Raw genomic sequence first — 230686 nt, forward strand, 5'->3', positions numbered from 1 at the left:
ATTCGCATAATTTCAGGCATAATCACCTGTCTGCTCGCCAGTGCGGTGAAAGCTTCTTCGATCACAGATACCAGTTCTTCGGTCAGTAAAAGCTTTTCTTCCAGTGTGCTGCGGTCAATTACTTCAATAGCAGTCCCCCCTTTACGAGCTTATTGAATCAGTATTGAAGCCGAAACTCTCTTTTCTGATCAGCTCCAGCGGATGAGTCGTGAAGAGTTCATACCCTGTTTCTGTAACACGGAACGTCGTGGAAATTTCTATTCCGTCATTTTCGAACCACAAAGCCGGAATAATGTGAAACGTCATGTTCGGTTCGAGCACCGTATGGTCGTCCTTTCTTATACTTACCGTATGCTCGCCCCAGTCCGGCGGGTAGGATAAACCTGTCGAATACCCGAGCCTTGCTTCTTTTTCAAAACCGTACTGCTTAATAGAGTTGCGCCATGCGGCCTCCAGATCACTGCATCTGGCTCCCGGCCTTATCACCTCCAGGGTGTTCCTTATCCCCTCTTCCACAACGGAGGCGACGTAATTGAGCCTTTCTCCCGGCTCACCGAGAGAGATAGTTCTGGCCATCGGAACGTGGTAACGTTTGTAGCAGCCTGCCGTCTCGATAACTACCGGAGAGTTTTCCTGAAATGGCTGGTCGGACCAGGTAAGGTGGGGCATGGAGGTATGGTCCCCCGTCGGCATCATCGGAACAATCGCCGGGTAGTCGCCCCCATATTCGGGGGTGCCGCTTATCAGGTGATAATATAACTTCGCAACTGCATCATTCTCCCTGACACCGGGCTGGATATAGTCAATAGTTTTACGCATCGCTTCGTCTACGATAATTCCGGCTCTTCTCATATACTCGATTTCCTGTTCGGACTTAATGAGCCTTACATAACCTACAAGGTTCGACGCATCGGAGAAAACAGCATCAGGAAGGGCAGCCTGCAGTCGTTGAAAAGACTTTGCCGTAAAATAGAACTGTTCCAATTCCACTCCGGTCCGTCTGTTTCCCTGTCCGATTTCTCTTAAAATTTCTCCGATGAAATCCATCGGGTGATATACATCTGAATGAACGTAGTAATCAGGATAGGCGATGACATTGTCATTGTATATCCATGTAGTCGCCTTAGCTCCGTTGGCATCCATCGTACGCCCAATCCACAGGGGCTGAGGCTCGTCTATGATTACAATCAGCATCTGGTGAACATAAAATGACCATGCATCATACCCCGTTAAATAATTCATGTTTGACGGGTTCGTTATACACAAGACTTCCAACCCGTTCTCCTCCATACGCTTTTTCGTTTTATCCAGCCTATTCTGATATTCCGTAATGTCGAACGGAAGCACCATGGTTATCCCCTCCTTTACCTTTGATCTTTGCAACTTTCTATATCTTATTTTACGTTATAAAAGGTTCGAATATAATGTTCTAATTGTATGAATATTCATTTATTTCTTTCGTACAAATGTGTCATACTTTTGCGTGTAGCATTCCTTCCCTTTCTTTATATGGAGCACAAAAAAACGGAAGACTTCAGAATGAATTCCAAAGCCTTCCGTATATTCTGCTTATTCTTTGATTAACATCCACATCCTCACACTTAATTCCAGCAAAAAGAAATCGTCTGCTTCGAGCAGGGATAGGCCGGTCAGACGTTCAATATTTCTCAGTCTGTGAAGCAGCGACTGACGGTGAAGATTCATGGCCCGGGCAGTCTGACTTACGTTTGAATTGTACTTGTTGTATACCATGAAGGTGTGCAGGAGGTCCGCCTGTCTCTTTTCATCGTACTCTATAAGGTCTTTTAAAGTATACGTGACGAGGTCGACCACTTCTTCGTTTTTTGAAATGGAAAGCAATAAACGGTTAACCTTCGTATCAGCAAAAAAAGTACGAAATCCCGCTTCTTCACGCCTGTACCCGAATCTGAGTGCCGTAACAGCTTCCTGATAGCTTTCGTAAAAGGCTTTTATCCCGTCCCCATGAAAAGAAATTCCCCACGAAACGGTAATACCTGCAAGTAATTCATGCAGCCGCCTCTCTACGAGATCAAGAAACTGATGGGTCGTCTCCATATAAGATTCTTTATCAGCCTCCAGAAATATAATTACCCGACCATCTTCAAAAGCGGTCATCCGTTCCCTTTTTATCTGGTCGGCCGCATGCTGGATCTCCGACTGGACGTAATAGTTTCTGCTGTGCATGGAGGAAGAAGCCACGTTACTGTCGATGGAGGTTACGTGCGTCTGAATTTCCTTGGAGAACTGTATGTCCCCTGCAATACAAACGTAAGGTTTCTCAAGATTATATCCGAGCAGATGCCCTTTTTCCATTAAACCGTCACTGATTTCTTTATTCTCCCGTGCAAGATCGAGCAGAAAATTATCTCTCAACCTGATTTCCGTCATTTCGATGGCGTTCTCCTTCACAAAGAAAAGAGCACAGGCAGTAACGGCATGCTCAAGTATAGTGAGGTCCGAGGCACTGAACGCCCCTTTCCCTTCTTTGAAAAGGAGATATCCCTGCTTTTTATGGTTGGATAGAATAGTTAACTGATAACATTCTCCACTGTCGAATTCATACTTCTCTATCGGGTAGTGATGTTCAAGATAAGAAGTTTGAGTAAAAGGTACGGAACGGTACGCCCCTGCCTCATTTTGATTCAAAATGTCTATCATTTTCCTGTCAAAATAATGATTGGCACGTACGTTGCGATCTTTATCACTTATAGCGACGGGGATGGAAGTGTGTTCGTATACCAGTGACGAAATTTCCTTCAAACCTTCTCCGTTCAGCACACAATCCACCATTTCCTGACGGATATGTTCCACAAATCGCTGTTCTTCTCTTTTTTCTTCAGAAATTGCCTGCAGAACTTCCTGCATAATATCTCCGAACCTGACCTCCCAGGGAACTTCCAGAAGCACGACCCCATTCCTCTTGCATTCTTCTACAATTGTATCGGGAATAGTGAAAATATACCGTCCCGTAGCAAAACCGATAGCAGACGCTCCTGAATCGATAACGTCTCTCGTATACTGTTCCAGACACTTCGGGTCATTGCTGCATCCCATTCCGGTCGAAAGCACGAACTCCTTCTGTTTGACGAAGTCCTCCACCGGCGTTTCGATAACACTGATCCACTCCACCATCTGTCTGTGAAGTAAAGAAGAGGGAGTGAGAAGTGTCGATTTTTCCATTACAGGCAATTCCATTATATCGCTCATAAGCAGCCCCATTACGTATCACCCGGCCTCTACAGTTGTTTCAGTATTTCCGCCCCGATATTATTCCCAGTTATTAAAATGACTACATTCTCTCCCTTTGGCAGCCGCTCTTCCAGTATCCATCCGACCCCGGAAGCAGCCGCACCTTCTATCAGCATTTTATGTCTGTCCAGCATGAATTTGATCCCATTTCCAATCTGTCTCTCCCCGACAAGTACGCTTTCATCCATCACCTGTTTCGTCATTTCATAAGTTAACGTATTCTCCTTCCCGAGCCCGCCGAGAAGGCTGTCAGCAAGCGTATCCTTTTCGGGAAGTGTAACCGGACCTCCCCTTTCGATACTTTCATGCATGACGGCACCTCCTTCCACGGAGACACCGGTAACCTTGATGGCTCCGTTGATCTTTTTGAGGCACGTGCCCACCCCCGACATCAGTCCTCCTCCGGAAAGAGGAACTAACACGTGATCCACAGAAGGGCACTGCTCTATTATTTCAAGTCCGATCGTCCCCTGCCCTGCAATTACTGCTTCATCATCAAACGGGGGGACTACTGTCACATCCGGAAGGGAATAACAGTATCTCTCAGCTTCGTCCTGACTTGTGCCGGTAACGACGACCCGGGCGCCAAGCTCCTCCAGACGTTTCTTCTTTACATCGGGGACTCTTTCAGAGATACATATAGTCGCAGGTATGCCTTCCTCCCGTGCCACATAGGCGACAGCAATGCCGTGGTTGCCTGTTGAAAACGCGGCCACCCCTTTTGCCTTCTCCAACTCAGTGAGCCCTTTTATTTTATTGGCAGCTCCTCTCAGTTTAAATGCCCCCGTAGGCTGTTCCGTCTCCAGTTTGAGATATACGTTCGCTCCCGTCTTTTTTGACAGAGCGTCCGAATATATACAGCGGGTTTTTTCTATCAGGGAATCGATCCGCTGTTTCGCCCTGTAAAACTGCTGCAGCTGCATAACACTCCTCCTTTCGGATTTTTCTGATAAGTAATTATAGTATACATGAAAAAAGGTGCGCGCTTAAAGCGCACACCCTGTTTTATAACGAAAATCGACTATGAGGTTCTCCCCTGCTTAACCGTACGGGCGACGTTTCTCAAACGCTTCCTGCATGAGGGTTTTCTACTGGGAAAATCTGTTCATCCAACTTCTGCAGCCTGCGGACAGCTTCTTTCCTCTCCATATTTCTGTAATGATGGCGTCCGTGCTCCTCTTCATTCAGCGTGTCCGCTTCCCATACCGCATTCTGCAACGGAGACCGCTGTGACCCGAGAGCGAAAGGAAGATAGCTGTCCGTATGAAGCAGTACACAGAGGGAGACTTCTTTGGCCGTTTCCCGGTCTTCCCCGAGCCGGATCAGAAGTTTGTGAGCCCGTTCCGCACCTTTGATTGCGTGTATATCGTGTTTACGGTATTCATCGTAATTCCATTTTCCATCTGTATACCATTCGTAATGACCGATGTCATGCAAAAGAGCAGCTTTCGCAGCAATTTCTTCGTTAAGGTCACGTTCACGTGCAAGAGAAAAAGCGGTCTCAGCAACCGTTATCGCATGATAGATGCCTGAGCGTTGAAGATATTTTTCTGTTATCCAATGAGAAAAAATGTTCTCTAACGTTACCATTTCCCTCGCCTCCTCTCCGAATTTTTACTGTTTAATATAGCATTATTCCCCTTTATGAGCAAATTTAAAACTATTCTTCCGAACCTTTACCTGTTCCGTTATAAACAGAGACGAACCGCTGCCTGAACAACCGCATACTCCCATTGTTTCCCGGGGTCTCTTGTGAAACAATGGCTGAACAGGCGAGCAGAAGAAAATAGCAGTCGACTCTCTTCTTGAGAGCCGGCTGCTGCATAAATACGCCTGCCGGAAGCTTTTAATCAAACCATCCTTTTTTCCTGAAAAACACTATCATAGCAAACGCCATAATAATCATTAACGCCCAGACGATGAAATAGCTGTACTGGTATTGAAGCTCAGGCATATAGGCAAAGTTCATTCCATACACACCTGCTATAAACGTCAGCGGCAGGAAGATCATCGATACCACCGTCAGAAACTGCATTGTTTTGTTCTGTCTGTGCGATGTCATAGACAAATTACTGTCCCTTATATCCTGAGTCATTTCGCGGTTTGAGGCGATCATATCGGAAACTTTCAGTAAGTGATCATAAATATCCCGGAAATACTCCTTATGTTCGTATACATTTTCGAGATCATGCGTATAAAGCATACGATACACCATGTCTCTCATCGAATGTATCGTCTGACGCATCCGGAGCAGTTCCGAACGCCGGTCGAACAGTTCTTCCAGCATATCCTCCATCGATAAATCGTTGGTGTTATCTTCGAGATCGTTAATCTGATCCTCAATGGAATAAATGATTGGGAAGTAGGCATCCACCACCTGATCAAGAATTTTGTGAAGTATAACTGCTTCATCATAACGCTCGGGTCTTTGCTTTACCTGTTCCTTCACTTTTTCGATAACTGACGAAGGCTTCTTATGATAGGTGACGAGCACTCCCTCTTTTAAGAATACGTCGATCTCCCCTTTTTCAAGTGTATGGGGATCAAGCGTATGCAACACAAAAAAATTGTGATCCCCATACCCGTCCAGTTTGGGGCGCTGCAGATCCTGGAAACAGTCTTCCACCGCAAGAGGGTGAAAGGAAAAATCACTTTCAAGCACTTTTTTCTCATCTTCGGCCGGACTGTCGAAGTCCACCCATTTCCACTCGTAAGATGCAGTTTTCCGGTTTACGTATTCACCGGTCTGCAGTCCGCTTTGAGATTCGTATACTAAGCTATGTAACATAATTTCACCTCTTTCGTCCCTGTTCATATTCCCACATTAGCCCCTGCATAATCTGATATACTTAATGAAAAATGAAAAAGGAAGGTATAATATAACTATGGTCAGAGAAATCAACTTACAAAAAAACGACATCACTCTCAGAAGCATCAGGGACGAGGATCTTCCTCTCCTGTACCAGCTGATTCACGGAGAAAAGGAACCGCTCTGGAAAAAGTACGAAGCCCCTTTTTACTCACTGGAACCTCACACATTGGAAAGTTACACAAACAGAGAAAATGCCCGGAAACAGCGGTTATCCGAAAATGAAGTCGACTCAAGACTTGTGATAGAGACAAACGGTGAAATCGTCGGTACCGTCGTCTATTACTGGGAAGAAAAACTGTCCTATTGGCTTGAAGTCGGGATCGGCATTTACAATCCGGCGTACTGGGGAAAGGGGATAGGAACCAGAGCCCTTAACATGTGGATCGACTATCTGTTTAGAGCCATGCCTCTCGTAAGAATCGGTATAAGAACCTGGTCCAAAAACGACCGGATGCTTCAGCTTGCTTCCAAACTGGGAATGAAAGAAGAGGCCAGAATAAGAAAGGCCCATCTTTACCGTGATTCCTATTACGATTCTGTACGCTTCGGCGTATTGCGGGAAGAGTGGTATCTTCCCGAAGAAAACATGCATAACGGATAAAAAAATACTGCCCGTTCAGACTTTCGGGGCAGCATTTTTATGAAAGCAGTTCAGCCGAATACTTTGTTCAATGGTGGTACGACCTGTTTTTTACGTGAAACTACACCTTCCAGTACAGCCTGGTCATCTTCGAGCTTAACGTCAAAAGCTTTCTCCACTGACTCTTTCTCCGTTCCTACTGTAAGTACTGTGGAGTCACTGTCGAGGATATCGGTAATCAGTAAAACAAAGAGATCATAATTGTTCTCGTCTACTTCTTTTTGCATAGCGTTTTCAAGCTCTGTTTTCCGCGTCAACACATCCGAAGTATCTACCGTATTCACCTGAGCTATCCTTACATTTTTTTCACCCATATCGAATGCTTTTGCATCCAGGGAGATGAGTTCTTCCGCGGACTTATCACTGATATCTGTTCCCGCTTTCAGCATTTCAAGTCCATACTCTTCAAGATTGATGTCTGCTTTCTCTGCAAGTTCCCTGGCAGCTTTCTCATCTTCATCCGTACAGGTCGGTGATTTAAAAAGAAGCGAATCGGATATAATGGAAGAAGCCATAAGTCCGGCCATCGTGTCCGAGACCTCCACATCGTTTTCTTTATACAGTTTGTTCAAGATTGTTGCTGTACAGCCGACAGGCTCTGCACGGTAATAAAGCGGACTTTTCGTTTCGAAGTTAGCTATACGATGGTGATCGATGACTTCTTTGATCTCGACTTGATCGATATCATCCGCACTTTGTTGAAACTCGTTGTGATCCACAAGAATGACTTCATCCGTTTCGTCCGCTACTGTTTTCACAAGACGCGGAGCTTCCTGATTGAAATAATTCAACGCATATTCCGTTTCCCCGTTCACTTCTCCGAGACGAACCGGCTCCACGTCGATCCCGAGTTTCTTTTTCAAATCGGCATATACGATAGCTGAACAGATCGTATCCGTATCAGGACTTTTATGTCCAAAAATTAAAGTTTTTGTCATGTTTATACCCCTTTCCTTTACTATTACGTACCCTAACCGATTATAGAATAAATAACCGGTAACGTCTATCCTTCTGTCGCCCTTGACATTATTCTTATCTGTGTTATTATTTAAAGAATACAATCTTATAAAGGAGGTTTGCCAATGTCGATTCTATTTGCCAATGAGCTGATAAAGTGGATACTTTTCCTTGTGTTTCTGGGAACAAGTTACATGTCTTATCAGTCTTATAAAGATGGAGTGACCGGACGTCAATTTACGCTTGGACTTCTTCATCTGTTTATCAGTCCTTTTTTTGCATATTCAATTGGACCACTCATTCTTGGTCTGGGTCTGATTCAAATTTACATGAGTACTATACAGTGGAAAAACAAAAAAGCCGCAAGACTTTTCAGTCGCATACACTAATCTGACCTCTATGTAATTCTTCCAGCCGGCCGCCTCCTCTTCGGCCACCGACCTTCTATTCGTGCGAATCGTTTTCTCTTTATGCTAAACTTTTAAAGAGAAGATTTGCACAATAGGAGGTTTTTTTAAATGAATTCAACAATAGAAACAATTTTGAATCACCGCTCTATACGTTCGTTCGAAGATACTCCCCTGGAAGATAAAACTATACGGACACTTATCGAATCCGCCCAGCAGGCTTCCACCTCAAGCTATATGATGGCGTACTCCATCATCGGGGTGACCGATGAAAACAAAAAACAGGCTTTAAAGGAGATATCCGGGCACCCGCATGTAACAAATAATGGACATCTGTTCATCATGTGTGCGGATTACAGAAGGATCACTTATGGAATGGATGAAGAAGTCAGGGACGATGTTGAAAAAAATCTGGAAAATACCGAACATCTCATGACTGCCGCTATTGATGCCGCCCTTGCCGCTCAAAACATGGCTATAGCCGCAGAATCAATGGGGCTTGGAATGTGTTACCTCGGAAGTCTGAGAAACAATATTACAAAAACTGATGAAATCCTTAACCTGCCCGGTCGCGTCGCTCCGCTGTTCGGCATCGCTGTCGGTGTTCCGGCCGAACAGCCAGAGAAGAAACCGAGACTACCAATGGAAGCTGTGTATTTTGAAAATGAATACAAAGAGCATAAAGATATTATTGAAGAGTTTAATCAGAATATCAGTGATTACTATGCATCGAGGTCCTCCAATCAACGTCGTGACACATGGACTCTTCAGATGCAGCGCAGATTTAAGAAACCGGTCCGCATGGATGTCACAGACTTTTTAAAAAGTAAGGGATTCAACAAACGATAAAGGGTGAGAGTATGATCCAGCAAATAAAGTCTCTTATCAACAATTCCGATAGTATTGCCGTATTAACAGGCGCGGGGGTATCGACAGCAAGCGGTATCCCTGACTTCCGTTCGAGTGAAGGACTGTGGACGGAAGACAAATCCAGAGAAGAGCTTATGTCTGCAGACTATTTTTACGAAAATCCGGAACGGTTCTGGCAATTTTACAAGTCGATATTCCGACTGAAACTGCTTCAGAATTACGGCCCGAACCAGGTTCATCATTACCTGAAAAGCCTTGAAGAGGAAGGCAGAGAAGTAAATATCATTACTCAAAACGTGGATGGTCTGCATGCAGAAGCGGGAAACGAAAATGTTACGGAATACCACGGTACTCTGAAAACAGCTACCTGTCCGGACTGCCATACGACGTATTCTTTCGAAAAGGTACTGGCTGAAGATGTGCCCGTTTGCACGTGCGGAACCGTGCTGAAACCGGATGTCGTTCTATTCGGAGATATGATCCATTCACACGAAAAAGCTGAAACGATGGTCAAACAGGCGGATATGCTTCTCGTTCTCGGTACGTCCCTTAGCGTCATGCCTTTCAATATGCTTCCTCTGGCAGCAACCGGTCCCAAAGTGCTGATCAATAATCATCCTACGTCGATGGACTATATGTTCGATTACCATATTCATGATGATTTATCCAGAGTTATAGAACAACTGAAAAAATAATGCACTTCAAAACCCCGGACATTTCTATGTCCGGGGGTTTTGATATGACAGGAACGTTTTGCCGCCTGATTTTTATTCAGGCGAAAGTATCAGCTTCTCTCCCTCGTCTTCGTCCAGTAGTGTACCATGATAGTCTCCATCCACCCAGTCACTATATTGATTGTGATACCATTTACTGTTAAAACGCTCCGACTGTCCGGGCCCTACTATGTGATAGCCTTTATCCATTTCGTCCGTATCAAGGATAAAGCGCCAGGAAGCTCCGTGATCCACTTTCCCGTTGCCATTATATCCTGCCGCTCTCACCGTAACCCGGCTGCCACTCACGGGCAACGGTTCTTTCCGGTTATAAAACTTATCAAGGAAAGCTATATTTGAAAGAGGGTGTGTGAATTCCACCTGGTGATAATCTCCCCACGCCCACTCCTCCGGATTCTTCCCGTAATCCTCCTGAAGCTTATTGAATGAGTCCCGGAAGGCCTGCGTAATCACTTCCCCGCTTCCACCTGCTTCCTCCATCCATGCGGATTCTTTTCCTTCTCTTTCCATACGGAAAATTTCGTCCGTCGTCTGTGCTTTCCCGTGAAATAACGAATCGATATCATCAGGAATACTTGCGTAAAGACGATCCTCTATTTCATTTAACCAGTGATGGAAAAGCAAGGGCTGTGGAGCTTCTTTGTTATCCTCATAGTTCCATTCCTTAAGCAATTCCAGAGCTTCCTCTTCTTCCGCCCTCAGATTATTCTCATTCATTTCTTCCACGAAGAATGGAACAAATTCCTCAGCCTGCAGATTTTTAACATCCATCTGCATTTTCTTCACATCCTCCACAGTTACGGCGTCATCTTCCTCCAGCATTTCAGCTATCCGTTCATATCTGTAAGGCTGCGCCCAATTATTCGTAATATGGTAAGGGTACTCTTCTGTCGTGATTTTATTGTTCGCTGTAGCGATCCATCCCCTGTCCGGATTGACAACTGTCGGTAATTCATCGAAAGGAATGAAACCTTTCCACTGATCCTCTTCTTTCCATCCCCTTAAAGGAAGGCCGGCATCGTCCGGGTTATCGTAAACAGGGATCTTTCCATTCGCCTTATATGCTATAGTACCGTTACTTGAAGCGAACACAAAGTTCTGAGCAGGAGTATGAAAGTCTTCGAGTCCTTTTTCAAATTCTTCCCAGTTCGAAGCCTGATTAATGTTGAGTATGGCTTCCAGTTCTTTTGAGGGGTCATGTGCCGTCCAGCGCATGGATAAAGCTTCCCCCTCCCCGGCTCCTTCTGCGAATTCATTAATGATCGGCCCGTTTCTCGTTTCGACCACTTCATATTCTATCGTTTCCCCGCCACTTACTTTTATCGGTTCCTGATGCACCACAGCATCCTCCCACTTTCCTTCGAACAGAAATTGTTCACGGTTTTCCGGATTTCTTTTCTCGACGTACAGCTGTTGCACATCAGGACCGACGTTTGTCACGCCCCAGGCTACGTCATCATTATGACCGAGAATGATTCCCGGTACCCCTGCAAAAATAACACCGCTCACGTTGTGGGAAGGAGCACTCAGTTTCATCTGATACCAGATCGAAGGACTGGCGATTCCGAGGTGAGGATCATCAGCAAGCAGAGGTTTCCCGGACTCCGTTCTCTCTCCGCTTACCACCCAGTTGTTGCTGCCATTAAAAGGGTTAGGCATGACCGCTTCAGTAAAGTCTCCCGCTATATCAAGATTTACATCATCGAGCACAGCCGGTTTATTCTCCGGGTAATGGGCCATCACTTCGGAGGCCTTCTCTTCAGAAAAATTATTCATCGCGTAATACTGAAAAGCCTGGCGTTCCCAGTGCCCTCCAAGGTCATGTGCCATAAATTTTCCTATTGTCAGAGAATCCACCGGTGTCCACTTCTCAGGTTTCGCCTGCAGAAGTGTAAATGCCGGGGGCAGCCGGTTTTCGGCATCCGCTTTATCAATGTATGCATTCACTCCCGAAGCGAATGCCTCCAGAGCCGCCTTTCCTTCTTTGGAATATTCTTTTAAAGATGCTTCGGCCGCTCTCCTTAATCCGAGCGCTCGAAAAAACTTGTCCTGTTCCACCGTAGAGGACCCGATCAGCTCACTCAGTTCGCCGGAAGCCTGACGACGGGAAAGTTCCATTTGCAGCAGGCGGTCCTGAGCCTGTACGTATCCTTGAGCCATATATAAATCTTCGACGGAATCCGCTTCTATGTGAGGCACCCCTTCCTCGTCCCTCAGAACAGTAACTTCGGAAGATAGCGCTTCCAATTTAAGTTCGCCTTCCGTATCAGGAAGCGTTCGCTGGATAAACACTATAATAAACAGAGCTGCCGCCAGAATTAACACACCTGCAATGACGGCTGCTCGAGTCAATACTCTCTTCCAACCCGTTTTTTTCACTTTTTTCTTCCCCCTTTTACTACATTATAGTCAGTGTTCTTACAAAAGAACAGAATATTTTGGACCCTGGCACCTTTGAAGAGTACAATGATAGTCAAAAGGAGGCGCATTTATGGAGTTTGTTCTATGGTCGCTTATTATTGTATTGTTTCTCAGCAGCTTTGCAAGTCTCATTTTCCCCATCATTCCCGGGCCACTCGTATTATGGGCCGGTTTCCTCCTGAGTATCTGGCTGGACGGTCGGCTATCCGTCTGGTTCTGGGCGGGTGCAATAATTCTTACGGTTTTACTCATCGTATCTGATATGGTAGCAAACAGTATTTCCGTCAAGAAATACGGGGGAAGCAAATGGGGCGAAGCCGGAGCAGTCGCAGGTGTAATCGCCGGTTCGTTCATCATACCTCCTTTCGGAATACTGATTGTTCCTTTTGTTCTGGTTTTCGTTATCGAACTGGGCATCGAAAAAAATACCCGTTTCGCCTTCCGCGCAGCTGTCGGAACGCTTATCGGTTTTCTCAGTGGAACTGCAGCCAAGTTTATAATTCAGATGCTTATGATCGGGTGGTTCATCTTTTCATATTTCAACTGACACAAATCATTTAATACATAGCCAAAAAATTCCGGTCCCGAACGTATCAGGACCGGAAATCTTATAATCGCAATAACAATTTATGCCGCCTGGACATTAACAGACTGATTACGACGGCACTCGCTATAAAGGAAGGGAGCATATACCCGCCGTTATAAAGCAGAGAATAAATCCATACCGGCTGACCTTCTGCCAGGTAGCCGAAAAATATCATCCCCGCCCCGAAATGAGTAAGGAAGCGCAAGGCACTCCCGATGAATGTTCCGATAATCACATACACAAGAACGAATTTTACGTTGTTGTTCTTCGCGCTTGCTTTCAGTTGGGAAGACACCACTCCTGCGACCCCGATAATGGCGAAAGCTACAACGTAGTCGAGAAAAGCCTGGACGGGGTGTACGATAAATGCGCCCGTAAAAAACTGAAAGAAACCGAACAGTAATCCTGTGATCATACCACCCGAGACGCCCCAACGGAAGGCCATCAGAATAACCGGTATCATAGCGAATGAGATGGATCCTCCCTGAAACCAAAGCTTAATGGATAAAAAAGGAAGAATATCAAGCAATAGAGCAATTGCTGCAAATATTGCACCTTCCACAAGAAAAAGTACGCGCTGTTGTTGCATTGTATATCCCCTTTCTGAATACACAAAAGAAGCAATGCCTCAAAGGGAAGCTTTCTGATGAAGGCTCCCACCTTTTAAGCATTGCTCATCAAAAAAGCCACCATTCCTGCGCCAGTGCTAACTGACAGGTTCGAAGGGTCTGAACTTGCGTCCACTCTCAGCCGTTAGGCTCCCCTTGAAGGCTCTATTCTCCGTGTTTTGTTACTTTCTATCATAACGTAATGATCAGAAAAGTACAAATTCAATTTTCCTTGGCATTGAAATACTTTTCAAAAAACTCCAGAGTTCTTTCGATGATCAATTCCTGGTCATTATCAAGAGTTGCCACGTGGTAACTGTCTTCCAGAGGAACCAGTTCTTTTCCTTCCGAAAAAACCATGTCGAATATCGTCTGACTGTTCTCCGGAGGAACTACGTGATCTTCTTCGGAAGCGAAAACTAAAAGAGGAGCCGACACTTCGCTTAACTGCTCGTGTACTTTAGCCATGATGTTGGTCAGATGGTTAAGGGAACGGACGGGTGTTTTGTCATAGGCGAGTTCAGTAGCTCCTTCTTTTTTGATATCAGAACCTATTGCATCAATGAAACGGGATTCAGAATCCGCCAAGCTGCTCATGTCAGGTACATCGATAGCCGGATTGATAACCGCGACTCCATCCACCTCTCTCGTAGAAGCCAGATAAAGACTTAATGTTCCCCCAAGAGACAAGCCGGTGACGAATACACAGTCACATCGGTTCTTAACCCATTCAAAAGCCTCTTCTGCCGAGCGAATCCAGTCTTCTGCAGTGGATTCTTCCATATCATAAGGAGTGGTTCCATGCCCCTTAAGTCTCGGACATGCCACCGTATACCCATGTGCTGTATAGGCATCCACAAGAGGCTTCATGCTCTGAACTGTTCCGGTAAAGCCATGTAATACTACGATTCCTATTTCATTCCCTTCGTTAAAAACAGCTTCTGCACCCTCCATTACGTTCTGATTCATCCCTTCCATCCTCCCTGTCTATTATAGAAATACTATTTCTTTACTCCCGAACATTAATGTCCCCGGATATACTGGACATCCGGGGGGTAGATCTCGTGCATGTTTTAAGTTTGTCATTTAATATTAAACTGTGTCACTGCAGCCTGACCTTCCAGGTAGAATGCCTCCACCGAATTCGTATAAACGGCGACGCCACTTTCGAGAAACCACCATCTGTCACGTTCCAGCTGCTTGGTTATAAATTCAGTAGCTTCCCGTTTGGTCATTTCCTCACTGATTTCCAGTTCATGTTTCACTTCACGTCGACTATCCAGCAATAACACCATATGCCAATTCTTTTTAGCTTCTTCGGCCATTGTTACATCCACTCCTTCATATGTAGGTTTCCAATCATTATTACCCCTAATACGTACAAATTAATCATAAAATATTAAATTTCTGTACCGCCGACTTTTCAATTAAAAATAATTTTCTAAATTTTTAACAAAATGTATTGACTTACTTTCCTGTTGTTATATAATACAAATTAAGAAATAAAACTGTTATGAAACAGAAGAGCATTATACATAACAGTAAGGAGGCTTATTCTTTGGGAAACTATCAATCCATCGGTACTTATCAAGTCGACACTGTATTATATCAGTTTATTGAACAGGAAGTGTTACCCGGTCTCCCCCTCTCTTCGAAGGAAGTGTGGGGAGGGCTCACAAAAATTCTTGATGAATTCAGCTCTGAAAACAGCAGACTTTTGCAGACCAGAAACCAATTACAACAGAAAATCGATGAATACCACAAATCAGCTTCCAATGAAGATTATCTTTCTTTTTTAAAGTCCATCGGTTATCTGGAAGAGAAAAAACCCGACTTCAAAATCAGCACAACCAACGTAGATTCTGAAATGAAGGAACAGGCCGGTCCCCAGCTCGTCGTGCCACTGACAAACGAAAGATATTCCCTCAATGCAGCTAACGCACGCTGGGGCAGTATGTATGACGCTTATTACGGTACAGATCTGATCGCTGAAGAACCCGGTATCGAAAAAGGTTCTTCCTACAATCCCGAGAGAGGTAAAGAAGTAATCAGACAGGGACGGATTCGACTGGACGAGTGGTTCCCTCTGGCAGAAGGAAGTCACCAGGACGCAGTGAGATATGCGGTAGTGAACGGGGAATTGTGTGTGGAACTTACTGACCGTTCCCGAAAGAAACTTAAAAACCCTTCTTCCTTCCTTGGCTGTCAGGGGGACTGCCGCAAACCGCAGGCAATACTGCTTAAACATAACGACCTTCACGTTGAACTGCAGTTCGATCGTAATCACCCGGTCGGGCAGATAGACGATGCAGGAATTAAGGATATCCAACTGGAATCCGCCATCACAAGTATTATGGACTGCGAGGACTCCGTCGCATGCGTCGATGCCGAAGATAAAATCAAAGCTTATCGTAACTGGCTCGGGCTGCTTAAAGGAGACCTTACGACCACGTTCGATAAAAAAGGAGAAACCATTAAACGCTCTCTTCATAAAGATCGGAAATATCGCACTGCGGAGGACGAAGAGCTTCACTTGAAAGGCAGAGCACTTATGCTTGTCAGAAACGTAGGTCACTTAATGACAAACCCGGCAGTTATCGACAATAACAACAATCCGGTGTATGAGGGCCTGCTCGACGGTTTCTTCACCAGCCTGATCGGTATGCACGACCTGAACCTGAGACAAAATTCAACGGAAGGTTCTATTTACATCGTCAAACCGAAAATGCACGGATCGGAAGAAACGGCTTTTACCAATAACCTGTTCAATAAAATAGAAGATGTTCTGCAATTACCGAGGTATACCCTGAAAGTCGGGGTAATGGACGAGGAACGAAGAACTTCCCTGAATCTTCACAACTGTATTTTTGAAGTGCGCAACCGGGTGGTGTTCATCAATACCGGCTTCCTGGATCGTACGGGGGATGAAATCCATACGTCCATGGAAAAAGGACCTATGATTCCTAAAGGAGAAATGAAAGGAAGTGAATGGCTCAGCGCTTACGAAGCAGCCAACGTACGTACCGGTATAAGAGCAGGGTTCATCAAAAACGCTCAAATAGGTAAAGGGATGTGGGCTAAACCCGCAGAGATGAAAGCTATGCTTGCAGAAAAAATCAACCACCTGAAAGCAGGAGGAAATACAGCATGGGTGCCGTCCCCGACTGCAGCCACCATTCATGCGATGCATTATCATGAAGCATACGTCCCTGATATTCAGAATGATATCCCGAGGGATGACCCTTCCGAAATGATGCTTACTATCCCGGTGGCTACTCCCCCGGAAGATAAAGAAGTTGTACTGAATGAAGTCAGAAATAATGCTCAGGGGATTCTCGGATATGTCGTGCGCTGGGTGGAACAGGGTATCGGCTGTTCAACTGTACCTGATATCCATGACACCGGCCTTATGGAAGATCGTGCAACATTGCGCATTTCGAGTCAGCACATAGCGAACTGGATCAGACACGGTGTAGTCTCTGAAGAGGAGGTAAAACAGATAATGAAACAAATGGCAGAAGTGGTCGACAGACAAAACGAGGGCGATCCGAATTACAGGAAAATGAGCCCGGATTTTGAACAATCTATCGCTTTTCAAGCCGCTTCCGACCTTGTGTTTCTCGGTACAGATCAGCCAAACGGTTACACTGAACCGATTCTTCACAGACACCGCCTTCAATTTAAAGCCAGCCAATTTACCAAAACTGTATAAGGAGGAGATAAAAAATGGAAAAATACCAGACCTTCACTAATTCGTGCCACAGATGCGGTGTCGATCACAGCAGTCATAAAGAAGCAGTTGAATGCTGCACCAACGCAGACGGAAACTCCTGAATTCAGCCTGAGTAAAGGAGGGCTCCGGGTTCGACGCCCTCCCCCATATTAGTTTTTCTGTTGTATAACAATACTAATTATATATTAAAGGAGAGATTTTAAATGAACAGAGAAGAACAGATCAGACAGTTGGAAAATCAATGGGCAAGCGAACGTTTTCAGGGAGTGGAACGTCCTTACAGTGCAGAAGAAGTATTGAAACTTCGCGGTTCTGTCGTAGTAGAACAGACGCTGGCTCGCATGGGCGCTGACCGCCTTTGGAATTTGCTACATAAACGTGACTACGTAGCCGCACTCGGGGCTTTAACCGGTAACCAGGCTATGCAGCAAGTTAAAGCCGGTCTCGAAGCTATTTATCTGAGTGGCTGGCAGGTAGCTGCCGACGCCAACCTTTCCGGTCAAATGTATCCCGATCAAAGTCTTTATCCTGCTAACAGTGTACCGCAGGTTGTGAGAAGAATTAACCAGACATTTCAACGCGCCGATCAGGTGGAACACGCGGAAGGAAAAGGCGATAAAAACTGGTTCGCTCCGATTGTAGCGGATATGGAAGCCGGGTTCGGTGGCCCGCTGAACGTATTTGAACTGACTAAAGGCATGATTGAAGCCGGAGCTGCCGGTGTGCATCTCGAAGATCAGCTCGCCTCCGAAAAGAAATGTGGTCACCTGGGCGGGAAAGTTCTTCAGCCTACTCAGACCGCTGTAAAACATCTCATTTCTGCTCGACTGGCTGCTGACGTTATGGACGTCCCGACCGTCATCATAGCAAGAACAGACGCCAACGCTGCCAACCTGATTACGAGCGATGCCGATCCGTACGACCATGAATTCATTACAGGAGAGAGAACAGCCGACGGATTTTATCGTACCACTCCGGGAATCGACCAGGCCATTTCCCGCGGGCTCGCTTACGCTCCTTACGCAGACTTGATCTGGTGTGAGACTTCGGAACCTAACCTGGAAGAAGCACAAAAATTCGCAGACGCTATACACGAGAAGTACCCGGGCAAAATGCTGGCTTACAACTGTTCCCCATCGTTTAACTGGGAGAAAAAGCTTGACCAGGAAACGATCGGTAAATTCCAGGTGGAGCTCGGTAAAATGGGATACAAATTCCAGTTCGTCACTCTAGCAGGGTTCCATGCATTGAACCACAGCATGTTCGAACTGGCCCGCAAATATAAAACCGAGGGGATGGGTGCCTACTCCGAACTGCAACAGGCTGAATTCGCTTCGGAAGAAAATGGTTATACAGCTACAAGACACCAGCGGGAGGTCGGAACCGGTTACTTCGATGAAGTGTCGATGGCAATTTCCGGAGGGACGTCTTCCACTACAGCTTTGGCCGGATCAACAGAAAGTGAACAATTCGTGACTAATAAATAGGCACTGCAAAAACCCCCGGATACTGGTATCCGGGGGTTTCCTTTAATATGATTCGCTGACAACTCCTGCGTTATTTCGCCCGTTGTTCAGCCTTCCATTATTTTGATGGCTACTTTCCTGGACCTTGGGCCGTCGAATTCGCAGAAATAGACTCCCTGCCAGGTACCGAGCACAAGTTTTCCGTCGTCTACGAGTAACGTCTGGGAGTGGTCGAGGGTACTTGTTTTTAAATGAGAAGCAGTATTGCCCTCTGCGTGCAGATCTTTACGGTGCGTCCATGGATACACTTCATCCAGGCGCATCAGCATATCTTTTTTGACATCCGGATCTGCATTTTCATTTACGGTAATACCGGCTGTCGTATGCATGGATTGAACAATCACTATACCGTTCCGGAGATTGCTTTTTTGTAATTGCTCTTCTATCTGCTCCGTGATGTCCACCATTTCACTGTGGGAAGAGGTAGTTACAGAAATCGTTTCAAGCATGCTTACAGTCCTCCTTCTGTCTTAGCGAACTCTCTCAGCTCACTATATCGCTCATTTTCTTCCGTGTGTACATGATGCGGAGCTTCTTCAAAAGACTGAGTAGAGATATCCACCCTTACTTCCGCTTCGTATACATAAGTAGCATTACCCTGAAGCTCCACTTTGTATTCCTCATTATCATGCACGATACATTGAACCATTCCGCCTTTGTTCATAACCGTAACAGGGAGGTCAGGATTATTTCCTGCAACTATGACCGAAACGATGCTCGAAGCTGACATGGCCGTACCGCAGGCATTCGTGAGTCCCACCCCGCGTTCGTAAGTCTGTACAAAGATTTTGTTGTCATCAATTTTTCTAACAAAACTGACGTTTACACCATTCGGAAACAGGTGAGGCGAATTATTCGCTTTTTTTCCGATGTTTTCAAGAACTTCTTCATCCAGCTCCGTAACCACAGATACTATATGAGGATTTGGTACACTAAGGGCGGTGAACGTCTGATCTTCTGTCAGGTCACGGAGGACAGTGTCCACGACCTGTTCCGACTCCGTTTCCATTGGGAGGGAAGACGCAGAAAATGAAACAGGTTCAATTGCGACGGAGAAAGTCGCTATCCCTTCATAAATGTCACTCACCCGCTCTACCGGGAGTACAGCTTTCGCCGTTTCTATATGCACTTTCTCTTTTCCGGTTTCCTCTGTAATATAACGGGCTACACAACGGAGACCGTTTCCGCACATCTCCGCTTCACTGCCATCCGAGTTGAACATACGCATACACGCTTCAGCCTTACTGCTTGAAAGTACATAGAGGATACCATCCGAACCGATGCCTTCAAGCCGGTCACTGAGAAGGAGAGCCACTTCCTTTCTGTCCTCATCTGTTAAACTTTCTTCTAATTTCCTTTCATCTATCATAATAAAATCGTTGTCCGAACCATGACATTTAATATACGGTATATCCACAAATATTCCTCCTGTTTTTGTCTTTCATCATATCATATATCAGGCAGATCTTCGCTTCATCAGCCAGAGGAAGTAAGGAGCGCCGAGAACAGCTACGAGAATACCGGATGGTATCTCAGCCGGAGCCAAAAGAGTCCGGCTGAACAGATCAGCCACCACCAGAAGAAGTCCCCCTATCATCATCGCTACCGGAAGCAGCCGCTGATTAACTGTACCTACAAAGAGACGTGCCGCATGGGGGGCGATCAGACCGATAAATCCGATGGCTCCGACAGCTGCAACGCTGCTCGCAGCCAGGAGCGTCGCTATTAGTGCCATTTGAAAACGGACTGAACGCACATCCAGACCAAGCCCTTTCGCAGTGTCATCCCCGAGAGCCAGAACGTCCAGCTTCTTGATGTAGAAGAAAAGGACAGGAATCAAAAGCAATACCGGCCATAACAAGTAACTGAGCAATTCACCGTATCCTGTTGCATACGTCGTGCCGGAGAGCCATGTCAATGCCGAGGCAACACCCATATCGGCACGGACCACCAGAATCTGGATGATCGCCTGACCGAAAGCACTTACTCCGATACCGAGAAGTGCAAGCATCGTCGGCTGGAACTCCATTTTAGCCCCGAGAGCCATGACGATAATAAAGAATACGATCGCTCCTGCCATAGCCCCAAGCGGTATCCAGGCAGCGGAGACGGAAAAGACGTACATGGTTAACAGCGCCCCGACTCCGGCCCCGGAAGTGATACCAATCACCGAAGGATCCGCCAGCGGGTTCCTGAGTACGCCCTGAAAAATCAGTCCGCTGACAGCAAGTATAGCCCCGCTCGTAAATGCCACAATCGCCCGTGGCAGCCTGAGTTCCAAAATGTAATTACGGATAAATGATTCCGCTTCTCCCTGGAAAACTGCTATCGTCTGGGCAGGATCGAACCCGTAATTACCGGTCGACATACTGACGAACAGAACCAGTAAAACAAGTATCGAAAAAATCGGCAATAACACCCGAAGTCTCATCTGAACAAGGGAAGACCCGGCCATCACGGATCCTCCATCCGTGTTGCCACTGCGCTTCATTCGAAGGACCAGCCAAATCAACCACGGGGCACCGATCAGCGCAGTGATCGCTCCAACCGGAAGTTCCGAAAAGGAAGGATCGATATATCTTGCGAGGACGTCTGCCATCAGCAGTACGACCGCCCCCCATAAGAACGAACCGAGCAGAAGAGGGACGTGGGAACGAAAACCGATCAGTTTAATTATATGCGGGGCCACGAGCCCCACGAAACCGATAGGTCCTACGACGCTCACTGTTACCGAGGTAAGCAGTACACTTAATATGATAGTCACAAATTTTACGGCTTTCACATTCTGACCGAGAGCAGTAGCCACCTCATCCCCGAGCTTCAGCGTATCCAGTTTCCGGGCAGCACCGAGTAAGAGGAGAAAAGCCGCCGTGACTACAGGAAGAGCGAACCGGACCCCGTCCCAGCTGTTCTGTACAAGAGTTCCCGCTCCCCATAGAAACAATCCTTGAGTTTCATTTTCATAAAATATCTGCAGGACGCTCGTCAGAGAAGAAAACAGGAACGTCACTATCATACCGGCAAGAACCATCCGCACCGGGGTGGCATCACCTCCGCCGGATAGTATATAAACGATTAAAAACGTAACTACTCCTCCGATAAAAGCGGTAATAATACCGTTCATTATCATAGCAAGCGGGAAGAAAATGGTAGTCACTATCACGGCGAAATATGTTCCCGAATGAATACCGAGTGTACTGGCGGAGGAGAGAGGGTTCTTCGTTACAGTTTGTAAAACTGCTCCCGAAACAGCCAGGGCCCCACCGGCTACAATACCCATGACAGCTCTCGGCAGTCTCAGAACTCTGATGGTATGGTGTTCCAAAGTGTCTTCGGGAGAAAAAACGGCTTCGAACACCGTCCATACGGGTATGGAAATATTCCCCTGATTAATATGTATCCAGGTCAGCAGTATCAGTAAAAATAAGCCTCCGCCGAAAACCAGAAAAGTTTTCAAGGCCATTGCCCGATTTATCATAACCAATCCTTCTTTCCTTATACAGCAGAAAGACGCGCATCATTTACTGCGCGCCTTTTCCGTTTATTTCTTATTTCCTTCGATTGTAGCATCTGCAACCTGTGTTGCAAGTTTCTCAGCCGAAATCGGACCGCCGAACGTCCATGTATCCCCCGGCATCTTATACATACGATCCTGCTTCACGAATTCAAGCTCTTCCCAGACCGGGTTACCCGCCAACTGATCAGAAAAGATATTGTCGTCTTCCTGAACAATGTAGTAGAAGTGGGAGTCCTGATAATTTTGCAACGTTTCTACTGTCGTTTCCGTATAACCGTATATTTCAAGTTCGTCCGAGGAATGGGAGTTTTCGAGCCCCAGTTCGCCCATTACCTGAGCTACCATCGAATTGTCCGTAAATAGTCTCAGCGTAGGAGTATTCTGAGCAGTGAACGCCTGAGTCATTACGTAGTTGATGTCACCGACTCCGGCTTCCTCAAGACGCTTCGCTTGTTTTTCAAAATGACTGTTCATCTCGTCCAGTCTTTTACTGGCTGCTTCTTCTTTCCCCAGAATTTTACCCATCGTTTTAAGATCGGACTTCATGGAAGCCATCTGGTTTTCTGCATTCTCTTTAGAATAAGGAGAAAACATTACAGTCGGAGCGATTTCTTCCAGCTGTTTTTGGATTCCTTCGTGGCGGAACTTGACCCCTACAATAAGATCGGGATCAAGACGGGAGATAGCCTCCAGGTTCGGCTCCTGTCTCGTTCCTACATCTTCGACATTTTCACCGAGTTCTTTACCGGTGTCCACCCATTTACCGAATCCTTCTTTGTCCGCAACTCCTGCCGGCTCTGTGTCAAGTGCCTGCATATGTTCCGCATAACTCCATTCGAGAACGACGACTTTTTCCGGAGTTCCTTCTATTGTTTTCTCTCCCGTCGCATCTTCTATCGTCACACTGCGGGAGTCGTCCTTGCTTTCTTCTTTACCGGATTGCTCTTCGTTTTCTTTATTACTATCCCCTGACTTCTCTTCGTTTCCTCCACAAGCTGCCAGCACAACAGCCAGGAAAGAAAGGACTGTGATCATCCAAATCTTTTTCATGGGTCCCTCTCCTCTACATATGTAATTGAGATATATTCTCATCTACACGTAAGGTTATATAAAAACAATGAAAAAGTCAACGATATTTATTCTCAATTAGGTTCCATATTTACAGAGATGTCCCCGTTTAGAAGATGACATGTCGCACATCATTGAGGAAGGAATACAGAAGGTTTCAGAGCAATTGTCCGTTATAAAAAGAAAAAAACCGAACGTCGGAGTTCGGTTTTACACGTGCTATTTTAGCTCTGCTGATTTTCAAAAGCTGAAATCGCGTCATCATACGTCAACGTAACAGATATTTCATCCCATCCATTAAGCAGCATATTTTTGTGGTATTCGTCAATTTCGAATGTTGCCGACCACCCTGTACCATCAAATACTATCTGGTCGACAAGGTCAATGCTGAGATAACACTCACCGCCCTCGGCACGGTCCATAATCTGCGATACCTCTTCTCCCTTCAGCTGAACTGGCAGAATACCATTCTTAAAACAGTTACTGTAGAAGATATCAGCGAAACTCGGCGCAATGACAACGCGGAAGCCGTAATCCTGAATTGCCCATGGAGCGTGTTCCCGTGAAGAACCGCAGCCGAAATTTTCACCGGCGACAAGAACGGAAGCGTCCTGATACTCCGGATAGTTCAGGGAAAAATCGTCACGAAGATTTCCGTCATCATCGTAGCGCCAGTTGTAGAAAAGAAATTTCCCGAAGCCTTTCCGTTCAATACGTTTCAGAAACTGTTTGGGTATTATCTGATCCGTGTCTATATTAGCCCGGTTCAGCGGATAAACAAGACCCGAATGTCTCACAAAAGCTTCCATCAAATCACCCTTTCAGCAGCCGAAGTATAGTTACGCACATCTACGAAATGACCCTCTACAGCTGCGACAGCTGCCATTTCAGGGCTGACCAGATGCGTTCTGGCTCCATTTCCCTGACGGCCTTCAAAGTTACGGTTCGAGGTGGAAGCACAGTGTTCACCGGGAGGGACGATATCATCGTTCATACCGAGACACATACTGCACCCGGCAGATCTCCACTCAAAACCGGCTTCCGTAAAAATCCGATCGAGACCCTCTGTTTCCGCTTCCTGTTTTACAGCAAACGAACCGGGCACTACCATAGCTCTTATCCCCTCGTGAACTTTTCGACCCTCGATCATCCTGGCCGCTTTTCTTAAGTCGGCGAGACGGGCGTTCGTACAGGAACCGATGAATACATGCTGCAGTTCAATGGATTCAATCGGCTGATTCGGTTCAAGCCCCATATACTCAAGGGCTCTTCTTACACCATCTTCGTCGTCCGTAACTGTCTCCGGATCGGGAACCGAAGCGGAAACCGGAACACACTGGGAAGGGTTCGTCCCCCAGGACACCTGTGGTTCGATTTCATCTGCGTTGATTTCCACTGTAGAATCATAAACGGCTCCTTCGTCCGTAGCCAGAGCCAGCCATTCTTTCTTAGCCTTCTCAAACTCTTCACCTTTCGGAGCATGTCTCCTGCCTTCCACAAATTGGACAGTTTTTTCGTCAGGACTGATCAGACCGGCACGGGCTCCTGCCTCAATGGACATATTACAGACTGTCATGCGTTCTTCCATAGACATTTCCCTGATCGCTTCCCCGGTATATTCCATGATGTACCCGGAACCGAAGCGGACGCCGAATTTTGCTATAATAGCAAGGATGAGATCTTTCGCGGTCACCCCGGTTCCCAGGTTTCCATTCACTTTCACCTGCATTGTTTTGGGAGGAGCCTGCCACAGGGTCTGTGTGGAAAGCACATGCTCCACTTCGCTCGTCCCGATCCCGAAAGCGATGGCCCCGAAAGCTCCGTGTGTCGAGGTGTGGCTGTCTCCGCACACGATCGTTTTGCCGGGCTGGGTCAACCCGAGCTCAGGGCCGATAATGTGAACGATCCCCTGGTCCGGGTGATGAATGTCAGCAAGGGAGACACCGAACTCCTCACAGTTCTCTTCCAAAGTTTCCATCTGTTTTTTCGAAACGGCATCTTTGATGACGTTACGATGAATAGTAGGAACATTATGATCCATCGTAGCAAACGTCAGATCCGGTCTTCTTACTTTACGGCTGTTCATCCGCAGACCTTCAAAGGCCTGAGGTGATGTCACTTCGTGTACCAGGTGGAGGTCGATGTACAGGAGATCCGGCTTCCCCTCCTCCTGGTGTACGACATGTTTATTCCAGATTTTCTCTATGATAGTTTCAGGTTGGCTCATACCGGTTTCTCCTTTCCATCAGGCATAACAGCGCATAATGTTGACCGTTGTATCCTCTGAGGTAATTTGTTCGATAACTTTTCTTGTAAGATCCGTACATCCAAGTTCCGTGCCGTTCACAACGGAAAGATCAGCCGTATGATAACCGGCATCGAGAACTTCCTGGACCGCTTTCTCAATATGTTCCGCTTCTTTCTCCATATGGAAAGAGTGTTTGAGCATCATTGCGGCTGATAAAATCATCGCTAGCGGATTGGCTTTATCTTCTCCTGCGATATCAGGGGCTGAACCGTGGACGGGTTCATAAAGACCGGTGCCGTCCTCCCTGAGACTGGCAGAAGGCAGAAGGCCGAGAGATCCGGTCAGTACACTTGCTTCATCACTTAAAATATCACCGAACATGTTTTCCGTTACGACTACGTCGAAATAAGTCGGGTCTGTCACCAGCTTCATTGCCGCTGCATCGACGAGCATGTGATCGACTTTCACATCGGGGTAGTCCGCCCTTTTCTCCTCTACTATTTCTCGCCACATACGACTGGATTCAAGCACGTTCGCTTTATCCACCGAAGTCAGCTGCTTGCGCCGCTTCCGGGCACTTTCAAATCCCTGTTCCACAATCCGTTCGATTTCTTTTCTTGAGTAGGAAAGGGTATCGACCACCCCTTCTCCGTCTTCACTTCTTTCCTGTGGTTCGCCGAAGTACAGCCCCCCTGTAAGTTCACGTACAATCAGAAGGTCGCTGCCTTCCACCACTTCTTTTTTCAGTGGTGACGCGTGCAGCAGCTGTCTGAATCCTTTCACGGGACGAAGGTTCGCGAATAAACCGAGTTGCTTTCTAATACCGAGAAGTCCCTGTTCCGGACGTCCGGAACCGGGCAGATGGTCCCAGGAAGGGCCGCCGACAGCCCCGAGAAGAACGGCGTCGGCTTCCTCTGCAGCCTCCACTGTTTCCCGGGGTAATGGGTCCCCCATCTCATCAATCGCCGCGCCTCCGATGAGCTTCTCCTCGAACGTAAAGTGATGGCCATTCCTTTCTGCCACAGCTTCCAGAACAAGGCGGGCCGACTCCATCACTTCTTTTCCTATTCCGTCTCCCGGCAACAATACAACATGTTTATTCATTGACCTCTCCTCCTTATATTATGCTTCTTTCACAGGAACACGTTCGTGTTTATACAGGGTACGGTTTACAGCATTCAGAAACGCATTAGCCGAAGCTTCGAGAACATCCTGTGCGGATCCTCTGCCGGATGTTTTCTCTCCGTTCACCGTCATCTGCACATGGACTTCCGCTAACGCATCACGGCCCCGACCTATGGAACTGAGCTGATAGTCTTCGAGATGAATGTCTTCGTCAACGAGCGCATCAATTGTATTATAAAGAGCTTCGACACTCCCTTCTCCGGTATGAGCCTTCTCGGTATCTTCCCCATCCGGACGATTCAGCATGACCGTGGCGGTAGGACGGCTCATATTTCCGTAATGAACCTGGAACGCATGCATTTTGTATTGAGGCATGTGGCCCATTTCCGTCTGTTTATCCGTAAGAATTGCGAAAATATCTTCGTCTGTCACTTCTTTCTTCTTCCCGGTGAGATCTTTGAAAGTCATAAAGGCATCTTTCAATTTCTCTTCCGGGAGATTAAGAAAACCGAGTTCTTCCGCTTTTCCGGCAAAAGCGTGCCGGCCCGAATGTTTTCCAAGCACCAGGCTATTGGAATCGATTCCTACCATGGAAGGGGTGATGATTTCATACGTGGAAGCTTCTTTCAGTACACCATCCTGATGAATGCCCGACTCATGAGCGAAAGCGTTCCGGCCGACGACCGCTTTGTTTCCGGGTACGGCCATCCCCGTAAGTCTGGAGACGAGGTCACTCGTGCGTTTCGTCTCTTTCAAATTGATGTTGATAGATTTTTTGTAAAAATCTTTCCTTATCTCGAGAGCGATGGCGACTTCCTCGATTGCTGCATTACCGGCCCGCTCCCCGATACCATTGATTGTGCCTTCGACCTGGGTGGCTCCATTTTCGATAGCGGCAATAGTATTGCTGACAGCCATACCCATATCATCATGGCAGTGAGCGGAAAGGTCGGCCTTCTGCACATTCGGCACGTTTTCCCTGATGTAACGGAACATAGCACCGTACTCTGCCGGGGTGGTGTACCCGACGGTATCCGGCAGGTTAATGACTGTTGCTCCTGCATCGATTACTTTTTCGATAATACGTACGAGAAAATCAAGATCCGATCTCGAAGCATCTTCCGCCGACCACTGTACGTGAGTGAAGCGTTCTTTCGCATAGGTTACAGCTTCCACAGCCTGGCTGATCACTTCCTCTTCGGTTTTCATCAGCTTATGCTTCATATGAATGGGAGAGGTGGCAAGAAAAACATGGATCCTCGGCTCTGCAGCGTATTGCAATGCATTCCAGCAGGCATCGATATCTTTTTTGTGACAACGGGCCAGCCCGGTAACCGATGCATTTTTTACCGTCTGGGCAATTTCTTTCACCGATTCGAAATCCTCAGTGGAGGAAACCGGGAATCCGGCTTCCATAATATCCACTCCGAAGCGGTCGAGCTGTTTGGCGATCTCAAGTTTTTCGAGACGATTCAAGTTCACTCCCGGAGATTGCTCTCCGTCTCTTAGTGTCGTATCGAAAACGTTTATATCAGCCATGATTTACCACTTCCTTCTCTTTTTCGGATTTGCCTTTGACAAACGGCATCAGTTTACGAAGTTCCCGGCCCACTTCCTCAATCTGACTGTTATTCTCACGTCTGCTGATTGCTTCAAACTCAGGACGGTTCGCTTTATTCTCGAGGATCCAGCCTTTTGCAAATTTACCGGTCTGAATGTCTTCAAGCACTTCTTTCATGCGGGCTTTCGTTTCATCATTGATTACGCGGGGACCGGAGACGAAATCGCCCCATTGAGCCGTATCCGAAACGGAGTAACGCATGTTTTCAATTCCGCCCTCATACATAAGGTCGACAATCAGCTTCAGTTCGTGGAGACATTCGAAGTAAGCGACTTCCGGCTGATATCCTGCTTCTGTCAATGTTTCGAAACCTGCTTTCACGAGGTTGGAAACTCCTCCACAGAGGACTGCCTGTTCTCCGAACAAGTCCGTTTCGGTTTCCTCCTGGAAGCTCGTTTCAAGAACCCCGGCGCGTCCGCCGCCGATTCCTTTGGCATACGCAAGAGCAATATCTTTCGCCTGATTGCTCGGGTCCTGTTCTACCCCGATAAGAGCAGGTACGCCGGCCCCCTCTTCAAATGTACGACGCACGAGGTGACCCGGGCCTTTCGGGGCTACAAGGAACACATCAACATCCGACGGCGGGACTACCTGATTGAAATGAACATTAAATCCGTGTGCGAAAGCAAGTGCATTTCCTGCTTCAAGGTTCGGTTTGATCTGCTCTTCGAAAACTGTCGGCTGATACTCATCCGGCAGAAGGACCATCACAACGTCTGCTGCTTTCGTCGCTTCCGCTACCGATTTCACTTCCACTCCGTCCTGTTCCGCTTTGTCCCAGGACTTTCCTTTACGGAGACCTACTACTACGTCGAAGCCGCTTTCCTTAAGATTCAGGGCATGAGCATGACCCTGGGAGCCATAACCGATCACAGCCACTTTTTTGTTCTGCAGTACCTCTTCATTGATATCATTGTGATAATAAACTGTCGTTGTCATATTTAACATCCTCCTCGATAATTAGTTCAAAATAGAATAAGGTTTCACTTCTGTCTGATGCAGTTGCTGCCCTCTCGTGAAGGCTGTGAGCCCGGTCCGAGCCAGTTCTTTCAGCCCGTATGGCCTTAACAACTCGATCATCGCATCCACCTTGTCCGAATTTCCGGTTATCTGTACCGTCATACTTTCTTTACTTACATCGATGACAGTTGCCCGGAAAGGTTCGATGATGGCCTGAAGCTCACCCCGCTGTTGCGGGGTAGTGAGCACTTTTATCATAGCCAGCTCTCTCGCCACGATCTGTTTATCCGTAATATCCGATACTTTAATTACGTCAATCTGTTTGTTCAGCTGTTTGGAAAACTGTTCAAGTTTCCGCTCATCTTCCACATCTACCACGAACGTCATTTTCGAGACTCCGTCGGTTTCCGTACGCCCGACAGATATACTTTCGATATTGAACTGCCGCTTGGACAGCAGTCCGGTCACACGGTTCAAAACCCCGCTCCGGTTATGAACAACCGCTGTTATTATTCGCTTCAAGGCTTGCTCACTCCAATCATTTCGTGACTTCCCTTTCCGGGAGCTATCATCGGATAGACGTTTTCCTGCTGTACCACCCGGCAATCGATAACCGCCGGCTTATCGCTGTTCAGAATACCACCGAGCTCCCGGTCGATTTCCTGGATGCTTTCCATCTTATAGCCGTGCAGTCCGTAGGCTTCAGCCATTTTCACGAAATCCGGCTGAGTATCTATGATGGAATGGGAATAACGTTTGTCATAAAATTTCTCCTGCCACTGCCTTACCATTCCGAGAGCCTGGTTATTGACGATTATGATCTTCACCGGAAGTCCCCTTTCCTGAAGCAGTGACATTTCCTGCATCGTCATTTGAAAACCTCCGTCTCCGACGATGGCTACCACAGTAGAGTCTTTATCAGCAATCTGTGCTCCAATAGCTGCAGGAAAACCGAAGCCCATCGTTCCGAGACCTCCTGAAGTCACCCACCGGTCCGGGCGATTGAAGGTGTAATATTGGGCCGCCCACATCTGATGCTGACCGACATCTGTCGTTACTACCGCTTCTCCGTCCGTAAGCTGGTGAACCTTTCTGAGTAAATACTGAGGAAGAATGACATCCTCCGACTCGTTATGCCAGAGTGGATAGTTCTGTTTGTTACTTTCCAGTTTTTCCACCCATTCCGCGTGATCGAGGGTGGCGGGTTCCAGTTCGTTCAGTTTATCCAGTGCTTTTTTCGCATCCGAAACTATAGGAATCTCCGTAGGTACGTTCTTACCTATTTCAGCCGGGTCGATGTCGATGTGGGCAATTCTCGCGTTTGGAGCGAAATGCTGAAGATTTCCTGTAAGCCTGTCATCGAAGCGCCCGCCTATGTTAATAAGAAGATCACATTCATAAAGAGACATATTCGCAGCATACGTTCCGTGCATCCCTGCCATTCCCAGAAACCGGTGGTGGTCTCCAGGAAAAGCGCCGAGACCGAGAAGGGTGGATGTGACGGGCAGGTCGTAATTGCTGACGAATGATTTCAAAGCTTCCGTCCCCCCTGCATGGAGTATGCCGGCACCTGTCAGAACTACAGGCTTCCTTGCGCCTATAAGAGCTTCACGAAGTTTGTTGATCTGCAGAGGGTTAGGCCGGACCGTCGGTTGATATCCCGGTAAATGGAATTCGTTTTTTACGTCCCTTTCGAACACCGTCGCCGAAATATCCTTAGGGATGTCGACTACTACAGGTCCCGGCCTTCCGGTTGCAGCGATATGAAAGGCTTCATTAACGATACGGGGCAATTCTTCGAGATCCTGAACCTGATAGTTGTGTTTCGTAATCGGAGTCGTTATACCCATAACGTCCGATTCCTGAAAAGCATCCGTCCCTATGACGTTCTTGGCAACCTGTCCGGTGAAAATTACAAGAGGCAGAGAGTCCATCATAGCGTCCGCAATACCTGTAATCAGATTAGTTGCCCCGGGACCGGATGTGCCGATGACTACTCCCGGCTTACGGGAAACTCTGGCATACCCTTCAGCTGCATGTATCCCTCCCTGCTCATGTCTCGGCAGCACATGGTCAAAACTTCCATCAGCCCGGTATAACGCGTCGTAAATCGGAAGTACGGCTCCTCCCGGATAGCCGAATATCGTTTCGACTTTCTGTTCAATCAACGCTTCCACCAGTAGATCTGCCCCTGTCTTTATCGTCTGCTGTTTGCCTTCTGCCGGTTTCGGTTCTGTGCTGGCCCTCATATTCATCATCCTCCTGTCTTAATGATTTTCGGTATAAATAAAAAACCTTTCCGTCCCTCTACAGTTCATCCCGCAGGCCACATTGAAGCCTCGGGATATCCGGTAAAGGGGCGGAAAGGTCTTGCTTTCCACGGTACCACCCTTGTTTTGCAAAGTTTCAGCTTTGCCTCATGAAACAGAATGCTTCTGTTTCTTTTGGTAACGGGTGAGTGACACCCGGCTCCGCCTACTGGGTCTTACCGTTCAGCATGAGCACTCAGGGACGATGTCGATTTAAGACGTATTGTCAGGCTTTCAGCAACCCTGACTCTCTGTGAATACGATCCCCTAAACCTTTCTTCCCGTCATCGCTTTGCATATCCTTTTTTAACCGGCCTGGACTTTTTCGCCGGAAGGGTAAACTTTATGTCCATCTTTCGTCGTTACTTTCCTGAATTCGGAAAGGAGGTGGTTGGTAATGGTTCCCGGTTTTCCGTCACCGATAATGCGCCTGTCCACTTCCACCGCTGCAATAACTTCGGCCGCAGTTCCCGTCAGGAACACTTCATCCGCTACGTATACGTCATGTCTCGTAAAAGGTTGTTCCATTATCTGGTAGCCTAGCTCATCCGCTATATCGATAATGGCATTCCTCGTAATTCCTTCGAGAGCTCCCAGATATACGGGAGGAGTGTAAATCTTTCCGTTCTTTACAATAAATACGTTGTCAGCAGATCCTTCCGTCACATAGCCCTGGTCATTCAGCATGAGGGCTTCATCCACCCCTGCCTGGTTCGCTTCCATCTTAACGAGAATGTTGTTCAGATAGTTCAGCGATTTAACCTGCGGAGGAAGGACGTCGGGTCTGTTACGTCGACTGGCAACGGAAGCGAGGCGTACCCCTCTTTCGTAAAGTTCTTTCGAGAATAAGGAAAGTGCTTCAGCAATGACTACCAGCCGCGGCTTTGAACAGGAGACAGGATTTAAACCGAGATCCCCGATGCCCCGGGATACGACTACACGGATGTAAGCTGATTCCAGTTCATTCTTACGGATCGTTTCCGCAATAATCTCCTCCAGCTCCTCTTTACTGTAAGGGATCTCCAGCATGACCGATTTAGCCGAATCATACAGCCGGTTGAGATGTTCATCCAGTTTAAAGATATTTCCTTCATATGCCCTGATACCTTCGAACACCCCATCTCCATATAGAAAACCGTGATCGTAAACCGAGATTGATGCTTCCTGTTTCGTTACGAATTCGCCACTTAAAAATATCCACTGGCTGCTCATCTGTAGCACTCCTTTCTGTATGTAAATTCCTTCTATTGATTATGCTTTACGTCTTATTTAAAAGGGGGACCCTGATCACTATCTTTCAATAGATGAATCAGGGTCAGGAAAAGAGGTCTTTTCCAAACAGATCGCCCCGCTCCGACGAGAGCGAAATGTTTATTGATGATTACTCTAATACTCTTCATGACAAAGGTCAATAACAAATGCACAATTTTTCTGAACAATTAAAATTATCAAAATAATAGTAACCGCTTACATCCGCGTCACAATTGATTTAAAGCGGTAAAGCGTTTTTTCTTTTTTTCTTTTTTATCTTAAAAACACCGGCAGTCATGGAAGAACTTGAACCCGGATCCGCAGAATTTCTAATAAAAAAATCCACCCGCACAAAGCATGTTGCTGCGGATGAATCAATGATGTTCAGTGCCGGGTATTCACCTGTTACAGGGTATAACTCGCAAGTGCTCTGTGGACCTCGGCAATATTATTGCCTTTTTTGAACTGTTTCATCACAGGCTCCGGCGTACCGCTCAACCATATACGGAGTTCCGATTCCATATCGAACGTACCGGCTGTTTCCACACTGAAGTGTGTGATGCTTCTGTAAGGTATGGAATGGTACTCCACTTTTTTTCCGGTCATCCCCTGTTTATCCACTAGAATGAGGCGTTTGTTCGTAAACAGGAACAGATCGCGGAAGACATTGTATCCACTATCCACTTCTTCTCCCTCTGTGAGAATATCCTCCATTTCACTCTCCAGTTTATCCAGATCAACTTCCGACGCATTCCCCATCAGATTATCAATAAATCCCATTCCACTCATCCCCTTTTCAGATTCTTCTTACTTGTATCCCCTTCCTGCACACATTTAACACGTGCTTACATAAAATGCAAACCGCTTTTTTCAAGGATCACGCTGTATTTCGTACTAATCGTAAGCAAATAAAATCTTCCCGATAATTTATACATAAGAACGTAAAGCTTTAAAGATTTATTCCTTCTCATCATGAATAAACTGAGTTGATATATTTCTGAAAACTATCTAACATTGTAAGCGTGTTCTTAACAGAGCACAAATAAAAAAGTGAAACATTACTTGAAGGAGGACGATTATTCTGATGAAAACAGCTGCTAAAACGGCTGAGATCGTTTACGACAAACCGGTTGTCGAAGATGGTGCAGCTATGTGGAAGCTAGTCAATGAATCAACCCTCGATCAAAACTCTCCTTACAAATATATAATGATGTGTGAATTTTTCCAGGAAACGTGCGTTACAGCCAAAGAAAACGGCGAACTCGTCGGCTTTGTAACTGCATTTGTCCCTCCGGAAAAACCGGACGTTATTTTTGTATGGCAGATTGGTATCGGTGAAAATCAGCGAGGTAAAGGTATCGCTACCGGACTATTGAGAGAACTTACGAACCGCACCATCTCGGATGACGTGCGCTATCTCGAAGCTACCGTCACCCCTACCAATAAAGCATCGAAAGCCCTGTTCAAAGGGTTTGCCGACAAAAATAACGTAACCTGCACTGTAAACCCCTGTTTCGATAAAGATTTATTCCCCGGCGACGATCATGAAGAAGAACTTACGTATCGTATCGGTCCGTTGGACAAACAATAACCTGAGGAGGAATTATCAATGGAAAAAGATCTGAAAGTATTTGAAGAGCTCGAGTCGGAAGTACGTTCGTATTGCCGCAGTTTCCCGACCATTTTTACAAAAGCGAAAGGTTCCCTTATGTGGGACAAAAACGGTAAAGAATATGTGGACTTTTTCTGTGGTGCCGGAGCCCTTAACTACGGTCACAACGATCCGAACATGAAACAGAAACTGATAGAATATATTTCAAGTGACGGAATCACCCACAGTCTCGATAAAGCGACACCACCGAAACAGGATTTCCTCACCACTTTGAACGAGAGCATTCTGAAACCACGGAACCTCGAGTATAAAGTGATGTTCCCCGGACCGACCGGCACAAACACAGTGGAAAGTGCCCTGAAACTGGCCCGGAAAGTTACCGGACGCACGGAAGTCATCACTTTCACCAACGGCTTCCACGGTATGACTATCGGCTCCCTTTCCGTAACAGGCAATGCTTTCAAACGTAAAGGTGCCGGTATACCTCTTCATAACGCAGTGACTATGCCGTATGACCGATACATGGATGATACTACCGATTCCCTCGATTATCTTGAACACTATCTTGAGGACGGAGGCAGCGGTGTAGAAGTGCCGGCTGCAGTCATTCTTGAAACTGTTCAGGGAGAAGGTGGACTCAACTGGGCATCCAACAAATGGCTGAAACGTCTTGAAGAATTGTGCAGCCGATTTGAAATCCTTCTGATCATCGACGATGTTCAGGCAGGGGTAGGACGTACAGGTACTTTCTTCAGCTTTGAACCGGCCGGTATCAAGCCGGACATCGTTTGCATGTCCAAGTCCATCGGCGGCTATGGTTCTCCATTTGCCATCACTTTAATCAAACCCGAATATGACATCTGGGCTCCTGGAGAGCATAACGGTACATTCCGCGGTAACAACCACGCGTTCGTTACAGCTACGGAAGCATTGAAGTATTGGGAAAACCCTGAATTCGAAAAAGCTATCCATAAAAAAGTCGAGAAAGTTACTGAGTTTCTGAATCGGATTGTAAAAGATTACCGTGAACTCGACGGGTATGTTAAAGGACGCGGACTCATGCAGGGGATTTCCTGTGGAGTGGAAGGCATAGCTGACGAAGTTGCGGGGGAGGCTTTCTCTCGTGGACTGATTATGGAAACAGCAGGGGCGGATGACGAAGTGTTCAAGTTATTCCCTGCCATTAATATAGACGATGCAACCCTTGAGCGCGGCTTCTCCATCATTGAGGAGTCAGTAAAAGCAGCCGCATCGAAACATACACCGGTAACAAACTGATAAAGGAGGACATACAGTTATGAAAGTAATAAAACTTGAAGATATCAAAGATACAGAGCAGGATGTAAAAGCCGATACGTGGGAGTCCCGCCGTCTCGTATTGAAAAAAGACGGGATGGGCTACTCCGTACATGACACTATAATTAAGGCTGGTACGGAAACTCACATCTGGTACCAGAATCACCTTGAAGCCGTCTACTGCATTCAGGGTGAAGGCGAAGTCGAAACAGTGAAAGACGGGAAAATCCACCCTGTAAAAAAAGATGAGATCTACATCCTTGATGAAAATGACGAACATTTACTCCGTGCTTACGATGGAGAAGATATGCGCATGGTGTGCGTATTCAACCCGCCGATCACCGGACAGGAAACACATGACGAAAACGGTGTATATCCTGTACTGGAAGATTGAATATTACCGTTCATTATATGCCCCCGGCTTACAAGACCGGGGGTTTTTATATTTTCCATAAAATCGGGCCGGGTGATTAACAGGAGGGCCAAACGGGTAAACTTTATTATCTTCAAATTGATTAAGATGAACGAACCGAGGAGGTATATTCAACATGGAAAATTTACAGAATAAAACAGCTATAATCACCGGAGCCAGCAGCGGTATCGGAAAAGCCGTCGCTCACCATCTTGCCGGTCATGGAGCAAACGTTGTACTCGCCGCCCGGCGCTCCGATCGCCTGCAGGAACTGGCTGATGAAGTGAAAAACGAACATAACACAGGCGTGAAAGTCGTAGAAACCGACGTAACGAAAAAAGAAGACCTGGAAAATCTCGTAAGTGAAACGAAAAGCGAATTTGATTCCGTGGATATATTCATCAATAATGCCGGAGTCATGCTTCTTTCTTTCCTTAAGAATGATCACGTGGATGAATGGGAACAGATGGTGGACGTGAACATCAAAGGGGTTCTGTTCGGCGTTCACGCTGTACTACCTACAATGGTGGAGCAGGAATCCGGTCATATCATCAACATTTCTTCCGTCGCAGGTCACGAAGTCTTCCCGTCGAGTGCCGTTTACAGTGCTACAAAATACGCGGTGCGGGCTCTTTCCATGGGAATGGAAAAAGAACTGTCGAGAACTGGCGTGCGCGTAACGAATATATCTCCGGGAGCGGTGGATACAGAGCTTACCGACCATATAACCGACGGGGATGTTTTCGATATGTTCAAAGGGGCAAGCTCGAAGACACTGAAAGCTGAAGATATAGCCAAAGCCGTCACCTATGCTGTCACTCAGCCGGACTATGTGGACGTCAACGAAGTGATGGTCCGCCCTATGCAGAAATAAAAGCATAACCCTGGCACGGACCAGCGCATAAAACACTAAAATCCCGCAGCGACTACAATACGTCGTTGCGGGATTCTTTTTCCTTAAAATGGAGTCTTTCTCCGAGAATGAGCAAAGATTTATTGATTTTCCAAATGTAGTGAAGATGATGAATGAGATCCCCATCCGTCTTCGACACGGCCGGGGCATTGCTTTCAATGAGTTCCCGTTCGTTTTTCAGATCATAAAGTTTCCCTGCCTTTTTATTTTCTTTCAAACTTTCCCTCAGAGACCGGATGTTATAGGTCAGATATTCTTCAGTAAGCTCCAGGTTATCCTCCACTACTATACCGTAACGAAAATCTTTCTGGTAACTTGAAGCGACAAGCTGTTTTGCATAATAGTTGACGGCAGTGAAAATCGTAAGCCATCCGGGCAGCCCCGAATACCTTCGCGCACCAGGGCCCTGAAGTAAAGGTTTCGCCTCTTCCTCCAGTAAATGCAGCTTCTCATCGAGAATAAAGGCTTTTTCGGCAAGGTCTTTCACCCCCTGATCACTGAACCCTTTCAAATATTCCGTAAGATATGCTTCCAGTTCCTCCAGATATTCTTCAAACGTGTCCGTAATCTTATTCATCGTCTTAGTCGGAAAAATGACAGCGACTACACTGAGGGCAATCACAGCTCCTGCGATTGTATCGATCACCCTGGCTGCCAGCAGTTCATACGTGATACCGCCAAGGATAAGATCGTACATGAAAGCGATAAGCATAGTAATGAATACACTCATGATGGTATAAGACACTGTAAGCATATAAAAAGCACAGAAAATCACGGTGAAAATAAGTAGCAGCTCCACTATCGCATAATCAGATACCATCGTGGCAAGGCCGAAACCTATTATCGCCCCGATCACCGTCCCGACAGAACGTTCCACTCCTTTGCGATACGCCCGTCCCACCGTATCCGTTCCAATCTGGATGATGAACGTCGTCAGTATGATCCAGTAGGGCTGCACCGGAGAAATAAGGTGACCGGCTATAATTGCAATAGAACCTGCAATGAGTGCCTGAACGGCTTTTTTCGTCGAGGGTTTCATCCCCTCTTCAGGCTCATCCTCCTGCTCTTCTTCTTTTATTTCTTCCACTTTCCGGTTGCGATGCATGGATCTTCTGATGTCCATGGCGCCTTCGGTCACGTGTGTAGCAATAGCTTCGATACGGCGGAGCAGGTAAAGCCAGCCCCCCGCTTTGGCTTCCTGGCTGTCAAACAGGTCGTTAATGACGTCCCGGAGTTCCCGTAATGTTTTCTCGGCGCGCTCCAAATCATTTAAGTCATACGAATATCTGAGCACTTCCGCTTTCCGGAGATGATCCAGCACATCAACCAGCAGCTTCTGCAACACTCGATTCTCGAAGGCTTTATCCATTTTAAGTCGCTGAAGACTGTCGGAGAGAGTGGTCACAAGCATAGCTGCATCAAACAGATAAAGCCTGACCTGAGCGGCACGCAGACCCGGCCAAATCTCCTGGATTTCTTTTTCTTTTATATCTGTCGCAACACTGCTTGCGTATATTCTCAGTTTTCTTGCGTTCGCTTCCAGTATCGCCTTTCTCCCCTCCAGCAGATGTTCATCCTGTATCACTTCCTCCAGAAGGTCAAAAGTCAAATTCGCCTGCCTGTGGAAAGAACTCATACTGTAAGCGATAAGCCGGGGGGAGTCTTTGAAAAGTATGAAATTGTAAGTAAAAGCGCTGGCAGCGCCTAAAAGTATAGCCATATAAAACCAGGGGAACTCCTCATAGGAAAGACCGAGGAACGAAGATATGTAAGTAGTCAGAAACCCTACCATCCCGAGGGAAAAATAGCGCGTCCCGAAGCGGGAAAAATAGAAAGCCCCGGCTGTCACCAGTATCATCAGAGTACTTACGAAGAAAACATCCCCTGCCAGTAACGAGCCTGAAGTGAGGCCGGTGATCCCGGCTACCGGAAGTAATAACGTGGTTCTCTTTTTATCCTTCTCCGTATCGTCCATCACTACCATTATTCCCATCATACCGAGCATTCCTGCCACTATTGAAGGCAATAGCGGATCTTTGCCTGTAAGCGTAAGAATAATCATAACGATAAAAACCGAAGTCATCAGACTTAATATTGCTTTCCCTGCCTGCCTCAACCGCTTCTTACCCGGGTCAACTGCCAGAAGTCGTTCCCACCAGTAAGTCATCGATTTTTTCACTGTTTCTCCCCCTTCCCTTAAGAGCATACCTTTTCTTATAATACGCATTCTGCTCTTCAAGGGCAACCTCCCGCTAATTTCGAAAGACCGCATGCGACGGAAGTCGTTATGTTTCAATCTACTATTACTTTTTATGTCGTAGAGAAACCGGAGTAAATGTGCTATAATGCGTACGGAATGGAGTGATTTTAATGTTATCCTTTGATGAAAAACAGGCAATACTCGATCAATTTGAAGAATTGAAGAAAAATGAAATCTCACTGGGACGACTCAATTACCACTATGAAGAAAGTCTATATGATAAAAAAAATGTCGTATATCACCTTCACCCTAACGGAAACGGGTTCGTCTATGCCGGCTTACTGGACGACAAAGAAACGGACGACCGGGGTATGGTGAATATCCGCGATTTCTCGGAAGAAGCATTGAAAGAAATTGTCCGAGAAGCTATCGACTCCCTGTCCATGACCGAAGCCGAGCGTCATCCCCTTCTGGAAGAATGGGAAAACAGATCCGGTGAGCTGCTCGTTCTTCTCAAGGAAGACGACGGCTACAACGTTTATGGCGGAGAACGTCTTGAAGGGTCTTTCCGTTCCTATGAAGAGGCCAGCGATTTCCTCGAACAGGAAGGTTTCAGAAATATATAGGAGGTCGAATTCATGCTGATCCGCTTTATTGCAGTTTTCCTTATTTCCATAGTACTTTTCGCTCTGATCGCAACTTTTCTGCCCAACATACTTAATTTCGTCTGGCTGGCCATAGGGATCCTATTCATTTTGTGTTTAGGTTATCTCGCCGCAGTCTACATTCAGAAAATCAGACAGTTGATTAAACAGAAATAACGCGCCGGCTCAAGTCCGGGCGCGTTATTTTTATTACCGCTTATATTTTTACACTCCAGCCTTTCGTATCTTCTCTGACACCAAGCTGGATCCCGGTTATTTCGTCGTACAGACGTTTCGCCAGTGGACCGACCTCTTCGCCGTTGATCGTCATCGTATTCCCGAGCCAGTCGAGTCGTCCCACCGGAGAAATAACCGCTGCTGTACCGGCCCCGAAAGCCTCTTCAAGTTTTCCTTCCTCGTAATACTGATACAGTTCAGCAATGGAAATCTTTCTTTCTTCTACCGGAATATCCCAGTCCTTCAACAATTCCAGCACGGACATCCTCGTCACCCCTTCGAGAATGCTGCCACTGAGAGCAGGGGTAATGACTTTCCCGTCTATCTTGAAGAAAATGTTCATACTTCCCACTTCTTCGATATAGCGCTTTTCTACACCATCGAGCCAAAGAACGTCTGCATGCCCTTCTTTTTTGGCGTTGGCCTGAGCCCGATATGCAGCCGAATAGTTTCCTGCTGTTTTTGCAGCACCGGTGCCGCCTTTGACCGCTCTGGTGAACTCGTCTTCCACCTTAATCCGGACCGGCTTCATTCCACCTGCAAAATAAGGGCCTACCGGCGAAAGAATGATCATAAGCTTATACGATTGCGACGGAGCTACTGCAAGATTCGCCTCGGTCGAAATTATAAACGGCCGTATGTAAAGTGAAGTTCCTTCAAACTCCGGTACCCATTCTTTATCTACTTCCACGAGTTGTTTCACGTATTCGAGCACCCGTTCTTCATCAATTTCAGGTATGCTCATGCGCCGGTTTGATTTGTTGAGACGTTCCATATTTTTGTCCGGACGGAACATGAGAGTCTCTCCGTCTTTGGTACGGTACGCTTTCATACCTTCGAAAACCGTCTGGCCGTAATGGAAAATCATCGCTGCAGGATCCAGAGTGATCGGCGCATAAGGAATAACGCGGGGGTCATACCAGCCTTTCCCTTCTTCATAATCCATCACGAACATGTGATCCGTAAACACCTGGCCGAACGGGATTTCCTTCGATTCCGGTTTCTGTTTCATACTCTCGGCTTTTTCGATTTTAATGGACACACCTATCTCCTCCTATCGTTTTTCAAAAAATTGTTCTGCTTTTTGTAAGAACTGCTCATCTTCCGGAGTAAGATCGAATTCTTCCACAATTGCTGCTACCGGGCACTGCATGACACACATGCCGCAGTCGATACACGTATTCGGATTTATGTAAAATTGATCTTCTCCTTCTTCAATGCAGTCCACCGGGCATACATCGACACATTCCCCCGACTTTTCATTCATACACGGGCTCGTGATGACAAACGCCATAGTTGTCCCTCCTAATTTAAAAACTGAATGATACAATCTGCAAAACCAGCCATAGACTTTGTCATTCATTTCTGTTTATTCTAACATATCCTAATTAAAAAAATCAGGACGGAATCTCCGCCCTGGTTATTCTCCGGTTAACTGCCGGTATTTTTTGAAAACCTCCTGGTACGTACGATGATTTTCCTCATTGAAACGTATGATTTCACCGACGGGGGTGTACTCACGTATCTCTTCATAGGAGCCCACTTTTCCGGAGCCGAAGAGGGAAACCCAGGCGGCGCCCCAGGCTGCACTGTGATGAGTGATGGAGAGCTCTATATCCTGACCGAACACATCGGCAAGAATCTTTACGAAGACCCGTGATTTGGCAAGCCCGCCATTCATCCTGATTTTTTCCGGTCTGCCGGATATACGCTCCACCGAGTGACCTATGTGGTATAAATTGAAAGCTATCCCCTCGAGGCATGCCCTTACAAAGTGAGCCTGCCCGTGCCTCATCCCGAGATGATGAAAACTGCCGGTAGCCTCGGGATCCCAGACAGGCGCCCTTTCCCCGTTTACGTGAGGAATGAACAGCACACCTTCTGCTCCCGGAGCTATTTCTTCTGCCAGTTCCGTAAATTCATCAGGAGAACCGTCGAAATTCATAACATTCTTCAGCCACTGTAATACAATCCCTCCATTGTTCGTCGGGCCACCTATAATAAATGAATCTTTTTCAAAAGCATATGTGAAAGTCTCCCGGCTGTCATCTACGTAAGGGCTATGCGCGAACTGTCGGATGGCTCCACTCGTTCCTGCAGAAATTGCAGCCTCTCCGGGTCTGATAGCTCCGTCCCCAAGATTTGCAAGCTGTCCGTCGCAGGCCCCCAAATAGAAGGGAATAGTCTCAGAGATGCCTATTTCCTCCGCCACTCCCGCTTTAAAAGGAGATAATCGGGTCCGGGGAGAAGAAACACGGTTCAGCATACGTTCGGAGATGCCCGCTACTTCAAGGGCCTTTTCATCCCATTTACCTTCTTTCAGGTTATACATACCGGTGGCCGAAGCCATCGAGTAATCAATGAGGTCATCACCGAACCAGTTATGAATAATGTATTCTTTCAGGGAAACGACTCCCTCAGCTCTCCTGAACATATCCGTACGCCTCTTTTTATGATGATGTAATTTCACAAGAGGGGTCATCGGGTGTATCGGCGTGCCGGTACGTGCATATATTTCTTCCTTCATGGGAATAGAACCCATACTTTCAAGACTTCCGGCATCAGACCAGATAGAAGCGTTTGAAATAGCCTCCCCGTCTCCATCTACGAAAATTAACGAGTGCATGGCCGCTGAAAAACCACCTGAAATGATACGTGTCTGTTCTACCCCCTCCATAAGAGCGGCCAAAGCTTTACGGGTTTTCCGGTCCACTTCCGCCGGATCCTGTTCTGCTCTTTTCCCGGAAAGATACATCGTTTCCAGTTCTTCTTCCACTTCTTTTACAACACTTCCATCCGTCCGGAATAGAACTGCTTTGGCGCTTGTCGTTCCTATATCGAGTCCGATGACTAACTGTTCCTTCATGTTTCCCACCACCATCTGCTTATCATTGTCCTGCTCGAAAAACCCCCGGCCCGTCATAGGAGCTTCGTCTCCTCGCGGCAGGCCGGGGTGAATTATATTACTTCAACCATTCGGTATGGAACGTTCCTTCTTTGTCTTTACGCTTATACGTATGAGCTCCGAAATAGTCACGCTGCGCCTGAATGAGGTTCGCAGGTAAATCGGCCGTACGATAACTGTCGTAGTAGGCGATCGCGCTTTGAAGAGTCGGCACTGGAATACCATATTTCACAGCAATGCTGACGACTGTACGAAGGGCATCCTGATAACTTTCAACGATGTTCCTGAAATAATCATCGAGCAACAGATTATCAAGATCCGGATCACGATCATAAGCTTCTTTTATCTTCTGGAGGAAGCCTGCGCGAATAATGCATCCACCTCTCCAGATCATAGCGATATCACCATACTTCAAATCCCAGCCGTTTTCGTCACTTGCTTTTCTCATTTGAGCAAACCCTTGTGCGTAGGAGCAGATTTTACTCATATACAAAGCCTTGCGGATCGCTTCGATAAGCTCCTCTCTGTCTTCCTCAAAGGAAATTTCCGGTCCGGAGAAAACTTTACTCGCAGCCACTCTTTCCTCTTTCAGAGAAGAAATGAAGCGGGCAAAGACGGCTTCTGTAATTAAAGGAAGCGGCACTCCAAGGTCCAGAGCATTTTTGCTCGTCCATTTTCCGGTACCTTTCTGTCCGGCAGAATCCAGAATTACGTCTACCATCGGTTTACCTGTCTCCTCGTCTTTCTTCGTGAAAATATCGGCTGTAATTTCCATAAGGTAGGAATCAAGTTCGCCTTCATTCCATTTCTTAAATGTCTCATGCAGCTCGGTATCGTCCATTCCTGCAACGTCCTTCAACAGATGATACGCTTCGGAGATAAGCTGCATATCCCCGTATTCAATACCATTGTGCACCATTTTAACGAAATGACCGGCACCGTCCGGACCAATATATGTCGTACATGGGTCGCCATTCACTTTCGCGGAGATGTCTTCAAAAATCGGCCGTACAAGTTCATATGCTTCTTTCTGGCCGCCCGGCATAATTGAAGGTCCTTTCAGGGCTCCTTCTTCTCCACCGGAGACTCCGGTACCGATGAAATGAATACCGGATTCGGCAAGTTCTTCATTACGACGCATCGTTTCCTCATAAAGAGTGTTTCCTCCATCGATAAGTACGTCTCCTTTATCAAGGTGAGGAAGTAACGACTGGATGGTTGCGTCCGTCGCCGGTCCCGCTTTTACCATAAGCATAATTTTCCGGGGCTTCTCCAGCGAAGCAACGAACTCTTCCACTGTCTCTGTTCCTGTGAAGTTTCTGCCTTTCACTTCGTTATTTACAAACTCTTCCGTTTTCTCGAAAGTACGATTAAATACCGAAACGGAGTAGCCGCGACTTTCAACATTCATAGCTAAATTCTTACCCATAACGGCAAGACCGATGACACCGAATTGATTTCCAGACATAATCATAACTCCTTTATCCATTCGTTTATTTTCCTGACTATTGATTGTGACACAGTCCGAATTACCGGCATACACTTGTATCAGAGAGAATTTCGTACACTTTTGAAATCCAGCCGGGAAAACTGAATGATTTTACTTTACCATAAATAAAAATTTTTTTCAGACTTGAAATTGCATCAGAAAATTCGACAAAACTTCAAGCAGTAATAAAGCCGGACTATCAAAGATTATTCACTGAAAGTGGCGCCCATCGATAAAATTTGTAAAAAGCCGCTTATACCTGTTATCTTTACATGAAGTTATCGTTACGGAGAGAGAAGCACCTGTCCTTCACGAAAAATAGTTTTCTATACTTTGTATCTGCGAATTTTGATATAATGTATAATCAACCATAACGTACTGAAGAATCTGCTTTTAAATACGTACAGGGAGATGAAGAAGTAAATATTGTCTTCCATCAGTCCAAACGTTCTTTTACTTTAGAAGCAGATGATCTCAGTCTTTTTGACGCATCAAAAGTATTATCAATAATCAGCAAAGAGGAGTTCAATATGGAATATAAACTAGGCGTAATAGGCGGCATGGGCTCTGAGGCGACAAGTTATTTCTTCAAGGAAGTTGTCGCTCATACGGAAGTAAAAAAGGATCAGGATCACATTGACACCGTCATTTTAAATCATGCAAGTCTGCCGGACCGGACAGAAGCTATTCTGACGGGGGACGACGAGGAATTTATCAACAGGATTGTTCAGGATATTCAATTGCTGGAGAAGATAAACGTTCAGAACATTGCCATCCCCTGTAACACGACCCACTATTTTTATAACATCATTCAGGAAGAGACCTCCGTCCCGATTATTCATATGCCGAAAGAAAGCGTCGCTTCCGCAGTAAGTAATTTTGATGACGTTAAAAAAATTGGCATCATGGCAACTACCGGAACGATACGGACAGGAATTTATCGAAAAGAATGCGAGGAGATGGGTGTAGAACTCGTGGCTCCGTCCGAAGCAGGACAGGAAGATGTCATGTCTCTTATTTATGATGAAATAAAAAAAGGTCTGCCGGGTGACAGATCGAAATTTGACCGTGCCTATCAGGAATTGATTGCTGCAGGCAGTGACGTAATCATTCTGGCCTGTACGGAATTATCCGTGTTCGGGGAAAAGAATGAACTGTACGATAATTGTCTGGATGCAATGGAAGTGTTAGTGAAAGAAGTGATTGCCCGTTCGGAAGAATATCAGGAAGTATTATAATACGTACCTGTATATTCCCTGCTGACTTTCATTTCTTCACCTACAGCTCCGGTTAACCCTGGAGACCTTTGCACATAAAGCGATTTTGTACATGTCCCCATTGAAACAGAGTAAGTCCGAGTATCGACTTACGGTTGCTTTTATCACTGAACCCTGCCATACTGAATCAATTATCAAAGAAAAGCAGGTGATGGATTGATAGAAGTACGTACTTCTCAAATTACAGACGTCGAAGATGAATTCAACAAAGGGGTGTTCGCCTCTCAAATGATCAGTAAAGGAACCCGCTTCCACCGGGCACCGGTGCTTCCCTACCCGAACGAACAGCATAAGCATATTGAAAAAACGTATCTGGCCGACTACGCTTTTGAGTATGGAGAAAATCACACCGCCTTTTTGCTCGGTTACGGTATGATGTTCAATCATTCTTATGAGCCGAACGCCATTTATGAAATAAATTTCGACAACCATTCTTTTGATTTCTATGCTTACCGTGATATACAGCCGGATGAAGAAATTTTCATCAACTATAACGGGGAAGCGGATATTGAAGATCCTTTATGGTTTCATGAAGAAGAGGAGCAGGATTAAGTCCGCTCCTCTTCTTTTATATATCCGGCAGTTTGTTGTACGTTTTTTTACAGATGTTCTCCGTGTGCCAGCTTAGCTATGTGCTCCCTGAGATCTTCTTTCCTCACTCTCCAGTGCCTCCCGATTTTGAACCCGGGAATCCGTCCGTCCTGCACCAGTTTATACGTGGTCACTTCACTGATCTGCAGATACTCCGCAACCTGAGCCACCGTCATAATTTCACGTTCGTTATCCATCAGCAACCGCCCTTCATTTCTATTCTGCTATTGTAAGTGTACGCGTTTCACTCCTGTTTCACAATCAAAATACGGTAATACGGTATATATTACAACCCCCGCTCCCTTAAATTTTCATTGCAATTCAGCCGTTTATATTATACTCTATTATAGTCCATTATAAATCATTTTAAATCAATGGTTCCATATTCATTACTATCATTAATGAATTAACATAAACTTATAAAAGAAAGAGGGTACCCATGTTTTCATCAACTTTGAAACAGGAATGGTTCGGAAACGTTCGCGGCGACATTCTGTCAGGTATTGTAGTAGCTTTGGCTCTCATTCCTGAAGCAATCGCCTTTTCAATTATAGCAGGAGTCGACCCCATGGTCGGTCTCTACGCTTCCTTCTGTATTGCGGTAGTCATTGCATTCGTCGGGGGAAGGCCCGGGATGATTTCCGCCGCTACAGGGGCGATGGCTCTGCTAATGGTAACGCTCGTGGCGGAACACGGGCTCGAGTACTTACTGGCCACCACCATTTTAACGGGGGTTCTGCAGATTATTCTCGGGGTATTTAAGCTGGCCCGTTTTATGAAATTCATACCAAAATCAGTTATGGTCGGCTTCGTAAATGCACTGGCTATTCTTATTTTCACCTCACAGCTCCAGCATTTCGAAGGGGAAGGCTGGATTGTTTACGTTCTTGTCGGAGCTACACTTGCCATCATCTACCTCTTCCCTCTGATTAATAAGACAATCCCCTCCACGCTCGTCGCTATTATAGTTATGAGTGTCATCGTCGTAACGATGGGGATTGACGTGAGGAATGTCGGGAGTATGGGAGAACTTACGCAAACTCTTCCTATTTTCGCACTTCCCGATATACCGCTCAATTTCGAAACGTTGGCGATTATATTTCCGTATGCTATGGCACTGACGATTGTCGGATTGCTTGAATCATTACTGACAGCCTCGATCGTCGATGATTTCACCGACACGGAAAGTGATAAAAATAAAGAGAGCCGCGGCCAGGGAATAGCCAACGTCGTGGCCGGATGTTTCGGCGGTATGGCGGGCTGCGCTATGATCGGTCAGTCCGTCATCAACGTCAAGTCCGGGGGACGCGGACGTTTGTCTACTCTGGTAGCCGGGGTTTTTCTTATGTTTCTCATCGTAGTCCTCGGAAACGTCGTCGTACAGATCCCGATGGCTGCCCTTGCCGGAGTCATGATCATGGTATCCATCGGAACTTTCGACTGGGGTTCTGTACGTAACATCCATAAGACCCCGCTTTCCGACGCAGCAGTTATGGTCATTACGGTGGTGACTGTCGTTGTGACTCACAACCTTGCTTACGGTGTGCTGGCCGGGGTTGTACTGAGCATGATTTTCTTTGCGGTTAAAATCTCCAGGGTCCGTGTTTTATCCTTGTATATGAACGAAGCACAAAAACGTATATACTATGTACAGGGGCAACTGTTCTTCGCCTCTGTTACCGAATTCCAGGAATCTATCGAATTTAATGAAATCCCTTCTGTAAAAGAAGTGATCATTGATTTAAGCGAATCTCACCTGTGGGATGATTCAGCGATCGGAGCCCTGGATAGTGTAGAAGCCAAGTTTGACCAAAAAGGTATCGACGTTACGTTTGTCGGAATTAACGCAGAAAGCAGACGTTTACTTGAAAAAGTAGGGGGAGTTTCCAAAAGCTCCTCCTAATAAACCGTAAGGGAGTTCTGTTATGTACACAAAAATACTTTTAGCATCCGACGGATCCGAACATTCACATCGAGCGATCGACGAAGCCTTGAAAATGGTGGATCCCTACAAAGATAAAGTTCATATTGAAGTTGTTTACGCTGTAGATGGTGATCAGTCTAAAAAAGACGTATTGAAATATGGGGATTCCGACACCGCTTCCCTGAAACGGAAAGAAAAATTCCAGTCCACCATCGAATATATCGAGGCAAAGGGGCTTGCAGCAGACATTACGATTTTGCACGGTCAACCCGCCGAGACGCTGATTGAATATGCGAACGAAGGCGACTACGACTGTGTGCTCGTCGGAAGCCGGGGACGGAATAAATTCCAGACGTTGATTCTCGGCAGCGTCAGCCATAAGTTAGTGAAGTATATTCAATGTCCTGTGATTGTTGTTAAATAATTCATGGACTTCTATAAAACAGTGAACCTCCAGGAAGAGCGCTTTTTTCATTTACTGAAGAAAGTCGCTCTTTTTATGCAAAAAAATCGCCTCCTCTGCATGAAGAGACGATTAACAAAACTTATGAGCGTCGGAAGTTACCGAGCACTTCTACGGTTTCCGTCACGCTCACGAAAGCCCGCGGATCAACGTCCTGAATGATGGACTTGACAAGTGCCAGCTCGTAGCGGGAAATCACCGTGTACAGAACCTTCCGTTCCTCGTTGGAATATCCCCCTTGAGCGTTCATCACCGTAATGCCGCGTATAAGATTTCCAATCAGTTCACCACGGAGCTTCTGATCCTGATCTGTTACCACCATAAGACTAAGTTTAATGTGACGAGTGTGGATACGATCCACTACGATTCCGGTAATGTAAATGGAAGCCAGTGTGTAAAGTGCGAGTTCCCAGGTAAAGAAAAACCCGGAAGCGAACACGACGAGACTATTCAGACCGAACACAAGAACGCCAAGAGGCAGATCACGTTTCAAGGTAAGAACCAATCCGATAACGTCAAACCCTCCGGTGGATCCATAAAAACGGATAATGATACCGATACATGCGCCGACGATGACTCCCCCGAATACGGAAGACAAAAGCGCATCCTCTGTTACTTGAAGCACCGGCACATAGAGCATGGCCACCGACGTTACTGCCACGGAAAACACACTGTTGGCGATGAACTCTTTTCCGAGTTTCATCCAGCCGATGATCAGAACCGGTATGTTGAATACGATGAGCCAGATTCCTGAACTTAACGGGGTCAGCAGGCCGAATATCATAGCCAGCCCGGTTACGCCGCCCGATAGAACTTCATGCGGCAGCAGGAAGAAGTTAAACGCAAAAGCCAAAACGACTGATGCCGTGAATAATACAATAAGATTTCTGAAACGATGTTTCACTTACTATCCCTCCGATCTCTCGGGTTTCTTAATAACACTTAATAGATTTTAGGGTCACAAAAAAAAGAAGTCAATAAAAAAATCATCGTTTCTTTGAAGGTTCCCGAGGAGTCTATATATTAAAAGCAGCTGCAGAGGCGGGTCCCCTGCAGCTGCTTTCAATGTTCTCTTCTATAAGCTCTCTTTCCAGTACTCTGACAACTTCCGGATAATGTCAGCTGCAGCACTATCCTCGGAGAGTCTTGGACTCTGCCCCGACCATAGAGACATAAACTCCGTCTTCTGCAGCCGTCCGGCTTCCTTACGGATCGGTTTTGTCAACGTGTTCTGAAGGGGATATTCAAGAATCGTCCGGCCGTCCATTTCGCGGATGAACCGGTTCTCAATCCCGCGGGCCGGCTTCCCGCTGAACACATCGGTCACGACAGTGTCAGCTTCTGTCGCTTCAAGGATAGCACCTTTGTGTACGCGTTTCGCACCACTTTCCTTACTCGTCACGAAGGCCGTGCCAAGTTGAACACCTTCCGCTCCAAGAGCAACTGCCGCGGCTATCCCCCTTTTATCCATAATACCTCCGGCCGCTATAACCGGAATGGATACATGGTCGGTGATCTGCGGAATAAGCGACATCAGGCCGATCATTCCTTTTTCGAATGAAACGTGGAACGTCCCCCGGTGGCCTCCGGCTTCTGCTCCCTGGGCGACGATTGCATCCATCCCCGCTTCTTCGTTGAGCACCGCTTCTTCCACTGTCGTGGCAGTGCCCATCACTTTTATGCCGGACTGCTTCAGGGAACGGATCACCTCTTCCGGCGGAATACCGAAAGTGAAGCTGACTACAGGTACCTTTTCTGCCAGAATCCCTTCTATCTGTTCACCGAAAACATACGGAATATCAGGGTTCACGGCCGCCTCCATCCCAAGTTCTTCTCTGAAAGGATGAAGGGCACGCATAGCTTTCTCTTCTTCTTCGAGGCTTGAAGAAGGATGGCCAGGGACAAACAAATTAACGCCAAAAGGTTTTTCCGTATGTTTTTTCACTTCCCGGATTGAATCCTTCATCGCTTCCGCCTCCATATAGCCGGCTCCTATCGTACCGAACCCGCCGGCTTCAGAGACAGCAGCCACCAGCTCGGGTGTCGTCACTCCTCCGGCCATTCCTGCCTGTATAATCGGGTAATCCGTCTCCAGCAGTTCAACGATTCTTTCACCTTTCATATTTTGAACCTCCCCTGTCATACATTCTTTTTCAGAAAAACATACCCGGTCTTCTCATAGTCCATCTTTTCTTCATAAAACTTGTGGGCATGCGACTGAGACATTCCTGAAGATAGAGCTACGTGATCATATTTATTCTGAGCGGCCCATTGCTCAACGAAGTGAAGCATCATTTCCCCGTACCCGTAATTCCGTTTTTCATTTGTAACTACAAGGTCTTCAATCCATACGAGTCGTCCATAGTAAAGGCTTACAGCCGGTTTGAATCCTGCGACTGCAACGATTTCCTCTTCCTCCATCATACCGAACATATGGTAATTATCCCGTTCCATCGCTTCCGTCACAAGTTCCGAATACTTGTTCAGATCGAGGTTCGTACGTAATTCATTCACTACAGCGAAAGCCTTGGTAATATCCTGTTTCGTCGTCAGTTCTACAAGTTCCATGTATTAACACTCCCGGTCATTCTTATTACTTTCCCATTCAATTCTTCTCCTGCCTCTTTCATCCCTAATTTTTTATAAAAAGCTATCGCTCTCCTGTTCTCAGGAGCGACACGCAGGTGAAATTCAGTGATATCTTTTTCACGAAAAAATTTCATGGCGTAATTATACAAATTTAAGCCAAAGCCGAGGTCCCGCCATTCTTTCTCAAGGTAAAACAGATGAACGTAACCGATGATCCGCCCCTTGAACTCCCGGACCGACAGTTCCAGTTGGCCGATCGGCTCCCCTTTTTTCTTCACAAGTTTCATACCGTCGGGAAATTCTTCCGCCTTCTTCTGTAACCAGTCCAGATAATCTTCTTCGTTCATAGAATCCGAACTGCCAAAACTTTCCTGAAAAACTTCTCTCCTGAACCGGAGTACCGTGTCTCTTTCCTTTTTCACGTTGATAGAAGTAAATTCCATTTTTACTCCTCCCCTTAATTGACAGCGAAAATATATACGCCTACGAGAAGCACCAGCAGTACGGCTATACTCGTCATGAACCCGATGAGCCAACTTGAGGAACGGAAACGGCTCTCATTGATATTCTTCCGGATGGTATAGTAATTGACAGTAGAGCCGACGATAGTCAATATCCCAAGTGCGAGAGCACCGATACTGACGGTCAGCACAAGTGTCTCTTCCGTTTCCCCTTCCCCGGGACCTGCATTTATGTGCAGAGTCGTGGCCAGAAATCCGATACCGACCAGGGCAATCGCCGTACGGATCCAGGCCAGGTATGTACGTTCATTCGCCAGATGCTGCTGGATCAACTTCTGTTCATCCATTCGTCCGGCCTTCCTTGTTCTCCCGTCTTCTTCTCAGAACAATCGCAATACATATCCCGATGTAAGCACCAATTACTGCAGGGACGAAAGGCAAATCAACGACCAGCACGGCTATGCCGACAATAATAAGCGGCAGTATTACATAATCGAATATTTTCAGCATGGTATCCCTCTTTCAATCTTCATTCAATCGTCTTCACCAATCGTATCATATCACGGCACTGTATGCCGTTTTCCCATATATCATCCTCGTACTGTTTTATGAAAAAGTCTTTATCTACGTGATCAATACGAAATCCGTTGCGCTGATAAAACAACAGCTGGCCGATGCTTGAGTTCCCCGTTCCAGTTTCCATATTTTCATACCCTTCAGCAGCCTCAGCAGCAAACTGTAAAAGCCGGGATCCTACTCCTTTGCCCCGGTAAGAACCTGAAACAGCTATATTCACCACTTCCAGTGTACCCGGCCGGGTCGGGAGGAGAACCATAACACCGATGACTTCCCCGGCTTCCTCTGCGACAAACACGTCTCCCCGGTTTATGTAGTCGATGACGTGATCTTTCATCGGATCTGCTTCCAGCAGGAGTTCCATAGGAACCTCGACTCTGTTGCAAGGTTTAATAATCACTGATTTCCACCCCTTTCCCTTCCATGCAGAAACTGTATTTCAATATTCTATCATACCCGGGCTCAAGGGATGAGCTCTCCTTACGTTTCAGTCTGTTCAGGTATGGTATCATTACTTTCGAGGTGAATTAACATGGAACTAATGCCTGCTTCATTTTTTCAGCAGCCGGCCCTTACACTTGCGCAGAACCTGCTCGGCTGTGAGCTGATCAAAGAGACGGAAGAAGGAACAGCTTCCGGTTATATCGTAGAGACCGAAGTATATATCGGAGCTGTGGACAAGGCGGCCCACAGCTACAACTATAAACGTACCAAACGTACGGAAGTGATGTTCGGAGAAGCCGGACATGCCTACACATACGTTATGCACACCCACTGTCTTGTAAACGTGGTGGCGGGAGAACAGGGAGAACCGGAAGCGATTCTCATACGTGCCGTCGAACCTGTCCGGGGGATAGATCTTATGTACAAAAGACGCGGGGATAAAAAGGAAAAGGAACTTACGAGCGGCCCCGGCAAACTTACGAAAGCGCTCGGTATCGTGAAAAACGACTACGGGCATCCTTACGGGGAACCCCCGTTGTACATTGCTAAGGGTTTCACTCCTGAACACATTTCCACCGGTCCCCGCATCGGTATCGATAATTCAGAGGAAGCCAGAGACTTCCCCTGGCGTTTCTGGGTTACCGGCAACAGGTTTGTGTCCAGATGAAGACCTGCCGGGAATTGCAGTTCCGTTCCCCTCCTCCCTGTCGCACTATGAGGAATGGCACATAAAAAGAACGCTTCAGTCACGAAGCGTTCTTTGCCCGGCTTCCCCGGATCCTGCCAGCTTTTTTCGAACGTTGGCGTTCAGCTGGTCCATTTCTTCAATAAACTGTTCACTGGAAGCGATGATTCGCTCCGACGACTGTTCGGTCGTCTCCAGAGCTTCAAACACATTATCGAAAGATTCCTGAAGCGCTTCAATGCTGATGGCAGGATTTTCCATCATGGAAGTCGCTTCTTTCGTGTTATCCCGTAAATTCCTGGAGTTGGATAACAGCATCTCTTCCGTCGCTTTATTCACACCATTCACCGTATCGATTACTTCTTTCTGGTTATTGAGCGCCAGCTGAATCGTAGCGGAGACGGTAATAATATTTTTGGTGAGCGTTACCGCATTCCGAATAGATTCTTTCAGTTTTTCATTGTTTCTTTTAATGATGTCCACAGATGAAATACTTTGAATGAGTACGCTTTTCATCTGCGTCATATTTCTCGTCCGTGTGATAATTTTCTCTTTTCCCTCTTCAATCAGTGCATCGTCGTGTTCTCCGGTTCCTTCTTTTTCCTTCAGAAGCTGGAACAGTTTCTTTCCGAGATAGATCTGCTTTTCCAGCTCGTATATACGCTCCCGTGCACTTTCCTTAATTAAGCCGAGCTCCACACTGTCCTCTTCCAGTCGGTCCTTACCGGCAAGTAAACTGCGGACGATCGTTTCAATACGTCCGTCCACGGTTTCGTATTTCTTCATGTAGCGCTCGATCGGTTTTTTGTTGCTCATTTTGTAAAAAAATTTGGTCACTGCATTCCCTTCCGTCTGTTTCGGATCCAGATCGGAAACTACGTTCTTCAATTCATTCAGCGTCCGCGGGATGTCATTGTTACTTTTATTCATGAGATCGTTCACCGGTCTTTTGAGGGAATCCATCGTTTCTCCGGCCACCCGCTGTTCTTTCTCACCGAGATCACCGAGCTCCTTCAACACCTCCGAAACCGAACCGTCTTCGGCTTTGTCGAACTGACCGGCGTAGGATTCGGCTTCCCGGTTCAAACGTTCCATATCTTCCTGTTTAATCAGCGTCTTCGCTTCCTTCAGATCCTGCTCATCCATTTCTGCTTCTATACTTTTATTTTCAAACTCCTTACTCATGTCGCATCTCTCCTTATAAGGTATCGATAAAACCGTATGCCTTGTTGACTTGTACGGCAAAAGCGGACGTCTATCTGTAATACGCAGCGACGAGGGGAAGGGTTTCGATTTTCAGTACGGATCTTCTTCTCCGGATGAAAACATCTCCTGTCCGGAGTCTTTATATTTCGTGGTGATGATACCTTTGCTTCTTGCAAAATTCTTTGTATAAGTTTCTTCTTCTTTCGCTTCCAGCCTTTCGATGAACTTTCGTAAGTCCTCCATCGTTTCCTTCAGTTCCTCTTTTTTCTTCTGTTTATTTTCAGGCGACAGACTGGAAAAAGAATCCAAGAAAACAGGAACATCTTTAAGAATCATCGTTTCCAGCGCGTGCTGATCCTCTATATCGAGTTTATCGATCCGTTCAAACTGCTTCTGCGTACGTTTTTTTAAGCTTCTCCAGTCTGCCTGCAGCTCCGGATCACTTTCAGCGAAAGGAAACACCCACCCTTCGAATATCTCCGCCGCCTGTTCGCTCACCGGATTATCAGGAGGGCCTTCTTCACGTATCCCGGTCACGTTGTGTTCCAGATAAGAGTCAAGGAACAAAAAAAGTTTCGTCGCAAAATCCCCGAGCGTTTCTCCGAGCCCTTTTTTGCGCGTGAACTCTTCTTTCAATGAAGTAGGAACCAGTGTATCTTCCTCCCGGCCGTTTATTCTCTCCAGCCTGGCAATAAGAAGCCTCGGCGGTTTACCGTACATCTCAACGGTCGCCTGGAACATGGAAGACAGTGGAACCGTTACTGTCATGTAGACTCCTTTCCAGGACAAATCAACGATGTATCTCGTTTTCATTTCAGCTATTTCTTCAATATCAAGGTCAATATATACAGGTCTTTTCCCTTTAGCGACCTGCTTCATATCTCTGAAAGTCTGGAAATCAATATAGTGCTGGTATTCGGAACCATATGGCATGAACGTTCGTTCAAGCGTTCCGAGTGTAGAAGAGTAGAGGTCTTCCATCGTTCATCATCCCCTTCTTATTCACCCTTCCAAACGGGTGTTATAGTAAAAGAATACCACAAATACCGGGTATAGAATAAGCTGGAGACGTTACCTGAAAAAATAAGACCGGCTCCCGGCCGATCTTTACGCGTTAAGGGAATCATTCAGTTTTTTCGCCTGGAAATAAAAGTACAGATAGCAACCCGTCCAGATTAGAATGTATCCGGTCAGAAAAAGCAGAATCCCGAACAGCAGCCCTGCGAAAGTAAGCGGGAACCAGCCGATACCGATACCAAGAATGAAATAGAGAGAAGTGACGATAAAGAAGTGTACGATTGTCCGTTTCCTGAGTGTCCAATGTTCAAATGTAAATATCAGGGCCCCTACACTGAAAAACCAGCCGCAGAAAATAGATGCCGCCGAATTTTTGAAAAATAGCGCGGCGTCAAAGGATTCTGCGCCTGCTGCGTAGAATCCGGTATACATCAATACGGCGATAAGCGCTCCAAAACAGATACCGACAAAGCTTTGGAAAATCAATTTCTTCCCCATTTTCTTCATCCTTTCCCTTCGAGTTTATTCCTGATTTGGGACACGTATTTCCGGGATACGTACTCCTTCTCCCCGTTTTTAAAATAAACGCACAGGGTACCATTGAAAGAAGCTTCAAATTTTTGCAGAGCGTCGAGATTTGCTATCGCTGATTTCGAAAGTCTTACGAAGTGATCCGCAGCCAGTTCTTTTTCAAGCTCGTACAGTCGCTCTTTCATTCGATATCTCCCGTCTTCGGTACGAGCCATCACCGTCTTATTCTCTGTATAGAGGTACAGAATCTCTTCAGGTTTGAATATGTGACGTGTATCGTCATTCATTCCACTGAAATAAGAGCGTCTTTTCTCTTGTAACCGTTCCATAAGCAGAGTCACTTCCTCATTCCATTCTTTCGCCCGGATCAGAACTTCCATTCGTTCCAGCGCCTCATCGATTTCCACGTTGATTTTCATACCCTGGACCTCCCTTCCTCGCTATATGCTTCTATTATAATAGAAGCGGCCGGTAATCCGTACCGAATGTTTCCAACCGGACGATAAATAAAGGCGACGTGCAGAAATAATGATCCAACGTGTAACTTATTCCGTAAGCTATGTAAAGGAGGCAAACTCATGCCTAAATATTTTCTCATTTCAATTCTTATATTATTGAGCGGCTGTATGAATACAAATGACGAAGTAAAGGAAAGGGAAGAAAGTCAGGAAACAAACAAAACGGAAGTGAAAGCACAAGCGGAAAGTACCGGTAACTATGACGAACCGATTATTAAAGATGAAAGAGAAGCCGTGACCCCAGCCAAACTATCCATACCGGCTATTGATGTCGAAGCGGAAGTCGAACAAGCAGGAGTCGACGAGAAAGGGCGTATGGGCGTACCGGACGGGTCTGAGAATGTCGCCTGGTTCGAACCGGGAACGAAGCCCGGTGCTGCCGGTAACTCCGTCATGGCAGGACACGTTGACGATACCGTAAATCCGGCAGTGTTTTATAACCTGCACGAACTTAAAGAAGGCGATGAGGTTTCCGTTCAGAACAAAGATGGGAAAACACTTACTTTCGAAGTGACAGGTAAAGAAGTGTACGGGTTCAAGGATGCTCCAATGGAAGAAATATTCGGTTATACCCACCGGAGTGCTCTTAACCTGGTTACCTGCTACGGAGATTATGTCGGAGATACTACCCGAAGAGAAGACAGACTAGTAGTATATACACAATTGAAAAGTGAAAGCTCTGATTAACCTTTTGACTTCTTCTTTACCGGGAAATAGCGATGCGACAAAATAGAAGACACAACTGCACCGTACGACAGATGGTGGTGTAGTTGTGTCTTTTATTCATAGAACGATACAGGAAGAAAAAGCGTTATCTGCCTTTCAAGATTTATACTTGTGCAGTTATGCTATCCAGCGTATGGAGCAGGGACTGCACTTTTTCATCGTTCTCCGCATCCGGATGAGGATTTCCGAAATTACCCTTATCGTTATCGTAATACTTCCCGGAAGCTTCCCGAAACGAATCGGATAAAGCAGCCTGATATAAAACCCGGGCTCCGATACTGATATCGTGCCCATCTGTTCCGAACGCCTCTTTCACCATTTTGCTCCCAAGTAAAGACATCGGATTAACAGCCACTATCACCGGTTCACTCTTTTTTGCCATACCGAATGTCCACATCGTTAGTGCCAGCTTACTTTGACCATAGGCTGCGTCGTCCCCGATTTCTTTTTGCTTCATCATCTTGTCGAGGTCGACAGGCTGCTGTGCTGCGGAGGACAGGTTGATGATACGACCTGCCCTGTCCATGAGAGGAAGAAGACGCCTTGTGAGTAAATAAGGAGCGACCGTGTTGACCGCAAAGCGGATATCCAGGCCGTCCCCGGTAGTTTTCGCAGGCGTTTTGTATATTCCGGCATTATTAATGAGAACATCGAGACGATCGTGATGATCCGTAACCCTGTCGGCAAATGCTTTCACCTCTTTAAGTACAGAAAGGTCGGCTACGTAAGTTTCAGCGTTCTCTTTTCCCAGTTCCTCTTCCACCATTTTCAGCTTTTCTTCATTACGCCCGTGCAGCAGAAGAGTGTGGCCTTCTTCTGCCAGCATGCGTGCCGTTGCTAATCCGATTCCGTCCGTAGCTCCTGTAATCAGAATTTTCATCGTACTCCTCCTGTCTGTGACTGACTCGTTCACTATTTATAAACCTGTTCCCTCTTCCTTGCTCTTTTAACATGGAAATGCCGGCCTGCCCCCGGGGATTTTTATATTCTTCAATGTTACAATAAAAGAAAAGTATTAGGAAAAGGATGATCTGAAATCAATGTCAACGCCCATACTTTAGTAGATGTCATCGGAGACCTGTTCTCTGGAGAGACTTCTCTCGCTTTATCGGATACGGAGAATTACGTTTATTATCGTCCCAGTAAACGGATTGATTTAAAAATCAGCGCCGGAGATCCGGTCACCAGAGGGACGATTACCTACAAAGCCCTGAGCACGAAGCAGAAAGTCTCGGAATATATAGACCGGGACGTTTTCGGTGTGCCTTATTACGGCATGGCAGTTCCCTATGAAATAGAAGGAGAACTGGCCGGGTGCGTAACTGCCATTTTCCCTACGCTGACCAGTGCCCTGTCCGTGGTCACCGTCAAAGAGAATGACAGGTGGATTCCGTTGAAGTTCGAACAGGTGCTTTACATAGAAGCGAAAGCGAAAAAGACGTTCGTCGTAGGAGAAGGGCACACGGGAGTACATAAATACTCTTTGAATGAATTCGACTTCTTTCTGCCGGGAAGTTCCTTTATCCGCTGTCATCGCTCCTTCATTGTAAACGTCAATCATATTCAGGAAATCTATCCGGACACTCATTCCACGTTCCTGCTTAAAATGAGTGATGATTCCATGATCCCGGTAAGTCAGACCCATTCCGGTTATTTGAGGAAGCTCCTCGGGTTCTGATTTACTCTTTCTCATCATCTGATATTCTTATTCGTAAAGAAAAATGACCATTCCGTCGGAAATCTCCAATTCTTCCCTTTTTATAAGATAAAATATTCACAACAGTCTTATAAAAAGAGGTGGAACTATATGGGTATAGAAAATAGCCGAATTTTAAATGAAGACCTGATAGAACGCATTGTTACAGCCGAAACTGCAGCTTCCTGGATCAGGGACGGTATGACGCTTGGATTAAGCGGATTTACAAGAGCCGGAGATTTGAAAGCGATACCAGAAGCACTGGTTAAGAGAGCAGAGACAGATCCATTCAAAGTAAATGTATTTACAGGAGCGTCACTCGGGTCGGACATAGACAGAATGTTCGCGGAAGCTGATATTATCAATAAGCGCCTTCCCTTCCAGGCCGATCCCAGAATGCGTCAGGGGATAAATGACGGGTCGTTTCACTTCGTGGACCAGCATCTTTCCCATACTTCGGAAATGTTGCGTCAAGGGGTTTTACCTGAAGTGGATTACGCTATTTTGGAAGCGGTTTCTATCAAAGAAGATGGAACTATTATTCCGACAACTTCCGTGGGGAATTCCCTGGCCTTCGCCATGCATGCAGAACACATTATTGTGGAAATCAACGAAGCTCAGCCCGAGGCCCTCGAAGGTGTCCACGATCTCTATGCTCCTGCTCCCCAGGGACAGCGTGAACCTATTCCTCTCGTCAGCCCGGAAGAAAGGATAGGAGCTGAAGGTATCCAGGTGGATCCTGCAAAAATCAAGGGGATCATCTTTACGAACCAGCTGGATTCCCCTTCTACAGTCACACCGCCGGATGCGGAAACGCGTGACATAGCCGGTCACCTGATCGATTTTCTCAAAGAGGAAGTCAGGTTAGGAAGACTGCCCGAAAATCTTGTACCTTTGCAATCGGGTATCGGTTCAGTAGCAAACGCTGTATTCCGCGGCCTGCTGGATTCCGATTTCGAACATTTGCAAGTCTATTCGGAAGTGCTTCAGGATTCAGTGATAGACCTTCTTGATGCCGGAAAAGTGGACTTTGCATCAGGATGCTCATTTACGTTGTCCGAAGATAAAATGAAACAAGTATTCTCAAACTTTGAAGACTATCGTGACCGTGTGGTACTGAGACCACAGGAAATCTCGAACCATCCGGAAATCATCCGCCGGCTTGGTCTTATTTCTATCAATACGGCCGTGGAAATGGACATATACGGAAACGTGAACTCTACTCACGTAGGCGGTACTAAAATGATGAACGGAATAGGAGGATCGGGCGACTTTGCCCGAAATTCGAGACTGGGTATGTTCGTTACTAAATCAATAGCCAAGGACGGAGACATCTCAAGTATCGTTCCATTCGTTCCACACGTCGATCATACCGAACACGATGTAGATGTTATCGTGACGGATCAGGGATATGCAGATTTACGCGGTCTCGCACCCCGGGAACGTGCCAAGCTGATCATTGAGCGCTGTGCACATCCGAGTTACAGGGAACAACTTCACGATTACTTTGAAGCGGCCCTGGAGCGGGGCGGCCAGACTCCTCACATGCTGGAAGAAGCACTCGCCTGGCACAGAGAGTTCGAAACAAATGGTACGATGAAAAAATTGGTGAAATCCTGAAATCATATGTAAGGACTATAAAACCCCGGGGAAGAAAGCTTTAGTTCAAAGCTTCCTTCACCCGGGGTTTTAGTTAATAGCGGATTGTTTTCATTTTACTGCTGGTTCTGTTTTCTGAAGTGCAATGTAAGTGCTGTAATCAGCGCAAACATTCCGGCAACGGCAAGCCACATTGTACTGTTCATGCCGGTGTCCTGTGGAGACAGTCCGGTTTCAGGCATTTCAGAAGGCATTTCCTGGCTGAATTTCTCAGGGAATTGTGCAGAAATAGCTCCGGACAGTGCTTTACCAGGGTTGAACATATGAGCGTAAGCGTCACGGATATCCGAGTAAGCTTTATCATAGTCTTCCATCGTATAGCTGTCAAAAGCTCCAATCAATTGATTCACGTGTGTTTGAAGTCCTTCTGACATAACGTCTGCACTTACTTTTCCTTCCGTAGCGGTTTCAATAAAGGAAGAGAAGTCAGCACGATAATCTTCAAGAGCGGATAGTGCTTTCTCTTTTGCTGCTTCATCTTCTGCACCTGTCGCTTCTACATAAGAGACGAAGTTACCGATGTGATCGGACCACATTTGCTGGAACTGTTCTCCTGCTTCTTCTCCGTATACAGATCCGATAGTATCAGAAAGTTCTTCTGTGTTATTGCTCAATGCTTCTGCAGAGGCTTCGAAGTCTTCACTTCCGTCGATGCCATTCTGCATAGCTGTCACTGCAAGTCCAGCGTGCTCACTTAACAGGTAGCTCAAATCAGAACGAAGATCTGCTGCAGGTGTAACTGCGGATGTATCATTGAATTTCTCAGGGAATTGGTTGGACATAGCGTCAGACAGGCCTTTACTTACCATATACATGTGACTCATAGCTTCCCGTTCATATTCGTAAGCAGCTTCATAGTCACCTGCGACGAAAGCATCAAAAGCTCCGATCAGCTGGTTCACGTGCATTTGAAGTCCTTCCGCGAGAGCTCCTGCTTCCAGTCGCTCACCAGTAGCATCTTCAAGGAACTGGGAGAATTCTTCCTTGTATTCCCCGAGGTTATCGAGCGCTTCCTGTTTAGCCTCTTCGTCCCCTGCATCAGTAGCCTTCACGTAATCCACAAAATAGCCGATGTGCTCGGACCACATGTCGTTAAACTGTTTGCCGGCTTCTTCCCCGTATACAGAACCGATGGCTTTCGACAAATCATCTGTGTTCTGGCTCAAAGCTCCTGCAGCCTGATCAAAATCGGAAGCTCCTTCCGCTCCTTTTCTCATCGTTTCTACTGCGAGGTATACGTGTTCACTTAACAGGTGGTCAAGAGACGAACGCAATTCTACAGCTTCTGTATCCACGGAAGGGGTCGGCATATGATCCTCCGCATAAACGTTCAATCCTAAACTCGGTATAGCGATGGTGGCAGCAAGTGGAATTGTTACAAGTCCTTTTTTCCAGTTCATTAATAATCCTCTCCTTTTTTAATTAATTACACCAAGCATACGGAGCGGATATAGAAGTGGATCATTATTTTCTAAAAAAAGTGAACTTTTTTTGAATTTTTTTGTGAAAAGCTTTTATGAAAGATGTGAACGCTTGCTAAGTTCAGGTCTCTGACCCTTCCAGGAAATCTCTACAGATACCCCGAAAAAGGAAGACATTACATCTGATTCGAGAAGCCTTTTTGTATTCCCGGCATCATATATCCCGCCGTCTTTTAAAAGAAGAGTATGCTCAAAAACGGGAAGTATTTCATCTACATGATGAGTGACATAAAGAATGGTCGGCCCGTCTGTACCCCCGGCTATTCGTTCCACCGACTCCAGCAGCTGTTCCTTTGCAAGAAAATCAAGCCCGTTCGTCGGTTCATCCAGAATAAGGAGCTCCGGCTCTGCCATCAGGGCTCTCGCAATAAGCACCCGCTGTTTTTCTCCGGAAGAAAGAGTGTCGTACAAACGGTTCGCATAATCGTAGCAGTCAAGTTCCCTCAGTAGACCGATCGCTCTTTCTCTTATTTCATCCGTAGGCGTATCATACAGCCCTATGGAAGCAAAAGCTCCACTCAATACGACCTCAAAAGCATTGTCCCCTTTATGCAGACGGTTCTGTACCGAAGCGGAGACAAAACCTATCTGTTTTCGCAGCTTTTCTGCCAGATACGTCTTTCCGAATTCGAGACCGAGAACATTCATCGTACCGGAGGAAGGAAACGTGTAGGCATTGATCAGATTCAAAAGAAAAGTCTTTCCTGAACCGTTCAGTCCAAGGATTGCCCAGTGCTCTCCGTTCTCTACTTGCCAGGTGATGTTATTTAATATAAAGCGACCCTCTCTCTTTAAAGAGATGTCCTGCATGTCGATGATCATTCTAAAACTCTCCTTTTATTTGTAAAAAGCCGCCCCCTGTAAAGAGGACGACTTTCGTAATTTTTATATCTCTGCGGCCAGTACAATTTCCCCCTGAGGTGTTTCACTGTCAGGCCCCGGTTCTTTAGTGATAGCAAGGGTATCCCAGTTACCGTCTTTAAGCTCATCCATAGGATAGGTCACTGCTCCGGAACCTTGTTCGTTCGTTACAAATGTTCCGGCCCTTACCGGATCCCCTTCCTCAAGAAGCCAGACCTGGTAAGCCTCGTTACCCGAGAGAGGAGCGAGCTGTTCTGCCTGGACCACGAGCTGCGACTCTCCGTCATTTGCGACCATGGAAGCCTGACCTTTGGCTTCTCCTCCTTCAGGGTTCTGAAGAGTAAGGTCCTGCCTAAGGTTATCGATCACAACTTCCTCCTCCGGTTGAGTGGTGGAAGTGCCGGGCCACTGATTCAGGAATGCCGCATTTCCGACAAGTGATGCAGCTAGTGCGGCCGCAAGCCCCCAGACCGCCCAGTTTCTTTTCCTTGTTCGGGAGAGCGCGGGTTTTTCCTTTTCCTTCTTCTCTTCAATAGGAATTACATTGTCATAACCCTCTTCTTTTTCCTCTTCTTCAAAAACGGAAGAGAGTACGCGGTTTTTCATACCGCTATCCGGTTCAACCGGTTCGGAAAGATAAGGGAGAGACTCGGTCAGCTCACGCAATTCAGCCAGTTCCTCCCGGCACGACTCACAGCTTGCCAAGTGATTTTCAAATTGAGCTTCTTCTTGCTCGGACAACTGTCCGTTAAAATAATCTATCAGATTATCACATTGTTTATCACTCATGTCGTATCTCCCCCCCTTCCTCTTTCCGTCATTTCAGTCTGTAAATGTTTCAACGCCATTCGTATTCGTCCCTTTACTGTTCCCAGGGGCACGTCCAGCTGTTCTGCTATCTCTCTGTGGGATTTTGCATCAAAATAAAACAGCCGGATTACCTTCTGTTGGTCTTCTTTCAATACTTTCATCGACTGGCGCACGGCCGTCGCTTCTTCTTTCGACTCATACATCTCCTCGATCGAAGGTTCATTAGTCTGAAGCGCATCTCTTTCATCGAGTTCATAAGGGGTGTCCTTCTTCTTCCTCATCAGATCAATCGCTGCATTCCTCACAATCGTGAGCAGCCAGCTCGAAAATTTTCCCTTCGATTCATCATACGTACCTTTTTGAGTCCATAATTTCATGAATACATCCTGGACGACTTCTTCCGACAATCCGTGATTGTTCGTCATCTTGTAACTAAAAGAAAAGACTAGTTTCTCATATTTATCATATAACTGCTCGAGGGCATCTTTATCTTTATGCAGCAGACGCCGGTAGAGTTCTTCATCCGGTTTACTCATCTGATTCTCCTTTAATTGTAGTAAACCTATTATAGAAAATAGAATACTGGATTACAATGTTTCTCACTAAGTATACGTATGAAAATCCGCTTTGGATCTTTGAATTTTAAAAGTTTCGTCTATACTGCCGATAGTGAAAGCCAATCCCCATTGGTGGTCCACACCAGTGGACGCCCTCCCCTTTTACGAACGATTTATGAATTATAGGTTTACGTTATGTCTCATGAAGGAAATGGTTACAGATATATTTTTGGAAAAAAAGGGTAACGATCAGGAGGGACGTAATGAAGATGAGAGGAATAGTTCTGGTAGTGCTTGCAGCTGTATTCTGGGGGATTTCTGGTGGAATAGGGGATATACTTATGGGTAAAGGCTGGAGCCCTCTCGTCATTTCCTTTTATCGCGGAGGAGTAGGATTGATATTATTCGCGGGGTGGTGGCTGGCCGGCAAAAAAGAGAAGCCGGTATTCACTCCCCCTATTATATTATTTTCTGTACTTGCAGGAGCAGGAGTAGCAGGGAACTTCACCTTTTACTTTTTCGCTATTGAAGCTTCCAGTATCGCTGTCGCAGCAACGCTTATGTATACGGCTCCGGTATTTGTTCTGCTCGCTTCCTTCTTACTGAGAATAGAGGACTCGACCTGGTTCAAATGGGGATGTATTATCGGCGTCCTTCTCGGTATCGTTCTGCTTACGGGTGCCTATAACACCGACAACCTTTCGGGTGGTGTCTTCGGTATTACAGCCGGACTGGCGGCAGGTGTATCTTACGCACTGTTTATTTTCGGTTTTAAAAAAGCGACAGCAATCGGCGATCCGAAAACGATTCTGAGTGTCGCTTTTCTCACCTTCTGTTTAATCCTTCTTCCTTTTAATGACATGACCGAAGTAACGTATGCTGTAACTTCGGGAGATGCCGGATGGTTTATTCTGCTCGGTCTTGTCGGTGCGGGTATATCTTTCATCATTTACGTTATCGGGATGCGTTGGACTGCCCCCTCCACCGCTTCCATGGTAGCCATGGCAGAACCCGTAACAGCTTCCCTGTTTGGAGTTCTGTTACTGGGAGACACCCTCACCATTATTCAGCTTGCCGGCATGGCCGTCATTCTGTTCACTATCACCATCCTCAGTGTAAAACAATCGGGCAGTTAGAAGGCTTTCAGGAAAAGTAATAATTCTTTACCATTTTCCCCATCAGCTCGTTTGTGCGGATTGCGCTCTTTCCCGTGCTCGGGCAGCTTCCTTTACCAAGCAGTTCATTAACGATGGACTGGATATGATAATACTGGATGTGGGTCGGGTGCTCAATATAAAAAGACTCTTCCCCGGGTTCGGTCATGAGCTTCACAGACTCATCGCCGAAAGTCGAAAATGTTATCTCTCCTCTCGAGCCTACGATACGGTTGGTATCCCCGTTTCTGTAGGAAGAGAAATTCCATACTCCATTGCCGACTGCCCCGTTTTCGAATTTCCAGCTTGCGCTCACAGTATCTTCCGCCGGATGGGTGCCGGCAAGATTATCGGCAGCTCCCTTTATTTCAATCAGGGGCCCTAACAAAAAGTCGAACAAATCAAGGGTATGGGATCCTACATCGTACAACAGACCTCCCCCGCTCTCCTCCGGAAGGACCCTCCATGGCCATGTGCCGTCTTCCTGTTTCTGTACAGGTTTCTTCGTGTGCTGGATCGTTAAGAAACGTATGTCCCCGATTCTCCCCTTTTCAATCAGCTCTTTCACTTTCAGAAATCGTGGCAGAGACCTTCTGTAATAAGCGACGAACAGCGGCACGTCATTTTTTTCGCAAGCTTCTATCATCGTTCTGCACTCTTCTGCATTTCTTGCCATCGGTTTCTCTACATATACCGGCTTTCCGGCTTCGGCTGCCATCTTCGTATATTTCATATGTGATGAGGGAGGTGTAGCAATATAGACAGCATCGACTTCCTCATCCAGAATAAGATCCTCGGCACGATCATACCACCTGGGCACCCCGTGGCGTTCAGCGTAATCTTTCGCTTTCTCCCCGTCCCTTCTCATTACAGCCGTAAGTGAACTTTGATTCACCTGTTGAAAGGCAGGACCGCTTTTATGCTCCGTCACTGTTCCACAGCCTATGATTCCCCATCGGATTGTTTTCATCCGGCACCTCCTAAATGATTTCCTTCATGTTTCTTCCTGGTAGCTTTATACGTAGTGTAATACATTTTAACAGCTTTCTTCCAATTGAAGCACAACCTTCATAAAAAATCACAGCCTGAAGAGGTATGTTCCCAATCTCTCCAGGCTGTGTATATATTCTGTTCATTTTTTTTCGAGGTACGTCTTCAACACGTGAATTCCCTGGACGATGTCATTCAGCCCTGCCCATTCTTCCGGAGTATGGCTGATACCGTCTTTGTTTCTTATGAAGAGCATAGCTACCGGGTACCGGTGACCGATCACCAGTGCATCGTGCCCGGCACCGCTCGGTATTTCCACCGCTCTTATACCTTCATCATTCACAGCGCTACGTAAAAATTCCTTCGTTTCTGCAGGGACGGGGACGGGAGATACTTCGAAATTCTGTTGATACTCCACGTCCACATCATGTTTTTCGGCCAGCGTTTCAGCTTCTTCTATTATACGATCCGTGAGCACATCTCTGTCTTCTTTACGAATATCACGTATATCCACAATCAGTTCCACTGTCCCGGGGATAACGTTCGCTCCATTCGGACGGACCTCCAGTTTCCCTACTGTGGCTACAGCGGATTCACTGACCTCCCCCGGCATATCCGGGATGGAGCTTACAAAAGCCCCTGCAGCTACGAGGGGATCTCTTCTATCCGTCATAGGGGTATTACCGGCGTGTCCGGCGTGTCCGGTAAATGTAACGCTGAGCCAGCACGGTCCTGCAATCCCAGAAACGATTCCTACGGGAAGGTTTTCTTTTTCGAGTACCTTTCCCTGTTCAATATGTATTTCCACATATTCTTTTATATTTTTGTTATGGTTTGCAGCTTCGGCAAACGTCGAAGCAGATAAACCGACCTCATGGATAACTTCCGAAAAAGCAGCACCCTCACTGTCTTTCAAACCTTTTTGGATGTCCATATCGACTTTCCCCGTCATCGCTCTGCTTCCTGTTAAACCGCTTTGAAATCGGGAGCCTTCTTCATCGGAAAAAACGACCACTTCATAATCGAAATCAGGGAGAAAACCGCTCGCGTTCCATGCTTCGACTATCTCAAGTGAAGAGATTACTCCGACAGGTCCGTCGAAATGCCCTCCATTCGGCACACTGTCGAGATGAGACCCGCTCATCAAAACGGAAGATGGCTCACTTCTGCCTCTCATTCTGCCGAACACATTCCCCGCTTCATCTTCGGACACCGTGAGCCCCGCTTCCCTCATCCAGCTTTTCAAAAGTTTTTTTGCTTCCTGCTCTTCTCCCGAAAAACCGAGACGGAAACTTCCTCCGTCCCCGGTTCTTCCTATTTCAGAAAGTTTATGAAGACGGGTAGCTACCCTTTGACCGCTCACTCCATTTCGATCAAATTCGGAATTATAATCATTCATCAGATTCGAATATAATTCGTTCTCTTGCATATGTCCACTTCCTTTCTACCGGATCAGGTTCTTTTGAATCTTTCCGTCTTTCATGACCATTACGATTCTCTCACTTTCTTCCAGTTCACGGATTTCAGCCAGAGGATCAACATCCGTCATAATAACGTCCGCCAGTTTACCTTCTTCAATCGTACCTACTTCCTTTTCCCACCCGAGGCATTCGGCGGCAGTCTTCGTTGTGGCTGTCAGCACTTCCATAGGTGTCATACCCGCATCGCACAACAAGCCGAGTTCCCTCAGGTTAGTGCCATGCGCGAAAACTCCTGCATCTGTCCCCATCGCAATTTTCACTCCCGCCCGGTGGGCTTTTGCGATGCTTTCTTTATGAACTTCAATCACTTCTTTCGATTTCTCGATAGCATAGGAAGCCATGGAATTTTCACCTTCTGCCGATTCAAGCACAGATACCGGGGCAAGAAGTGTCGGCACAAGAAATGTATCGTTTTCACGCATCAGTTCAATCGCTTCATCATCGATATAAATACCGTGTTCAATCGAATGTATTCCTGCACGAACAGCGTTTTTGATTCCTTCGGCCCCCTGGGCGTGGGCCATTACTCTGATGCCTTTGCGATAAGCCGCTTCCTCCACCATCACTTCCAGCTCTTCCTGAGAAAACTGAGTGTATTCAGGATGATCCGTCGGGCTTGATACCCCGCCGGTGGCATGTACTTTTATCACTTCAGCCCCGGCCCTCAGCATTTTCCTGACAGTCTTTCTTACTTCTTCCACTCCATCGCATATGGCATCCGGCATGCCGGTGTATGTCTGCAGAGTAGTATCAACCCCTGAACGATTCCAATTATCCCCATGGCCCCCGGTAATGGTAAGAGGATTAATACTCAGCTGCATACGGGGGCCGGCTGCAAGACCGTCTTCCACCGCTTTCTTCATTCCCAGATCGGAAAAACCGGCATCTCTCACTGAAGTGATACCAGCGTTCAGTGTTCTTCTCATGTAATGGATACTTTTGTAGAAACGATAGGAGAATGGAGTTAAAATGGTTTCTTCCAGGCCGCCCATTTCCATAGCCATATGAACGTGAGTATCTATAAAACCGGGAAGAATGTACTTCCCTTCTGCATCAATAATATCAGCATCCTCCGGTATTACCAGATCATTTAAAGCGGTCACCTGTTTAATTTTATTGCCTTCTATAACTACCGACATTCCTTTTTGCGGTCCTTTACCCTTTCCGTCGATTAACACACCGTTTTTTATCACCGTAATACTCATATTCCTCTCCTCCTTCTTTTATTTAAAAAAGTTATAAAGTTCCTACTAAAATACTGGCAACGACTATCGAACCTACCGTAACGGAAGTGAATCCCCCAATCAGCATGGGCGCCACCAGTTCATCCATGATCCGCTTCCGTTCTTCTTCGTTTCTTCCGACACTTCTGCTTACCTCTTCGACGATAAGATAATCTCCCGGAAACCCATAAAGTGCTGTCAATACTACCGGAATGGACTTGGTCGGTTTCCAGTTGAATATTTTTCCTCCAATAAGTCCGCCGAGCATCAACCCCGCCGTTCCGATAATTATAGTTACGATTACGGCCAGTAAGGAAGAGACTACCTGGTCCCACGTAATTCCCACGAGCGAACTGATGACGACGACAATTAAAGCTACCATCGCAAGACCGGTACTGTTGGCTTTATCTAAAGCCCGGTCCGGATAGAATCGCAGTGCTGAACCGGTAACCCCGATTGCAAGAGACCATAAACTGTAATTGATCCCGGTTGCATCTCCGAGCCACGTTGCAGCCGCTCCTCCGATAAACAGCAAAAATAGAATAAAAAAGTCACTTTGCATGATCCGGTCAGGAAAAATCAGTTTTTTCGTTTTAGTACTAACCATCGGATCGGAAGACTCTCCACTTTCTTCCGCACCATTTTGAGACGGATCATCGCGAATAGTTACAGCGTATTTACTCAGCAGAATTGAAGTCAGAGGCATGCCGATAAGGTTCTGAAGAGCGAAAACCACTACAGGAATAGCCGCCAGTGTAGTGAATCCGGCCTCCGTCAGTCCTTCAGCGGTAACAATGTATGCTATGATTCCACCTGTGAGCGGGCCCGCTCCCGCTACCGCTGTATTGTAATCGAAGATCAACGTAATAAGCGTTAGCATGGTAACTACCGAAATAACAAGACCAATAAGTGTAATAAGTACGGCTTTGTACTGTTTTTTCAGCACAGAAAGGGGAATAAGTGTCCCTAAATGCACAATCAGCACCGGTACGAGTACACTTCCGGCAGCTACAAAGGTGGACGCCTCAATATATGACTCCGGTAATACTCCTGTCTGAAGAAGTATGAATACTGTACCTATAACTACGAGCAAAGTAGGTATTTTCGCTTTTGAAGTAATGGACAAAATTTCACCGAGGGCAATGATGGCCGTCAGTATCCCCATAATATAGATAGCTTCCATATATTCACCTCTTTTTAGTTATTGTCAAAATTATAAGATAATTTCAAATAATAAAAAATATAGGTAACCGACAAAAACAAAACGAAATTTTTGTCGGTTACCTATAACTTCATTCGTTCAAATAGTCATTTATTCGAAAAGCCAGCTGCAATTCAAAGGTTTTTTTCCCTGAAAGACTTTTGATATCGAGAATTTTATAAACCGTTGCCAGGCGATATTTAATAGTATTCACGTGAAGAAACAATCGTCGTCCACTCTCCGCCATATTCTGATTAGTATCCAGATACATCTTCAGCGTATTCAAAAGCTCCGACCCGTATTTTTCGTCATGTTCGATTACCGGAAGAAGAATTTCGCTTCTGTAGTTACGCAACTCGTCCCGTTCCATTTTCAAAAAAAGCCGATACGGTCCCAGTTGCCGGTAATTCATTATATACCTTTCCTGATAAGTGGATTGCAGAAATTCCACACATCTCTTAGCGTCGTAGTAGGAATAGTGTACTTCGTTCAGTTTTGTGACTGTTCTTCCGAGCCCTATACTCCCGGATATCCCGGCGTATGAAGAAGAATAACTCATTATTTTATTGAAAATACGGCCGAGTTTTTCGTATACAGCCGTCTCCGAGAGATACCCCGGAACTGTAAACATGACGTTGACTTCCAGATTCCGGTCGTAAACGAGAGTCCTGTATGGTAGTCTTGAAAATTCACGGTAAAACATCCTCATTATTTTCTGCTTCTTTTCAGTCATTTTTTCAAAAGACAGCAATGGGTCCCTAAAGTACAACTGAGCTATACAATAATTGTGGTAATCATGCTCCGGGAAATTCATCTCTGTTAAATTCAGCGAGGATAGATCTTCGTAAGGGTGATGGATGATCCTCTCGAGAATAGACCCGGAATAATTAAAGTGCTCCTCCACGAGTCTTTCCTGGCGATCGATTTCCATGGCAAATACAGTCACCGCCTGTTCTACGGCAAATTGATCCAGTGGATCCACATCCGTACCATTCATTATGGGGACAGCGAGCAATCCGAAAAAACGTGTGTCAGCAGCTATTGGGAAAAAATAGACGAGTCGTTCCTCCCCGGCGAGTGAGACCTGTTCAGAGAGCGTTTCCGTTTCAAAAACAGGACGCTCCGCCCCCTGTATGGTCTCCTCCTTCAGCTCGAGGGATATTGAATACAATTCTTTCTCGGACGTTGCTATTATATCCATCATTTCATTATAAACAATCACCGGTTCATCAATAAGTTTCGACAGGGTGGAGGTGATATCTGCCAGTCCTCCTTTCGCCAGTGAAACTTTAGAAAGTTCCTCATGAATTCTTTTGTTCCTTTCGTTCTGTGAAAATAATGTTGCATTCTCAATCGCAATAGACGCCTGATTCGCAAATGTTTCCAGCAGTCGAAGATCTTCCTGCTCGAATTGCACATCATCTTCATACACATCGACGGTCAGAACACCGATACACTTTCCGTCAGAAATGAGAGGTACACAAATAGCACTTACCGGATACTCCATCCGTCCGAGCGAATGAGAGTAAATATTTCTGATATTCTCCGAAATGTCGGCCATGCCCTCCACCGTGTCTTCTAAAGAAGAAAATATGCGACCTTTTTCATCGAGAAATGTTTTTCCACTCATCCCTTCCCCGGGCTTTAGGCGGATCTCTTTCATGTACGTCATATCAAATCCAACCGCTGTTTTCGCGTACAGTATGTCTGCCCTATCATCATACAGAAACAGTACGCTCTTGTTCGCTCCTCCAACAACATTCAATACTTCCTGAATCAATTGCTCCAGCACTTCCGGCAAGTCCCGTGTAGAATTTAATACGTTCACGGAATTGATCAGGCTCATCAGTTTCTTTTCATTATCCATTGAGTTTCTCCTTTCTGGACGACTTTCACTGCACTCCATAAAAAAACAGCTCAACCGAGGGGCCGCCCCCCCTTTTTTGAGCTGTCCGTATATTTTTAAATTCTCCGGTCTACGAAACGCTTGATCCGTCTCATCGCTTCGTCGAGCTGTTTGAGAGAAGTGGCGTAGGAACAGCGTACAAATCCCTCCCCGCTCTCTCCGAATACGTTTCCGGGTACTACGGCTACCTGTTCTTCCTGAAGTAATTCTTCCGCAAAGTCAGCCGAACTTAATCCCGTCTCCCTTATAGAGGGAAACGCATAGAAGGCACCGCCCGGATTCGGACAGGAAAGGCCCATTTCGTTCAGACTGCTCACGATGAAGTTACGTCTCTGTTTGTAGCTTTTGATCATGTAATCGACGCTCGATTTCCCGTTCTTCATAGCTTCAAGCGCTGCATGCTGGGCGATGGTCGGTGCACACATCATTGTAAACTGATGGATTTTCACCATAGTCTGGATAATTTCCTCCGGTCCTGTTGCATAACCGAGCCGCCAGCCGGTCATAGCGAACGCTTTCGAGAAACCGCTGATCAGAACAGTCCTTTCCTTCATGTTTTCAATGGCAGGAAAACTCGTATGTACGTCTTCATACGTAAGCTCTGCATAAATTTCATCTGAAAGTACGAGCAGGTCGTGCTTTTCGACGACTCCCGCCACCTTCTCCAGTTCATTCCTCGTTAACGCAGCACCTGTCGGATTATTCGGGTTGCAGAGTATAATCGCTTTCGTTCTCGGGGTGATTGCAGCTTCCAGAAGTTCCGGCGTAAGTTTGAAATCATCCTCCGGTCTTGTCTGAATCGTAACGGGCGTACCTCCGGCAAGACTCACTGTCGGCACGTAGGCAACAAATCCCGGTTCTACGACGAGCACTTCCTCCCCCGGGTTCACTGTAGCTCTCAATGCCAGATCAATAGCCTGACTGGCTCCGACCGTAACGATGATTTCTTTTTCGGCATCGTAATTCACCCCGAAACTTCCGAGCAGATAGTTACTGATTTCTTCGCGCAGATCGAGCATCCCCGCATTTTCCGTGTAGGAAGTGTACCCCTGTTCAAGAGCATGGAAGCTGTGCTCGATGAAGCTCCACGGAGTGACGAAATCCGGTTCCCCTACGCCGAGAGAAATGACGTCCTCCATCTGTGCTGCCAGGTCGAAGAAACGGCGGATGCCGGAAGGTTGCAGACTGTCGGCCTGCTTCGACAAAAAAGACGTTTTTTTCATGGTGTCACCACCATTCTTTTATCGTTATCATCCTCGTCATCCAGAATAATTCCGTCATGCTTATAACGTTTCAGTACGAAATGTGTCGTCGTCGAAAGAACAGAATCAAGAGCCGAAAGTTTCTCGGAGATAAACCGTCCTATTTCCATCATTGTTTTTCCTTCGACGGAAACAGAAAGATCGTAAGCTCCGGACATCAAATATACGGCTTTCACTTCCGGAAAACGGTAAATCCGTTCTGCGACTTTATCGAAACCGCTGCCTCTCGCCGGCTGCACTTTCACATCCACCATTGCGGTCACTTCTTCTTTCTGGACCACCTTTGCCCAGTCAATCAGAGTCGAATAACCGAGAATCGCTTTTTTCTCCTCGAGACTACGGAGAAGTTCGCGCACTTCTTCTTCCGATACAGCCATCAGCTTCGCAATTTTGGAGGGTTCCAGATTGGCATTTTTTTCAATCAATTGTAACAGTTCTATTTCCTGTTCCTGCATACTCTCACCTGCTTTTCAAGATTCCTGTTGTGTATTAAAGGTTTGATTTATCCATTATAACTCATTTCTTTCGTTTGAGAACGGTTATAATGATAGTTTTTTAAATAATTAAATTTTTTATGGAATTTCAGAACCATAATTGAAGAATGATCTGTCTGACATGTTACCGCAGAAAAAAAGACAGGAGCCCCTGTCTTTTTTCCTGTTACTTATAACTGCTCATAGATGACGTCTTCAAATAGAATAGCCATGTCTTTCATCAGCGACTTCGCCTCCAGCTCCTTTTCCGTCTCTTCTAAACCTGCAAATCGCAGCAGTCGGTCCTCCATTCCATCAATTCTTTTCTCCATTCCATCAGTGGATTTCTCCCTCAGCATTTTGATAAATAATGTGTGGGCTTCATATTTATTTATAAGTCGAAGAAGTTCGAGCGCCAGTATGTTCGCCGTTCCTTCCCACACAGTCAGCACCTGGGCATCGCGCAGGAGCCGTGGTGTAACAAAATCTTCGATGTATCCATTCCCCCCCATGCATTTCTATCGCTTCATGAGCAAACTCAATCGATTTCTCTGCCGTTTCTTTTTTCATGATAGCAATCAAAAGACGATTCAGAGCTTCCTCTTCAAAAGAAGCAGTTCCGTTCGTCACTTTTTCATAGAGCTGTACCATTTCAAAAACTGCTGCCGTTTCTTTTTCGAGTTTCATCCGAAGCTCCTGGAGAGTCTGCTGAATCATCGGAAAACCGGCCAGTCGGCGTCCGAAAGCATTTCTCCCGTCGGCATAGAGAAGGGCTTCCGTATAACTTCGTCTCATGATTCCGAGTGAAGCGATTGCGTTACAGATCCGTGATAGATTGAGAGCCTCCATCATATAGTAGAAACCGCGGTCCGCTTCCCCGACGAGATAAGCTTTCGCTCCGGTGAATTCCACCTCGGCAGAAGGTACCGCGCGAACTCCGAGTTTATCTTTCAGCCGGCGGATCCTTATGTTGTCTCCTTCCCAGGGGACGAGGAACAGGGAGAGCCCCCGCGAGCCTTCCTTTGCGTCTTCCATACGGGCCAGAACCATTGCCACCCCGCACATACCTGCATTCGAGGCGAAATACTTTTCCCCGTACAAGTAGTAGTCTTTCCCGACAGACACGGCTTCGACCACGTTCGCCCCCACATCCGAGCCTCCCTGCCTCTCGGTCAGAAAAGTGGCTCCTTCATACAGCTCCATGTCTCCGGTAGCAAGGACGTGAGGAAGATACGTTTCTTTCAGTTCCTCACCACCATAATGGTCGAGCAGATATGCCGTCGCCATCGTCAGAGTGACAGGGCAATAGAAGCCTGGTTCAGCCTGGGAGAGAAGGTATCCTTGAGCAAAACTGTACGTGTAGGTTCCTTTTTCACCCAGCTCAGGGATGTTCTTGTGTACGTAACCGACGATTCCCGTTTCATACGTTTCTTTTACCGTCTGTTTATACCCTTCGTTCACCCATACCCGGGAAACCTCTTCTCCATACTTGTCGTACCGTTCGAGTCTCGGCTGGCCTTCTCTGTCCGTGTGGACGGCACGTTCATCTATAGGTCCTGCCGCACGTTGTCCGAATTCTCTCAGATTCTTATCTGCATAGCTGAACATATCGGATGTCATATACTTTTTTAATATCTTCTGCAAAAACTTATCTTCTTCATAAAAGTTATGCTGTTCGTATTCTTCTGTCAGTACTTTCATAATTCCCCTCCTTTGAGGGCCTGTTTCAAGATTTTACCCGAAGCGTTTCTTGGCAGTTCTGCCACTTGTTCATATATTCTTGGTACTTTGTAAGAAGCTATCCGTTTCTCAAGGACGTTTCTCACTTTCTCTTCCTCCGCAGTACCTGCATAAACGGCTTTCACCGTCTCTCCCCACTCCGGATGTGGGATACCGATAACGGCTGCTTCATTTACGCCTTCGATTTCAAGCATTACATTTTCTATCTCTTTCGGATAAATATTCACTCCCCCGGAGATGATCATGTCTTTTTTACGATCAATTACCCAGTAATACCCGTCCTCATCCTGCATCGCGAGGTCTCCGGTCCGAAGCCATTCACCTGCAAATACCGCTTCCGTCTCGTGAGTTTTACGGAAGTATTCACGCATGTTTCCTTCCCCGCGAAGAGCAATTTCCCCTACTTCGCCCTTAGGGACGTTTTCTCCAGCTTCATCGATCAGACATATTTCCGTGCCCCAGGGAGCCCGTTTGCCGATACTCCCGGCTTTCTTTTCATGTTCCTCATCGAAAAGCAGTGTGCCACTCGGCCCCGCTTCCGTAAGACCGTAAACACAAGTAAGGCTGCCGGAAGGGAAAGCCTGCTTTATGGCGTGCACTTCTTTCGATGATAAAGGAGCTCCGCCATAGACCCACCATTTCATCGAAGAAAGGTCCCGTTCCCGGGGATCTGCCATCTGCATCGTCGTAAGATAAGCGACAGGGGCACCGAAGAAATGGGTGGTCTTTTCCCTTTCTATCGTATCCAGAAATAGCTCAGGGGTGAATGTAGGAGTCAACACCAGGGTGGAACCCGTCATCAGGCCCGCCATGAAAAACAAGTGCAGAGGAGCCGAGTGACTGAGAGGCATACTGAGTAAAATACGGCTTTCCGGTTTCACTTCCATTTCGATATTGATCATCGTAGCCACATTTAAAATACTGCGATACGGAAACAGTACACCTTTCGGTTTACCGGTTGTACCGGAAGTGTATAAAACAGTCGATAAATCATCTTCCCTCAAGTAACATTCAATCGGAGTATCTTCCTGCTCCTCAAGCAGTGCCCAAAATGAGTCCCATTCCTCTGTCCTTTCTCCGGTCTTCACTTTCAGCACCGGGGCAGAAATATTCTTGACTGGAGCGACGACCATTTCGTGGGCAATCAGCATTTTCGCTCCGCTGTCCTGAAGGATATAAAGCACCTCTTCCTCTGTAAGCTTTACATTCACCGGCACAACAATAGCTCCAATACGCTGGACAGCCAGATAGGCTATGGCAAACTCGGGGGTATTCGGCAGAAACAGGGCGACTTTATCCTCTGTGTGTATTTCTTTTTTTCTTAAAGCACTGCCGAACTTATTAACGAGAGTATCGAGCTCGGCATAGGTGAGCCGGTTACCCTGGAAGACTATTGCATCCTGAGCGGGATATTTACGGGCATTGCGGGCAAGCAGTTCAGATGTATTCATGACTCTTCCTCCTTCAATTTTTGTTCGAAGTGCATAAGCCATCCTTCCATTTCTTCTTTTAACAGTTGGAATTCCGAAATAACAGTTTCTATTTCCCGAATTCGTTTTTCCCCGTATTCGATCGAACGCTCCAATTGTTTTCGTCCTGACCGGTCTTCATCAAAAAGAAGGATCATCTCCCTGATCTCTTCCAGCGAGAATCCGTATTTTTTCCCCCGCAGAATCAGTTTCAACCGGGCCGCATCCTGACTGGCATATACACGCTGATTACCGGAGGAGCGCCCGGGTGTAAGCAACCCGATTTCTTCATAGTAGCGCAGCGTCCGTGGAGTTACTCCGAAAGATACAGCCGTTTCCCGAATCGATTTCACCACAGCTCCCCTCCTTTGTAGTTTCATTTTATCATTGACGTTAACGTTAACTTCAATATATTTTTTAATTTTTCAGATTTCTTATTTCTTTTTAAAAAATCTTTTCTTCTCCTGTGTATAAAATAGTGCTGTGAATGTAACGGTTCGATAGGAAACGTGCTTATTTTGTCCAAATAAAAAAGACAAAGGAAAAATCCTCTGTCTCCACAAATCTGCCGTTATTAATCTCCGATGATGTTGACGAACGCAAGGATAAGTGCCAGAACCGGCCCTACTATAAAAATTCCGATCAGTAACGATCTCACCATATCCATTACCGCCTGAAAAGGCGTGACTTCATCCTTCTGCGCTTCCAGCAGATGGTTCGTTTTCTTAAGTTCCTCAAGAATTTCTTCCTCTTTATTCACACCGCGACCTCCTTAGACGGTGCCCAGGAATGAAAACAGGGTCATCAGTAACAGGGACAGGACAGCCAGACCGTCATAATAGTAGCTGCGGTCCCCATCGTCCCCTCTCCTGGCTTCTATCACCTGGGAAAGAAAATAAGCCGCCAGCAGCAGAGGGACGACGAAAAACATACCATCCGCTCCGCCCGTCAGGAACAGGAAGGTAAAAGCCGCAATAAGAAGAAATACTTCAAGAACAACGAAACGTTTGTCCCGTCCGGCCCAGGTCATCCCTGTTCTGTCCGGTTCAATTCCCCATTTCCTTTTCAGTACAACTTCGCTGACCGTAATGTGAAAAATAACGACCAGCACGACACCTATAACCGCCGTCATTTATTCTTCCTCCTCAGGCAATTTTTTAATATGAACCCGGCGTATCATACGGCCTTCGATTTCCAGCACCTGAAATTGGAGACGCTCGCGTTCAATCACTTCTCCCAGTTCAGGGAAATCGTTGCATTCCCGTAGAATATACCCGGCCAGGACGTCCTCTTCTTCAGGTATATCCGTATCGAAAATACTGTTCAGACGGCTGAGCGTTATTTTCCCGTCACAGATGATTTCGTCTTCGCCGAGGTGTTCAATGAGCGGGTCGCTGTCGTCGTCCCATTCATCTTCAATTTCCATGCCGATCATCGCTTCTATCGCATCTTCATGTGTCAGAATACCTTCTGTACCACCGTACTCATCAAGAACGACAGCCAGGTGTTTTTTGTTGATCATCATCTTCTTGAAAGCCGACTCCATCGACTGGAATTCATATACGAGGAGGGGTTCTGCATCATAATAGGAAGAGAAGTGATCCTCCGGATGCTCGTACCATGCGAATAAGAACTTGGAGTGGAACACAGCTACGATGTTGTCTATTTCTTCGTCGTACACCGGGTAGCGTGTATAGGAATTGTTGACGACTACATCCCGCACTTCTTCGAAAGTCGCGTCTTTATCCAGAGCCACCAGATCCACACGTGGCGTCTTCATGACATCTTTTACGTTCAAATTGTAAAAATCAAGCACGCCTTTGATCCGGTATGATTCCTCTTCGTTAAACTGTCCCTCGGAGTCCGCTACGTCGACCATCGTACGAAGTTCCTCCTTGGATACCTGTACGTCCTTCGGCTGTCCTTTGGAGAGGAGTTTGTTCAGATTGTCCGTGAACCAGTTCAGCACAGTGGTCAGCGGTTTGAACAAAATGACGAAAAACCAGATCACCGGGTATACAATCATCGCGATACGGTCTGGAAACGTGGCGGCCACTGATTTCGGTATGACTTCTGCAAAAAGGATGATGACGACTGTCAGAATCGCAGAGGCCATTCCTACACTGAACCCGTATTTAATAGCCAGAGTGGTGACCAGGGTCGGCAGCAGGATATTTGCTATATTGTTACCTATCAGTATCGTCGTAATAAATTCGCCCGGTCTGGAAACGAGACGAAGTAGTTTATCAGCCTTTTTGTTCCCTTTATCGACTTGAGACTGCAGGCGCATTTTGTTTGTCGCAGTCAGTGCTGTTTCACTGCCCGAGAAGAACAGGGAAACAAAAATCAGTACGATTATCGCTATGATCAAAACAGCTTCCTCCTTAAAAAACTCCATAAAAAATATAGCTGACCTGATGCCTCTGTTTCTTAAGGCTGCTTATGTTCACATCCGGCCGGAATTACATTTCTTTCACTATACCCTAAATAAAGAGCAGTGAAAAGAAAGAATATCTACCCGCTAATGGAATAATCTCCCTGCCCACATTCCTGCCCAGGCAAGAGCGATTCCGCCCGTGTAGCTTATAAATTGATATAGAAGAAATCTCTTCCTTTCAATCCTTTTATAAAGAGTGATTCCTTCCAGCTGCATGGTAGAGAAGGTGGTCAACGCTCCTGCCATTCCAGTGCCCGCAAATAAGAACGGATGTCCGGAAAACCCGGCTCCGATAAGTGCTCCTAAAAAAAAGCTTCCGAACCAGTTGACGGCCAGCGTGCCTGTAGGGAATGATCCACTGTTCCATTTTTCACTGAAAGAAAAACGCAGCAGGGCGCCGATACTTCCACCAAGACCGACGAGAATAATTGAAAGAATCGTCACACTTCTCCCCCCTTCCCCGGTCCCGCTTTACTGCCTGCGCTGGCAGCTATAGTGCCACCTGCGAAGCTAAGAGATATGTATAAAAAAGCGACAGCGTAGAACTCTCTCTCCAGCAGCGATACTGTTTCCGCGCTCAGAGTGGAAAAAGTGGTGAAAGACCCGAGCACACCGGTGCCAATCGCTTTTTTCAACTGGGCAGACATGGGAAGAGTATGAAACGTCAGCCACGAAAGCAGGAAACTGCCCACTATATTGATAAAGAGTGTCGCGAAAGGAAATATCGTGTCCGGCCTGAATAAAACTTCCCCTGTGATGTAACGGAGCACTGCTCCGATAAACCCTGCAACTGCTATAAATATGTATATCATGTCATCTCTCCACCCGCTTAAAATTCCGTTTCCAGTCGATGCTCTCCTCCGCTATTTCTTCATCACCCATACTATCACAAATCATCCCTGCGTCCTTCTAAGCTTTCCACTTGACTTTATGAAACATATATCTTGTATCTGTTTCTCCTATCCCTTACTATAGGAATAGCGAATTTTAGACAACGAGGAGCGTATTTATGAAAACATCTATTTACGGACTGACGTTCGAACAGCTGACGGACTGGCTCGTAGACCATGGCGAGAAAAAGTTCCGTTCGAAACAGGTGTGGGAATGGCTCTATCAGAAAAGGGTCACGGACTTCGACGATATGAAAAACGTGAACCAGTCCTGCATAGACGTACTTAAGGAAAACTTCACCATCGAAACACTGTCCGAAGAAATCAAACAGGAATCCGAAGACGGCACTGTCAAGTACCTGTTTAAACTTCACGATGGAAACATCATTGAAACGGTACTGATGCGTTTTAACTACGGACTTTCCGTATGTGTGACGACGCAAGTCGGCTGCAATATCGGCTGCTCCTTCTGTGCCAGCGGTGTTCTCAGGAAAAACCGCGACCTTACAGGAGGCGAAATTACCGAACAGATCATGAAAGTCCAGCATGACCTTGACGGAAAACAAAAAGGCGAGCGCGTCAGTCATATCGTAGTGATGGGAATCGGGGAACCGTTCGATAACTACGACAACCTGATCGACTTCCTTAACGTCGTCAACGATAAAAAAGGTCTCTCTATCGGTGCCCGCCACATAACGGTTTCCACAAGTGGAATTGCACCGAAAATGTATGAGTTTGCAGATGAAGGCATCCAGATCAACCTGGCCCTCTCCATCCATGCTCCGAACAACGAACTGAGGACCCAGATTATGAAGATTAACCGGGCCTATCCTCTCGAGAAACTGATGCCGGCAATCGATTACTATTTAGAGAAAACGAATCGACGTATTACGTTCGAGTATATACTGCTGAAAGATGTCAACGACCACGTGAAAGAAGCGCATCAGCTGGCGGACCTGCTTATGGATAAGAAACACCTGTCTTACGTCAACCTTATCCCTTACAATCCTGTCGCCGATAACCCTTATGAGCGGAGCGACAAAGAAGCCATATTGAACTTCTACCAGACTCTGATGGACAGAGGTATCAAGTGCGGGGTCCGTACTGAACACGGCACCGATATCGATGCCGCCTGCGGCCAGCTCAGAAGTAAACAGATCGAAAAAGAAAAAGCCCGTAAAAAAGGAAAGAAAGAAAAAGCGGGAGTCTAAACGGAAGAAATCGTCTCACTCTATACAGAGGAGGCGATTTTTTATTGAAAAAATAAGCCGGCATACGTTTTACGTATGCCGGTGCCCCCGTCAGAAGTATTTGGTATATTCCGGATCCTCCGCCTTACTGACTGCTCCATGCTCGCGGTAAAATTCTTCCACTGTCTCTTCGTTATCATAACGACTGTAGGAATCATTTTTGTTCTTTTTATCGAAAACAGCAGTAAGTGTAATCAGTCCTCCAAGCACCGACATCCCAATAGTAAACCACCACACCATTCCCACCTCCTTCTTACTACTATTGTTCCCTTTTATGAACGGGACTAACCCAAAAAACACAGATGTAACCGGTTTGACATAATTGACATAAGGGTAACGTAAAATACCGGCACTGGGCGTTAGGTTTTATATTAATTTGCAAAAATGTCAATTTTTATTTAGTATAAGTAACTGTTCTTAACCCCGGTAAGTTTTTATACTAAATTACATAAGGAGCGGTTTTATGAAAAAGGTATCTTCGGTATTCTGGTATGGTATCATCGTATGTTTTATATTTGTTCTCTGGGGTGTAATCGGTCCTGAAAACCTGAAGACGGTCACTGCTGCAACCACTTCATTCATCTCGACCAGATTCGGCTGGTATTATCTGCTTATTGTCATGGTAATGCTTGCTTTCTGCGTCTACCTCATTTTCTCACGTTTTTCCCACATAAAACTCGGCAAACAGGATGAAAAACCGGAATTCGGGCTGGCCTCCTGGTTCGCCATGCTTTTCAGTGCCGGTATGGGAATGGGACTTGTGTTCTGGACAACGGCCGAACCGATTTCCCACGCCTTCAATAACAGTCCGACCGCAGAGCCCGGAAGTGAGCAGGCGATTATGGATTCCCTCCGCTTTTCATTTTTCCACTGGGGGCTGCACGCCTGGGCAATTTATGCGCTCGTGGCACTCGTACTTGCCTATTTCAAGTTCCATAAAGATTATCCGGGCTTAGTCAGTGCTACTCTGACACCAATTTTCGGTGAGGACCGAATGAAAGGAACTCTTGGGAAAATCATCGACACGCTGGCTATTGTGGCTACCGTCACAGGCGTGGCTGCGACTCTCGGTTTCGGTACGGCACAGATAAACCAGGGGCTCGCTTTTCTTTTTGACGCTCCCGGTAATTACTGGGTACAGCTGATCATCCTTGTAGTCGCTACAGTACTTTTCATATTCTCTGCCTGGTCCGGCGTGAGTAAGGGTATTAAATACTTGAGTAATATCAACATGATTCTGGGTATTGCCCTTATGGTTCTCCTGTTGATTATAGGACCGACCCTTTACATTATGAATATGTTCACCGCTTCCATCGGGGGCTACGTGGCCAACTTCTTCGACATGAGTTTCCGCATTGCCCCAATGAATGAAGAAAACAGAACGTGGATCGACAGCTGGACGATTTTCTACTGGGCGTGGTGGATCTCCTGGTCACCGTTTGTAGGAATTTTCATAGCCCGGATCTCGCGCGGCCGTACTATTAAAGAATTTATGCTCGGAGTTCTGTTCGTCCCGTCTATCATCTGCTTCGTATTCTTCACGGTTTTCGGCGTCTCTGCACTCGAAGTAGAGCAGAGCGGTCTTGCGACTATTTCGGACTATCCGATGGAAACTGCTACGTTCGCCACACTCGCTGAGTATCCGCTCGGATTCTTCATGTCGCTTATTACACTGGTCGTTATCGCCATCTTTTTCATTACGTCGGCAGACTCGGCTACGTTCGTTCTCGGCATGCTTTCATCCGAAGGCTCCCTTGAACCCGGCGGACGTGTAAAAATCATATGGGGTCTCACACTTTCTGCCATGGCAGCGATTATCACTTACTTCGGAGGGACCCAGGGCCTGCAGAACGTTCTCATAATAGCTGCCTTCCCTTTTTCCATCGTTGTACTTATGATGGGATATTCCTTCTATAAAGCTGCCAGTCGGGAAGTTTCCCCGAAAAGAAAGAGAAAGAAAGAAAATAAAGCTGTATGATAAGGAAAACATGCCTGATCTCCCGCCGCAAAAGCGAGGTCAGGCATGTTTTATGCCTACTGTGATACAATTTTACATAAAACTTGGAGAAAACAGGTGAATCTATGGATATCAGACATCTTACGTACTTTATTGAAGTCACCCGGTTCGAAAGCTTCACACGCGCTGCGGAGCATTTGTACGTGACTCAACCCACCATCAGCAAAATGATCAAAAACCTCGAAACGGAGCTGGGCGTCGAACTGTTTGACCGGTCCCGTAAACAGCTGGTACTTACTGATGCCGGACGGGCCATTTATGACAAAGCGAAAACGATAGTAAAAGCTTCCGAAAACCTGCAGACGGAACTCGATGACCTGATAGGTCTGCAGAAAGGGCACATAAGAATCGGTCTCCCTCCGATTCTTGATGCAGAGTTATTCATCGGAATCCTCGGAGAGTTCCATCAGTTGCATCCGCGCATCACTTTCGAGCTGATTGAAAATGGCACGAAAAAAATCGAAGAGGATATCCTTAATGAGCACCTCGATGCAGGTATAGCCGTGCTTCCCCCGCAGGAAGAGGAATTCGACACCTTCTCTTTTATCAAAGAAGAGTTGAAAGCGGTTCTTCCCGCTTCCCACCCTCTGGCCGGGAGGAAAAGAATAGACCTGGAGGAGCTGAAGGATGACGATTTCATCACTTTCAACAGAGATTTCGCCCTGTATGAGCGTATCCACGATGCATGCCTGTCGGCAGGGTTTGTTCCGAAAACTATTTCGGAGACGTCCCAATGGGATTTCATCGGTAAAATGATCACTTCAGGGCTCGGTATTTCCATATTGCCCTATAGTGTCGCTAATTTACTGAAAGAAGACCTCCGGCTCGTCAAGATCCGCAACCCTTCCCTCGAGTGGAACGTCGGTCTTATATGGAGAAAGAACCACTATTTATCTTACGCTACCAGAGAGTGGCTCCGTTTCACTCAGGAAAGACTTATCGAAAACTCCTCCTGAACATACGGTATATCTGACGGATAGGAGAGACATCGAATTGATTTCTCTCCTGTCCGTTTTTTCGTGCTCTAATTCACGGCTTTCATTCCTGACACACATGGATGAAAACATTTTCATAGACATTATCTATGTGACAGATGATATATTTCTATTTCACTTTCCCCCGGAAACGGGCGTACACTTGGTTTATCAACAAATTGACCAAACAGGAAAGAAGGAATGAATCATATGGAAACGAAACATCCAAAAGAAAGTTTAATCGTAAATACCGATCAGGTGATGATCAATGACCTGAATAATTATAATACACTTTTCGGCGGGACTCTTATGAAAAAATTGGACAATAACGCAACACTCTCCGCCCGCAGATATGCCCGGGCTAAAGAATGTGTCACTGCCTCGACGGATTCCATCGACTTTCTTCACCCGATACATCAGTCGGACTCTGTCTGTGTCGAATCATACGTTTCTTATACAGGCAACAAGTCGATGGAAATCTTCTGTAAAGTCATTGCGGAAGATATGATTACCGGAGAGCGTCGCATGGCGGCAACGGCATTCCTTACTTTCGTTGCCCTCGACGACAACAAAAAGCCGATAACCGTGCCTCGTCTCGTTCCGGAAACCGAAGAAGAAAAGTTTCTTTATGAATCCGGGAAAGAAAGAGCGGAACGCCGCCGTATAAGAAAACAGCACAGTAAGGAACTTACTGAAATAATCGGTCTCGAGAAACCATGGGAAAAAGGGGTGCACGTATAATGACACACATGGTGGCAGGATTGAACCAGTTATATAAAGTGAAAAGAGATGTTGACGACCTCCAGCGGGCCTATCCCGACCTTGGTGAACAGCTCGTACACGTAGTCAGCCTGACAAGACAACTGCAGTTGAAATACGGTTATATGGCATCTCTCATAAAGAATGAAGAACTGCCGAAATATGCCCCTAAATTTCTCCGTACTTCCATACTGAGTCTGTATCAGGAGGAAGTGCAGAAACTGAAGGAGCATCCTGACATCGACGAACTGAAACAGCTGCTGAAAAAATACGAAAACATCAGTGATTCCACTGTCTTCCTTATGATTCTCGGTGCCAAACCTGAACTGCTGCAGGGCTCCGTCATTATGAATTGATCTCCATCCGAAAAGCCCGGATCTCTCTTTGAGACCCGGGCTTTTCGCAACTCATTTTGTTTTATCTTTGGCAGGGACGCCGAAATCGAATTTGATATTGTAATCCTCATCCAGCGTCAGTGCTGTACTGAACGTTTTCTTATTTTTGCTTTTGAACCCTTTCAGCACTTTCGTTTTTTTCTTTTCACACAATGTTTTTATCATGTTTTCCGTAAGCGTTTTTCCAGCAAGACGTTTCGGGAAGGTTACTTTGCATCCATCTTTATAACCGGAACAGGCATAAAACTTATAACGGTCCACGATTGCCCCGGTCTTACAGGACGGGCAGGTGACGATGGGTTCGTTCCATTTCTTCTTCGTTTCTCCGATATCTCTCAGCTGGACTTTTTCAAGGGAGGAAGGAGCTTCTTTCATCAGCTTTCTGATGAACTTTTCCGTATTATCTATGAAGGTCTGTTTCGAACCTTCCCCCTCACCGATTTTCCGTAAGTACGCTTCCCATTTTGCAGTCATGGACGGACTGGATAGAAGCGTCCCTTCGATGGCCTCACACAGCATAATTCCTTTATCAGTAATGGCCACGTTGTTTTTCGTAACGGAAATATAATTCTGTTTCTTGATCGTCTCGATGATACCCGACCTGGTCGCTTCTGTACCTAGTCCTTCCACTTCTTTCAGTATTTCTACATCTTCCTCATCTTCCACCGTCTTTCCGGCAGTTTTCATCATCGTGATCAGCTGTCCTTCGGTATAAGGTTTTGGCGGCTGAGTCATACTTTCTTTTATATGGACCTCGGCTTCCGGTTCTTCCCCTTCTTTTACCTCCGGCAGCATTTCTTCTTTTCTCTTCTGTTTCGGAAACAGCTCTTTCCAGCCTGCATCCACTTCCCTTTTGCCTGTGGAAAAGAACACGAGGCCATGAACATCTGTATGAATTTTCGTTTCTTCATATACATGATTTCTATGAAACATACCGAGTGTCACAGCGAGCACTTCGTTGTAAATGTTCTTTTCTTCCCGGCGGAGTCCTTCCAGTTTCTTCGCCGTCGGGGTTGTTTTAGTCGGTATGATCGCATAGTGTTCTTCTACTTTCGCCCCGTTCACGTATCGTTTATCAGGCCTTAATGTAGCCGGTGTGAAGCTGCTTCCAAGTACTTGTTGATAATCATCCACCTTCTTCACTAAGTAATTGAACTCGCCCTGTGTGATGAAATTACAGTCCGTTCTCGGATAGGACAACAGTTTCTTCTCGTAAAGCTGCTGGGCGATTTTCAGGACTTTGGCAGGAGGGTATTTCCACATACGATTCGCCACGCTTTGAAGAGTGGATAAAGAATGTAGCTTAGGCGATCTGATACGCTTTTCCTTCTTGTCCACTTTCCGTACTGTACCTCTGTACGTATCTTCTTCTTTAAGACTGTGCTCCTCCATGAGCGCCTGCACTTTCGCTTTGTCTTTCTCCTTTATTTTGGCAAGACCTTTGTATGTCCCCTTCTTTGCCTTAAACGAGCCTTCTATCTGGTAGAAAGGTTCCGGAACGAATTCTTCGATTTCTTTGTGCCGCTGGTAAATAAGATAGACGGTCGGAGACTGGACCCGGCCGATGGATAAGTGACTGCCGAACCCTTTTTTCTGGAGATGCAACGTAAAAAGCCGGCTTGCATTCATTCCGACGAGCCAGTCACTGATCTGTCTCGCTTTCGCTTCTTCAAACATACGTCTGTCTTTCTCATTATTCTGCAACTGACGGAACCCTTCCCTCACTTCGTCTTTCTCGAGGGAGTTGATCCACAGACGTTTCACAGGCTTTTTCACACCTGTCAGTGTGTAGATACTGTAAAAAATATTCGATCCTTCCCGGTCCACATCGGCAGCATTCACAATGACATCCGCCTGCTTAAACAGCTGTTTCACCGCCTGGAACTGTTCCCACTTTCCTTTCGCCACTTTCTCCTGGAATATTTCCGGTACTATCGGCAGCTCCTCAAGCTTCCATTTCTTCCATTCTTTCCTGTAATCCTGCGGTTCTTTAAGTTCCACAAGATGGCCCACTCCCCACGTAATGGTGGCACCCTCCGGAAAAATGGGATCCGGTTTAAGCTGAATATGTGTTTTCGTTTTGGTTTGAACAGAAAAAGCTTCCGCGTACGCTTTCGCCTGGGAAGGTTTTTCCGCTAAAATGACGACTTTAGTCATCGGCCGGTCACGTCCTTTCTTTTCTAAAGATATCTTCTTTCCGTTAAAAAATCAAGAACGTACGTTTGCAGGAATATTGGTTGGACGGGTCGAAATAAAAAAGCTGCCGGAAAGATCCGGCAAGCTCATTATAGTGAACCGCTTCTATAAACATCCGCGACCAGATCGGCCTGGGGATAGTCGTTCTCATACAATTTATTCACTGCTTCTTCAACATCATAAGAAACTTTGCGGAGTTCCGTACTGTTTTCGCTCACTATCAGATAAGAAGCACGTGGATCGTTATCGAACGGTAAGCCCACACTGCCGGTATTCGCAATCACTTTTCCCTCGAGAGGACGTACATAAGGCAAGTGAATATGGCCATACAGATAAACATCGGCTTCTTTCTTATCGAAATATTCTTCTTTCACCTGCTCTTCGGGAGTATCGGGTTTCACTACATCAAACAGGCTGTCCGGCGTCGCATGAACGCAGTATACGTCCTTCTCACCGATAGTTTCCGTTACACTTTCCGGCAAGTTTTTAAGATAGGAGATATCCTCTTCCGTAAGCTTATCCGCCACCCATTCTCTTTCTTCCCTCATCATTTTAATATTCTTCTCCGGCACTTCTCCGTCCCGCACGCCGCGGGTAATCCAGGCGTCTGCATTACCTTTAATGACCGGAGCATCGAGATTTCGTATAAGATCCAGCGACTTCTTCGGTTCCGGGCCCCGGTAACAGAGATCACCGAGCATAACTACACGGTCTGCCCCCTGACGTTTTATATCTTCCAGTACCGCCTGCAGTGCTGTAGCGTTTCCGTGAATGTCTGCAATGAATGCCGTTTTCATAAGAAACTCCTTTCTCTCTTCTTCGCCACTTATTTTATGAAAGAACAGGTACTATCGTAGTCCCCTTCGTTCGCAATAAAATTTTAATTAAATTGCAGAAAACCCTTGAGAGATGAGGGAATACTGAAGCGACTCTGTTTTCATTTTTCGTATAATACTATTGCGAAACTGTACTATCACTTTGGGCCCGCCCAACGTCGTGCAACACTGTGTTTCAATTTCTTTCAATACTGACGGCTAAATCATTCCTTACTTTAGCACAATAATTCACGCTCTCTCCTTCTTCATTTGAGCATGTTTCTCCCCCCACTCATGCATCGCCTCCAGAATCGGCTGCAACTCTTTACCATACTCGGTAATCGAATACTCCACTTTCGGCGGAATCTCCGGATAGACTTTCCTGTCCACAATCCCTTCCGCTTCCAATTCTCTCAATTGCTTCGTCAGCATCTTCTGAGTAATTTCGGGGATTTCCCGCTTCAATTCACTGAACCTCTGTGTTCCTTCTTTCATCAGATGGAGCAGAATAATCGGTTTCCATTTCCCCACCAATATCCCGATAGCTTCCTGGACCTGACATTGATCCGGTTTAATATGTTCGTTCATCGCTGTGCCCTCCATAAGTATCATCAATGATACTATCTTACTTGAAAGTACGTACTTCTCATTCATTCTGTTATCCCTCATACTAACATTAGAAACATGAAAAGAGAAAGGTGAGTTTTTGATGAAATATGGATTGGACCCTTCGAATGGATTAGAATTCGGATTATATACCCTCGGTGATCATTTGCCGAACCCGTCGACCGGCGAGCGTATCCCGGCGTCCCAACGACTCAACGAAATCATTGAATTATCACAGCTTGCCGAACAGGCGGGTATCGACTTTTTCAGTGTCGGAGAGAGTCACCAGGACTATTTCACGACCCAGGCACACTCCGTAGTGCTCGGCGCCATCGCTCAGGCAACGGAAAAAATAAAAATAGCCAGTTCCTCCACGATTATAAGTACCCTCGATCCGGTGCGTGTCTTCGAAGATTTCGCAACGATCGACTTGATTTCAGGTGGACGTACCGAACTGATTGCGGGGAGAGCCTCCCGCACCGGAAACTTCGAGCTCCTCGGTTACAGCCTGAAAGATTATGAGGAACTTTACGAAGAAAAATTCAATCTTCTGCGTCAAATCAATGAACAGGAAGTGCTTAACTGGAGCGGGAATTTCCGTGCCCCACTTAGAGATGCACACATTCTCCCACGCCCGATGCACGGGGAACTTCCAATCTGGCGTGCCGTCGGCGGACACCCGGCAAGTGCGATGAAAGCCGGGTACGAAGGCGTGCCGATGTTCTTTGCCGCGCTTGGAGGTCCTGTCTCCACTTTCAAAAATACCGTGGACACCTTCCGACAGGCAGCGGCTCAGGGCGGCCACAACCCGGATGAACTCCCGGTCTCTATGGCAGGGTTTTTCTATCCTGGCGAAACGACGCAGGAAGCGTTACGCGAATCGTATCCATTTTTCAACGAAGGCATGAAGAAAACGAACGGACACGGTTTCTCGAAGCAGATGTTTGCCCAAGGTGCAGATCCCAGAAGCGTCATGAACGTCGGAAGTCCGCAGCAAATCATCGAAAAAATCCTTTACCAGCACGAAACATTCGGTCATCAGCGTTACATTGCGCAAATGGACTTCGGTGGCGTCCCATTTGAAAAATTGAAGAAAAACATCGACATGATCGGTGAAAAGATTCTTCCGGAAGTGAAGAAGCATACTAAAAAGTGAGGAGGAACCCGGATGCGAATTGTAGGTCTCGCCGGCTCCAAAGTCGGCTCTAAAACGAGAACAGCGATGGATTATGTGAAAGAATCAGTGGAACGTCAGTATCCGGACCATACGTTCACCCTGATCGATCTCAGTGATAACGATGTCGAGTTCAGTGACGGGAGAAACTATCTGGACTATAAAGGAGACACGGGATACGTTGCGCAAACAATTATGGAAGCGGACGCTGTCCTCATCGGCACTCCTATCTTTCAGGCGTCGATTCCGGCCACACTTAAAAACATTTTCGACCTTCTTCCTCAGGACGGACTAGAAGGGAAAATTGTCAGCATATACGCTACCGCAGGATCGGACAAACACTTTCTGATTCCGGAACAGCAGCTGAAGCCGATTCTTGGCTATATGAAAGCGCAGATTGTGCAGACGTACGTATTCCTGAACGACGAAGATTTTCTCAATAAGAAAATTATCAGTGATGATGTTTTCTTCCGACTCGACCGTCTCGTCGAAGATACCATGGTGCTCACAGAAACATACCGCCAAATCAGGGAAGCGGAGGATGCAAAATACGACTTTTGAATAGGAAAAACGACCAGACGCTTAGCCTGGTCGTTTTTTATCCTGATTCAGAGGAAAGTCCAATCATTAATCAGAAGGAACCGCCCCTTCACAGGAACGGTTCCTCCTCTAAACTATTCTTCACCTGAACTGTCCGAGCTATTCTCTCCTTCGGAAGATCCGTCATTCTCCCCGCCATTCTGATTCTCGGGGTTCTGCTGCCCGGTTCCGCCGGAGTTTTGGGAACTTTGAAGCTTGGACTGGATTTCTTCCATGATACGTCCTGCTTCTTCATAATTCCCGTCAGACATCTGCTGCTGATACTGACCGAAAAGGTCCGAGATTTCCTGCAGCGTTTCATTCGTCTCCAACCCGGAGGACTGACCTTCTCCCTGACCGTCTTCTCCGCCCTCTTCCGGTGCTTCGACTTCCGGATCGATGCGGGAAAGGAGAACTTCCAGAGCCTTATCGAAGGTAGGTTCCATAACAATCTGATCCTGGTAGGCGACAATAACCTGTTTCACTTCAGGCAGGGACGTCTCGTTGGAGGACTCGATATATACAGGTTCTGCATAAAGGACCGTATCTTCAATCGGCAGTACAAGCAGGTTACCCCTGATTACCTCCGAGCCGCCCTGGGACCACAGATTCAACTGCTGGGAAATGTTACTGTCCTGATTGATCCGGTTTTCGATCTGTTGCGGACCGTATACATTTTCCTGCTTCGGAAACTCATACACGACTTTCTCCCCGTAGTGCTCGCCATCATTCCTGACACCCATCCAGGCGATCATATTCTGCCGGTTTCTCGGTGTAAACGGAGTCATCAGAACGAATTCTTCTTCCTCGGCTTCAGGCAGACGCATCGTAACGTAATAAGGTTCCATCGTTATATCTTCGTTGAAGTATTTCTCCGTAGGTATTTCCCAGTAGTCCTCACGATTATAAAATACTTCCAAATTCGTCATATGGTAGGTCTGATACATTTGTGCCTGGGTCTTGAAGAGATCGATCGGGTAGCGGAAGTGGCTTTTCACATCTTCCGGTATCTCCTCAGTAAACAGATCAGGGAAAATCTGTTGATACGTCTGGAGGAGAGGCTCCTCGGGATTCACTGCATAATAGTCCACTTCTCCCGTGTAAGCATCCACCGTCACTTTAACGGAATTCCTGATGTAACTGTTATCTCCGGAGTACGGTTCCGAATAAGGATAATTCTCTTCTGTGACGTAGGCATCAATCATCCAGTCCATCGTGCCATCTTCGCGTATGAAAATATAAGGGTCTTCGTCATAGGTGAGGAACGGAGCAATACGTTCCACCCTGTCCATAATGTTCCGTGTCTGGAGAATTTTGGAGTCTCCTGTCACCTGATCGGAGACGAACATCCGGAATGATCCTTCATTAATCGCAAACAGGGCCCGGTTGATGCCGGAGAGCGGTACTCCGCTGTCTGCTTCAAATGTACTGGACATGTTCTCATCCCCAGCAGGGTAGTCGAACTCCTCGACGCCACTGTTGACGATGACAGAATCATAGTCTTCCTCTCCGAAATACACCTGTGGACGTTTTACTTCCGGTTTACCTTCAGGCGGGAGGTTTTCCACCATATACTCGGGCTGACCCTGAGGCGTGATTTCATTGACGTTACTCATGGAAATGCCGTAGCCGTGGGTGTAACGTAAGTTCTGGTTGACCCACGTCTTCGCTTGCGAAGGCAGATCCTCCGTATTCAGTTCCCGCGCTCCGAGGAATACCTGTTCATACTCCCCGTCCACGTTGTACCTGTCGATATCAATATCATTGAACTCGTAATAAGTACGGAATGTCTGCAGCTGATTATATACGCTCAAAATCGGCCGTGCATCATTGATACGTACGTTATTGATTGTGTCCTGATTCCTCTCCACCATGGACTGATTCAGGGAATCAGCTCCAGGGTGCTGCTCTTCGCTCATGTTTTCAAGATCATAAGCCGTTCTCGTCATCGAGAGATTTTCTTCCAGATAAGGGCTTTCTTTTGAAAATTCGTTTGGTGAAACGACAAAGTTCTGTACGATCATGGAAGTTCCCTGAGCGAGAACACCTACGGCTATATAAAGGATGATCGGTGCTATCATCGACTTCCATCTTCCCCGGAACAGAGCTATGATGACCCATATAGTTCCGAGGAGCGCGACTCCCGCCATCACGTAGGAGGCAGGATTGTTGACGACATCATCTGTGTAGCTCAGTCCGTGTACCACACTCTCCTGCACTACGTTCACCTGGTTGGTGAGAAGGGAACGGAAAGGTTCGAGTACGTGCTGGACGGCAAGAAGAATTCCGATGAGCGCCAGCGTTATACCCATGTGCATCTGCGCTTTCCTGTTCATCCTGTACATATTGTAGACAGAATAGAATCCAATCTCCACAAGGAAGAAAAAGATTGCAAGTCCCAGAACGATAGAAAGAACAAATTCGATGAATGGTAATACGAACATATAGAAGGATACATCCCGGTCAAAATGGGGGTCTTTCACTCCGAATGATTCGTAGTTGAGAAACTTCAGCCACGGTTCCCAGCCTACGCCCTGTACAAGCACACTTCCGAGCAGACCGACGATAATCGCAATTACAAGCGTCAAAAGGCGACTCTGCTTCTTGTTATTGATGAAAGGCGGAAGCTGTCCCGCGGTGAAATGTCCGACATAGACGTTACGTATCCAGCTCAACGTCATGTAAGTAAATATAGCAAATAAAATGAAACCGACGACTCCAAGCATCAGCTTGCTCGTCAGAATTGTCATGTAGGAATCCTGGTACCCCACGCTCCCCATCCATATGTAATCGGTGATCCAGTTAAAAGATATAAGTACAATGAACGCAAGGATGAACAGGACCGTGAAGATTTTCCCGAGCCATCCACCGGCTTTGTTCAGTTTCTGTTTTTGCGCAGCCGTCAGATTCTTTGTCTTTTTCGGTTTAATATCCAATAATAACTCCTCCTTTCTTCTACTATATATCTACGCCCTTTACGTATAAAAAGTTTCACGAAAAAGGGCACTTCTGATAAAAATAGTTCGGTGAATCCATTCTGTCTTCAAAACTCTGATGAAAAATGGGCGTTGTCGCAGGCGACACCGGGGGGTTCAGCCATGTCCAGTCCCCTGTAACCTGCCGGTTCTGTTTATGCTCATTCCTCTGGAAGACCTGAAACTGCCAGGCCGCCGTATGATGGTCAACGAGAGAGACCCCGTCCTGCTGGAAAGAGTATAGTACAGCCTGATTCAACTCCAGAAGCGCCCGATCCTTCCACAAAGAAGAATTCCGATTTGTATCAAGGCCCATCTTTTCAGCTACTACAGGAAGAAGATTGTAACGGAAATCATCCGCAAAGTTTCTTGCTCCTATCTCCGTTTCCATATACCAGCCGTTAAACGGGGCACATGTGTAATCGACCCCTCCTATCTCAAGCCGCATATCAGAAATTATCGGCACGGCATACCAACGCAGGTTCAGTTCCCGAAACCACTCATATTCCGGATGCCTGAGCGGTATCTCTAAAATAATGTCTTCAGGTACATCATACCACACGGGCTCGCGGTCATCGATGTGGAAGATATGGGGCAAAATATCGAAAGGAGTCCCTGCCCCTTCCCAGCCCATATCCAGTGCCTTCTTCGTAAGTGCCACCGAATCCGGATCTCCGATGATGCCCTCGTCCGTTTCGTATCCGGCATAGCGAAGCAGCTGGTGGTTCCAGATTTTCACTTCCCCATCGTCGGTTTTCGGCTTGAAAATACTGATGGTGGACTGGATCCTCCCTCCGTTGGTTGCTTCGTGAATATGTTCCTGAAGCGCACCCGCCACTTCTTCTTCGGTTCCAAGGTGCCTTTGATCCTTTACTTCAAGACGATTCCAGAATAATCTGCCGATACATCGATTGCTGTTGCGCCATGCCATTTTCGCTCCATATTCCAGTTCTTCGTATGTATGGGTATAAGACCCGGTTTCCGCGATTTCTTGGGTTACTGCTTCGGTCCTTGCCCGTAACTCCGCTTCCGTTTTCCCTAATTCTTTATAGCATTGCTCCAAAAATTGTTCAGCCTGTTTTATCATGACGACCGCCCTCTCTTTCCTGTTAATTTTATCACAAGAGAGATGCCGAAGGCGGTGACGAAGCTGTGAAGCCTGTATAGTTATATAAAAAAACCGGACCCCGGAAGGTTTCCGGAATCCAGGTCTCGCCTTATTAATTGAGTTTTTGTTTTAAGAGAAAAGCTGACTGATGCGTGTGATTGTTGCCTGATCCAGTGTCACATCTGCTGCTTTGTTGTTATGAAACACCTGGTCTTTTCTCTTCGCACCCGGAATTACAGCATCGATTGCTTCCTGATGAATGTAATAAGCGAGCACGAGCTGAGCCGTATCAAGACCGTATGAATCCGCAATCGGTTTCAGTTCGTTTACTTTACGGACGTTCTCTTTAAACTTCTCCCCCTGGAACTCGGGTTTCTGATGGCGGAGATCCCCTTCAGGAAAAGTCGTGTCCTCCTCATACTTACCGGCCAGTAGTCCGGAGGCAAATGGGAAGAACGGTACGAAACCGATCCCCTGTTTTTTCACATAAGGGAAATACGTCTCCTCTGCTTCCCGCTCAAAAAGATTATAGTGTTCTTGTATAACATCGACATATCCGTCCTGATTCGCTTCTTTCAACTGATCCATCGAAAAGTTGGAAACACCCACACCCCGTATCTTACCTGCCTCTTTCAATTCCTGAAGCGCACCGACTGCTTCATACTTCGGTGTATCTTCATCCGGAAAATGAATATAGTAAAGGTCGATGTAATCGAGACCGAGACGCTTAAGGCTGTTATCAACCGCCTGTTTCAAAAACTCCGGACGGTTACTTTTACCGCCGTCATCTGTATGAGCACCTTTCGTAGCCAGAACGACTTCCTGTCGCTTTCCGGATTCCGCAATCGCCTGACCTACGAGTTCTTCGGAACGTCCGTTACCGTAGGCATAGGCCGTATCAAGAAAATCCACACCTCTATCGATAGCCGCTTTCACCATATCTACGCCCTGCTGTTCATCAAGATTCGGATATATGTTGTGCCCTCCGACTGCATTTGTACCAAGTCCGATTGGATTAATGGATAAATCCGTTTTGCCGAGATTTACTTTTTTGACCATAATTATCCCTCCTGCACCACTGTTTCCACATTTCTTTTAAAATTAATCCTCAGATAGCCAGAAGCCATACGAAAAAGGGTCCGAAAAAAGAACCGATGATAGCAGCCAGACTCATTGCCACGGAGCTCATCGATACGGTTTCTTCGCCGTATTCCACGGCTTTTGAAGTGCCGAGGCCGTGCGCAGCTGTGCCGAGGGCTATCCCCTTCCCTCTGTCACCGAACGAAATATATCTGAAAAATAAGGGAGAAGTCAATATAGCGGTGAATCCTGCAATCATCGTGAATGCTACTGCCATCGAAGGAATGCCGCCGATTTCGGAAGCTACCGGGACCGCAATCGGTGTAGTCAGAGACTTCGGTAAAATGGTCAAGAGCAGTTCGCGCTCCAGACCGAGAACTTTCGCCATCGCATATCCTGAACCAAAAGCTGTAACGACGCCGATGATTACACTAACGACAATCGGCAAGAAGTGTTTCTTCAGGACAGCCCGTTGCCGGTACATCGGATAAGCCAGAGCCACTACAGCCGGCCCCAGCAGGCGGTCAATCCAGACCGCTCCTTCCATATACGTCTTATACGAAACACCGGATATAAGAAGCACAGCAACAACCACCGCTACTGTAGTAAGCACGGGAGTAAGCAGGGGCGTACGGTATTCAGAATAAATTTTGCCCATCAATAAAAAGGTAAGAATCGTAAGCAGAAGCATTATAAAAGCCATTACGCCCCTCCTTTTTTTGACAGTTTTTCACTCGTAAATCCGGCGACGAACATCGTCAGCCACGTCCCCGTAATTGTCATTATAATCATAACGATACCCGTACCGCTCAGCAACACGGGGTACTCGATGATCCCAACCGTAACCGGCACAAAGAATAATGGCAGATACGCCAGCATAAAACCTGCACCGTGATCGACCCACCCGGCCGGGAGCACACCGGTCAGGAGCAGAGTCAGAAGAAGCAAAAGACCGAGGATGCTTCCTGGCACCGGGAGCCCGCTCCACTCCTGGAGTTTACTTCCTATGTAGTATAAAACGAATAGTCCTGCCACCTGCAGAACAATCTTTCCTCCGAGTCGCATACACACTCCCCTTTCTTCGTTCCGGTACGATCGTTTCTCCCTATATTATCATATTATTGGTGGTTTTTTCCCGTACTTCCATCGTTATGAAGACTCTCATGAAAAACAGGACGAATGAGCAGTTCCATTATTCATGTTACTCTTTAAGTTGGAAGTATGTACTTAAATGAAGGAGGAATTACGTATGGGACAAGACATTAAGGGTAAAGTTGCATACATTACCGGGGCCGGCAGCGGCATCGGTAAGGCGACAGCTATCGAATTCGCGCAGGAAGGCGTTCATGTCGGGCTCATTGCCCGTACCGAAACGAAACTTCAGCAGGTGAAAGAAGAGGCAGAGAAATACGGAGTAAAAGCGGAGTACGCTGCCGTGGACATCTCTGATCTTGAAGAGACGGAGAAAGCGGTTTCCGGTCTGAAAGAAAAGCTCGGGAAAGCCGATATTCTTATCAATAACGCAGGGGTCGGCCTGCACGGTAACTTCCTGGACACGGACCCTGACGACTGGAAGAGGACAGTGGAAATCAACCTGTTCGGTATGTATCACATGACCCGTGCTGTACTTCCGGACATGATCGAGAAAAACGGGGGAGATATGATCAACATCTCCTCGAGTAACGGTCTGAAAGGTACTGCGGGTTCCACTTCGTACAGTGCTTCCAAATTTGCCGTTCAGGGAATGACCGAAGCACTGATGCAGGAAGTGCGTCCGCATAATATCCGCGTCTTTACCATGAACCCGAGTCTGGTAGCAACTGAACTCGCATTCGGTGATAACCCTGATAAAAATGATGAACAGAAATTCATGCAGCCGGAGGATCTGGCTGAATACATGGTGGCGCAGCTGAAGCTTCACCCGCGCATCTTCATTAAACAGTCTCTCCAGTGGGCAACCAACCCTTTCTGATATTTGTTACAAAAAAGCCTTTCCCTCCTGAACGGGGAAAGGCTTTATATATATGCCGGGAATTGAGAAGCGGGTCAGTCATCTTTATCCGTATCCCTGTCTACGCCCGTTTCCGGACGGGGCACGCGTTCTTCGAGCACCTTTTTCAGACGTTCTTTATAAGCGGCTTCCACGAGAATGTAGAGGAAATCCCCTTCCTTGATTTCTGTTTCCCCGTACGGCGTAATGACCCGGTTCTCCCGGATGATCGCGCTTATGTTGGCCCGGTTGGGAAAAGAGATTTCATACAGTTTCTTCCCGACGACAGCTGACTCCCTGTTCGTCTGGAACTGTATCATTTCCGCCTGGGTTTTCCCCATTGAAATCAATTCGATGGAATGGTGCGGTACATCCTTCTTCTTCCCCACGAGTTCGAGTTTGTTTGCAAAATTCGAAATCGTCGACCCCTGAACTAGTGCAGAGGAGAGGACAATAAAGAAGACGATGTTGAAGATATCGCGACTTGCCCCCAGTCCCTCAACGATCGGGAATGTGGCCAGTACGATCGGCACGGCTCCGCGAAGGCCGGCCCAGGAAATGAAAATTTTCTCTTTCACTGTATAATTCATTTTAATGAGGGAAATAAATACGGCAACGGGCCGCGCAACGATAATGAGAATGAAGGCAAGGAGTAACCCGTTCCCCATAATCTCTGCGGTAAATAACTGTCCGGGATATACGAGCAGTCCGAGAATAATAAACATCAGAATCTGCGCCATCCATGCAAACCCTTCATTGAATTGAAAAATCGAATACCGATAAGTCAGCTCACTGTTTCCGATGACGAGAGCTGCCACATATACTGCAAGAAATCCGCTGCCCCCTGCGAACGCAGTGATACTGTATGTAATCAGGGCAAATGCCACGGAAAGAATCGGATAAAGAGCACTTGAGTCCAGCCTTATATTGTTGATCGACAGAGAACCGATTTTCCCGACCGCCAGGCCAAAGAGAAGACCGAGTCCCATCTGCACAAAAAAGGTCGGGATCATAGTCCATATACTGCCATCGTTAGCGGCGATAAGCTCAATAAGGGACAGGGTGAGAAACACCGCCATCGGATCGTTCGTCCCTGATTCAGCTTCAAGCGTCGCTCCCATTTTGGCCTTGATATTCCTTTCTTTTAAAGCGGCGAAGACAGCAGCCGCATCGGTTGAACCGACAATCGCTCCGAGCAGCATACCTTCAAGAAGCGAAAAATTGAAAAGGAAATAAGCACTGAATCCGATGAGTAAAGAGGTGATCAGCACACCGATAGTTGCGAGGGACAGAGAAGGGAGCGCTACAGATTTAACGGTCGCCCATTTTGTGTGCAGTCCACCTTCAAACAAAATGATGACAAGAGCGAAGACACCGATAATCTGCGCAGTACCTGCATCATGGAAGTAAACCAGCCCCAGCCCGTCGCTGCCTATTACCATCCCGACCATTATAAACAGGATCAGGGAAGGGATACCCCAGCGACTGGAGAACTTGGCAACAATGATGCCGCTGAATAGTAGAAACGCCGCTAATAGTAAGAATCCGTTTGTGCCAAACGAGTTGAGGAACATAAATAGATTGGAGTCTCCTTCTGAAAGTTATTATTAATCCTTTCTTTAAGATTATAGGAATTTTATATTAAAATCAAAATTTCATTAAAGACTTCCACATTTCAACTGCTGTCAGAGAGGTTCGGATATTATCCGGCTTTACTTTCAAGTGACCGGAAGCACCCTGAATTCGGAAGCAAGCCTGAAAACTTCTTCGGTTTCCCGGGATTCGGTCATCGTCACTACCACCCGATATACCCCCGGTTCAAAATCGGATTCTATTTCATCCAGAACAACAGCAGATTCGAAACTCTCCCCCGGTTTAATTTCTTTGGCCCGTTCCCGAAATGGAACTTCTTCATCGAACGCCAGTTCTTTCCACGTTCCGTCAACTTCTTTTTCTATTTTGTACCCCATATCATAAAAAACGGGGGCCTCACTCGCATTGATGATGTAAAAGTGCACTCCGTTTTCCCCATTATCGACTTCCGATTCCGCTTTAAAGGTAACTTCGTTTTCCGTATGCGGGAGTTGGCCATACTCACTCGTCGGATAACCTGATTGACAGCCTGCAAGCAAAACCATACATATCATAATCACCGCTCTGTTCAAAGCCGCTCCCCCCTGAATCGGTAAAACTTCACCGGTACCTGAGTTTCATTTCCAGCACATTACATCCCTGCCATAATTATAACAATTCTGATAATTAAAAGGATAGAGGAATATTTTCCAATTATCAACCAATCTTATCATGAACCCGCTTCTCTCCATCTGCCGCGAGTTGTATTTATTCGGCCGGAGTGGCGAGACCGGAGATATCATCCCATCCATAGATCAGCTCATTCAGCGTTTTTCCGTCTATCCCGATTTTTATTTTATCGAGTAGTTTTGCGCCCAGCGCTTCGTAAAAACATCTGGATTCATTTTCAGCCAGAACGTATACGAGCATCGAAGACCGTCCGCCTTCCATAAGCTCATTCACGACGGGAGTAAGCAGTTTTCTGCCAAGCCCCTTCCCCTGGTCATCTTCTCTTATATAAATGGCGTACAGCTCCGCTTCATGCGGATGAAGTTGAGGAGATCGGCTTGGACCTCCGCTTGCAAATCCCGTAATCTCCTCTTCTTCATTCACCGCCACGTAAACCATACCTTTTTCGATAATCTTTTCCCATTTCTCCCTTCTGTTCTCCGGGGTCATCCGGTTCAGGTATCCCTCCGGTACAATCCCCCGATACGTCGTCTTCCAGGTCTCCACCTGAACTTTCGCAACGCCGGGCGCGTCTTCCAGGCGTGCGCTTCTTATTTCCATATGATTCCTCCTTCCGCGTAGCTGAAACAGTTATATGAATCTTCTTTCGTTCAACCATTTTCCCATTTTCGAAAAAACCAACCTCGCCTGTCTGTTTGACCGGTCATGAGGACGGCAGAAAGCATGGTAATCCACCTGATCGATGAAAACGGCCAGCCTTACCATAGCGAACAGGAAAGAGGCCGTGGAGCCTATGGAGAAGCTGAGCCCGTATCCATCGTATCCAAGAGGCAAAAACACCAGAGACAGAATCAGGTTCAGACTGAAGAACATGATTGATGTGTACATAGCTCCCCGCCGATCCTCAAAGTAAAGAAGAATGAGAGTAACTATGAGTACCATAGCGTTTGAAAACGCTCCGACTGCCGTAAATCGGAAGATGGAAATAATTTCGTCCTCGAAACTGAGAAAAGCTGTCAGGTAACCGATGAACAGAATAACGAACAGGGAAAAAACCCCCTGACTCCGGAAGAGACCCTCCAGCTCCTGTCTCAATACACGCTGCATTTTCTCTTTAGCCTTCCTGATTTCACCGAGAGTTCCGCCTTCGTTGACATTCCCGTAGAAAATCCGGTACCTTTCATAAAAACGTGTTTCCACGGAAACCACAAAAATGATAAGAGCAGGGATGATTGTCAGATAAGAAAGGAAAACGGCCGTATCGTATATTCTATGATAAAGGAAAGTATCAAAGAGGGAAGAGCCCCCCGGCCCGAACCATATTACCCAGTTACAGACCCACACCCCTGCGTTATACAGAAAGCCCGTCCAGAATAGAGACGGGTACTTATCAAAATAACTTAAGTAGCTGAACTGGTCTTCGACCGTTTTCTCTCCAAAAGTCATAAGCATAGAAAGTAGGAGTCCAAACAGCGTTACGATCATCCCGCTCGTAAAACCGAGAAGCAGAAAGAAGCTGAGGCTATGTTCTGCAAATGTGAACATTTGCACATTGAACCCCATCCAGACAATAAGGATAATGGAAATGACAGCCCCGCTCAGAAAACTGTACGCCACAGCCTGGTAAAACTTAGCCGCACTTAAGAATAAAAACATTACCCAAATCAGGTTAATAGTAACAAATAATGCCAATATCAGAACATTGAAGTGAAAAGGAAGCTCGGAGAACCAGAGGAACAGCAACCAGATGACCGATGCAATCATCAGAGTCAGCTTCGTCATTCCTATGAATGTTGCAAATATTTCTTTCGAACGGTTTTCAAATATCAGGTCTGCAAGATACCGCGTAACGACCAACTGCTGAATACCGAAAATCACCTGGGAAAAAATGAAACAGTACGCTACCGACAGCGTGAACAGTTCATTTTCCTGCCGGCTTATATCGATGAATTGAGTGGTGAGCCACTGGATCAGGGTAATGGTAACGATAACGATGAGCCACGGGCCTGCTGTCACCAGTCCTGCGAAGACATATGCTTTGAAACGGGAAGAAAAGTAATCCTCCTGGAACAGTTTCTGTAATCTAAACCCGATGCCTGCCATAAGCTTCTTCCCTCCTCTGATACAATTCTCTGTACTGTTCAATCAACTGGTTCAATTGATAATACGTCTCCACACGTTTTTTACCGTTCCAGCCGAACTTTACAGTCTCCTCCGGATGAGCGTACATCCACTCACATTTTTCCGCTACCTGTAGCGGCTTTACCGGTGGCACGACAAATCCTGCCGGTCCGTACGGATCACCTTCACCTCCGAGAATCAGTTCGGAACAGGACCCCACGTCTGTAACTACCCACGGGACTCCGGCAGCCATTCCTTCCAGAACTGCGAGCGGCTGGCCTTCGGAAATACTGGTAAGTAAGCACACATCAAATGTCGGCAGATAATCACTTATATTCACTTTGCCTGTCAGAAAGACGGAGTTCTCGAGTTCCAGCTGATTGATAAGACGCCTGCATTCCTCTGCATAATCTTCTTCTTCATCGAGCGGGCCCATTATGTACATTTCAAATGGAATGGACTTCTCGGCCAGAAGATTAGCGGCCTGGATCATCGTCTTGATATCTTTGATCGGAACTACCCGTACGATAGCGCCAATAATCAACGTATCCTTACCTTTTTCGGATTTTTGGATAGCGCCCAGCCGCTCATAGTCGATTCCGTTAGGTACAACATGTAACTTCCCGGCAGGTGCCCCAAGCGTCTCCTGCAGTTCACTGTTTCTCTCAAACAGCGTAATCACATCATCCGCTTCCGTGTACGCCTGCAGGGACAAGTGATGGAAAAATTTCACCCAGCGCTCTTTGTAATAATCGGCGATCCATGCCGCCTGCAAAATTTCTTCCTCGCGCTCCCGGGAATAGATCCCGTGCTCTGTCAAAATAAAAGGAATGTCCTGCTGCTGTTTCATGGCGGCTCCTATCAGCCCGGCGTAACCGGTGGAAACGGACTGGACCAGATCCACGTCCGGAAAATCGAACTGCAGCAGTTCAATAACCGGCGAGAACATTCCTTTCCACATAAAGAGATATTCAATAAAAGAAGCCGTCTGCTTTTCTTCTTCATAGCTGCTTTGTACGATATGCCAGAACAGCCGGCTCGAGAAGAACTCGGAAGGATCTCCCAGCCTTCCGCTCAGCATATTCAGCGCCGTATCACTGGTCTTCCGGAACATCATCCATTCGGTGAGTGCTTCCTCTTCTTCTGCAGAAAGCCTTTGTTTTTTTATCTTCTTTTTTTGTTTCATGTTCAATGGAAGGTTGGTTACGCCGGTTACGTTCTCCGGCAAAGTGTAACGATAATCTTTTTCCGTCATCTGTTTCGGTGTGATAGCGACAATTTCAAATTCATGTTCGGGCATTCTCTGAATCATCATTTGCACCCAGTTGGCCACTCCCCCACTGACGTAAGGATAACTCCCTTCCACGATCATACCTATTTTCATTTGCCCCGCTCCTTAATAAGGATCTCAGCTTCCGGCTCTTTAACAGTCACCCGGTATAATCCTTCACTTAATTCGTCCACACTACCATAAGAATATTTTCCTTCATTGAGAAACTTGCCATTCTCCAGCCTGATGAGAAACTCACTCGGTTTCAGGATTTCATCCCCTGTAATAACGATCCGGTCTTCCTTATAGGATACCGTCAGTTCCGATTCCTGATAACTTTTCATTTTTTTCGTAGCGTTCGACTGGGTCATGGCTTCCAGGTAAGGGTAGTTTTCTTTAACGTGCTCTCCCATATCCTGTAACCTGGAACGCATCTGGCTCCAGTTTCTGCCTTGTGCCCTGTAGGAATCCAGTACGTCATCCGGGTGGACGAAGTGGGAGAAAACACCAAAGTTAGCAATAACGTCTGTCTGGAGAAACTGGTCTTCCGGACTTTCTGCATATCCGCTCGTCATTCGCGGAAAATAATAAAGGTTGTTCTTAACATCGCCCGGCCCGAATTCCTGTTCAAGACTTCCCTTGTCTCCCCCGATATATAATGAACTGATTGTCTTTAATTCAGGAAGCGACTGTTCCAGCGCTTTAATTCCGGTCGTGTTGATTACGTTGGAAGGAGGAACGTAGGATTTGATCTCTTCGTCAGGAAAATAGTATTTGAAAACACCTTCCACTTCCTTAATCATTTCCACCATCTGCCGGTTATTCTTCCACGGTACATATCCGAGCGTCTCATCTATCGGTTCGGAAGGGGTGACCAGGGACTGGTGGTTATACCCGTGCAGACCAAGTTCTCCCCCTTCACTCAATAAATCACGGCCGAAGTAGAGCATAGGATAACGGAGATTTTCCCGGATCTCTTTCCCTTTCAATTCCGTATCATCCCTGTACGTACCTATTAAATAACCCGTGTACGTGAAGTCATGGTTCTCTCCGATCTCTTTCATATCCTCCCACCATACGTCTGTGTAAAAATCACGTATTGATTTATCATACTCCTGCTCTATTTTCTCCGGAGTTTCAAAAGGAATAGGGGACGGAAAGTCGTCGATATGAAAAACTTTAATGGAGGCCTGGGCACTGACGAAAGCAGGCGGAAGCATGGAGAGTGATTGAAGCAGCATTCCCCTCGTAGTTTTATCCACAGTGATGGTTGAATTCCAGAACATCACTTTCCCTTTGCCTCTTTCATGGATCCACATAAGCGGCTTTTCTTCCACTGTAAGAGGCACCGCTACCTCTTCTTTCAGTTCAACATCGGCGATACTGTGGGAAAAAAGTTCAGAGGATGCACCAAGATCCACGTAACCGGGGAACAGTTCCTGTTCGAAAGAAATACCGTGCAGATCGCCTTTGTAGCCCTCCGCTTTCTTAATACCAAGAAAGTCGTTCCAATCCGAATCGACAAAACGGCCGGCGATCATCACCCGTCCGCCTTCTTCCACAAACTCGGTGATAACGTCCCTCGGCCACTCTTCGGAATGTTCTCCGGCAAGAACTATTATCGAATAAGGGGAAGGGGCAATGTTTTTTATCTCCTCCCTGCCTACCTGTTCGTATGGCACTTTTGCATACTCGAGGGCCTGTTTCATATTTCCGATGGCTCCCTCGGACAGGTCACTCTCATTCTGGTGAAGAAATACCTTGAGTTCCTCCTCCCCCTTCTTCGGCTCTTCCGCAGTCATTACCGGGAACTCATTCTCCGGTGAGGAGTTGGGAGGAAACCACTGCTGGAACGTTTCCATTCTGATGAGCTGCAGAATAGTCACCATGCCTATCAGCAGTACAGCGAAGGTTATGCTCAATTGAATTGTGTGTTTTTTCATAATTCTTCCCCCAGCAAATGTTCAACAATGAAACGTCTGGATTCCGGTATATTGGTCTTCGGGACGTTTTCTTTCAAGGCACTCAGCACGCTGCGTATCTGTTTCCAATCTTTTCTTCCGTAATAATAACGGAGAAGTACCAGATATCCTTCAGCCTGAAGAGGGTGCTTTTCATTCATACTTTCGAGTATCTCCACTCCGGTGGAAGGATCACCCCGATACAGATGAAACTCTCCAAGTCTTTCAAGGAGCAAGGGGCGGTCATTGCCGGAAGCAAGTTCTTCCTCCATGAAACCTTTGTACTCCTTCTCGAGTCTCGAAAGGGAAGGACCTTCCAGCAGCTCACTTTTCAGAAATCGTTCATAGGCTGATAACAGCGTCTTTAAACTGGTCGTATCATCTGGAGTGTATTCCAATTTTGCGAGCTGAATTTCCTTCTCGTGGTTGTCTATCAGCAGGTTCCGGGTCGTAGCAGCGTAGTGGACCATTTCCGAGTTCTGGTTTGTTAGTCCGAGATTTACGTAATGTCCTTTTCTGGAGACGTCCGAATTGATCAGCCTCATAATCGCATCCTGTTTAGATCGTGCTTCAAAATCCGTAAGAGTCTCGGAGAACGGCTGCATATCATAGCTTGCTCTTGCTTCATATCTGATCTGCTCCAGCATCGGCGGCTTATAAGTAACGTACTCCTCGTATGATTCCAGTATGTCATTGCTGCCGAAGCGTCTGGCCATATACCAGACCATCCCTCCAAAAATTTCTCCGATTACAGGGAGAAATAAGCTTACAGTAAAAATCCACAGCACTACTCCCTGTTCTTCTTCTTCCGCCCTTTTCTGAAGAAAAAGCAGCAAAAGAAAAGCCAGAACACCGTGAATAAAATAAAATGTGAGTATCCATACCGGTTGTGTGAAGTTATTGAACATACTGCACAACCTTCTCATCCATAACTTTCTGTATACGATCCTTTACGATGCCGGCATTTTCCGGACCGGTTCCCGGAAGCAGGAAATAAAACACTCCGGTGCCTTCCTCGAACCCGACTATATCCACTTCCCGGAGGTAAGAGCGCAAAATGATTTCCATTTCAACTTTCGACACTGTTCCGGCGTTGACGTACGGCACCTCTATCACACTATAATCGACATCGAACTTCTCTTTACGGTCCTGCTGCTCGATGACTTTTTCTTCGAAAGCTTCCTTGAAATAAATACGTGTCCCCGGATACATTTTCTTCTCTTCTTCTTTCTGCATAGATGCCCGGGATTTTTCAATCCGGTCCGAAAGCCAATCCAGCAGAACGGAAAGAATCTGTATTTCATAATTCGTCAACCGTTCAAAATCGAGATCGTTGATGATCAGCACTTCCTGTACTTTGCCGTTTTGAATAATTGGGCCTGCCAGCACCGGAGCGTCTTCATCATCTTCAACAGAACGGATCGTCACCGTTTTATTCGAAAATAATCTCTGAAGCATCGAATCCTCTCCGGAAACGAAAATGGTCTGCAAAAACGCATCAGGCCCGCCTCTTTTCACACTGAGCCTCATCGCACTGAATGATGCGTCCACATGATAGATGGCTACTTCCCGGGACTGAAATAAATCCGAAATGATCTCAATCGCTTCGTTCCGTATGAGATAAGGGGTCGGCTGATCAAGCGCTTTTCCTACCTGGTAAATTTTGGTCAGGGTGTACTCGCTTTCCAGAACGCGGTTTTGCATCGCTTTCATCGACTCTTCCACGGACTGGATGACCTCTTTCACGTTTTCATTCTCTTCGTAAAGTTCGGAGTTACGGTCACTTAGAGACTCATATCTTTCCCGGAAACTTGTGCCGTACATCCCTCCGATGACGGCAACCAGGAGCAATAGCGCGACATTAATAAAACGGTCGAAGCTGTAGAATACAAGGAATACGTCCCCTCCTCCAATCACCATATCCGCCAGATAGTAAGCCAGCACAAGAAGGAAACTGCTTATACCGATCGTCAAACCGTACCTGAGAGAAAATAAAAGTACCGTTATAAGAAAAGGATTCAATGTCCATTCTCTCATCTCTAACCCGAGTATTTGATCTATCATTCCCAACCCTGCAATGACCAGAATCAGTTCAATGGATTTCCTGATTATGCTTGATTGTCTGTAAATCATCTCATCACCCCTTTTTGGTTCGTTCGGAATACTTTCGAAATAAGTATATTTAATTGTCACAATTGTATATAATAGTAATTACAAAAAATACTTTTTTAACAGGAGAAATGTTCTTTGAAAAGAAAAAAACGATTACCCGTCTACCTGCTGACTTCCCTGCTGTTCGCTTTCTCCGCTTTTCTGGTCTCGGATCGTATCACCGCTTCAAAAGAGTCTCCCCTCGCTCACGTAGAAACTTATAAAATCTATTACGATGCTCCGACTCCTGCGATTATAGACGAGATGAGCGGGTATGATGTAATGATTATTGAGCCTTTCTACTACACAAGCCAACAGATAGAAGAAATAAGAAAAGACGGTACGCTCGTGTACGGGTATATTAATACGATGGAAGCCGACCAGTGGAATACTCCGCTGTTCCAGAAGTTAAAAGAAGAAGACTTCTTCGTTCGCAATAGTAAACGAGTTTACTACGAAGAATGGGACTCCTACCTGACCGACATAACTTCCTCTCACTATCAGAAAGTTATGGCAGACGAAGTTCAGAAGCAGATTGTCGATAAAGGACTGGACGGAGCTTTTCTCGATACTGTAGGAAACATCGATAATGAGCATGGCGATGACCCTCAGGTTCTTCACGCACAGCGGGAAGGATTGACGGACTGGCTGACTCTTCTCAAAGACAGGCACCCGGATCTTTCTCTGATACAGAACTGGGGATTCGATACGCTGGCCACCGCCTCCTCTCCGTACGTAGATGGTATTATGTGGGAAGGTTTCCACTTCAGCGATGTCGTATACGATGAGTGGGCCCAGAACCAAGTCTATAAATTGCGGAAAGTTCGTGAAACGGATGGGGTTGAAGTACTGACAGTTTCTCATCAGCAGCCCGGGGAAAGCAAAGGACTTTCTACTGCAAATCGCTTCAAACATTACCATGAACCGACAAATTATAACGAATGGTAGAATGATGCCGCCATTCCCGACTACCTTCAGTTACGGGAAGCCGGAACTTTCCGAAAAGAACTCAATTGAGTTTATATAGTTCTATATTATCAGAATCCGGTTGTTTTCACTTCTTCTTTCATGTAATTTTATGGATAAGAATAAAAACAGGAGGGTAGCCTATGATTCTTATTACAGGAGGCGCAGGTTTCATCGGAAGTCATATATGCGTGGAACTTTTGAACGAAGGGTATGACATTGCTGTTATCGACAACCTGTCGAACAGTCGAAAAGAGTCCCTGGCGAGAGTCGAGGAAATTACCGGCGGAACGATAACATTCTACGAAAACGACCTGCTGGACCGGAGTGCCCTCGAGGAGATTTTCTCGAAGCACACGATTGAAGCTGTTATACACATGGCAGGTCTCAAATCGGTGAATGATTCGGTCTCCCTTCCTCTCACGTACTACAAAAATAATTTGACGGCTACTTTCGTACTGCTGGAAGTCATGACCGAATTTAATGTGAAAACCATCATATTCTCTTCTTCCGCTACGGTCTACGGGAAACCGGCATTCAACCCGATAACGGAGGACTTCCCGGTGTCTGCCATCAATCCTTATGGAAGAACGAAACTGATGATTGAAGAGGTTCTGGCAGATCTTTGGAACGCTGATTCCGAATGGAGCATTTCCATTCTGCGCTATTTCAACCCGATCGGCGCTCACCCGAGCGGAAAAATCGGCGAGTCACCGAATGGAACTCCGAATAATCTCATGCCTTATGTTGCAAAAGTGGCTCTTGGACAATACGAAAAGCTCACCGTTTACGGCGATGATTATCCGACCGTTGATGGAACGGGGGTACGTGACTATATCCACGTAACAGACCTTGCTCTCGGCCACGTAAAAGCATTGGATAAAGCAATGCAGGGATCGGGTCATGAAATCTATAACCTCGGCACCGGGGAAGGTTACAGCGTACTTCAGCTCGTCCGGGCTTTCGAATCAGCTTCCGGTCGTTCTGTACCTTATGAAGTGACCGGCCGCCGCGAAGGTGATGTAGCCTCCTGCTATGCGAACCCTTCAAAAGCCGAGGAAAAGCTGGGGTGGAAAGCGGAAAAATCCATCACTGACATGTGTGAGGACACCTGGCGATGGCGCAGCTACAACCCGTATGGATATGCTTCAGGGGAATAGTCCCTAAAAAAATTGCACAGCATCAGAACCGCGGGTCAGATTGCTACAAACGTTTCCAGAAAACGTCTTTAGCAATTTGACCTATTACCTTTGCCCGATGTTTACAGAAAAACCTTATATGCATTTACGTATCGAATTTTGTTATGTATAATAAACAGATACAGTCGATACATAATAGAGGATCGTTCAGTGAAGGTGAGAGTTATTCCTCTTTGCGGAACGACTCATCTGCACGCACTTATCACTCGTCCGAGCTTCTTAGACTGTCTTATCCTTCTGCCCAGGTGGAAGGATTTTTTGTTTCTGCATTTATATATCGGTCTTAAAACACAAAACCACTCCGGTCACTTCAGCAGTGACCGGAGTGGTTTTGCTATAATAATCGCTGCACACCGCTGAAAGGATCTTCATTACTTGCGATGGCGGAAATAACGCTTACCCCGGCACCGGTCTCTCTAACTTTCTGTACGTTACCTTCGTGTATACCTCCTATGGCGACCACCGGCAAGCCGGCTTTGTTCTGAATCGTCCGAAGTCCTTCTATTCCTATTACGTCTTTCGCATCCTGCTTCGACGAAGTTTTGAACACGGGTCCCACTCCGAGATAATCTGCCAGCTCGTACCGGCTCTGCTCCAGTTCTTCCGGGGTGGATACGGATAATCCGATTATAAGAGCCGGGAAACGATCTCTAACTTTTTCTATTTCCGTATCTTCCTGCCCGATGTGAACACCGTCCGCTTTCCATTCACGTGCCAGCTCAATATCATCATTTACGAAAAAAGGGATTTCATGCTCGTGGCATACTTCCCGCAGACGGTGGCCGAGCTTGACTTTTTCGGCGCCCATCAATGATCCTTCTCCTTTTTCCCTGAACTGAAAAGCGGTGATCCCTCCCCTGATGGCTCGCCGCAGAGTTTCCACAGGGTCTTTTTTACAGTTTTGGCTTCCCATAATGAAATAGGTATGAAGATAATCACTCATACATCTCCCCCCAGTTCATCGAGAAGAGAAACGGCGAAAGACCCCGGACCATGGGAGTTCGCTTCCGCCCTCTCCGCAGCTTTATTATAAAATTCCACTGCAAAAAGTACCGCTTTCTCTTTTTCATCCTCAACCGTGAGACAGGCGGCAATCAGCGTCCCGAGGAGACACCCCGACCCTGTAACCTGCGTAAGCAGAGGAGAACCGTAGGAAGACATTGTATAATTGCCATTTTCCGCTACTATATCTGTTGCTCCCGTCACTACTACGCAGGTGTTCAGTTTCTCCGAAGCCCTCAGGGCGATATCTGTGGAATCTCCGCTTTCTTCCGAATCCACACCTTTTACTTTCAGTGGTATGTCTGCGAGAGCAGCGATTTCCCCGGCGTTCCCTTTCACGACGGCTACGTCCAGCTCTTCTGTTATTTTTCTGACTGCATTTTTCCGGAAGGTACTCGCTCCTGCCCCCACCGGGTCCAGCAGTATAGGAATACCCTTCTCATTAGCTGCTTTTCCTGCTGCTATCATCGTTTCCACGTCACTGCTCCGGAGCGTGCCGATATTCAATACAAGAGCATCGGCCGCCCCTGCTATGTCTGCGACTTCTTCTCTTTCTTTCGCCATAACCGGGCTCCCTCCGAATGCCAGGAGGCCGTTCGCAGAGAAATTCATCACTACTTCATTCGTAATGTGGTGAACCAGCGGTCTTTTTTCTCTTACACGCTCTTCCATCATTTGACCTCACCCCTTCTGCCGGCCCAGTGATTCGTAGGGCCGCTCCCTGAACCGAGGTCGAAAGAATGACGGATAGCTTCTGTAATAAAATGTTTAGCCTTCTCTACAGCTACAGGAAGCGTCCGTCCCCGCGCCAGATTCGCCGCGATAGCCGAAGCATACGTACAGCCTGTGCCATGGGTATTATCCGTTTTAATGCGCGCTTCTCTGTATGTCCTCATAATTTCTCCGTCATACAATACATCAACTGCTTCTCCATCCAGATGTCCGCCTTTAATGAGCGCGCCGCGGCTGCCGAGTTTTTCTACAAACAGTCCTGCCGCTTCTTCCATATCAGCTTCTGTCTTAATAGTCATCCTAAGCAGCGTTTCCGCTTCCGGAATATTCGGAGTGACGACATCAGCATGAGGAAAAAGATATTCGGAAAGCGCCTCCCTCGTCTCCTCTTCCATAAGAGGATGACCGCTCGCGGTTACCATGACGGGGTCACAGACGTATGGTTTTCGCCGGGCCCCGATCCATTCCCCTACTGTGCGTGCAGCTTCTTTCGATGAAATCATTCCGGTTTTGATAGCATCCACAGGCAGATCCTCTTCAATACTTTTAAGCTGAGCAGTAAGGAATGGAACAGGTACGTGATGAACCTCCCGGACTCCCATAGTGTTCTGAGCTGTTAGTGAGGTCAGCACAGACATTCCGTACACCTGCCATTCTTCCATCGTCTTGATATCCGCCTGAATCCCGGCTCCACCTCCGGAATCGGATCCTGCGATTGTCAGTGCTGTATATGGTCTCATCTCGCCGCCTCCTTTCCTGCAGGCCATTCTTCCAGTGAATAGGACATTTCCCAGAAAGCGAGTTCCAACTGACAGCTTTTCCGGAAAGCCTCTTTCATTTTCCGCCTGTCTTCCGGAGATGCCTGCTCCGCTTCCTCGTCCAGGCGCTTCATCATGTAGCCGGTGGTTTCGGCAATAGAATCATCGGCATAGAATTCAATCCACTCATAGAAAGGATGGTCCGGTTCCGGAGAGAAACGCCGTTTCAATTCTTTTCCGATTTCATCGTAAGTCCACGGACAGGGAAGCATAGCCGCAATTGTTTTTCCGAGCAGACCTTCTGTGGCCACACTCTTCATGTGAGCACGATAATGATCCGCCGTCGGTGGCATCGGATAACCCTGAAGATTTTCGTACGGGGTGCCTGCGTAATCGCTTAAATTGCGGTGTGGATGTATCTCATCCCCCAGCACAAAGGCGATCTGATTATGAAAAAATGTTATATCCTCCCGACTGTCGGATTGGGAAATGGCCGTGCCATAAAGGGTAAGGAAGGTATTCAAGTATTCATAGTCCGCTTTTACGTAGTGAGCCACCGCTTCTTTCGGCAGTTCACCTTCGCCAAGACCCTGGACAAACGGGTGATCGAAAATCGCCTGAAATACATCTTCATTTTCTCTTCTTAATTCTTTCGTAAATGACATAAAAATAGCCTCCTCGTTTTAGTATAAAGGAAGCCCCCATGTGCAGAGTGCTTCCCTTCGGCGGCATGACCCGCATCAGGTTCAAAGGGACTAAGGCAAAACCTTATCTCAGTGATATCCGCGCCCCCAGCAGTTCAAATAATTAAGTTGTCACGATAGCTGTCTGTTTCAGCCGGACTGCGACCATCCAGCCTATCAGCGCCCCGGTCACGGTACTTACAGCGAATGACGGTACAAAAGCGAAAACCCCGGCGCCTGTACCCATCAACAGATTGGCGATCGGTACGGAAGCAAGAGATCCGAATAATCCTGTCCCGATGATTTCACCGGTTACCGCTCCCCCGATACGCTTCGTGTAGTGATATGTCACTCCCGCCACAAAAGCCCCGATCATACCACCCGGAAATGCGAGCAGAGTGCCGAGACCTAACAGGTTCCGCAACACAGCTATCAGGAAAGCTATCGTCACCGCCGGCAGCGGTCCAAGCGTAACGGCAGCGACGACGTTGACGGCATGCTGGACCGGATAGGCCTTTGCTATTCCGGCCGGAAACCACAGCATCTGTGCCCCGAGCGTTCCGAGTGCAGTAAGCACAGCCATGGTCGTAAGCAGTTTTGTGCGATTCATAATTCTCCCCCCTTTTATCCCAGGCAGAAGAAGAAGCAAAAAACCGGCTCCTGAATTACAGGACCCGGTTCGTCAATGGTATGTTGACTACTTCCCCACGCTGGTATGAGCCAGATCAGGTCCAGAGAGTCGGAAAGTCATTCTTTCCTCTCAGTCCGTATCACGGACACCCCTAGTAGTTGATTACTTATTCACTTGGACGATACCAGTATAACAAAAGTCAGAATCTTTTGCACTCCCTGAATCATTTTTTTGAAAATATTAGTAATTTCCACAAGGAGGCATTGACAATCCCGGAGAGAGTAATAGAATTTAGAAAAAGCAGTCTTTTTCTACGGGAAGGGGTGGAAGCAATGATTCGCATCGACAATCTTACCCGGCAGTTTCCGAATGGCAAAGGGATTTTCAACGTCTCTTTTGAAGTGAAGGAAGGGGAAGTGTTCGGGTTTCTCGGACCTAACGGTTCAGGTAAATCCACGACTATCCGTCATCTCCTCGGATATATGAAACCTCAAAAGGGGAGTGCTGTAATTGACGGTTATGATACGTGGAAGAATCAGGCGAAAGCACGGGGAAGAATCGGTTATTTACCGGGGGAGATCGCTTTTCTCGAAGGAATGACAGGGAGCGACTTTCTCGATATGATGGCAGGAATGCAGGGGATCACGGACAAGAGCAAACGGACCAGCCTGATTCAGCGTCTCCAGTTTGATCCCGATACTCCTATCCGGAAGATGTCCAAAGGCATGAAACAGAAGGTCGGAATCGTTGCGACATTTATGCACGACCCCGATGTATATATTCTGGATGAACCCACCTCCGGACTGGACCCCCTTATGCAAAAGCTTTTCGTCGAGCTCGTGCTGGAAGAGAAGGAAAAGGGAAAAACCTTTCTGATGTCCTCCCACAGCTTTTCGGAGATCGAACGAACGTGCGATCGTGCAGCTATCATCCGGAACGGAGAGATTGTTACGGTCAAGGATATACACGAACTGCAATCCATGCAGCGTAAGGTCTTCGATGTCACACTGACCCGGTCCGAAGATGTTGAAGCTATGAAGGAATCCAGGCTTTCCATTAAAAAAACGGAGGGGTTATTCGTACGGGTCGAAGTCCAGGGGGACTTTGATAATTTTATCCACGAATTATCGAAGTACAGCGTCAAAAATATCAGTGCCGGCACCCAGAGTCTGGAACAGATATTTATGGATTACTATGATGCAGAGGAGGCCGGGTCATGAATTTTCCGCTTTATAAACAAATGATGAAATCAAATATTAAATTATTCCTCGGCTTTGGTCTCGTTTCCGCTATTTATGTAGTTCTTATGACGTCGCTGTTCCCCCTCTTTGCGGACAATCTCGATGAAATGGAAAGCATGATGGAACTGTTCCCTGATTCTCTATTAAGAGCTCTCGGACTGGAAGCTTTCGGCAACTATGGCCAGTTTATTTCAGCGGAATACTACGGATTATTCTACCTGCTTATTTTGGGTGTGTTCAGCGTAATGAGTGCGGTGCAGTTGCTGGCAAAACTTGTGGACCGGGGTTCCATGGCTTATCTCCTTTCCACCAGAATCTCCAGGGTTCAGATTGCTTTTACTCAGATGATGGTTCTGCTGAGCGGTCTTATCATTATACATGTCCTGAATTTCGGCGGGGGACTGGCTGCCGGCGAACTGCTGATAGATGAGCAGAATGCGATAGCCATGAAAGATTTTTTTCAGATCAACTTTGTGGGGTTTTTGTTATTTTTTGCAGTAGGGGGGTACTCTTTCCTCGTGTCTTCCCTACTGAACGATGAGAGGTCGGCGTTAGCGACAGCAGGCGGGTTGACCTTCCTTTTTTACGGAATGAATATGATTGGAAAGATTGTGACCGATGTCGACTGGTTACGGAACATCACTCCCTTTTCGCTTTATGAACCCGGAAAAATCGCCGGAGGAGATGCGGAAGTATGGACATCTTCTCTCATACTTACGGGTATTGGAATCCTTGCTTATACTCTGGCGATCGTTCTGTTCAGGCATCGGAACCTCCCGTTGTAAAAGTCTGCCATGCAGGAAAATCGATACTCAGGTTCAAAAGGAATCAGGCCCCCGGCATGTTTCTTTCACCCGTTTTCCGGATACACGACCACCCCGTCTTTCTCGATGATAGGCATCGCTCCCCACCGGCCCTGCTCGTGTTTTACCAGGGAAATTCCATCCTTTTCATCTAAAATATGATAGACATCCCATCCGTTCGCTTCCAGCCAGTTACTGACAAGCAGTCTGTGACAGCGGGACGGGTGTCTTTCCGCACAAAAATACGCAACATCCTTCTCACCGGCCAGTGCTTCGAGCCCGACTATTCCTTCCCTGAACTCCTCCGTCAGTGTATAGTCTGCATAATTGTGAAAGGACTGGTTCTCCCAGGCTCCGTTCACCTCCGACTGCACGTGGCCTGCTTTATTGCGTCGTCCTGCAAGGAGAGGGTGGTAGGAGTATGAAAACCCTCCCCCCGCCAGCCACTTCTTCATGTTCTCCTGATTGAAATGGGGAAACTTACGACTCGCCGGAAACGCCCGTACATCCGCCACCGCATTCACTTTCGCCTCTTTCAGCATAGAAAGAAAGAACTGTTTCGAGTGGGAAGAGTGTCCAATCGTATATATGTAAGGTTTCCTCATTCCCGGGAACCCTGCTTTAACCGGCGAACCTCTTCTTCCAGTCTGGTGATTTTTTTTGCGTTGATCTCGACTACTGCGTAAACAATCCCTATCACAAAGCCTAGGACCGCTCCTCTCCACCCAAGAGTGATCAGCCCGACGAACGCTGCCATCAGTATGTAAAAAAATATCATTCTTTTCCTCCCCTTCTAAATCTTTCTGAGTTTCTTTCCGCTTTGTTCCTTATTTCCTGTTTAAAGTCCCGAAAGTCTTCTTCTGAAAGATTTTCCTTTTCCACCAGTGTTTCTCTGCGCTTTTTTCCGTATTCAATGACGAGCTCTTCTTCTCTTTCCACAAGTCCCGTCATGTCCCCGAGAAGCACTTCTTTTTTATTGAAAAACGGGCCATTGCGTATGAGTACAGCCTGGTCATCGACTGTTATATATTCTTTTCCCGATCTCGTAAAAAAGTAGAAAGTGTTTATTACCCCGGAAATAATGATGACTCCTGTCACAATTTGGATGAAACTGAGAAGCAGAGGGGAAGGGTCTATCGAGGCCATAGTAATAATGTTGGCTGCAACAGCAGCCATTGCCTGCCACAGAGATTTGAGGCCCTCACGCTTCCACTTCTTGGAATCTTTATAACGATACTCCATGGATACCCTCCAATCAAGATACCGATTATAACAGAGACTGTAGATCGGCGAATGTTTCAATCGTCTGCTCGGCCCTGTCCACCTCACCAAATCCGTAGGATGCGTAGTAGAAAGGAAGGCCTGCACTTTGAGCGGCTTCTTTATCTCCCGAGGTATCCCCCACATAAATCGGGCTGTTAAGATCGTTTCTTTTCACCACGAGCTGAATATTCTCTGCTTTGGAGAGGCCGGTACGTCCAGGATTTTCAAAGTCCTTAAAATATTTCTCCAGCTGATGGGCCTGAAGAAACGCTTCAATATAGCCGTCCTGGCAGTTACTTACGATAAACAGAGGATAGTTGTTATAAAGGTGCTGCAGAGTACGTTCCACCCCTTCGTATAATTCCCCACCCTGTTTTTTAATTACTTCGATCTCCGCTTCAAAACAATTGTGGATAATCTTTTCACCCTCAGACTGATCAAGATGCGGGAATAACTTCTTAACTACTTCTTCTGTTTGGAGTCCCATTATAGATTCCATATCTTCCCGACTAAGTTCTTTTTCTTCGGGACGATGTGCCTGAATTGTTTCATTCCAGGCATCTTTCACCGTGGAAATGGGATCCCATAGAGTCCCGTCTAAATCAAAGATAACACTATCCATGAATCATCACTCCTTTTTACGGCCCATAATCTTGCATCCGTTCCGTCCTGAACAGGCAATGAGCAATTTGTTATTTTCGTAATCTTTCCTGTACCCTATATGGACAAAGACTCGTGGCAAGAGAGCGATTTCGCCTCCCTCTGTGCATTTTGTTTGTCAGTCGGCGAATATTAAGTTTCCCTGTCTCAACTGTTTTGAAATCTCCTCCGGGTCAGGACAGACAGTGGGCTGGAAATCAATCAGAATCATCGAACGTTCCCCTTTCATTTCTTCTTTCCCTTTCGTTACGGGAGCAACATAATGACTGACCATCGGATCGAACACTCCATATGATTCGAGAGGGGAAGTCAGCGTCATCTGCTTCAGCAGCTGTTTCTCGTTTACGTTTTCCGGTACTTCTCCCGCTACATGAGGAGTGCCTATAGCATTCCCGCCCCCTTCTGCGTTCTGACGATGGACAAGATGGGCGAACGTGAATGGTTCCCCGTCCTGATGGAGATGGTTCGGAGAAGACACTGCAATTTCCTGTTCATTATCCACTTCCAGTTTCACAAAATGAACCCCGGCGTGAATAGGGAGAAGAAGGTCTTCCTCTCTCCAGAACGTTTGTCTGTAATCGAACAGAATGATGTCATCAAGCAGACGGTTCTCCCGCATTTTCTCTGAAATAGCCGGAAAATCACGGGCGCTGTCCGTATATTCAGGGTTGAAGCTCCCCTGGAAATACTTGTACATTTCCCCCTCTTCGGTCCGAACGGAAGGCAACCACTGGACATGGCCTGTGCCCGGTATAATCACCGCTCTCCCGTATCTTCTGTATCTGTTCAGTTCCTTCGCATACGAGTCTGCCGGCAGCGTAGCGAACTCCTGTTTGATTTCCTCCAGCTCTTCTTCAAGGTGACGGGTCTTCAGTATATTTTTCAGATCATAATATTCATACCCGAAACGTTTCAAATAACTCACTTTCTTCTCCTCCTGTTGCTCATAATAATACTTTTCTTATGGTGTAAAATACCGCCGGTCAATATTGGCTGATTCAAATTAAAAACCGGTACGTACGAATGCCGGAATCGTCACTTTCTGTTATTGATAGTGTGAAAAATGATAAACGTAATCAGAAAGAAGAATACAAGACCGGCGCCGATCAGCATATCAATCACAAATTCCAATCCCCTCTTCCTCCTTTCCCGTACAGTAAAGCAGTATCAAACACATATTCTCACGTCTGAAATTATTTTATCATAGAAAAAATCCCTCTGCTTAAGCAGAGGGGGAGGCAGGAGTCATTCCGGCAGCGGAGTCTTTTCCGAAATGAAACCTTTCGTTACCATTTCTTTCCGGAAATCTTTCTGAATCTCTTCCTGTAGCAGAAGCACATCTTCTTCAATATAACCAGCAGTCGCAGCCACCGAATGATTAGAAAAAAATCGTCGTGTGATCGATCCGTAAGGGCTTTGCCCGGACGTGCTTCTGCAAGCCTTTCCCGTGAGCATCAAAGCACCTGAGCTCCAGACCCTGGGCATGCTGAATGGTCTCTTTAACTTTTCTTTATTCATTACCTTACTAAAGAGAAACATACCCTTCTTTATTCAAAACTCTGTCAAAAATTATTCTTTTGTTGCATAGACAAGGATATCTTTCCCATCTATAATGTGGGTATGCTCTTATAAAGAGCATTCATGTGAGAAAGACCTCCCAACCTCCGGGAGGAAGACTCATCTGCACATGTTAATTCAGAAACATCGAACAGCGCTCCTTCCACCCGCCGGTGGGGGAGCGCCTTTTTAAATTTGTCGCTTACTCTTCCAAAAGCGTTACGCTTACACTTACGTCGAGGTTCTGTCCCCCTCCGCGATATACCCCCTGCAGCGGACTTACATCTGCATAGTCACGCCCCGTGCCGATTCGTATATGATTCTCCAGCGCTTCTACGTTGTTCGTCGGATCGAGTCCCGTCCAGCCGACACCAGGAACCATCACTTCCACCCAGGCATGAGTGGCAGCGTCCCCGACGAGAGCCGAATCTTCCCCGATATATAAATATCCACTGGCGTACCGGGCCGGTATCCCGTTCCCCCTTAAAACTGCAATCATAATATGAGCAAAGTCCTGACACACCCCTCCCTGCAAAGGCCATGCTTCGTGTGCTTTCGTATTCACATCCGTCGTGGTTGTATTGTAAAACAGCGTATTGTGCACGTATCTCATCAGGTCGATAGAAAACTGAATCGGATCCGTCGGATCACCGACATTTTTAGTAAGCAGATCAATCTGTTCTTTGTACATGAATGTATAGGGTGTTTCGTTCAGGTAGGCCAGATAGTGTTTGCGAAAAAGCTCGGAATGAAATATCTGCTTCATTTCGTCCGAATAGCGGATCATATCGATAAAAGGGCTCTTCTGAATACTGACCGTTGAAATCGTTTTGACCGTCAAATGTTTATGTTTTTCGGGAATAAAAAATGTTTCCACGTGATTCCCCCACACATCGACGTGCTCTTTTATTACAGAGACAGGCGAGATCTCCGAACGGTAGGCCAATACCCGCTGGCATTCATCGGAACGCGGTTTTAACCGAATGTGGTTCATGCTTTGATCTACGGATGTTTCATAGTGGAATTTATTTGTGTGTTCAATTTGGTATTTCATAAAATCGTTTGCTCCTTCTCATGTTGAGGATGTTGGTACAGAAAGATAGTAGGTTTCCATAAACAGACTGCTTAAAGCGATGCACTGCTTCTGAAAATGGTCAAGAAACCTCATAAGTTCTTCCATGTTCATGTCTTTAATCCCGGTATCGCTGATTTCTGCAAGAATCACATCTGTAAGCTGAAACAGCTCTTCCGAATAGTGATGCACCTGCCCGCCTTCAAGATCCATTATCGCTTCTTTAATATGCGTCATACAGTAGTTTATCGACCTCGGAAACTTTTCTTCTTTTACAAGAAAATCAAGGACGTACGCAGAGTCCATGGTCGGCGGATGTTCTTTGATGAATGAATCGTATCCGTTCAGGAACCTGAGAGCAGCCAGCCAGTAGTAATAATTGTTCGTTGTATGTTGAAGGGGTTCCCGCCTTTGTTTCTCACAGACGACGTTCAGAATACGGGCTGTCTTCTCCGCACGCTCAAGCCACTTGCCAACCTTGATGAACGTATATGGTACCCCTCTGGTCATTGTGGATTCTATTACCCCCTGCGCGGTCATAGAGGTGCGGGCGACTGTTTTCAAATAGTCTTTCGTCCGTGCCAGTGTCCCTATATTTCCTCCGCTGTCCTGATGATCAAGATGGAATTCATTGAGAACCTCCCACAACTCGCCAGGGATGATATCACGCGTATTCTTAGTGTTCTCTCTCGCGACTTTCATACAGTTCTCGATGGAATTGGGATTAATCGGATTCATTGTCAGATACTCGATCATAGTCCCTCTTTCCATTCTCGAATAATGATTGATGTAGTCCCGGTAGGAAGCACAAATCTCAAGCACTTCTTCCCAGTCCCTGTCCAGCACTTGCTGATCAGCCGCTTCGAGCATATTTATAAGCTGAACATTCAGTACCCGGGCGTTATTTTCGGAACGCTCCAGGTTTCTCGCCATCCAGTATAAAGCGTCTGCCGTACGACTAAGCATCTGTTTCGCCTCCTCCCGACAAAATCCACGTATCTTTGCCGCCTCCTCCCTGAGAAGAGTTGACGACGAGTGATCCTTCTTTCAGGGCAACCCTCGACAACCCTCCGGGAAGCACATTCATCTCCGTTCCGTTCATGACGAAAACCCGTAAATCCACGTGACACGGATAAACATTCCCACCCTGAAAAGCCGGAGCCCGCGACAGTTTGATAGTAGGCTGGGCAATGTACTGATTCGGCTGTTCTATCACTTTCTCACGGAAAAGCGCTCTTTCTTCTTCCGTGGACTGAGGACCGATAAGCATATCGTAGCCCCCGGAAGCCCCGACGTTTTTAATAACCAGTTCCTCCATATTCTCTAAAACGTATTGAAGACGTTCCGGGTCACTGAGAAAATACGTTTCCACGTTTGGAATAAGAGGTTCCTCTCCAAGATAAAAACGGATCATTTCGGGAACGTATACGTACATCGCTTTATCGTCCGCAACGCCATTCCCTATTCCGTTCAGGATAGCTACGTTACCTTTCTTATATGCATCAAGAAGTCCGTTCACACCGAGAGCCGAATCCGGCCGGAAAGCTTCCGGATCAAGAAAATCATCATCAATACGCCTATAAATAATATCGACCCGTTTCAGACCGCGTATCGTTTTCATGTAGACGACTCCGTCTTGAACGAAGAGATCTCTGCCCTCCACGAGCTCGATACCCATCTGCTGAGCCAGAAACATGTGATCATAATATGCGGAATTGTAACTCCCCGGAGTCAGAAGTACCACATTCGCCTCCCCTTTACATCCGGACGGTTTGTGATCGCAGACCGCCTGGTGCAGTTTCGAGAATTCGTGCTCAAGGGTACGGATGGAATGATTGAAAAACAGTTCCGGATACACTTGTCTCATAACGTAGCGATTTTGAAACACGTAGGACATTCCGGAAGGGTTACGCAGATTATCTTCCAGCACACGATACTGCCCATGTTCGTCACGGATGAGATCGACGCCGGAGAGAAAGATATGATTATCAAGAGGTATACCGACGCCCTGGACCTGTTTCCGGTAATAATAAGGATTATTGTCCACAAGTTCCCGCGGTATAACGCCTTCCTCAATAATTCTGCGTTCATGATAAATATCTTCCAGAAACTTATTCAGAGCCGTCATTCTCTGTTTCATACCTGTTTCGATCATCGTCCATTCCGACTCCGGAATAATGATCGGAATAAAATCGAACGGCATCGTCCTCTCAGTCTGGCCTTCATTATTATAGACGGTAAACGTGATACCCTGACGCAGAAAACTCAGTTGCGCGGTCTCGTGCTTTTCATCCAGTTCCCGGGCCGAAAAACGTTCCACCAGTTTATAAAACCATTCGTAGTGAGGCTTCGGTGTAGCATCACTGTTCATCATTTCATCAAAAAAAGCTCCGGTCTGATAATTTTTGAGCATCGATTCTCCCCCTGACGCAGAATAAATTCACCAATATTCTGAATACTGATTATGTATATACCCTACTGCGAAAGTTATAAGCCGGCATCCGAGAAAAATATTTGGACGGCAGTGATAAGAGAAAACAATGCCACAATAAAAGAAAACAGACTCCAATACTTTCTCCCTTTTTCATAGTCATCTATTCCGGTAATCGCCAGTACTCCCGAAAGACCGAGAAGCATCAGGTACTGGTAGCTGAAGTCCCCTGTAACCAGTCCATAAAGAGCAAGTCCGGGAGTAACGGTAAAAAACACTCCCCGGATCACCTTCTCCAATATTCCGCCCTTTCCCATATCCATCCACCTCCCGACTTTTGGAATAAAGTTTTTTCATCTTAAAAAAGTTCAACAACGACGAGCGATAGAAAAACGAGTAGTATCACTACATTCACCGTACCGAGAATCTTTCTTCCCTCGGAAAAATCACGTATGGCATTCAGCGTGAACAGAATAGGTATCGCAATAACCAGAAATAACGGCGACATCGATACATCGGTAAACATCGATATAAAGAAATATACAAGGAAAATAATACCGACCCCGAGACTGACCAGATTAATGACTTTCAATTTATCCACTTCCGCTCCTCCTTTCAAGGTATACTCCATTACCTTATTATTCTACAGTATATATTCCAATCGTATCACATCCGTTTTCTTTGCCGCAGTTTCTTATGACTGTCATTTTAGTTATAATGTTTGTAAGCGGTTACTAAAAGGAGGAAATTGAATTGACTACATATGAAGACGTATGGATTCCATCAGAAGAAAAAATGAAGCAAACGAGACTTTATCAATGGATGAAACGGCTGGGATATGAAGATTATAAGCAGTTCCACCAGGCCACTGTTTCGGATATTTCCTGGTTCTGGGACGAAGCGGTAAAGGAAATCGACTTCGAATGGTTCGACAGTTATCAGAAAACACTAGACCTTTCCAGAGGCGCGCCGCATCCCGACTGGTTCCGGGGCGGAACGACCAACGCCACGCTGAATGCTCTGGATAAATGGACAAGAGATGAAGATAAGAAAAATGATATTGCCCTGTACTGGGAAGGGGATAATGGAGACCGGGTGAAGTATACGTTCACTGAACTCGACGAAGAGGTGAATGCTGTCGCCGCAGGTCTCAAAAAACTCGGCATCACTGAAGGAGATATCATCACCATCTACCTCCCCATGCTTCCGGAAACGCTTATCAGCATGCTTGCCATTTCTAAAATAGGTGCCATTTTCTCACCCGCCTTTTCCGGCTATAAAGCAGATGCAGTGAAAACAAGGGTCAACGCATGTGAAGCAAAAGCTATCATCACCGCTGATGGTTTCTTCCGGAGAGGGAAAACTGTCAATATGAAAGAAGAAGCGGATAAAGCTGCGAAAGTTTGCGATTCCCTGGAACACGTTATCGTAGTGGAACGCGCTGGCGTTTCATTTGAAAAGAAACCGAAAGACGTCCTGTTCAACGAAATGAAAGAGCCTAATGCTTCTGTGGAAACAATGGAGAAACACGCCGATGATCCATTTATGCTCATTTATACTTCCGGGACGACAGGCACCCCGAAAGGAGCGGTACATACCCATGCCGGTTTTCCTGTAAAATCGGCTTTTGATGCCGGAATGTGTATGGATGTCGGGAAAGACGACACTCTGTTCTGGTTCACGGATATGGGCTGGATGATGGGGCCTTTCCTCGTGTATGGAGGTCTCGTAAACGGAGCATCGATCGTCATGTTCGAAGGTACTCCGGACTATCCTGAGCCGGATCGTCTGTGGGAACTTGTGGAACGTTATAAAGTGACACATCTCGGCATTTCGCCGACGCTTGTGAGGGGGATGATGAAGCACGGGGAATCATGGATTGACCGTCATGACCTCTCTTCCCTTGAAGTGATCGGCTCTACCGGTGAACCGTGGAATCCCGAACCGTGGCATTGGTTATATAAGCACGTCGGCAAAGAAAGAGTACCGATTTTCAACTATTCGGGCGGTACAGAGACCTCTGGCGGTATGGTAGGAAACGTACTCGTAAAACCGATTCAGCCCGTTACCTTCAACGCAGCCCTCCCCGGCATGGATGTGGACGTGCTTGATGACGAGGGACGTCCTGTCGTGAACGATGTAGGCGAACTCGTGCTGAAGCAGCCCTGGGTAGGGATGACGAAAAGTTTCTACAAAGACGATGACCGATACCATCGTACGTATTGGAACCGTTTCAAAGACATATGGGTACACGGTGACTGGGCGACTGTGGATGAAAGAGGCTACTTTTTAATTTCAGGACGCTCTGACGATGTACTGAACGTAGCCGGAAAGCGCATAGGACCTTCCGAGATAGAATCTGCAATCGTCGAACATGAAGAAGTGATTGAAGCCGGGGTCATCGGTGCCCCCCACGATATGAAAGGGGAGGAACCCGTGGCGTTTGTCGTTACGAAAACGGAGAACTCGGAAACCCTGCTCGAAGAACTGCAGCAGCTTCTCACCGACAAGCTCGGAAAAGCTATTGCACCGAAAAAAATATATATCGTCAGTGATCTTCCGAAAACGAGAAATGCCAAAGTGATGAGACGTGCCATAAAATCGGCTTTCTTAAATCGGAATCAGGGAGACCTCAGTGCTCTTGAAAATCCTGAAACCGTGGAAGAAATCAAAAAAATAGGAGCCTCTGTCCATTAATTTCGCACTTTTGCTATGGGAGCATGACGAGAGTAAGCAAAGAAAGCTGCCGGTTTTAAAACCGGCAGCTTTCTTATTTATTCATCGTCTTTCGCTTTTCCGATGTTTTCCTGAACTTTTCCTTTAGCTTTATTCTTCTGTCCTTCCTGTTGAAGTTCAGAATCCTCTTTGGCGTTGCCTACCTGATCTTTGGCTTCCCCCTTCACTTTATTGACAGCACCTTTCACCTTATCACTCATACCTTTTTTGTCTGTCATACTGCACCTCCTTATTATGATTTGTTACTATTCTTTTCCCACTAAGTCATGAAGTAAAACTGCGACGCTTTATTTTCCCATTCCAAAAGTATTTTCGATATCTTCTTTATAGGCATAGGTGAACAGTAAAGAGACAAGGATACCGCCTCCAATAAGGTTACCTATACTTGCAGGGACAAGGTTGAAGAAAATATATTCATACCATGTGTACTGGTCCATAGAAAGTATCCCCATACTGAAATACCCCATATTGGCCGCGCTGTGCTGGAAATTACCCGCTACGAATAGTATGACCGGCAAAGTGGTCCCCAGTATTTTACCGGTTATGTCACGGGCTGAGGTCGTCAGAAAAGCGGCCATACCGATCAGCCAGTTGGCGAGTATTCCTGATACGAGAATTTCAAACCATCCCTTCACTCCATAATCGAGAAACTTCATTTTCTTATCTACATATACGGCCAGTTCCGAATAAAAAGGGTCGGAAAGTGAGCCGGACATCTGTATAAGAAGGCCTACCGCAAAGGCTCCAATCATATTACCAAGATAAGTTGCCAGCCAGAATTTATAAATATTGACTTTCATTAAACCTTTTTTGTTGAAAAGATAGGAGGGCAACAGGACGTTCACTTCTGTAAACAGAACCGCTCCTGAAATGAACACCATCGCATACCCGGCTGCAAATCCCAAGCCGGACATTAAATAGAAAAGTCCCTCTGCCTGGATATCGATCGCCAGCAGAATAGAAAACACAGCTCCGAACGTCATGAATGACCCGGCCGTCAGAGCAAGCAGAAACTGAGCCCGTGGCTTCTTGTTCAGGTGGTCTCTACCCTTCTCCCCAAATTCATCAACGATTTGAGAAGGTATATAAAACTGCCGTCCCGGACGGTCAATTTTCTCTTCGGAAGCTTCTGTATGTCTGTTCTCATTCTCTTCTTTCTCTTTCATACTTTCATTATCCTTCATCTTCCTTCACCTCCGATGCCCGACTTTTCCCGTTTCCTGCTTTTATTAACCATACATGGAGAAATAAAACCGATGGTCGAGCCCCTGCTCTCCAATAGAAAAGCCCCCCTCTTACTGGTATCAGAGGGAGGCTGAATATCTTTTTCGTTACACGGGGTATACCCCATGTTTTCTTTCTGTAAAGACCGTGTTTTTCGAGTCATACATATCGAATCTGGTCATGAGCTCGTTCCGGAGATTATCCGGCTGCACAATATCATCAATGACCATCTCGGATGCAAGACGATAAATATCGATATTCTCTTTATATTCTTCATGCTTCTCTTTAGTATAGGCCGGACGCTCTTCTTCCGGAAGCTCTGCAATTTTATTGGCATACACTGCGTTCACTGCAGCTTCCGGACCCATTACCGCTATTTGTGCACTCGGCAGGGCCAGACACGCATCAGGTTCGAAAGCCGGGCCGGCCATTGCATACAGACCTGCGCCGTACGCTTTACGTACAATGACTGATATTTTAGGAACAGTAGCTTCACTCATCGCCGCCAGCATTTTCGCACCGTGACGGATAATACCGGCTTGCTCCACCCGTGTGCCGATCATAAATCCTGGGATGTCGGCAAGGAACAGGAGCGGGATATTGAAGGCATCACACAGCTGCATGAATTTGGCGGCTTTATCGGCGGAATCAGGAAAAAGCACGCCACCCTTGGCCCGGGGCTGATTTGCTATTACGCCGACGGATCTTCCTCCGATCCGGGCCAGCCCGGTGATCAGTTCGGGTGCGAATTTCTTCTTGATTTCCAGGAAAGACCCTTCATCAATCAGCCTGTCCACCAGCTGATACATGTCGAACGGTGCATTCTGGTTCTCAGGAATCAGTTCGTTGATCGACTTTTCGAAAGAAGCCGGGTCGACACTATCTTTCACACCCGGTTTCTGTCTGAAATTGGAAGGGAAATAGCTCAAGTATTTTCGTGCGAACCGGATCGCTTCCTCTTCGCTTTCTGCCAGAACGTCTCCACACCCGGAGACGGAGCAGTGCATATTAGCACCACCCATTTCCTCGAGCGTCACTTTCTCCCCGATAACTTTTTCCGCCATCCGCGGAGAACCGAGGTACATGGAAGCATTTTTATCCACCATGACTACGATATCGCAAAAGGCGGGTATGTAAGCTCCTCCGGCAGCGGATGGACCGAACAGCAGGCAAATTTGCGGTACACGGCCGGACATTTTGATCTGATTGTGGAAAATACGTCCCGCTCCTCTTCGATTCGGGAACATTTCTACCTGATCGGTAATCCTCGCCCCTGCTGAGTCCACGAGGTAAAGCATCGGCAGTTCAAGCTTCAGTGCCGTTTCCTGTATACGGATAATTTTTTCGACGGTTCTTGCCCCCCACGACCCGGCTTTTACTGTGGAATCGTTAGCCATGACGCACACTTTTTCACCGTTAATACGACCGATACCGGTAACGACTCCGTCCGCCGGCAGCCCTTCGTCCTGATTATTGGCGAAAAACGCGTCTTCCACGTCAATATTGTCATCAAACAGTTGTTCCAGACGTTCACGTACGAACATTTTCCCTTTCTCTTTGTTCTTTTCGTGATATTTCTCCAGGCCGCCTGAGGCTATTTTTTCTTTCGCTTCTTTTAATCTTTGATCCATCGCCATACAAATTCCTCCTTATTCTCCTCGATACACAGGCTTTCTTTTCTCAGCGAAAGCTGTCAGTCCTTCCAGACGATCTTTCGTAGGAATCGTTTTTCTGTAGCTCTTCTGTTCTATATACAAGCCTGCTTCAAGATTCGTCTCCATTCCCCGGTCGATAGCTTTTTTAGCTTCCCGAACTGCCACCGGCCCGTTTCCGGCGATCGTCCGCGCAAGATCTTTCGCTTCTTCCAAAAGGGTGTCCGGTTCGTGAATATATTCAGCAATCCCGAGGTCATAAGCCCGTTCCGCATCTATGGGCCTTGCAGTATATATGAGCGACTTGGCCTGTCCTTTTCCTATCAGACGGGAAAGACGCTGAGTCCCTCCGGCTCCGGGTATAATAGCGAGAGAAGTTTCAGTCAGACCGACCCGGGCCGACGAACTGATCATTCGAAGATCACAGGCAAGAGCCATCTCGAGACCTCCGCCGAAAGCTGCCCCATTAAGTACTGCTATAACGGGTACCGGGAGTTCCTCGATCATCCGTACCGTTTCCCCTATCTTCTTGACCGTTCCGGTTACCTCTTCATCGCTCATCCCTTTTCTTTCTTTTAAATCAGCCCCTGCGCAAAATGCTTTCGTACCGTTCCCCGTCAACAGGACGACGCGAATATTGTCATCTCTGTTCACTTTTCGAAGTGCGCGCTGCAGTTCATCGAGAAGTTCACGGGAGAGAGAATTCGCAGCATCCGGACGATTCAGTGATAGCAGAGCTATATGTTCTTCAATACGATCTATCGTTACGGTTTTACCCATCGTTCCGCCCTCCTTGTCTGTTTCTGATCTGCATCTGGTGGCTTGGCAGTTCTTTGGATAATCTGGACTGGATGAACGTCGCCGCCTCTGCCAGCTTCTCCTGATTAACTCCGGTCTCTATCCCCATATCTTCAAGCATGTGGACAAGGTCATCCGTTGCGAGATTTCCGCTGGCTCCATCTGCATAAGGACAGCCGCCAAGGCCTCCCAGTGCTGCGTCGAATTTCGTAATTCCCCGTTCGAGTGATACAAGAACGTTGGCTAACGCCATCCCCGACGTATTATGGAAATGCATTGCTACCTTTGAAAAAGGAACATTCCCCTCCATCTGCTCAAGAAATTCATCTACCTGCTTCGGATTGGCAACACCGATCGTATCGCCAAGAGACAACTCATCAATGCCCATTTGGAATAACCGGTTGCTTACCTCGAAAACACGTGAAGGAGCAATCTTTCCTTCATACGGGCAGCCGAACACTGTCGAGACATAGCCCCGCACCGTTTTTCCGGATGCCTTTGCTTCCCTCACTACTTCTTCAAGAACCGGGTACGTTTCTTCAATCGTTTTATTTATGTTCTTTTTATTATGAGTTTCACTGGCAGACATGAACACACTGACCTCATCCACATCGGTACCAATCGCGTTCTCAAGTCCTTTTCTGTTCGGCACAAGAGACGCATAGGTAATGCCGGGGGTGCGGGTAATACCTTCCGCTACCTCACGGGCATCCTTCAGCTGAGGGATCCATTTCGGATGTACAAATGAAGAAAATTCGATGTAATTGAGTCCTGACTGTGATAAAAGGTTAATCCACTCAATTTTGTCTTCTGTAGCGATATTTTCCCCTTCGTTCTGCAAGCCGTCTCTCGGCCCAACTTCCCTGATTGCTACTTTTTCGGGCATTTCAAACATCCAATCCCCCCTATTCCAGTACCGCCAGCACGTCGCCTTCATTCACGAAGTCGCCTTCCGCGACTTTGATTTCTTTTACTTTCCCGCCTTTTTCAGCCGGAATGGGAATTTCCATTTTCATAGATTCCAGGATTGCGACATCGTCTCCTTCGCTAACCTCTGCACCTTCTGCTACGTTCATTTTCCATACGTTTCCTGCCATTGAAGCTTTGATTTCCATGTTATTGTCCTCCTTTATAATATTTTTCCACAAATGCAGTCGTAGTATCTCCTGCTCTGTACCTTTCATGCCGGATCACTTTTTGAAGCATAGGTATGTTCGTTTTGATTCCTTCGATCCGGAACTCATCCAGAGCATCCGTCATTCTCTCTATCGCCTGCTCCCGGTCACGGCCTGTCGTGATCAGTTTGGCTATCAGAGGATCATAATAAGGTGTAACCTCTGATGAGCCATGAACGGCCGTCTCCAGTCGGACACCTTCCCCTTTCGGAAAGACGGCCGTAGTTATAGTACCCGGTGAAGGAAAAAAACGTTCCGGATCTTCTGCATAAATCCGTACTTCTATCGCATGGCCGGAAATAACCAGGTCGTTTTGAGAAACGGCAAGCTTCTCTCCGTTTGCAATTCTGAGCTGCGCTTCCACAAGATCAAGGCCGGTTATCTCCTCTGTAACCGGATGCTCGACCTGTAGACGTGTATTCATTTCAAGAAAATAGAAATTCTCTTCCTCATCCACGAGAAATTCTATAGTACCGGCATTTACATATCCGAGAGCCTGCACCGCTTTCAGACCGGCTTCCCCCATCTTCTGTCTGGTTTTTTCCGATAGGACCGGAGATGGTGCTTCTTCCACCACTTTCTGATGCCGACGCTGAATAGAGCATTCCCGTTCAAACAGGTGGACAGCGTTCCCGTGGGCATCGGCCAGCACCTGTATTTCCACGTGACGCGGTTCTTCGATCAGTTTTTCGATAAACATGGTACCGTTACCGAAAAATGTGGCGGCCCGCTTCTGATTCCCTTCAAAAGCTTTCTCTAGTTCTTCCGGGGAATGAGCAGCCTGCATACCGATACCTCCTCCACCTGCGGAAGCTTTCAGCATAACCGGATAACCGTATTCCCCTGCGGTCTTTTTCGCTTCCTCCGTGTCTTCCACGGCTTCTTCCGTGCCGGGGATAACGGGAACACCCGCTTTCTTCATTTCCTTACGGGCAGCGATTTTATCTCCCATTTTCCCCATGACATCAGCACCGGGGCCGATAAAGACGAGACCGGCCTCCTTTGTCTTTAGAGCGAAATCGGGATTTTCACTTAAAAGACCGTAGCCGGGGTGGATAGCTTCCGCCCCGCTGCTTTTTGCGACTTCGATAATCTTCTCCATATTCATGTAGGAGTCCTTTACCGGAGGCTTGCCGATCTCATAAGCTTCATCTGCCTCTGCAGCAAAATTTGCATCAGCATCAGCTTCCGAATAAACGGCCACTGTCGAAATTCCGAGCCGTTTACAAGTTCTTATTATGCGCGAGGCGATCTCCCCCCGGTTGGCAACCAGTACTTTTTTGAACATCTCGAATCTCCTTTCTTCCTTAACGTCCGATCATATCGACGGCGGCTTCTCTCAGCTTGAATTTCTGTATTTTACCGCTCGCGGTCATCGGGTATTCGTCAGTGAAGTAAATATAAGCCGGGATTTTATGTTTGGAAATTTCCCCTTCAAAGAAAGCCCTTACATCTTCCTCGGATACTTCCGAATCCTCTTTCGGAATGATCCAGGCCATAATTTCTTCGCCGTACGTCGCGTCCGGTATTCCTACAACCTGTACGTCGAGCACATCCGGATGCTGATAAAGAAACTCTTCGATTTCCCTAGGATAAATGTTTTCTCCCCCACGGATAATCATATCCTTCATACGTCCGGTGATTTCGACGTACCCGTTTTCATCCATTTCGGCTATGTCACCAGTATGGAGCCAGCCGTCCGGATCGATAGCTGTTTCCGTTGATTCTTCGTCTTTGTAGTAACCTTCCATCACGAGATAGCCTCTTGTGCATAACTCTCCGGGCATTCCGCGCTCCGCTTCATCCCCGGTGGCAGGTTCAACGACTTTCACTTCCACGTTCGGGTGTGCTCTTCCCACACTTTTCACCCGCAGATCAATCGGGTCGTCAGGTCTCGTCTGTGTTATGACCGGGGAAGACTCCGTCTGGCCGTATGCAATAGTTATCTCTTCGACGCCCATTTCGTTAATGACACTCTTCATCACTTCCATCGGGCAGGTCGACCCGGCCATAATACCGGTGCGCAGCGTATCCGGTTTGAGATTTTCGAACTCCGGATGGTTCAGCTCGGCTATGAACATCGTCGGTACACCGTGAAGAGCTGTACACGATTCATCTTTCACAGCCTGGAGAACAAGTTTCGGCTCGAACTGTTCGATGACTACCATCGTTGCCCCTTTTGCGACAGTGGCCGTCGTCCCCATGACACAGCCGAAGCAGTGGAAAAACGGCACCGGGATGCACAAACGGTCTTCGTCCGTCATATTCATACAGTCTGCTACCTGATTGGCGTTATTCACAATATTGTAATGGCTCAGCATAACCCCTTTCGGAAAACCCGTAGTTCCGGAAGTGTACTGCATATTGATTACATCTTTATAAGAAAGGGTGGCTTCTCGTTCCCGGAGCTCCTCATCCTTCACTTCTTCTCCTTTGACAATCAGATCCTTCCACGTGTAACAGCCGGGATATTCCTGATCTCCAAGCACAATTACGTTACGAAGGGCCGGGAGCTTCTCACTGTGAAGGTTACCTTTCTCCGAATGATCGAGTTCCGGGCAGATTTCCCTGAGAATGTCGACATAGGAAGTTCCTTTATACGACTCAGCCATGATCAGTGTTTCGGAATCAGACTGCTTCAGCAGGTATTCGAGCTCCTTCGCCTTATAACTCGTGTTCACTGTTACAAGCACGCCGCCCATCTTACCGGAAGCAAATTGGGAGGCCAGCCATTCCGGCTTGTTGTCGGACCATACCGCAAAATGATCCCCCTTCCCGATATCGAGAGCCATCAGTCCTTTTGCCACCTGATCGGTCCACTCATCCAGATCTTTATATGAACCCCGCAGCCCTCTTTCCGGAAAAACGAACGCTTCTTTTTGCGGCATTTTTTGCGCTTTCTCTCTCAACAATTCACCCATAGTCACTTGCAGTAAGCTCATCCAATCCCTCCTTCGTTATATTCAGCAACCGAGCTGGCGAGCTATGACCATCCGCTGTATTTCAGAAGTACCTTCACCGATTTCGAGAAGTTTTGCATCACGCAAGAACCGTTCCACTTCAAACTCTCTCATGTAGCCGTATCCTCCGTGAATCTGAATCGCCTGGTTTGCAGAACGAAAGGCCGTCTCCGATGCAAACAGTTTTGCATAAGCGGATTCCTTCGTGAACGGCTTTCCTTCGTCTTTCAACCACGCCGCTTTCAGCACCATGTTACGGGCCAGTTCCACTTCCATCGCCATATCAGCCAGTTTGAACTGAATCGCCTGGAATTTTGAAATCGGTTCGCCGAACTGTTTCCTTTCCTTCGCATAAGCAAGAGCACGATCAAGAGAAGCCTGTGCAATACCGACAGCAAGAGCCGCTATGGAAATTCGCCCTCCGTCCAGTGTGTGAAGGAATTGGCCGAATCCTTTTTTCGGGTCTCCGAGTATGTTCTCTTTCGGAACTTTTACATCTTCCAGTACAATCTCTGAGGTGTTAGAGCCGCGCACGCCCATTTTGTCGTAATCACTTCGAATCGTCATTCCGGGAGTATCCTTCGGAACGATGAATGCAGAAATGATATTTTTACCGTCTTCTCTTTTACCGGCCTGGGCCGTAATAGTTATCGATCTCGCATATTCAGCGTTTGTAATCCAGGACTTCTCTCCGTTCAGAACGTAGTGATCCCCTTCCAGAACCGCTTTCGTCTGTGTACCGCCCGCATCCGACCCGGCGTTCGGTTCAGTGAGACCGAAAGACGCAAGCCCTTCACCTTTTGCAAGAGGTATCAGGAATTCCTGTTTCTGCTCTTCCGTACCGAAATAGTACAGGGGACTGGCGCCAAGAGATACGGCTGCCGCATAACTTAGACCGGTGGAGCCGCACACGCGTCCGATTTCTTCGACCGCCAGCGCATACGTTACCGTGTCGCCGCCGCTTCCCCCGTATTCTTCGGGGAACGGGATGCCGAGCAGCCCCAGTTCTCCCATCTCTTTGAACAAGTCCTCCGGAAATTCAGAATTTTTATCTATGTCTATTGCCCGGGGTGCTATCTTCTCTTCCGCAAAATCACGAACCATTTTCCTCGTCATTTCCTGTTCTTTCGTCAACTCAAAATTCATCAGCTTCCTCCTTTTATCTCTTGAGACCGACTGGTTGGTCTGTATAGAGCGCTTTTTATGAAATCGCTTACTTTTTACCGTAAAAAAAAGGGGGCCTCTGCTCCACTCCGGATACACCTCCGTGACCCGGCAGAAGAAAGTGAAGTACCAGATCCGTGAACACTTCAGCTATCTCTTCAATCGTATGGCTTCCCTCTCTCCGGTACCACTTATTCAGCCAGTTGACCATACCGAGAATAGCCATACCGGTAATTTCCGGAGGGAGTTCGTGACGGAATTCGCCTTCTTCCTGCCCTCTTTTTACGACGGCGATGACCTTATCCTTGAACTGGTCCCGTTTTCTGTTGATTTCGTCTTCGAAGGTTTCGTCAACGTAGTTACTTTCCTGGTAGAATACTGTGATGTGAGACTGGTATAAGTCAAACACGTGCACAAACGAACGTATAATTTCCTGTATCTGCTCCACAGGGGACTGGTGTGTTTCAGTAGCTGCTTCGGCTTCTTTCAGCACATATGTAATGAACGTGTCGTGAATAACGAACAGCAGCTCATCCTTGGATTGAAAATGGTGGTAGAAGCCACCTTTGCTGGTTCCCGCCTCTTTTACAATCTGATTGACACTGACGCGATGGAAGCCTTGAGCATCGAACAACTTAAGAGCTGTCTGAATGATTTCTTCCCTTAACTTCTGCATACACCATCCCCTTCGTAATGAATGTACGTTCATCTTATCATATAATTAGAAAATTACAAAATATGTGTAAAGAACATTTTCTTTCGTACTTTACGGCCTCCCCCGCAAGTAATGTTATCTCTTTCTTTGTTTCCCGTTACCGAATACAGGGAATGCTGCATTTTTAGAGGAGGGAAAAATATGCAGAAACGAAAACTTGGAAAGAGCAATGTAGAAGCCACCCGTATTGCCCTGGGTACGTGGGCGATCGGAGGTTCCGGCTGGGGAGGTACGGATGAACAGGAGTCCATCCGGACAATCAGAACAGCTATTGATAAAGGAATAACGATGATTGACACTGCCCCCGCGTATGGTGAGGGTCTTTCTGAAGAACTGGTCGGAAAAGCGGTCAAGGAGTCCGAAAAAAGCCGGGAAGACCTCGTTATCGCCACCAAGGCGGGAATCAACTTCGAAGGTGGAGCTTCCCGTGATTCAAGGCCCGGTAAACTCGAGAATGAATTGAACAGAAGTCTTCAACTGCTACAGACGGGTTACATCGACGTCTATCAGATTCACTGGCCGGATACGGATGAGCCGATTGAAAATACTGCGAAAAAAATGAAAGAGTTTTTCGATGAAGGGAAAATTCGGGCAATCGGGGTCAGTAACTTCAGCCCCGAACAAATGGATGAGTGGCAGAAATATGCTCCTATCCATACGTCACAGATGCATTTGAATATGTTGCAAAGATATCTGATCGACTGGTTCGAGTACTGTAATCGACACGACATCGCAACGTTATCCTGGGGGTCTCTCGCCCACGGGATGCTTACCGGTAAGTTTACAAAAGATGCCGAATTTCCGGAGGGAGATCTGAGAAGCAACATCGAACTGTTCCAGGGTGACCGGTTCCCTGCGTTTCTCGATGCCGTAGAACAACTGAGGGATTTTGCGGATGAACGGAATCTTGACCTGATCCAGCTTGCCGTACGCTGGCTGATGGATCATGAACCCGGCGCTGATTTCGTTCTCTGGGGAGCAAGAAAACCTTCCCAGCTTGAAGGTGTGCAAAAAGCGGATGAAGCAGAACTGTCCAGTGAAGATTTGCAGGAGATTGATAACATTCTGTATAACCATGTCAGCGACCTGAACAATGGAGACCTGAATGAATACGGGCCGCCGCTTCGTTCCGAAAAATAATAATCAGATATGCGACAGGCTGTGCGAAATATCCGCACAGCCTGTTTTTTGTTTAACAATAAAAGCTTCATCTTAAAATGGATATTGCTTTTCATATCACCTAATGATATATTTCACCTAATGATATATTTCACCTAATGATATATCATTAGGTGATATGAAAGGAGAAGAATATGGCCAGAAGAAATAGTCTCAATGAAAGGGAATTAACGGATACTTCTTTTTTTATCCTTCTCTCCCTGACCGAACCGAAGCATGGATATTTAATTATGCAGGAAATCGAAAAAATGACAGAAGGTGCTGTCAGTATCGGCCCCGCTTCCCTGTACACAACTATAAGGAAACTTTCAGAAGCAGGTCTGATCAGACCCGCACCCGGTACCGAAACAAAAAAGAAAACGTATCTCATTACAACAGAAGGAAAAAATCTGCTGAATGAAGATATCGTTCGGCGAGAACAGATTGTTCGGACTGCTAAAGATTATTTAAGTGAAAGGGAGAATGCAGAATGAAAAATATAAAATACGTCAGTTCAGGCGGACTTGCTTTTGAGGAAGAAAAAGATATGCGTAAACTGGAGCGGTATGCAGCCGAGGGATGGGAAGTCGATGGCTTTTCTCTGCTCGGTTATAAACTGAAAAAAAACGACCCCGCGGAACGAATTTATGCAATAGACTATTGCAACAAACCGGACGAAGAGTATTTCACTTACTTCAGGGAAGGCGGTTGGAAACACGTCGCCAGTCAGTCAAACTACATTCATTTATTCACTGCAGCCCCCGGTACAACCCCTTTGTATACAGACAAGACGACGGAAATCGATAAATACGAAGTTCAACAGCGGATCACCGGAAAAGCTGCCCTTCCGTTACTTATAATAGAAGTCTTATTACTGTCGGGGGCTTTTGGCGATTTCAGCTTTATAGCCCCGTTTATGAATAAAGTGTTTCTCGTTTTATTTTTCATCCTGTCGGTGCCGCTCGTGTTCACAGGACTGCCGTGGTTCGGATTTACGTACAGGTTATTCAAATTACGGCATTCGGGATAGCCGACGACATTAAACAACCTCCTTCTGCAGCTATTGTTGCGCAGAAGGAGGTTGTTTCTACTCGTATTATCGGTCGGCTCCACGGTCTGTTACTTCACTTCCATACCGAGAGCTATTTTAATATGGGCGAAGTGATGCTCTTCGTGCCAGGAAAGTTTTGCAACTTTGGTAGCTACCGTAATTTTACCGGTATCTTCGTGTATGAAATAACGCTGCAGCTGATCTTCTGTGAGACTGTGGCCAAGAGCTACGATTCGCTTGTTCATCCCTTCAAGCATTCTTATGGAAGGCTCCACTGGAAGTGAATTGTCCGCAAGTTCCAGCCACTTCTCCTGATCGAATCCCGGTACTGTCGGAGCATCGTCGGTCAGTGCAAGTTTTAATCTCTGGTACATATTCAGCTGAGAGTCCGCTATATGATGAACAAGCTGACGGACGGTGAAACTTCCCTCGCGATACGTTTTCGAAAGTTCCTCCTCACTCAGATTCTCCACTGTGTCTCTCAATCTGTCCGTATAGGTTTCGATTTCATTCAGCCAAGTCCTGATATCTTCAAGTGTCACCTGGTCCGGCACCTGCAATTCACCGATTGGAAATTTTACATTCATGTTCATTCTCCTTCCTTTGTAATGAAATCATTGTGTGAACGCACACTACATTAATGACCGTTCATACACAACTTCCCCGCTTACGAGATTCACCGCATCCACACTCATTGTAAGCACTTCGCCCGTTTCCTCTTTTTTCGCTCCCCATAATCGTATATCACTGTTGAGATCGTCATCCTGATAAGTTATTTTTACGGTACGAATATCTCCGTCACTGCGCTGCTTCAACTGTATCACACATTCCTTGAAGAACAACGTCTCTTTCTGTTGCGTGAGTATATAGTCATTAAGCATCTGTTCCAGTTCAGGGAAATCGATACCATTATTTTGCAATCCTTCATTTTCAAATTCTTTCACATCTGTAAAATGGTGCAGCATTTTAGCTTCGTTTTCCACACTATCCCTCCGTATCTTAGAGTCATTCTACCTGTTTTCCCTTTAAACGTCTCCGGAAAACGACGTTGCTTTTGAAAGTTTCCTCTTTCCTTGTAGTTTGTGCCTTCTCTTCAGGAGGAATATAATAATCAAGGAGGGGTTATAGTTGAATAATTCAATTCCAGAACTTACATTGCGGGATGGTATGACAATGCCGGCGTTGGGGTTCGGCACATACCGCCTGAACGGGAATGACGGAGCTGTCTCCATCCAAAGCGCTATTGACATGGGGTACCGCCTGATTGATACTGCATATAATTACGAAAACGAAGGAACGGTAGGAGAAGCGGTGCGCCGCAGCAGCGTTCCAAGAGACGAACTCAGAATCACATCCAAACTTCCGGGCCGTTATCACGAGTACAATAAAGCTGTCGCTTCCATTCAGGAATCTCTTTACCGGACCGGTCTTGAGTACTACGATCTCTACCTGATCCACTGGCCCAATCCGGAACAGGGGAGATTTACCGAAGCATGGCAGGCGTTGATTGACGCTAAGAAGTGGGGGCTCGTCCGATCCATCGGAGTCTGCAATTTTCTTCCGGATCACCTGGAGCAGTTAATGCGGGAAACGGACGTCACTCCGTCCATCAACCAGATAGAACTTCATCCTTTTTTCAATCAGAGGGATCAGCTTGCCTATCATAAAGAAAAAGGCATCCAGACACAGTCCTGGAGCCCGCTCGCCCGTGTGACCAACATTCTGGGAAATGAGACGATACAATCCATTTCATCCCGTCACAAAAAAAGTGTGTCCCAGATTATTCTAAGGTGGCATTATCAGTTGGGGACGCTTCCCATACCAAAATCCTCTTCCCCCGAAAGACAGCGTGAAAATATGAACATCTTTGATTTTGCGCTGGAGGAAGCGGAAATGAGAATTATGAATGAACTTACAAGAAGAGATGGCAGACTGAACGGGCAGAACCCTGCTACCTACGAAGAGTTTTGAAACAATTATGAACCTTCATTTCCCTTTCACAACAGGGTTTCACAGTTCCCGGGACAGGGAAGCTGGATAGCATCAGGCCATCAGACGGAGGGTAACCATGGAAGAATTAACGGTTTCAATTATCATTCCTGCTTTTAACGAAGGAAACAATATAAACAGGATTCACAAAGAACTAAAAAAAGAATTTAGTTCTCTTCGGTATGATTTTGAGATAATATTCGTCGATGACGGCAGTAAAGATGATACACTTGCGAGAGTGCGTTCGCTCGCATCGGAGTGTCCGGAGGTGAAATATCTTTCTTTCAGCCGTAACTTCGGTAAAGAGCCTGCTCTTATTGCCGGTCTTCAGCATGCCAAAGGAGGATCGGTCATTATTATGGATGCCGACCTTCAGCACCCCCCTTCCCTTATCCCCGAACTTCTGGAAGGATTTGAGGAAGGCTTTCAACAGGTCGTCGCCAGGCGGAACAGGGTAAAAGAATCCAAAGTACGTTCTTCTCTCAGTTCCCTTTACTATAAACTGGTCAATAAACTGGCCCAGGTGGACCTGGTCGACGGCGAAGGAGATTTTCGTCTGCTTGGCAGACAGGCAGTCGATGCCATTCTCGCCCTCAGTGAAGGGAACCGTTTTTCCAAGGGGTTGTTTTCCTGGATCGGTTTTGATAAAAAGGTAGTGAAATTCGATAACGTACAGCGCGATGAAGGGAATTCCACCTGGTCCCTCGTTGACCTGTTTGAATACGGTATAGAGGGAGTGCTGTCCTTTAACCAGCGGCCTCTCCGTCTCGTGTTTTACGCAGGGTTTTTCATCATGGGTCTGAGCCTTGTTTATATTCTGATCATGTTCGGACTCATCCTTTCACGGGGGGTGGAAGTACCCGGGTACTTCACCACTATCTCTTCCATCCTGTTTCTCGGGGGAGTACAATTAATAAGTCTCGGGGTTATTGGGGAATATGTCGGAAGAATTTATATGGAAACGAAGAGACGCCCCCATTACCTGATCAAGGAAAGTAACACAGAAAGGGAGACCTATGAAGAAATGGAATAATGAATTCACCCGCTTCGTTCTCGTGGGCGGTCTGAACACAGCAAACTACTATATATTTTATCTGCTATTCTATAACGTACTGGAGTTTTATTATTTAATCTCCCACATACTCGCTTTTTTCATCAGTATGGTAATTTCGTTCTTCTTGAATGTGTATTTTACATATGGAGTAAAGCCGACCATTTCAAAGTTTTTACTGTTTCCTTTCACTCAGTTCGTTAACATGTCGGTCTCTTCACTTCTTGTTTTCGTATTTGTCGACCTGTTCGGTTGGAATGGAAACATCGCACCTCTGGCTGCTGTGTTCTTTACAGTGCCGATCACATTCGTAATAACCGGGAAAATTTTAAAAAGGTAGGTCAAAGGTAAGCATGACAAAAAAACAGCTGATCACGTTAGTAACCTTCAGTCTTGTCATTTCAGCACTGGCTCACGGATTCTTTTTATATCAGTGGAGCGAAGGCCACTACATGGTAGGACCGAATGACGGCCTGTCACAGATGGTCCCTTTTAAACAGATGCTTTACGAACAGTTCACCGGCGGGGATTTCTTCTATTCCTATCAATTCGGTCTGGGAGGAGATGTATACAGCCAGCTCGCTTATTATTTCAGCGTGAATCTTTTCTTCTATTTAACCGTGGCTGTTGTATTCCTGTTGGAAACATTTTCCGTCATCGGTGAACCGGATGTTTTGTTCTGGGCTCAGAGTGCGGTCTTTTTAAGTGTAATCAGAATGAGCTTCGTTATAATATCCACCACTTTTGTATTTCGTTACTTCACGAGCAAACTGGTTCCTTCCTTCGTGGGAGCTGTTTTTTTTGCCACTGCCGCGAAGTATTTTCAGCACGTCACATACTGGGAGTTTTTCGGCGATGCTTTCCTCTGGCTCCCTCTGCTTATACTGGGGGCCGAGAAAGTCATCAGGGAAAACCGGCCCGGCTGGCTGATCGCTGCGACAGCTGTCTCCTTTTTCGACAATTTCTATTTCGCTTATATCAACGGGTTCTTTACAGTCATTTACATTCTTCTCAGATGGCTGCTTCCTCTTCGTAAAAAGGAGATGCCGAAATTCAGCCAGATCAAAGTCTACATAATAGCTGTGTTACTCGGATTCTGCATAGGCGCTGCAGGTTTCGTTCCGGCAGTGAGGAGTTTTCTTCAGAACGTGCGTCCTCCCTATACCGATGAAATACCGCTGATTGAGAGTACTACGAACATTCTGTATGACAGCCTGTATTTAATGGTGCCTGCGTTATTTGTTCTAATGCTCGTATTAAGGCCCCTTTATAAAAATAAAAATTTCCGGTTCTTTGCGGTATTGGGTCTCATTATAATTGTCCTTCACTACATTCCGTATGCAGCCAGCTTCTTCAACGGCCTCTCTGCTCCGCAGCACCGCTATGAATATCTGGCCGCATTTGCAATCGGCGGGGCGATAGCCAGCGGCCTACCCGAACTACGGCACATCAAAGGTAAGAAACTTCTTACAGGTGGAGCATTTACAGTTGTATTATACGTGCTCTTCCTCCTAACGGATCACGGGCTTGCCTGGTCGGATGAATGGGCGCTTCTTTTCCTGACGTGGGCAGGGTTTACTGTACTTGCAGCTCTCGCAACGACCCGATATGGAAAAAAAGGGTTCTTTTTTCTCATTATCGGTACGATTACATTTCAGCTTCTTTCCATGAATATGTATCAATGGGACAAACTATACACAGGCGGAGAAGTGTACAAGAGCTCAAAAGATTATATTACGAGCGAAGACTACAGAGGGAAAGAACAGCGGGAATTGATTGAACGGACGATGAAAGACGCCGGTTTCTCCCGAATAAGCTGGATGGCAGACGGCAGGTACAACACACCGCTTATCCAGGATTTTTACGGGACGAGTGCATATTCAAGCATTTTGAACGGGAATTTACTGAATTACTATTATCATGATTTGGAAATTGATATGAAAAAAGAAAGCGTGAGCCGCTATGCCGGCTTCGGGGACCGGGCGAACCTGCACAGTCTGTGGCAGGGTGACTATTTTATGTACGAAAAAGATAGTGTAAAAAACGTTCCTTATGGATTCAAGTCTGCTTCCGAGAGCGACAACTACATTATTTACAAAAACACGAACAGCCTTCCATTCGTACAGACCTCCGGTACTATTTACAGTGAAGAGGATCTCGAGGAAAGTCACCCTCTTGCGCGTGAAGCAGCGATGATCGATGGCATGGTAATAGAGGGAGCAGACAGCACTGCCTCCTCCCCTCCTGTCCGTAACAATTATATCGAGAGTACGGAAATCACCGCCTCCGGGGCCACTTATAAGAATGACACCCTCGACGTTCAGGAAGAAGAAGGCGGTATCCATTTAACACTACCGGATTCTCTCATGAATTCCGATGCAGAAGACATTTACGTTTCCTTTTATCTTCTTAACAACAATGAAGAAGCTCCGTGGTTTGCCCTTTACGTGAACGACTTCCGTACATCGCGCAAATCGGAGGATTCCATCTATAAAACGGGCGTAAATGATATTACCATCCGTGTGCCGAAAGAAAAAGAAATATCGATCCGCATGCGCAAAGGAGAATATACGCTTAAAGATATAGGAGTATACGCTGAAGATTATCAGGAACTTGAAGAAGCCGCCGGGAATAACAGCCCCGGAAACGTTGAAATAAACGATAATCGTATCACTATAGACTCTTTGGACGTCGATAAAAAAGGTTACCTTGCCGTTCCCGTCCCTTATGAGGATGGATGGTCCGTAAAAGTGAACGGAGAGAAAAGAGAGACTGTCCAGGCTAATTACGCCATGATCGGAACTGCTGTTAAACCGGGAGATAAGGTGGTTGAATTCACTTACCGTCCCCCTTACTTCAATCTGCTGATTATCCTTTCCATCGTTTCTGCAGCAATAAGCATAGGCTGGTTACTCATAAGAAGGAGAAAGATATAAGAACTCCCCGCATAGTTTGAGCGGGGAATTTTTTCGACTCTTTCCTTACCTTCAATCTGATCCGGCTTCTCTGAAAGGAAGGAAAAAAAGATACGAGTAGAACGGAACGTAATTCTTTCTGCTCACCGCTAAAAATAAAAAACCGGACTGGAGGTCCGGTTTTTTTTTCGTGTCGACACAGTTGCCTGAGATAGTTCATTCGTTCTCAATATTATCATTGGACTCATTTTTCTGTTCTTTCTCCTTCTTTTCTTTCTTCTCGGCCCGTTCCTCCTTGAGCTGAAAATAAGCTTCGGCCACGCGGGCACCGATGTGATAGTTCGGGGATACATCTGCCCCGGAATCAAGGTTAGGTACGATGACCGAAAAAGCGATCTCCGGATTCTCGGAGGGAGCGTACCCTACGAAGGCTTTGTTCGTAAGTTCCACCCGGCGGGTGCCGTCCCCGGAGGAATTTTCCAGGTATTTGTCTGTCTCCGCAGTACCCGTCTTACCGGAGATGTCATACTGTCTGTAACGGTCGTTGTTAAAAACGCTCGAAGCGGTACCTCCGGGAGTCTGCGTAACCATTTTGAACCCTTTCTGGACTCTTTCAATGTACTCCTCATCCATGTGGAGACTGTTTTTTACATTTGGCGAGAAATCTTTGTAGATATCCCCGAGTTCTTTACCGGAGCTTGCCGGTTCGTGGATGGAAGTGACGAAACGCGGCTGCATGCGGTATCCTCCGTTAGCTATTGTAGAGACATACTGATTCAACTGCATCGCAGTATAACTGCTGTACTGTCCGATCGCTGAACGCATTACATCCGACCCTGTAGGATCGCTGCCTTCAAGACCCGTCGCTTCATAAGGAAAATCTATGCCGGTAGGAACACCGAGTCCGAACTGATGGAAATTGTATCGGATCAGCCGATTCGCTTTCTCCTCATCCATCCTTAACGGCTGGTTCGGCTTATAGTAATAGTCTCCAAGGCGCATAGCGATGTTATACATATAGACGTTGGATGAACGCTGCAGAGCCTCAAGATCATTCACGTTACCGAGTTTTGAGTACGAGCCCATATCTTCGGAATCAGGGAATTCGAGCGGCCGGTCCCGGATCGTCGTGCCCGGATCGATGACGCCTTCTTCGAGACCTGTGAGCACTGTGGCTCCCTTCACTACTGAACCGGGAAGATAAGCATTATAGACGCCCTGATGGGAAGAATCCGTGAATTTCTCTTCGTCTCCGGAAGGGTTTTTATTAACGGACTGGCCCGAAACCGCTAAAATCTCCCCTGTGTCCGGTTTCGATACTACAGCTACGGCATTTTCCAGATAAGAATTACCTGGTACAGCTTTCGCAAGCTCTTCTTTCACGATTTCATTTACACGCTTCTGGTATTCAATATCGATAGAAAGCACAAGATCTTTCCCGCTCTTTCCTTCGCGGATCACTTCGGTATCTACGACATTATTATTCCGGTCCGTCGTATGTCTTACTTTTTCTTTCACTCCCCGCAGTACTTCTTCATACTGCTGTTCAAGTCCGCTTGTACCTACGCGGTCATTACGGCTGTACCCGAGAGCGAGGAATTTTTCCAGTTTTTCGCGGGGGACACCCTGTTCACGGGTGGAAATGTTTCCAAGGTAGCTTTTGAACACTTCCCCGTTCGGGTAACGGCGTTCCCAGTCCGAAGCCACGTTGATACCCGGGAGTGACGGGAGATGCTCTGCCACCCGGGAGTATTCTTTTTCTGATATGTTTTCATCTTTCACGACATGTGGTGCGAGGGCATACGCTTTATTCAGTTCTTTATTGATGGCTATCACCTGCAGGGTTTCCCCCTTATAACCATCCACATCCTCTTCCGTGACGGCTGCCAGCTGAGCCTGATATACCTCACCCGAGTCGAGATTTTCCATATCCTTGTCCTCTATCCGCTCTTTAACCACGTCCGGATTTTTCAGGAAAAAATATTCTTTTTTATCTCTGAGACGAATTCCTTTAGTATCAAGCTCGATATATTCGCTTAATTTTTTTGCCAGTTTCAGTTTGTCCTCTCCCTGAACCCCTTTTGGCGGAGTATATGTAATCGAATATTTGGAATCGTTCTCGACTACAATTTCCCCGTTTCTGTCGTACATCTCCCCTCGTGGCACCGGGGTATTGGTGGTTACGTTTTCCGTGCGATCGATCTGATCCTGTGCCGACTCCCCACTGAGAATCTGTATAACACCGAGCTGCAGGATGAGAACGGCAAACAGTATAAAGACAACTAGAAATATAATGTTCAGACGGAATGATAAATGCTTTTTCTCTTTTTTACTCACGTATATATTTCCTTCTTTCCATGAGAGTCTTTTTCCGTACTTGCATAGTACAGAGGAGCCGGCAGAAGCACTTTCCGGCTTCTGTCGTCTATAGTATTCCCAACATATCTATCTGTCCTTCATTTTATCACGGAAGCCGACATTTTTCTTCCCGATTTCCTTTATTTCTTCTGTCCCGATCACTGTTCAAACAAAAAAACAGGCAGTGCCAAGGAATAGTCAGTTCCTTCCCACTGCCTGTTAAATAAAGCTACGTTTTCCTGAAGTATACGAATAATGTCACTGCATAGACCAGAAGCATAGACGTCGCAAGACCCATAGCTTCAACAACATCTGCACGATTATAGTGCCCTGACTGATCCATCAGAAAATAGAGTGGCCAGGATATGTAGGCGATCACTCCAATCCACATATAAAACTTCTTTCCTTCCATAATTTTTTCCCTCCTTCATTTCCCGGTTCGAGACGCACCTTTTTATAATGCTTCCAATAAGTACCGGACCCCTTGAATCAGCCATTTCCCTGTTAGTACCATCCCCCGGATAAAGACGAGAATCAGCTCTGGAACCCACAACACGAGCTCGGTGAAGAAACGGCCGGAAGCACGAATGAACTTTCTCATCTTCTCAACAGGGCCGTCTTTATTTGTCATATGAACTCCCTCTTTCCCACTTTAAGATATAGATACGAAGAGTAACTTAAAAAGTTTTAACATCTATTTCTGCTTCAATTTATTACTCTTCCTTTCCAGGTGGAACTGCGAAGGAAAAACGTGCGTATGACCGAGTAGACAAACAGACTGATGAAAAACAGGAAATGAATCGGAAAAATCAGAGCATCCCAAAAACGGAAGTTCCCAATATCCCTCCAAAAACGGTACATCCATCCTGTCACAAAGGAATAACCGATTACAGAAGAACGTCCTGTTTTTTTCATTCTTGTAAGGAAAGAAACGACAGAAGAAATCCACGCAGCGTTCCACACTGTCATCCGTAAAGAAGCGGAAGCAGCTCCTGAAGCGAAGCTTTTGGACCATCCGGCTGCTACTTCTTTCATATCTGCCTGATACATACGCATCGACAGAACCCCTTTTCCGCTATAAGCGTAAACCGGGGCTCCCAGCGTCTTAGCTCTGCGTGAGAAAGCTAGATGCTCGGTAACCTCTCCTTTTATTGTCCTATGTCCTCCCACCTGATGATACATGGCAGTCGGGAGCGCCAGGCAGGGGCCGAACCCGCCCTGTACTCCTGTCTTTCTGCGACCGATCTTCGTGATTCCTGTAGAAGCGTATACTACGGAATGAAAAACGGCCGATAGTTTCTCAGGGAAGGACTCCATCACATGATAGGGGTGGACGGTAAGCAGCGCCTGCTTCTCTTCCACAAATCCTGTGATTTTTTCCATCCCCCCCTTTTCCAGCCACGTATCAGCATCAAGAAAGACCAGCATGTCACCTGAAGCTTCCTTTGCACCATTGTGACAGGCCCATGATTTACCCATCCAGCCTTCCGGGAGTTCAGGAGCGCGGATAACCTTCGCACCCGACTGTTCGGCTATCGTTGACGTATTATCAGTCGACCCGTCATCAACCACTATCACTTCTCCCTGGTCCGGCAGAGTAGGTAATAATCTCTTAAGGTTATGTTCCTCATCCCGGGCAGGGATTATGACAGTGAAATTCTTCTCCCCCTGTTTCTGACGTTCAGGAAAAGAGACCCGGTGTCTGAACAGTCCCGCTGTCGTGAGCATTGCTGCAATCATCCAAAACATAAACACCCTCCTGTCTCAATGCAATCTATCTTTCTCCTTCCCTTAAATTGGTGTATATATGCTTACGACTGAAGAAATCAGGGTAAGGTAAAAAGAATACAGACAAAAAAGGCGGGATGAAGATGATGAAGAAAGCCGTAGCTAAGACTATGCGACTTTTTCCGAACAAAGAAAGAAAACAGACGATGGTACCCTACGAAGAAGTCGGTGATCGTAAAGATTTTCTCATCGATACTGAAATAACAGCCTCGGAGATTTCTATCTACTATCCGGCCATACACGAATACGACCCGCTTCCCGTGTACATAAACCTGCACGGCGGTGCATTCATCATGAGCGACAAAGACATGGATGACGCCTATTGCCGGCATATAGCCAACCATTCCCACTGTGCTGTCGTGAACATCAACTATCCGAAAGCTCCGGAACACCCTTTTCCATTACCACTCGAACAAATTTATGAGATCTGGCACTGGCTAAAGAGATATGCCCCTTCCTTGTTTCTGGATGCCGATCGATTTGCGGTAGGAGGACAGAGTTCGGGCGGTAACCTCGCAGCAGCTCTATGCCTCTATCTGAAAGAAAAGGAAGAGGAACAACCGGTGCTGCAGATGCTCGCCTATCCGATGCTCGATTTCGTCACGTCCCATGCGGATAAACCGGAACCGGACAAGAACCGCGCCAAATTTCCGCAGGCTGCTCATTTTCTGAACGAATCCTACATTCCGGATCCCGGAGAAATGGGAAACCCTCTCGCTTCACCCGTGTACGCCCGTAATCTTGAAGGCCTCCCTCCGGCGCTTATTCTTATTCCTGAATATGATGCTTTCAACCCTGAAGGAAAAAGATACGCCACCAATTTATCTCAGGCCGGGGTTATGGTAAATCTGCATGAGTTCGAAGATTGCTATCATGCTTTTACGCATCTCGGTCCGGAACAAAAGGCCGAAGAAGCCTGGTCTCTCATTGAAAACAGGCTTGCCCTCGCCTTTTATGGCACCCGCTGACGTTTAATATTCCAAAATCCGTGGTATACTGACTGTAATCATATGTAGGAAGGCAGGGGGACATTTGTGCAGAAACAGGATTTACCAATAGAAGAAATAGATAAAGCCGTTCCAGGGGATATTGTCGCATTTGAACGGGGCAATGAAACCTGGAAGGGTAAAGTAATCCCTTCCGGATGTACAAATTCTGTCGTCGTCGACCTCAGTATCATGGAGGAACTACCTGACAGAGATGTGGATTCTCACCTTACTTGTATCAACCATAGAAAATATACAATACTAAGTCGGGAAAATCAGACCTGACTAAAAAACTCTGCTCCACTTTGGTTATAAGTGGAGCAGAGTTTTTACATGTTGTATTTTTTCATAAATCGGGAATCAATGAAATGTTTCAGTGTAAAGCACCACTTCCCGTGTATCATCACATTGCCATAGGTCAGCAGACCCTGACGATTTCCAGTAGACAGGATTGCCATGTACTTTTTCGGCGGTCGAAAAGAAAGAAGTTCTTCGTTTCCGGCATGACGCTTGAGGTTCTCCCACAATACAGGAGCTTCTTTTATCGCAAACACCCCGTTTTTCGGAACTTCTTCCTCTTCTATAGTAACGCAGTCCCCGGCTCCGTAAATGTAAGGGTATTCGGGGTTTTTTAAATATTTATCCACGAAGAGAAATCCTTTCGCGTCCACCTTCAAATTCGATTGTTCAAACAAAGGAGGTGCTTCTGCCCCTGAAAGCCACAGCACACCCGAATGATGGACGTGACGTCCGCTGTCCGTCCGGAGAAACTCTCTTTCTATTCCTTCCACACGCTCCCCCGTAATGATGGAAAGCCCTTTTCTCCGGGCCAGCTTTTCTGTCCGCCGGGACGTTTTCGAACCGAATTCCTCCAGCAGATTTCCGGAGTCGATAAGTGTGACCCGCTGATGTGGCTGATGATTTTTTCTCCATGCGAGCATGGAGAGTGCGAGCTCCACCCCTGCTGCGCCTCCCCCGACCACTACAGGTGCAGGAGAACCCTTCAGTTCATCAATATTTTCAGTAAACACGTAGTTCGGTTTTACCGAATACACTTTTTCTGTAGGTTCCGGTATCTGTTTTACCCGGGAACCGACATCGAAAGAAATGAGGTCAAATGGATAGCCGCACTCGTCGAGGACGACTTCCTTTTTCACAGGATCCACCTCTGCTACCTTTCCTTTTATAAAGGAAGCACCGGCTTTGATAGATAATTCCTCGAGGTTGATTGTGATTTCTGAAGCTGGATAGATCCCTTCCGTATAACCGGAAAACATTCCCGAGTAGTATTGATGCTCGGAAGGGGAAATCATCGTCACCTCGAAACCGGGGTTCTCTTTTTGAAGTGCCTTTAGAATATATACGTGGGCGTGGCCTCCTCCGATAAGCAGCAGCTTCTTCATAGGAACCACTTCAGATACCTGCGGGAGAGTACGGGGGCTATGCCCGAAAATAACTTTAGTCTCCAGTATTGACCAGAGACGGCCTCCAGAGCGGCCGGGTGGTTCGGATACGGGTAAACCATGTCGGAGAGCTCTTTGATGTGTCCCCCTCTGTTCATGACGGCGACGACCGGCTGCATCCAGTCTCCGGCTCCCTTACCGATGGCGTGGGCTCCGATAATTTCCCCCTTCCGATCAGTTATAATTTTTACGAACCCTTCGGTCGCATGCTCCGCTACAAACCGGTCCACTTCATTGAGACGGGTTTCGTATACATATGCTTCCTCCACTTCTTCCCTGGTTTTACCCAGATGGAAAATTTCCGGGGTCGTGTACGTATTCCAGGGAATCGTTTCGTAAGACATTTTCCTTTTCAAAGAATAAAGAGCATTCTGCACCACCAGCTTTCCATGTTCGCCGGCTACGTGTGTAAAAGGCATATGGCCGGTTACATCACCGATAGCAAACACGTGGGGGTTCGCGGTCCTCATCGTGTCATCCACGTGAACAAACCCCTTATCGTCGAGAACCACTCCGGTCTCCGTCAAATTCATCCCTTCCGTATTCGGCTTTCTGCCTGCAGCGAGGAAGAGTTTATCTGTCTCCAGTGACTGTTCTTTTCCGTTTTTCGTGTAATAGACTTTCTTTCCGCCGTCGCTCACCTTTTCTACACGCGCTTCCGTAATAAACGTTATTTCCCGGGAAAGAATCTCCATAGCTTTATCTCTTATGGAAGGATCCTCCTTTTTCAAAATGGTGTTTCCACCTTCCAGCACAGTAATGTCACAACCGAGACGTGCAAAAGCCTGAGCGATTTCAAGACCGACGGGACCGGCACCTATGAAAGTCAGAGAACGAGGTAGTTCGGTCTGCTGGAATACTGTTTCATTCGTCCAGTAATCTGCGGCGTCCAGGCCTTCTATAGGAGGTTTGTTGACTGAAGAACCTGTAGCAATAACGATTTTTTTCGCTTCCAGGATATCACCCTCCACTTTTAATTTCCTGTCTCCGAGGAATTCGGGTGCTCCTTTGTAAACATCCACCCCCATCGTCTCGAACCGTTCTTTGCTGTCCGATTCCTGAATCGTCTCCACAGAGCGATTCACTCTCTCCATTATTTTTCCAAGATCCACCTCTCCCGAAGCATCAATACCCGCATAGGAACTATTACGTGCTATATGAATTTCGTTCGCCGCTTCTATCAGAGCTTTGGAGGGCACACAGCCATAGTGCAGACAGTCACCGCCGAGTGATTCTCTTTTCTCGATAAGAGCCGTTTTTGCACCAAGAGAGGCTGCTCCTGAGGCCACAGTAAGACCGCCTGCGCCACCACCGATAATTATAATGTCATACATAGATATCCCCTCCTTCCTTTAAATTTTTCTGCTACCGCAATATTCTTTTTGCTTCGAAGAGACGCTGCATTCCAGTAAAGGTCTCCACTGCAAAGTAGAGAAGTGTAATAAATAAAAGCCACTGCGGCAGAAGAATCATAAGGCTGAACAACACGAATCCTTCCGTTCGCTCCGCTACCCCTGCCTGATAATAAAACGACTTCATCCCCTGCTTTTCCGACACAGTCCCGACTGTGAGAAACACCGTCATGGAAAAAATGATGGAGACACTGAGAAGCAGGAGCGGCCACAGCACTTCCGGGTGCACATAAGCGATAGCCAGAATGATTCCTATTTCAACAATACGGTCGAATGTTACATCCAGCACCGTTCCAAAAGGGGAAGTCGATGTCCGCCGTGCCATTGTGCCATCGACTGCATCCAGAAAACCCGAAAGCCATAAAAACAACACTGCTGCCCACGGGGCACCGGCTATGTACCAGACAGCAGCACCTATACCTGTAAGGAAGGCAAGGACGGTTATTTGATCAGCCGTTCTTCCTTTTCTCAGGAACCAGTCGGCTGAATGCTCAATGAAAGGTTCTGCGTACTTCCTTGCGTGAGTATCAAGCATCTTCGTCCCTCTCTTTCCCGTCGGGCAAACCTGCCCAGCGCCGTACTTTGTTTCTTAAAAAATATATAACGATCATCAAAATGAGAGCACTGCCTGCCACCATACCCAGCAGCACAGGATCCCCGCTCAGAAGACTCGCGCCGACTGTAACATACATAAACGTCCCCGGGATGATTCCTATCATTGTCGCACTCAAATAAGAACGAAAACGAATGTTGAACCACCCCGACAGATAACTCAGCATTCCGAACCCTATCAAAGGTACAAGTCTCAGAACAAGCACGAATAAAAACCCCTGTTTTCTGACGATAATCTGAAGACGTGCCGTCAATTCAATATGTCTGAGACTGGCCAGTCTCTCACCAAGGACCTTCCCGACAAGATACCCGGCAGCAGCTGCTCCCGTTGCCCCCAACCAGATAAACAGCACACCCGGCCATACCCCGTAAGTGATCCCTGCACTGAGCGAGAGTATGGAAGCGGGAAAGAAAACGAAGGGAGTCAAAATATAAAGAAGAATGAACAAAAAAGGAGCAGCCCACCCAAAAGAAATAACGAATTCCTTAATCTCCGAAGGCCCTATTTGCCAGCGACTGTTCACCCACAAAAATAAACAGACGAAAAGCAACACCACAACGGCCGTGCGTAATTTCCGCTTCATCTTTTCTCCCGGTTCTGCTGGAACGTACGGATATTTGAGGCGTCTGTACTTACATATACGTTCTCTCCTGTATGGAAATCCTCAGGAGCAGGAAGCATAATATGTTCCTCCTCATCATCGAGGAGAACTTCCATGAAACGGTACCCTTTTACAAAGCGTGCACCTTCGATGACCCCTCTCCACTGAACTTTCTCCTCTATTTCTATGCGCTCAATGCTGAGGTTCCGCTTCGGGATGAATCTCATTTCGTCAATGACCCATGCATCACCGAAGAATCTGGCTACTTCAGAAGTTTGTGGGTTTTCATACACTTTTTCGGGAGAGCCGATCTGTTCGAACGTCCCCTCCCGAAAAACCCCGATGACGTCCCCTACCTGCATCGCTTCGTCCTGGTCGTGTGTGACAAATACGGCTGTAATGTTTTTTTCTTTCAATAACCTTCTCACCCATCGCCTCATTTCTTCCCGCAATTTCCGATCGAGACTCGAAAACGGTTCGTCAAGAAGTAGCAGTTTAGGAGATAGAATAAGACCTCTGGCCAGGGCGACCCGCTGCTTCTGACCTCCGGAGAGCTCACGTGGATATCTATTTTCATATTCGGGAAGTCCCACGATACTAAGAAAATCATCGATGCGCTTACTTTTTTCTTTTTTGCTTATATCCAGAAATTTAAGTCCGTAACCTACGTTTTCCCTTATTGTCATATGAGGAAAAAGAAGAGGCTCCTGAAAAACGAGACTGACCGGCCGTTCGTTCGCTTTCTTATGAGTCATATCGTCTCCGTCAATGGACATCTCTCCGGCAGAAAAAGTTTCCAGACCCGCGAGACAGCGGAGTAGAGTGGTCTTCCCTCCTCCGGAAGGTCCTACGACACTGAATATCTCTCCTTCGTTCACTGAAAACGAAACGTCTTTCAGAACTTCTCCGACACCGAAATGTTTCGTTGCATCACGTACTTCTATCATTTTATTCAAAACAGTTCCCTCCTCCCGGATTTTCTACGGTACGGTAACAATCGAAAAACTGCGCCTGCAGTTATATAAAAAAGAAGGGGGAGGACGGCGAACCAGATAGAAAATGCCGCAATCAGCGTAGTATCGGCAGAATCCAGAAAAGGAAAATAAACCATCGCAAGAGTTACCACAGTACCGCCCCCGATAATCGAAGTAATAACATACTGACTCAGACTGATGACAAAGGTGAGAAATATTACGCTCTGCACGGAGGGTTTTAGGAGCGGTAGTTCAATATCGAAGAATGTTCTTCCGGCAGATGCACCGAGTGTTTCCGCCTGTTCCTGCATCCTTCTTCCGAGACTCACATAGCCATTCCGGAAAATCCTGATGCTATAGGGGACCGTCGGAACCAGGTGAATGAGAATTACTCCGAGGCCTGTGTCAGCCAGCCCGATCCGTATCATAGCGATGTGAACCCCGAAAGTGATGGCAAGGATCGGTACGAGCAGAGGCATCACGAACAAGGTGTCCACCGCCGTTTTTCCGTGAAATGTATATAACGCCAGTGCCTTACCGGCGCTCATTCCTACAGCAATATTAATTACCGTCACGAAAAAGCCGATTGTCAGAGAAGTGCCTGTAGCTTCCAGGAGCCTTGTTGTTTCAAACAGCCCTCTCCAGCCATACAGGGAAAATTCCGTCCAGCTTCCGGGTGATGTAAAACTCTGGAGAACCAAAATCCCTACAGGGGAAATTATAAATAACATAGCGATGACCCAGAATAAGATTTTCTTCATACTTTCACAGTCCCTCAGTAATATTTCGGCGCATTTTGTTTATGAAATGAAACAATAGTAAGGAGATCAACCCTATTACTGTCGTCAAAAATACCATCGCTGCAAAAGCGAGCGGCCGCTCACTCCAGTCGCCAGAGTAGAACCAGTCGAAGGTAAGAATAGAAAGCATCTCCGGGAAAGTAGCTCCCACAAGCGCGGGGACTTCATAAGCACTGAACGTGAAAGCAAAAATGATGATTCCCGTTTCAATAAGAACCGGAGTGACAAACGGAAGCTCTGCATCGCGTATTTTAGAAATCCAGCATCCGCCGAGTGTTTCCGTTAAATCGTCATACAAACGATTTCTGGTCAGGTAAACAGGCAACAGCATCAAAATGACGAACGGAATTTCCTTTCCCATATACGTAAGAATAATTCCGACACCTTCCGGGTCATTGGCGTATGCCCGGTTCCCGGGCAGTAAACCGCTGACGAGACCCCCTTCCTGAAAAAGAAGAAGAACCAGGTAGGCCCACACAAAATGAGGGAAAACCATCGGCAGCCATACCGTCAGTCTGCCTCCGGTACGTTCAAGCATCGGAACGAATGCTCTCGTGAAGAACCATCCGATAAGCAGAGAGAGGAAGGTCGAAGCTGCCGCTATCCATAAACTGTAAAAAAAAGAGAGAAGAAAATCGGAGTGTGAAAACAGACGGACATAAACTTGACCGGTCAGCTTCCCATCCGGATAAACACTCAACCGGAAGGCAGACCATAGTCCGTACAATGGAAGGAGCAGAAACAGAAGAGCAGGGGTCAGCAGCAACCACGGTTTTATTCTAGCGGACAACTTCATCTTCCCACGTCTCCGTAATCCATTCGACATATTCCGTATCCAGTTCAGGCAGATACGTTTCCTCCAGTTTCTCTGCACCCGGCACTGTTTCCCCCCGGTCGAGTTCTTCAAATCGCTGTTTCGTCTCTTCGGGAAGCTTATCCGTATCGATGGTTGTATTATCTCCCCATGAAGAAGGCTTCATTTTCTGCAGCTGCGCCTCCGGGGAGAGGAGGAAATTGATAGCCGTTACAGCTCCCGGCACATTTGTACTGTTATAAGGAATAGAGAGGAAGTGTGTGTTGCCAAGCGATCCGGAGTCCATCACGTAGGTATCGGTGGATTCGGGGAAGACTCCATCATTTATGAGATGTTCACTTCTCGCTTCGTTGTACCCTAACGTCATAGATACTTTCCCTTCGCTATACAAACGATCCAGCTCACTTAACGAGGCAGGGTAATATTCTCCCTTCCTGTACAGAGCAGGCTCCCATTCTCTCAACTTTTTCCACATTCCATCTGCGGCTGTCTCTGCAGCGTTCGGGCTGAAAGAATCTTCCGCTAAAGCTTCGGGGTTCTCGGTCCCTGAAAGCATCATCTGCCTCAAAAATGCGTTGCCGGTGAATTCGGAAGGGTGAGGGTATGTAAATTCTCCCGGATTTTCTTTCACCCATTCGCTCAACTCTTTATAGGTTCTCGGCGGTTCATCCACTTTCGCACTATCGTACTGCAGAGCGAATTGGACTCTCCCCCAAGGGGCCTCCATCCCTTCTGTAGCTGTTCCGAAGTCGTGGGAATATTCGTCCCGGTCATAGTATTCATTGAAATTGGGCAGTTTTTCCGTAAATGCTCCGTAAAGCAGCTCATTGTTTTTGGCATTACGAAAATTCTCGCCGTTCAGCCACAGAAGATCCACCGTCCCTTCTTTCTTTCCAGCCTCACGTTCCGTTCTCAGTTTCTGTAAAATATCTTCGGTGGCCATCGGTGTTCTCGTAAGACTGATACCGAACTTCTCCTGAAGACGTGGGGCGACCCATTCATCGATGTACGTATTGATGCCGTCATCGCCACCCCACATGAACAGTCTTACCTCCGTACCTTCGGCCGCATCTTTGATTTCTTCAAAATTCCGATTCGCTATGGTGCTACCTTTCTCCTCCGTATCCGTAACACCGGAACACCCGGACAGGATGATCATTATGGCAATGATCCCTATTCTCATCTTCTCACCCTTTCCACATTACCTCCATTTTACCCTATCCCCGGTGGAACGAATACTTTGAAAGCCCCTTATGTAAGAAAGCTTACATTTCCCGGGGAATGCCTGGAAAGTGTAAACGAAAATTCCCCTCTCAATCATAGACAGATTTCAAAACTGCCCGTACAGGGCTGCCGTCCGCTTCCTCAAGTGCCAGGGGAAGAGCGCTTAAATCATATAGTCCAGATTCCACCTCCCGAAGATCGGCGTTCTCCAGAATATGCACTCCGCTTGAAAACAGAGCATGGTGAGCGTCGAGCGTTTCACTGTCCATTGGATCGACAGATGGAACATCGACCCCGACGAGACGAATGTTTTTTTCTTTAAAGAACTCAGCCACTTCCGGCTTCAGATAAGGAATCTCCTCCGGAAAAATCCTGGAATCAGGAAAGGCATCCGTCTTTATCAATACCCGTTCAACATTCTCGAGATCTATACCTTCAAAAGCTGCTGCACCTATCGCTTCGAAGCCCCGGCAGTCCACGACTTTCGTTCTGCCGATATAAACATTAATATCCAGCTCATTCACCCGCTTCCCTTCATTGTCGAAGTGAAAGGGGGCATCAATGTGCGTACCCGTATGAACACTCATCGTGATCTCTCCGATGTTTACGGAGCCCCTCTCCTTTTTAGTCGCCGTCCGGCGATACGAATACGGAGTATCCTCCGGCCAGGTGGAAATACGGTCGTTCAATGGTCGTGAGATATCAATCCATCCCATGTCGACACCTCCTAAGCGATAATATCGCGTTCGTTTTTGAACGCTTTGTACTTCTCTTTTTCCATGATCTCTTTCAATTTAGTCACTGTCTGAAAGCAGTCTTCAAATGTATTATAAAGGGCTGTCGGGGCTAGACGGATTCCGTTCGGATTTCTGAAGTCCGGTATAACACCTTCTGCTTTAAGAGCTTTCGTAATTCTTGCAGCTTCGGGATGTTCAAGATACACATGACCTCCCCTCCTGCTTTCTTCTCTCGGATTAGCGATGACAAAATCCCAGGATGACAGCCGGGAGTCGATCTGTTCCATCAGATACCCGGTCAATTTCAGTGATCTGCCACGGAGAGCTTCCATTCCCGCCTCTTCGAACATTTCGAGGGAGCCGAGCAGCGGAGCCGCACTTAAAACATGCGGAGTACCGAGCTGATATGCTCCGCTGTCTGCCGCTTTGACATACGTATGCTCCATATCGAACTGACTGTTTTTATCAGAACCGAACCATCCCGTAAGGCCTGGAGTTTCTGAAAAATGTTCCCTGTTAATATATAAACCGCCGACACTTCCCGGTCCTGCATTAACATATTTATAGTTGCACCAGAAAGCGAAGTCCACTCCCCACTCCGAAAGTCTGTGAGGAAGCGCACCAATGGAATGGCTTAAATCAAAACCGATTGTAATTCCGCGCTCGTGAGCAGCAGCGGTCAGCTTTTCCATGTCCAGCACCTGACCGCTGCGGTATAACACACTCGGCAGAATAACGAGCGAGATATCTCCGGTCATCGCCTGAATAATGGTATCCTCATCGATCGTATGCCCGTCCGTACTCTCTGCCAGAACGAGGTGCGACTCATCATACCCTTTCAGCAAAAGCTGACTTTGAAGTGCATAAATGTCCGTCGGAAAAGCAAGAGCATCCGCAAGTATTTTCGTTCGTCCTCTCTCCGGACGGTAGAATGTAGCTGTCAGCTGATGAAGATTGGACGTCGTCGATCCCGTCACCGTCACTTCTTCAGGAAAGGCTCCGACGAGTGGTGCCATGCGATTCCCCAGTCTTTCCGAGAGCGTGAACCACGGGTTCTCCCCTTCCGTCCAACCGTCAATCCCATACTTTTTCCAGCTGTCCATTATTTCTTTCACCGCTTTTTCGGCCCGCACGGACATAAGTCCAAGCGAGTTCCCGTCCATGTAAATTTTTCCTTCCGGAAAGTAAAACTCGTCGCGAAATGTGATTTCTTCCATGTTCCTTCCCCCCTGCTTTTTTCACGTCATAAAAAAAAGAAGATGATGAGTGCGATCAGCACAATACTTACATCCATGACTATCCCGAGGATGCCACAAACCATTCCCGTTACGGCATACCACCGCTTCGGATTATCATAAGAAATGGATTTCAGCGCCGGCCGTGCGTATGCGACAGCAAAAATTCCGAGCAGCCAGCCTATAAGCGGCACAGGGAGAGAAATCAGCCCGAGAACCATTGACGTTACAGCCTTCGATTCATGAATTTCTTTCACTATTACACCTTCTTCTCCAATACAGTCTCTTTTATTCTCCGCTTCGCAAATCAATCGGAAGCTCTTACTGTTTTCCCTTAATCGGACGTTTCAGGGCTTCCAGATCTTCTTCAATCGACATAATCTTCTGGTTCATCATCTCGGATGCATCCGCTACTCCCTGGTTATAGAATGGAACCGCCAGTTCTTCGGCAAAGAAATGTAGCCAGTTCTCTGCAGCGAGCTCCCCGATTTCTTCTCCGTGCTCTTGATATATGTAGTACTGTATCCGTTCCTTCATCTCCTGTTTAAAGTCCCGAGGTATTTCCAATTCGGTCCCCCCTCTCAATTTGGATAATCACAATTATGGTCATTCTTCGAAAGGCCGGGCCGGTGGTTACACGAACCTCGCTTATCTTCTCCCGGCCAGCCGCAGATCATAAGAATACCAAACACCCCCGGGGTGCTGGTGAAATCCGTCCTCAAAACGCGCAGTTCTTCAGATCATCCGTTTTTTCTACGGAAAAGAGCCATCGCTCCTTCTTTCTCCAGAGGTAAATGTTTCATTCTGACCTTCCTCATCTCTTCCGGCTTCTGTAGTTCTTCATTTATTTCGCCGCCTTTGGAAAGTCCTGTCTTTTGCGCTTCTTCTTTTGATTCCGCAAAATAGATATCCTGTATACCGGCATACCTCATCATAGCGTAACACATAGGGCACGGCTCCCCGCTTGCATACATCGTACAGTCAGACAGATCGACTCTGCCAAGTTTCTCCTCGACCTTTCTGACAGCGATCATTTCGGCATGTCCGCTGGCATCGTTCTGGAGATGAAGCTCATTCACTCCTTCACCAAGCACTTCCCCGTTTCTTTCTATAACGGCTCCGAAGGGCTGCCCTCCTTCCTCTACATTTTTTCTAGCCAGTTCAACCGCTCTGTCCATGTACTGATTCATATTCCCACTCTCCCTTTCCCGGATATATTACCATTCCTCGTACGTTTCACCCCCGCCTTTATCCCACCATGTCTCCGGCTGCATATATTTTTCCCGGATCATTTTAAGGACTTCCTCCCTTTCGTTTTCGTCCAGCTTCTCGAGGTCCGCCAATATTTTCTCTTTCCTGTCCATTGTTACACCTCCTGTGTCTGTCTGTTTATCATTTCGTTGCGGGGTTATAATCAATATACCCTTTTGATCTTTCACCTATGCTCCCGTTCATTTCTCAATAAAAAACTCCTTCTGCTATTATCGCAAAAGGAGTCCGATTTTTTAAGTTTTTTCAGTTTTTTCAGTCGGTTATCGCCCGTTCTTCCTTAATTTCTTCAATAGACCATTCTTTATTATAAGTCGAATGCTTCTCCAGTCTTGAAACCACGATTTCCGCTTCCGCGTACGTGCTGAATCTCTTCGTATCCGTCCGTCCAGAAGATGTAAGTTCTTTTCTGACTCCGTTCTCTGTGAAAGTAACTTTATACATCAGGCTTTCATCTCCTAACTGCGGTCCTATGCCCGCAATCACAACATTCGTTTCATCGTCCGCAGAAGAGGGGGTCTGGAAATTATTCCTCCCTTTTCCCGCTGCGTCCACACCGTCCCGGGCTCCTCCATTTGATATTAAAGATGTTTCCTTATACAATTAGTCATATCAACTCAACCTTAAGAAGAGTGGGGACTGCATATGGAAAATCAAGAAAAACCTAAAGCACTTATCGTAATCTTCGGAGCTACCGGGGACCTGGCCAAAAGGAAACTTTTCCCTTCTATTTACCGCCTGTATCAGAATGGAAAAATTGGTGAAGACTTCGCTGTAGTTGGAATCGGACGCCGTTCCTGGAGCAACGAGCTGTTCCACACGAACGTACGAAATTCTCTTGGAGACGATGTTTCCGGGAAAGAAGCGGAAGCCTTCGTGTCCCATTTTTACTACCATCCGTTTGATGTATCGGATTCGTCTTCCTATGAAAATCTCGGCACACTGCTTAATAATCTGGAGTCCGAGTATCGTACGGAAGGTAATCGCATCTTTTATCTTGCGATGGCCCCGCAGTTCTTCGGCACGATTGCAAATAACCTGAAAAAACATAACCTGAAAAGTGAAACGGGCTGGTCACGTCTCGTTATCGAAAAACCGTTCGGTCACGATTTCGAATCGGCAAAACAGCTGAACGACCAGATCACTTCGGCTTTTGACGAGAACCAGATATATCGGATCGATCACTATCTCGGAAAAGAAATGGTCAAAAATATAGAAGTGATCCGCTTCGCCAACGGCATTTTCGAACATTTGTGGAATAATCGGTTTATCGCAAACGTACAGATCACATCCAGTGAATCGCTTGGTGTGGAAGATCGGGCGAATTATTATGACTTGTCCGGAGCTACGAGAGATATGGTCCAGAACCATATGCTTCAGATGGTTACTCTACTGGCGATGGAGCCTCCGATCAATCTGAACCCTGAAGAGATACGCTCGGAAAAAATCAAAATTTTACGCGCCCTGCGTACTATCGATGAGAAGAATATCGATGACTATTTTGTACGTGGGCAGTATGGTCCTGGCAAAATGCATGGAAGGAAACTTCGCGGCTATCAGGAGGAAGCGGAAGAATTGCAGAATTCCGATACTGAAACGTACGTCGCCGGTAAAATCATGATCGATAATTACAGGTGGGCAGGTGTCCCTTTCTATATAAGAACGGGCAAACGCCTCGCGGAGAAGTGCACGAAAATAGTCGTGGAATTTGAAGACATTCCTTTGAATCTTTATCAGGAAGAACAAAGCGAAAAATCTCCGAATCTGCTGGTGATCAATATCCAGCCGAACGAAGGGGTGACCCTGTATCTGAATGCGAAAAAACCGGGGGTTAGCTCCTATTCGGAACCTATAAAACTGTCTTACACACACGAAGCCGTCAACAGTGTAAACACCCCCGAAGCTTATGAGAAATTACTTCACGACTGTATGATCGGGGACACTACGAACTTCTCGCACTGGGACGAAGTTTCCCTTTCCTGGAAATTCGTGGACCGGATTTTAAACAGGTGGTCCAAAGAAGAACCGGACTTCCCTAATTATGCCGCCGGTTCAATGGGACCGGAAGAAGCGGATAACCTTCTTAAAAATGACGGCTTCCACTGGTGGCCGGTGAATAACGAAGAGGAGTGAGGAATTTGGCTATATACGACGTCTCTATGACCATCCGGGAAGGGATGAAAGTCTACAAAGATAAAGAAGAAAAACAGCCGCAAATTACGACCAGCACGAACGGTCACGTTACGGAATCACGGATAGATATGGATCTGCACACGGGAACCCACGTCGATTCCCCGCTCCATATGATCAACGACGGGGAAACGATGGAGACGATAGCTGTAGAGGATCTGGTAGGAACAGTTAAAGTTTTCGACCTCTCAGACTGTGGGGACAGCATAGATAAATCGGACGTTGAACCGCTTGATATAAATAAAGGGGATTTTATACTCTTCAAAACGAAAAATTCCTACCATGAAGGGAACGACTTTGATTTTGATTTCACCTACGTTACCGGTGAAGCAGCGGAATTGCTGGCAGAAAAAGGTATCAAAGGTGTAGGAGTCGACGGTCTCGGCATTGAACGCAGTCAGCCGGACCATCCTACCCACCGGACACTGTTCACTCATCGCATTATTATCATTGAAGGTCTTCGATTAAAAGAAATTTCTGAAGGGAGCTATTTCATGATGGCCGCTCCTTTAAAGATCGAAGGTACAGATGCCTCCCCTGCCCGTATTCTGCTTATGGATGAGTAAATAAAAAAGAGAGACGGCGCTTCCTGAAAAATGGAAGGCCGGCTTTCTCTATGCTGCTCGTGACAATTTCCTTTTTTTCCTGCCTCCAAGTACCTGAACGACGATAACTCCGGCAAGTGCCACTGCCCCTCCTATGAGTGACAGACCGCTCGGCCATTCCCCGAGCCATATCCAGGCTGTAATTACAGCCACCGCGGGTTCCAGATACATCATACTTGTCACTTTACTGGCGTCCCCAAGGGATAAGGCTGTAGACCATGTGACGTAAGCAATCGCGGCAGGAAAAATTCCTGCATAAACGGCAGAAGCGTTCGCCTCTGTCGTTGCTTGTGTCACCGTATCCACTACTCCCGGAGAAAATATCAGGAAAGGAATAGTACCCGCCCAGCTGAAATAAGCTACAAGTTCGACCGGTTTATACTTACGCAAAAACGGCTTTTGTCCTGCAAAGAACACAGAAGTGGCTATGACGGATATAAGAACATAAACGGCTCCGACAGATATAGAAAAGCCTTCCGCAGTACCGAGAGTAATGAGTATAATTCCCGCAAAACCGATTCCCATTCCCGTCCAGCCTATACCTCCCAGTTTCTCTTTAAGAAAAAGTACGGCTATGATTGCAGTCACAATCGGTGCCGCTCCGATCATCATACCGACCGCGCCTGCGGATACCGTCATCTCACCGAAAGTGATACCGGCATGATACACGCTTATACCAATAAAACCAAGCAGCGCAAGCAGAGGGATATCCTTCCTGTCCGGCATCCTTATTTTTTTGCCGGGAAGCATAGCCACGAGCACAAAAGCAAAAGAGGCCACACTGTAACGGACAAGAATAAGGTGTCCCGGCGTGTAACCTCCGAGTAAAGATGCCCGGATAGCGGCGAACGTGGAACCCCAGAGAAGAATAGTTGTGAAAGCCAGTATCCACACTTTTCTACTCATCCGACTCCCCCCCTTTTTTGCTATAGTCCTTCCTATGTTAGAGCATCTCTCTTCAAAGTGCAAAACTTCCCTGTCAATAAAACTATCCCCTTTCATTCGGAGAGAGGAATTCCTTCTATACGGAATAGTCCTTACCTGCCCTTCACACATTCCTGTGGGACATGAAGGTCACTATTAAAACTTAAACGGTACCTTCCTCCAGTCCTCAGGGAAAGAACGTTCCCCTTCTCTTCCACTCTCCTCTGCTCCCCTGAACGGAAGAAATAGGGAGATATCAAATTTTTTCAGCTACAGAAAAAATGAGACCGGGCCACAGGACCCGGTCTCATCTGTACAAGTAAGATTCAAAAGACTCTTACGGTTATTTATCTTTGCGATTTTTATCTTTGTTCATCAATTCTTCAAGTGCTTCAAGAATTTCGTTTTTGGAGTATTTCTCCTCTTTTCCATTCTCCGAAGTATTATCCTCAGTGTCATTCTTTTCTTCAGATACAGGAAGTTGATCAGTAGTACGTTCCCCTTCCTCTTTATCTTCTCCTGAATTCAGGAAATGATCATTTGTGCTTTCTTTGCGTTCCTGATGATTTTCTTCAAGGAGATCACGTTTGTACACGACTCCCCCGTCCGGTGTCATATACTTCTTGTTCATATCACGCGTGGATTTATCAAAGAAAGTATAAATGACCGGGATGACGAACAGAGTGAGCAGAGTACTGCTTACAAGACCGCCGATAATGACGATCCCCATCGGCTGAATCGTCGCCGAACCTTCCCCTATACCAAGAGCAAGCGGAAAGACACCGAGAATCGTAGTAATACTGGTAATCAGGATCGGACGTGTCCGGTCTTTTACGCCGATGACCAGAGATTCTATGACATTCATTCCTCTGGCTCTCTGTTGATTGACGTAATCAACAAGTACGATTGCGTTATTGACTACAATACCCCCGAGCACCACTACACCTATGAGAGCCATAGCACTGATCGGTTTCTGGGTTACTGTAAGAGAGAGCATAACCCCGATAACGAGCAGCGGTACTGTAAACATGATGATAAATGGATGCTTGAATGATTCGAACTGAGCACTCATCACTAGATAGATGAAGACCAGCCCGAGTACGAATGCCAGGGTAACATCTGCAATCAGATCGTTCACCAGTTCCTGGTCACCCCCAACAACGAATTCAGCTTCCTCGGCCAATTCAATATCATCGATGGTAGATTCGACTACTTCTGAGACATCACTCAAATCATTCGACGGGTTGAACCTTACCGTAAAGTCGGCGCTCCGTACCTGATCGGCACGATTTATGACGCTTGGAGCCCCGCCTTCCTCAATATTTGCCACATCCGAAAGCTTGACATAGCCGCCCTGGCCGTCAGCGATCGTAATGTTTTTAAAGTTCTCCCGACTGTTCAATATATCCCCTTTATATTGAACGCTGATTTCATACGTATCATCAGAGTCCGTCGTTATAGATCCTGCATTTGTGCCACTTGTAGCGGAACGAATGGACTGCGCTACCTGAGCGGGAGCCATACCATTCTCTCTTGCTGCTTCTTTATCCACCGTAGCCTGCAGTTCCGTCACGGAGTCTTCTTCGGAACTTGTAACTTCTTCGATAATGCTGTCATCTTCCAATTCATTAATCAGTTCCTTGCTCGTTTCTTTCAAACGGCTTACGTTCGGATCTTCAATAGTAAAGGAATACGTATTCGGTTCTCCTCCAAAACCTGAAGATGCGGCATTGGTCATCTTAATATCTGCGGAGTCATCAGTCTCTTCTGCTGTTCCTTCGAATTCGCTGATGAACTCCGCAGTGGACATATCCCGTTTCCCCTGATCTTTCAAAGAGACGAATATTTCAGCTATATTACTTTCCGAACCGCCTCCCATGCTCGCGCCCTGGGCGGTTGCTCCAATCGTGCTCATATAGTTAGCAACTATTCCTTCATTAGCCAGTTCATCTTCGATTTTCTTAACCGTCTCTTCTGTACGGCTGAGACTTGTTCCTTCTTCATGCTCCACTTTTATCATGGCCATGCCTTCATCGTTGGTAGGAAGGAATTCCACTCCTGTAGTTGTAAGACCAAGTGCTCCGACAATAAGAGTGGCGGCAGTGATAAGCAGAACAAGAGCTCTTCGTTTCAAAGACCAACGGGAGGCTTTTTCAATTCCTCTCATAAAGCGCGAATTCTTCCGTTTGTCTTCTTCTATGACTCTCGGAGCTTTCAGAATACGGCTTGCAATCATCGGTACTACCGTCAGTGCAACGAACAGGGAAGCGAACAGACTGAACGAAACAGCTATGGAAAGCGGAGCAAACAAGTCACCGGCTATTCCTGAAATGAACACTACCGGCAGGAATATAGAGACGGTAGTCAATGTCGAAGCGGTGATAGCCCCGGCTACTTCCCGCGTCCCTTCAGACGCTGCTTCCTTCGGTGTTTTACCCATCGCCAGATGACGATAAATATTTTCCACGACGACGATGGCATTATCAACCAGCATACCTATACCGAGAGCAAGACCCCCGAGCGTCATCATGTTAAGACTGATATTCGTAAAGAAAAACAGTGCAAACGTCACTATAATGGAAAACGGTATGGCGATACCTATGATCAGTGGCGTTTTCAAGTTACGGAGAAAAGCGAACAGTACGAGCATAGCCAGAATACCACCACTTACAAGTGCGGTGATTACACTATTGATCGAAGCCTGCACGAACTCTCCCTCGTCATAAATACTGACGACCTGAAGATCGGAGTATTCATCTTCTTTCAAAAGCGTATCAATTTCATCATTAACTGCAGTAGAAAGTTGGGCCGTGTTGGCATCTGATTCCTGTGTAACTTCGAACTGAATCGCAGGTTTCTCGTCGACCCGTGTGATGACGTTCTGTTCTTCAGGACTCAAGGATACGTCCGCGACGTCATCAAGCACTACGTTTCCACCGTCCCCGTTCTGTCCTACGGTTATCTGTCGCAGTTCGTCGGTGGAAGTCAGTTCACTCAGTACTCTTGTAGAGATAGTCTCCTGCTTGTCTTCATTTACAATTACGCCCCCTGGCACCGTAGCCTGTTGAGAACGTATAGCCTGCACAACGGCATCCTGATTAAGCGTGTTATCCTGTAACGCCTGCTGATCCAGCCTTACCTGGAACTGCTCAGTTACCGTGCCTGTTTCAGAAACATCAGCGACACCATCCACTCTTGAAAGTTCCTGATTCAGGTCAGCTGCCGAATCCTGGAAATCGATCACTTCATCTCCGCCCGAAGATACGGCGAGCTGCATACTCGGAAGTGCGGACGGATCGAATTTAAGAAATGTAGGAGACCCGGCTTCCTCAGGGAGATCCGCCTGGTTCATGGTAGATACGATTTCCGTTTCTATATCGTCAAGGTTTGTCCCTGACGAAAATTCCATAATAAGTATGGCAGCCCCCTCCATGGACTGTGACGTTAAACTTTCAAGTCCTGAGGTGTCTGAAAGTTCCCCTTCCAGTTCTTTCGTTACATCACTCAGCACCTCCTCAGGTCCTGCCCCTGGGTAACTTGCTGTAACTGCCGCCGCAGGTGCCTCCACGTCAGGGAAAAGCTTGATTGGCAGTCGTGACAGGGAGACCGCCCCAAGTATCAGTAGTACGAGCATAATGACGATAGTAAATTTCGGTCGCCTTATCGATAAGTTCCAAAGTTTCATATTGCACGTGCTCCTCTCGATCTTCTCATTTAAAAAGAAGATAATTTATTCCTCGGTTTTATGACTGTACAGTCATAAAATATAAATGACTGTCCGGTCATTTTCAAGGAATAACTCTTACTTCACGAAACGTTCACACAAAAGAGAATAATTTTTAATAACATAGGTTTCTTTAAGATAAAGATAACACTTTAAAGTTCCATAAACGATTTATCCGCCCGTAAAACTTTTCAATAAAAATAATTTGACCAATTAGTCATAAAAAAATCACAATCGACTGTGAAGTCAACTGTGATTCTTTATCACTTTTCTTTTTTCTCTTCGGCTGCCTGCTTTTTCTCTTCAGCAGCTTTCTGTTCTTCTTCCTGGCTCTCTTTTTTAGCTTCTGCGGCTTCTTTTTTCGCTTCTGCCGCTTCTTTTGTTCCATCCTGCGAACTCTCGCCGTCTCCCGAGCGACTTTCCTTTTTCTCTTGGGCAGCCTCTTTCTTCTCTTCTTGAGCTTCTTTCTTCTCTTCCTGTGCCTCTTTCTTTTCTTCCTGTGCACTTTTCAGCTGATTATAACGCTGACGCTGACGGTATCCGTAAGCTGCAGAAAGAACGACTTCTTCATTTTCAAGAGCTGAACCGAGTGCGCCGATGATCGTAGCAATACTTGTAGCCGTCCACGCAATGTAAACATAGTTGACGTAGCCGACTTCAGTAGAGACCTGGGATTCCAGCATACCCATCGGAATCAGAACGACCACTGCGATAGAAAATAGTATAAATAGCAGACCATAATACATGAGTACTGTTAAAAACAGGGTCGAAATCGTAGCCAGGTTGTATAACTTCCTCAAATAGTTTTTGGTCGCCTTACGTTTCGACTCCCACAACTGGTGGGCAAGCGTTATCCACAGCACCATGGCCGCAATGGCTACGACGGACACCATGACCATGCGCCATATGCCATAATTGCTGCTCAACATCCACAATGTCGGAAAAACGAGGGCATAAGCTCCGGTAGCAAAAGCTACGACAATTAACTTCATAAAAGAAGGAAACATCGCCCAGGGCCGGTTCGCGCGAATCATTCCGGCCAGTATTCTCAGTGCTCCGACCCATTTCGATCTGACTGTGAACCGGACATCTATGTTCGACTCTTCTTCATCCGGAGTTTCCCTCTGGATGGGAGAGAGACGGTCAAGGAATCGTTTTCCGACAAGTCTCTTTGCGTCTTTATTTTTAAGTTCCTGGTGCTCCCCATAATCTTCCTGATCTTTCTGCTGAATACGTTTTTCGGCTTGTTCCCTATCCTCGTCGGACGTACCGTAGTACATTTCGTTGATAAGCTGCACCGTCGATTCACGTATACGTTTAATAAGGGGAGTGACCCCGAGAGCCGGTATACTTAACAGAGCAGTATTCTGTTCAACATAAGCTTCCGCCACGATCGCTTTCTTTCTTTTGAATAAAGGTAAATCCGTAAGGGATATAACGTAATCCCATTCATGCTCTTCTTTCTTATCGAAAGTAGCGCCAAGAATCTCCGATGAATTCTCGGTGGCCCCTGTGAGGGCATCAGTTTCATATTCCACTTCCCATTCGACCCGGTCGTCCACGTAGTAACTGAGCAGATCAGGAAGGGCGTGACTCAAACCTTCACTGATACGTTTGGCGTATCCTGGCGCTGTGATCAGCCCGACTCTGAATTTATTATTACTCATGATTTCTCCCCCCTTTTCTATTTATGATGACAATATTATTGAATATAACCGAATATCTTCTCTTTAAACCGTGAATTTTGCTCCTATGGTAACTTATTCCCTATTTTTTAGAGAAAAGCAGCCTGCAGGATGTGTGAGTTCGAGTAAAGTGATTGCACTGCCCGGGCCCCGGGTATCATCAGTCGCGTTCACTGATGTAATCGATAAGCGTTTCTAACAGCACGGGTATTTCTTGAAAAGCATTTTTCTTATGCAGTCGTTCCGTGCGTTTATGGGCGTCTTTTCCGTAAGGTCCCAGATTCATTACCGGCGCCCTCAGCTTCTCCATATCTTCAAACGGAATGGTATAACGCTCTCCCCACACAGGTGAGTTACGTTCAAATGCTTTCCATCCTTCCGTCTCCCCGTTGTAGTTCACATAGCTCAAGTCGGAGATGCCGTTAAAATAGTGTACTTGAGTAACAGTAAGATCAAAGGCCTCTTTTGCCTTCTGCTGAATTACGTCCACTGCTCCCATCACCACCGGGTCCTCTGACGAATTGACAGCAGGATAATAAGGAGTAGCGAAAAGAAGGATTATGACGGGTCCCAGTTCCTGGCAGTGCAAAATAAGCTTATCTACAATACGCACGGCCACTTCCCGGTCATCCTGTTCTTCTTTCTCCATCACTTCTTTAATGTATATCCGGACCATGTCTTTTCCGAGTTTTCTTTCGGCATAATGCAGAAGCTCCCGGTACTCCATGACTTCCACCTTCCCGAGCGGCTGTACGTCTTCCCGTCGGCACACTTCTTCATATGAGCTGTTGCAGGCTTCCGCTGCTTCTTCGGCAGTTTTCCGGAATAGTTCAAAAATATCCTTCGCCGAACGTTTGAACAGGAATGCATTGAACAGTACCTGAGCACGGTACGGTGTCTGAGTCGAGTATCCCGTGCCCATCAGATCTTTCTGACGTAAAGATATCGGTAACGGAGTGCTCTCTCCCATTTCCGTTTCACGAAATTCGGGACTCCATTCCATTTTCTGTGTTAAAAACGTCGCCATATAATTAGCAGTCAGACCGCTCATCGGATTCCCGACATGCGTTTCTTTTCCGTACAATAATGCTGCAGGCATGATTTTTCCGATAGAACCCGAATACATATAAAAATGTTCGTCTCCGAGCTCCTGAAAAGTAGGTTCGCTGTTCAGAAACAGAGTTATATCGAGGTCATACCGGTGTTGTATATCGCGGATGGCAGGTACTGCTTCTCTCATACCTGCAGAGTCTACTTCTTCATCCGGCACCGTCACGAGCAAAATGTTCACAGGCCATTGTTCTTCGCTTGCTCTGGCAATAATACTCATATGCAGAGTGAGCCCCATCTTCATGTCCATAACTCCGCGACCAAACAGATACTCTCCGGATTCAAGATCCTCCCTCGCTTCTTCCGGAAGTTCCTCTTTATAATCATGAAGAGTCTCCGTGAGCCGTTGGGGGTGAAAAGCCAGATTCTCCAGGTGACCGTAATCCTCCGTGTTCACCGTATCAAAGTGGCTGAGAAGGACGATAGTACGGCGGGATTTCCCTGATAAATACAAAGCATTGACCCCTTCACGACCGTCCGGCGTTTTGAAGAACGTCAGATTTTGACTGTTTTCCCGGAAGTAAGGAACGTTTGTCAGTTTATTCATCAGATGATGGGGGAATATCCTTTCCCCTTCCGTCCAGGAGCGACTTTGCCAGCTCACCAGTTCAGTAAGAAGCTGTTCGAGTTCTTCCGGTGTCTGCCATTGGGCCATACTGCAATTCCTCCTCTTTTTTCCAATATGTATCGTCTAATGTAGTGTAAATTAGAGAGAAAGGTTTGTAAACGAAGTCTTTCAACAGGAGAAGGCGATAATCCTCCGTTAACATTTGGATATATATAAGATATGATTGACCATGGAGGAGGTGTTCGCCGTGGAACGGAACATACGTGATCTATTAATACTTATCGCCGGCAGTTTTATACTTTCTATCGGCATCAACTATTTCGTCATACCGAACCAGCTTTCCGAAGGTGGAGTATTCGGTATCACCATCGTTACTTATTATCTGTTCGAATGGTCACCCGGTATCGTGAACTTCGTACTGAATACTACTCTCGTCGTTATAGGGTACCGATACTTCACGAAAAGAACTATCATTTATACAATTATCGCAATTATACTGAACTCCATATTCCTTATTATCACTGAAGGGTGGGGAGAGGCGATGGATGACCGCCTCCTCGCGGCTCTGTTTGCAGGACTGGCCGTGGGTCTCGGTATCGGCATGATTTTCCGGGCCGGCGGAACAACCGGTGGCACAACGATTCTTGCAAATATGATGAATAAGCTGCTCGGCACAAGTGTAGGATCGGCCATGCTCGGGCTTGATATTCTTGTTATTGCGGGAAGCGCATTCGTCATCGGCCGGGAAAGAGCTATGTATACTCTTATTTCCGTATATATCGGTGCTAAAATAATCGACATGCTTATCGAAGGTGCGGAAGAAAGAAGTGCCGTTATGATTATTTCCGAAAAAAACATAGAACTGCTTAACGCAATTCTTGTCCAGATGTCCCGGGGTGTAACCGTAATGGAAGCAGAAGGGGGTTATACCCGGGAGAACCGTGATATCCTTTATCTTGTCATCAACAAGCGGGAAATCGTCCAGCTGAGAAAGCTGGTGGAAGACATCGATGCCGATGCCTACGTAACGGTACACCGGGTGCAGGAAGTGTTTAGAAGTGGATATAAAGGCAGAAAAGCCTGAGGAATCTTACATTAAAAAAGTCCGGAGAGGCAAAATATCTCCGGACTTCATCTTTATTGTCAAGCTTTCACCCATTCAGGGATCATCTCTACGTCAGCCGCTTCCAGAGTGGTAAACACAGGACAGCGACGATCCACTTTCTCCTGAAGCTCCTTTACGCGTTCTTCTGTTTCACTCGTGTGTACTTTAGCATGAACGCTAACCTTTTTGAAATAAGGACGGATTCCTTCTTGTCCCATCATACCACGCGGGTCCATTTCTCCGTCGATTTCGAAATCTATCCCCTGAAGATCGAATTCCATTTCTTTTGCGACAAAATTGGCAATGGCGTTTTCACACCCTGCAAGCGAAGCGAGTAGTGTACCAAGCGGGTTGGCACCTTCGTCCGTACCCCCCATGTTCGCCGGCTCATCAATAACTACGTTATGCCCTTCCGACTCCGCTTTCGTATTCATACCTTTTGAGATTGCTGTAACCAATTCATGCTTCTCGGCCATGAAAAATCATCCTCCTGTTTTAGTAGTCATACCAGGTGCGCTGGTATAAATCAGACTTTATCACAGCTTCTATCCGGTGAACAAAAGACCACTCCGGAGGTGTAAGCCAGCTTACATCCGGTTGAATATCCTTCGCTATTTAATTTCGGCTGGAGGCAATAAAACTATCTTTCCAACCTTCCCTTTTTCTTTGAAATATTTCTGTGCGTCTCCTGCATGTTCCAAAGGAAAAGTTTTTTCTATTACCGGGCGGATTTTCCTTTCAGAAATAGCTTTAAGCATTTGTTCAAACTCTTGTCTCGTACCAAGAACCGAGCCGTACATGGTAATGTGTTTAAGGTAAAGGGTTCTAAAATCGAAATTGGTCTTCTGACCGCCGGCAGAACCTGATATACAGAATTTCCCGCCTTTCTTCAAAACTTCCAGAGATACATCAAATAAAGCATCCCCGACTACATCGAGAACAGCGTCCACAGGGCCGCCGTTTGCTTCAAGTATGTCCGTGGCAAGACTCTCTGATTTATAAGAAAATACAAAAGATGCCCCGAGTTCTTTCATTCTTTGCTCCGCATCCAGATCTCCAACGATAGCGATAACTTTGGCGCCGAACACATTGGCTGCAATCTGTACGTTCAATGAACCCACACCTCCGGTGGCCCCGGTCACGACTACCGTTTCTCCCGGTTTCGCCTGAATCTGATTTACCATATGCCACCCGGTCAACCCGCTTACAGTGAAAACAGAACTTTCAATATGGTCAGCAAGAGGCATATCGTAACAAAGGTGTGCCGGCCATACGACGTATTCCGCGTATCCCCCATCATATTCGGAACCTATAAATGACATATCGTCGGAGAAGTGTTCCTCCCCTTCTTCTCCTGAGGACGTAAATGGAAACAAAACGACGTTGCGCCCGTCCATTGACTGCGGAACGTCTGAACCGAGTGCTACGATCTCCCCGGTTATATCAGATCCTGGAATTCTCGGGAAGTCGACCCCTTCCGGACGCCAGCCGGATTCGCCTCCTGAACCATAAGCTCCTTCTCTCATCCAGATTTCCGTGTTATTTATTGCACAGGCTTTGATTTTCACTAAAACCTCCCCTTTTCCTGGTTCCGGAACGGGCACCTCCCTTACTTCCAATTTATCCACGTCTCCGTATCCTGTTACTTGTACTGCTTTCATCTTTTTCATCCTCTCTGTTAATTATATAGTGGCTTGTAATGAATGATTCAAAGGCCGAGTTCTTCATCAATCTTACGGATCATGAACTCCGTCGATTTTTTTGACGTTTCCAGCCAGGAAATCCTTTCTTCTTTCTCTTCTTTGATTTCCTGCAGCAGTTCAAGACTTTCCGACAAATCTGTTTTTACATCTTCCTCCATATCTTCTGCTGTCCACTTCCTCAATCTTTCTATCTGTATATCTCTCAGTTTCTGTTCTCTCCGGTATTCTTTTCTGAGTGTTTGTAACTCTCTGGTCGTATCATCCAGATCTCTTCTCAGTGTACGTTTCCAGTCTTCCAGATACTCTTTCGTTTCCATTACGGACATCCTCCTCCGGTATTCTGTTATCAGTTACTCAAGTCCTCCGCCATATACTGATTTTATCATTAACAAGAACCCCTCTGCCTGTACAGGGGGGTCTTGTCGCACTATGACGGTCGTGGGCTACCGGATAGTTCTCAGAAGTTCATAAGCTTCTTTATCCGATTCGGCTTTCAACAGCTGTTCCCGGTAGCTCTCATCCATCAGTTTTCTGGATAACATCTGCAGTATTTTCAAGTGATCTTCTCCTTCCCGACCTTTCGGAACGGCGATCATAAAAATAAGTTTTGCTTCTTCTCCATCGGCACTGTTCCAGTCGACACCGTTACTCTGCCTTCCAAACACTACGGCCGGCTCGTTTACTGCTTCGGATTTTCCGTGAGGGATGGCGATTCCCATGCCAAGACCGGTACTGCTCTGTTCTTCCCTGGCTATAATAGCTTCCCGGAATTCCGCCTTTGAACTCAACAACCCGGCTTTATCAAGCATATCGATCATTTCATCCACGACTGATTCCTTCTTCTCTCCTTTGAGAGAAATAGTTGCAAGTTCGGGAGTCATAATATCCTCCAGCTGATGAATCGGTTTGTTTTCATTCCGGCTGATTGTTGTTTCCTGTTCTCTGCTTCCGGTATCAGCTACTGTAATATCAGAAGATTCTTCTTCAGACATATCTGTTTCAACAGCTACATCTTTCTTCAGAAAGTTTATCAGCAGGGCTGTCACTATCGTACCTGCGATAATGGCTACAAAGAACATCAGTACGTTATTGACGGCTCCCAGTATGGCTACGATCGGCCCTCCATGAGCCACACGGTCTCCGACACCGGAAAGCATAGCTATTACGGAACCTGTCATCGATCCGGCAACGATACTCGGAATGACGCGGAGCGGATCCTGGGCTGCGAAAGGTATCGCTCCTTCTGTAATTCCGAAGAAACCCATGGTGAAGGACGCCTTGCCGGTCTCTCGTTCAGCCTGATGATATTTTTTCTTATTCATAAATGTTGCCAGTCCCATACCGAGCGGCGGGATGGCAATAGCCGCGGCGATAGGCCCCATTATTTCATAGTTCCCTTCACTGATCATTGCAGCTCCGAAAAGGAAGGCGACTTTGTTGAAAGGACCACCCATATCTACGGCAATCATGGCACCCAAAATCAGGGCTAGAACTATGGAACTTGCTCCCTGCATGCCTTCGAGCCACTGGGTCAGCCCTTCGAAAATGCCTGATACCGGTGCCCCGATGACAAGGATGAAAAGGACTCCGACAACCAGTGATGCAAGAATCGGGATGAAAATGATAGGCATGACAGGCTGTACAGATTTAGGAACTTTAATCTTTTTAATACCGAGCGCTACATACCCTGCGAGGAAACCGGCAAGGATACCACCGAGAAATCCTGCTCCCGCTTCACTTCCATAAAAACTTCCGTTCGCTGCAATGTACCCTCCGATCATACCAGGTGCAAGACCGGGACGGTCTGCAATACTTACAGCTATAAAGCCTGCAAGAATAGGGACCATAAAGCTGAATGAAGCCGCTCCGATATTTTCAATCTGTTTCCAGAAAGAATCCTCGGGCACCTGCAGTCCTCCCGGAGTCTGGTCACCTCCGAAGGCCAAAGCGATGGCAATCAGCAGTCCGCCCACCACGATAAACGGAATCATGTACGATACTCCGTTCATCAGATGTTTGTATACCGGGTTCTCTTTATCTTTCTTTTTCGCTTTCACTGTTTCCGCATCAGGCATCACGCCTTTGTATACGGGTACGTCACCTTCCATAACGCGTTCGATAAGATTCTTCGGCTCACGTATTCCTTTTTGTACACCGACCACTAATAGCGGCTTGCCTTCAAACCGTTCTTTCGATACTTCTTTATCACTGGCGATGATGATACCGTCTGCTTCAGCTATATCTTTCTTCGTCAATTCGTTTTCCACTCCGATGGAGCCCTGAGTTTCCACTTTGATATCTATGCCTAGTTCTTCTCCGGCTTTCTGGAGATTTTCAGCTGCCATATACGTATGCGCTATCCCGACAGGACATGCTGTGACCGCAAGTACCTTCATATCTTTTCCTCCTCTGATCGAGTTCTGTCTTAATTATAAATGCGCAAAACTAAAAAATAATCACTTCTTTTACCGGTACTGCGGCAAAGAAAGCGATTATTTTAATACATCTTCTACCATTTCGAATGTTGTTGCGTTCTTCAGCTGTTCCAGCAGATGCGTTTCTGCTCCCAGCCTGGAGATCATATTCATAAGCGGTTTCATACTTTCCCGGTCTTTATTGGAAATAGCCAGAAGAAAAACGACAGAGACCTTCTCTTTTCTCCATAACACCGGTTCTTTGAAAACTGCGAGAGAAACTGAAGATTGATAAACTTCTTCAGGCGGGGCGTGGGGGATGGCTATGCCATTCCCTATCTCTGTCGCAGACATCTTCTCCCTCATCACCGCCTTCGCAGGAAACTGTGACGATACCTTCCCTTTTTGAACCAGTTTTCTGCCCAGTTCTTCTATTAACTCATAGCGATGAACCGGGTCAATCCCCAATTCTATCTCCCCTTCTTCGAGCCAGGCGTTTATGGAAGGCGAATCTATCGGTCCTGTTTCCTTCACGTGAAGGAACCGGTCTATTTTTCTGCGATCCTCCGCCTTCAATAAAGGGGATATCACTACTACCGGAAGACGGGGCTCTTCAAGTTCCCTCGTAGATATAATGAAATCAACGTGATGATCAGTAATCATCCCCTCCAGTTCCCCCGTCCCTATACTTCCGACGACCTCCATATCCTGGTAGGATTGTTCAAGTTTCGCCTGCAAAAGATGAGACATTCCGATACCAAGTTCACAAACGATCACCACTTTTTTTCTGGCATCCCGCTTTTTGTTCAGTCTTTCCAACGAAGCCTGGAAATGCAGCACGAGATAGGCAGCTTCATCTTCCGGAACGGAAAGGGAGTGACGTTTATTCACTTCTTCCAGCGCCATGACAACCATACTGAACATATAAGGATACATATTTTTGATTTCCTCAAGCATCGGATTTCTGATGGTCAGACCATTGGCGACCCGGTGGACAGCAGAAGGGAGATGTACATGAAGCCCTTCCTCCAAAATGTCGTCCTGGGCGAAAGGCACCACAGTCATAATCTGCAGCTGATTTGTCAACTGTGCTCCAAGTTCATGTACCAGGCTGTCGATGTGCTCATCTTTTTGAAGCGAATCTCCTGCAGAATAGCTGAGTAGATGAAGAGTAAAGTACACTTTCTCTGACACCGGAAGAGACACCTTCAGTTGATCATTGATTCTTTCAGACAGCTCTTCTGTCATGGTATACTCCCGTGTCCCTCTCACCTGGACTACTTCATCATTTTTCATCAGGATTGCAGAGGACTGCCTGACCCTTTTTAGTATGATCAGAAGGTGAATCAAAAGGTTCTCCTGTTCATCCGAAGAAATTTTCCAATTCCACTCATCCATAAGGTCAGAGATCTTCTTATTGACGTATGTCACTTCGTGATCCGGGAATAACATCAGAAGCGAGCGGGGCGTGCCTGATTGCCGGGAGCTCAGTTCATATAAATGGGCAAGAGCATTCCTCCTGCTGAGTTCCTCCCCTGTGACAGTCACTCCACGTCGCTGCCTGGATATCAGTTCAATATTATAAGAGATAAGCCAGTCGGAAATAATGGACAAGTCTTTTTTGATTTCTTTCACAGAAACAAAAAATTCCCTGGTCAACCTGCTGACAGTCAGCGGATTCTTTTCCACTAACAAACGATAACCGATCTCCTGGCGCCGTTTTGTGTCTTTGTCGGAACCGGTGTGCAACAGCTTAAAAATACGTTCTCTTTCTTCTTCCCCGACTGACACCTGGACACCGGCTCCCGGCTTCCTGATCAGTTGTGCGCGGGAATGTGTTTCAAGAAACAGACCGACTTCTTTCAAATCATTGCGAATCGTCTTCTCCGAACAGCCAAGCTCACCTGCCAGAGCCTTTATATAAGTAAAATCACCCGATTGAAGTAACAATTTGTGTAATAGATCCATTTGCCTGTCGTTCATCTCGAACCAGCCTCCACTACTGACAGGGGTCCCTTCCATTTTATCCGAAACGGGTGGGGTGTCAACTTTCGATACATAAAAAAACTCCCCGGATATTGTTCCGGAGAGCCTTTCATCCAAAATCCTAACAGAATGTATCTTTCGGTTTCGGTACCGAAAGACCGAAGAATGGGCGCAGGAATAATGCGACGAATGTACCGGCAAGTGCCAGTATCCCCCATATATATCCGTGCAGACTGAAGGACGCAATACCGCCGAAATAAGCTCCGATATTACATCCGAATGCAAGACGCGCCCCGTACCCGAGCATAAGACCACCGATGACTGATGCCATGAAATTCCGCAGCGTAATTCGCGTAAACCGGAACAGACCGCCCGCAGCGGAAGCAAGAAATGCCCCGAGAATAACCCCCAGATTCAACACTGTAGTAGAATCTGCAAATATAGAGGACTGGAGCACTTCGGCGTTGGCCCCCTGCCAGTATCCCCAACTGCTTACATCAATACCGAAGAACATAGCCGCTTTTGACCCCCATAAGGCAAAAGCACTGGTTACGCCCCATGGAGATCCGCGCGTCATAAGCGTAAGGGCGTTAAGAACCGCAAGTATAATTGCAGCGGCGAACAATGGCCACGACCCTCTGAGGATACGCTTCCATCCTCCCGCTGAAGGTACAGGGGCCTGTTTAGGCGGACGTTTTTTCTTCTCCAACCAGAGAGTGATCAGTGCTACTAACCCGAATATTGCGAGAGACAGCACCCACGCCCCTCCGTAACCGAGTCCGGTCGAAGTCGCCAGGGAGACCGGTTCAAATGAAGGCATCTCTTCGGTCCAGAAAGGAAGATGATAAGCTCCGACGGTGGAACCTATAATGAAAAACAGAAGGGTGACAAACATAATCGACCTGCCGCCACCGACAGCGTAAAGTGTGCCCGAAGCACAGCCGCCACCGAGCTGCATTCCTATTCCGAACATAAAAGCCCCAACGAACAGACTCACTCCGACGGGAGATACATAACCTGATACTTCTCCTCCGAAAAAAGATACTCCAAAAGCGAGTATAGGAGCGAATAATGTAACGGCGACCGCAAGCATTACCATGTGGGACCTGAGCGCTTCCCCGTTTCCAACAGCCATTAGTTTACGGAAAGCGGAAGTGAAACCGAACCTTGCATGGAACAGTGTGTAGCCGAGTCCCAACCCGATAAGCAGAAGAATCGGCTGGGAAATCGCTTGAGTAGCAAAGAGATAAATGAGTAAAGCTGCACCCACTGCTGCACCCCCGGCTATAAGATTCGTTTGAGGACTGTCCAGTGCTCTTTTTTCCTTTTCTACAGGTTCTTTAACTTCTTCGACAGGCTGTACTTTTACGTTCATTTATAAAACACCCTTTGCTGATTAATTTACTTGGTTTTATTACTATAAAATATAACCGCTTATAAATCAAGGGATTGCCCCATTGTTCTCTGATCTTAAAGGTCTTCCTTTATCTGTTCCTGCATCATTCATGATAAAATAATGTATTATCTATTGCTGACAAAGGGAGCCTGTTATGAATAAATTACGTTTACTTTCGGAAATCAGCCTTTTCGAAGAAATGCCCGATAATAAATTAAAAGAAATAGACATGATCACACTAATGACCACGGTGAAAAAAGGTACATTAATCTACACGCCTGACACTCCTGTGGAAGTGCTTTATTTCCTGAAACAGGGACAAGTTCGTCTTTACCGGGTGAATGAGGAAGGTAAACAGTTCACTATAGATGTGCTCGTTGATGGAAACCTTTTCGGAGAGACTTCTTCTCTCAGTCTTTCGGACGACACCACTTATGCGGAAGCAATGACAGATTCCTATATCTGCGTCGTAAAGCAGGAAAATATGGAAGCATTTCTTGAAGACAACCCCGCTACCGCCCTTCGGCTTATCAGTCTATTAACCGAACGATTGAAAGAACTTCAGAATTTCTCCGAAAAAATGGCTCTTTCCGACGTGAAGCACAGACTCCTCTACCTTCTTCTTATCTTAAGCGAGAAGACCGGGCATCGTCAGGGCGAATGGCAGACAGTGGAAGCTGAGCTCACCCATAAAGACCTGGCCCACATGGTAGGATCGACAAGAGAAACAATTAGTTCCACTATAAGTACATTAAAAAAAGAAGGATATCTTCACGGGAAGACACCCTTCTCTGTGCATGCAGTGCAAGCTGAAGCCTTTCTGGCTAACAAACCTTTATGAATCTTAGCCTATTTCCACTCGAGCAGCCCTTTCAGGTCGTCGTACTCCACCTCAGGCTGGATATCGAATTCTTCTCTCTGAAGTCCTTTCCGGTTTATCCAGGCGGTATGGAACCCGTAACTTGAAGCGCCCGTAATGTCCCATGGGTTGGAAGACATAAAGAGAATCTCCTCCTTCTCGAGCCCGAGTTCCTGCTGAGCATAATAATAAGCTGCAGGAACCGGTTTGTACTGCTTAATACCGTCCGCACTCAACACCTCATCAATGTTACCGCTTATATCCGAACGACCCACAAGCGGGTCTATCATGCCGGGAGAGCCATTTGAAAAGACGACAAGCCTTTTGTCGTTCAGCTGTGACAGAATTTCTCCCACTTCTTCGAAAAGCTCCAGGTTCAGATATGCTTCCATTAAAGCTTGTTCCGATTCTTCTGTGAGCTGCGCTCCGTTCGCTTTGCAGGCGTATCTGAGAGATTCCCGCGTTATCTGGTCAAAGGGCTCGTACCGTTCCATCAACTGTCTTAAGAAAAAGTAATTCAGCTGTTTCTCCCTCCATGTTGTACTGATGGCATCCCCTTTTTCCGGGAACCATTTATTACACTCCTCTTTGACCGAATGCACGTCAAAGAGAGTACCATACGCGTCGAACACAAATGCTTTTACCATAATCGTTGCCTCCTTGAACAATCTCTTCCCGTACTTCCCTCGGGCAACGAAAAGAAAACATCAGAAAACACGACTACTTTTCACTGACCTGTTGTGTTACAATAACCAAAATAGATATCCGGGAGGGGTTTTCAGTGGCAGTAAGAAGGAAAGCATTTCCTCAGCAAGAAGGAGACGCAGGTATCGAACTTCCCAAAAACCTTGTGGAAAAAGCAGGATTCTCTGAAGAAGACGTTCTGGATATCGGCATTGAGAATGGAAAAATCGTTCTTAAGCCGAAGGAAAAAGAGCGTTAAGTACTGGAAAATCACCGCAGATCCCATCGCAATAAAGACGCTGGTTTGCTTGAGAATCATTCACAAGTACGCTATACTGGAAACAGATTATATTATGAGGGGAAGGAAGAGTTGTACCTCCTCCTTCCGGTTAGGTTTTATGAAGACTTTCGCTTGTCCGAGCGGAGGTCTTCTTCTTTTTTTGACCTTTTTCTGGATCGAATTCTTTTCCTGAAATCGACGAGCGCCGTTAACAGATTAATGATCGCAGCGGCCAAAAACACCCATTCCGTCATAACCCTCACCCCCTTTCTGAAAGGGGCTGTTTATATCATAACATAGCAGAGCCTGTATGAGAACACACGTTCTCATTATTAAGAAAATCCAACCTGAATTCACACCTTTTTTCTGCAATTGTCTGTTCCTGCTATTAAAGACATAAGTACCGCCTATTAGATTCTTCGTCTGGAAAGACGGTCTCCCTGCGTAGTAACAATAACACCCGCGATGACTGTAATTGCTCCGCCAACTTGAGTGAGAGTCACATCCTCGCCTAGCCACACAGACGCTCCGGTCATCGTAAATACCGGCAGCAGATTCAGAAATATAGAAGATTTGGAAGCTCCCACTTTATCGACCGCCGTATTATACATAGAAATCGCAAGGAACGACGGAAACACACCCAAATAGAAAATACCAGCTATATTACCTGTATCGAACACAGGAACACCGAGGATAATCCACTCCAGTATCACAACAGGCAAAAGTACCAATACTGAAAGGCCGCTCATCACGAGAAGAGCTCCGTAATTTGGAAAAAGCGGCATATACTGTTTTACAAAAATAGAATAAATCGCCCACGTAGCAATAGCTCCGATCATGATCGCATCGCCAATATTCCACTCTATGGCGGCTAGTTGATAGATGTTTCCGTCCATCACCACCCACATTGCCCCCAAAAGTGAAACGAATACTCCGAGCCACTGGATTTTGTATATCTTTTCTTTCAATATGTAAGCACTCAGAATAACTGTTACGACAGGTATAATCGTTTCAAGGACCGAGACGTTGGTTGAGGTCGTAAACTGGAGCGATGCATATATAAAGGTATTAAAAAAAGTAATACCGGTGAGAGTCATAATAAGAAAAGGCTTTTTGTACGTGAAAAAAGTTTCTTTATACTGACGGGCTGAGCGCAGACCGATAGGTAACAGAACAATAAAAGCGACGACAAGACGCAGGAAGGCTATAGTGTAGGGAGGAAGATCATTAATGGCTTTGCCGATTATAATATTCCCTGAAAACATTATTACTACGAGGATCAACAGAAAATAGGGCATCAGTGAATCTCCTTCACACGACCCACCTGGCCATCTTCAAGACGTACTTTGATACCGTGCGGATGCTCGGGAGACTTTGTAAGAATATCTTTCACTACTCCCTCGGTAAGTGCTCCGGAACGCTGATCTTTTTTCAACACGATAGATACTTTCTGACCTGCTTTTATATCTTTCCTCATATTTCCTGCCATATATATCACCCCTTTTCTATTCCACTTTAACACATTTCAGCTGCCTTGAATTCAAGAATTTGGTATACTGTAAATCAGAGGTGAAAGAAATGAAATTAGCATCCATTCGCGACAAACTTACAGGACACACCCCTCACTATATTGGACGGGCCAGGCCTGTCAACTTCTCAGTCCTCCTCCCTCTCGTAGAGAAAGAAAGTGAACTTCACGTCGTATTCGAAGTCCGGTCTTTTCATATGCGGCGTCAGCCGGGAGAGGTGTGTTTCCCCGGAGGGATGGCAGATGAGGAAGACGGCCATCTCAAAGATACTGCTATAAGAGAAACGTGTGAAGAACTCGGCACCCGGCCGGAAGAAGTTACAGATATATGGAAAATCGGCACTTTATTCTCTCCATTCGGTCCAAAAATTCATGCTTACGCAGGGTTTCTCAAGAGAGAAGAAAAGTTCACCGAGAACCCGGCCGAAGTTCATGAATCGTTTACCGTCCCTCTGTCATACTTCCTGAATAATGACCCGGTTGTACACTATATAGATATAGAGGTACGTCCAAGAGAGGGCTTTCCCCACGAAGATATTGCGAATGGGAAAACCTATGAGTGGCAGACAGTTCCTTATGAAGAGAACTTTTACTACTTTGAAGATAAAGTGATCTGGGGGCTCACCGCGCAGATTCTGAAAGATTTCGTTTCCATCATCAACGAAGATCGGGATAACACTATTTAAAGAGGCCATGAAAAAAATACCTCCCTGCCTACGCGGCGGGGAGGTTTTACTTGTCTCTTTATTTATTTCTGAGAAGTCTCATACTGTTCAATATAACAATCAGAGCCGCACCTGTATCACTCAGCACAGCCATCCACAATGTTAATATTCCAGGGAATATGAGGATGAGCGCTGCGGCTTTCGTCAGCAGAGAGAACCAGATATTCTGTTTGATTATATTCAATGCTTTCTTACTGAGACTAATCGTTTCAGGAAGTTTTTCAAGGTTGTCGGCCATCAGAACAATATCTGCCGTTTCCATGGCAGTGTCCGTACCGGCACCCCCCATAGCAATTCCTAGGTCAGCTGTCGCAAGAGCCGGGGCGTCGTTGATACCATCCCCGACCATGGCTACCTGTTTTCCTTCATTTTGAAGTTTCTGGATAGCTGTCACTTTATCTTCAGGCATAAGTTCCGCAAAATGACGGGTCACTCCGGCTTCTCCGGCGATATTCACTGCTGTACCTTCATTATCTCCGGTCAGCATCACCATATCTTTCATGCCATTTTTCTTCAGACGCTCTATCGCCCGTACCGTAACCTCGCGGATGGTATCTCTCACGGCTATGACTCCGCTGATACTCTCGCGCGTACCTACCAGGACAAGGGTATTTCCTTCTTCCTGAAGCCGGGAAATCTCATCCTGAACATTACGGAAGTCTGTATGCATATCTTCAAAAAGTTTCGGTTTCCCTACGAAAACCTCCCGGCCTTCAATGACACCTTTCGCTCCCTGACCGGCCATCGTCTGGAAATCTTCCCCTTCCTGCAATGTAATTCCTTTGCCTTTTGCGTACGTAAGAATCGCTTCTGCAATAGGGTGCGAGGACTGGGACTCTATAGTCGCAGCCTGTGAAATGAGCTCTTCCTCATTTCCACTGAAGACAACCGTTTTTGCCACTTTAGGCTTTCCTTCAGTAAGCGTTCCTGTTTTATCGAATGCTATTGATTTAACGGCTGCTGCCTTCTCAAGATACGTACCACCTTTAATAAGAACTCCTTGTTTTGCCGCATTTCCGATAGCCGAGACGATCGCTACCGGAGTAGAGATGACGAGTGCACACGGACAGGCTACCACTAATAGAGCCAGACCTTTGTAGACCCACTCGCCCCAGGTTCCAAAACCTGTCAGAGGAGGTACTACCATGACGAGAAGAGCCAGAATGAACACAACGGGAGTGTAAACAGCCGCGAACCGGTCGATCAATGCTTCCGTAGGAGCTTTTTTCTCCTGAGCTTCTTCCACCATATGGATGATTTTTGCAATCGCCGTATCTTCTGACAAAGTGCTCACTCGGATTTCGAGAGCCCCGTGTCCGTTAAGAGTACCTGCGTAAACGACATCCCCTATATCTTTATCGGAAGGGATGGATTCCCCTGTGATCGGAGCTTCGTTAATACTTGTCGTACCCGAAATCACTTTCCCGTCAATCGGTATCTTATCCCCGGGGCGGACGACGAGCACCTCTCCGACTCCCACGTCTCCAACATTTTTCTCTTCTAAGCCGTTTTCCGTTTTCACAAGAGCCTTGGCCGGCGTCAAATCCATCAGACTCCTTATAGAGTCTCTCGTTTTTTCCATGGAACGGTCCTGAAGAAGGTTGCCGACCGCAAACAGGAATACGACCATGGCTCCTTCGAACCACTCGCCGATGATGGCTGCTCCGATTGCAGCGGAGGCCATTAACACGTTCATATCGAGCGATTTGCTTCGAACGGCGTAGTAAGCTGATTTTACCGGTTTGAAACCTCCGGTGGCAATAGAAATTGCATACATCAGGGTAACCAGAATAGCCGGAACACCAGTAAACGAACCAATGAAGCCGAGCGCCAGAAAGACACCGGAAATGACGGTTACGAAACTTCCTTTCTTCCAGGCGGGTGTTTCTTCTTCAGGAACAGATTCCGGATAAGCTTCGAATCCGGACTTTTTCACTTCTTTCAAGATTTGTTCCTGCGTTAACCCGTGCAGGACCTGCATGTTACCGGTAGAAAAGTTCACCTGGACGTCCTCTACCGAAGAGAGACGGCCCATATGCTTTTCTATCGTCATAGCACAGGAACCGCAGTCCATTCCGGCTATCCGGTACGTCTCGTACCCGTGATCCTGCCGGGCCGGAACTGCTTCAAACCCCAATTTCTTAACATCGTCCGGAATTGTTTTATACACCGCGGGCTCGTATGCGCCCACCGCAAGCTTTCCGGTGCCGTAACTCACTGTGGCGGCTCGTATGCCGGGATTTTTATTTAAACTTTTTTCAACAGTTGCGGCACAGGATGGGCAGTCCATACCGCGGATATAAAATTCTCTCGTTTCACCTTTTTCGGATGAAGCAAACGGCGTTCCTGCAGAAGAAGCTTCTCTACCACTACAGCAGGCCGTACCTTCGGATACTTCCTCCTTTTTGCCTGAACAGCAGACGTCTTTTTCTTTTTCTTTCGTAATCATGAAGGAACCTCCTCTTCCGAATGGGCAAGCGCTATAGATACTAATTGCCTTACGTGTTCATCTCTTAGGGAGTAGAATACGAGCTTTCCTTCTTTTCTATGTTTGGCCAGATTCATTTTTTTCAACTGACGTAAATGATGAGAAGCGGTCGCCGTAGTACAGCCTATAATATTGGACACATCACAGACACATAATTCTTCTTCGAGCGTAAGAACATAGACGATTTTCACACGTCTCTCATCGGCAAGCGCCTTGAAAATCTGCTCGACACCGGAGATTCTTTCCACCCGGGGTTTGAGATCTGCTACGAGCTTTTCGTCGTAACAAAACGTCTCGCACGTATCATTCGTTCTTTTTTTTATAGCTTCCTCTGCCATTACAGCCACCTCATTCAAAAGTTGATTTGATTATACTATATTCTTTTCGGACACAAAATTCAACCATTCAATCAAATATATATTTGATTGAATGGCTTTAAGATTGACCGAATCAAAGAGTCATAAAAAAACAGCCCCTGAAATTCAGGGGCTGTTCGTAAAGATTTCACTTACACTTCTTTTTCAATTTTCCCTTCGAGACTGAGCGCAATCCGTGAGCCTACGCGGGCGTTGTGTTTAACGAGGGCAATGTTTGCGTCCAGGCTTTTTCCGTTTGTAAGTTCTTTGATTCTTCCAAGCAGATAAGGGGTGCTGTCTTTTCCGGAGATTTTATCCGTTTCCGCTTCTTTGACGGCCTGGGAAATGATTCCGTTGATGTATGATTCATCCATCGCGTCTTCTTCAGGAATAGGGTTAGCAATAACGGCCCCGCCCTGAAGACCAAGGTCCCACTTGGCTTTGAGAGTTTCTGCTATTTCCTCTTCCGATTCGGCACGGAAGCTCAGCTTGAACTCACTCGTTCTTGTGTAGAAAGCAGGAAGATACTCCGTCTGATAACCGATTACAGGTACGCCTTTCGTTTCCAGATACTCCATCGTCAGTCCGAGATCGAGTATGGATTTAGCGCCGGCGCAAACGACAGCTACATTCGTCTTTGCCAGTTCTTCAAGGTCGGCAGAAATGTCCATCGTCTTTTCAGCTCCGCGGTGTACTCCTCCGATACCACCGGTCACGAACATTTCGATTTCCGCCATTTCAGCACAGATCATCGTCGTCGTTACGGTTGTAGCTCCCAGTTTCTTCATAGCAACGACGTTTGGAAGATCGCGCCTTGAAACTTTGGCTACCCCTTCACTATTCCCGAATTTTTCCAGTTCTTCATCACTTAAACCTATTTTGATTTTTCCGTCCATAATGGCTATCGTCGCCGGTACCGCTCCTTCGTCACGTACAATCTGTTCAACTTCTCTGGCCATTTCCACGTTCTGCGGGTAGGGCATACCGTGGGAAATGATTGTGGATTCGAGGGCTACTATCGGTTTATCGTTAATTTTAGCGTCTCTTACTTCCTGCGAGTATTCAAGATACTGTTCCATTAAAAAATTCCTCCCTGTCCTGTTTTAGTTGTTCTTCAGACAAATCCTGTCTCACTGTCGTATTTGACATAATCGTTTTGCGGGCATTCACAAGACCGGCCTGGAGACTCTTCCGGAAAGATTCCTTCTGCAGCCATGAATAAACGACTGCGGCACAGAAAGAATCGCCGGCTCCTGTCACATCTGTTACTCGTGTTTCCAGTGATGGAAAGAAATAAACTCCTTTTTCGCCCCCTGCCATAACTCCCCGTTCTCCTCCTGTTACTATTACATGAGCTGCACCTTTATCCATCCATCTGTAAACGGACTCCTCCCAATCTTCATCAGTGTCAATCTTCATGCCGAGAGTCGTTTCGGTCTCGTCCTGATTCACAATCAGCCATTCCACCCCTGTAAGATCGGAAGGGAGACGATCCATCTTCGGAGAAGAGACGGGAATGATAACGAAAGGTATACCGTTTTCCAGGGCAAAAGATTGTAAGAATTTCACGGTTTCCGCGGGGCAGTTCAAGTCGACAATTATACATGCCGCTTTTTCTAAAATCGGAAGTTTTCCGGTAACCTTCTCCTTAGTCAGTTCATCGAAAACATCCATGTCCGCATATGCACAGGAAAGGTTGCCATCAGGTTCAAGTACGGCAGTGTAAGAGCCTGTGGAAGCATCGGGGACTTCGAAAACATGCTCCAGGTTCACGTAATGACTGCATTCTTTATCAATGGCCAGCCACTCTGCGTCGTTTCCTTTCGTTGTAAGAAGAACGACTTCCTCCCCTATTCTGCCCAGGTTTTCTGCTATGTTCCGGGCTACCCCGCCCACGGAAGTCGAAGAAGACACAGGGTTTGAAGTCCCGGTAACGATTTCATTTTTAGCATAAAGTTTTTTATCAACATTGGCACCGCCTACACAAACGATGGGCCGGGCCGACTGACTCATGTAATCGCCTCCTCTTTAAACAAAAGTTTACCATAAAGACAATTGTTTGTAAAGAAAACATTTATTCCTGCACATTTAATAATTTCGTACGTAAACCAGATTTATGCTGTTTTTATTATGATATCATCGTCAGTAACAATTCCCCCAGGAAAGGTTCGATATAAATGACTATGTTCGAAAAAATATACACGCCTCTAATTTTAACGGCTGCTCTGCTCGGCATCACCTTTAGCCAGGTCAGTACCGTCAAACACATCGCCGGCCACGCTATTTTACCTTTGCTGATGGTTATGCTGACTCTCACCTTCTTTCAGGTTCCTCTGCGTGAAGTGAAGCAGGCTTTTACCCGTACCGCATTTACCTTGACCACCCTGGTAATCAACTTTTTATGGTCACCTCTCTTGGCCTGGGGACTGGCTTCTGTTTTCCTTTCCGACCATCCTTCTTTATATATAGGATTCATCATGCTGATGATCACTCCCTGTACGGACTGGTATCTCGTATTCACCGGTATTGCTAAGGGAGACGTAGCATTATCGACAGCTATTCTTCCCGTGAACCTACTGTTGCAACTGTTACTGCTCCCGGTATTTCTGCTTCTTTTCGCCGGGACAGGGGGAATAGTTCAACCTGCTTTTCTTATAGAAAGCGTGATAATGGTACTGTTTCTACCCTTTCTGATTGCGATTTTATTCAGACTTCTGCTGAAAAAAACTCCCGGCACGCTGAAAAGTCTCCAGTCAGGGTCCGGCCCTCTTCCGATCGTTTTTCTGAGTTTGGCTATAGCCGCCATGTTCGCTTCGGAAGGTCGTGTCCTCCTTGAGAACCTGAGCGTTTTATGGATTATTTTCGTACCTATTATTCTGTTCTTCCTGATCAACTTTTTCATAGGGAGATGGGCCGATAATTTCATGAATTTTCCCGAATCGTGGAGGACGAGTCTGACCATGACGACACTTGCGAGAAATTCCCCCGTAGCACTTGCTGTCGCAATGACCGCATTTCCTGACAGACCTCTTGTCGCACTGGCACTGATTACAGGACCTTTACTCGAACTGCCCGTGCTCGCGGCAGTTTCCCAGATTCTTCTCTATATTTCCCGGCACAACCGGTAAAAAAAAGAAGCACTGCGGATTGCTCTCCGGTGCTTCTTGATGTTAAATCTTTTATTTTGATGTAGAGGCGGCAGTATTCTGCTCTCTTTTTTCAGAGCGAAACTCCTTCAGGAGCTCCCGCACTTCGTCTGTGGATTCCGTGCTCATCAGTTTGTTCCTCAACTCACTGGCCCCACGGAAGCCTTTCACATATATTTTAAAGAACCGGCGAAGCGGCTTGAATATCCGTGGTTCCAGTTCTTCCGAATATTCATCATGAAGATCGAGCTGCAGATGAAGAAGATCAAGCAGTTCTTCGCTCGTATGCTCTTTTTTTTCCACTTCAAAAGCAAACGGGTTATGGAAAATACCGCGGCCTATCATTACTCCGTCCACTCCGTATTTCTCTACGAGTTCCAACCCTTTCTGCCGATCCGGAATATCTCCGTTGATCGTAAGCAGGGTGTGAGGGGCAACTTCATCCCTCAGTGCTTTAATCTCCGGAATCAGTTCCCAGTGGGCATCGTAATTGCTCATTTCTTTTTTTGTGCGGAGGTGGATAGACAGATTTGCTATATCCTGTTCCAAAAGGTGTTTCAGCCACGTCTTCCACTCATCCACTCTCGTATATCCGAGTCTTGTCTTAACACTGACCGGCAAACCTCCGGCTTTCGCTTCCTGAATGATTTCTGCTGCGACGTCCGGGCGCCTGATCAGCCCGCATCCTTTCCCTTTTGTCGCTACATTGGGGGCGGGACACCCCATATTGATATCCACCCCTCTATAGCCCATTTCAGCCATACCGATGCTCATTTCACGAAAATGTTCCGGTCTGTCCCCCCATATATGAGCGACAATCGGCTGTTCGTCTTCGGTGAAAGTCAGACGGCCGCGTACGCTGCTTTTTCCGTCGGGATGACAATAGCTGTCCGTATTAGTGAATTCAGTAAAGAAGACATCCGGCCGGGCCGCTTCACTGACGACGTGCCGAAATACGACATCCGTGACTGCCTCCATGGGAGCAAGTACGAAAAAAGGTTTTGGTAACTCCTTCCAGAAATTATCTTTCATAATATATCCGAACCCTTTCTTTCCAGCACTATTCATGCTGCACTAGAGAATTATATTTCCTGTTTCTTTTACGGTTTTTCTGAACTGAATAATATTTTAACATTATATACTCTAAGGGGAAGTGTTTCAAAGTGCAAGAAAAAAATAAGCACCGGTAAAATACCGGGCTTATCGGCCACTTTTCTCTAACAGCACTGCCGTCTCCACGTGATAAGTCTGAGGAAACATATCCACCGGGTGGATCTCCTGTACTTTATACCCGTGTTTCTTCAGATAATAAAGATCTCTCACCTGAGTTTCCGGGTTACACGAAACATACACTACCCGCTCAGGTCCGAGTTTCACGACGCTCGACAGAAAAGCCTCATCACTGCCGCTTCGCGGGGGATCAAGAATAACTACGTCCGCTTTTTTGCCTTCCGCAGCCATTTTCATCATAAAATTCCCGGCATCTCCCTCGTAAAAGCGGGCGTTGGTCACTTTATTGTGCCTGGAGTTGCGGATGGCATCTTTGACTGCTCCTTTATTCATCTCTACTCCGATCACTTTACCCGCCTGTTTGCTGGCAAGCAATCCGATAGTGCCGATGCCGCAGTAGGCATCGATCACCGTCTCCTTCCCGGTCAAACCGGCAAGTTCCACTGCTTTTCCATACAGTTTCTCCGTCTGTACCGGGTTGATCTGGTAAAAAGACTTTGCAGAGATTTCAAACTCCATACCTCCGATTGTATCCGTGATATACCCTTTACCGAACAGAACTTTTTCCTGTTTACCAAGTACCATGCTGTCGCTGCGCGTATTGATATTCTGGATAATCGTTGAAATTTCCGGATGATCACGCCGAAGAGCTTTGAGGAAATTATTTTTCCCTTTGAATTCGGGAGTGCCGGTAACGAGTACCACCATCACTTCTCCGCTCGTTTTACCTGTTTTTATCAGTACGTGACGGAGAAACCCCCGATTTGTATCTTCATTATAGGCCCGAAGTTTAAAAGAGACCAGCAGTTCCTTGATGGTGGCAATGATGGCGTCCGCTTTCGGATCGTGGATCAGACAACGATCGATTTCGATCAGATCATGAGAGTTGGCCGCGTACAGTCCTCCAATAATCTGACGTTTCCTGTTTTCACCGAAAGTCATCGTATTTTTATTGCGATAATCAAAAGGGTGGTCCATAGTCATAATCCGCTCAGGCTTCCCGAACGGCTGCATAAGCCGGTCGACTATACTTTGTTTAAAATCATTCTGGGCAAGCGGAGTCATATGTTGTATCTGACACCCGCCACACACGTAAAAGTAAGGGCAGGGAGCCTCCTGTCTCACTTCGCTCTTTTCTGTCACCCGGACGACTTCAGCCGGTCCTCGCTTTGGAACGGCCACTTCCGCTTTTTCACCCGGAAGGAGGTGCGGAATCTCGAGACGTTTTCCCTTCCACGTCGCTATCCCTTTTCCATCGTCCGTAAGTCCTGTACAGGTCACTTCCGTCGTTTTAGGCTGCTCCTGTTTCAATGAATGCGGTTTTCCGGAAGGGGCCGGTCTGTTATGAGGTTTCTTCCGATTCTTCTTTTTATTTTTAGCCAACGCATGATGCCTCCTATTCAATCTTCTACTTTTAAGGGTACCATATCTTTTTTTGAAAAAGACAAAATAAAGCGTGGAGCTTTGTCAGGCTCCACGCTTTGATACTATTATTCAGCCGGTTCCAGATCTTCAATGGACTCGATGTCCATATACTCCGGTACCGCCAGGCCAATTTTTGCTCCTGTGATGGCTTCATTTACCTTGACGAGGTTATCTTTATGTTCCTCGTAGAAACTACCGTGCGTTTTGGGCAGCCAGGCAGCTAGAGTAGCGTCGGCATCTCCCTGAGCTAAAGCTTCAAACACGATAGCCGGATCTACGGGAGTCAACGTCACTTCATACCCCTTTTGTTCAAGGACACGTTTTGTCATATTACCTGTCAGTCGCTCAGAATCCCACGGAGTCATGACAAGTTCCATCGACTTCCCTTCGCCTTCCGGTGCTTCGGCGATCCACTCATCGACCTTATCCTGATTTTCATCAACCCACGTCTGAGCTACTTCCTCAATAGGAGTTTCCTGTGCTTTAAGCATCAGTTCTTCAAGAGTTGAAATATCCCAGCCTATTTTTTCAAGAATCTGGTAAGCGCCCGGGTACTCTTCTTTAAAACCTGTCCGGGCCAGTGTAGTAATCTGTTCTGACCCGCCGTAAGCCCCCTCCGGATCTTCAAGGTACTTCAGATCCCATTTTGCGAACATGTAGTGAGGTGACCATCCGACCACGACTACAGGTTCTTCCGCTTTGATAGCATCTCCGAGAGAAGTGAGCATAGCCGCTGTCGAAGCTGTTTCATGTTCCCAACCGTTAAGGGAGTCATAGGTCTCCACGGCCTCTTCGGTAGCTACCGTTGCACCTGCTCCCGGTTCTATTCCGACAATAGTATGTTCCACTTCTTCACTGACGTTTGTTTCACCGCCTGAAGAAGCTTGTTCACTGTCGCTTCCACAGCCCGACATCAGCAGGGACACAGACAGGAAAGACACTATTCCTACGTTCTTTCTCAAAGATTTCCACATACATTTTACAGCTCCTTTAATAAACGATCCTTTTTTGAAACACAATTGTAAATGTACGCGTAATCCGAAGTCTTATCAACGTGTAAATCCCTTCATTATCAGGAGCAAAACCTTTCGTGTTACTTTCTGACCGAAACGAAATGGAAATGATACCGATTTCCTCAATGATACTCGAATTTTCGGAAAATATGGATGTTACAGATGTTTTCGTTTATCTCCAAAAGGAAGTACAGTTCTTTTTTTCAGCTATGTTATATGAAATCATTCGCTTTAAAAGATCATAGTCTACAGGCTTTGACCAGGGAATCTGCAACAGCATTTTCGTATGTCTATATCCTGCGTCTTCTATCGCTTTCGAAAAATGGATAATGCCTTCTTTCTCCGGCGAGACAGCCATATGTTTTTTGGACGCACTGAATCCGATGATGTATGTGCCGTGATCTGTGAACATAGGCTGGTTCCACGCGATTCTTCCATTAAGCTGCGGAAATTCTTCCCTCACCCACATGAGCACTTCTTCTATCCGCTCCCTCGCTTCAGGTACGGTGAGCGTTTCCAGGTATTCTTCGAACGTTTCCATAAGTCTCTCCCCCTAACTTTGCAGTTGATTATACAGTTTTTCCTTGGAAAGAGCGGCGACGGTTTCTTTACTCTGCCACGCCTCGGCAGCCGCCGCCATTCCGAGCAGAATCGAATCGCGAAACGATTCCTCATGGGTATAGCCGAAAAGCATGCCGCTGATAAAAGCTTCCTTAACCCCGGTACCATCTTCCACAGTATGCGGGTACGGTGCCGCGTACTCTTCTTCCCCCGTATCCGTTCTTACAAATACTCCGTCCGTATCAAGGTGGATGACAACCTTTGAGACACCACGTCTGATCATGAGCTCACAGGCTTCCCTCCATTTTTCCTTCGTTCCTCCATGCACGCCCGTAAGTTCCGCTGCTTCTTCCCGGTTGATGAATAACACACCGACTCCGCTTAAGTCTTCCGGCAGTCGCTTCATTTTCGTCGTAGAAACCGTATGTATCCAAAGGTGACGGTCTTCTTTATCTGCCCGCTGAATCAAATAGGAAAGTGTGGCTTCCGGCAGGTTCGTATCTGCAAAAATCACTTCCGAAGAAGCAATATGCGGCCACTTCGCTTCAAGAAGCCCGGCGGTGAAGCGGTCATACAATTCCATATCTGCCACTGCCAGCACCAGTTCTCCGGACGAATCGAGGATAGAAGTGTAGGCTCCTGTTTTTTCTCCATTCAGAGCAAATGACTGCGAAACGTCCACTCCCTGCTGTTTCGTTTGTTTCATAAGCCATTCCCCGTCCTGGTCTTCTCCGGTAAGTGCAATAAGAGAAACATCACAGGTCAGCTTCCCGAGGTTTTCAGCCACGTTTCTGGCTACACCCCCAAGGCTCTGAAGAGAGAAAACAGGGTTGGAAGTTCCGTATTGCACCTGTGAAAGCGTGCGGTTCTTCCGGTCGATATTCGCCCCTCCAATACAGAAGATTTTCGACTCCTCTTTCAGAACATAGGCCCTTCCTACAATCTCCCCTTTTTTTGTAAGCGTTGAGATGTATCCGGCTACTGCCGAGCGTGAAAGATTTAATTTTTCCGATAGCTGCTGCTGGGTGATGAACGGATTTTCTTTGATTAATTCCAAAATACGCTGGTCTTTCAACACAAACGACCCTTCCTTCACCAAATTTATTTACTTAACATTATACCATACCTTCTCTTAGGAAAAGGGGGTACAAATATCCCCCTTACCCCGTTTGGCGGTATTGCCTCACGTACTATGTGGTTTAATGAAAAACTGAACGGGAAATAAAAACAGAGGACCGTTCAGGACGGACGGAATATGTAACAGGAGGGATTTGAATGATGGAAGAGCAGCATAATACAGAAGAACAGAAACACTATGGCTTGCCGCGTATCGGTGAAAAAGCCCCTGACTTCACTGCTCAGACGACACACGGAGAGCTTTCTCTCGATGATTACGAAGGAAAATGGTTCGTTCTATTTTCCCATCCGGCAGATTTTACACCTGTATGCACGACAGAATTCGTAGCGTTTCAGGGGATTTATGATCAGTTGCGGGAAATGAACACAGAACTCCTCGGACTGAGTGTGGACAGCATCACTTCCCATATTGCCTGGATACGGAATATTGAAGAAAATTTCGATACGAAAATCGAGTTCCCGGTAATCGCCGACCTTGATAAACAGGTGGCTACCAAGTTCGGTATGATTATGCCGGAAAGCAGCGGTACTGAAGCTTCCCGTGCCGTTTTTGTGATTGATGACAAAGGAACAATCCGTTCTCTCATATATTATCCGCTCACTACCGGCCGGAATATGGGTGAAATCGTACGGCTCGTCGAGGCTCTCAGAACTACCGACAAACACGGAGTTTCCACTCCGGCTGACTGGACGAAAGGAAACAAAGTTGTCGCATCTCCTCCAAAAACAGTTGAAGATGCCCGCGCAAGAGAAAACGACGATTCCTATGAGTGTGTAGACTGGTACTTCTGCAAAAAAGACTTAAAAGAATAATGTTCATAAATAATACGGGGCCCTCAGCGGGTCCCGTATTGTCATGCGGTTCAGGTTCGCAGCTCAGCTTTTTCTTCCCGCTGTTTCTTTCTCGCGGCAGCCGTTCTGTTCAGTTCTTTCTCTTCTTCCGTTTCCGGAATGACGTGGGGGACTGGTTTCGGGCGCCCTTCTTCGTCCATTGCCACCATTGTAAGAAATGATTCGGTCGTCATTTTCTGCTCTCCACTGAGCAGATCATCTGCGAATACTTTCACATACACTTCCATAGAAGTCCGACCTGTCTTCGTTACACAGGCTTCAATCGTCAGAGCTTCTCCCACTCTGGCAGTAGATATGAAATTCACGGAGTCGATCGAAGCCGTCACTACGATAGCATTGGAGTGTTTCATTGCGGTAAGGGCAGCAACTTCGTCGATATATGCAAGGACTTTCCCTCCGAAAATCGTTCCAAGATGGTTAGTGTCCGGGGGAAATATAAGTCTTGTCTGGGTTACTTTTGAACAACGTACAGGTATCTGATCCATCGTTTCTTCCTCCTCTTTTATCGCTGCGATAACGACCACAGGAAAGGTCTCTTTTCACCTTGACTCCATTAAAATACCTTCCCGTCAGCTAGCAGGAAGGCGGATAAGAAAGTATCGACGGTCCAGGCCCGTATCGGCGTCCCGGTTTAAGATATTTCACGTAACATCCTCCTATTCTCCCGTAGGATTTCATGTTCTTTCCGGTGGCAGGTCTCCTGACTCAGGTTCCTCACTCTGTACGCCTTCCCGTCTTTTTCAGACAGTGGATTGATACGAAGCTCCCCTTTACAGTGGCGGGACCGTGCCGGATTCTACCGGGCTTCCCTTTTAACACAGATGTTGTGACCACCGGACGTATTCAGTTGTTGAGGGGAGATCCCCTCCTTTCCACTATCCTGCAAACGATTCGATCTGTCAATCAGCATTCCCGCTTTTCGATTCTCGACTCTCCATGAAATTTGTGCATAAAAAAAGAGAGATGTGTTCAGACATCTCCTCTTTTTTTTATAATCCTTAACCGAGCGCAACATCTAGCGTCATCATAAGGGCGAAACCGAACATTAGACTCATAGAAGCAATGTTGACATTCCCCTTTTCATGGGAGCCCGGGATAATTTCTTTAGCTACCACGAAAATCATGGCTCCAGCCGCAAAGCTTAAGGCGTAAGGCAGGACCGGTTCTATAATTATAACGGCAGCCGCCCCCACTACTGCGGAAATAGGTTCTACCATTCCGGAAAACTGTCCAAACATGAAACTTTTCTTTTTCTTCATACCTTCCCGGTAAAGAGGCATGGAAACTGCCGCTCCTTCCGGGAAGTTCTGTATACCGATACCAATCGCAAGAGCTATCGCTCCACCGAGAGCCGCACCGGACCCGTCCGAAGCTACAGCACCGAAAGCCACACCAACCGCTAATCCTTCCGGGATATTGTGGAGGGTCATCGAGAACATTAGCAGTGCCGTACGACTCTTCGCTCTTTTATTTTTAATGTCGTACATGTACTTATCGAGGTCTACAAATGGTATGACACGATCGATAAAGAGAAGCAGAAACCCACCGAGAAGAAAACCTACGACAGCAGGAAACCAGGAGGGCAGCGGACCTTCCGCCCCTCTCTCTATAGCCGGAGCGAGCAGCGACCAGTAACTGGCTGCAATCATGACTCCTCCTGCGAACGCGAGCATACTGTCCAGAAACTTTTGACTCGATCCTTTTATTAAGAAAACGAGGGCTGCTCCGAGAGCAGTCATCCCCCAAGTGAATAAAGAGCCCAGCAAAGCCAGAATCACGGGATTTATATTACCTAATTGTTCAAAAATATTCCTCACCTCATCATTTTTGCCTTCAGGCAAATTTCATCGATATGGTTATTCTACTTTTTTTGTTTCCCCGAGTCAACTTTTAATGTGCAATTCTTTTTGTTTAATGGCTTTACTTGCGGCACGTTTGAAATTTCCTTTATTTTGTCTTAAGATAAAACTCCTACTGTTGCCTCCCTCCTTTAGAGAGGAGGCATGTAATGAAAAACTATGAAATAGGCAGCCGCGTCCATGATCATTGTCTGAACTGTTTCAGTAACGAACAGAAAGTCGTCGAAGTAGTTTCCAAAGAATTCACTGATAGAGTTGTGGAAACTCTCTGGCTTCAATGTATAAACTGCGGAAAGCTTCACAGTCGTCTGGTCCAGCACGATTACTGACTAAGACAACACAAACGCCGAGGTTGAATAACCTCGGCGTTTTCATTTGACCGGTTTGAACAGTTTCTTCAATAATTCTCTCATTCCTTTTTTCTGCTTTGTTTTCTCTTTCTTTGCTGATGTACCAGTGTCCACTTTTATCTCTTCTTTTTCCAAAGGATAATCCACGGTTAAAACAGCTCCGATTTCCGTTTCTTTCTGCTGATCCGATACGGATTTTGTATGCACACCGTACTTACGGGCGAGCCGGGAATAAGGTTTTCGAAACCTGTAACTTATTTTCCCGTTCAAAAGTAGCGTTGCCCTGTCATAACTCCTCATTTCTTTTTCAATTTCCGCTATTCCTTTTTTCTGCATCACCTGACTTTTCGTCAACACAAGAACGATTCGTTCACGAAGAGTACCGAGGTATCTCCTGCGTTCCCCTGGTTTTATTTCCGGACTCCCGTATATACCTTCCTGCACGTAGTCTTCCACTTCTTTTTTACTCATTGTCTTCACCTCAAACTTTATTTATTGGGACATCCTCTGTATAAGTGAATAATAAGTCGTTGTACACGCTCTTTGCAAAAAGTTGTTCCTGCAGCTGCCCTGCAGTTAGTTTACCAGTCCGGATATCCGGGAAAACAACCATGACTGATTTACATAAAAAGGAGTCGATTACCATTTCTTCTCATCACCTTTTACGACGAAACCTGTGGTCAGGAATTCTTTTCGGTATAGGAATTGCCGCCTTTTTGGATGAAACGGTCTTCCACCAGCTTTTACGCTGGCATCACTTTTACGACAAGTCGACAACCGACATCGGAATCGTTTCAGACGGTTTCTTCCATGCCTTCAGCTGGTTCGCTACTATCGGCGGTCTGTTTCTCCTTGCAGATCTGAGGCGACGTGACATTTTCTTCCGTGCCGAATGGACGGGAAGTGTTTTTATCGGGGCAGGGAGTTTCCAATTATATGACGGACTCGTCCAGCATAAACTTATGGGTATTCACCAGATAAGGTATGTCGAAAATCTGCTTCCCTATGATCTGGTATGGAACGCTTCCGCAGTTATAATGATTGCAGGAGGCATAGCCCTTCTGCCGTGCAGATCAACGGGAGGGGCCTCGCGTTATGAATGACCAGTCCGGTGGTGATCTTGTTCAAATAGTGATATGGTCGCTTCTTCTTATAATTGTAACGTCGTTCTATATCGGTGCCGGCGTTTTCTCCAGTCGCTCGCCCCGTCTTCGGAACTGGCCGCAACACCGCTACCTGCTCTTCATTACAGGGGTGCTGAGTGCGGGAGCGGCAATATTCGGACCACTGGCCGAACTGGCTCACATGGATTTCCGCTACCACATGATCAGCCATTTGCTGCTTGGAATGCTGGCACCGCTGCTTCTTGTCCTTGCCGCACCCGTCACATTGATATTAAGAACCGTCCCTCCGGCTAAGGCACGACAATTGACTTCCCTTTTGCGAAGCCGTTATGTGAGCTTTATCAGCCACCCGTTAACAGCCTCCCTGCTTAATATAGGAGGGCTCTGGATTCTGTACACGACGGGGCTTTACCCTCTGATGCATGAGTCCCTTTGGCTTCGCATACTCGTGCATGTGCACGTTTTTTTCGCCGGCTACCTTTTCACTTTGGCCATGATTTATATAGAGCCTGTTGCACATCGCTACGGCTATCTGTACCGTACTATCGTATTCGTATTTGCACTGGCAGCTCATGGAATCTTATCGAAGTATTTGTACGCTTCCCCGCCGGAAGGAGTTACGAAGACGAAGGCAGAGACCGGCTCCATGATTATGTACTATGGAGGGGATATCATTGATGCCATCATCATTTTCATTCTTTGTCTCCACTGGTACAAGTCGGCCTCCCCACGAAAGATATCAGCTGCTGGAACATAGTCTCTGTGGAAGTCGCCGAATTTAAATCTTTTGCACTATTGTACTTTTCTGCAGCGAATCGGCAAATAATTGACTCTCCCTATTTTCTAATGTCTGATTATACGAAATAATGAAATCGGTTTCAAATAATTACCTCTCCTTAAAAAAGTAAAGAAAAAGAAACGGAGTGAGAAAAAATGGAGCTCCACTTAGAAATGAAACAGACCAACCAGCTGAAAATGACACCTCAATTGCAGCAGTCCCTGCACCTGTTGCAAATGTCCTCCCAGGATCTTAGGGAATATATTGAACAGGAAGCCATGGAGAATCCGTGGATTGATCTGCGGGAGCCTTCCTATGCCGCTTCCCCTCCCGGTGACTGGAATAATTCCCCTTTATACAAATACGAACCGGAGCCTTGTCTTCACGATTATTTACTGCAACAGCTCCCTTTTCTCCCCTGTAACGAGAAGGAAAAAAAGCTGATAAGACACTTCATTTTTCATCTGGATGACAATGGCTATCTACAGGAATCTTCAGATGACCTTGCTGTGGAATACAAAATTACTGGAAAGTCCGTCGAAAATTGCCTCACTCTGCTGCAAACGCTGGAACCCGCCGGTATCGGAGCTCGTACATTGCAGGAATGTCTATCACTGCAGGCGCGTCGCTTTTTTCCGGAAGACAGGGAACTTTCCATTCTCATTTCCCGGTACCTCCCTTATGCTGCCGAAGAGCCCGCACGTCTCAAAACTCTATTGAACCTCGATTGGAGGCAGCTGGACCTGTGTCTCGACCGGCTGAAATCCCTTCATCCTAAACCCGGGCTTGCGATCGGGTCTGCGCGGTCAGACGTTCTCATTCCCGACATCTATACCACGAAAGAGGACGACTACCATATTTCTTTGAACCGGCAGATCGTGCCGGAACTGAATATGAATGAGGAATACAAACAAATGATGAAGGCTCATAAAGAAGCCGTTTCTTTTCTTAAAGAGAAATACAGAACCTTTCAGTGGCTCAAAAAGAGTGTGGAACAGAGACAATGGACAATACTGGCAATCGCTGAAGAAGTTTTCCGGTGTCAGCCAACGATGGTTTCCGAAGGCACCAGGTCCCTGTCCCCGCTCACGAGGAAAGAAGTTGCCAGCCGGCTCGGCATTCATGAATCTACGGTGAGCAGAGCTGTTCGCAACAAAGTGATACAAACGCCCTCAGGAACTTTTTATCTGGAGGAGTTTTTTCCTTCCCGGACGAAATTGGGCTCGTCCTCAGCCGCAATTAAAAGCAGCCTTCAGCAATTCATAGTAAAAGAAGACCCTCTCCGCCCTCTTTCAGATCAGAAACTGGTACATCTGCTGGTAAGGGACGGATATCACGTTTCCAGGCGGACGGTAGCGAAATATCGTGAACTGTTGAATATCCCCCCTTCTGTCAAAAGGAAAAAAATTTCACTAACCTGTCAGTAATAGGAATTAAGAAATATCTCACCATTATTTTCTGTATAAAAATAGTTTACGCACCGGATCCTTGGCGGGTCCGGTGTCTTTTTCATATTGTAACCTGCCTGAATTAGTGATACTATATTTTATATTAGTATGACACAACCATAAATTATCGTTCATTAGTGTGTCATAATCATCATGACAAACCTTTATCATGCAAAGTTTATGAGTAATTCCATAATTACCAGGAGGTATCGTTGACGATGGAACAGAAATTCGTATTTATGTTCGACCATGAGAAGGCAGTCGGAAAAGAGATGTTGGGGGGAAAAGGCGCGAATCTTGCTGAAATGACCCGTCTCGGCTTACCCGTCCCCTACGGTTTCACCGTTACCACGGAAGCCTGTAACGCTTACTACGAAGCAGGTGAACAGCTTTCGGAGGCGGCAACAATACAGATCAAAAAATCTCTGGAAAAACTGGAAGAAAGGACCGGGAAAACTCTGGGCGACACGAACAGTCCTCTGCTCGTCTCTGTACGTTCCGGAGCCGTTCATTCTATGCCCGGGATGATGGATACCGTCCTGAACCTCGGGATGAATGACGACACAGTGAAAGCAATTGCAGATCTTACCCATAACCCAAGATTCGCCTATGACTCCTATCGGCGGTTTATCCAGATGTTCGGGGATGTCGTGCTCGGGCTGGATAATTCTTTGTATGAAAATTTTCTGGAAAACTACCGTACTTCCAGCGGCTACACCTCTGATGTACAGATGACAGCCGGGGACTGGAAAGAGATTATCGAAGCGTACAAAAAAATCACCACGGAAGCTGCCGGCCGCACCTTTCCCCAGGATCCTTACGAACAACTTTTTTTAAGTATCAGTGCCGTGTTCGATTCCTGGAATAATAAGCGTGCGCTTCTGTATCGTCGCCTGCATGATATCCCGGGCCACCTGGGAACAGCAGTGAACGTGCAAAGCATGGTGTTTGGAAACATGGGAAATGATTCCGGTACCGGCGTAGCTTTCACCCGCAACCCGTCTACCGGGAAGTCTGAATTATACGGAGAGTATCTGATCAACGCCCAGGGAGAGGACGTAGTAGCAGGAATTCGCACCCCGCAGCCGATAAATGAACTTAAGAGAGAAATGCCTGATTTGTACAGTGAACTGATGAAAATGTGTAATCTCCTTGAAAATCATTACAAAAATATGCAGGACATCGAATTCACCGTAGAAAACGGAGCACTCTTCTTCCTGCAGACGAGAAATGGAAAAAGAACGGCCCAGTCGGCTGTTCGGATAGCAGTAGAAATGGTTAATGAAAGAATAGTGAGTGAAGAAGAAGCGCTTCTACTCGTGGACCCTGATCAGCTCAGTCAGCTGCTGCACAAACACATTGATCCCGAACATACGTCACAGAAGCTGGTCACCGGACTGCCTGCTTCCCCCGGCGCCGCTACGGGAGAAGTCGTTTTCGATGCGGACAGAGCCGAACTTCTGAGTAACGAAGGGAGAAACGTCATCCTTGTAAGACCGGAAACTACTCCGGAAGATATTCATGGTATCGTAGCTGCCAAAGCTACCGTGACCAGCCGCGGTGGGATGACCAGTCATGCCGCTGTTGTGGCCCGCGGCATGGGTAAAGCCTGCATATGTGGCTGCGGGTCGATAAATATCGATCTTGAATCCGGCCGATTCACCGTTGCAGATACTATCGTTGAGGAAGGAGATGTTATTACGGTAGACGGAGCTTCCGGAGATATTTATCTCGGGGAGATCGCAACCATCGAGCCGGAGATGTCTGACGTATTCCGGCAGCTTCTCGGCTGGGCAGATAACACTTCTACTCTCGGCGTGCGGACGAATGCCGACACGCCCGAGGACGTACGAAAAGCCGTGGAACTCGGAGCGGAAGGAGTCGGTCTCTGTCGTACAGAACATATGTTCATGAATTCTGAACGGCTCCCTGCCGTACAGAAAATGATTCTTGCGGAGAGTGAAGAAGAACGGAACAAAGCTCTTAATAGACTGCTCCCTATGCAGCAGCAGGATTTTGAACGTATTTTCGAAACGCTTCGCGGACGCCCGGTCACCATACGTCTGCTTGACCCGCCGCTCCATGAGTTCCTTCCTAATGTCGAGGAACTGCTTGTCGATATCACGCGACTGGAACTTACAGAACCGGAAAGCGTAGAACTTGGAAGAAAACAAAAGCTTCTCCGCTCCGTACGTCTGCTGGAGGAATCCAACCCGATGCTTGGGTTACGGGGGTGCCGCCTCGGTATGGTGCATCCCGAAATATATGAAATGCAGATCACTGCCTTATTCCAGGCTATGACAGGTGTGCTGAATAAAGGTATCGATGTAAATCCGGAAATCATGATTCCTCTTGTCAGTCACGTGGCAGAGCTCCGGGAAATGAGCGGACTTGTGCATAAAGTGGCTAAGGAAATCGGCGGGAGGAACGGAATTTCCCTCAATTATCTCACCGGTACGATGATTGAGACACCAAGAGCTGCATTAACTGCTGATGAAATCTCGTCAGAAGCCGATTTCTTCTCATTTGGAACGAACGATTTAACGCAGACGACGTTCGGCTTCAGCAGGGATGACGCAGAAGGGAAGTTTCTGCAATACTATATTGAAAACGGCACCCTCCCCGACAACCCGTTCATGAAGCTCGACCAGGAAGGGGTAGGTAAACTGGTGGAGTCAGGAGTGTCACTCGGTAAACAGACGAATCCTCAGTTAAAAACAGGAATATGCGGAGAACATGGTGGTGACAAAGATGCGATCCGGTTCTGTTTCGACAAAGGTCTCGATTATGTAAGCTGTTCCCCGTTCCGCGTCCCGGCCGCACGCCTTGCCGCTGCCCAGGCTGCTCTTTACAGCAGACAGGAACGCAAATCGGTACTGCAGCCCGGTTGAAGAGAATAAACAAAAGAAACTTGTGAATAGTATGACTACTGCCGGCAGAATATAAATTCTGCCGGTTTTTTAGCTCGCAGACATATTTTCTCAGTTCGCGGGCGACACAAGTTCCGTTGTGATACGGTAAGGTCAACGTCATTTTGTACAGAAGGAGGGAAGAAAATGCCGGTTTCTCTTATTATTCTGATCCTTACAGCACTATTTCTGGGCGCTCTTATGCGCGCCACATTCGGATTCGGCGATGCTATGGTTAGCATGCCTCTTCTGGCTCTGCTGCCCATAGATCTATCTTTGAGTATCTCACTTGCAGGTTTATCAGGACTTACTGCAGCAGCCATGTCGTTATCCGGGAATTTTCAGAATGTCGATAAACCTGTACTTTTCCGTCTCGGAATTATGACGCTTTCCGGCATTCCTGCGGGGATTTTCCTTATCCTTTTACTTCCTGCCCAATCGGTTAAGCTCGCTCTTGGTATTTTGCTCGTTGTATATATACTTTCCCTTAAAGTACTGCCGACCTCCGCTTCCCGGTTCGAGCATCCTTCCTGGGCTCTCCCTTTCGGCTTTTTATCAGGAATGCTTGGAAGTGCCTACAACTTCAACGGCCTCCCGGTAGCTGTATATGCCACACTGAGGAAAATGGATCCACTGCAGTTCAGAAGTACTCTTCAGGCTCAGTTCCTGTTTTCAGGTTTCTTCATTGTAATCGGTCAGGCTCTCGGCGGGTTGTGGTCCCGCCCATTGTTTATGCTTTTCCTGCTGAGTCTTCCTGTACAGGCAGTTGCTGTGTTCACAGGAAACAGACTGTTTGAGCGGATACCGGCTCATCGTTTCAGTTTTATTGTCTATACCCTCATTTTCATCCTCGGCGTATTACTGATTCTTGAAGCAGGATGAGAGTTCCGCTTACTCTTTCTCTTAGTATTTGATACCATATACTAGTAACTACAAAAGATAAGGAGGAGAAAGATGCTATTAAAAAATGCCAGACTTTATAAAGATGAAGACTTGAAAGACCTCTCTCTCCGGGACGGTATAATCCGCACCATCGCACCTGCCGGAAACGTGACCGGCACGAGGGAAGAACAGATAATAGACCTGGAAGGTAAACTTGTACTTCCGCCTTATGTCGAGCCTCACATACATCTCGATTATGTACTGACAGCCGGAACGCCGCGCTGGAACAAATCAGGTTCCGTGTTCGAAGGAATCGAAATATGGAGCGAACGCCGCAGTCTGATGAAAGAAACGAAAGAAGATATTAAGATACGTGCCAAAAAGGCGATCGAAATGCAATTACGGCAAGGTATTCAGCACGTGCGCACGCACGCGGACGTAAGTGATCCTGAGCTGACAGGTCTGAAAGCACTCCTGGAACTTAAAGAAGAAGTTAAGAAGTGGATGGATGTGCAAATCGTCGCTCTGCCTCAGGAAGGCATGTATACGAAAGAAAACGGAGAAGATCTTTTACGTAAAGCACTCGATATGGGCGCAGATGTTGTCGGAGGCATCCCTCATTACGAGCTGACCCGTGAAGATGGTATCCGATCACTCGAAACTTCCATGGCTCTTGCGAAAGAATACGGGAAACTCGTTGATATCCATTGTGATGAAATCGATGATGAACAGGCCCGTTACCTGGAAACGCTCGCTGCCCTGACTATCAGGAATGACATGCAGGGAAAAGTTACGGCCAGTCATACGGCTGCAATGGCTTCCTACAATGATGCCTATACTTATAAACTGTTTCAGACACTTAAGAAAGCAGACGTTCAATTCATTGCCCTTCCTAAAGCGAACCTCCACCTCCAGGGACGTTTCGACAGTCATCCGGTGCGCAGAGGAGTCACAAGGGTGAAAGAAATGTGGAAAGAAGGAATCAACGTATGTTTCGGGCTGGATTCAATCATGGACCCATGGTATCCGCTTGGGAACGGAGATCTCATGTCTGTCGTTGATACCGGTCTTCATGCCTGCCACATGACCGATTATGATCATATTACGAAGGCCCTTGACCTCGTGACCGTGAACGGAGCGCGGACTCTCTCCCTAAGTGATTACGGCCTGAGGGAAGGCAGCGACGCGAATCTGATCGTTCTCGACTCCGTCTCTGATTACGAAGCGGTCCGTACACAGGCAGGAGTCTTATATTCCATAAGGAACGGAGAAGTCATCGTAGAGACGAAACCTGCCGTCACAACCATGAATGTTTCTCTTCATTAAAAACAAGATAATATCCGATAAAAGAATCGGAAAATAATAAAATACTTTCATTTTACAAAACCTGGCTGTCATTCAGCCGGATTTCTTTCATATTGTAATAAAACTAACAGTGGTCTGAGCGGTTGCGGCACAAGGCCGGAGAGATGATATAAGCATTAACGCCCACGACTTTCCATTCACGTAAAATTACAACTTCGTCACTTCCTGTTAAACAATCATAATAGAACCGTAACCTTCTCATAACCTATAAAGATATGCAGGCTGATACAATGTTAATTGGCTTGAAGAAGTTGTACATACGCTACATCTTGCTTCATCTAAAACATTCATATGGAGGAATTAGACATGAACAACCCAGTACATCCGCTTAGGAAGTATGTCGTTTCCACAGCTCTTGTCACGTCTTTGGCTTTGACTCCGCTTGTAGGATCAAGCGTTTCAGCCCAATCAAATGCACCTGCAGATAACGGTTCATCCGTTCAAATAACAGAAAGCAACGTTCTTACTGCAGGAGATCGCGGCCAGGCCGTTTCTTCTCTACAGTCCAAACTTGCATCTTACGGCTACTATGGCTATAACGTGGACGGCAAGTACGGACCGATCACGAAAAATGCGGTTATTGCATTCCAGAAACAGCAAGGTCTGGCAGTAGACGGTATTGCAGGTCCTAATACGCAAGCGAGCTTGGCTTCCGGTTCAGTAGCCCCGGCTCCTGATACTTCTTCTAACAATGAAACAGAAGAGACACAGTCTGATTCAGACGATTCGGAAGAAAGAGCAACAGCTGTGAAAGCTGCTTCTGCTTCCACCGCTTCCACGGCATCCGCTTCGACCGGATCAGCCAGCAATGCGGACATCGTTAACGCTGCGGAAAGCCTTATCGGTGTACCTTACCAGTACGGCGGAGAAACACGCGCAGCTCTTGGCAGCAGTGGTTTCATCAACCTCGTAATGGAAGAAGCGGGTACGGATGTAAACCGTACGCACGCCGGCATGTGGGCTAGTGACGGAGTCTTTGTCGACTCTCCTAACGTCGGAGACGTTGTATTCTTCGAAAACACGTACAGCGTGGACAGAGTTGCCACTCACAGTGGTATCTATATCGGCGGAAATAAAATGATTCACGCCGGCAGTGACGGAGTAGAAGTTTCAGATATGGATTACGATTACTGGGAAAACAAGTATATCGGCGCAAAATCCATTCAATAGTAAACAAAACCTTCCACCCATCAGTAATTGATGGGTGGAAGGTTTTTATTTTGACCGGGTTCTTCTCACCACAGCTTCACTTCTCGCTTCTCTTTACTTTTTCCACGAATATCTCCAGAGCTTTCGAACGGAACAGGGATCTTGAAATTAAGGAAAATTTTCTTTGTACGGGTAATCCTTCCACATTCACAATCGCTAAGTCTCCGGCTTTCACTTCTTTTTTGAAAGTCCAGCGGGAAAGAAGAGTAATGCCGAGCCCCGCCTCCACCGCTTCTTTTATAAGCTGTGTGCTTCCGAATTCCAGACGGGAGACCGGCCGGATACCCACGGAACTGAAAAACTTCTCTGATATTCTCCTCGTTCCCGACCCTTCCTCTCTCACAATCCATGTCTTTCCCTCCAACTCTTCCGGAGAAAAGTTTCCTTCCCTTAAAGTTAATGACTCGGGAGAAGAAACAACATAGAGTTCATCCGTTTCAAACGGTTCCACCGTAATATTTTCATCTTTCACCTCCCCTTCCACAATTCCGATATCGAGCCGGTAATCCAAGATCAGCTTGCAAATCTCTTTCGTATTACCGATCGTTACGGACGGGGTTATCTCCGGAGCTTCTTCTTTCAGTCGTTTCAGAACTTCCGGTAATACGTACTCCCCGTAAGTGTAACTCGCTCCTATGGAAATCGTGCCGCTTGCCTTATTAGTCAAATCATCAATAAGAGCATGCATACTCGTGTAAAGACCGATAATTTCTTTCGCGTGATGATACACGATTTCTCCTGCCTGTGTAAGGCGGACATATTTATTGCTTCGGTCAAACAGCCGGGCATCCATTGACTTTTCCAGTACTTTAATATACTGACTTACGGCCGGTTGAGTCATATGCAGACGTTCTGCAGCGCGTGAAAAATTTTCCAGTTCGGCTACTGTGACGAATACTTCCAGTTGACTGTCCACAGTGCACTCCTTTCGATAAGTAATAACTTATCATTATAATTAAAGATTATTGTTTTTCTTATCATAAAAGAAAAAGTAAGCTTTAGAAAGAACTTTTTTTTAGAAGGGGACGTTACGATGGTTCAGGTACAACTGCTTCATAATGAAACGAATTACAACAAAAATTTCAAAAAGAGCTGGCTCGCAGGTGTAGGGTTCACGTTTCTGATTGCAGCTCTCGGTTATCTTCTTGCGCTCGTACCGGGATTTTCACTCGTAGGACCTTTGGCTTCCGCCATAGTAATTTCTGTTACGTACAGACACTTTCTCGGTTATCCTGAAATTATTCAGCCGGGGATCGAATTTTCCTCGAAACGGCTGCTCCGGGCAGCAATTATTCTGTACGGGCTTAAGCTGAATATAGGGACCGTCATTTCAGACGGACTCGGCCTTCTTCTGCTGGACACCGGCGTAGTGATTTTTGCTATTTTATTTACTGTATGGATGGCGAAGCTTTTGAAAGCCGACAGTTCTATTTCTCTGCTTATCGGAATCGGTACCGGAGTATGCGGTGCCGCCGCTATCGCCGCGACCGCTCCGATTGTGAAAGCGAAAGAAGAAGATACGGCTATAGGAGTAGGAATCATCGCTCTGATGGGAACTTTTTTTGCAATTGTTTATACGATACTGCGCCCCGTACTCCCTATGTCAGATATCGCTTACGGAAGCTGGGTCGGTGTAAGCATCCATGAAGTGGCCCAGGTGGCACTGGCTGCTGCTCCTGCTGGAGAAGGGCCCCTTGCGATGGCACTGCTCGCGAAACTGGGCCGTGTCTTTCTGCTTATCCCTCTCTGTCTCGTTCTTATATATGTAATGAAACGAAAATATAAAGGAGAAGACACCGGAGAAGCAAAAGTCACTTTCCCCTGGTTCCTGCTCGGTTTCATTATTATGAGTATAGTCGGAACTTACGTAATCGGACCTGTTCTCCCGGTATCCGATGGAATACTGAACGCAACAGACGTGCTCACCACTTTCCTTCTGACGGCTGCCATGGTAGGACTCGGATTGAAAGTGGACTTGAAACAGCTGCGAAGAAAAGCCTGGAAACCTCTACTGGCTATGACTGCCACTTCGGTAGTTCTGTCGGTCATCACTTTCCTCATTTTCGTGTAAAACAGGCTACCCGCTTTTCACGGAGGAGGAGACTGGCAGACCCATCCGTGAAATAACTCTGCTGAATAAGTTAAAATAACTTCAGGGGGAGCATTTTAATAGAAAGAAATGTACAATTGAGGAAGATTGGATTTGCAGAAAGGAGAGTTTCCATGAATAATCACACAACAACTGCCGAAGATGTAAAGAAAAGAGAGGGAACGACTACGGACGTTATCCTCGTGGGGGCAGGGATCGTCAGCGCCACACTGGCTACGATTCTTCACAAACTCGAACCCACGTGGAGTATTACCCTGTTCGAGAAACTGGATTCCGCAGGAAATGAAAGTTCCAACGAATGGAACAACGCCGGAACCGGTCACGCAGCGCTCTGTGAACTGAACTATACTCCTGAAGATGAAAACGGGGACATAAGTATAAGAAGAGCTGTAGAAATAAACGAACAGTTCCACACCTCCACCCAGCTGTGGTCATACTTAGTTAAGAACGGTGATATACAAAATCCCGAAAAATTCATACGCTCCCTCCCCCACATCAGTTTCGTCCACGGGGAACGGAATGTGAACTTTCTGAAGAAACGTTTCGATGCGCTGACGCAACATCCCCAGTTCACCGATTTGAAATACTCGGAAGATCCCGAACATCTCGCTGAATGGATTCCTTTAATGATGAAGGAACGCAGTGAAGAAGAGCCGGTAGCCGCGACCAAGTCGGACAAGGGGACAGACGTAAACTTTGGAGAACTGACCAGAAAAATGCTGGAAAACCTTTCTGGTAAAGATAACGTAACCGTGCATTATAATTGTAACGTGAAAGACATCAAACAGAGAGAAAATGGAACGTGGGAAGTAAAAGTCCGGAATTTCAAACAGGATACCCTCGAAGAGCATGCTTCTTCCTTCGCGTTCATCGGAGCCGGAGGAGGCGCACTGCCATTGCTTCAAAAAACGGGGATTCCCGAAAGTAAACACATCGGCGGCTTCCCGATCAGCGGAGAGTTTCTCGTCTGTGATAATCCTGAAACAGTACAAAGACACCACGCCAAAGTTTACGGAAAAGAACCGGAAGGAACTCCTCCCATGACGGTTCCTCACCTGGACAGAAGGCATATCGACGGGAAGGACACCTTACTTTACGGGCCATTCGCCGGATTTACACCGAAATTTCTGAAGGCCGGATCTTATCTGGACCTTCCCGGTTCCGTGAAACCGGATAACTTAATAAGCATGCTTGCTGCAGCTTCGAAGAATATACCTATGATCAAGTATCTGGCCGGACAGCTCACAATGTCCAAAGAAGAACGGGTGGAGCAGTTACGCGATTTTGTTCCTACGGCAAAAGATGAAGATTGGGAACTTCTCGTGGCCGGACAGCGGGTGCAGCTTATTGAAGATACCGAAGAAGGCGGCAGAGGTGCCCTTCAGTTCGGGACAAAACTGATCCACTCCGGAGATCGGACTCTCGCCGCTCTCCTCGGAGAATCTCCGGGCGCATCCGTATCAGCTTCTATCATGCTGGAGGTTATAGAGAAATGTTTTCCTCACTACCTGGAGCAGTGGGAACCGAAAATCAAAGAAATGATTCCTTCATACGGCATTGATCTTGAGGATCATCCGGATCTTCTTGCTGAAATCAGCGCTGCAAGTTCTGAGGCTCTCCTTCTGAATTAAGTGCAGTTTGCGTACTGACTTCTTATCAGAAATATGAATAAAAAACACCACGACACCGAACGGTAAAGTTCAGCGTCGTGGTGTTTTTCCATTCTTTCACCATTCCTCTTTCAGGTAGTCATTAATAAAGTTTATGCAATGCATCTTTACTGAAAGCTAACAGGTCGTCTGTTCTTCCTTCCTGTACTTTTTTCACCCATTCCGGATCCATCAGCAAGGAACGACCGATAGCTACAAGGTCGAATTCTTCATTATCGATTTTATCAACCAGACCGTCGAGATTCGCTTTTCCTGCACCGGAGAAATCCGTAAATACTCCGTCTAGCCCTACGGAACCTACGGAAATGACCGGTTTTCCGGATAATTTCTTCGTCCAGCCTGCAAGATTCAGATCAGACCCTTCGAATTCGGGTTCCCAGAACCGGCGGGTCGAACAGTGGAAAATATCCACCCCTGCTTCTGTAAGTCTTTTCAGGAAACGATCGAGTTCATCCGGGGTATCAACCAGTTTTGCCTTATAGTCATTCATTTTCCACTGGGAGAATCGGAATATGACAGGGAAATCTTCTCCAACTTCCTGTCTGCACGCTTCTACGATCTCCACGGCAAACTGCATCCGGTCGGTAAAGTCACCTCCATAACGGTCGGTGCGTTGATTCGTCTGCTTCCAGAAAAACTGATCAATCAAATAGCCGTGTGCCCCGTGAATCTCGATAGCATCGAAACCGAGACGTTTCGCTTCTGCTGCCGCTTCCGCGTAAGACTGGACGATTTCTTCCACTTCCCCGATAGACATAGGTTCATTCACCTGTTCTCCGTCCAGATTCAGACCACTCGGCCCGACAGGCTCCGCCTCTTCATTCGGCACGTCCCCTTTACTGCGCGTCATTCCTACGTGCCAAAGCTGCGGAGCGATCTTTCCGCCGGCTTCGTGAACTTCCTTCACTACTTCAGCCCATCCACTCAACGCTTCTTCTCCGTGGAACAAAGGAATCCCCGCACCCGAAACGGAAGATGGATGATTAATGCCTGTACCTTCTGTAATAATCAGCCCCACCTCATTTTCTGCACGTCGGCGGTAGTACGCAGCGACGTTTTCGTCAGGTACATTACCTGGCGAGAATCCCCTGGTCATAGGTGCCATTACGGTACGGTTAGGAAGATTCAATTTATCACTATTGAATGTTTTAAACAATGGTTTTGCTGTTGACTCATTCGTCATTTCTTTACCCCCTAAATAAGCGATGCCTATGATTATCACAGATTAACAGGGAAGAAGAAAGAATTCTGTTTGAGAATCCCGGACCTCTATATTTATAATGTCCTGCAGCCTTAACGGACAACATTCTTCCTTGCCAAAAAGAAAAGAAGAGCTGCTACCAGCATTTCTGCAAGCGGCAGGGAAAGCCATACCGCAGAAGCTCCAAATAATGCAGGGAGCGCCCACAGCAGAATCACTATAAACACAAAACTGCGCAGCAGTATAATGATCATGGCAGAGCGGATATTGCCGATCGACTGATAATAAGTCATATAGACGAAGTTGAAACCGATAAACAGATAGGCGAAAAAGAACAGACGAATCCCTTCGATCGCCAGTTCCCTCACGTCATTTGACTCCAGCCCGAAGAGGGATACGAGTGCCGGAGCTGCAACCGCTCCGATGCCAAGCAGAAGTACGCCAAGAACGACCGAGGTTTTCTCCCCGATTTTCACACTCTGTCTTATTCTTTCTTTTTCTCCGGCTCCGTGATAATAACTGATCATCGGCTGCAGTGCCGTTTCAATTCCGAAGAAAGAAAGGAACATAAATCCGTGCAGGTAATTCACTACGGAAAAAGCGGCTACTCCTTCTGTGCCGAGAAGCTGGACTAGAGACAGATTATAACCCGCTACGAATACGAGCATCCCTGCTTCTGCCGTAAAACTCGGAAACCCTATATTGAATATTTTTTTGAAAGATGCAAAGGACCAGCCGAAAACAAATCGACTCAAATTCGAATTCTTATTCAGAAAGTGTATAAGTAAAACGAAAAGTCCGGCGACACTTCCAAGCACCGTGGCCAGTGCCGCTCCAAACACGCCGAGACCGAGTATAAAAATCATATAGTAATTGAGGATAATATTGACGATTGCGGTTACTCCAAGAGAAACCATCGACAGAATCGGGCTTCCATCGTTGCGGACGAAAATACTTAGAGCTTCATGAACCGCTACAACCCATCCGAACAGCATAAGGACTTTCAGATATTCCATCGTGTGAAAAAGAGTATCTTCATTAGCGCCCAGTAGTCGTGCGGTTTCCTCGATAAAAAAGTACCCGACGCTTCCTATGAGACCGAGAATGAGGAGGAGAGAAACGACAGATAGAGAAAAAACGCTCCTCGCCTCTTTCTTCTCTTCTCTTCCCATATGTACGGAAAACAATGTACCTCCTCCGATACCTATCCAGAGTGCCATGGAAAATATGAGAGAGAAGACGGGCATCGAGAGGTTTACTCCGGCCAAAGCTTCCTCTCCTACTCCGTTCCCGACAAAAATCCCGTCAGTTAAAATATTTACTGACATAAGCATCATGCCGGCAAGAGAAGGGAAGAAATATTGAAAAAAAACATTCCGAACCGGTTTGTTCATTAGTGCAGGATGGGAATCTGCCATATGTATACCTCCTTCTACTACTTATGTTTCATTCGATGATATGGACTTCAAGATGTCATTTTACCATGATTTGTATGTATGTTTATGATGAAACGCTTACTCTTATGAACCGGGAAAAACTTCGGTGCTGTCATTGTATATCAACTTTACTGAAAGGCGGGTTTATAGTCCCGAAAATGTGAATCTTTATCCTCATTCTTCCATTTTATCGGCGTTTTATGTTTTAGCTGAAGGTTCACGAGGAAAACTTTAATTACGAAAGGGAGTTGTCCTGATCGGCATTATGTTTCTCCCCCCTAGGATTGTCATGACGCCGACGTTCCCCCTTTCGCCTGGAACTTAATTAAAGGAGGGACAATTGTTGACACTACTGTATGTAAAAGCGCGCGAAGGTTTCGATGAAGATTTCAAAAAATCTCCGGTTCGAAACAATGAGCAGCCAAAAACAGACGTGAAACAAAAGAGAAGCGGCAAGCTTTTCACTAAAAAGAAAAATTCCAAAAAATAGAATACAGTAGCTACAAGTACAGGTTCTTTGAAGAAATGCGGGAACAGTCAGTGTCATGGCCAGGAGCCACGATACTGGCTTTTTCTTTTGGAAAAAACCATCTGAAGATATTTCTCTATTAAAAAGCCCCCTTAGCAGTGCCAGGAGGCTATAACCATGTATTACATATACGATTTATACAGGGGCCTTCCACGGACAATCAACCCTTCCAGGAGGACTGTCTGCAAAAATTACAGTATAGATGAGTAACCCTGTTTTCCTGAAAATGAGCAGCGGGATAAATTTTTTGGCATTTTCGGCACTTTCTTTTCTTCACACGTTTAGTGGGCATAAGCCTCCGTTCCCTTCCTTGCTGGCATAGTTAATAAATTCCCCCTGCTTAAAAAAGAAAACGTACGGCCGCCAATAAAAAGAAAAATCTTTTATTGAATTCCTGATTAATGTAATAAAGTCTCCCTGTTATCCATTCTTTCTTGCTTCCTTTTTCTCCTGAATTGCTTCCTCTTTCTCTTTTTCAGCCTCTTTTTTCTCCTGTTCCGCTTCATTTATCAATTCGTAGCGCTGCCGCTGCCTATTTCCATAAGTACCTGAGAGTACAATCTCTTCCTTTTCCATCGTTGTACCGAGAGCACCTACAATTGTTCCAATATTTGTAGCGGTCCACGCGATGTAAAAATACCCAATTTTGTTCATATCTCCGTCTAATTGAGCGTTGATAGCACTTTCCGGCAACGATACAAGAACGAGCAGCTGAAAGCAGATCAACAGCAGGGTATAATAGAAACTGACCGCTGTCAGAAGGGTCAGAACGGTCGTGCTATTATAAAGCCTTCTGATGTAAGCGCTTGAATGCCCACTTTTCCGTTCCCATAGCTTGTGTGCAGTCATAATCCAGAATACAAGAAGAACAACGGCAAAAATATTAATTGCCATCATACGCCAAAGGGTATACTGGTTACTTACTTCCCACAGCGTCGGGAATATGAGGAAACCAAAAGAACCACTCGTAAAAGCAACTACCAGCATTTTCAGAAACGGTGTAAATAACATCCATGGCCGATTCGCTCTAACCATACCGGTAATCAGCCTGATTGCCCCCCGCAGTTTCGAATCTACCGTGAACCTTACTTCCGCCGTTTTTCCAGCTTCGGGAGTCTCCCTGACAATAGGAGAAAACCTGTCGAACCCCCTTTTTTTCACGAGTTCTCTTTCATTCGTCTCTGTTCTGCCCTTTATGCCGTTTTTTTGCTGAACCCTGTCTCTGTCTTCATAGGATACGCCCTGGTGCATTTCGCTTACCAACTGCAATACAGATTCCCGAATACGTTTGATCAGTGGAGCCGCCCCTAGACCCGGCAGACTGAGAACCCCGACTTTTTTCGTGGAATTCGCTTCGGCCACTATGAGTTTTTTCTTCCGAAAGAGCGGTAGATCCGTTAAGCAGACTGCCATGTCCCATCCGTTCTCCTTTTTCTTTTCGAGGAGGGCGTCCAACACTTCCTCCGGTTCTTCTGTATAACCGATCAGGGGACTTTCCAGAGATTCCACCTCCCAGGTCTCTCCTTTATCGATATACTCTCTCAGCAGTCCGGGTAGGGAATAATACAGTCCTTCCCCGATTCTTTTCGTATAACCCGGAGGAGTAACTATCCCTATTTTCTTTCTGTCCTCATTCATATGGCAGCCCCCCCTTTCCTTCCGTTCATTACAGGCAGCATTTTTCGGCCGGGACGGTTCTGAAATCTTTTCCCGCTGTGGACGTAACGGAAACGCGAATTTCCTTTTTTTTCAAAAACCGTTAACACCGCTCTTTCCCGTTCAGCTCATCCCTTCAGAGGAAAGGTTGTTGTTCTATTATTTTATCCATTTATACCCTACTCCCCACACGGTCTTCAGATGATCGTCGACGGGAAACCCGGCTTTTCTTATCTTTTCCCTTACATTACGCATGTGAGAATCCACAGTACGGCCTCCCGTATCCGAATCCACCCCCCAGACAAGATCCAGAAGATCATTACGATCATAAACGTGGTTAGGTCGTTTTAGCAGAAGACCTATTATTTGAAATTCTTTAGGAGTAAGCACGATCGCTTCTTTTCCATACGATAACTCGTAGTTTTCTTCCTTCCAGATTAAACCATTCATCTCTATGGAAGCCGGTGTGTTCCTCCGAAGAAGCGTTTCGATGCGGGCGACCAGTATATCTTCATCGAATGGTTTCGTAACGTAATCGTCTGCTCCTATCTTCAGTCCTTTCACTACATCTTCTTTCTGATCCTTTGCTGTCAGCATAAGTACAGGAAGATCGCTGAAAGTCCGGAGTCTCCGACACGTCTCAAAACCGTCCATCCCTTCCATCATGATATCGAGAAGAACAAGATCAAATGGCCTCTCCCGCAACATCCGGAGCGCCTCCTGGCCGCTTGAAACTTTCGTAATCTCGTACCCGTGAGGACGGAGATACAGTTCCAAAAGATTCAGCATCCGTTCCTCGTCATCAACCATTAGAAGTTTAGCCATAGTTTTTTTCCTCCGGTAATTTAATAAGTATTGATAATCCGTTATCATTGAAAGCCTGGACCGTACCTTCATGTTTCTCTATAATTTCCTTCACGATCGAAAGGCCGAGCCCACTGCCTCCATATTTCCGAGATCTCGCTTTTTCCACACGATACAGTCTTTCAAACAGATAAGGCAGAGTTTCTTCCGGAACTCCGGGCCCATTATCCGCTACAAGAATATGTACCTCTCCCCGGATGACAGTGACGTTTATTTCGACTTGAGGGCTTTCGAAACCATAAAAAACAGAATTGTTCAGCAGATTGTAAAAAACCTGTTTTAATCGCACAGCGTCTCCGTAAACGAAAACTTCTTCCGGGACGGAAATAGAGAGCCCGGCTTGCCTTTCTTCAAAAAGAGGCTGCATCTGACTTCGTACATCCACGAGGAGGGTGGTGAGTTCTATCACGGAAGGATCGATAACGAACGAATTTTCTTCCATTTTTGCAAGTTGAAACAATTGCTGCACAAGGGAAGTCAAGTGGTATATCTCTTCCCTTATAATAGCAAGATACTCTACCCGTTCCTCATTACTCGTGCCTTTTCTCGAAGCCACTTCGGCATAGCCTTTAATGTAAGTAAGAGGAGTCCTCAATTCGTGAGCTATTGAAGAAAGGAAGTTATTGCGATCTTTTTTCAGACGTTCAAGGTCTTCGGAAAGGCTATTTATAGACACAGCAAGCGAGCCGAGTTCATCGTTGTGCCTCTCATCAAGTTTACGATCCGCTTTCCCTGCACTCAGTTTTTCGGTCACCTGCTGCATTCGGATAAGCGGTCGGGTGATGATCTGGGATAAAGCAAAAACGACTACGAGGGTAACGGCTCCTATCAGCAACATTACCAGTAAAAACTGCTCGGAGAGGTGAGTGAGCGTATCTCTGATCGTCCCTGAAGGAGAGAACATAAATACTTCACCCTTGTGGACGCCATCTACAAATATCGGAGAGACGGTAGCTACATAAGGCAGTTCCGCCCATTTTTCCTCTATAATCCGATCTTCATTATCTTTCACAGGGGCAATATCCCGGACCACGCTACTCTGAAATTCTACGTCTTCCTCTGAGGAACGACCTTTGATGTTTCCATTTTCATCTGTAATGATAACGTCTGTAGAGGCTTCCGATTCCATCAGTACGACGTGCTCAAGTGTAGTGGAATCGTAGTTGTTTTCGAGTACGTCCCTGTGACCGGCCCCGCGGGCGAGGAGCCCTTCCATCACTTCCGAAACCCTGTGGTTTGATATCGTAATATAAAGAATGAAGAACAAAGCTATTTCAATAACGAGCATCAGTACAAAAAACAACAAACCCAGTTTTACCGATAATTTTCCCCTCATATAAGTTCTCCACACCCCTGTATATCTTCGAAAACAGCTTTATTCATATTCCTGTGGCAGTTCCGCGGAACAGTCCTTTTAGCGGGTAACCGTCCCTTCTTCAAGAAATTGTTTCCACGTCTCCCCTTCTTCTTCCGTACTGTAACTGCTTCCATTCATTGTATATATTACTATAACATCCTCCCCGGGAGAGAGAGCAGAATACAGTACTGCATCTTCTCCAAATTCAGGCAAAGGTACCGTTTGCATTTCTTCGGAAGCAAGTCCGTATTTTTTAAAAGCGGCACCATTCTGCAGTAAACCGAAGTATAAGCTGTTTTCCGTAAAAGTAAGACCGGAAGCCTGACCTTTTTCAGAAATTCTATTGAACGTCTCCCCCGCATCTTCACTTAAAAACACCCCGGTTTTCGCTGCGGCAGCCACCACTTTTTCCCGGGTAGGATGGACTGCCAACTGAAACAGATCTTCCGGAAGATTTTCAGCTCGAAACGGTTCAAATGTCTCTCCTTTATCAAAACTGCGATAAAAGCCTGTGTCAAGTTCCTCGTCCGGTCTGTCATTCATCAGATAAACCGCTTCATTCACATATCCGACTCCGAGCAGATGAAAGTCACTTTCTCCCTGGAAGCCAAGGTTATCAAGGCCTTCTTCCCCGGCTCTTCCTTTTTGAAGACCGACAGGATTAGGCAGATCCGATGTTTCTCCCGGGTGGCCGGAGACATACATTCCTCCTTTAACGGCGTTAAATCCCATATAATCGTTTTTATGGTAGGGAGTTTCCCACCATTGTCCTTCCCTGTAGATTTTCAACCCCTCGTGGGATGCAAATGTCACACCGTCTACATCCGTGTAGCCTAAACCGTGAACATGTTCCACAGTACCCTCAAATTTTTCTAGCTCCCCCTGCTCTGATTGGTCTTTTTCACTTTTGCTGTTTTCCGTTTCTGATATCCCTTCTTTCGTTTCTTCCCCTCCGCAGGCCGAAAGAATGAATGTCAGTCCTAAAGCAGTCAGAAATGCAGTGATTTTTTTCATAAACTTTCCCTTCTCCCATCTTTGATTATAGTTCGAAAACCTATGTTACCTTCATACACTATACAGGGAGCCTGGGGATCTCTCCCCAGGCTCTCTTGAATACCTTTCCATTCTATATACCACCTGACTCTATTGTGGTGCTTTCATCATTTTGGCATTAACAGCTACGACTACCGTACTCAGACTCATAAGGACCGCCCCGATCGCCGGACTGAGCAAAATACCTATAGGGGCAAGCACTCCGGCAGCCAACGGGATAGCGAAAATGTTATACCCGGCAGCCCACCACAAGTTCTGCACCATTTTCCGGTACGTATTCTTCGAGAGAGAAACTATCGAGACAATATCTTTTGGATCACTCTTCACAAGAACAATATCGGCCGTTTCTACCGCCACATCGGTACCACTTCCGATAGCGATACCCACGTCAGCTGTGGCAAGAGCGGGCGCATCATTAATACCGTCACCGGTCATTGCTACTCTCAATCCTTTTTCCTGAATTTCCTTCACTTTTTCCGCTTTATGATCCGGCATTACTTCTGCATGGACTTCATCTATTCCGATTTGTCCGGCCACCCAGTCAGCCACTTTACGGTTATCTCCGGTAAGCATAACCGAACGTATCCCCTGTTCTTTGAGATCCGCCACGGCATCTTTCGCTGATTCTCGTACCATATCGGCAAGAGCGATCATTCCTTTGTATTCTTCATCTACGAGCACGAATACTACAGTCTTTCCTTCTTCCGACATACGTCCAAAAGCTTTCGTATCGTATTCAATTCCATACTCCCTCATATAGCCCGGGCTCATAACCTGGACTTTCCTTCCTTTTACCTGACCACTGAGACCGCGTCCGGTCACCGATTCGAAATCCTCTGCGTTCTCAAGTGTGATGTCGCGCTTTTCGGCTTCGCCGACTATCCCCTGGGCGAGAGGATGCTCGGATTTCTGTTCAATACTTGCCGCCCAGTACAGGACCTCTTCTTCTTCCGTACCATTCGCTATCACTTCCGTAACACCGAATTCTCCTTTTGTCAGCGTACCCGTCTTATCGAAAATAACAGCATCAACGTTTCTGGCATTTTCAAATTGAGTACGGTTTCTTATAAGGAGACCGTGCTTGGCGGAAATGGAAGTGGACACAGCGACTACCAGAGGTGCTGCCAGGCCAAGAGCGTGCGGGCAGGTAATAACCATTACAGTAACCATACGTTCTATCGCCATATCTATCGGATTTCCAAGTGCCAACCAGACTGCAAATGTTGCAATCCCCGCACCGAGTGCCAGGTAGAACAGCCACTTGGCAGCACGGTTCGCAAAATCCTGAGCCCGTGATTTTGAATTCTGTGCTTCTTCCACAAGTGTAATTACTTGTGACAGGTATGAATCTTCTCCCAGTTTTTTCACTTCAATCGTCAGGCTGCCTTCTTTGTTGATAGACCCTCCGATAACTTCTTCCTCCGTACCTTTTTCGACAGGGACGGATTCTCCGGTGAGCATCGATTCATCTATGGCTGATTTTCCTTCAATTATCGTACCGTCCACCGGCACTTTCTCCCCCGGTTTTACCAGGACATGATCTCCATGGTCAAGCTGCCCCACTTTTATATCTTCCGTTGAACCATCTTCATTTACTTTATGGGCCTTGTCGGGCATCAGTTTCACAAGTTCCTCAAGAGCATTCGAAGCTCCCATCACTGATTTCATCTCGATCCAGTGACCGAGAAGCATGACGTCGATCAGGGTAGCCAGTTCCCAGAAGAAGTTTCGACCTTCAAAACCGAAAACGACCATAGAACTGTACACGTATGCTACAACGATAGCAAGCCCGATCAGCATCATCATACCAGGACTCTTATTCTTTCCCTCATCGATAGCTCCTGTTATGAAGGGCCATCCCCCGTAGAAGAAAATAAGAGTGGCAAGTCCGAACAGCACGTACTTATCAAAAGGAAATGTAATACTGAAGCCAAGAAAATCCTGGATCATCGGTGATAACAGTAAAATAGGCAGTGTAATAATGAGTGAGATGTAAAACCGTTTTTTGAAGTCTTCCACCATGGCTCCGTGGTCATGGCCGGAGTGATCGTGACTATGCTCTTCCCCACCGCTGTCATGTTCATGATGCTTATGCTCTTCATTCATGGAATCGTGGTTATGTGCAGTCAATCCTCTCTCCCCTTTCCGTGCGAATTTTTGGTAACTATTTTTCTCAGAGACACTACTCGTCCAGTTTCTTCTTCAACCTGTCATACTCGTCCTCGGAGATTTCTCCCCGGGCCAGCCGGGATTTTAATATGTCCTCATGATTACGTCCGGAGGTCTGATCATCGTCGCTTCTCTTCCCGGAAGGCTTTACCATCCAGACCACAATAAGAATTACAGCTATAATCAAAAGCAGAAAAATCAGCCCGAGTCCAAAAAAGCCTCCCCCCATACCGTATCCGTTCATCATTCCACCCATACTTCACACTCCTTTCCTGTTTTAAGAGACTTTTATATGAAATTTATAACTTTACCCATTAATACTTTACCTGCCTTTTGTGCAGAATTTATGAATATTTCCATTTAATCTAAAAAAGACCGGCCAGGGACCGATCTTTTTCTGGTATATATTTTGTTCAGGCAATTTTACGGCATTCTTCCGCGCACTTACGACAAGCCTCAGCGCATTTCTGACAATGATCGTGATCGTGTTTTGCACATTCTTCTGCACAATCATCACATATTTTCGCACATACGGAAGCAAGTTCGGAAATATAAGGTGAATTTCTTGAGATAGCTGCTTCGAGATATCCACACATGTCTGCACATTCGCGATCCAGACGGATGCACCCCGCCATCATCTTCACATCGTCTTCCTTCAGACAGGAATCGAAACAGTAGTTGCAGGCTTCCATACATTCATGAAGAGCTTTCATTGCGTTTTCGTACTGCTTTTCAGCCATTCGTTATTCCTCCTTAAATTAAATTCAGAGCACTTATGGAGAGGCTCTATGAACTTTTATAACCTTACTTTGTGCAGAAATTGTGAAGATTGAATATTTTTTATTTCATTTCCATTACATTTTATCTGTTGGAGTTTTAACTTCTCCGGGTAAGGAAATTTGAAAACAAAGGAAATTTTAAGGAGGTAATAGAAAGACATGAGTAAGGAAACACGGTACAAAACCGGAGAAAAAGCACCACTGCCCGGCACTTATAAAATCGACGGGCTGGTAAATGGTTATGTTTGTGAAGACAATGCCATGGTCGAAATGGCCCTCGGGGACACATTTCCCCCGGCGCCTTCCGAACAGGAAGCCGCCTATTGGGTGAAAGCCTCATAAAGTAAAGCCCCCCTCAGCGCAGGGGGTTCTTCGTTTATAAACCTTTCTTCAGGGAATGAACAGTTACAGAAGACGAAAAGGAGAGATTAAATGAGTAAAAGGACAGGAGAAATAATGACCCGCCAGCTTCTGGACTGGGGAGTGAAACATATTTACGGACTTCCTGGGGACTCTATCAATGAGTTGATTGATGATATAAGAAAGGAAGATGAGCTCGGGTTTATACAGGTAAGACATGAAGAAACCGGATCACTTGCCGCTTCGGCAGAAGCGAAACTGACTGGCAATCTGGGCGTCTGCCTTTCTATTACTGGTCCTGGAGCCATTCATTTGCTGAACGGACTTTATGATGCAAGGGGGGACCACGCTCCGGTTCTTGCCATTGTGGGACAGGTGACCAGCACCTCTGTAGGGACAGATGCTTTTCAGGAAATCAATTTGGAACGTATGTTTGAAGACGTAGCCGTATTCAATAAACGTGCTGAGTCCGCAGAACAAATTCCCGACCTGCTGAACCGGGCTATCCGCACTGCTTATACAGAGAAGGGGGTCTCCGTTTTAATTGTTCCCGACGATCTATTTGCCGAAAAACAGAAAGAGGAAGGACATCTTACCGCTCCAGGTTATTTCCGGCCTAACATGGCTCCGGTTCAGGAAGATATGAATAAAGCCAGGAAACTTATAGAACAGGCAGAAAAACCCGTTATTCTGGCTGGTAAAGGAGCGAGGGGCGCTCAGGAAGAGCTTCTTTCTTTTGCTGAAAAAGTTTCTTCACCTATTATACTGAGTTTACACGGCAAAGGGCTTATCCCGGATAATCATCCCTACTGTTTAGGACACCATGGACAAATAGGTACGAAACCCGCCTACCACGCCATGAAAGAAACGGATCTTCTCATTCTCCTCGGTACCCAGTTCCCTTATCCGGAGTTTCTTCCAGAAGGCGTGCCCGGTATTCAGATAGACAATAAGCCTGAAAATATCGGAAAGTATTATCCCGTTACCGCAGGACTGGCCGGTGATGCTAAAGACACGCTTCATAAACTGACGTCTTCTCTGACCGGCACGAAAGATGCCGCCTATCTGAAGAAACAGCAGGAGAGGATGAATGAGTGGCGTATCGCCCTGCAAAAAGAGAAACGCGAAGAGAAAACTCCTATTCAGGCTCCTCAGGTAATGTACCAGATAGAAAAGAACATGAAACCGGGAGCGGTGGTTTCAACGGATGTAGGTAACGTTACCGTATGGACCTCCCGTTTTCTGCCGTTTATCGATCAGAAATTCCTGGTGTCCGGTCAGTTGGCAACTATGGGAGCCGGCCTCCCGGGAGCTATTGCTTCACAGATCACACACCCCGATAAGCAGGTACTCGCTATTTGTGGAGACGGAGGTTTCTCCATGGCTATGCAGGATTTCGTTACAGCCGTGAAGTATCAGCTTCCGATAAAAGTAATTGTGTTGAACAATGAGAAAATTGGTATGATCAAATACGAACAGCAGCAAATGGGACACTTGAACGCAGAGACGGACCTCGGTTCCATGAACTTTGCTAAATTTGCAGAAAGCTGCGGAGGGGAAGGATATCGTATTGAAACATTCGAAGAGATGGAGACGAAAATGCAGCAGGCGTTCATCTCCGACAAGCCTGCAGTCATAGATGTTTGTATTGAGGATATGGCACCGCTCCCGGGTCATATTGATTACGCTTCGGCCGTGAATTACTCTCAATATATCATCAAGAACTTCTTCGAGACCGGAACGATGGACCTTCCCGACATGAAAAAGGCTGTAAAAAGAATGTTTTGACACGTAAAAAAAAACGGCCAGAATCGTTGTTTAATTTAAAAATAGATCTACTGGAAAAACGAATCTTTTTTGCTCTCTTTCCTTCGAGCTTATTCATTTATTAAAAAATAGACACAAATACCGGATTTCAAATCCTTCGGTGTTTGTGTCTATTTATATTTTTCTTCGGCTCTTCTCCACTCAATGTACAACTATCCCTACGAGTAATCCGGCTATAAACAAAAATCCGAAACTCCAGTGGTGGAGGGCCGCCTGCTTCATCACTGCTATTTCTTTCTCCCTCGTCCCACTACGCCCGAATGCCCGGGGTAGCTTAAAAGCCAGAAAAACGGCCGGGAGAGCGAGCAGAATAAATGGAGTCGCAGCATTCGAAATTGCCATCCACAACAATACAACGTAAGGGAGAACGGCCAGAATCGAAAGCGTTCTCGTCACTCTTTTCTTCCCTAATCTGACTGCAATCGTCCTCCTGTGCTGTTCGTCCTTTTTGATATCACGCACGTTGTTAGTCAGAATCATCATACTGATCAGCAGACCGAAAATTACTGCCGTAGCTGTAGCAGCATAGTTTATGCTTCCTGTCTGAACAGCGTATCCCAGGAGAGTCGTAGCTACTCCTAGGAAAAGAAAAGCGGTGCATTCTCCAAATCCTAGAGACGCAAGAGACCTGTTGCCGGCAGAATAAAAAATCGCTGCAGTGATACCGGCTGTACCTACGATTATTACCCACCAGCCTACGGAAAAGGCGAGCCATAAACCGATCGCTACGGATACCGCCAGCAGGATTCTGACCACTACCGGTATCCGGGAGTGTGCAGGACCTTCTTTCCCCTTACCTGTTGCTTCCCTCCAGCGTTCCCTGTCCTGACCTCCTTTGAAATCAAAATAATCATTCAGCATATTTGCACTTATTTGAATAAGAAGAGTGGCTGTTAGAAGCGCCAGCATAATGTCCACTCGAAATGCTCCATCCCCGGCTGCCAAAATGCTCCCTGCCAGCACCGGCGCTATTGTACCGCTCCATGTCAGGGGTCTGCTCAATTGCAGCCACGTACCTTTGTATATGTAATTGTCCTGTCCAGACCGTAAAGCCTGGTACTCGTATTCACTCATAGTTGCCCCTCCTTTCTCTTTCATTACCCTAATTGGCATGAAGAGAAAACGGAAAGTTCCAGTTGAGTAAATTAATTCCATCTTCAAAATGCAAAAACCCGACCGACTTTACCGACATCGATCGGGCTTTCCAAATTTTCTTCGAGGCTTCCCTGTACTTATTCAAACGTCCTTCCTATTTTCTTGTAAGAAGGTATATAAAGTATGGAGCTCCGATCAGAGCCGTCATGACCCCGGCCGGAAGACCGTCCGGTTCAAGAACGTTCCGCCCGATTGTGTCTGCCATGAGCAGGAGCCAGCCTCCGAGCAGAAGAGTCAGAGGCATATACAGTTGTGTTCTCGGACCAATGAGAGTTTTTGCCAGGTGAGGAGCCATCAGGCCTATAAAAGATATACCTCCGGTTACAGAAACTGCGGAAGCGGCCAGAGCTACTGCTGCCATAAGCATCGAGAATCTCTCTTTTCCGAGCGGGAGACCCAGTTCAATACTCACAGGCTCCGAGAGGTTCAGTATATTCATTCTGTTCGCTTTATAAAAAGTAAAGGGTATTAAAAGCAGAAGCCATGGGAGCAGTGCCAATATAAAGGGCCAGTCCGCTCCCCATATATCTCCGGCAAGCCATTGGGAAATGAAGTTAACTTTTTCTCTTTCCGCTGATGATATCAGAATAATCATCAGTCCCGAGAGTGCCATGGAGAACCCGACACCGACCAGAATCAGTCGAATCGGCTGGAATCCTGCCCGTCTGTCGAACGAAAACAGATAAATGGCAACCGCTGTCGCAAGCGCCCCCAGAAATGCCACTGCCGGTAACAGGTAAATGAAGCTGCCCGGTTCAAGTGGAGCAAACAGAAAGAACAGAGCTACTGCCGCTCCGGCCCCTGCATTAATACCGATAATACCGGGATCTGCCAGATCATTTCTGGACAGGGACTGTAAAATGGCACCGGACAGGGCAAGCGCCATACCAGCAAGCACCGTAACGATTATTCGTGGCAGCCGTACTTGAAAGAAAACGAAATTCTCTTTGAAAGTACCTTCGCCGGCTATTACGGAAGGAAGCCTTGCAAACGGTACCGAGGAATAGCCGAGAGCCATGCCGAGCAGTGCTGTAATGATGATCAGCGCACTGAAAACTGTCAGGTAAATTTTGAATTTGCGCAGTACGGATGGATGGATCATGTGAAACTCTGCCCCTTTCTTTGTACAATAAATAAGAAAAAGGGCAGGCCTATGAAGGAAACGATTGCTGCGACCGGCGTTTCATAGGGAGCATTCACCGTACGGGCGAGCGTATCGGCAATCAGCATAAAACCGGCTCCGATTATGGCGGAGGCCGGAAGCACGTTCCGGTAATCGTGCCCGATGAGCGGGCGGACAATGTGAGGAATCATAAGACCGAGAAATGCCATATTTCCTACAAGAGCTACTGCTGCTCCTGCAAGAAGTACTATAATGACAAACAATGCCCATTTGACTCTTGTTACTCTTTGACCGAGGCCGATAGCAAGTTCCTCATTCAGACTCATAATCGTTAAATGTTTCGCAAAAAACATAGCGACGAAAATTCCCAGCAGTACAATGGGAGCAAGAATCTGCACCTGTCCCCAGCTCGTTCCGGACAGTCCTCCGGCCGTCCACATGGAGACATCTTTGGATATCTTGAACATCAGGCTTACCCCTTCGGCTATTCCGAATAGAAATGCAGAAATCGCCGCTCCGGCCAGAACAATTCTGAAGGGGGAGAACCCGCCTTTATTCATAGTACCCACACCGAAGACGAGAGCCATACCGACACCTGCCCCAATAAAAGAACCGAAAGTGATTCCCAGATAATTTGCATCCGGGAAGAAAGCATAGGTAAAAGCAAGAGCTGCGTTTGCTCCTGCAGTTAAACCGAGCAGCCCCGGGTCGGCAAGAGGGTTTCTGGTCAGCCCCTGCATGATAGCCCCTGACACGGAGAGTGCCGCACCGACAAGCATAGCGGCCACTTCCCGAGGCAGACGGATTTCTCTGAGAATCAGCGCCGTACCCTCTAAAGAAGATCCTGTTATTGAAAGCCAAGCTTCTTTTAAACCGGAGTCAGCAGCGCCAAAGGTCATCGCTATAAAAAAAGATATGAGCATCAAGACGACGCTTGAAATCCACGTCACAATTCGCATATTTGTCCCAACTTTTCTGTATTAGTTCTACTTGTTACCCGGTAATTCAAAGACTAAAGAACAGATGACCCGGCCCGATCATCTGTTCCAAAGTCCGAACTATTGCACGGGAAATCCTTTATTTCTCTCCAAGAAATTTCTCTTTGAAGAAATCGAGTTGATATTCCAGAGAAATAGCGTCATTAAAGTAGAATTTTTTCGCATCCGCTTCATAAACGTTACCGTTCTTAACAGCCGGTATCGACTGATAAGTTTCCGTCTGTTCAAACGAAGTTTCATTATCGGAATTTTTACTGAAAATAATATAGTCACCAGCATATTCAGGCAGCACTTCGGGGGAGATAGCGTAAAATCCCGATTCCATTGCCATTTCTTTTACTTTTTCAGGCATTTTAAGTCCCATTTCCTGATAGAGAATTTCTGTACCGCGGGCCCAATTATCACCGAATACGTACAATTCCTTTTCAAAATTCTCGATGACGGTCACCGTAGCGTCTTCTCCTATTTTTTCTTTGATCTTTTCACCGGTCTCTTTGGCCTCAGCCTTGAATTCATCCACCCATTTCCGGGCTTCCTTCTCTTTGCCCAGGAGTTTTCCGATTTCCACGTGCTGCTCCAGATAACCGAGTTCTCCATAAGTATATGTAACGGTCGGAGCAATTTCCTTCAGCTGGCTTACGTTTTCAGTGCTCGCAAGCCCTACAATCAGATCCGGGTCGAGTTCGATAATTTTTTCGAGGTTATCGGCGGATACTTCTTCCACACCTTCAAGCTGACCTTCGAAGTTCGGATTCATTTTTGACCATGAATCGACTCCGACTACGTTTCCATCCAATTTCAGAACATTCCCTGCATAAGTGGAAAGTACGACGATACGTTCAGGATTCTCAGGAACTTTTACTTCCTCTCCATTTTCGTTTTCATACGTACGCATGGAAGAACTTTCGGAAGACGATTCTCCCCCCTGCTCTTTCTCCCCGGAGCTTTCCTTATTTTCTCCTGAACTGCAGGCACTAAGCGCGACGAGCGCCATCAACAGAAGCATCAGTATTATTTTTTTCAATGGTATTCTCTCCTCTGGATAAATTGTAAGTAAAGCAAATCGGCTTTCCTGTTCTGGGTTCCGGCACGACATCTGCTTCAATGTTGAATACGTCCCGGAGCGTTTCAGCCTGGATGACAAAATGAGCATTCCCTGACTTAACAACTTTTCCGTCTTTCAGTGCGATGATATTATCCGCAAAGCGGGCGGCCTGGTTTATATCATGCAGGACCATTACGATTGTCCGCCCTTCCTCCCTGTTAAGCCGTTCCAGAAGCTCGAGCACTTCGAGCTGGTGCGCCATATCGAGATACGTCGTCGGTTCATCCAGCAGAATCGTCTCCGTTTCCTGAGCCAGAGCCATCGCTATCCACACTCGCTGACGCTGACCTCCCGACAAGTTGTCTATGCCGTCATACTTGTAAGCGAGCACACCTGTCATCTCGAGGGACCAGTCAATAACTTCATGGTCTTTCTTCGAAAGCTTTCCGAATCCCTTCTGGTGGGGAAACCTTCCGTAAGAGACCAGTTCTCCTACCGTAAGCCCCGGAGCCCCTTCGGGAGACTGCGGCAAAATGGCCATTCGCTTTGCCAGTTCCCGGGTCGGGTATTTACTGATATTTTTACCATCGAGGGTTATCGCTCCCCCTTTAGCAGGAAGAATCCGGGCGATGGTCTTCAAAAGAGTCGATTTCCCGCAGCCGTTTCCCCCTATAATTGTAGTAATCTGACCACTCGGAATATCTACGTTCATATCCTCGATTATATTAACGTCGCTATAACCTGCGTCCAGGTTATTAATGTGCATATGGCCCACAGCCAGGCACTCCTTTCGATGAAGCGATGAGAATGATTATCAACGATAATGATAATACTTCAGGTCGATAAAGTCAATAAACCTGAAATATATTTCATTTCCTTTTCTTCCTGTTCCGAATATGTTTTCGTAAAAAAGACGCCATCAAAGATTACGGTGGCGCCTTAAGGCTTTGACATTCAAGAGTGTGAAAATAGCGAAGAACATAAGGAGCATAAAGACCTGCCATTGAAGATCACCGAGATTTTCATTTCTGAGCATGATCCCACGCAGAGCTTCCGCACCATAGGTAAGAGGCATCAATTTGCCGAGCACCTGCACCCAGCTGCTTAATCCTTCTATCGGGAAAAGTCCCGAGAAAAATAGCTGAGGTACGATAACAAGGGGTATGAACTGGATCATCTGAAATTCATTTTTCGCATATGTGGACAACAAAGTACCGAGACTGAGAGCAGTAAGGGCAAGAAGCATCGTAATAAACAATACCATCCACATCTCACCGACCATGTACATATCCAGCACATATACTGAATAGAGAACAATCAGAACAGATTGCAGGAGCGTAAATAATCCAAACCCGAGCAAATATCCTCCCACCAGCTCGTACCTTTGGATTGGCGTGGCCAGGACCCTTTCGAGAGTACCCTGGGTCCGTTCCCGGAGAAAAGAAACTCCCCCTACGAGAAATA

At 46.6% G+C, this 230686-nt stretch carries 230 protein-coding genes, 1 pseudogene and 4 riboswitches (2 of these 235 running past the window's edge); of the genes and pseudogenes, 65 read left to right on the plus strand and 166 right to left on the minus strand.

Annotation, left to right across the window (positions count from 1 at the left end):
* The 6 genes from BLU03_RS01455 to corA all read right to left on the minus strand — a co-directional run.
* Positions 1-128: the 5' portion of a cyclodeaminase gene (locus tag BLU03_RS01455; RefSeq protein WP_076569548.1), read on the minus strand. Its footprint begins 820 nt before the window's first position; only the first 128 of its 948 coding nucleotides appear in the window; the start codon lies at positions 126-128; the stop codon falls past the left edge of the window.
* Positions 129-141: 13 nt separating this feature from the next.
* Entirely contained in the window at positions 142-1350 is a 1209-nt protein-coding gene (locus BLU03_RS01460) for a M24 family metallopeptidase (RefSeq protein ID WP_008589588.1), read from the minus strand.
* A gap of 219 nt (positions 1351-1569) precedes the next feature.
* Complete coding sequence (locus BLU03_RS01465; RefSeq protein ID WP_237757026.1) at positions 1570-3228, minus strand: PucR family transcriptional regulator; 1659 nt, start codon at positions 3226-3228, stop codon at positions 1570-1572.
* A gap of 29 nt (positions 3229-3257) precedes the next feature.
* Positions 3258-4193, minus strand: a complete 936-nt coding sequence (locus BLU03_RS01470; RefSeq protein WP_093105055.1) for a pyridoxal-phosphate dependent enzyme — start codon at positions 4191-4193, stop codon at positions 3258-3260.
* Positions 4194-4332: 139 nt separating this feature from the next.
* Positions 4333-4860: an HD domain-containing protein gene (locus BLU03_RS01475; RefSeq protein WP_008589582.1), complete on the minus strand. Its 528-nt coding sequence runs from the start codon at positions 4858-4860 to the stop codon at positions 4333-4335.
* A gap of 256 nt (positions 4861-5116) precedes the next feature.
* Positions 5117-6058: a magnesium/cobalt transporter CorA gene (gene corA, locus BLU03_RS01480; RefSeq protein WP_245698660.1), complete on the minus strand. Its 942-nt coding sequence runs from the start codon at positions 6056-6058 to the stop codon at positions 5117-5119.
* 97 nt (positions 6059-6155) lie between these two features.
* On the opposite strand from corA, the gene BLU03_RS01485 reads away from it, so the two are divergent.
* Positions 6156-6743, plus strand: coding sequence for a GNAT family N-acetyltransferase (locus BLU03_RS01485; RefSeq protein ID WP_076569541.1), 588 nt, complete (start codon positions 6156-6158; stop codon positions 6741-6743).
* Positions 6744-6793: 50 nt separating this feature from the next.
* On the opposite strand, the gene BLU03_RS01490 is transcribed toward BLU03_RS01485, so the two are convergent.
* Positions 6794-7720, minus strand: coding sequence for a manganese-dependent inorganic pyrophosphatase (locus BLU03_RS01490; protein ID WP_093105060.1), 927 nt, complete (start codon positions 7718-7720; stop codon positions 6794-6796).
* A gap of 144 nt (positions 7721-7864) precedes the next feature.
* Between BLU03_RS01490 and BLU03_RS01495 the strand changes: the two genes are divergently transcribed.
* From BLU03_RS01495 to BLU03_RS01505, 3 genes are all read left to right on the plus strand, one after another.
* A complete protein-coding gene (locus BLU03_RS01495) occupies positions 7865-8128 on the plus strand; it encodes a hypothetical protein (RefSeq protein WP_008589575.1) in 264 nt (87 codons plus the stop codon).
* A 129-nt stretch (positions 8129-8257) separates the two neighbouring features.
* Positions 8258-8995 carry an oxygen-insensitive NADPH nitroreductase gene (gene nfsA, locus BLU03_RS01500; RefSeq protein ID WP_093105063.1) on the plus strand — a complete coding sequence of 246 codons (738 nt, stop codon included), beginning with the start codon at positions 8258-8260 and terminating at the stop codon, positions 8993-8995.
* Between the two features lie 11 nt (positions 8996-9006).
* On the plus strand, positions 9007-9711 hold the full coding sequence (locus tag BLU03_RS01505) for an NAD-dependent protein deacylase (RefSeq protein WP_076569535.1): 705 nt from the start codon (positions 9007-9009) through the stop codon (positions 9709-9711).
* Positions 9712-9783: 72 nt separating this feature from the next.
* Here the strand turns inward: BLU03_RS01505 and BLU03_RS01510 are convergent, their stop codons facing one another.
* The gene (locus BLU03_RS01510) at positions 9784-12129 is read right to left on the minus strand and encodes a penicillin acylase family protein (protein WP_093105065.1); all 2346 of its coding nucleotides are present in this window, start codon (positions 12127-12129) and stop codon (positions 9784-9786) included.
* Between the two features lie 112 nt (positions 12130-12241).
* Between BLU03_RS01510 and BLU03_RS01515 the strand changes: the two genes are divergently transcribed.
* Positions 12242-12718: a DUF456 domain-containing protein gene (locus tag BLU03_RS01515; protein ID WP_076569532.1), complete on the plus strand. Its 477-nt coding sequence runs from the start codon at positions 12242-12244 to the stop codon at positions 12716-12718.
* Positions 12719-12779: 61 nt separating this feature from the next.
* On the opposite strand, the gene thiT is transcribed toward BLU03_RS01515, so the two are convergent.
* From thiT to BLU03_RS01530, 3 genes are all read right to left on the minus strand, one after another.
* Positions 12780-13346: an energy-coupled thiamine transporter ThiT gene (gene thiT, locus BLU03_RS01520; protein ID WP_076569531.1), complete on the minus strand. Its 567-nt coding sequence runs from the start codon at positions 13344-13346 to the stop codon at positions 12780-12782.
* Between the two features lie 86 nt (positions 13347-13432).
* Positions 13433-13532, minus strand: a riboswitch (TPP riboswitch).
* 55 nt (positions 13533-13587) lie between these two features.
* On the minus strand, positions 13588-14334 hold the full coding sequence (locus tag BLU03_RS01525) for an alpha/beta hydrolase (protein WP_093105068.1): 747 nt from the start codon (positions 14332-14334) through the stop codon (positions 13588-13590).
* 113 nt (positions 14335-14447) lie between these two features.
* A complete protein-coding gene (locus BLU03_RS01530; protein WP_076569527.1) occupies positions 14448-14690 on the minus strand; it encodes a hypothetical protein in 243 nt (80 codons plus the stop codon).
* A gap of 233 nt (positions 14691-14923) precedes the next feature.
* Between BLU03_RS01530 and BLU03_RS01535 the strand changes: the two genes are divergently transcribed.
* Together BLU03_RS01535 and aceA are read left to right on the plus strand one after the other, a co-directional pair.
* Positions 14924-17077, plus strand: coding sequence for a malate synthase G (locus tag BLU03_RS01535; protein WP_093105070.1), 2154 nt, complete (start codon positions 14924-14926; stop codon positions 17075-17077).
* Between the two features lie 224 nt (positions 17078-17301).
* Positions 17302-18585, plus strand: a complete 1284-nt coding sequence (gene aceA, locus BLU03_RS01540; protein WP_008589556.1) for an isocitrate lyase — start codon at positions 17302-17304, stop codon at positions 18583-18585.
* Between the two features lie 86 nt (positions 18586-18671).
* Here aceA and BLU03_RS01545 read toward each other — a convergent pair whose 3' ends face one another.
* From BLU03_RS01545 to BLU03_RS01605, 13 genes are all read right to left on the minus strand, one after another.
* Positions 18672-19073 carry a secondary thiamine-phosphate synthase enzyme YjbQ gene (locus BLU03_RS01545; protein WP_093105073.1) on the minus strand — a complete coding sequence of 134 codons (402 nt, stop codon included), beginning with the start codon at positions 19071-19073 and terminating at the stop codon, positions 18672-18674.
* 2 nt (positions 19074-19075) lie between these two features.
* Positions 19076-20041 (minus strand): diaminopimelate epimerase, encoded by a 966-nt coding sequence (dapF, locus tag BLU03_RS01550; protein ID WP_093105076.1) that lies wholly within the window; start codon positions 20039-20041, stop codon positions 19076-19078.
* A 39-nt stretch (positions 20042-20080) separates the two neighbouring features.
* The gene (locus BLU03_RS01555; RefSeq protein WP_093105079.1) at positions 20081-22102 is read right to left on the minus strand and encodes an iron ABC transporter permease; all 2022 of its coding nucleotides are present in this window, start codon (positions 22100-22102) and stop codon (positions 20081-20083) included.
* Between the two features lie 63 nt (positions 22103-22165).
* A complete protein-coding gene (locus BLU03_RS01560) occupies positions 22166-23191 on the minus strand; it encodes an ABC transporter substrate-binding protein (RefSeq protein ID WP_093105082.1) in 1026 nt (341 codons plus the stop codon).
* Positions 23192-23433: 242 nt separating this feature from the next.
* Entirely contained in the window at positions 23434-24018 is a 585-nt protein-coding gene (leuD, locus tag BLU03_RS01565) for a 3-isopropylmalate dehydratase small subunit (protein ID WP_008589546.1), read from the minus strand.
* Positions 24018-25436, minus strand: coding sequence for a 3-isopropylmalate dehydratase large subunit (gene leuC / locus BLU03_RS01570; RefSeq protein ID WP_008589544.1), 1419 nt, complete (start codon positions 25434-25436; stop codon positions 24018-24020). The genes leuD and leuC overlap by 1 nt, the downstream gene beginning before the upstream one ends.
* An 18-nt stretch (positions 25437-25454) precedes the next feature.
* Entirely contained in the window at positions 25455-26561 is a 1107-nt protein-coding gene (gene leuB / locus BLU03_RS01575) for a 3-isopropylmalate dehydrogenase (protein ID WP_076569511.1), read from the minus strand.
* Between the two features lie 18 nt (positions 26562-26579).
* A complete protein-coding gene (locus BLU03_RS01580; protein ID WP_076569508.1) occupies positions 26580-28121 on the minus strand; it encodes a 2-isopropylmalate synthase in 1542 nt (513 codons plus the stop codon).
* A complete protein-coding gene (gene ilvC, locus BLU03_RS01585; protein WP_076569506.1) occupies positions 28114-29142 on the minus strand; it encodes a ketol-acid reductoisomerase in 1029 nt (342 codons plus the stop codon). Before ilvC ends, BLU03_RS01580 begins: the two co-directional genes overlap by 8 nt.
* Positions 29143-29163: 21 nt before the next feature.
* A complete protein-coding gene (gene ilvN, locus BLU03_RS01590; RefSeq protein ID WP_008589537.1) occupies positions 29164-29685 on the minus strand; it encodes an acetolactate synthase small subunit in 522 nt (173 codons plus the stop codon).
* The gene (gene ilvB / locus BLU03_RS01595) at positions 29682-31412 is read right to left on the minus strand and encodes a biosynthetic-type acetolactate synthase large subunit (RefSeq protein ID WP_093105085.1); all 1731 of its coding nucleotides are present in this window, start codon (positions 31410-31412) and stop codon (positions 29682-29684) included. Before ilvB ends, ilvN begins: the two co-directional genes overlap by 4 nt.
* A 366-nt stretch (positions 31413-31778) precedes the next feature.
* Positions 31779-32684 carry a branched-chain-amino-acid transaminase gene (gene ilvE, locus BLU03_RS01600; protein ID WP_008589532.1) on the minus strand — a complete coding sequence of 302 codons (906 nt, stop codon included), beginning with the start codon at positions 32682-32684 and terminating at the stop codon, positions 31779-31781.
* 444 nt (positions 32685-33128) lie between these two features.
* Positions 33129-33503, minus strand: a complete 375-nt coding sequence (locus tag BLU03_RS01605; RefSeq protein WP_008589530.1) for a PH domain-containing protein — start codon at positions 33501-33503, stop codon at positions 33129-33131.
* Positions 33504-33807: 304 nt separating this feature from the next.
* Between BLU03_RS01605 and ectA the strand changes: the two genes are divergently transcribed.
* The 4 genes from ectA to BLU03_RS01625 all read left to right on the plus strand — a co-directional run bounded on the left by ectA (position 33808) and on the right by BLU03_RS01625 (position 36917).
* Positions 33808-34314, plus strand: coding sequence for a diaminobutyrate acetyltransferase (gene ectA, locus BLU03_RS01610; RefSeq protein ID WP_076569503.1), 507 nt, complete (start codon positions 33808-33810; stop codon positions 34312-34314).
* 18 nt (positions 34315-34332) lie between these two features.
* The gene (ectB, locus tag BLU03_RS01615; RefSeq protein ID WP_076569501.1) at positions 34333-35613 is read left to right on the plus strand and encodes a diaminobutyrate--2-oxoglutarate transaminase; all 1281 of its coding nucleotides are present in this window, start codon (positions 34333-34335) and stop codon (positions 35611-35613) included.
* Between the two features lie 19 nt (positions 35614-35632).
* Positions 35633-36025: an ectoine synthase gene (locus BLU03_RS01620; protein WP_076569499.1), complete on the plus strand. Its 393-nt coding sequence runs from the start codon at positions 35633-35635 to the stop codon at positions 36023-36025.
* A 154-nt stretch (positions 36026-36179) separates the two neighbouring features.
* Positions 36180-36917, plus strand: a complete 738-nt coding sequence (locus BLU03_RS01625; RefSeq protein WP_008589521.1) for an SDR family oxidoreductase — start codon at positions 36180-36182, stop codon at positions 36915-36917.
* Between the two features lie 52 nt (positions 36918-36969).
* Here BLU03_RS01625 and BLU03_RS01630 read toward each other — a convergent pair whose 3' ends face one another.
* Complete coding sequence (locus BLU03_RS01630) at positions 36970-39135, minus strand: FUSC family protein (RefSeq protein ID WP_245698663.1); 2166 nt, start codon at positions 39133-39135, stop codon at positions 36970-36972.
* A gap of 191 nt (positions 39136-39326) precedes the next feature.
* Here BLU03_RS01630 and BLU03_RS01635 point away from each other — a divergent pair, with 191 nt between their 5' ends.
* Complete coding sequence (locus tag BLU03_RS01635) at positions 39327-39782, plus strand: hypothetical protein (RefSeq protein WP_008589516.1); 456 nt, start codon at positions 39327-39329, stop codon at positions 39780-39782.
* 12 nt (positions 39783-39794) lie between these two features.
* Complete coding sequence (locus BLU03_RS01640; protein WP_076569497.1) at positions 39795-39977, plus strand: hypothetical protein; 183 nt, start codon at positions 39795-39797, stop codon at positions 39975-39977.
* A gap of 40 nt (positions 39978-40017) precedes the next feature.
* On the opposite strand, the gene BLU03_RS01645 is transcribed toward BLU03_RS01640, so the two are convergent.
* From BLU03_RS01645 to gndA, 4 genes are all read right to left on the minus strand, one after another.
* On the minus strand, positions 40018-41079 hold the full coding sequence (locus BLU03_RS01645; RefSeq protein ID WP_076569495.1) for a branched-chain amino acid aminotransferase: 1062 nt from the start codon (positions 41077-41079) through the stop codon (positions 40018-40020).
* Positions 41080-41091: 12 nt separating this feature from the next.
* Positions 41092-41331, minus strand: a complete 240-nt coding sequence (locus BLU03_RS01650; RefSeq protein WP_008589510.1) for an indolepyruvate ferredoxin oxidoreductase subunit alpha — start codon at positions 41329-41331, stop codon at positions 41092-41094.
* A 126-nt stretch (positions 41332-41457) separates the two neighbouring features.
* Positions 41458-42903 carry a gluconokinase gene (locus BLU03_RS01655; RefSeq protein WP_245698665.1) on the minus strand — a complete coding sequence of 482 codons (1446 nt, stop codon included), beginning with the start codon at positions 42901-42903 and terminating at the stop codon, positions 41458-41460.
* 97 nt (positions 42904-43000) lie between these two features.
* Positions 43001-44410 (minus strand): NADP-dependent phosphogluconate dehydrogenase, encoded by a 1410-nt coding sequence (gene gndA, locus BLU03_RS01660; RefSeq protein WP_093105596.1) that lies wholly within the window; start codon positions 44408-44410, stop codon positions 43001-43003.
* Positions 44411-44961: 551 nt separating this feature from the next.
* On the opposite strand from gndA, the gene cuyB reads away from it, so the two are divergent.
* Positions 44962-45669 (plus strand): cysteate racemase, encoded by a 708-nt coding sequence (gene cuyB, locus BLU03_RS01665; protein ID WP_008589505.1) that lies wholly within the window; start codon positions 44962-44964, stop codon positions 45667-45669.
* A gap of 195 nt (positions 45670-45864) precedes the next feature.
* Positions 45865-46260, plus strand: coding sequence for an SET domain-containing protein (locus BLU03_RS01670; protein ID WP_008589502.1), 396 nt, complete (start codon positions 45865-45867; stop codon positions 46258-46260).
* A 47-nt stretch (positions 46261-46307) separates the two neighbouring features.
* On the opposite strand, the gene BLU03_RS01675 is transcribed toward BLU03_RS01670, so the two are convergent.
* Positions 46308-46496: a helix-turn-helix domain-containing protein gene (locus tag BLU03_RS01675; protein ID WP_076569493.1), complete on the minus strand. Its 189-nt coding sequence runs from the start codon at positions 46494-46496 to the stop codon at positions 46308-46310.
* A 242-nt stretch (positions 46497-46738) separates the two neighbouring features.
* On the opposite strand from BLU03_RS01675, the gene BLU03_RS01680 reads away from it, so the two are divergent.
* Together BLU03_RS01680 and BLU03_RS01685 are read left to right on the plus strand one after the other, a co-directional pair.
* On the plus strand, positions 46739-48202 hold the full coding sequence (locus tag BLU03_RS01680) for a SulP family inorganic anion transporter (RefSeq protein WP_093105091.1): 1464 nt from the start codon (positions 46739-46741) through the stop codon (positions 48200-48202).
* A 22-nt stretch (positions 48203-48224) separates the two neighbouring features.
* Positions 48225-48647 carry a universal stress protein gene (locus BLU03_RS01685; RefSeq protein WP_093105094.1) on the plus strand — a complete coding sequence of 141 codons (423 nt, stop codon included), beginning with the start codon at positions 48225-48227 and terminating at the stop codon, positions 48645-48647.
* A gap of 121 nt (positions 48648-48768) precedes the next feature.
* Here the strand turns inward: BLU03_RS01685 and BLU03_RS01690 are convergent, their stop codons facing one another.
* The 7 genes from BLU03_RS01690 to BLU03_RS01715 form a co-directional block, all read right to left on the minus strand.
* A complete protein-coding gene (locus BLU03_RS01690; protein WP_076569486.1) occupies positions 48769-49590 on the minus strand; it encodes a YitT family protein in 822 nt (273 codons plus the stop codon).
* 171 nt (positions 49591-49761) lie between these two features.
* Complete coding sequence (locus BLU03_RS01695; protein ID WP_093105097.1) at positions 49762-50808, minus strand: NAD(P)H-dependent flavin oxidoreductase; 1047 nt, start codon at positions 50806-50808, stop codon at positions 49762-49764.
* Between the two features lie 17 nt (positions 50809-50825).
* Positions 50826-51254 (minus strand): GNAT family N-acetyltransferase, encoded by a 429-nt coding sequence (locus BLU03_RS01700; RefSeq protein WP_093105100.1) that lies wholly within the window; start codon positions 51252-51254, stop codon positions 50826-50828.
* Complete coding sequence (locus BLU03_RS01705; RefSeq protein WP_093105103.1) at positions 51242-51718, minus strand: GNAT family N-acetyltransferase; 477 nt, start codon at positions 51716-51718, stop codon at positions 51242-51244. Before BLU03_RS01705 ends, BLU03_RS01700 begins: the two co-directional genes overlap by 13 nt.
* A gap of 14 nt (positions 51719-51732) precedes the next feature.
* On the minus strand, positions 51733-52083 hold the full coding sequence (locus BLU03_RS01710) for a YidH family protein (protein WP_076569476.1): 351 nt from the start codon (positions 52081-52083) through the stop codon (positions 51733-51735).
* A complete protein-coding gene (locus BLU03_RS13555) occupies positions 52076-52246 on the minus strand; it encodes a hypothetical protein (RefSeq protein ID WP_176765376.1) in 171 nt (56 codons plus the stop codon). Before BLU03_RS13555 ends, BLU03_RS01710 begins: the two co-directional genes overlap by 8 nt.
* 19 nt (positions 52247-52265) lie before the next feature.
* Complete coding sequence (locus tag BLU03_RS01715; RefSeq protein WP_008589485.1) at positions 52266-52712, minus strand: GNAT family N-acetyltransferase; 447 nt, start codon at positions 52710-52712, stop codon at positions 52266-52268.
* Between the two features lie 132 nt (positions 52713-52844).
* On the opposite strand from BLU03_RS01715, the gene BLU03_RS01720 reads away from it, so the two are divergent.
* Positions 52845-53423 (plus strand): DNA-3-methyladenine glycosylase, encoded by a 579-nt coding sequence (locus BLU03_RS01720; RefSeq protein ID WP_076569472.1) that lies wholly within the window; start codon positions 52845-52847, stop codon positions 53421-53423.
* Between the two features lie 75 nt (positions 53424-53498).
* Here the strand turns inward: BLU03_RS01720 and BLU03_RS01725 are convergent, their stop codons facing one another.
* The 4 genes from BLU03_RS01725 to BLU03_RS01740 form a co-directional block, all read right to left on the minus strand.
* Positions 53499-54626 (minus strand): toxic anion resistance protein, encoded by a 1128-nt coding sequence (locus tag BLU03_RS01725; protein WP_084193823.1) that lies wholly within the window; start codon positions 54624-54626, stop codon positions 53499-53501.
* 111 nt (positions 54627-54737) lie between these two features.
* Positions 54738-55628 carry a hypothetical protein gene (locus tag BLU03_RS01730; RefSeq protein ID WP_093105106.1) on the minus strand — a complete coding sequence of 297 codons (891 nt, stop codon included), beginning with the start codon at positions 55626-55628 and terminating at the stop codon, positions 54738-54740.
* Positions 55629-55754: 126 nt separating this feature from the next.
* Positions 55755-56162, minus strand: a complete 408-nt coding sequence (locus BLU03_RS01735; protein WP_093105109.1) for a DUF3021 domain-containing protein — start codon at positions 56160-56162, stop codon at positions 55755-55757.
* A gap of 5 nt (positions 56163-56167) precedes the next feature.
* Positions 56168-56614: a LytTR family DNA-binding domain-containing protein gene (locus BLU03_RS01740; RefSeq protein ID WP_076569465.1), complete on the minus strand. Its 447-nt coding sequence runs from the start codon at positions 56612-56614 to the stop codon at positions 56168-56170.
* 159 nt (positions 56615-56773) lie between these two features.
* Here BLU03_RS01740 and BLU03_RS01745 point away from each other — a divergent pair, with 159 nt between their 5' ends.
* The gene (locus BLU03_RS01745; protein ID WP_093105112.1) at positions 56774-57400 is read left to right on the plus strand and encodes a class F sortase; all 627 of its coding nucleotides are present in this window, start codon (positions 56774-56776) and stop codon (positions 57398-57400) included.
* Between the two features lie 142 nt (positions 57401-57542).
* Here the strand turns inward: BLU03_RS01745 and BLU03_RS01750 are convergent, their stop codons facing one another.
* Positions 57543-58319: an SDR family NAD(P)-dependent oxidoreductase gene (locus BLU03_RS01750; protein ID WP_093105115.1), complete on the minus strand. Its 777-nt coding sequence runs from the start codon at positions 58317-58319 to the stop codon at positions 57543-57545.
* A gap of 156 nt (positions 58320-58475) precedes the next feature.
* Between BLU03_RS01750 and BLU03_RS01755 the strand changes: the two genes are divergently transcribed.
* Positions 58476-59117 (plus strand): LytTR family DNA-binding domain-containing protein, encoded by a 642-nt coding sequence (locus tag BLU03_RS01755; protein WP_076569460.1) that lies wholly within the window; start codon positions 58476-58478, stop codon positions 59115-59117.
* A 129-nt stretch (positions 59118-59246) separates the two neighbouring features.
* Positions 59247-60755: an acetyl-CoA hydrolase/transferase family protein gene (locus BLU03_RS01760; RefSeq protein ID WP_176765377.1), complete on the plus strand. Its 1509-nt coding sequence runs from the start codon at positions 59247-59249 to the stop codon at positions 60753-60755.
* Between the two features lie 95 nt (positions 60756-60850).
* Here the strand turns inward: BLU03_RS01760 and BLU03_RS01765 are convergent, their stop codons facing one another.
* From BLU03_RS01765 to BLU03_RS01780, 4 genes are all read right to left on the minus strand, one after another.
* Positions 60851-62194: an LPXTG cell wall anchor domain-containing protein gene (locus BLU03_RS01765; RefSeq protein WP_093105121.1), complete on the minus strand. Its 1344-nt coding sequence runs from the start codon at positions 62192-62194 to the stop codon at positions 60851-60853.
* A 114-nt stretch (positions 62195-62308) separates the two neighbouring features.
* A complete protein-coding gene (locus tag BLU03_RS01770) occupies positions 62309-63097 on the minus strand; it encodes an ABC transporter ATP-binding protein (protein WP_093105124.1) in 789 nt (262 codons plus the stop codon).
* A gap of 63 nt (positions 63098-63160) precedes the next feature.
* Positions 63161-63925, minus strand: a complete 765-nt coding sequence (locus tag BLU03_RS01775) for an anti-sigma factor (protein WP_076569454.1) — start codon at positions 63923-63925, stop codon at positions 63161-63163.
* Positions 63922-64482: an RNA polymerase sigma factor gene (locus BLU03_RS01780; protein WP_008589461.1), complete on the minus strand. Its 561-nt coding sequence runs from the start codon at positions 64480-64482 to the stop codon at positions 63922-63924. Before BLU03_RS01780 ends, BLU03_RS01775 begins: the two co-directional genes overlap by 4 nt.
* Before the next feature lie 284 nt (positions 64483-64766).
* On the opposite strand from BLU03_RS01780, the gene BLU03_RS01785 reads away from it, so the two are divergent.
* On the plus strand, positions 64767-65639 hold the full coding sequence (locus BLU03_RS01785) for a DMT family transporter (protein ID WP_093105127.1): 873 nt from the start codon (positions 64767-64769) through the stop codon (positions 65637-65639).
* Positions 65640-65646: 7 nt separating this feature from the next.
* On the opposite strand, the gene BLU03_RS01790 is transcribed toward BLU03_RS01785, so the two are convergent.
* The 15 genes and pseudogenes from BLU03_RS01790 to BLU03_RS01860 form a co-directional block, all read right to left on the minus strand.
* Positions 65647-66627 carry a Gfo/Idh/MocA family protein gene (locus BLU03_RS01790; protein WP_093105130.1) on the minus strand — a complete coding sequence of 327 codons (981 nt, stop codon included), beginning with the start codon at positions 66625-66627 and terminating at the stop codon, positions 65647-65649.
* A 162-nt stretch (positions 66628-66789) separates the two neighbouring features.
* Positions 66790-68076, minus strand: coding sequence for a M20 family metallo-hydrolase (locus BLU03_RS01795; protein WP_093105133.1), 1287 nt, complete (start codon positions 68074-68076; stop codon positions 66790-66792).
* Positions 68077-68091: 15 nt separating this feature from the next.
* Positions 68092-69333: a metal-dependent hydrolase family protein gene (locus BLU03_RS01800; protein ID WP_093105135.1), complete on the minus strand. Its 1242-nt coding sequence runs from the start codon at positions 69331-69333 to the stop codon at positions 68092-68094.
* A gap of 31 nt (positions 69334-69364) precedes the next feature.
* Entirely contained in the window at positions 69365-70534 is a 1170-nt protein-coding gene (locus BLU03_RS01805) for a hypothetical protein (protein WP_093105138.1), read from the minus strand.
* A 109-nt stretch (positions 70535-70643) separates the two neighbouring features.
* Entirely contained in the window at positions 70644-72419 is a 1776-nt protein-coding gene (locus tag BLU03_RS01810) for a helix-turn-helix domain-containing protein (protein WP_176765378.1), read from the minus strand.
* A 95-nt stretch (positions 72420-72514) separates the two neighbouring features.
* On the minus strand, positions 72515-73681 hold the full coding sequence (locus BLU03_RS01815; protein ID WP_093105143.1) for an aminotransferase: 1167 nt from the start codon (positions 73679-73681) through the stop codon (positions 72515-72517).
* Positions 73678-74175 carry an Lrp/AsnC family transcriptional regulator gene (locus BLU03_RS01820; protein WP_008589444.1) on the minus strand — a complete coding sequence of 166 codons (498 nt, stop codon included), beginning with the start codon at positions 74173-74175 and terminating at the stop codon, positions 73678-73680. The genes BLU03_RS01815 and BLU03_RS01820 overlap by 4 nt, the downstream gene beginning before the upstream one ends.
* A gap of 209 nt (positions 74176-74384) precedes the next feature.
* A pseudogene (locus BLU03_RS01825) lies at positions 74385-75894 on the minus strand (acyl-CoA dehydrogenase family protein).
* The gene (locus tag BLU03_RS01830; protein WP_093105145.1) at positions 75891-77384 is read right to left on the minus strand and encodes a class I adenylate-forming enzyme family protein; all 1494 of its coding nucleotides are present in this window, start codon (positions 77382-77384) and stop codon (positions 75891-75893) included. The pseudogene BLU03_RS01825 and the gene BLU03_RS01830 overlap by 4 nt, the downstream one beginning before the upstream one ends.
* Positions 77381-77755 carry a MerR family transcriptional regulator gene (locus tag BLU03_RS01835; protein ID WP_176765389.1) on the minus strand — a complete coding sequence of 125 codons (375 nt, stop codon included), beginning with the start codon at positions 77753-77755 and terminating at the stop codon, positions 77381-77383. Before BLU03_RS01835 ends, BLU03_RS01830 begins: the two co-directional genes overlap by 4 nt.
* Positions 77756-77976: 221 nt before the next feature.
* Positions 77977-78162 (minus strand): hypothetical protein, encoded by a 186-nt coding sequence (locus BLU03_RS01840; protein ID WP_076569430.1) that lies wholly within the window; start codon positions 78160-78162, stop codon positions 77977-77979.
* Between the two features lie 12 nt (positions 78163-78174).
* Positions 78175-78534: a hypothetical protein gene (locus BLU03_RS01845; RefSeq protein ID WP_076569427.1), complete on the minus strand. Its 360-nt coding sequence runs from the start codon at positions 78532-78534 to the stop codon at positions 78175-78177.
* Positions 78535-79773: a hemolysin family protein gene (locus BLU03_RS01850; protein WP_076569425.1), complete on the minus strand. Its 1239-nt coding sequence runs from the start codon at positions 79771-79773 to the stop codon at positions 78535-78537.
* A 150-nt stretch (positions 79774-79923) separates the two neighbouring features.
* Positions 79924-80283: a fluoride efflux transporter FluC gene (locus tag BLU03_RS01855; protein WP_008592287.1), complete on the minus strand. Its 360-nt coding sequence runs from the start codon at positions 80281-80283 to the stop codon at positions 79924-79926.
* Entirely contained in the window at positions 80280-80651 is a 372-nt protein-coding gene (locus tag BLU03_RS01860) for a fluoride efflux transporter FluC (protein WP_093105150.1), read from the minus strand. The genes BLU03_RS01855 and BLU03_RS01860 overlap by 4 nt, the downstream gene beginning before the upstream one ends.
* Before the next feature lie 197 nt (positions 80652-80848).
* Between BLU03_RS01860 and rlmN the strand changes: the two genes are divergently transcribed.
* The gene (gene rlmN, locus BLU03_RS01865) at positions 80849-81940 is read left to right on the plus strand and encodes a 23S rRNA (adenine(2503)-C(2))-methyltransferase RlmN (RefSeq protein ID WP_008592289.1); all 1092 of its coding nucleotides are present in this window, start codon (positions 80849-80851) and stop codon (positions 81938-81940) included.
* A 90-nt stretch (positions 81941-82030) separates the two neighbouring features.
* On the opposite strand, the gene BLU03_RS01870 is transcribed toward rlmN, so the two are convergent.
* A complete protein-coding gene (locus BLU03_RS01870) occupies positions 82031-82219 on the minus strand; it encodes a hypothetical protein (RefSeq protein ID WP_008592291.1) in 189 nt (62 codons plus the stop codon).
* Between the two features lie 223 nt (positions 82220-82442).
* On the opposite strand from BLU03_RS01870, the gene BLU03_RS01875 reads away from it, so the two are divergent.
* The 4 genes from BLU03_RS01875 to BLU03_RS01895 all read left to right on the plus strand — a co-directional run bounded on the left by BLU03_RS01875 (position 82443) and on the right by BLU03_RS01895 (position 86085).
* The gene (locus BLU03_RS01875) at positions 82443-83957 is read left to right on the plus strand and encodes a BCCT family transporter (RefSeq protein ID WP_008592293.1); all 1515 of its coding nucleotides are present in this window, start codon (positions 82443-82445) and stop codon (positions 83955-83957) included.
* Between the two features lie 104 nt (positions 83958-84061).
* A complete protein-coding gene (locus tag BLU03_RS01880; RefSeq protein ID WP_008592295.1) occupies positions 84062-84952 on the plus strand; it encodes a LysR family transcriptional regulator in 891 nt (296 codons plus the stop codon).
* Between the two features lie 228 nt (positions 84953-85180).
* Complete coding sequence (locus BLU03_RS01890; RefSeq protein WP_008592299.1) at positions 85181-85711, plus strand: acyl-CoA thioesterase; 531 nt, start codon at positions 85181-85183, stop codon at positions 85709-85711.
* Positions 85711-86085: a hypothetical protein gene (locus tag BLU03_RS01895; protein WP_076569414.1), complete on the plus strand. Its 375-nt coding sequence runs from the start codon at positions 85711-85713 to the stop codon at positions 86083-86085. Before BLU03_RS01890 ends, BLU03_RS01895 begins: the two co-directional genes overlap by 1 nt.
* Positions 86086-86136: 51 nt before the next feature.
* On the opposite strand, the gene BLU03_RS01900 is transcribed toward BLU03_RS01895, so the two are convergent.
* The 3 genes from BLU03_RS01900 to BLU03_RS01910 form a co-directional block, all read right to left on the minus strand.
* Positions 86137-88281 carry a type IA DNA topoisomerase gene (locus tag BLU03_RS01900; RefSeq protein ID WP_093105155.1) on the minus strand — a complete coding sequence of 715 codons (2145 nt, stop codon included), beginning with the start codon at positions 88279-88281 and terminating at the stop codon, positions 86137-86139.
* A 128-nt stretch (positions 88282-88409) separates the two neighbouring features.
* On the minus strand, positions 88410-89117 hold the full coding sequence (locus BLU03_RS01905) for a metallophosphoesterase family protein (protein ID WP_093105158.1): 708 nt from the start codon (positions 89115-89117) through the stop codon (positions 88410-88412).
* A gap of 267 nt (positions 89118-89384) precedes the next feature.
* Positions 89385-89723 carry a winged helix-turn-helix transcriptional regulator gene (locus tag BLU03_RS01910; protein ID WP_093105160.1) on the minus strand — a complete coding sequence of 113 codons (339 nt, stop codon included), beginning with the start codon at positions 89721-89723 and terminating at the stop codon, positions 89385-89387.
* A gap of 121 nt (positions 89724-89844) precedes the next feature.
* On the opposite strand from BLU03_RS01910, the gene BLU03_RS01915 reads away from it, so the two are divergent.
* Positions 89845-90897, plus strand: a complete 1053-nt coding sequence (locus BLU03_RS01915; RefSeq protein ID WP_407690196.1) for an LLM class flavin-dependent oxidoreductase — start codon at positions 89845-89847, stop codon at positions 90895-90897.
* Positions 90898-90909: 12 nt separating this feature from the next.
* A complete protein-coding gene (locus BLU03_RS01920) occupies positions 90910-91476 on the plus strand; it encodes an NADPH-dependent FMN reductase (RefSeq protein WP_093105163.1) in 567 nt (188 codons plus the stop codon).
* 113 nt (positions 91477-91589) lie between these two features.
* On the opposite strand, the gene BLU03_RS01925 is transcribed toward BLU03_RS01920, so the two are convergent.
* The 5 genes from BLU03_RS01925 to BLU03_RS01945 all read right to left on the minus strand — a co-directional run bounded on the left by BLU03_RS01925 (position 91590) and on the right by BLU03_RS01945 (position 97722).
* Positions 91590-94430 (minus strand): UPF0182 family membrane protein, encoded by a 2841-nt coding sequence (locus BLU03_RS01925; RefSeq protein ID WP_076569401.1) that lies wholly within the window; start codon positions 94428-94430, stop codon positions 91590-91592.
* A gap of 55 nt (positions 94431-94485) precedes the next feature.
* Positions 94486-95556 carry a nitric oxide synthase oxygenase gene (locus BLU03_RS01930; protein WP_093105165.1) on the minus strand — a complete coding sequence of 357 codons (1071 nt, stop codon included), beginning with the start codon at positions 95554-95556 and terminating at the stop codon, positions 94486-94488.
* A 150-nt stretch (positions 95557-95706) separates the two neighbouring features.
* Positions 95707-96636, minus strand: coding sequence for an aldo/keto reductase (locus BLU03_RS01935; protein ID WP_093105168.1), 930 nt, complete (start codon positions 96634-96636; stop codon positions 95707-95709).
* Between the two features lie 49 nt (positions 96637-96685).
* Complete coding sequence (locus tag BLU03_RS01940; RefSeq protein ID WP_093105170.1) at positions 96686-97360, minus strand: LrgB family protein; 675 nt, start codon at positions 97358-97360, stop codon at positions 96686-96688.
* Positions 97360-97722: a CidA/LrgA family protein gene (locus BLU03_RS01945; RefSeq protein ID WP_076569393.1), complete on the minus strand. Its 363-nt coding sequence runs from the start codon at positions 97720-97722 to the stop codon at positions 97360-97362. Before BLU03_RS01945 ends, BLU03_RS01940 begins: the two co-directional genes overlap by 1 nt.
* Positions 97723-97906: 184 nt before the next feature.
* Here BLU03_RS01945 and BLU03_RS01950 point away from each other — a divergent pair, with 184 nt between their 5' ends.
* On the plus strand, positions 97907-98629 hold the full coding sequence (locus BLU03_RS01950) for a 3-ketoacyl-ACP reductase (protein ID WP_008592348.1): 723 nt from the start codon (positions 97907-97909) through the stop codon (positions 98627-98629).
* A gap of 74 nt (positions 98630-98703) precedes the next feature.
* Here the strand turns inward: BLU03_RS01950 and BLU03_RS01955 are convergent, their stop codons facing one another.
* The 8 genes from BLU03_RS01955 to BLU03_RS01990 all read right to left on the minus strand — a co-directional run bounded on the left by BLU03_RS01955 (position 98704) and on the right by BLU03_RS01990 (position 108394).
* Positions 98704-100221, minus strand: coding sequence for a potassium/proton antiporter (locus BLU03_RS01955; RefSeq protein ID WP_093105173.1), 1518 nt, complete (start codon positions 100219-100221; stop codon positions 98704-98706).
* A 144-nt stretch (positions 100222-100365) separates the two neighbouring features.
* Entirely contained in the window at positions 100366-100812 is a 447-nt protein-coding gene (locus tag BLU03_RS01960) for an immunoglobulin-like domain-containing protein (RefSeq protein ID WP_093105175.1), read from the minus strand.
* A 175-nt stretch (positions 100813-100987) separates the two neighbouring features.
* Positions 100988-101509, minus strand: coding sequence for a GNAT family N-acetyltransferase (locus BLU03_RS01965; protein ID WP_093105178.1), 522 nt, complete (start codon positions 101507-101509; stop codon positions 100988-100990).
* 30 nt (positions 101510-101539) lie between these two features.
* A complete protein-coding gene (gene pelG, locus BLU03_RS01970) occupies positions 101540-103012 on the minus strand; it encodes an exopolysaccharide Pel transporter PelG (RefSeq protein ID WP_093105182.1) in 1473 nt (490 codons plus the stop codon).
* Entirely contained in the window at positions 102993-104414 is a 1422-nt protein-coding gene (gene pelF, locus BLU03_RS01975) for a GT4 family glycosyltransferase PelF (RefSeq protein WP_143023804.1), read from the minus strand. Before pelF ends, pelG begins: the two co-directional genes overlap by 20 nt.
* Positions 104411-106243 (minus strand): DUF2194 domain-containing protein, encoded by a 1833-nt coding sequence (locus BLU03_RS01980; RefSeq protein ID WP_093105185.1) that lies wholly within the window; start codon positions 106241-106243, stop codon positions 104411-104413. Before BLU03_RS01980 ends, pelF begins: the two co-directional genes overlap by 4 nt.
* Entirely contained in the window at positions 106240-107169 is a 930-nt protein-coding gene (locus BLU03_RS01985; RefSeq protein WP_093105187.1) for a hypothetical protein, read from the minus strand. The genes BLU03_RS01980 and BLU03_RS01985 overlap by 4 nt, the downstream gene beginning before the upstream one ends.
* Complete coding sequence (locus BLU03_RS01990) at positions 107159-108394, minus strand: hypothetical protein (protein WP_093105190.1); 1236 nt, start codon at positions 108392-108394, stop codon at positions 107159-107161. Before BLU03_RS01990 ends, BLU03_RS01985 begins: the two co-directional genes overlap by 11 nt.
* 114 nt (positions 108395-108508) lie before the next feature.
* Between BLU03_RS01990 and BLU03_RS01995 the strand changes: the two genes are divergently transcribed.
* Complete coding sequence (locus BLU03_RS01995) at positions 108509-109360, plus strand: endo alpha-1,4 polygalactosaminidase (protein WP_093105192.1); 852 nt, start codon at positions 108509-108511, stop codon at positions 109358-109360.
* A gap of 161 nt (positions 109361-109521) precedes the next feature.
* Entirely contained in the window at positions 109522-110538 is a 1017-nt protein-coding gene (gene galE, locus BLU03_RS02000) for a UDP-glucose 4-epimerase GalE (RefSeq protein WP_093105195.1), read from the plus strand.
* A 373-nt stretch (positions 110539-110911) separates the two neighbouring features.
* Here galE and thiE read toward each other — a convergent pair whose 3' ends face one another.
* The 5 genes from thiE to thiW all read right to left on the minus strand — a co-directional run bounded on the left by thiE (position 110912) and on the right by thiW (position 114362).
* A complete protein-coding gene (thiE, locus tag BLU03_RS02005; RefSeq protein WP_093105197.1) occupies positions 110912-111520 on the minus strand; it encodes a thiamine phosphate synthase in 609 nt (202 codons plus the stop codon).
* Positions 111517-112254 (minus strand): hydroxyethylthiazole kinase, encoded by a 738-nt coding sequence (gene thiM, locus BLU03_RS02010; RefSeq protein ID WP_093105200.1) that lies wholly within the window; start codon positions 112252-112254, stop codon positions 111517-111519. Before thiM ends, thiE begins: the two co-directional genes overlap by 4 nt.
* Entirely contained in the window at positions 112251-113051 is an 801-nt protein-coding gene (gene thiD, locus BLU03_RS02015; RefSeq protein WP_008592373.1) for a bifunctional hydroxymethylpyrimidine kinase/phosphomethylpyrimidine kinase, read from the minus strand. Before thiD ends, thiM begins: the two co-directional genes overlap by 4 nt.
* A complete protein-coding gene (gene tenA, locus BLU03_RS02020) occupies positions 113048-113734 on the minus strand; it encodes a thiaminase II (RefSeq protein WP_093105203.1) in 687 nt (228 codons plus the stop codon). Before tenA ends, thiD begins: the two co-directional genes overlap by 4 nt.
* Before the next feature lie 35 nt (positions 113735-113769).
* A riboswitch (TPP riboswitch) is annotated at positions 113770-113872 on the minus strand.
* 4 nt (positions 113873-113876) lie between these two features.
* Positions 113877-114362, minus strand: a complete 486-nt coding sequence (gene thiW / locus BLU03_RS02025; RefSeq protein WP_076569375.1) for an energy coupling factor transporter S component ThiW — start codon at positions 114360-114362, stop codon at positions 113877-113879.
* Positions 114363-114437: 75 nt separating this feature from the next.
* Positions 114438-114546, minus strand: a riboswitch (TPP riboswitch).
* Between the two features lie 169 nt (positions 114547-114715).
* Here thiW and BLU03_RS02030 point away from each other — a divergent pair.
* Together BLU03_RS02030 and BLU03_RS02035 are read left to right on the plus strand one after the other, a co-directional pair.
* Positions 114716-115603, plus strand: a complete 888-nt coding sequence (locus BLU03_RS02030; RefSeq protein ID WP_093105603.1) for an ABC transporter ATP-binding protein — start codon at positions 114716-114718, stop codon at positions 115601-115603.
* Positions 115600-116409 carry an ABC transporter permease subunit gene (locus BLU03_RS02035; RefSeq protein ID WP_076569371.1) on the plus strand — a complete coding sequence of 270 codons (810 nt, stop codon included), beginning with the start codon at positions 115600-115602 and terminating at the stop codon, positions 116407-116409. Before BLU03_RS02030 ends, BLU03_RS02035 begins: the two co-directional genes overlap by 4 nt.
* Before the next feature lie 65 nt (positions 116410-116474).
* Here the strand turns inward: BLU03_RS02035 and BLU03_RS02040 are convergent, their stop codons facing one another.
* The 10 genes from BLU03_RS02040 to BLU03_RS02080 form a co-directional block, all read right to left on the minus strand.
* Positions 116475-117032, minus strand: coding sequence for a DUF488 domain-containing protein (locus tag BLU03_RS02040; protein ID WP_093105206.1), 558 nt, complete (start codon positions 117030-117032; stop codon positions 116475-116477).
* The gene (locus BLU03_RS13560; protein WP_176765379.1) at positions 117029-117205 is read right to left on the minus strand and encodes a hypothetical protein; all 177 of its coding nucleotides are present in this window, start codon (positions 117203-117205) and stop codon (positions 117029-117031) included. Before BLU03_RS13560 ends, BLU03_RS02040 begins: the two co-directional genes overlap by 4 nt.
* Complete coding sequence (locus BLU03_RS02045; protein ID WP_008592387.1) at positions 117202-117669, minus strand: hypothetical protein; 468 nt, start codon at positions 117667-117669, stop codon at positions 117202-117204. Before BLU03_RS02045 ends, BLU03_RS13560 begins: the two co-directional genes overlap by 4 nt.
* Positions 117670-117694: 25 nt before the next feature.
* The gene (locus BLU03_RS02050; RefSeq protein WP_008592389.1) at positions 117695-118312 is read right to left on the minus strand and encodes an HAD family hydrolase; all 618 of its coding nucleotides are present in this window, start codon (positions 118310-118312) and stop codon (positions 117695-117697) included.
* Positions 118313-118468: 156 nt separating this feature from the next.
* Positions 118469-119275 (minus strand): 2OG-Fe dioxygenase family protein, encoded by an 807-nt coding sequence (locus BLU03_RS02055; protein ID WP_093105209.1) that lies wholly within the window; start codon positions 119273-119275, stop codon positions 118469-118471.
* Positions 119276-120109: 834 nt separating this feature from the next.
* Positions 120110-120961 carry a transglutaminase family protein gene (locus BLU03_RS13745; RefSeq protein WP_008592392.1) on the minus strand — a complete coding sequence of 284 codons (852 nt, stop codon included), beginning with the start codon at positions 120959-120961 and terminating at the stop codon, positions 120110-120112.
* An 18-nt stretch (positions 120962-120979) separates the two neighbouring features.
* A complete protein-coding gene (locus BLU03_RS13750) occupies positions 120980-121945 on the minus strand; it encodes an alpha-E domain-containing protein (RefSeq protein WP_245698671.1) in 966 nt (321 codons plus the stop codon).
* Entirely contained in the window at positions 121938-123392 is a 1455-nt protein-coding gene (locus BLU03_RS02070; RefSeq protein WP_093105215.1) for a circularly permuted type 2 ATP-grasp protein, read from the minus strand. Before BLU03_RS02070 ends, BLU03_RS13750 begins: the two co-directional genes overlap by 8 nt.
* A gap of 74 nt (positions 123393-123466) precedes the next feature.
* Complete coding sequence (locus BLU03_RS02075; RefSeq protein ID WP_008592398.1) at positions 123467-123727, minus strand: hypothetical protein; 261 nt, start codon at positions 123725-123727, stop codon at positions 123467-123469.
* A 41-nt stretch (positions 123728-123768) separates the two neighbouring features.
* Positions 123769-124011 carry a hypothetical protein gene (locus tag BLU03_RS02080; protein WP_040609891.1) on the minus strand — a complete coding sequence of 81 codons (243 nt, stop codon included), beginning with the start codon at positions 124009-124011 and terminating at the stop codon, positions 123769-123771.
* A 152-nt stretch (positions 124012-124163) separates the two neighbouring features.
* On the opposite strand from BLU03_RS02080, the gene BLU03_RS02085 reads away from it, so the two are divergent.
* Positions 124164-126107 (plus strand): AMP-binding protein, encoded by a 1944-nt coding sequence (locus tag BLU03_RS02085; protein WP_093105218.1) that lies wholly within the window; start codon positions 124164-124166, stop codon positions 126105-126107.
* 77 nt (positions 126108-126184) lie between these two features.
* On the opposite strand, the gene BLU03_RS02090 is transcribed toward BLU03_RS02085, so the two are convergent.
* The 10 genes from BLU03_RS02090 to BLU03_RS02135 all read right to left on the minus strand — a co-directional run bounded on the left by BLU03_RS02090 (position 126185) and on the right by BLU03_RS02135 (position 135795).
* Complete coding sequence (locus tag BLU03_RS02090) at positions 126185-126364, minus strand: CsbD family protein (RefSeq protein ID WP_008592404.1); 180 nt, start codon at positions 126362-126364, stop codon at positions 126185-126187.
* A gap of 69 nt (positions 126365-126433) precedes the next feature.
* Positions 126434-127330, minus strand: a complete 897-nt coding sequence (locus BLU03_RS02095) for a formate/nitrite transporter family protein (RefSeq protein WP_008592405.1) — start codon at positions 127328-127330, stop codon at positions 126434-126436.
* 147 nt (positions 127331-127477) lie between these two features.
* A complete protein-coding gene (locus BLU03_RS02100) occupies positions 127478-129007 on the minus strand; it encodes an acyl-CoA carboxylase subunit beta (protein WP_093105221.1) in 1530 nt (509 codons plus the stop codon).
* Between the two features lie 12 nt (positions 129008-129019).
* Positions 129020-129802: an enoyl-CoA hydratase gene (locus tag BLU03_RS02105; protein ID WP_076569359.1), complete on the minus strand. Its 783-nt coding sequence runs from the start codon at positions 129800-129802 to the stop codon at positions 129020-129022.
* Entirely contained in the window at positions 129795-130715 is a 921-nt protein-coding gene (locus tag BLU03_RS02110) for a hydroxymethylglutaryl-CoA lyase (RefSeq protein ID WP_076569357.1), read from the minus strand. The genes BLU03_RS02105 and BLU03_RS02110 overlap by 8 nt, the downstream gene beginning before the upstream one ends.
* A gap of 10 nt (positions 130716-130725) precedes the next feature.
* Positions 130726-130935: an acetyl-CoA carboxylase biotin carboxyl carrier protein subunit gene (locus BLU03_RS02115; protein ID WP_076569355.1), complete on the minus strand. Its 210-nt coding sequence runs from the start codon at positions 130933-130935 to the stop codon at positions 130726-130728.
* A gap of 1 nt (position 130936) precedes the next feature.
* Positions 130937-132283 carry an acetyl-CoA carboxylase biotin carboxylase subunit gene (locus tag BLU03_RS02120; protein ID WP_093105225.1) on the minus strand — a complete coding sequence of 449 codons (1347 nt, stop codon included), beginning with the start codon at positions 132281-132283 and terminating at the stop codon, positions 130937-130939.
* A gap of 19 nt (positions 132284-132302) precedes the next feature.
* On the minus strand, positions 132303-133937 hold the full coding sequence (locus BLU03_RS02125; RefSeq protein ID WP_093105228.1) for an AMP-binding protein: 1635 nt from the start codon (positions 133935-133937) through the stop codon (positions 132303-132305).
* A gap of 21 nt (positions 133938-133958) precedes the next feature.
* Positions 133959-135101: an acyl-CoA dehydrogenase gene (locus tag BLU03_RS02130; RefSeq protein WP_008592418.1), complete on the minus strand. Its 1143-nt coding sequence runs from the start codon at positions 135099-135101 to the stop codon at positions 133959-133961.
* Positions 135102-135168: 67 nt separating this feature from the next.
* Complete coding sequence (locus tag BLU03_RS02135) at positions 135169-135795, minus strand: TetR/AcrR family transcriptional regulator (RefSeq protein ID WP_093105231.1); 627 nt, start codon at positions 135793-135795, stop codon at positions 135169-135171.
* A gap of 180 nt (positions 135796-135975) precedes the next feature.
* Here BLU03_RS02135 and BLU03_RS02140 point away from each other — a divergent pair, with 180 nt between their 5' ends.
* The 3 genes from BLU03_RS02140 (at position 135976) to BLU03_RS02150 (ending at position 138022) form a co-directional block, all read left to right on the plus strand.
* Complete coding sequence (locus BLU03_RS02140; protein WP_008592425.1) at positions 135976-136974, plus strand: aldo/keto reductase; 999 nt, start codon at positions 135976-135978, stop codon at positions 136972-136974.
* A 173-nt stretch (positions 136975-137147) separates the two neighbouring features.
* Positions 137148-137486, plus strand: a complete 339-nt coding sequence (locus tag BLU03_RS02145) for a PadR family transcriptional regulator (protein WP_008592428.1) — start codon at positions 137148-137150, stop codon at positions 137484-137486.
* Positions 137483-138022, plus strand: coding sequence for a DUF2812 domain-containing protein (locus tag BLU03_RS02150; RefSeq protein WP_093105234.1), 540 nt, complete (start codon positions 137483-137485; stop codon positions 138020-138022). The genes BLU03_RS02145 and BLU03_RS02150 overlap by 4 nt, the downstream gene beginning before the upstream one ends.
* 89 nt (positions 138023-138111) lie before the next feature.
* Here the strand turns inward: BLU03_RS02150 and BLU03_RS02155 are convergent, their stop codons facing one another.
* Both BLU03_RS02155 and BLU03_RS02160 read right to left on the minus strand, forming a co-directional pair.
* Entirely contained in the window at positions 138112-138630 is a 519-nt protein-coding gene (locus BLU03_RS02155) for a YfiT family bacillithiol transferase (protein WP_076569342.1), read from the minus strand.
* A gap of 45 nt (positions 138631-138675) precedes the next feature.
* Positions 138676-139026: a hypothetical protein gene (locus BLU03_RS02160; RefSeq protein ID WP_008592433.1), complete on the minus strand. Its 351-nt coding sequence runs from the start codon at positions 139024-139026 to the stop codon at positions 138676-138678.
* A 145-nt stretch (positions 139027-139171) separates the two neighbouring features.
* Between BLU03_RS02160 and BLU03_RS02165 the strand changes: the two genes are divergently transcribed.
* The 4 genes from BLU03_RS02165 to BLU03_RS02180 all read left to right on the plus strand — a co-directional run bounded on the left by BLU03_RS02165 (position 139172) and on the right by BLU03_RS02180 (position 144019).
* On the plus strand, positions 139172-140014 hold the full coding sequence (locus BLU03_RS02165) for an aldo/keto reductase (RefSeq protein ID WP_234972552.1): 843 nt from the start codon (positions 139172-139174) through the stop codon (positions 140012-140014).
* A gap of 97 nt (positions 140015-140111) precedes the next feature.
* Complete coding sequence (locus BLU03_RS02170; protein ID WP_093105237.1) at positions 140112-141065, plus strand: glycosyltransferase family 2 protein; 954 nt, start codon at positions 140112-140114, stop codon at positions 141063-141065.
* Positions 141049-141423, plus strand: a complete 375-nt coding sequence (locus BLU03_RS02175) for a GtrA family protein (protein WP_008592438.1) — start codon at positions 141049-141051, stop codon at positions 141421-141423. The genes BLU03_RS02170 and BLU03_RS02175 overlap by 17 nt, the downstream gene beginning before the upstream one ends.
* A gap of 13 nt (positions 141424-141436) precedes the next feature.
* A complete protein-coding gene (locus BLU03_RS02180; protein WP_093105240.1) occupies positions 141437-144019 on the plus strand; it encodes a YfhO family protein in 2583 nt (860 codons plus the stop codon).
* 195 nt (positions 144020-144214) lie between these two features.
* On the opposite strand, the gene BLU03_RS02185 is transcribed toward BLU03_RS02180, so the two are convergent.
* The 4 genes from BLU03_RS02185 to BLU03_RS02195 form a co-directional block, all read right to left on the minus strand.
* On the minus strand, positions 144215-146335 hold the full coding sequence (locus BLU03_RS02185; protein ID WP_093105243.1) for a peptidoglycan D,D-transpeptidase FtsI family protein: 2121 nt from the start codon (positions 146333-146335) through the stop codon (positions 144215-144217).
* A 250-nt stretch (positions 146336-146585) separates the two neighbouring features.
* The gene (locus BLU03_RS02190) at positions 146586-146768 is read right to left on the minus strand and encodes a hypothetical protein (protein ID WP_008589849.1); all 183 of its coding nucleotides are present in this window, start codon (positions 146766-146768) and stop codon (positions 146586-146588) included.
* A 42-nt stretch (positions 146769-146810) separates the two neighbouring features.
* Positions 146811-146987, minus strand: a complete 177-nt coding sequence (locus BLU03_RS13565) for a hypothetical protein (RefSeq protein ID WP_159435658.1) — start codon at positions 146985-146987, stop codon at positions 146811-146813.
* 74 nt (positions 146988-147061) lie between these two features.
* A complete protein-coding gene (locus BLU03_RS02195) occupies positions 147062-148105 on the minus strand; it encodes a glycosyltransferase (protein WP_076569332.1) in 1044 nt (347 codons plus the stop codon).
* 122 nt (positions 148106-148227) lie between these two features.
* Here BLU03_RS02195 and BLU03_RS02200 point away from each other — a divergent pair, with 122 nt between their 5' ends.
* Positions 148228-149112 (plus strand): alpha/beta hydrolase, encoded by an 885-nt coding sequence (locus BLU03_RS02200; protein ID WP_076569330.1) that lies wholly within the window; start codon positions 148228-148230, stop codon positions 149110-149112.
* Positions 149113-149178: 66 nt separating this feature from the next.
* Positions 149179-149415, plus strand: coding sequence for a YkvS family protein (locus BLU03_RS02205; RefSeq protein ID WP_008589855.1), 237 nt, complete (start codon positions 149179-149181; stop codon positions 149413-149415).
* Positions 149416-149459: 44 nt separating this feature from the next.
* On the opposite strand, the gene BLU03_RS02210 is transcribed toward BLU03_RS02205, so the two are convergent.
* From BLU03_RS02210 to BLU03_RS02275, 15 genes are all read right to left on the minus strand, one after another.
* Positions 149460-150533 carry an FAD-dependent oxidoreductase gene (locus BLU03_RS02210; RefSeq protein ID WP_093105246.1) on the minus strand — a complete coding sequence of 358 codons (1074 nt, stop codon included), beginning with the start codon at positions 150531-150533 and terminating at the stop codon, positions 149460-149462.
* Positions 150530-151927 carry a dihydrolipoyl dehydrogenase family protein gene (locus BLU03_RS02215; RefSeq protein ID WP_093105249.1) on the minus strand — a complete coding sequence of 466 codons (1398 nt, stop codon included), beginning with the start codon at positions 151925-151927 and terminating at the stop codon, positions 150530-150532. The genes BLU03_RS02210 and BLU03_RS02215 overlap by 4 nt, the downstream gene beginning before the upstream one ends.
* A 31-nt stretch (positions 151928-151958) precedes the next feature.
* On the minus strand, positions 151959-152540 hold the full coding sequence (locus BLU03_RS02220) for a CDP-alcohol phosphatidyltransferase family protein (RefSeq protein WP_093105252.1): 582 nt from the start codon (positions 152538-152540) through the stop codon (positions 151959-151961).
* Positions 152533-153201 carry a TVP38/TMEM64 family protein gene (locus BLU03_RS02225; protein WP_093105255.1) on the minus strand — a complete coding sequence of 223 codons (669 nt, stop codon included), beginning with the start codon at positions 153199-153201 and terminating at the stop codon, positions 152533-152535. The genes BLU03_RS02220 and BLU03_RS02225 overlap by 8 nt, the downstream gene beginning before the upstream one ends.
* Positions 153198-154166, minus strand: a complete 969-nt coding sequence (locus BLU03_RS02230; protein ID WP_245698684.1) for an ABC transporter ATP-binding protein — start codon at positions 154164-154166, stop codon at positions 153198-153200. Before BLU03_RS02230 ends, BLU03_RS02225 begins: the two co-directional genes overlap by 4 nt.
* A 5-nt stretch (positions 154167-154171) precedes the next feature.
* Complete coding sequence (locus tag BLU03_RS02235) at positions 154172-154954, minus strand: ABC transporter permease (protein WP_093105261.1); 783 nt, start codon at positions 154952-154954, stop codon at positions 154172-154174.
* Between the two features lie 4 nt (positions 154955-154958).
* Positions 154959-155789, minus strand: a complete 831-nt coding sequence (locus tag BLU03_RS02240) for a hypothetical protein (RefSeq protein ID WP_076569319.1) — start codon at positions 155787-155789, stop codon at positions 154959-154961.
* On the minus strand, positions 155773-156990 hold the full coding sequence (locus BLU03_RS02245; protein ID WP_093105264.1) for an ABC transporter substrate-binding protein: 1218 nt from the start codon (positions 156988-156990) through the stop codon (positions 155773-155775). Before BLU03_RS02245 ends, BLU03_RS02240 begins: the two co-directional genes overlap by 17 nt.
* A 130-nt stretch (positions 156991-157120) precedes the next feature.
* The gene (gene kynB / locus BLU03_RS02250; protein WP_093105269.1) at positions 157121-157747 is read right to left on the minus strand and encodes an arylformamidase; all 627 of its coding nucleotides are present in this window, start codon (positions 157745-157747) and stop codon (positions 157121-157123) included.
* An 11-nt stretch (positions 157748-157758) separates the two neighbouring features.
* A complete protein-coding gene (kynU, locus tag BLU03_RS02255) occupies positions 157759-158985 on the minus strand; it encodes a kynureninase (protein WP_093105271.1) in 1227 nt (408 codons plus the stop codon).
* Positions 158986-159011: 26 nt separating this feature from the next.
* On the minus strand, positions 159012-159260 hold the full coding sequence (locus tag BLU03_RS02260; RefSeq protein ID WP_040609337.1) for a hypothetical protein: 249 nt from the start codon (positions 159258-159260) through the stop codon (positions 159012-159014).
* A gap of 64 nt (positions 159261-159324) precedes the next feature.
* Entirely contained in the window at positions 159325-159570 is a 246-nt protein-coding gene (locus tag BLU03_RS02265; RefSeq protein ID WP_008589879.1) for a DUF2164 domain-containing protein, read from the minus strand.
* A 173-nt stretch (positions 159571-159743) separates the two neighbouring features.
* Positions 159744-160193 (minus strand): nucleoside deaminase, encoded by a 450-nt coding sequence (locus BLU03_RS02270; protein WP_008589881.1) that lies wholly within the window; start codon positions 160191-160193, stop codon positions 159744-159746.
* 27 nt (positions 160194-160220) lie between these two features.
* Positions 160221-160367 (minus strand): hypothetical protein, encoded by a 147-nt coding sequence (locus BLU03_RS13570; RefSeq protein ID WP_156330875.1) that lies wholly within the window; start codon positions 160365-160367, stop codon positions 160221-160223.
* 160 nt (positions 160368-160527) lie between these two features.
* A complete protein-coding gene (locus BLU03_RS02275) occupies positions 160528-160827 on the minus strand; it encodes a hypothetical protein (RefSeq protein WP_008589883.1) in 300 nt (99 codons plus the stop codon).
* A 90-nt stretch (positions 160828-160917) separates the two neighbouring features.
* Here BLU03_RS02275 and zwf point away from each other — a divergent pair, with 90 nt between their 5' ends.
* The gene (zwf, locus tag BLU03_RS02280) at positions 160918-162405 is read left to right on the plus strand and encodes a glucose-6-phosphate dehydrogenase (protein ID WP_076569307.1); all 1488 of its coding nucleotides are present in this window, start codon (positions 160918-160920) and stop codon (positions 162403-162405) included.
* 5 nt (positions 162406-162410) lie between these two features.
* Positions 162411-163028 carry a cyclase family protein gene (locus BLU03_RS02285; protein ID WP_093105274.1) on the plus strand — a complete coding sequence of 206 codons (618 nt, stop codon included), beginning with the start codon at positions 162411-162413 and terminating at the stop codon, positions 163026-163028.
* Between the two features lie 48 nt (positions 163029-163076).
* On the opposite strand, the gene BLU03_RS02290 is transcribed toward BLU03_RS02285, so the two are convergent.
* The 4 genes from BLU03_RS02290 to BLU03_RS02305 form a co-directional block, all read right to left on the minus strand.
* Complete coding sequence (locus tag BLU03_RS02290) at positions 163077-163973, minus strand: DMT family transporter (RefSeq protein ID WP_076569302.1); 897 nt, start codon at positions 163971-163973, stop codon at positions 163077-163079.
* Between the two features lie 361 nt (positions 163974-164334).
* Positions 164335-167676: an efflux RND transporter permease subunit gene (locus BLU03_RS02295; protein WP_093105277.1), complete on the minus strand. Its 3342-nt coding sequence runs from the start codon at positions 167674-167676 to the stop codon at positions 164335-164337.
* A 302-nt stretch (positions 167677-167978) separates the two neighbouring features.
* Positions 167979-169382 (minus strand): MFS transporter, encoded by a 1404-nt coding sequence (locus tag BLU03_RS02300; RefSeq protein WP_093105279.1) that lies wholly within the window; start codon positions 169380-169382, stop codon positions 167979-167981.
* 178 nt (positions 169383-169560) lie between these two features.
* Entirely contained in the window at positions 169561-171165 is a 1605-nt protein-coding gene (locus BLU03_RS02305; protein WP_093105282.1) for a M20/M25/M40 family metallo-hydrolase, read from the minus strand.
* A gap of 142 nt (positions 171166-171307) precedes the next feature.
* Here BLU03_RS02305 and BLU03_RS02310 point away from each other — a divergent pair, with 142 nt between their 5' ends.
* The gene (locus tag BLU03_RS02310; protein ID WP_076569291.1) at positions 171308-172162 is read left to right on the plus strand and encodes a YitT family protein; all 855 of its coding nucleotides are present in this window, start codon (positions 171308-171310) and stop codon (positions 172160-172162) included.
* 59 nt (positions 172163-172221) lie between these two features.
* On the opposite strand, the gene BLU03_RS02315 is transcribed toward BLU03_RS02310, so the two are convergent.
* From BLU03_RS02315 to BLU03_RS02340, 6 genes are all read right to left on the minus strand, one after another.
* Entirely contained in the window at positions 172222-172659 is a 438-nt protein-coding gene (locus tag BLU03_RS02315) for an OsmC family protein (protein ID WP_008589900.1), read from the minus strand.
* Positions 172660-172794: 135 nt separating this feature from the next.
* Complete coding sequence (locus tag BLU03_RS02320) at positions 172795-173844, minus strand: zinc-binding dehydrogenase (RefSeq protein ID WP_093105287.1); 1050 nt, start codon at positions 173842-173844, stop codon at positions 172795-172797.
* Positions 173845-173891: 47 nt separating this feature from the next.
* Positions 173892-174203: a hypothetical protein gene (locus BLU03_RS02325; RefSeq protein ID WP_093105290.1), complete on the minus strand. Its 312-nt coding sequence runs from the start codon at positions 174201-174203 to the stop codon at positions 173892-173894.
* A 126-nt stretch (positions 174204-174329) separates the two neighbouring features.
* The gene (locus BLU03_RS02330) at positions 174330-176282 is read right to left on the minus strand and encodes a fructose-specific PTS transporter subunit EIIC (protein ID WP_093105293.1); all 1953 of its coding nucleotides are present in this window, start codon (positions 176280-176282) and stop codon (positions 174330-174332) included.
* A 96-nt stretch (positions 176283-176378) separates the two neighbouring features.
* Positions 176379-178283, minus strand: coding sequence for a BglG family transcription antiterminator (locus BLU03_RS02335; protein ID WP_176765380.1), 1905 nt, complete (start codon positions 178281-178283; stop codon positions 176379-176381).
* A 124-nt stretch (positions 178284-178407) separates the two neighbouring features.
* Positions 178408-179661 (minus strand): YeeE/YedE family protein, encoded by a 1254-nt coding sequence (locus BLU03_RS02340; RefSeq protein ID WP_076569280.1) that lies wholly within the window; start codon positions 179659-179661, stop codon positions 178408-178410.
* Positions 179662-179836: 175 nt separating this feature from the next.
* Between BLU03_RS02340 and BLU03_RS02345 the strand changes: the two genes are divergently transcribed.
* Positions 179837-180523: a Crp/Fnr family transcriptional regulator gene (locus tag BLU03_RS02345; protein WP_093105299.1), complete on the plus strand. Its 687-nt coding sequence runs from the start codon at positions 179837-179839 to the stop codon at positions 180521-180523.
* Positions 180524-180531: 8 nt separating this feature from the next.
* On the opposite strand, the gene BLU03_RS02350 is transcribed toward BLU03_RS02345, so the two are convergent.
* The gene (locus tag BLU03_RS02350; protein WP_093105302.1) at positions 180532-181188 is read right to left on the minus strand and encodes a haloacid dehalogenase type II; all 657 of its coding nucleotides are present in this window, start codon (positions 181186-181188) and stop codon (positions 180532-180534) included.
* 134 nt (positions 181189-181322) lie between these two features.
* Here BLU03_RS02350 and BLU03_RS13505 point away from each other — a divergent pair, with 134 nt between their 5' ends.
* Entirely contained in the window at positions 181323-181484 is a 162-nt protein-coding gene (locus tag BLU03_RS13505) for an AbrB/MazE/SpoVT family DNA-binding domain-containing protein (RefSeq protein ID WP_143023806.1), read from the plus strand.
* A 137-nt stretch (positions 181485-181621) separates the two neighbouring features.
* On the opposite strand, the gene BLU03_RS13575 is transcribed toward BLU03_RS13505, so the two are convergent.
* The 3 genes from BLU03_RS13575 to BLU03_RS02360 all read right to left on the minus strand — a co-directional run bounded on the left by BLU03_RS13575 (position 181622) and on the right by BLU03_RS02360 (position 182994).
* The gene (locus BLU03_RS13575; protein WP_176765381.1) at positions 181622-181759 is read right to left on the minus strand and encodes a hypothetical protein; all 138 of its coding nucleotides are present in this window, start codon (positions 181757-181759) and stop codon (positions 181622-181624) included.
* Positions 181760-181915: 156 nt separating this feature from the next.
* A complete protein-coding gene (locus tag BLU03_RS02355; protein WP_093105305.1) occupies positions 181916-182803 on the minus strand; it encodes a DMT family transporter in 888 nt (295 codons plus the stop codon).
* Positions 182803-182994: a YwbE family protein gene (locus tag BLU03_RS02360; protein WP_076569271.1), complete on the minus strand. Its 192-nt coding sequence runs from the start codon at positions 182992-182994 to the stop codon at positions 182803-182805. Before BLU03_RS02360 ends, BLU03_RS02355 begins: the two co-directional genes overlap by 1 nt.
* A gap of 89 nt (positions 182995-183083) precedes the next feature.
* Here BLU03_RS02360 and BLU03_RS02365 point away from each other — a divergent pair, with 89 nt between their 5' ends.
* Positions 183084-183719 (plus strand): NUDIX hydrolase, encoded by a 636-nt coding sequence (locus BLU03_RS02365; protein ID WP_093105308.1) that lies wholly within the window; start codon positions 183084-183086, stop codon positions 183717-183719.
* A 58-nt stretch (positions 183720-183777) separates the two neighbouring features.
* Here the strand turns inward: BLU03_RS02365 and BLU03_RS02370 are convergent, their stop codons facing one another.
* The 4 genes from BLU03_RS02370 to BLU03_RS02385 all read right to left on the minus strand — a co-directional run bounded on the left by BLU03_RS02370 (position 183778) and on the right by BLU03_RS02385 (position 188615).
* Positions 183778-186207 carry a heavy metal translocating P-type ATPase gene (locus BLU03_RS02370; RefSeq protein WP_093105311.1) on the minus strand — a complete coding sequence of 810 codons (2430 nt, stop codon included), beginning with the start codon at positions 186205-186207 and terminating at the stop codon, positions 183778-183780.
* Positions 186204-186584 carry an ArsR/SmtB family transcription factor gene (locus BLU03_RS02375; protein WP_076569263.1) on the minus strand — a complete coding sequence of 127 codons (381 nt, stop codon included), beginning with the start codon at positions 186582-186584 and terminating at the stop codon, positions 186204-186206. The genes BLU03_RS02370 and BLU03_RS02375 overlap by 4 nt, the downstream gene beginning before the upstream one ends.
* Positions 186585-186754: 170 nt before the next feature.
* Positions 186755-187681, minus strand: coding sequence for a pseudouridine-5'-phosphate glycosidase (locus BLU03_RS02380; protein WP_076569260.1), 927 nt, complete (start codon positions 187679-187681; stop codon positions 186755-186757).
* Positions 187665-188615, minus strand: a complete 951-nt coding sequence (locus BLU03_RS02385; RefSeq protein ID WP_093105314.1) for a carbohydrate kinase family protein — start codon at positions 188613-188615, stop codon at positions 187665-187667. The genes BLU03_RS02380 and BLU03_RS02385 overlap by 17 nt, the downstream gene beginning before the upstream one ends.
* Positions 188616-188779: 164 nt before the next feature.
* On the opposite strand from BLU03_RS02385, the gene BLU03_RS02390 reads away from it, so the two are divergent.
* A complete protein-coding gene (locus BLU03_RS02390) occupies positions 188780-189730 on the plus strand; it encodes an arsenic resistance protein (RefSeq protein WP_093105317.1) in 951 nt (316 codons plus the stop codon).
* A gap of 51 nt (positions 189731-189781) precedes the next feature.
* Here the strand turns inward: BLU03_RS02390 and BLU03_RS02395 are convergent, their stop codons facing one another.
* The 5 genes from BLU03_RS02395 to BLU03_RS02415 form a co-directional block, all read right to left on the minus strand.
* The gene (locus BLU03_RS02395) at positions 189782-190780 is read right to left on the minus strand and encodes a tRNA dihydrouridine synthase (RefSeq protein ID WP_093105606.1); all 999 of its coding nucleotides are present in this window, start codon (positions 190778-190780) and stop codon (positions 189782-189784) included.
* 168 nt (positions 190781-190948) lie between these two features.
* Positions 190949-192361, minus strand: coding sequence for a 23S rRNA (uracil(1939)-C(5))-methyltransferase RlmD (rlmD, locus tag BLU03_RS02400; RefSeq protein ID WP_093105320.1), 1413 nt, complete (start codon positions 192359-192361; stop codon positions 190949-190951).
* A 107-nt stretch (positions 192362-192468) separates the two neighbouring features.
* Entirely contained in the window at positions 192469-193377 is a 909-nt protein-coding gene (locus BLU03_RS02405; protein ID WP_008589940.1) for a glycine betaine ABC transporter substrate-binding protein, read from the minus strand.
* Positions 193378-193588: 211 nt separating this feature from the next.
* Entirely contained in the window at positions 193589-193957 is a 369-nt protein-coding gene (locus BLU03_RS02410; protein WP_008589942.1) for an iron chaperone, read from the minus strand.
* 12 nt (positions 193958-193969) lie between these two features.
* Positions 193970-195055, minus strand: coding sequence for a carbohydrate kinase (locus BLU03_RS02415; RefSeq protein ID WP_143023807.1), 1086 nt, complete (start codon positions 195053-195055; stop codon positions 193970-193972).
* A gap of 197 nt (positions 195056-195252) precedes the next feature.
* On the opposite strand from BLU03_RS02415, the gene BLU03_RS02420 reads away from it, so the two are divergent.
* A complete protein-coding gene (locus BLU03_RS02420) occupies positions 195253-195927 on the plus strand; it encodes a peroxiredoxin (protein ID WP_008589947.1) in 675 nt (224 codons plus the stop codon).
* A gap of 50 nt (positions 195928-195977) precedes the next feature.
* On the opposite strand, the gene BLU03_RS02425 is transcribed toward BLU03_RS02420, so the two are convergent.
* Positions 195978-196451: an acyl-CoA thioesterase gene (locus BLU03_RS02425; RefSeq protein WP_040609373.1), complete on the minus strand. Its 474-nt coding sequence runs from the start codon at positions 196449-196451 to the stop codon at positions 195978-195980.
* A gap of 188 nt (positions 196452-196639) precedes the next feature.
* Positions 196640-196816, minus strand: a riboswitch (cobalamin riboswitch).
* Between the two features lie 148 nt (positions 196817-196964).
* On the minus strand, positions 196965-197705 hold the full coding sequence (locus tag BLU03_RS02430) for a ZIP family metal transporter (protein WP_082409516.1): 741 nt from the start codon (positions 197703-197705) through the stop codon (positions 196965-196967).
* Positions 197706-197974: 269 nt separating this feature from the next.
* Between BLU03_RS02430 and BLU03_RS02435 the strand changes: the two genes are divergently transcribed.
* Complete coding sequence (locus tag BLU03_RS02435) at positions 197975-198154, plus strand: hypothetical protein (RefSeq protein ID WP_040609345.1); 180 nt, start codon at positions 197975-197977, stop codon at positions 198152-198154.
* A 42-nt stretch (positions 198155-198196) separates the two neighbouring features.
* On the opposite strand, the gene BLU03_RS02440 is transcribed toward BLU03_RS02435, so the two are convergent.
* A complete protein-coding gene (locus BLU03_RS02440; RefSeq protein WP_245698673.1) occupies positions 198197-198646 on the minus strand; it encodes a YueI family protein in 450 nt (149 codons plus the stop codon).
* Positions 198647-198786: 140 nt separating this feature from the next.
* Here BLU03_RS02440 and BLU03_RS02445 point away from each other — a divergent pair, with 140 nt between their 5' ends.
* The 7 genes from BLU03_RS02445 (at position 198787) to BLU03_RS02475 (ending at position 207851) form a co-directional block, all read left to right on the plus strand.
* Positions 198787-199278 carry a DUF2243 domain-containing protein gene (locus BLU03_RS02445; protein WP_093105328.1) on the plus strand — a complete coding sequence of 164 codons (492 nt, stop codon included), beginning with the start codon at positions 198787-198789 and terminating at the stop codon, positions 199276-199278.
* Entirely contained in the window at positions 199271-200056 is a 786-nt protein-coding gene (locus tag BLU03_RS02450) for a cytochrome c oxidase assembly protein (RefSeq protein ID WP_093105331.1), read from the plus strand. The genes BLU03_RS02445 and BLU03_RS02450 overlap by 8 nt, the downstream gene beginning before the upstream one ends.
* A gap of 176 nt (positions 200057-200232) precedes the next feature.
* Positions 200233-201504, plus strand: a complete 1272-nt coding sequence (rpoN, locus tag BLU03_RS02455; protein ID WP_093105335.1) for an RNA polymerase factor sigma-54 — start codon at positions 200233-200235, stop codon at positions 201502-201504.
* 239 nt (positions 201505-201743) lie between these two features.
* The gene (ppdK, locus tag BLU03_RS02460; protein ID WP_093105338.1) at positions 201744-204416 is read left to right on the plus strand and encodes a pyruvate, phosphate dikinase; all 2673 of its coding nucleotides are present in this window, start codon (positions 201744-201746) and stop codon (positions 204414-204416) included.
* Between the two features lie 165 nt (positions 204417-204581).
* Complete coding sequence (locus tag BLU03_RS02465; RefSeq protein WP_093105339.1) at positions 204582-205316, plus strand: sulfite exporter TauE/SafE family protein; 735 nt, start codon at positions 204582-204584, stop codon at positions 205314-205316.
* Positions 205317-205388: 72 nt separating this feature from the next.
* Positions 205389-206642 carry a cytosine deaminase gene (gene codA, locus BLU03_RS02470; protein WP_093105342.1) on the plus strand — a complete coding sequence of 418 codons (1254 nt, stop codon included), beginning with the start codon at positions 205389-205391 and terminating at the stop codon, positions 206640-206642.
* 345 nt (positions 206643-206987) lie between these two features.
* Positions 206988-207851, plus strand: a complete 864-nt coding sequence (locus BLU03_RS02475) for a C40 family peptidase (protein ID WP_093105345.1) — start codon at positions 206988-206990, stop codon at positions 207849-207851.
* A 76-nt stretch (positions 207852-207927) separates the two neighbouring features.
* Here BLU03_RS02475 and BLU03_RS02480 read toward each other — a convergent pair whose 3' ends face one another.
* Entirely contained in the window at positions 207928-208806 is an 879-nt protein-coding gene (locus BLU03_RS02480) for a LysR family transcriptional regulator (protein ID WP_093105348.1), read from the minus strand.
* Between the two features lie 117 nt (positions 208807-208923).
* Here BLU03_RS02480 and BLU03_RS02485 point away from each other — a divergent pair, with 117 nt between their 5' ends.
* Positions 208924-209961, plus strand: coding sequence for a YeiH family protein (locus BLU03_RS02485; RefSeq protein ID WP_093105351.1), 1038 nt, complete (start codon positions 208924-208926; stop codon positions 209959-209961).
* Between the two features lie 152 nt (positions 209962-210113).
* On the plus strand, positions 210114-211631 hold the full coding sequence (gene mqo / locus BLU03_RS02490) for a malate dehydrogenase (quinone) (RefSeq protein ID WP_093105354.1): 1518 nt from the start codon (positions 210114-210116) through the stop codon (positions 211629-211631).
* Positions 211632-211752: 121 nt separating this feature from the next.
* Here the strand turns inward: mqo and BLU03_RS02495 are convergent, their stop codons facing one another.
* Both BLU03_RS02495 and BLU03_RS02500 read right to left on the minus strand, forming a co-directional pair.
* Positions 211753-212853 carry an NADH:flavin oxidoreductase gene (locus tag BLU03_RS02495; RefSeq protein ID WP_008589969.1) on the minus strand — a complete coding sequence of 367 codons (1101 nt, stop codon included), beginning with the start codon at positions 212851-212853 and terminating at the stop codon, positions 211753-211755.
* A gap of 110 nt (positions 212854-212963) precedes the next feature.
* Positions 212964-214289, minus strand: a complete 1326-nt coding sequence (locus BLU03_RS02500) for an MATE family efflux transporter (protein ID WP_093105357.1) — start codon at positions 214287-214289, stop codon at positions 212964-212966.
* Positions 214290-214650: 361 nt separating this feature from the next.
* Between BLU03_RS02500 and BLU03_RS13580 the strand changes: the two genes are divergently transcribed.
* A complete protein-coding gene (locus BLU03_RS13580; RefSeq protein ID WP_176765382.1) occupies positions 214651-214797 on the plus strand; it encodes a hypothetical protein in 147 nt (48 codons plus the stop codon).
* Positions 214798-215256: 459 nt separating this feature from the next.
* Here the strand turns inward: BLU03_RS13580 and BLU03_RS02505 are convergent, their stop codons facing one another.
* From BLU03_RS02505 to BLU03_RS02535, 7 genes are all read right to left on the minus strand, one after another.
* Positions 215257-216474 carry a hypothetical protein gene (locus BLU03_RS02505; protein WP_093105360.1) on the minus strand — a complete coding sequence of 406 codons (1218 nt, stop codon included), beginning with the start codon at positions 216472-216474 and terminating at the stop codon, positions 215257-215259.
* Positions 216475-216651: 177 nt separating this feature from the next.
* Positions 216652-217317 (minus strand): response regulator transcription factor, encoded by a 666-nt coding sequence (locus BLU03_RS02510; protein ID WP_076569228.1) that lies wholly within the window; start codon positions 217315-217317, stop codon positions 216652-216654.
* On the minus strand, positions 217310-218692 hold the full coding sequence (locus BLU03_RS02515; RefSeq protein WP_093105362.1) for a sensor histidine kinase: 1383 nt from the start codon (positions 218690-218692) through the stop codon (positions 217310-217312). The genes BLU03_RS02510 and BLU03_RS02515 overlap by 8 nt, the downstream gene beginning before the upstream one ends.
* A 78-nt stretch (positions 218693-218770) precedes the next feature.
* A complete protein-coding gene (locus BLU03_RS02520) occupies positions 218771-219727 on the minus strand; it encodes a F510_1955 family glycosylhydrolase (RefSeq protein ID WP_084193818.1) in 957 nt (318 codons plus the stop codon).
* Between the two features lie 129 nt (positions 219728-219856).
* Positions 219857-221872, minus strand: coding sequence for a heavy metal translocating P-type ATPase (locus tag BLU03_RS02525; protein ID WP_245698689.1), 2016 nt, complete (start codon positions 221870-221872; stop codon positions 219857-219859).
* Positions 221873-221948: 76 nt separating this feature from the next.
* Positions 221949-222191, minus strand: coding sequence for an SHOCT domain-containing protein (locus tag BLU03_RS02530; RefSeq protein ID WP_245698676.1), 243 nt, complete (start codon positions 222189-222191; stop codon positions 221949-221951).
* A gap of 157 nt (positions 222192-222348) precedes the next feature.
* Positions 222349-222675 carry a four-helix bundle copper-binding protein gene (locus BLU03_RS02535; RefSeq protein WP_008589988.1) on the minus strand — a complete coding sequence of 109 codons (327 nt, stop codon included), beginning with the start codon at positions 222673-222675 and terminating at the stop codon, positions 222349-222351.
* Between the two features lie 198 nt (positions 222676-222873).
* On the opposite strand from BLU03_RS02535, the gene BLU03_RS02540 reads away from it, so the two are divergent.
* Complete coding sequence (locus BLU03_RS02540; protein ID WP_008589990.1) at positions 222874-223056, plus strand: YjzC family protein; 183 nt, start codon at positions 222874-222876, stop codon at positions 223054-223056.
* Positions 223057-223146: 90 nt separating this feature from the next.
* Positions 223147-224862 carry a pyruvate oxidase gene (locus BLU03_RS02545; RefSeq protein ID WP_093105367.1) on the plus strand — a complete coding sequence of 572 codons (1716 nt, stop codon included), beginning with the start codon at positions 223147-223149 and terminating at the stop codon, positions 224860-224862.
* Positions 224863-225042: 180 nt separating this feature from the next.
* On the opposite strand, the gene menA is transcribed toward BLU03_RS02545, so the two are convergent.
* The 6 genes from menA to BLU03_RS02575 all read right to left on the minus strand — a co-directional run.
* The gene (gene menA / locus BLU03_RS02550) at positions 225043-225975 is read right to left on the minus strand and encodes a 1,4-dihydroxy-2-naphthoate octaprenyltransferase (RefSeq protein WP_176765383.1); all 933 of its coding nucleotides are present in this window, start codon (positions 225973-225975) and stop codon (positions 225043-225045) included.
* 175 nt (positions 225976-226150) lie between these two features.
* The gene (locus BLU03_RS02555) at positions 226151-227158 is read right to left on the minus strand and encodes a FecCD family ABC transporter permease (protein ID WP_093105373.1); all 1008 of its coding nucleotides are present in this window, start codon (positions 227156-227158) and stop codon (positions 226151-226153) included.
* The gene (locus tag BLU03_RS02560; RefSeq protein WP_076569214.1) at positions 227155-228138 is read right to left on the minus strand and encodes a FecCD family ABC transporter permease; all 984 of its coding nucleotides are present in this window, start codon (positions 228136-228138) and stop codon (positions 227155-227157) included. The genes BLU03_RS02555 and BLU03_RS02560 overlap by 4 nt, the downstream gene beginning before the upstream one ends.
* A 118-nt stretch (positions 228139-228256) precedes the next feature.
* A complete protein-coding gene (locus tag BLU03_RS02565) occupies positions 228257-229201 on the minus strand; it encodes an iron-hydroxamate ABC transporter substrate-binding protein (protein WP_093105376.1) in 945 nt (314 codons plus the stop codon).
* Positions 229152-229997 carry an ABC transporter ATP-binding protein gene (locus BLU03_RS02570; RefSeq protein ID WP_093105379.1) on the minus strand — a complete coding sequence of 282 codons (846 nt, stop codon included), beginning with the start codon at positions 229995-229997 and terminating at the stop codon, positions 229152-229154. The genes BLU03_RS02565 and BLU03_RS02570 overlap by 50 nt, the downstream gene beginning before the upstream one ends.
* 144 nt (positions 229998-230141) lie before the next feature.
* Positions 230142-230686, minus strand: the 3' portion of a protein-coding gene (locus BLU03_RS02575; RefSeq protein WP_008590006.1) for an ABC transporter permease. It continues 469 nt past the right edge of the window; only the last 545 of its 1014 coding nucleotides appear in the window; the start codon falls outside the window, past its right edge; its stop codon occupies positions 230142-230144.

Source organism: Salimicrobium album (genome assembly GCF_900107115.1).
GTDB lineage: Bacteria > Bacillota > Bacilli > Bacillales > Halobacillaceae > Salimicrobium > Salimicrobium album.

Coding starts and splice junctions, on each gene's coding strand:
- leuD (WP_008589546.1), bottom strand. CDS start 24,018: ATGGAAGCTTTTGTGAGACATTCGGGTCTTGTTTATCCGCTGAACCGG.
- BLU03_RS02225 (WP_093105255.1), bottom strand. CDS start 153,201: ATGAAGCGGAAATTACGCACGGCCGTTGTGGTGTTGCTTTTCGTCTGT.
- BLU03_RS02100 (WP_093105221.1), bottom strand. CDS start 129,007: ATGGCGATGGATCAAAGATTAAAAGAAGCGAAAGAAAAAATAGCCTCA.
- BLU03_RS01815 (WP_093105143.1), bottom strand. CDS start 73,681: ATGAAAAAAACGTCTTTTTTGTCGAAGCAGGCCGACAGTCTGCAACCT.
- BLU03_RS01820 (WP_008589444.1), bottom strand. CDS start 74,175: ATGCAGGAACAGGAAATAGAACTGTTACAATTGATTGAAAAAAATGCC.
- BLU03_RS02310 (WP_076569291.1), top strand. CDS start 171,308: ATGGAGGAGGTGTTCGCCGTGGAACGGAACATACGTGATCTATTAATA.
- BLU03_RS01770 (WP_093105124.1), bottom strand. CDS start 63,097: ATGATCATCGACATGCAGGACATCTCTTTAAAGAGAGAGGGTCGCTTT.
- BLU03_RS02095 (WP_008592405.1), bottom strand. CDS start 127,330: ATGAAGGATAATGAAAGTATGAAAGAGAAAGAAGAGAATGAGAACAGA.
- BLU03_RS01980 (WP_093105185.1), bottom strand. CDS start 106,243: ATGAAAAAACACACAATTCAATTGAGCATAACCTTCGCTGTACTGCTG.
- BLU03_RS02410 (WP_008589942.1), bottom strand. CDS start 193,957: ATGGAAACGTTCGAAGAATACCTGGAAACGCTCACCGTACCTGAAGCG.
- BLU03_RS01635 (WP_008589516.1), top strand. CDS start 39,327: ATGTTATCCTTTGATGAAAAACAGGCAATACTCGATCAATTTGAAGAA.
- BLU03_RS02345 (WP_093105299.1), top strand. CDS start 179,837: ATGAATAAATTACGTTTACTTTCGGAAATCAGCCTTTTCGAAGAAATG.
- BLU03_RS02560 (WP_076569214.1), bottom strand. CDS start 228,138: ATGCGAATTGTGACGTGGATTTCAAGCGTCGTCTTGATGCTCATATCT.
- thiD (WP_008592373.1), bottom strand. CDS start 113,051: ATGAGACCATATACAGCACTGACAATCGCAGGATCCGATTCCGGAGGT.
- BLU03_RS02175 (WP_008592438.1), top strand. CDS start 141,049: ATGAAGAAATGGAATAATGAATTCACCCGCTTCGTTCTCGTGGGCGGT.
- BLU03_RS01940 (WP_093105170.1), bottom strand. CDS start 97,360: ATGGCTTTTATAATGCTTCTGCTTACGATTCTTACCTTTTTATTGATG.
- mqo (WP_093105354.1), top strand. CDS start 210,114: ATGAATAATCACACAACAACTGCCGAAGATGTAAAGAAAAGAGAGGGA.
- BLU03_RS01460 (WP_008589588.1), bottom strand. CDS start 1,350: ATGGTGCTTCCGTTCGACATTACGGAATATCAGAATAGGCTGGATAAA.
- BLU03_RS02270 (WP_008589881.1), bottom strand. CDS start 160,193: ATGAATCAGTACATGGACAGAGCGGTTGAACTGGCTAGAAAAAATGTA.
- BLU03_RS01830 (WP_093105145.1), bottom strand. CDS start 77,384: ATGAATACATCTGAACTGCTTGCCCGCAATGCCCGTAAATATCCCGCT.
- BLU03_RS13750 (WP_245698671.1), bottom strand. CDS start 121,945: ATGCTTAGTCGTACGGCAGACGCTTTATACTGGATGGCGAGAAACCTG.
- kynU (WP_093105271.1), bottom strand. CDS start 158,985: ATGGAAGAAATCACATTTCGCGACGAGTTTTACTTTCCGGAAGGAAAA.
- BLU03_RS01910 (WP_093105160.1), bottom strand. CDS start 89,723: ATGAACGAACATATTAAACCGGATCAATGTCAGGTCCAGGAAGCTATC.
- BLU03_RS01605 (WP_008589530.1), bottom strand. CDS start 33,503: ATGGGATTTATTGATAATCTGATGGGGAATGCGTCGGAAGTTGATCTG.
- BLU03_RS02110 (WP_076569357.1), bottom strand. CDS start 130,715: ATGTTTGAAATGCCCGAAAAAGTAGCAATCAGGGAAGTTGGGCCGAGA.
- BLU03_RS13565 (WP_159435658.1), bottom strand. CDS start 146,987: ATGACAAATAAAGACGGCCCTGTTGAGAAGATGAGAAAGTTCATTCGT.
- BLU03_RS01485 (WP_076569541.1), top strand. CDS start 6,156: ATGGTCAGAGAAATCAACTTACAAAAAAACGACATCACTCTCAGAAGC.
- BLU03_RS01465 (WP_237757026.1), bottom strand. CDS start 3,228: ATGAGCGATATAATGGAATTGCCTGTAATGGAAAAATCGACACTTCTC.
- BLU03_RS02195 (WP_076569332.1), bottom strand. CDS start 148,105: ATGTTTTGGATGATTGCAGCAATGCTCACGACAGCGGGACTGTTCAGA.
- BLU03_RS01880 (WP_008592295.1), top strand. CDS start 84,062: ATGGATATCAGACATCTTACGTACTTTATTGAAGTCACCCGGTTCGAA.
- ilvC (WP_076569506.1), bottom strand. CDS start 29,142: ATGACAACGACAGTTTATTATCACAATGATATCAATGAAGAGGTACTG.
- BLU03_RS02320 (WP_093105287.1), bottom strand. CDS start 173,844: ATGAAAGCAGTACAAGTAACAGGATACGGAGACGTGGATAAATTGGAA.
- ilvB (WP_093105085.1), bottom strand. CDS start 31,412: ATGAGGGCCAGCACAGAACCGAAACCGGCAGAAGGCAAACAGCAGACG.
- BLU03_RS01740 (WP_076569465.1), bottom strand. CDS start 56,614: ATGAAAATCAACGTGGAAATCGATGAGGCGCTGGAACGAATGGAAGTT.
- ilvE (WP_008589532.1), bottom strand. CDS start 32,684: ATGAGCAGCCAGTGGATATTTTTAAGTGGCGAATTCGTAACGAAACAG.
- BLU03_RS01530 (WP_076569527.1), bottom strand. CDS start 14,690: ATGGCCGAAGAAGCTAAAAAGAATTGGCATATGGTGTTATTGCTGGAT.
- BLU03_RS01725 (WP_084193823.1), bottom strand. CDS start 54,626: ATGAGTAAGGAGTTTGAAAATAAAAGTATAGAAGCAGAAATGGATGAG.
- BLU03_RS01890 (WP_008592299.1), top strand. CDS start 85,181: ATGGAAACGAAACATCCAAAAGAAAGTTTAATCGTAAATACCGATCAG.
- BLU03_RS01495 (WP_008589575.1), top strand. CDS start 7,865: ATGTCGATTCTATTTGCCAATGAGCTGATAAAGTGGATACTTTTCCTT.
- BLU03_RS02040 (WP_093105206.1), bottom strand. CDS start 117,032: ATGAGGAAACCTTACATATATACGATTGGACACTCTTCCCACTCGAAA.
- BLU03_RS01790 (WP_093105130.1), bottom strand. CDS start 66,627: ATGAAAACAATCCGATGGGGAATCATAGGCTGTGGAACAGTGACGGAG.
- BLU03_RS01680 (WP_093105091.1), top strand. CDS start 46,739: ATGTTTTCATCAACTTTGAAACAGGAATGGTTCGGAAACGTTCGCGGC.
- BLU03_RS01745 (WP_093105112.1), top strand. CDS start 56,774: ATGCCTAAATATTTTCTCATTTCAATTCTTATATTATTGAGCGGCTGT.
- BLU03_RS02335 (WP_176765380.1), bottom strand. CDS start 178,283: ATGAACGACAGGCAAATGGATCTATTACACAAATTGTTACTTCAATCG.
- BLU03_RS02395 (WP_093105606.1), bottom strand. CDS start 190,780: ATGAAAGATAATTTCTGGAAGGAGTTACCAAAACCTTTTTTCGTACTT.
- nfsA (WP_093105063.1), top strand. CDS start 8,258: ATGAATTCAACAATAGAAACAATTTTGAATCACCGCTCTATACGTTCG.
- thiW (WP_076569375.1), bottom strand. CDS start 114,362: ATGAATCGCACAAAACTGCTTACGACCATGGCTGTGCTTACTGCACTC.
- BLU03_RS01750 (WP_093105115.1), bottom strand. CDS start 58,319: ATGAAAATTCTGATTACAGGAGCTACGGACGGAATCGGATTAGCAACG.
- leuB (WP_076569511.1), bottom strand. CDS start 26,561: ATGAATAAACATGTTGTATTGTTGCCGGGAGACGGAATAGGAAAAGAA.
- BLU03_RS01475 (WP_008589582.1), bottom strand. CDS start 4,860: ATGGTAACGTTAGAGAACATTTTTTCTCATTGGATAACAGAAAAATAT.
- thiM (WP_093105200.1), bottom strand. CDS start 112,254: ATGATGGAAGAGCGTGTAAGAGAAAAAAGACCGCTGGTTCACCACATT.
- BLU03_RS01730 (WP_093105106.1), bottom strand. CDS start 55,628: ATGGAAGACCTCTACTCTTCTACACTCGGAACGCTTGAACGAACGTTC.
- pelG (WP_093105182.1), bottom strand. CDS start 103,012: ATGGCAGGCATCGGGTTTAGATTACAGAAACTGTTCCAGGAGGATTAC.
- BLU03_RS01580 (WP_076569508.1), bottom strand. CDS start 28,121: ATGGCTGATATAAACGTTTTCGATACGACACTAAGAGACGGAGAGCAA.
- BLU03_RS02210 (WP_093105246.1), bottom strand. CDS start 150,533: ATGAAGAAGCTGCTGCTTATCGGAGGAGGCCACGCCCACGTATATATT.
- BLU03_RS01710 (WP_076569476.1), bottom strand. CDS start 52,083: ATGGATGAACAGAAGTTGATCCAGCAGCATCTGGCGAATGAACGTACA.
- BLU03_RS02350 (WP_093105302.1), bottom strand. CDS start 181,188: ATGGTAAAAGCATTTGTGTTCGACGCGTATGGTACTCTCTTTGACGTG.
- BLU03_RS01705 (WP_093105103.1), bottom strand. CDS start 51,718: ATGGAATTTACTTCTATCAACGTGAAAAAGGAAAGAGACACGGTACTC.
- BLU03_RS01505 (WP_076569535.1), top strand. CDS start 9,007: ATGATCCAGCAAATAAAGTCTCTTATCAACAATTCCGATAGTATTGCC.
- BLU03_RS01555 (WP_093105079.1), bottom strand. CDS start 22,102: ATGATAAATCGGGCAATGGCCTTGAAAACTTTTCTGGTTTTCGGCGGA.
- BLU03_RS01990 (WP_093105190.1), bottom strand. CDS start 108,394: ATGATTTACAGACAATCAAGCATAATCAGGAAATCCATTGAACTGATT.
- BLU03_RS13745 (WP_008592392.1), bottom strand. CDS start 120,961: ATGAAATACCAAATTGAACACACAAATAAATTCCACTATGAAACATCC.
- BLU03_RS02105 (WP_076569359.1), bottom strand. CDS start 129,802: ATGGGTAAAACCGTAACGATAGATCGTATTGAAGAACATATAGCTCTG.
- BLU03_RS01735 (WP_093105109.1), bottom strand. CDS start 56,162: ATGGGGAAGAAATTGATTTTCCAAAGCTTTGTCGGTATCTGTTTTGGA.
- BLU03_RS01845 (WP_076569427.1), bottom strand. CDS start 78,534: ATGACGGCGGTTATAGGTGTCGTGCTGGTCGTTATTTTTCACATTACG.
- BLU03_RS02115 (WP_076569355.1), bottom strand. CDS start 130,935: ATGGAAATCAAAGCTTCAATGGCAGGAAACGTATGGAAAATGAACGTA.
- cuyB (WP_008589505.1), top strand. CDS start 44,962: ATGGAATATAAACTAGGCGTAATAGGCGGCATGGGCTCTGAGGCGACA.
- BLU03_RS02380 (WP_076569260.1), bottom strand. CDS start 187,681: ATGGAACAGTATCTTGAATACTCGCAGGAAGTAAGAGACGCTAAAATT.
- BLU03_RS01720 (WP_076569472.1), top strand. CDS start 52,845: ATGGAACTAATGCCTGCTTCATTTTTTCAGCAGCCGGCCCTTACACTT.
- ectA (WP_076569503.1), top strand. CDS start 33,808: ATGAAAACAGCTGCTAAAACGGCTGAGATCGTTTACGACAAACCGGTT.
- BLU03_RS01760 (WP_176765377.1), top strand. CDS start 59,247: ATGGGTATAGAAAATAGCCGAATTTTAAATGAAGACCTGATAGAACGC.
- aceA (WP_008589556.1), top strand. CDS start 17,302: ATGAACAGAGAAGAACAGATCAGACAGTTGGAAAATCAATGGGCAAGC.
- BLU03_RS01515 (WP_076569532.1), top strand. CDS start 12,242: ATGGAGTTTGTTCTATGGTCGCTTATTATTGTATTGTTTCTCAGCAGC.
- BLU03_RS02485 (WP_093105351.1), top strand. CDS start 208,924: ATGGTTCAGGTACAACTGCTTCATAATGAAACGAATTACAACAAAAAT.
- BLU03_RS01805 (WP_093105138.1), bottom strand. CDS start 70,534: ATGGAAGCTATCTATATTATGGGGATACTGACGGCCATCATTGCCCTC.
- BLU03_RS02445 (WP_093105328.1), top strand. CDS start 198,787: ATGACTGATTTACATAAAAAGGAGTCGATTACCATTTCTTCTCATCAC.
- corA (WP_245698660.1), bottom strand. CDS start 6,058: ATGTTACATAGCTTAGTATACGAATCTCAAAGCGGACTGCAGACCGGT.
- BLU03_RS01785 (WP_093105127.1), top strand. CDS start 64,767: ATGAAGATGAGAGGAATAGTTCTGGTAGTGCTTGCAGCTGTATTCTGG.
- BLU03_RS01950 (WP_008592348.1), top strand. CDS start 97,907: ATGGGACAAGACATTAAGGGTAAAGTTGCATACATTACCGGGGCCGGC.
- BLU03_RS02140 (WP_008592425.1), top strand. CDS start 135,976: ATGCAGAAACGAAAACTTGGAAAGAGCAATGTAGAAGCCACCCGTATT.
- BLU03_RS01685 (WP_093105094.1), top strand. CDS start 48,225: ATGTACACAAAAATACTTTTAGCATCCGACGGATCCGAACATTCACAT.
- BLU03_RS02200 (WP_076569330.1), top strand. CDS start 148,228: ATGATGAAGAAAGCCGTAGCTAAGACTATGCGACTTTTTCCGAACAAA.
- BLU03_RS02155 (WP_076569342.1), bottom strand. CDS start 138,630: ATGAATGTAAAATTTCCAATCGGTGAATTGCAGGTGCCGGACCAGGTG.
- BLU03_RS02385 (WP_093105314.1), bottom strand. CDS start 188,615: ATGAGTCAGTCGGCCCGGCCCATCGTTTGTGTAGGCGGTGCCAATGTT.
- BLU03_RS01780 (WP_008589461.1), bottom strand. CDS start 64,482: ATGAGTAAACCGGATGAAGAACTCTACCGGCGTCTGCTGCATAAAGAT.
- BLU03_RS01620 (WP_076569499.1), top strand. CDS start 35,633: ATGAAAGTAATAAAACTTGAAGATATCAAAGATACAGAGCAGGATGTA.
- BLU03_RS02220 (WP_093105252.1), bottom strand. CDS start 152,540: ATGCTTGATACTCACGCAAGGAAGTACGCAGAACCTTTCATTGAGCAT.
- BLU03_RS02300 (WP_093105279.1), bottom strand. CDS start 169,382: ATGAGTAATAATAAATTCAGAGTCGGGCTGATCACAGCGCCAGGATAC.
- BLU03_RS02355 (WP_093105305.1), bottom strand. CDS start 182,803: ATGCCCTATTTTCTGTTGATCCTCGTAGTAATAATGTTTTCAGGGAAT.
- kynB (WP_093105269.1), bottom strand. CDS start 157,747: ATGGGATGGATTGATATCTCACGACCATTGAACGACCGTATTTCCACC.
- BLU03_RS01895 (WP_076569414.1), top strand. CDS start 85,711: ATGACACACATGGTGGCAGGATTGAACCAGTTATATAAAGTGAAAAGA.
- BLU03_RS01915 (WP_407690196.1), top strand. CDS start 89,845: ATGAAATATGGATTGGACCCTTCGAATGGATTAGAATTCGGATTATAT.
- BLU03_RS02290 (WP_076569302.1), bottom strand. CDS start 163,973: ATGAGTAGAAAAGTGTGGATACTGGCTTTCACAACTATTCTTCTCTGG.
- BLU03_RS02440 (WP_245698673.1), bottom strand. CDS start 198,646: ATGAGTAAAAAAGAAGTGGAAGACTACGTGCAGGAAGGTATATACGGG.
- BLU03_RS02295 (WP_093105277.1), bottom strand. CDS start 167,676: ATGAAACTTTGGAACTTATCGATAAGGCGACCGAAATTTACTATCGTC.
- BLU03_RS02130 (WP_008592418.1), bottom strand. CDS start 135,101: ATGAATTTTGAGTTGACGAAAGAACAGGAAATGACGAGGAAAATGGTT.
- BLU03_RS01930 (WP_093105165.1), bottom strand. CDS start 95,556: ATGATAAAACAGGCTGAACAATTTTTGGAGCAATGCTATAAAGAATTA.
- BLU03_RS02330 (WP_093105293.1), bottom strand. CDS start 176,282: ATGAAGGTACTTGCGGTCACAGCATGTCCTGTCGGGATAGCGCATACG.
- BLU03_RS02340 (WP_076569280.1), bottom strand. CDS start 179,661: ATGAACGTAAAAGTACAGCCTGTCGAAGAAGTTAAAGAACCTGTAGAA.
- BLU03_RS01945 (WP_076569393.1), bottom strand. CDS start 97,722: ATGCGACTCGGAGGAAAGATTGTTCTGCAGGTGGCAGGACTATTCGTT.
- menA (WP_176765383.1), bottom strand. CDS start 225,975: ATGAGTGAATACGAGTACCAGGCTTTACGGTCTGGACAGGACAATTAC.
- BLU03_RS02075 (WP_008592398.1), bottom strand. CDS start 123,727: ATGGGAAAGGGCGGAATATTGGAGAAGGTGATCCGGGGAGTGTTTTTT.
- BLU03_RS02230 (WP_245698684.1), bottom strand. CDS start 154,166: ATGATAGAAGTACGTGATGCAACGAAACATTTCGGTGTCGGAGAAGTT.
- BLU03_RS02425 (WP_040609373.1), bottom strand. CDS start 196,451: ATGGATCAGATACCTGTACGTTGTTCAAAAGTAACCCAGACAAGACTT.
- rpoN (WP_093105335.1), top strand. CDS start 200,233: ATGGAGCTCCACTTAGAAATGAAACAGACCAACCAGCTGAAAATGACA.
- BLU03_RS02120 (WP_093105225.1), bottom strand. CDS start 132,283: ATGTTCAAAAAAGTACTGGTTGCCAACCGGGGGGAGATCGCCTCGCGC.
- BLU03_RS02540 (WP_008589990.1), top strand. CDS start 222,874: ATGAGTAAGGAAACACGGTACAAAACCGGAGAAAAAGCACCACTGCCC.
- BLU03_RS01490 (WP_093105060.1), bottom strand. CDS start 7,720: ATGACAAAAACTTTAATTTTTGGACATAAAAGTCCTGATACGGATACG.
- zwf (WP_076569307.1), top strand. CDS start 160,918: ATGGAAAATCAAGAAAAACCTAAAGCACTTATCGTAATCTTCGGAGCT.
- BLU03_RS01870 (WP_008592291.1), bottom strand. CDS start 82,219: ATGGTGTGGTGGTTTACTATTGGGATGTCGGTGCTTGGAGGACTGATT.
- BLU03_RS02045 (WP_008592387.1), bottom strand. CDS start 117,669: ATGGAGTATCGTTATAAAGATTCCAAGAAGTGGAAGCGTGAGGGCCTC.
- BLU03_RS01800 (WP_093105135.1), bottom strand. CDS start 69,333: ATGAGTATTACGGTGATAAAAAACGGTGTGTTAATCGACGGAAAGGGT.
- BLU03_RS02365 (WP_093105308.1), top strand. CDS start 183,084: ATGAAATTAGCATCCATTCGCGACAAACTTACAGGACACACCCCTCAC.
- BLU03_RS02070 (WP_093105215.1), bottom strand. CDS start 123,392: ATGCTCAAAAATTATCAGACCGGAGCTTTTTTTGATGAAATGATGAAC.
- BLU03_RS13555 (WP_176765376.1), bottom strand. CDS start 52,246: ATGCTGAAAATATTCGATTATGTAATACTGCCGCTTATTATTGTCGGC.
- BLU03_RS01795 (WP_093105133.1), bottom strand. CDS start 68,076: ATGCAAGAGAACGAATTATATTCGAATCTGATGAATGATTATAATTCC.
- BLU03_RS02150 (WP_093105234.1), top strand. CDS start 137,483: ATGAAAAATATAAAATACGTCAGTTCAGGCGGACTTGCTTTTGAGGAA.
- BLU03_RS02500 (WP_093105357.1), bottom strand. CDS start 214,289: ATGGCAGATTCCCATCCTGCACTAATGAACAAACCGGTTCGGAATGTT.
- leuC (WP_008589544.1), bottom strand. CDS start 25,436: ATGAGCCAACCTGAAACTATCATAGAGAAAATCTGGAATAAACATGTC.
- BLU03_RS01965 (WP_093105178.1), bottom strand. CDS start 101,509: ATGGAAATAAGAAGCGCACGCCTGGAAGACGCGCCCGGCGTTGCGAAA.
- gndA (WP_093105596.1), bottom strand. CDS start 44,410: ATGTCTGGAAATCAATTCGGTGTCATCGGTCTTGCCGTTATGGGTAAG.
- thiT (WP_076569531.1), bottom strand. CDS start 13,346: ATGCAACAACAGCGCGTACTTTTTCTTGTGGAAGGTGCAATATTTGCA.
- BLU03_RS01625 (WP_008589521.1), top strand. CDS start 36,180: ATGGAAAATTTACAGAATAAAACAGCTATAATCACCGGAGCCAGCAGC.
- BLU03_RS02525 (WP_245698689.1), bottom strand. CDS start 221,872: ATGAATGAAGAGCATAAGCATCATGAACATGACAGCGGTGGGGAAGAG.
- BLU03_RS02390 (WP_093105317.1), top strand. CDS start 188,780: ATGACTATGTTCGAAAAAATATACACGCCTCTAATTTTAACGGCTGCT.
- BLU03_RS02475 (WP_093105345.1), top strand. CDS start 206,988: ATGAACAACCCAGTACATCCGCTTAGGAAGTATGTCGTTTCCACAGCT.
- BLU03_RS02520 (WP_084193818.1), bottom strand. CDS start 219,727: ATGAAAAAAATCACTGCATTTCTGACTGCTTTAGGACTGACATTCATT.
- codA (WP_093105342.1), top strand. CDS start 205,389: ATGCTATTAAAAAATGCCAGACTTTATAAAGATGAAGACTTGAAAGAC.
- BLU03_RS02555 (WP_093105373.1), bottom strand. CDS start 227,158: ATGATCCATCCATCCGTACTGCGCAAATTCAAAATTTACCTGACAGTT.
- BLU03_RS02405 (WP_008589940.1), bottom strand. CDS start 193,377: ATGTGGAAATCTTTGAGAAAGAACGTAGGAATAGTGTCTTTCCTGTCT.
- BLU03_RS02240 (WP_076569319.1), bottom strand. CDS start 155,789: ATGAAGTTGTCCGCTAGAATAAAACCGTGGTTGCTGCTGACCCCTGCT.
- BLU03_RS02215 (WP_093105249.1), bottom strand. CDS start 151,927: ATGTATGACATTATAATTATCGGTGGTGGCGCAGGCGGTCTTACTGTG.
- BLU03_RS02245 (WP_093105264.1), bottom strand. CDS start 156,990: ATGAGAATAGGGATCATTGCCATAATGATCATCCTGTCCGGGTGTTCC.
- rlmN (WP_008592289.1), top strand. CDS start 80,849: ATGAAAACATCTATTTACGGACTGACGTTCGAACAGCTGACGGACTGG.
- BLU03_RS01875 (WP_008592293.1), top strand. CDS start 82,443: ATGAAAAAGGTATCTTCGGTATTCTGGTATGGTATCATCGTATGTTTT.
- BLU03_RS13570 (WP_156330875.1), bottom strand. CDS start 160,367: ATGGACAGGAAAGAGAAAATATTGGCGGACCTCGAGAAGCTGGACGAA.
- BLU03_RS02505 (WP_093105360.1), bottom strand. CDS start 216,474: ATGAATGAGGACAGAAAGAAAATAGGGATAGTTACTCCTCCGGGTTAT.
- BLU03_RS02450 (WP_093105331.1), top strand. CDS start 199,271: ATGAATGACCAGTCCGGTGGTGATCTTGTTCAAATAGTGATATGGTCG.
- BLU03_RS02430 (WP_082409516.1), bottom strand. CDS start 197,705: ATGACTGCTCTCGGAGCAGCCCTCGTTTTCTTAATAAAAGGATCGAGT.
- tenA (WP_093105203.1), bottom strand. CDS start 113,734: ATGTCATTTACGAAAGAATTAAGAAGAGAAAATGAAGATGTATTTCAG.
- BLU03_RS02035 (WP_076569371.1), top strand. CDS start 115,600: ATGAATTTTCCGCTTTATAAACAAATGATGAAATCAAATATTAAATTA.
- BLU03_RS01775 (WP_076569454.1), bottom strand. CDS start 63,925: ATGAGTGATAAACAATGTGATAATCTGATAGATTATTTTAACGGACAG.
- BLU03_RS02375 (WP_076569263.1), bottom strand. CDS start 186,584: ATGGCAGAGGAAGCTATAAAAAAAAGAACGAATGATACGTGCGAGACG.
- BLU03_RS02135 (WP_093105231.1), bottom strand. CDS start 135,795: ATGCAGAAGTTAAGGGAAGAAATCATTCAGACAGCTCTTAAGTTGTTC.
- BLU03_RS02235 (WP_093105261.1), bottom strand. CDS start 154,954: ATGAAGAAAATCTTATTCTGGGTCATCGCTATGTTATTTATAATTTCC.
- BLU03_RS02145 (WP_008592428.1), top strand. CDS start 137,148: ATGGCCAGAAGAAATAGTCTCAATGAAAGGGAATTAACGGATACTTCT.
- BLU03_RS13560 (WP_176765379.1), bottom strand. CDS start 117,205: ATGATATTTTTTTACATACTGATGGCAGCGTTCGTCGGGCTGATCACT.
- BLU03_RS01695 (WP_093105097.1), bottom strand. CDS start 50,808: ATGAAAGGTGAAAGAATCGTTGAACTGCTGGAGACGGATTACCCGATT.
- BLU03_RS01655 (WP_245698665.1), bottom strand. CDS start 42,903: ATGAAGGAACAGTTAGTCATCGGACTCGATATAGGAACGACAAGCGCC.
- BLU03_RS01765 (WP_093105121.1), bottom strand. CDS start 62,194: ATGAACTGGAAAAAAGGACTTGTAACAATTCCACTTGCTGCCACCATC.
- BLU03_RS01545 (WP_093105073.1), bottom strand. CDS start 19,073: ATGCTTGAAACGATTTCTGTAACTACCTCTTCCCACAGTGAAATGGTG.
- BLU03_RS02435 (WP_040609345.1), top strand. CDS start 197,975: ATGAAAAACTATGAAATAGGCAGCCGCGTCCATGATCATTGTCTGAAC.
- BLU03_RS02305 (WP_093105282.1), bottom strand. CDS start 171,165: ATGGCCCAATGGCAGACACCGGAAGAACTCGAACAGCTTCTTACTGAA.
- BLU03_RS02190 (WP_008589849.1), bottom strand. CDS start 146,768: ATGGAAGGAAAGAAGTTTTATATGTGGATTGGAGTGATCGCCTACATA.
- BLU03_RS13575 (WP_176765381.1), bottom strand. CDS start 181,759: ATGACGGAATGGGTGTTTTTGGCCGCTGCGATCATTAATCTGTTAACG.
- BLU03_RS02495 (WP_008589969.1), bottom strand. CDS start 212,853: ATGACGAATGAGTCAACAGCAAAACCATTGTTTAAAACATTCAATAGT.
- BLU03_RS01700 (WP_093105100.1), bottom strand. CDS start 51,254: ATGGAACTTGTAGAACTGACGACGAAACAGGATATTACCAAGGCTTTC.
- BLU03_RS02545 (WP_093105367.1), top strand. CDS start 223,147: ATGAGTAAAAGGACAGGAGAAATAATGACCCGCCAGCTTCTGGACTGG.
- BLU03_RS01470 (WP_093105055.1), bottom strand. CDS start 4,193: ATGCAGCTGCAGCAGTTTTACAGGGCGAAACAGCGGATCGATTCCCTG.
- BLU03_RS02170 (WP_093105237.1), top strand. CDS start 140,112: ATGGAAGAATTAACGGTTTCAATTATCATTCCTGCTTTTAACGAAGGA.
- BLU03_RS01650 (WP_008589510.1), bottom strand. CDS start 41,331: ATGGCGTTTGTCATCACGAGCCCGTGTATGAATGAAAAGTCGGGGGAA.
- BLU03_RS01955 (WP_093105173.1), bottom strand. CDS start 100,221: ATGTTCCTCAACTCGTTTGGCACAAACGGATTCTTACTATTAGCGGCG.
- BLU03_RS01905 (WP_093105158.1), bottom strand. CDS start 89,117: ATGAAAACGGCATTCATTGCAGACATTCACGGAAACGCTACAGCACTG.
- BLU03_RS01560 (WP_093105082.1), bottom strand. CDS start 23,191: ATGAAAAAGATTTGGATGATCACAGTCCTTTCTTTCCTGGCTGTTGTG.
- BLU03_RS02030 (WP_093105603.1), top strand. CDS start 114,716: ATGATTCGCATCGACAATCTTACCCGGCAGTTTCCGAATGGCAAAGGG.
- BLU03_RS02420 (WP_008589947.1), top strand. CDS start 195,253: ATGATGGAAGAGCAGCATAATACAGAAGAACAGAAACACTATGGCTTG.
- BLU03_RS02125 (WP_093105228.1), bottom strand. CDS start 133,937: ATGAGCTTACTGCAAGTGACTATGGGTGAATTGTTGAGAGAGAAAGCG.
- BLU03_RS01525 (WP_093105068.1), bottom strand. CDS start 14,334: ATGAATCAGAACGTAATGGAGGGTGCAGAAGCTGTTTTTAACGAAGGG.
- BLU03_RS02535 (WP_008589988.1), bottom strand. CDS start 222,675: ATGGCTGAAAAGCAGTACGAAAACGCAATGAAAGCTCTTCATGAATGT.
- galE (WP_093105195.1), top strand. CDS start 109,522: ATGATTCTTATTACAGGAGGCGCAGGTTTCATCGGAAGTCATATATGC.
- BLU03_RS02325 (WP_093105290.1), bottom strand. CDS start 174,203: ATGGAAACGAAAGAGTATCTGGAAGACTGGAAACGTACACTGAGAAGA.
- thiE (WP_093105197.1), bottom strand. CDS start 111,520: ATGAGTGATTATCTTCATACCTATTTCATTATGGGAAGCCAAAACTGT.
- pelF (WP_143023804.1), bottom strand. CDS start 104,414: ATGAAAATAGGTATGATCGTGGAAGGGAGTTATCCTTACGTCAGTGGG.
- BLU03_RS02510 (WP_076569228.1), bottom strand. CDS start 217,317: ATGGCTAAACTTCTAATGGTTGATGACGAGGAACGGATGCTGAATCTT.
- BLU03_RS02370 (WP_093105311.1), bottom strand. CDS start 186,207: ATGATTACGAAAGAAAAAGAAAAAGACGTCTGCTGTTCAGGCAAAAAG.
- BLU03_RS02315 (WP_008589900.1), bottom strand. CDS start 172,659: ATGGCCGAGAAGCATGAATTGGTTACAGCAATCTCAAAAGGTATGAAT.
- BLU03_RS01810 (WP_176765378.1), bottom strand. CDS start 72,419: ATGGATAATGAAAAGAAACTGATGAGCCTGATCAATTCCGTGAACGTA.
- BLU03_RS02050 (WP_008592389.1), bottom strand. CDS start 118,312: ATGGATAGTGTTATCTTTGATTTAGACGGGACTCTATGGGATCCCATT.
- BLU03_RS02465 (WP_093105339.1), top strand. CDS start 204,582: ATGCCGGTTTCTCTTATTATTCTGATCCTTACAGCACTATTTCTGGGC.
- BLU03_RS02090 (WP_008592404.1), bottom strand. CDS start 126,364: ATGACAGACAAAAAAGGTATGAGTGATAAGGTGAAAGGTGCTGTCAAT.
- BLU03_RS02515 (WP_093105362.1), bottom strand. CDS start 218,692: ATGAGGGGAAAATTATCGGTAAAACTGGGTTTGTTGTTTTTTGTACTG.
- BLU03_RS01860 (WP_093105150.1), bottom strand. CDS start 80,651: ATGATATACATATTTATAGCAGTTGCAGGGTTTATCGGAGCAGTGCTC.
- BLU03_RS01920 (WP_093105163.1), top strand. CDS start 90,910: ATGCGAATTGTAGGTCTCGCCGGCTCCAAAGTCGGCTCTAAAACGAGA.
- BLU03_RS01900 (WP_093105155.1), bottom strand. CDS start 88,281: ATGACTAAAGTCGTCATTTTAGCGGAAAAACCTTCCCAGGCGAAAGCG.
- BLU03_RS02530 (WP_245698676.1), bottom strand. CDS start 222,191: ATGGGTGGAATGATGAACGGATACGGTATGGGGGGAGGCTTTTTTGGA.
- BLU03_RS02180 (WP_093105240.1), top strand. CDS start 141,437: ATGACAAAAAAACAGCTGATCACGTTAGTAACCTTCAGTCTTGTCATT.
- ppdK (WP_093105338.1), top strand. CDS start 201,744: ATGGAACAGAAATTCGTATTTATGTTCGACCATGAGAAGGCAGTCGGA.
- BLU03_RS01640 (WP_076569497.1), top strand. CDS start 39,795: ATGCTGATCCGCTTTATTGCAGTTTTCCTTATTTCCATAGTACTTTTC.
- BLU03_RS01985 (WP_093105187.1), bottom strand. CDS start 107,169: ATGTTCAATAACTTCACACAACCGGTATGGATACTCACATTTTATTTT.
- BLU03_RS02360 (WP_076569271.1), bottom strand. CDS start 182,994: ATGGCAGGAAATATGAGGAAAGATATAAAAGCAGGTCAGAAAGTATCT.
- BLU03_RS01935 (WP_093105168.1), bottom strand. CDS start 96,636: ATGGTCAAAAAAGTAAATCTCGGCAAAACGGATTTATCCATTAATCCA.
- ectB (WP_076569501.1), top strand. CDS start 34,333: ATGGAAAAAGATCTGAAAGTATTTGAAGAGCTCGAGTCGGAAGTACGT.
- BLU03_RS01675 (WP_076569493.1), bottom strand. CDS start 46,496: ATGGATAACGAACGTGAAATTATGACGGTGGCTCAGGTTGCGGAGTAT.